Annotated in this window: 183 protein-coding genes (1 of these 183 running past the window's edge); 82 read left to right on the forward strand and 101 right to left on the reverse strand. The window is 70.0% G+C overall.

What is annotated here, in order from left to right; all coding sequences use genetic code 11:
- Window positions 1-36: 36 nt before the first annotated feature.
- The 5 genes from ABZX37_RS02600 to ABZX37_RS02620 all read right to left on the reverse strand — a co-directional run bounded on the left by ABZX37_RS02600 (window position 37) and on the right by ABZX37_RS02620 (window position 5,379).
- The gene (locus ABZX37_RS02600; RefSeq protein WP_354735239.1) at window positions 37-528 is read right to left on the reverse strand and encodes a GNAT family N-acetyltransferase; all 492 of its coding nucleotides are present in this window, start codon (window positions 526-528) and stop codon (window positions 37-39) included.
- Between the two features lies 1 nt (window position 529).
- Window positions 530-1,597 (reverse strand): transcription termination factor Rho, encoded by a 1,068-nt coding sequence (gene rho / locus ABZX37_RS02605; RefSeq protein ID WP_354735241.1) that lies wholly within the window; start codon window positions 1,595-1,597, stop codon window positions 530-532.
- A gap of 313 nt (window positions 1,598-1,910) precedes the next feature.
- On the reverse strand, window positions 1,911-2,675 hold the full coding sequence (locus ABZX37_RS02610; RefSeq protein WP_354735243.1) for a metalloregulator ArsR/SmtB family transcription factor: 765 nt from the start codon (window positions 2,673-2,675) through the stop codon (window positions 1,911-1,913).
- 107 nt (window positions 2,676-2,782) lie between these two features.
- A complete protein-coding gene (locus ABZX37_RS02615; RefSeq protein WP_354735245.1) occupies window positions 2,783-4,237 on the reverse strand; it encodes a M81 family metallopeptidase in 1,455 nt (484 codons plus the stop codon).
- Window positions 4,234-5,379 carry an ROK family transcriptional regulator gene (locus ABZX37_RS02620; protein ID WP_354735247.1) on the reverse strand — a complete coding sequence of 382 codons (1,146 nt, stop codon included), beginning with the start codon at window positions 5,377-5,379 and terminating at the stop codon, window positions 4,234-4,236. Before ABZX37_RS02620 ends, ABZX37_RS02615 begins: the two co-directional genes overlap by 4 nt.
- A gap of 150 nt (window positions 5,380-5,529) precedes the next feature.
- Here ABZX37_RS02620 and ABZX37_RS02625 point away from each other — a divergent pair, with 150 nt between their 5' ends.
- The 7 genes from ABZX37_RS02625 to ABZX37_RS02655 all read left to right on the forward strand — a co-directional run bounded on the left by ABZX37_RS02625 (window position 5,530) and on the right by ABZX37_RS02655 (window position 15,070).
- Complete coding sequence (locus ABZX37_RS02625; RefSeq protein ID WP_354735249.1) at window positions 5,530-7,326, forward strand: peptide ABC transporter substrate-binding protein; 1,797 nt, start codon at window positions 5,530-5,532, stop codon at window positions 7,324-7,326.
- Window positions 7,327-7,330: 4 nt separating this feature from the next.
- Entirely contained in the window at window positions 7,331-8,290 is a 960-nt protein-coding gene (locus ABZX37_RS02630) for an ABC transporter permease (RefSeq protein ID WP_354735251.1), read from the forward strand.
- Window positions 8,287-9,117, forward strand: coding sequence for an ABC transporter permease (locus tag ABZX37_RS02635; protein WP_354735253.1), 831 nt, complete (start codon window positions 8,287-8,289; stop codon window positions 9,115-9,117). Before ABZX37_RS02630 ends, ABZX37_RS02635 begins: the two co-directional genes overlap by 4 nt.
- Window positions 9,114-10,739: an ABC transporter ATP-binding protein gene (locus ABZX37_RS02640; RefSeq protein WP_354735255.1), complete on the forward strand. Its 1,626-nt coding sequence runs from the start codon at window positions 9,114-9,116 to the stop codon at window positions 10,737-10,739. The genes ABZX37_RS02635 and ABZX37_RS02640 overlap by 4 nt, the downstream gene beginning before the upstream one ends.
- Entirely contained in the window at window positions 10,736-11,653 is a 918-nt protein-coding gene (locus tag ABZX37_RS02645; protein WP_354735257.1) for an ROK family protein, read from the forward strand. Before ABZX37_RS02640 ends, ABZX37_RS02645 begins: the two co-directional genes overlap by 4 nt.
- A gap of 225 nt (window positions 11,654-11,878) precedes the next feature.
- Entirely contained in the window at window positions 11,879-12,823 is a 945-nt protein-coding gene (locus ABZX37_RS02650; RefSeq protein WP_354735259.1) for an MBL fold metallo-hydrolase, read from the forward strand.
- Window positions 12,824-13,102: 279 nt separating this feature from the next.
- Complete coding sequence (locus ABZX37_RS02655; protein WP_354735261.1) at window positions 13,103-15,070, forward strand: TIM-barrel domain-containing protein; 1,968 nt, start codon at window positions 13,103-13,105, stop codon at window positions 15,068-15,070.
- A gap of 79 nt (window positions 15,071-15,149) precedes the next feature.
- On the opposite strand, the gene ABZX37_RS02660 is transcribed toward ABZX37_RS02655, so the two are convergent.
- Window positions 15,150-16,133: a S1 family peptidase gene (locus ABZX37_RS02660; RefSeq protein ID WP_354735263.1), complete on the reverse strand. Its 984-nt coding sequence runs from the start codon at window positions 16,131-16,133 to the stop codon at window positions 15,150-15,152.
- A gap of 659 nt (window positions 16,134-16,792) precedes the next feature.
- Here ABZX37_RS02660 and ABZX37_RS02665 point away from each other — a divergent pair.
- Window positions 16,793-17,440 (forward strand): hypothetical protein, encoded by a 648-nt coding sequence (locus tag ABZX37_RS02665; RefSeq protein WP_354735265.1) that lies wholly within the window; start codon window positions 16,793-16,795, stop codon window positions 17,438-17,440.
- 509 nt (window positions 17,441-17,949) lie between these two features.
- On the opposite strand, the gene ABZX37_RS02670 is transcribed toward ABZX37_RS02665, so the two are convergent.
- The gene (locus ABZX37_RS02670) at window positions 17,950-19,752 is read right to left on the reverse strand and encodes a dihydroxy-acid dehydratase (protein WP_354735267.1); all 1,803 of its coding nucleotides are present in this window, start codon (window positions 19,750-19,752) and stop codon (window positions 17,950-17,952) included.
- Window positions 19,753-20,045: 293 nt separating this feature from the next.
- On the opposite strand from ABZX37_RS02670, the gene ABZX37_RS02675 reads away from it, so the two are divergent.
- Window positions 20,046-20,591 (forward strand): DUF2165 domain-containing protein, encoded by a 546-nt coding sequence (locus ABZX37_RS02675; RefSeq protein WP_354735269.1) that lies wholly within the window; start codon window positions 20,046-20,048, stop codon window positions 20,589-20,591.
- Window positions 20,592-20,856: 265 nt separating this feature from the next.
- On the opposite strand, the gene ABZX37_RS02680 is transcribed toward ABZX37_RS02675, so the two are convergent.
- Both ABZX37_RS02680 and ABZX37_RS02685 read right to left on the reverse strand, forming a co-directional pair.
- Window positions 20,857-21,474 carry a hypothetical protein gene (locus tag ABZX37_RS02680; protein WP_354735623.1) on the reverse strand — a complete coding sequence of 206 codons (618 nt, stop codon included), beginning with the start codon at window positions 21,472-21,474 and terminating at the stop codon, window positions 20,857-20,859.
- A gap of 172 nt (window positions 21,475-21,646) precedes the next feature.
- Window positions 21,647-22,684 (reverse strand): PQQ-binding-like beta-propeller repeat protein, encoded by a 1,038-nt coding sequence (locus tag ABZX37_RS02685; RefSeq protein WP_354735271.1) that lies wholly within the window; start codon window positions 22,682-22,684, stop codon window positions 21,647-21,649.
- Between ABZX37_RS02685 and ABZX37_RS02690 the strand changes: the two genes are divergently transcribed.
- Window positions 22,656-22,850: a hypothetical protein gene (locus ABZX37_RS02690; protein ID WP_354735273.1), complete on the forward strand. Its 195-nt coding sequence runs from the start codon at window positions 22,656-22,658 to the stop codon at window positions 22,848-22,850. The two genes, ABZX37_RS02685 and ABZX37_RS02690, sit on opposite strands and share 29 nt — an antisense overlap.
- Window positions 22,851-22,955: 105 nt before the next feature.
- Here the strand turns inward: ABZX37_RS02690 and ABZX37_RS02695 are convergent, their stop codons facing one another.
- The 3 genes from ABZX37_RS02695 to ABZX37_RS02705 form a co-directional block, all read right to left on the reverse strand.
- Window positions 22,956-23,516, reverse strand: coding sequence for a DUF4240 domain-containing protein (locus ABZX37_RS02695; protein ID WP_354735275.1), 561 nt, complete (start codon window positions 23,514-23,516; stop codon window positions 22,956-22,958).
- A gap of 45 nt (window positions 23,517-23,561) precedes the next feature.
- Window positions 23,562-25,007 (reverse strand): hypothetical protein, encoded by a 1,446-nt coding sequence (locus tag ABZX37_RS02700; RefSeq protein WP_354735277.1) that lies wholly within the window; start codon window positions 25,005-25,007, stop codon window positions 23,562-23,564.
- Window positions 25,008-25,364: 357 nt separating this feature from the next.
- Window positions 25,365-25,661: a hypothetical protein gene (locus tag ABZX37_RS02705; RefSeq protein WP_354735279.1), complete on the reverse strand. Its 297-nt coding sequence runs from the start codon at window positions 25,659-25,661 to the stop codon at window positions 25,365-25,367.
- 239 nt (window positions 25,662-25,900) lie between these two features.
- Here ABZX37_RS02705 and ABZX37_RS02710 point away from each other — a divergent pair, with 239 nt between their 5' ends.
- On the forward strand, window positions 25,901-28,447 hold the full coding sequence (locus ABZX37_RS02710; protein WP_354735281.1) for a Pls/PosA family non-ribosomal peptide synthetase: 2,547 nt from the start codon (window positions 25,901-25,903) through the stop codon (window positions 28,445-28,447).
- Window positions 28,448-29,098: 651 nt separating this feature from the next.
- Here the strand turns inward: ABZX37_RS02710 and ABZX37_RS02715 are convergent.
- Together ABZX37_RS02715 and ABZX37_RS02720 are read right to left on the reverse strand one after the other, a co-directional pair.
- On the reverse strand, window positions 29,099-30,502 hold the full coding sequence (locus ABZX37_RS02715) for a pentapeptide repeat-containing protein (protein WP_354735283.1): 1,404 nt from the start codon (window positions 30,500-30,502) through the stop codon (window positions 29,099-29,101).
- A gap of 413 nt (window positions 30,503-30,915) precedes the next feature.
- Entirely contained in the window at window positions 30,916-31,830 is a 915-nt protein-coding gene (locus tag ABZX37_RS02720) for a hypothetical protein (protein ID WP_354735285.1), read from the reverse strand.
- A gap of 475 nt (window positions 31,831-32,305) precedes the next feature.
- Between ABZX37_RS02720 and ABZX37_RS02725 the strand changes: the two genes are divergently transcribed.
- Window positions 32,306-33,607 carry a lanthionine synthetase LanC family protein gene (locus ABZX37_RS02725; RefSeq protein ID WP_354735287.1) on the forward strand — a complete coding sequence of 434 codons (1,302 nt, stop codon included), beginning with the start codon at window positions 32,306-32,308 and terminating at the stop codon, window positions 33,605-33,607.
- A 319-nt stretch (window positions 33,608-33,926) separates the two neighbouring features.
- Entirely contained in the window at window positions 33,927-34,670 is a 744-nt protein-coding gene (locus ABZX37_RS02730; RefSeq protein ID WP_354735289.1) for a hypothetical protein, read from the forward strand.
- Window positions 34,671-34,822: 152 nt separating this feature from the next.
- Here the strand turns inward: ABZX37_RS02730 and ABZX37_RS02735 are convergent, their stop codons facing one another.
- The 5 genes from ABZX37_RS02735 to ABZX37_RS02755 form a co-directional block, all read right to left on the reverse strand.
- Window positions 34,823-35,335 (reverse strand): hypothetical protein, encoded by a 513-nt coding sequence (locus ABZX37_RS02735; protein WP_354735291.1) that lies wholly within the window; start codon window positions 35,333-35,335, stop codon window positions 34,823-34,825.
- A 110-nt stretch (window positions 35,336-35,445) separates the two neighbouring features.
- On the reverse strand, window positions 35,446-35,670 hold the full coding sequence (locus ABZX37_RS02740) for a hypothetical protein (RefSeq protein ID WP_354735293.1): 225 nt from the start codon (window positions 35,668-35,670) through the stop codon (window positions 35,446-35,448).
- A 30-nt stretch (window positions 35,671-35,700) separates the two neighbouring features.
- Window positions 35,701-36,741, reverse strand: coding sequence for an ABC transporter substrate-binding protein (locus ABZX37_RS02745; protein WP_354735295.1), 1,041 nt, complete (start codon window positions 36,739-36,741; stop codon window positions 35,701-35,703).
- A 35-nt stretch (window positions 36,742-36,776) separates the two neighbouring features.
- Window positions 36,777-37,643, reverse strand: coding sequence for an ABC transporter permease (locus ABZX37_RS02750; protein ID WP_354735297.1), 867 nt, complete (start codon window positions 37,641-37,643; stop codon window positions 36,777-36,779).
- On the reverse strand, window positions 37,640-38,440 hold the full coding sequence (locus ABZX37_RS02755) for an ABC transporter ATP-binding protein (RefSeq protein WP_354735625.1): 801 nt from the start codon (window positions 38,438-38,440) through the stop codon (window positions 37,640-37,642). Before ABZX37_RS02755 ends, ABZX37_RS02750 begins: the two co-directional genes overlap by 4 nt.
- Window positions 38,441-38,714: 274 nt before the next feature.
- Here ABZX37_RS02755 and ABZX37_RS02760 point away from each other — a divergent pair, with 274 nt between their 5' ends.
- From ABZX37_RS02760 to ABZX37_RS02780, 5 genes are all read left to right on the forward strand, one after another.
- On the forward strand, window positions 38,715-40,316 hold the full coding sequence (locus ABZX37_RS02760) for a sensor histidine kinase (protein WP_354735299.1): 1,602 nt from the start codon (window positions 38,715-38,717) through the stop codon (window positions 40,314-40,316).
- On the forward strand, window positions 40,313-40,984 hold the full coding sequence (locus ABZX37_RS02765; RefSeq protein ID WP_354735301.1) for a response regulator: 672 nt from the start codon (window positions 40,313-40,315) through the stop codon (window positions 40,982-40,984). Before ABZX37_RS02760 ends, ABZX37_RS02765 begins: the two co-directional genes overlap by 4 nt.
- Window positions 40,985-41,187: 203 nt before the next feature.
- Complete coding sequence (locus tag ABZX37_RS02770; protein WP_354735303.1) at window positions 41,188-42,327, forward strand: alkaline phosphatase family protein; 1,140 nt, start codon at window positions 41,188-41,190, stop codon at window positions 42,325-42,327.
- 165 nt (window positions 42,328-42,492) lie between these two features.
- Entirely contained in the window at window positions 42,493-42,963 is a 471-nt protein-coding gene (locus ABZX37_RS02775) for a hypothetical protein (protein ID WP_354735305.1), read from the forward strand.
- Between the two features lie 3 nt (window positions 42,964-42,966).
- Window positions 42,967-43,281, forward strand: a complete 315-nt coding sequence (locus ABZX37_RS02780; protein WP_354735307.1) for a transcriptional regulator — start codon at window positions 42,967-42,969, stop codon at window positions 43,279-43,281.
- Between the two features lie 40 nt (window positions 43,282-43,321).
- Here ABZX37_RS02780 and ABZX37_RS02785 read toward each other — a convergent pair whose 3' ends face one another.
- The gene (locus ABZX37_RS02785; RefSeq protein WP_354735309.1) at window positions 43,322-46,234 is read right to left on the reverse strand and encodes a BTAD domain-containing putative transcriptional regulator; all 2,913 of its coding nucleotides are present in this window, start codon (window positions 46,232-46,234) and stop codon (window positions 43,322-43,324) included.
- Between the two features lie 179 nt (window positions 46,235-46,413).
- Here ABZX37_RS02785 and ABZX37_RS02790 point away from each other — a divergent pair, with 179 nt between their 5' ends.
- Window positions 46,414-48,111, forward strand: a complete 1,698-nt coding sequence (locus tag ABZX37_RS02790) for a CHAP domain-containing protein (protein WP_354735310.1) — start codon at window positions 46,414-46,416, stop codon at window positions 48,109-48,111.
- Window positions 48,112-48,176: 65 nt separating this feature from the next.
- Here ABZX37_RS02790 and ABZX37_RS02795 read toward each other — a convergent pair whose 3' ends face one another.
- Window positions 48,177-48,989: an oxidoreductase gene (locus ABZX37_RS02795; protein ID WP_354735312.1), complete on the reverse strand. Its 813-nt coding sequence runs from the start codon at window positions 48,987-48,989 to the stop codon at window positions 48,177-48,179.
- 3 nt (window positions 48,990-48,992) lie between these two features.
- Window positions 48,993-50,174 carry a cytochrome P450 gene (locus ABZX37_RS02800; protein ID WP_354735314.1) on the reverse strand — a complete coding sequence of 394 codons (1,182 nt, stop codon included), beginning with the start codon at window positions 50,172-50,174 and terminating at the stop codon, window positions 48,993-48,995.
- A 163-nt stretch (window positions 50,175-50,337) separates the two neighbouring features.
- Here ABZX37_RS02800 and ABZX37_RS02805 point away from each other — a divergent pair, with 163 nt between their 5' ends.
- Window positions 50,338-51,039 carry a helix-turn-helix domain-containing protein gene (locus ABZX37_RS02805; protein WP_354735316.1) on the forward strand — a complete coding sequence of 234 codons (702 nt, stop codon included), beginning with the start codon at window positions 50,338-50,340 and terminating at the stop codon, window positions 51,037-51,039.
- A gap of 33 nt (window positions 51,040-51,072) precedes the next feature.
- Entirely contained in the window at window positions 51,073-51,885 is an 813-nt protein-coding gene (locus ABZX37_RS02810; protein ID WP_354735318.1) for a hydrolase, read from the forward strand.
- Window positions 51,886-51,995: 110 nt separating this feature from the next.
- Here ABZX37_RS02810 and ABZX37_RS02815 read toward each other — a convergent pair whose 3' ends face one another.
- From ABZX37_RS02815 to ABZX37_RS02825, 3 genes are all read right to left on the reverse strand, one after another.
- Window positions 51,996-52,424: a hypothetical protein gene (locus tag ABZX37_RS02815; RefSeq protein WP_354735320.1), complete on the reverse strand. Its 429-nt coding sequence runs from the start codon at window positions 52,422-52,424 to the stop codon at window positions 51,996-51,998.
- Window positions 52,425-52,701: 277 nt separating this feature from the next.
- Window positions 52,702-53,103 carry a hypothetical protein gene (locus ABZX37_RS02820; RefSeq protein WP_354735322.1) on the reverse strand — a complete coding sequence of 134 codons (402 nt, stop codon included), beginning with the start codon at window positions 53,101-53,103 and terminating at the stop codon, window positions 52,702-52,704.
- 30 nt (window positions 53,104-53,133) lie between these two features.
- The gene (locus ABZX37_RS02825; protein WP_354735324.1) at window positions 53,134-55,824 is read right to left on the reverse strand and encodes an ATP-binding protein; all 2,691 of its coding nucleotides are present in this window, start codon (window positions 55,822-55,824) and stop codon (window positions 53,134-53,136) included.
- A gap of 335 nt (window positions 55,825-56,159) precedes the next feature.
- Between ABZX37_RS02825 and ABZX37_RS02830 the strand changes: the two genes are divergently transcribed.
- The gene (locus tag ABZX37_RS02830) at window positions 56,160-56,330 is read left to right on the forward strand and encodes a hypothetical protein (RefSeq protein WP_354735326.1); all 171 of its coding nucleotides are present in this window, start codon (window positions 56,160-56,162) and stop codon (window positions 56,328-56,330) included.
- Window positions 56,331-56,356: 26 nt separating this feature from the next.
- Here ABZX37_RS02830 and ABZX37_RS02835 read toward each other — a convergent pair whose 3' ends face one another.
- Window positions 56,357-57,082, reverse strand: a complete 726-nt coding sequence (locus ABZX37_RS02835) for an alpha/beta fold hydrolase (protein ID WP_354735328.1) — start codon at window positions 57,080-57,082, stop codon at window positions 56,357-56,359.
- Between the two features lie 217 nt (window positions 57,083-57,299).
- On the opposite strand from ABZX37_RS02835, the gene ABZX37_RS02840 reads away from it, so the two are divergent.
- Complete coding sequence (locus ABZX37_RS02840) at window positions 57,300-57,713, forward strand: hypothetical protein (RefSeq protein ID WP_354735330.1); 414 nt, start codon at window positions 57,300-57,302, stop codon at window positions 57,711-57,713.
- A gap of 18 nt (window positions 57,714-57,731) precedes the next feature.
- Here ABZX37_RS02840 and ABZX37_RS02845 read toward each other — a convergent pair whose 3' ends face one another.
- Window positions 57,732-60,848 (reverse strand): BTAD domain-containing putative transcriptional regulator, encoded by a 3,117-nt coding sequence (locus ABZX37_RS02845; RefSeq protein WP_354735332.1) that lies wholly within the window; start codon window positions 60,846-60,848, stop codon window positions 57,732-57,734.
- A 372-nt stretch (window positions 60,849-61,220) separates the two neighbouring features.
- Here ABZX37_RS02845 and ABZX37_RS02850 point away from each other — a divergent pair, with 372 nt between their 5' ends.
- The 4 genes from ABZX37_RS02850 to ABZX37_RS02865 all read left to right on the forward strand — a co-directional run bounded on the left by ABZX37_RS02850 (window position 61,221) and on the right by ABZX37_RS02865 (window position 66,967).
- Entirely contained in the window at window positions 61,221-61,841 is a 621-nt protein-coding gene (locus ABZX37_RS02850) for a hypothetical protein (protein WP_354735334.1), read from the forward strand.
- A gap of 125 nt (window positions 61,842-61,966) precedes the next feature.
- Window positions 61,967-62,461: a hypothetical protein gene (locus tag ABZX37_RS02855; RefSeq protein ID WP_354735336.1), complete on the forward strand. Its 495-nt coding sequence runs from the start codon at window positions 61,967-61,969 to the stop codon at window positions 62,459-62,461.
- Between the two features lie 217 nt (window positions 62,462-62,678).
- Window positions 62,679-66,506 carry a DUF4157 domain-containing protein gene (locus tag ABZX37_RS02860; RefSeq protein ID WP_354735338.1) on the forward strand — a complete coding sequence of 1,276 codons (3,828 nt, stop codon included), beginning with the start codon at window positions 62,679-62,681 and terminating at the stop codon, window positions 66,504-66,506.
- Between the two features lie 5 nt (window positions 66,507-66,511).
- Window positions 66,512-66,967, forward strand: coding sequence for a hypothetical protein (locus tag ABZX37_RS02865; RefSeq protein WP_354735340.1), 456 nt, complete (start codon window positions 66,512-66,514; stop codon window positions 66,965-66,967).
- 8 nt (window positions 66,968-66,975) lie between these two features.
- Here ABZX37_RS02865 and ABZX37_RS02870 read toward each other — a convergent pair whose 3' ends face one another.
- From ABZX37_RS02870 to ABZX37_RS02880, 3 genes are read right to left on the reverse strand one after another with little or no spacing between them, the layout of a single operon-like run.
- A complete protein-coding gene (locus ABZX37_RS02870; protein ID WP_354735342.1) occupies window positions 66,976-67,200 on the reverse strand; it encodes a hypothetical protein in 225 nt (74 codons plus the stop codon).
- A 4-nt stretch (window positions 67,201-67,204) separates the two neighbouring features.
- Entirely contained in the window at window positions 67,205-67,879 is a 675-nt protein-coding gene (locus tag ABZX37_RS02875) for a DNA alkylation repair protein (protein WP_354735344.1), read from the reverse strand.
- A complete protein-coding gene (locus tag ABZX37_RS02880; protein WP_354735346.1) occupies window positions 67,876-69,348 on the reverse strand; it encodes an MFS transporter in 1,473 nt (490 codons plus the stop codon). Before ABZX37_RS02880 ends, ABZX37_RS02875 begins: the two co-directional genes overlap by 4 nt.
- A 692-nt stretch (window positions 69,349-70,040) precedes the next feature.
- On the opposite strand from ABZX37_RS02880, the gene ABZX37_RS02885 reads away from it, so the two are divergent.
- Complete coding sequence (locus ABZX37_RS02885) at window positions 70,041-73,994, forward strand: Pls/PosA family non-ribosomal peptide synthetase (protein WP_354735348.1); 3,954 nt, start codon at window positions 70,041-70,043, stop codon at window positions 73,992-73,994.
- On the opposite strand, the gene ABZX37_RS02890 is transcribed toward ABZX37_RS02885, so the two are convergent.
- Complete coding sequence (locus ABZX37_RS02890; RefSeq protein ID WP_354735350.1) at window positions 73,991-74,827, reverse strand: SDR family oxidoreductase; 837 nt, start codon at window positions 74,825-74,827, stop codon at window positions 73,991-73,993. The two genes, ABZX37_RS02885 and ABZX37_RS02890, sit on opposite strands and share 4 nt — an antisense overlap.
- Window positions 74,828-74,933: 106 nt before the next feature.
- Between ABZX37_RS02890 and ABZX37_RS02895 the strand changes: the two genes are divergently transcribed.
- Window positions 74,934-75,866, forward strand: a complete 933-nt coding sequence (locus ABZX37_RS02895) for a LysR family transcriptional regulator (RefSeq protein WP_354735352.1) — start codon at window positions 74,934-74,936, stop codon at window positions 75,864-75,866.
- A 149-nt stretch (window positions 75,867-76,015) separates the two neighbouring features.
- Window positions 76,016-76,483 carry a hypothetical protein gene (locus ABZX37_RS02900; RefSeq protein ID WP_354735353.1) on the forward strand — a complete coding sequence of 156 codons (468 nt, stop codon included), beginning with the start codon at window positions 76,016-76,018 and terminating at the stop codon, window positions 76,481-76,483.
- A gap of 47 nt (window positions 76,484-76,530) precedes the next feature.
- Here the strand turns inward: ABZX37_RS02900 and ABZX37_RS02905 are convergent, their stop codons facing one another.
- Window positions 76,531-80,331 carry a hypothetical protein gene (locus ABZX37_RS02905; protein ID WP_354735355.1) on the reverse strand — a complete coding sequence of 1,267 codons (3,801 nt, stop codon included), beginning with the start codon at window positions 80,329-80,331 and terminating at the stop codon, window positions 76,531-76,533.
- A gap of 515 nt (window positions 80,332-80,846) precedes the next feature.
- Entirely contained in the window at window positions 80,847-81,821 is a 975-nt protein-coding gene (locus ABZX37_RS02910; RefSeq protein ID WP_354735357.1) for a hypothetical protein, read from the reverse strand.
- A 492-nt stretch (window positions 81,822-82,313) separates the two neighbouring features.
- On the opposite strand from ABZX37_RS02910, the gene ABZX37_RS02915 reads away from it, so the two are divergent.
- From ABZX37_RS02915 to ABZX37_RS02935, 5 genes are read left to right on the forward strand one after another with little or no spacing between them, the layout of a single operon-like run.
- The gene (locus ABZX37_RS02915) at window positions 82,314-83,501 is read left to right on the forward strand and encodes a hypothetical protein (RefSeq protein WP_354735359.1); all 1,188 of its coding nucleotides are present in this window, start codon (window positions 82,314-82,316) and stop codon (window positions 83,499-83,501) included.
- Window positions 83,501-84,901, forward strand: coding sequence for a 3-isopropylmalate dehydratase large subunit (leuC, locus tag ABZX37_RS02920; RefSeq protein WP_354735361.1), 1,401 nt, complete (start codon window positions 83,501-83,503; stop codon window positions 84,899-84,901). Before ABZX37_RS02915 ends, leuC begins: the two co-directional genes overlap by 1 nt.
- 8 nt (window positions 84,902-84,909) lie before the next feature.
- The gene (leuD, locus tag ABZX37_RS02925; protein WP_354735363.1) at window positions 84,910-85,530 is read left to right on the forward strand and encodes a 3-isopropylmalate dehydratase small subunit; all 621 of its coding nucleotides are present in this window, start codon (window positions 84,910-84,912) and stop codon (window positions 85,528-85,530) included.
- Between the two features lie 5 nt (window positions 85,531-85,535).
- Window positions 85,536-86,561, forward strand: a complete 1,026-nt coding sequence (locus ABZX37_RS02930) for an isocitrate/isopropylmalate family dehydrogenase (RefSeq protein WP_354735365.1) — start codon at window positions 85,536-85,538, stop codon at window positions 86,559-86,561.
- A gap of 26 nt (window positions 86,562-86,587) precedes the next feature.
- The gene (locus ABZX37_RS02935) at window positions 86,588-87,763 is read left to right on the forward strand and encodes a pyridoxal phosphate-dependent aminotransferase (RefSeq protein ID WP_354735367.1); all 1,176 of its coding nucleotides are present in this window, start codon (window positions 86,588-86,590) and stop codon (window positions 87,761-87,763) included.
- Window positions 87,764-88,195: 432 nt separating this feature from the next.
- Here ABZX37_RS02935 and ABZX37_RS02940 read toward each other — a convergent pair whose 3' ends face one another.
- Window positions 88,196-89,116, reverse strand: a complete 921-nt coding sequence (locus ABZX37_RS02940) for a winged helix-turn-helix domain-containing protein (RefSeq protein WP_354735369.1) — start codon at window positions 89,114-89,116, stop codon at window positions 88,196-88,198.
- A 954-nt stretch (window positions 89,117-90,070) separates the two neighbouring features.
- Between ABZX37_RS02940 and ABZX37_RS02945 the strand changes: the two genes are divergently transcribed.
- The gene (locus tag ABZX37_RS02945) at window positions 90,071-91,330 is read left to right on the forward strand and encodes a sensor domain-containing protein (RefSeq protein ID WP_354735371.1); all 1,260 of its coding nucleotides are present in this window, start codon (window positions 90,071-90,073) and stop codon (window positions 91,328-91,330) included.
- 26 nt (window positions 91,331-91,356) lie between these two features.
- Here ABZX37_RS02945 and ABZX37_RS02950 read toward each other — a convergent pair whose 3' ends face one another.
- Entirely contained in the window at window positions 91,357-92,973 is a 1,617-nt protein-coding gene (locus ABZX37_RS02950; RefSeq protein ID WP_354735373.1) for an amidase, read from the reverse strand.
- A 260-nt stretch (window positions 92,974-93,233) separates the two neighbouring features.
- Between ABZX37_RS02950 and ABZX37_RS02955 the strand changes: the two genes are divergently transcribed.
- A complete protein-coding gene (locus ABZX37_RS02955; RefSeq protein ID WP_354735375.1) occupies window positions 93,234-94,265 on the forward strand; it encodes a methyltransferase in 1,032 nt (343 codons plus the stop codon).
- An 84-nt stretch (window positions 94,266-94,349) separates the two neighbouring features.
- Complete coding sequence (locus tag ABZX37_RS02960) at window positions 94,350-95,603, forward strand: MFS transporter (protein ID WP_354735377.1); 1,254 nt, start codon at window positions 94,350-94,352, stop codon at window positions 95,601-95,603.
- Between the two features lie 74 nt (window positions 95,604-95,677).
- Here the strand turns inward: ABZX37_RS02960 and ABZX37_RS02965 are convergent, their stop codons facing one another.
- From ABZX37_RS02965 to ABZX37_RS02990, 6 genes are read right to left on the reverse strand one after another with little or no spacing between them, the layout of a single operon-like run.
- The gene (locus ABZX37_RS02965; protein ID WP_354735379.1) at window positions 95,678-96,811 is read right to left on the reverse strand and encodes a branched-chain amino acid aminotransferase; all 1,134 of its coding nucleotides are present in this window, start codon (window positions 96,809-96,811) and stop codon (window positions 95,678-95,680) included.
- A complete protein-coding gene (locus tag ABZX37_RS02970) occupies window positions 96,801-97,802 on the reverse strand; it encodes a TauD/TfdA family dioxygenase (RefSeq protein WP_354735380.1) in 1,002 nt (333 codons plus the stop codon). The genes ABZX37_RS02965 and ABZX37_RS02970 overlap by 11 nt, the downstream gene beginning before the upstream one ends.
- Window positions 97,803-97,836: 34 nt before the next feature.
- Window positions 97,837-98,046: an MbtH family protein gene (locus ABZX37_RS02975; protein ID WP_354735382.1), complete on the reverse strand. Its 210-nt coding sequence runs from the start codon at window positions 98,044-98,046 to the stop codon at window positions 97,837-97,839.
- A 26-nt stretch (window positions 98,047-98,072) separates the two neighbouring features.
- Entirely contained in the window at window positions 98,073-105,854 is a 7,782-nt protein-coding gene (locus ABZX37_RS02980) for an amino acid adenylation domain-containing protein (RefSeq protein WP_354735383.1), read from the reverse strand.
- 26 nt (window positions 105,855-105,880) lie between these two features.
- Window positions 105,881-118,414, reverse strand: coding sequence for an amino acid adenylation domain-containing protein (locus tag ABZX37_RS02985; protein WP_354735385.1), 12,534 nt, complete (start codon window positions 118,412-118,414; stop codon window positions 105,881-105,883).
- Window positions 118,411-119,748, reverse strand: a complete 1,338-nt coding sequence (locus ABZX37_RS02990; protein WP_354735387.1) for a serine hydrolase domain-containing protein — start codon at window positions 119,746-119,748, stop codon at window positions 118,411-118,413. The genes ABZX37_RS02985 and ABZX37_RS02990 overlap by 4 nt, the downstream gene beginning before the upstream one ends.
- A gap of 332 nt (window positions 119,749-120,080) precedes the next feature.
- Between ABZX37_RS02990 and ABZX37_RS02995 the strand changes: the two genes are divergently transcribed.
- Window positions 120,081-120,770 carry a response regulator transcription factor gene (locus ABZX37_RS02995; protein ID WP_354735389.1) on the forward strand — a complete coding sequence of 230 codons (690 nt, stop codon included), beginning with the start codon at window positions 120,081-120,083 and terminating at the stop codon, window positions 120,768-120,770.
- Here ABZX37_RS02995 and ABZX37_RS03000 read toward each other — a convergent pair.
- The 7 genes from ABZX37_RS03000 to ABZX37_RS03030 all read right to left on the reverse strand — a co-directional run bounded on the left by ABZX37_RS03000 (window position 120,767) and on the right by ABZX37_RS03030 (window position 128,079).
- Window positions 120,767-123,298 (reverse strand): FtsX-like permease family protein, encoded by a 2,532-nt coding sequence (locus ABZX37_RS03000; RefSeq protein ID WP_354735391.1) that lies wholly within the window; start codon window positions 123,296-123,298, stop codon window positions 120,767-120,769. The genes ABZX37_RS02995 and ABZX37_RS03000 overlap by 4 nt on opposite strands.
- A gap of 3 nt (window positions 123,299-123,301) precedes the next feature.
- Window positions 123,302-124,024 carry an ABC transporter ATP-binding protein gene (locus tag ABZX37_RS03005; protein WP_354735627.1) on the reverse strand — a complete coding sequence of 241 codons (723 nt, stop codon included), beginning with the start codon at window positions 124,022-124,024 and terminating at the stop codon, window positions 123,302-123,304.
- A 35-nt stretch (window positions 124,025-124,059) separates the two neighbouring features.
- Complete coding sequence (locus tag ABZX37_RS03010) at window positions 124,060-124,311, reverse strand: hypothetical protein (protein WP_354735393.1); 252 nt, start codon at window positions 124,309-124,311, stop codon at window positions 124,060-124,062.
- Window positions 124,312-124,902: 591 nt separating this feature from the next.
- On the reverse strand, window positions 124,903-125,586 hold the full coding sequence (locus tag ABZX37_RS03015) for a hypothetical protein (protein ID WP_354735395.1): 684 nt from the start codon (window positions 125,584-125,586) through the stop codon (window positions 124,903-124,905).
- Window positions 125,583-126,005, reverse strand: coding sequence for a hypothetical protein (locus ABZX37_RS03020; protein ID WP_354735397.1), 423 nt, complete (start codon window positions 126,003-126,005; stop codon window positions 125,583-125,585). The genes ABZX37_RS03015 and ABZX37_RS03020 overlap by 4 nt, the downstream gene beginning before the upstream one ends.
- The gene (locus ABZX37_RS03025) at window positions 126,002-126,400 is read right to left on the reverse strand and encodes a DUF6389 family protein (protein ID WP_354735399.1); all 399 of its coding nucleotides are present in this window, start codon (window positions 126,398-126,400) and stop codon (window positions 126,002-126,004) included. The genes ABZX37_RS03020 and ABZX37_RS03025 overlap by 4 nt, the downstream gene beginning before the upstream one ends.
- Before the next feature lie 23 nt (window positions 126,401-126,423).
- Window positions 126,424-128,079 carry a hypothetical protein gene (locus ABZX37_RS03030; protein ID WP_354735401.1) on the reverse strand — a complete coding sequence of 552 codons (1,656 nt, stop codon included), beginning with the start codon at window positions 128,077-128,079 and terminating at the stop codon, window positions 126,424-126,426.
- Window positions 128,080-128,377: 298 nt separating this feature from the next.
- Here ABZX37_RS03030 and ABZX37_RS03035 point away from each other — a divergent pair, with 298 nt between their 5' ends.
- Complete coding sequence (locus ABZX37_RS03035; RefSeq protein ID WP_354735403.1) at window positions 128,378-129,562, forward strand: epoxide hydrolase; 1,185 nt, start codon at window positions 128,378-128,380, stop codon at window positions 129,560-129,562.
- An 11-nt stretch (window positions 129,563-129,573) separates the two neighbouring features.
- On the opposite strand, the gene ABZX37_RS03040 is transcribed toward ABZX37_RS03035, so the two are convergent.
- A complete protein-coding gene (locus tag ABZX37_RS03040) occupies window positions 129,574-130,464 on the reverse strand; it encodes an AraC family transcriptional regulator (RefSeq protein WP_354735629.1) in 891 nt (296 codons plus the stop codon).
- Between the two features lie 38 nt (window positions 130,465-130,502).
- Between ABZX37_RS03040 and ABZX37_RS03045 the strand changes: the two genes are divergently transcribed.
- Window positions 130,503-130,904: a nuclear transport factor 2 family protein gene (locus tag ABZX37_RS03045; protein WP_354735405.1), complete on the forward strand. Its 402-nt coding sequence runs from the start codon at window positions 130,503-130,505 to the stop codon at window positions 130,902-130,904.
- A 3-nt stretch (window positions 130,905-130,907) separates the two neighbouring features.
- On the opposite strand, the gene ABZX37_RS03050 is transcribed toward ABZX37_RS03045, so the two are convergent.
- From ABZX37_RS03050 to ABZX37_RS03060, 3 genes are all read right to left on the reverse strand, one after another.
- Window positions 130,908-131,411 (reverse strand): hypothetical protein, encoded by a 504-nt coding sequence (locus ABZX37_RS03050; protein WP_354735407.1) that lies wholly within the window; start codon window positions 131,409-131,411, stop codon window positions 130,908-130,910.
- 214 nt (window positions 131,412-131,625) lie between these two features.
- Window positions 131,626-132,051 (reverse strand): hypothetical protein, encoded by a 426-nt coding sequence (locus ABZX37_RS03055; protein ID WP_354735409.1) that lies wholly within the window; start codon window positions 132,049-132,051, stop codon window positions 131,626-131,628.
- A gap of 96 nt (window positions 132,052-132,147) precedes the next feature.
- Window positions 132,148-132,873: a hypothetical protein gene (locus ABZX37_RS03060; protein ID WP_354735411.1), complete on the reverse strand. Its 726-nt coding sequence runs from the start codon at window positions 132,871-132,873 to the stop codon at window positions 132,148-132,150.
- Window positions 132,874-132,941: 68 nt separating this feature from the next.
- Between ABZX37_RS03060 and ABZX37_RS03065 the strand changes: the two genes are divergently transcribed.
- From ABZX37_RS03065 to ABZX37_RS03080, 4 genes are all read left to right on the forward strand, one after another.
- Window positions 132,942-133,421, forward strand: coding sequence for a hypothetical protein (locus ABZX37_RS03065; RefSeq protein ID WP_354735413.1), 480 nt, complete (start codon window positions 132,942-132,944; stop codon window positions 133,419-133,421).
- A 794-nt stretch (window positions 133,422-134,215) separates the two neighbouring features.
- Window positions 134,216-134,380, forward strand: coding sequence for a hypothetical protein (locus ABZX37_RS03070; RefSeq protein WP_344273237.1), 165 nt, complete (start codon window positions 134,216-134,218; stop codon window positions 134,378-134,380).
- 82 nt (window positions 134,381-134,462) lie between these two features.
- Window positions 134,463-135,107, forward strand: a complete 645-nt coding sequence (locus ABZX37_RS03075) for a carbonic anhydrase (protein WP_354735415.1) — start codon at window positions 134,463-134,465, stop codon at window positions 135,105-135,107.
- Between the two features lie 230 nt (window positions 135,108-135,337).
- Window positions 135,338-136,456, forward strand: a complete 1,119-nt coding sequence (locus ABZX37_RS03080) for a glycosyltransferase (RefSeq protein WP_354735417.1) — start codon at window positions 135,338-135,340, stop codon at window positions 136,454-136,456.
- 83 nt (window positions 136,457-136,539) lie between these two features.
- Here the strand turns inward: ABZX37_RS03080 and ABZX37_RS03085 are convergent, their stop codons facing one another.
- Genes ABZX37_RS03085 through ABZX37_RS03095 form a run of 3 tightly spaced genes read right to left on the reverse strand, consistent with a single transcriptional unit; the run spans window position 136,540 to window position 138,284 of the window.
- Window positions 136,540-136,980, reverse strand: a complete 441-nt coding sequence (locus ABZX37_RS03085; RefSeq protein WP_354735418.1) for a heme-binding protein — start codon at window positions 136,978-136,980, stop codon at window positions 136,540-136,542.
- A gap of 25 nt (window positions 136,981-137,005) precedes the next feature.
- On the reverse strand, window positions 137,006-137,326 hold the full coding sequence (locus tag ABZX37_RS03090; protein ID WP_354735420.1) for an NIPSNAP family protein: 321 nt from the start codon (window positions 137,324-137,326) through the stop codon (window positions 137,006-137,008).
- A 7-nt stretch (window positions 137,327-137,333) separates the two neighbouring features.
- Entirely contained in the window at window positions 137,334-138,284 is a 951-nt protein-coding gene (locus ABZX37_RS03095; protein ID WP_354735631.1) for an NADP-dependent oxidoreductase, read from the reverse strand.
- Window positions 138,285-138,420: 136 nt separating this feature from the next.
- Here ABZX37_RS03095 and ABZX37_RS03100 point away from each other — a divergent pair, with 136 nt between their 5' ends.
- The 4 genes from ABZX37_RS03100 (at window position 138,421) to ABZX37_RS03115 (ending at window position 142,909) form a co-directional block, all read left to right on the forward strand.
- Window positions 138,421-139,401, forward strand: a complete 981-nt coding sequence (locus ABZX37_RS03100; protein ID WP_354735422.1) for a helix-turn-helix domain-containing protein — start codon at window positions 138,421-138,423, stop codon at window positions 139,399-139,401.
- Window positions 139,402-139,632: 231 nt separating this feature from the next.
- On the forward strand, window positions 139,633-140,061 hold the full coding sequence (locus tag ABZX37_RS03105) for a DUF6193 family natural product biosynthesis protein (RefSeq protein ID WP_354735424.1): 429 nt from the start codon (window positions 139,633-139,635) through the stop codon (window positions 140,059-140,061).
- A 160-nt stretch (window positions 140,062-140,221) separates the two neighbouring features.
- Window positions 140,222-141,835 (forward strand): M4 family metallopeptidase, encoded by a 1,614-nt coding sequence (locus ABZX37_RS03110; RefSeq protein ID WP_354735426.1) that lies wholly within the window; start codon window positions 140,222-140,224, stop codon window positions 141,833-141,835.
- Window positions 141,836-141,943: 108 nt separating this feature from the next.
- Window positions 141,944-142,909 carry a M28 family metallopeptidase gene (locus ABZX37_RS03115; protein WP_354735428.1) on the forward strand — a complete coding sequence of 322 codons (966 nt, stop codon included), beginning with the start codon at window positions 141,944-141,946 and terminating at the stop codon, window positions 142,907-142,909.
- On the opposite strand, the gene ABZX37_RS03120 is transcribed toward ABZX37_RS03115, so the two are convergent.
- Both ABZX37_RS03120 and ABZX37_RS03125 read right to left on the reverse strand, forming a co-directional pair.
- Complete coding sequence (locus ABZX37_RS03120) at window positions 142,900-144,942, reverse strand: hypothetical protein (RefSeq protein WP_354735430.1); 2,043 nt, start codon at window positions 144,940-144,942, stop codon at window positions 142,900-142,902. The genes ABZX37_RS03115 and ABZX37_RS03120 overlap by 10 nt on opposite strands.
- Window positions 144,943-145,186: 244 nt before the next feature.
- The gene (locus tag ABZX37_RS03125; protein WP_354735432.1) at window positions 145,187-145,849 is read right to left on the reverse strand and encodes a GntR family transcriptional regulator; all 663 of its coding nucleotides are present in this window, start codon (window positions 145,847-145,849) and stop codon (window positions 145,187-145,189) included.
- Between the two features lie 183 nt (window positions 145,850-146,032).
- Between ABZX37_RS03125 and ABZX37_RS03130 the strand changes: the two genes are divergently transcribed.
- The 5 genes from ABZX37_RS03130 to ABZX37_RS03150 all read left to right on the forward strand — a co-directional run bounded on the left by ABZX37_RS03130 (window position 146,033) and on the right by ABZX37_RS03150 (window position 151,392).
- Window positions 146,033-147,046, forward strand: a complete 1,014-nt coding sequence (locus tag ABZX37_RS03130; protein ID WP_354735434.1) for an ABC transporter substrate-binding protein — start codon at window positions 146,033-146,035, stop codon at window positions 147,044-147,046.
- A 4-nt stretch (window positions 147,047-147,050) separates the two neighbouring features.
- Window positions 147,051-147,854 (forward strand): ABC transporter ATP-binding protein, encoded by an 804-nt coding sequence (locus ABZX37_RS03135; RefSeq protein ID WP_354735436.1) that lies wholly within the window; start codon window positions 147,051-147,053, stop codon window positions 147,852-147,854.
- Complete coding sequence (locus ABZX37_RS03140; protein ID WP_354735438.1) at window positions 147,855-149,441, forward strand: ABC transporter permease subunit; 1,587 nt, start codon at window positions 147,855-147,857, stop codon at window positions 149,439-149,441.
- Between the two features lie 46 nt (window positions 149,442-149,487).
- On the forward strand, window positions 149,488-150,708 hold the full coding sequence (locus ABZX37_RS03145) for an amidohydrolase family protein (protein WP_354735440.1): 1,221 nt from the start codon (window positions 149,488-149,490) through the stop codon (window positions 150,706-150,708).
- A gap of 195 nt (window positions 150,709-150,903) precedes the next feature.
- The gene (locus ABZX37_RS03150) at window positions 150,904-151,392 is read left to right on the forward strand and encodes a carbonic anhydrase (RefSeq protein ID WP_354735442.1); all 489 of its coding nucleotides are present in this window, start codon (window positions 150,904-150,906) and stop codon (window positions 151,390-151,392) included.
- Here ABZX37_RS03150 and ABZX37_RS03155 read toward each other — a convergent pair.
- The 6 genes from ABZX37_RS03155 to ABZX37_RS03180 all read right to left on the reverse strand — a co-directional run bounded on the left by ABZX37_RS03155 (window position 151,389) and on the right by ABZX37_RS03180 (window position 157,244).
- Window positions 151,389-152,555: an ROK family transcriptional regulator gene (locus ABZX37_RS03155; RefSeq protein WP_354735444.1), complete on the reverse strand. Its 1,167-nt coding sequence runs from the start codon at window positions 152,553-152,555 to the stop codon at window positions 151,389-151,391. The genes ABZX37_RS03150 and ABZX37_RS03155 overlap by 4 nt on opposite strands.
- 94 nt (window positions 152,556-152,649) lie before the next feature.
- A complete protein-coding gene (locus ABZX37_RS03160) occupies window positions 152,650-153,003 on the reverse strand; it encodes a ferredoxin family protein (protein ID WP_354735446.1) in 354 nt (117 codons plus the stop codon).
- Window positions 153,000-154,577, reverse strand: a complete 1,578-nt coding sequence (locus ABZX37_RS03165; protein WP_354735448.1) for an FAD-binding protein — start codon at window positions 154,575-154,577, stop codon at window positions 153,000-153,002. The genes ABZX37_RS03160 and ABZX37_RS03165 overlap by 4 nt, the downstream gene beginning before the upstream one ends.
- 14 nt (window positions 154,578-154,591) lie before the next feature.
- Window positions 154,592-155,425, reverse strand: a complete 834-nt coding sequence (locus tag ABZX37_RS03170) for an ABC transporter permease (RefSeq protein WP_354735450.1) — start codon at window positions 155,423-155,425, stop codon at window positions 154,592-154,594.
- The gene (locus tag ABZX37_RS03175) at window positions 155,422-156,240 is read right to left on the reverse strand and encodes an ABC transporter ATP-binding protein (RefSeq protein WP_354735452.1); all 819 of its coding nucleotides are present in this window, start codon (window positions 156,238-156,240) and stop codon (window positions 155,422-155,424) included. The genes ABZX37_RS03170 and ABZX37_RS03175 overlap by 4 nt, the downstream gene beginning before the upstream one ends.
- The gene (locus ABZX37_RS03180) at window positions 156,240-157,244 is read right to left on the reverse strand and encodes an ABC transporter substrate-binding protein (RefSeq protein ID WP_354735454.1); all 1,005 of its coding nucleotides are present in this window, start codon (window positions 157,242-157,244) and stop codon (window positions 156,240-156,242) included. The genes ABZX37_RS03175 and ABZX37_RS03180 overlap by 1 nt, the downstream gene beginning before the upstream one ends.
- A gap of 234 nt (window positions 157,245-157,478) precedes the next feature.
- Here ABZX37_RS03180 and ABZX37_RS03185 point away from each other — a divergent pair, with 234 nt between their 5' ends.
- Entirely contained in the window at window positions 157,479-158,405 is a 927-nt protein-coding gene (locus tag ABZX37_RS03185) for a TauD/TfdA family dioxygenase (protein WP_354735633.1), read from the forward strand.
- A 49-nt stretch (window positions 158,406-158,454) separates the two neighbouring features.
- On the opposite strand, the gene ABZX37_RS03190 is transcribed toward ABZX37_RS03185, so the two are convergent.
- The gene (locus tag ABZX37_RS03190) at window positions 158,455-159,396 is read right to left on the reverse strand and encodes an amidohydrolase family protein (RefSeq protein WP_354735456.1); all 942 of its coding nucleotides are present in this window, start codon (window positions 159,394-159,396) and stop codon (window positions 158,455-158,457) included.
- 74 nt (window positions 159,397-159,470) lie between these two features.
- Here ABZX37_RS03190 and ABZX37_RS03195 point away from each other — a divergent pair, with 74 nt between their 5' ends.
- Complete coding sequence (locus tag ABZX37_RS03195; protein WP_354735458.1) at window positions 159,471-160,232, forward strand: helix-turn-helix transcriptional regulator; 762 nt, start codon at window positions 159,471-159,473, stop codon at window positions 160,230-160,232.
- 158 nt (window positions 160,233-160,390) lie between these two features.
- Here ABZX37_RS03195 and ABZX37_RS03200 read toward each other — a convergent pair whose 3' ends face one another.
- On the reverse strand, window positions 160,391-160,567 hold the full coding sequence (locus tag ABZX37_RS03200) for a hypothetical protein (protein ID WP_354735460.1): 177 nt from the start codon (window positions 160,565-160,567) through the stop codon (window positions 160,391-160,393).
- A 478-nt stretch (window positions 160,568-161,045) separates the two neighbouring features.
- Between ABZX37_RS03200 and ABZX37_RS03205 the strand changes: the two genes are divergently transcribed.
- A complete protein-coding gene (locus ABZX37_RS03205) occupies window positions 161,046-162,146 on the forward strand; it encodes a hypothetical protein (RefSeq protein ID WP_354735462.1) in 1,101 nt (366 codons plus the stop codon).
- Here the strand turns inward: ABZX37_RS03205 and ABZX37_RS03210 are convergent.
- Entirely contained in the window at window positions 162,086-163,423 is a 1,338-nt protein-coding gene (locus ABZX37_RS03210; RefSeq protein WP_354735464.1) for a hypothetical protein, read from the reverse strand. The genes ABZX37_RS03205 and ABZX37_RS03210 overlap by 61 nt on opposite strands.
- Window positions 163,424-163,756: 333 nt before the next feature.
- Between ABZX37_RS03210 and ABZX37_RS03215 the strand changes: the two genes are divergently transcribed.
- From ABZX37_RS03215 to ABZX37_RS03225, 3 genes are all read left to right on the forward strand, one after another.
- Entirely contained in the window at window positions 163,757-163,957 is a 201-nt protein-coding gene (locus tag ABZX37_RS03215) for a DUF5988 family protein (RefSeq protein WP_354735465.1), read from the forward strand.
- 99 nt (window positions 163,958-164,056) lie between these two features.
- Window positions 164,057-171,004, forward strand: coding sequence for an SDR family NAD(P)-dependent oxidoreductase (locus ABZX37_RS03220; RefSeq protein ID WP_354735467.1), 6,948 nt, complete (start codon window positions 164,057-164,059; stop codon window positions 171,002-171,004).
- A 12-nt stretch (window positions 171,005-171,016) separates the two neighbouring features.
- Window positions 171,017-171,451, forward strand: coding sequence for a lipocalin-like domain-containing protein (locus ABZX37_RS03225; protein WP_354735469.1), 435 nt, complete (start codon window positions 171,017-171,019; stop codon window positions 171,449-171,451).
- 17 nt (window positions 171,452-171,468) lie between these two features.
- Here the strand turns inward: ABZX37_RS03225 and ABZX37_RS03230 are convergent, their stop codons facing one another.
- Genes ABZX37_RS03230 through ABZX37_RS03255 form a run of 6 tightly spaced genes read right to left on the reverse strand, consistent with a single transcriptional unit; the run spans window position 171,469 to window position 177,495 of the window.
- The gene (locus ABZX37_RS03230; RefSeq protein WP_354735471.1) at window positions 171,469-172,374 is read right to left on the reverse strand and encodes an acyl-CoA dehydrogenase family protein; all 906 of its coding nucleotides are present in this window, start codon (window positions 172,372-172,374) and stop codon (window positions 171,469-171,471) included.
- Window positions 172,374-173,441: an acyl-CoA dehydrogenase family protein gene (locus tag ABZX37_RS03235; RefSeq protein WP_354735473.1), complete on the reverse strand. Its 1,068-nt coding sequence runs from the start codon at window positions 173,439-173,441 to the stop codon at window positions 172,374-172,376. Before ABZX37_RS03235 ends, ABZX37_RS03230 begins: the two co-directional genes overlap by 1 nt.
- Window positions 173,442-173,446: 5 nt before the next feature.
- The gene (locus ABZX37_RS03240; RefSeq protein WP_354735475.1) at window positions 173,447-174,235 is read right to left on the reverse strand and encodes an enoyl-CoA hydratase/isomerase family protein; all 789 of its coding nucleotides are present in this window, start codon (window positions 174,233-174,235) and stop codon (window positions 173,447-173,449) included.
- On the reverse strand, window positions 174,235-175,002 hold the full coding sequence (locus tag ABZX37_RS03245) for an enoyl-CoA hydratase family protein (protein WP_354735477.1): 768 nt from the start codon (window positions 175,000-175,002) through the stop codon (window positions 174,235-174,237). Before ABZX37_RS03245 ends, ABZX37_RS03240 begins: the two co-directional genes overlap by 1 nt.
- On the reverse strand, window positions 174,999-176,273 hold the full coding sequence (locus ABZX37_RS03250) for an MFS transporter (RefSeq protein ID WP_354735479.1): 1,275 nt from the start codon (window positions 176,271-176,273) through the stop codon (window positions 174,999-175,001). The genes ABZX37_RS03245 and ABZX37_RS03250 overlap by 4 nt, the downstream gene beginning before the upstream one ends.
- A gap of 46 nt (window positions 176,274-176,319) precedes the next feature.
- The gene (locus ABZX37_RS03255; RefSeq protein WP_354735481.1) at window positions 176,320-177,495 is read right to left on the reverse strand and encodes a CoA transferase; all 1,176 of its coding nucleotides are present in this window, start codon (window positions 177,493-177,495) and stop codon (window positions 176,320-176,322) included.
- A 100-nt stretch (window positions 177,496-177,595) separates the two neighbouring features.
- Between ABZX37_RS03255 and ABZX37_RS03260 the strand changes: the two genes are divergently transcribed.
- Window positions 177,596-178,501 (forward strand): LysR family transcriptional regulator, encoded by a 906-nt coding sequence (locus ABZX37_RS03260; RefSeq protein ID WP_354735483.1) that lies wholly within the window; start codon window positions 177,596-177,598, stop codon window positions 178,499-178,501.
- Window positions 178,502-178,513: 12 nt separating this feature from the next.
- Here the strand turns inward: ABZX37_RS03260 and ABZX37_RS03265 are convergent, their stop codons facing one another.
- Together ABZX37_RS03265 and ABZX37_RS03270 are read right to left on the reverse strand one after the other, a co-directional pair.
- On the reverse strand, window positions 178,514-179,338 hold the full coding sequence (locus ABZX37_RS03265) for a DUF72 domain-containing protein (RefSeq protein ID WP_354735635.1): 825 nt from the start codon (window positions 179,336-179,338) through the stop codon (window positions 178,514-178,516).
- A gap of 76 nt (window positions 179,339-179,414) precedes the next feature.
- Window positions 179,415-179,714: a hypothetical protein gene (locus ABZX37_RS03270; RefSeq protein WP_350566903.1), complete on the reverse strand. Its 300-nt coding sequence runs from the start codon at window positions 179,712-179,714 to the stop codon at window positions 179,415-179,417.
- 472 nt (window positions 179,715-180,186) lie between these two features.
- Here ABZX37_RS03270 and ABZX37_RS03275 point away from each other — a divergent pair, with 472 nt between their 5' ends.
- Together ABZX37_RS03275 and ABZX37_RS03280 are read left to right on the forward strand one after the other, a co-directional pair.
- Complete coding sequence (locus ABZX37_RS03275; protein ID WP_354735485.1) at window positions 180,187-180,933, forward strand: GAF and ANTAR domain-containing protein; 747 nt, start codon at window positions 180,187-180,189, stop codon at window positions 180,931-180,933.
- On the forward strand, window positions 180,930-181,703 hold the full coding sequence (locus ABZX37_RS03280; protein WP_354735487.1) for a GAF domain-containing protein: 774 nt from the start codon (window positions 180,930-180,932) through the stop codon (window positions 181,701-181,703). Before ABZX37_RS03275 ends, ABZX37_RS03280 begins: the two co-directional genes overlap by 4 nt.
- On the opposite strand, the gene ABZX37_RS03285 is transcribed toward ABZX37_RS03280, so the two are convergent.
- On the reverse strand, window positions 181,700-181,954 hold the full coding sequence (locus ABZX37_RS03285) for an ANTAR domain-containing protein (protein WP_354735489.1): 255 nt from the start codon (window positions 181,952-181,954) through the stop codon (window positions 181,700-181,702). The genes ABZX37_RS03280 and ABZX37_RS03285 overlap by 4 nt on opposite strands.
- 223 nt (window positions 181,955-182,177) lie before the next feature.
- Between ABZX37_RS03285 and ABZX37_RS03290 the strand changes: the two genes are divergently transcribed.
- Both ABZX37_RS03290 and ABZX37_RS03295 read left to right on the forward strand, forming a co-directional pair.
- Window positions 182,178-183,137 (forward strand): NAD(P)H nitroreductase, encoded by a 960-nt coding sequence (locus ABZX37_RS03290; RefSeq protein ID WP_354735491.1) that lies wholly within the window; start codon window positions 182,178-182,180, stop codon window positions 183,135-183,137.
- A 150-nt stretch (window positions 183,138-183,287) separates the two neighbouring features.
- Window positions 183,288-184,337, forward strand: a complete 1,050-nt coding sequence (locus ABZX37_RS03295) for a LacI family DNA-binding transcriptional regulator (RefSeq protein WP_354735493.1) — start codon at window positions 183,288-183,290, stop codon at window positions 184,335-184,337.
- Window positions 184,338-184,375: 38 nt separating this feature from the next.
- Here the strand turns inward: ABZX37_RS03295 and ABZX37_RS03300 are convergent, their stop codons facing one another.
- Window positions 184,376-184,843 (reverse strand): hypothetical protein, encoded by a 468-nt coding sequence (locus tag ABZX37_RS03300; RefSeq protein WP_354735495.1) that lies wholly within the window; start codon window positions 184,841-184,843, stop codon window positions 184,376-184,378.
- A gap of 170 nt (window positions 184,844-185,013) precedes the next feature.
- Here ABZX37_RS03300 and ABZX37_RS03305 point away from each other — a divergent pair, with 170 nt between their 5' ends.
- The 4 genes from ABZX37_RS03305 to ABZX37_RS03320 are packed head-to-tail and all read left to right on the forward strand — an operon-like array spanning window position 185,014 to window position 190,040.
- Window positions 185,014-186,516: an ABC transporter substrate-binding protein gene (locus ABZX37_RS03305; protein WP_354735497.1), complete on the forward strand. Its 1,503-nt coding sequence runs from the start codon at window positions 185,014-185,016 to the stop codon at window positions 186,514-186,516.
- Window positions 186,513-187,451, forward strand: coding sequence for an ABC transporter permease (locus ABZX37_RS03310; protein WP_354735499.1), 939 nt, complete (start codon window positions 186,513-186,515; stop codon window positions 187,449-187,451). Before ABZX37_RS03305 ends, ABZX37_RS03310 begins: the two co-directional genes overlap by 4 nt.
- Entirely contained in the window at window positions 187,448-188,281 is an 834-nt protein-coding gene (locus ABZX37_RS03315; protein ID WP_354735501.1) for an ABC transporter permease, read from the forward strand. Before ABZX37_RS03310 ends, ABZX37_RS03315 begins: the two co-directional genes overlap by 4 nt.
- Before the next feature lies 1 nt (window position 188,282).
- The gene (locus ABZX37_RS03320; RefSeq protein WP_354735503.1) at window positions 188,283-190,040 is read left to right on the forward strand and encodes an ABC transporter ATP-binding protein; all 1,758 of its coding nucleotides are present in this window, start codon (window positions 188,283-188,285) and stop codon (window positions 190,038-190,040) included.
- Here the strand turns inward: ABZX37_RS03320 and ABZX37_RS03325 are convergent.
- The 6 genes from ABZX37_RS03325 to ABZX37_RS03350 form a co-directional block, all read right to left on the reverse strand.
- The gene (locus ABZX37_RS03325) at window positions 190,027-190,638 is read right to left on the reverse strand and encodes a dihydrofolate reductase family protein (protein WP_354735505.1); all 612 of its coding nucleotides are present in this window, start codon (window positions 190,636-190,638) and stop codon (window positions 190,027-190,029) included. The genes ABZX37_RS03320 and ABZX37_RS03325 overlap by 14 nt on opposite strands.
- A 100-nt stretch (window positions 190,639-190,738) precedes the next feature.
- Complete coding sequence (locus ABZX37_RS03330) at window positions 190,739-191,563, reverse strand: hypothetical protein (protein ID WP_354735507.1); 825 nt, start codon at window positions 191,561-191,563, stop codon at window positions 190,739-190,741.
- A 35-nt stretch (window positions 191,564-191,598) separates the two neighbouring features.
- The gene (locus tag ABZX37_RS03335; RefSeq protein ID WP_354735637.1) at window positions 191,599-192,108 is read right to left on the reverse strand and encodes a DoxX family membrane protein; all 510 of its coding nucleotides are present in this window, start codon (window positions 192,106-192,108) and stop codon (window positions 191,599-191,601) included.
- 78 nt (window positions 192,109-192,186) lie between these two features.
- The gene (locus ABZX37_RS03340) at window positions 192,187-192,654 is read right to left on the reverse strand and encodes a DUF3291 domain-containing protein (protein WP_354735509.1); all 468 of its coding nucleotides are present in this window, start codon (window positions 192,652-192,654) and stop codon (window positions 192,187-192,189) included.
- 32 nt (window positions 192,655-192,686) lie between these two features.
- Window positions 192,687-193,331, reverse strand: coding sequence for a helix-turn-helix domain-containing protein (locus ABZX37_RS03345; protein WP_354735511.1), 645 nt, complete (start codon window positions 193,329-193,331; stop codon window positions 192,687-192,689).
- A 94-nt stretch (window positions 193,332-193,425) separates the two neighbouring features.
- The gene (locus ABZX37_RS03350; RefSeq protein ID WP_354735513.1) at window positions 193,426-194,682 is read right to left on the reverse strand and encodes an alpha/beta hydrolase; all 1,257 of its coding nucleotides are present in this window, start codon (window positions 194,680-194,682) and stop codon (window positions 193,426-193,428) included.
- Between the two features lie 95 nt (window positions 194,683-194,777).
- Here ABZX37_RS03350 and ABZX37_RS03355 point away from each other — a divergent pair, with 95 nt between their 5' ends.
- Genes ABZX37_RS03355 through ABZX37_RS03370 form a run of 4 tightly spaced genes read left to right on the forward strand, consistent with a single transcriptional unit; the run spans window position 194,778 to window position 196,965 of the window.
- Entirely contained in the window at window positions 194,778-195,215 is a 438-nt protein-coding gene (locus tag ABZX37_RS03355) for a MarR family transcriptional regulator (RefSeq protein WP_354735515.1), read from the forward strand.
- A gap of 58 nt (window positions 195,216-195,273) precedes the next feature.
- Window positions 195,274-195,930, forward strand: a complete 657-nt coding sequence (locus ABZX37_RS03360; RefSeq protein WP_354735517.1) for a TetR family transcriptional regulator — start codon at window positions 195,274-195,276, stop codon at window positions 195,928-195,930.
- 7 nt (window positions 195,931-195,937) lie between these two features.
- Window positions 195,938-196,444 (forward strand): PPOX class F420-dependent oxidoreductase, encoded by a 507-nt coding sequence (locus ABZX37_RS03365; RefSeq protein ID WP_354735519.1) that lies wholly within the window; start codon window positions 195,938-195,940, stop codon window positions 196,442-196,444.
- A gap of 26 nt (window positions 196,445-196,470) precedes the next feature.
- Window positions 196,471-196,965, forward strand: a complete 495-nt coding sequence (locus ABZX37_RS03370) for a nitroreductase family deazaflavin-dependent oxidoreductase (protein WP_354735521.1) — start codon at window positions 196,471-196,473, stop codon at window positions 196,963-196,965.
- 26 nt (window positions 196,966-196,991) lie between these two features.
- Here the strand turns inward: ABZX37_RS03370 and ABZX37_RS03375 are convergent, their stop codons facing one another.
- A complete protein-coding gene (locus tag ABZX37_RS03375) occupies window positions 196,992-197,453 on the reverse strand; it encodes an Asp23/Gls24 family envelope stress response protein (protein ID WP_354735523.1) in 462 nt (153 codons plus the stop codon).
- A gap of 184 nt (window positions 197,454-197,637) precedes the next feature.
- On the opposite strand from ABZX37_RS03375, the gene ABZX37_RS03380 reads away from it, so the two are divergent.
- Window positions 197,638-197,847: a CsbD family protein gene (locus ABZX37_RS03380; RefSeq protein WP_037812879.1), complete on the forward strand. Its 210-nt coding sequence runs from the start codon at window positions 197,638-197,640 to the stop codon at window positions 197,845-197,847.
- Window positions 197,848-197,904: 57 nt separating this feature from the next.
- Here the strand turns inward: ABZX37_RS03380 and ABZX37_RS03385 are convergent, their stop codons facing one another.
- The 5 genes from ABZX37_RS03385 to ABZX37_RS03405 form a co-directional block, all read right to left on the reverse strand.
- Window positions 197,905-198,624 (reverse strand): alpha/beta hydrolase, encoded by a 720-nt coding sequence (locus tag ABZX37_RS03385; protein WP_354735525.1) that lies wholly within the window; start codon window positions 198,622-198,624, stop codon window positions 197,905-197,907.
- A 274-nt stretch (window positions 198,625-198,898) separates the two neighbouring features.
- The gene (locus ABZX37_RS03390; protein ID WP_354735527.1) at window positions 198,899-200,269 is read right to left on the reverse strand and encodes a glycoside-pentoside-hexuronide (GPH):cation symporter; all 1,371 of its coding nucleotides are present in this window, start codon (window positions 200,267-200,269) and stop codon (window positions 198,899-198,901) included.
- A 37-nt stretch (window positions 200,270-200,306) separates the two neighbouring features.
- Entirely contained in the window at window positions 200,307-201,329 is a 1,023-nt protein-coding gene (locus ABZX37_RS03395; RefSeq protein WP_354735639.1) for an ADP-ribosylglycohydrolase family protein, read from the reverse strand.
- A gap of 14 nt (window positions 201,330-201,343) precedes the next feature.
- The gene (locus ABZX37_RS03400) at window positions 201,344-202,279 is read right to left on the reverse strand and encodes a carbohydrate kinase family protein (protein WP_354735529.1); all 936 of its coding nucleotides are present in this window, start codon (window positions 202,277-202,279) and stop codon (window positions 201,344-201,346) included.
- Between the two features lie 4 nt (window positions 202,280-202,283).
- Window positions 202,284-203,003 carry a GntR family transcriptional regulator gene (locus tag ABZX37_RS03405; RefSeq protein ID WP_354735531.1) on the reverse strand — a complete coding sequence of 240 codons (720 nt, stop codon included), beginning with the start codon at window positions 203,001-203,003 and terminating at the stop codon, window positions 202,284-202,286.
- A 533-nt stretch (window positions 203,004-203,536) separates the two neighbouring features.
- Here ABZX37_RS03405 and ABZX37_RS03410 point away from each other — a divergent pair.
- Entirely contained in the window at window positions 203,537-204,121 is a 585-nt protein-coding gene (locus ABZX37_RS03410) for a cupin domain-containing protein (RefSeq protein WP_354735533.1), read from the forward strand.
- A 43-nt stretch (window positions 204,122-204,164) separates the two neighbouring features.
- On the opposite strand, the gene ABZX37_RS03415 is transcribed toward ABZX37_RS03410, so the two are convergent.
- Complete coding sequence (locus ABZX37_RS03415) at window positions 204,165-205,331, reverse strand: LLM class flavin-dependent oxidoreductase (RefSeq protein ID WP_354735535.1); 1,167 nt, start codon at window positions 205,329-205,331, stop codon at window positions 204,165-204,167.
- Between the two features lie 208 nt (window positions 205,332-205,539).
- Here ABZX37_RS03415 and ABZX37_RS03420 point away from each other — a divergent pair, with 208 nt between their 5' ends.
- The 6 genes from ABZX37_RS03420 (at window position 205,540) to ABZX37_RS03445 (ending at window position 210,509) form a co-directional block, all read left to right on the forward strand.
- Entirely contained in the window at window positions 205,540-206,907 is a 1,368-nt protein-coding gene (locus ABZX37_RS03420; RefSeq protein WP_354735537.1) for a cytosine permease, read from the forward strand.
- Complete coding sequence (locus tag ABZX37_RS03425; RefSeq protein ID WP_354735539.1) at window positions 206,904-207,311, forward strand: RidA family protein; 408 nt, start codon at window positions 206,904-206,906, stop codon at window positions 207,309-207,311. Before ABZX37_RS03420 ends, ABZX37_RS03425 begins: the two co-directional genes overlap by 4 nt.
- 22 nt (window positions 207,312-207,333) lie before the next feature.
- Complete coding sequence (locus ABZX37_RS03430; RefSeq protein ID WP_354735541.1) at window positions 207,334-208,122, forward strand: creatininase family protein; 789 nt, start codon at window positions 207,334-207,336, stop codon at window positions 208,120-208,122.
- Between the two features lie 33 nt (window positions 208,123-208,155).
- Window positions 208,156-208,728 (forward strand): NAD(P)H-dependent oxidoreductase, encoded by a 573-nt coding sequence (locus ABZX37_RS03435; RefSeq protein WP_354735542.1) that lies wholly within the window; start codon window positions 208,156-208,158, stop codon window positions 208,726-208,728.
- Window positions 208,725-209,339: a 3,4-dihydroxy-2-butanone-4-phosphate synthase gene (locus ABZX37_RS03440; protein WP_354735544.1), complete on the forward strand. Its 615-nt coding sequence runs from the start codon at window positions 208,725-208,727 to the stop codon at window positions 209,337-209,339. The genes ABZX37_RS03435 and ABZX37_RS03440 overlap by 4 nt, the downstream gene beginning before the upstream one ends.
- Before the next feature lie 438 nt (window positions 209,340-209,777).
- Window positions 209,778-210,509 carry a twin-arginine translocation signal domain-containing protein gene (locus ABZX37_RS03445; RefSeq protein WP_354735546.1) on the forward strand — a complete coding sequence of 244 codons (732 nt, stop codon included), beginning with the start codon at window positions 209,778-209,780 and terminating at the stop codon, window positions 210,507-210,509.
- 458 nt (window positions 210,510-210,967) lie between these two features.
- Here ABZX37_RS03445 and ABZX37_RS03450 read toward each other — a convergent pair whose 3' ends face one another.
- From ABZX37_RS03450 to ABZX37_RS03505, 12 genes are all read right to left on the reverse strand, one after another.
- Window positions 210,968-211,645 (reverse strand): winged helix-turn-helix transcriptional regulator, encoded by a 678-nt coding sequence (locus ABZX37_RS03450; RefSeq protein WP_354735548.1) that lies wholly within the window; start codon window positions 211,643-211,645, stop codon window positions 210,968-210,970.
- Window positions 211,646-211,657: 12 nt separating this feature from the next.
- Window positions 211,658-212,089: an acyl-CoA thioesterase gene (locus tag ABZX37_RS03455; protein WP_354735550.1), complete on the reverse strand. Its 432-nt coding sequence runs from the start codon at window positions 212,087-212,089 to the stop codon at window positions 211,658-211,660.
- On the reverse strand, window positions 212,086-217,299 hold the full coding sequence (locus tag ABZX37_RS03460) for an SDR family NAD(P)-dependent oxidoreductase (protein WP_354735552.1): 5,214 nt from the start codon (window positions 217,297-217,299) through the stop codon (window positions 212,086-212,088). The genes ABZX37_RS03455 and ABZX37_RS03460 overlap by 4 nt, the downstream gene beginning before the upstream one ends.
- Window positions 217,296-218,228 carry an enediyne biosynthesis protein UnbU gene (locus ABZX37_RS03465; protein ID WP_354735554.1) on the reverse strand — a complete coding sequence of 311 codons (933 nt, stop codon included), beginning with the start codon at window positions 218,226-218,228 and terminating at the stop codon, window positions 217,296-217,298. Before ABZX37_RS03465 ends, ABZX37_RS03460 begins: the two co-directional genes overlap by 4 nt.
- The gene (locus ABZX37_RS03470) at window positions 218,225-220,144 is read right to left on the reverse strand and encodes a CRTAC1 family protein (protein WP_354735556.1); all 1,920 of its coding nucleotides are present in this window, start codon (window positions 220,142-220,144) and stop codon (window positions 218,225-218,227) included. Before ABZX37_RS03470 ends, ABZX37_RS03465 begins: the two co-directional genes overlap by 4 nt.
- Entirely contained in the window at window positions 220,141-221,079 is a 939-nt protein-coding gene (locus ABZX37_RS03475) for a DUF1702 family protein (protein ID WP_354735558.1), read from the reverse strand. The genes ABZX37_RS03470 and ABZX37_RS03475 overlap by 4 nt, the downstream gene beginning before the upstream one ends.
- Window positions 221,076-222,338: an AarF/UbiB family protein gene (locus ABZX37_RS03480; protein WP_354735560.1), complete on the reverse strand. Its 1,263-nt coding sequence runs from the start codon at window positions 222,336-222,338 to the stop codon at window positions 221,076-221,078. The genes ABZX37_RS03475 and ABZX37_RS03480 overlap by 4 nt, the downstream gene beginning before the upstream one ends.
- Before the next feature lie 294 nt (window positions 222,339-222,632).
- The gene (locus tag ABZX37_RS03485) at window positions 222,633-223,751 is read right to left on the reverse strand and encodes a cobalamin-independent methionine synthase II family protein (protein ID WP_354735562.1); all 1,119 of its coding nucleotides are present in this window, start codon (window positions 223,749-223,751) and stop codon (window positions 222,633-222,635) included.
- A gap of 240 nt (window positions 223,752-223,991) precedes the next feature.
- Window positions 223,992-224,630 carry a hypothetical protein gene (locus ABZX37_RS03490; protein WP_354735564.1) on the reverse strand — a complete coding sequence of 213 codons (639 nt, stop codon included), beginning with the start codon at window positions 224,628-224,630 and terminating at the stop codon, window positions 223,992-223,994.
- A 3-nt stretch (window positions 224,631-224,633) separates the two neighbouring features.
- Window positions 224,634-226,742, reverse strand: coding sequence for an acyltransferase family protein (locus ABZX37_RS03495; protein ID WP_354735566.1), 2,109 nt, complete (start codon window positions 226,740-226,742; stop codon window positions 224,634-224,636).
- Window positions 226,743-226,887: 145 nt separating this feature from the next.
- Window positions 226,888-227,910 (reverse strand): LLM class flavin-dependent oxidoreductase, encoded by a 1,023-nt coding sequence (locus tag ABZX37_RS03500; protein WP_354735568.1) that lies wholly within the window; start codon window positions 227,908-227,910, stop codon window positions 226,888-226,890.
- Between the two features lie 52 nt (window positions 227,911-227,962).
- Window positions 227,963-228,241 carry a DUF1905 domain-containing protein gene (locus tag ABZX37_RS03505; RefSeq protein ID WP_354735570.1) on the reverse strand — a complete coding sequence of 93 codons (279 nt, stop codon included), beginning with the start codon at window positions 228,239-228,241 and terminating at the stop codon, window positions 227,963-227,965.
- Between the two features lie 381 nt (window positions 228,242-228,622).
- Here ABZX37_RS03505 and ABZX37_RS03510 point away from each other — a divergent pair, with 381 nt between their 5' ends.
- On the forward strand, window positions 228,623-230,686 hold the 5' portion of the coding sequence (locus tag ABZX37_RS03510; RefSeq protein WP_354735572.1) for an alpha-L-fucosidase. 288 nt of this gene lie beyond the right edge of the window; only the first 2,064 of its 2,352 coding nucleotides appear in the window; its start codon is at window positions 228,623-228,625; its stop codon lies beyond the right edge, outside the window.

A 230,686-nucleotide genomic window follows, 5' to 3' on the forward strand; every position in this document is an offset into this window, starting at 1 on the left:
AAGCGGTTCCGTTTTGGCAACGGCGGTGAATTCGGCTCAGGTGTCGAGCGAGATTGCGTAGCGGGCGAACGGTTCGCCTCGATGCGGGAAATCGTGGCGGTAGGCGAAGCCGAGCCGTTCCATCACCGCACGGGAGCGGGCGTTGTGCACCTCGGTGAAGGCGACCACTTCCGTCGCGCCGAGTTCTCGTGCACAGGCGAGGCCAGCGAGGCCGATCTCGGTGGCGTAGCCGCTTCCCCAGTGCGCCTCGCGTACCGCCCAGCCGATCTCCAGTCGTCGTGCTCCGTCAAAGTCCTGATAGGACAGTCCGCCTCGGCCGAGGAGCTCTCCGGATTCCCGGTGATGGGCCAGCCATTTGCCGACGCCGTCGCGTTGCCAGCTTCGGCCGATCTCCGCGGCGCGGGCTTCCGCGTCGGCGCGGGTCCAGTTGCCGTACCAACGGGCGATGCCGGGGTCTTGATGCAGGAGGTACAGCTCGTCAGCGAGGTGCGGGCCGATCGGGGTGAGGCGGAGGCGTTCGGTCTCCAACTCAAGCGGCCACTGTGGACGGAACAGTCAGCGAAGCGTTGACCCGCGCAATGAATTCCGCATTGGACTTTGTCGTGCGGACCTGGTCCAGGAACTGTTCCGCGGCCCGCTTCGGGTCTTGGGTGGACAACGCGCGGCGGACCTCGTTCATCACGGCCAGTTCCTGCGGCGGGATAATCAGCTCGTCGCGGCGGGTGCCGGAGCCGAAGAAGTCCACGGCCGGGAAGACACGGTGGTCGGCGAGCATGCGGTCCAGGCGGAGTTCCGAGTTGCCGGTGCTTTTCAGCTCCTCGAAGAACACGGTGTCGGCCAGCGAACCCGTGCCCACCAAAGCCGTCGCGATGATGGTCAGCGAACCACCGTCCTCGATGTTCCTTGCCGCGCCTAGGATTTTCTTCATCGGGTGCAGCGCGCTGGCATCGACGCCGCCGGACAGGATTCGGCCGGAGGTGCGGGCTGCCAGGTTGTACGCGCGGCCCAGGCGGGTCAAAGAATCCAGCAGCAGCACGACATCCCGGCCGGTTTCGACCAGGCGTTTCGCGCGTTCCAAAGCCAATTCGGCGACGGCGGTGTGTTCGGCGGGTTTGCGGTCGAAAGTGGACGCGACGACCTCGCCGTGGACCGAGCGGGTCATGTCCGTCACTTCTTCGGGGCGTTCGTCAGCGAGCAGCACCATGAGGTGTGCTTCCGGGTGGTTGACCGCCACCGCCTGCGCGATCGCTTGCAGCACAGTGGTTTTGCCTGTGCGCGGCGGGGCGACGATCAGGGCGCGCTGGCCTTTGCCCAGCGGTGCCACGAGATCGAGGACGCGGGTGGTGAGCTGGTGCCGAGTGGTTTCCAGGACCAGTCGCTGGTTCGGGTGAATGGGGGTGAGTGTGTCGAAATCGGGGCGCTTTTCGCCGGGCGGACGGCCGTTGACGGAGACCAGTTCGCCGTCGTCGAGGACGAGTTCGTCGCCGCGGCGCAGGCCGTGGGTGCGGATCAGGGACAGCGGCACGGACGGGCCGCCGGGGGCGTAGCCCAGTGCGGCAGTCTTGCCGTGGATGTCGAGAATTCCTTGCTGTGTCATGGTTTGTGGCTCCTTGAGCAGTGACAGTCGACGCGAAAGCGGACCGCCGGAGTGAAACGAAGCGGGTCAGGCGACGGGCTTCGGGAAAGACGCCGATCCTCGTCGCGTGGACTCACGCTGGCGGAAAGGGCGGAACCCCTGGGCGGCGGGGCCGACTTCCTGGGGTATGCGGTGAGAGTAGCGCATCGGATCCGGCCGCACAACTGGCACTGCACGCGAAAGGGGCCTCGTGAGCGACTGCCCGGCGGAAAACCGGCGCTCACAAGGCCCCAACAAACCTGGCCGCGGGTCTATTCCCGGGGCCGCGCGGCGGTCACGGCATCTCCCACGGAGCCTGCGGCAGCACGTGCCCGGTCTCCAGCAGCGACTTGAGGTTCGACAGCACCGCCGCCCAGCCGCCGGACACGTCCTGGTGCGCCTTTTCGTCCGGCAGGTCCTCGTGGGTCACGGTCAGCCGGACGATGCCCTCGTGCTGTTCGATGTCGAACGTCGCGCGGGAGGGCTCCTGGTCCTTCGGGCCGTTCGGGTCGAACCACGTGGTGACCAGACGCTTCGGCGGGACCGCCTCGATGACCTCGCCCTCGACGTCGGCGATCCCGGACCCGTCGGTCCGCACGTGCGCCCACCGCGAACCCTTGTTCCACTCGGATTCGTTGCGGTGGCCCCAGTACTGTCCGGTCAGCTCGGGGTCGGTGAGCGCGTGCCACACCTTCTCCGGCGTGCTCTGGATGTAGGTCACATACACAAAACTCGGCTTCATGGCTTCCTCTGCTCGACGTTTGACGGCACTGAGCATCCGCAGCCGCGGCTGCTCGAACCGGTCCACCCACCGCTCCTGCATCTCGTGCAGCGGCACCGGATTCAGGTAGTGCAGCTTTTCCCGGCCGCGGCGCACGCTGCTCACCAGATTCGCCTCCTCCAGCACAGCGAGGTGCTGGGTCGCGGACTGCCGCGTCATCTCCAGCCGGCGGCACAGCTCGCCCAGCGTCTGCCCGTTGTCCTCGCGCAGCTGGTCGAGCAGGTACCGGCGGGTCGGATCCGCCAGCGCCTTGAACACTTTGTCCAGGTCGGGTTGCACACTTACAGTAAGGCAGGCAAATGCCTGCCTGTCAAGTCGGCAGAGGTGAACACAGGTCAGCACCGAGGCGAGTTACTGATCGCCTCGGCGCTGACTACTCAAAGTGTTCAGAAGACCTCAGGGGAGAGCGAGGGGGCCGCCATGTCGGCGTCGAAGGGGAACATCGGCCGGACGATGCCGGAGTGGCCCAGCCGGAGCAGGTCCTGGTCGACGCCGCCGGGGGTGAGGGCCAGCAGCCAGTCCGAGGCCATGTCGTACAGCTCCGGTTCGAGGTAGCCGATCTTCACGATCACGACGTCCGCCTCGCGCGGGCGCAGGCCGAGCGCGTGGAAGTCGGATTCGAGGTGGTACGGCTTGCGGCGCGCGGTCACGATCACCCGCAGGCCGCCGACCGCCAACGCCACCGCGGTTCCGGCGACCGGGTCGTCGGTGTCGATCGCGGCCACCTGTGCGGTGAGCGCGACCGGACCGTGCGGACCGGAGTCGACTTTTCCGCCCAACTCCACCGAGATCGTCGCTCCGACACCAGCTGCCACCGCCGTCGCGACGGCTTCGGGATCCACAATGGCCGCGTACAAAGTGGTCAGTGAAGAGTCCACAATGGCCGGAGTGTTCAGCAGGACGTCCAGGCTCCACGACGTGTCCCCCGCACCGCCAGCGGTCGGGTTGTCACCGGAATCGCTGATGAAGAACGGCCGCGAGGTCGAAGCGACCGCCTGCGCGAGGCATTCCTGAAGGGTGCCGGTCGGGGCGACGAAGGCGAAGTCGTGCCGAGCGTCCCAATAGGACTGTGCCAGGTACTCCGCTTCCTTGGTGATCACCGAAATGTCGTCGCCCATTACCACCACCGCGGCCTGGCAGCGTGGTTCGTCGGCCCACGCGTAGCCGACCCAGATCGCCGCGTCCAGGACTCCGTCGAGCGCTTCGACGTCGTCCACCGCCGCGTAAATGCTCTTCGCCGGTTCCAGCCGGGTGCTCGTCTTCTCCCCCGGCAGCAGAACCGGAACCTGCACCCAAGCCTTCTTCGGCCGACCGCCGGACCGCAGCCGCGACACCAGGTTCCGTGCCGCTCGCTCGCGGGTCTCCCACGCGTCCTCGTGCGGGGCCATCCGATAGCAGGTGATCAGGTCCAGCGCGGTGACCAGTTCGCGGGAAACGTTGCCGTGCAAGTCCATCGACGCCGACACCAGGACGTCCGGGCCGAGAACGGAGCGGATCTCCTGCGCGAGCGAAGCCTCCACATCGGACCGTCCGACCACGCTCATCGCGCCGTGGATGTCGAAGAACAGCCCGTCCAGTTCACCCGCCGAACGCAGCCGGTCCAGGATTTCCCCGGACAGCTCGGCATAAGCCTCCTCGGCGACCGCGCCACCGGGGAGCGACCGGGCGTCGACCAGCGGCACCCATTCGACGTCGCGAGCCCAGTCCGCGCCGAGAAAGTCGTAGCGGGCCAGCAAATCGTCGCCGCGCGAGATCCGGAAGTCGTCCACAGTGGACCGATGCGGTGAGAAGGTACTCGATTCGATGGCGATTCCGGTGATCCCGACCCGCAGCTTCTTCATCGTCCACTCCGTTTGATCGCTTGCTCGAACACCGCGTCCAGCGCGAGCGCGCCCGCGCCGTAAAGCCCCGCGTCCGCACCGAAACGCACCCGGTCGATCCGCAGTTCCCTGGTAGCCAAGGGAAGACACCGTTCGTACAGCGCACCGCGCACGGCCGCGACGAACGCTTCCGAACCGGACAGCGCGCCGCCGAGCAGCACCTCGTCCGGGTTGCTGAAGTTGACCACCGTGGCCAGCACCTCGCCGAGTCGCAGCCCGGCGCGCCGCACGGCTGTGGTCGCTTCGGGATGTCCGTCCTCGGCGGTGGCCATCACCTGCGCGGTGGTCTCCAGCTTCAAGCCCTGCGCCTGCAACTGCCCGACGAGCGCGGCGCCGCTGGCCACCACTTCCAGGCAGCCGCGATTGCCGCAGGTGCACGGCTGATCCTCGGCGGCGGGCACGCGCACGTGGCTGATGTCGCCCGCGACCCCGGCCCGGCCGCGATAAAGCTCGCCGCTCAGCACGATTCCCGACCCGATGCCGGTACCGGCCTTCACGACCAGCAGGGTGCGGCCGGGCGCGCCGGACACGGATTCGCCCAGTGCCAGCATGTTCGCGTCGTTGTCCACGACCACCGGCAGCTCGAAGTGCTCCGCCAGCGCGTCCCGCACCGCGAAGCCGCGCCAGCCGGGCATCCGCGACGGCAGCGTGATGGTGCCCGCGTTGACGTCGACCGGACCGGGGAACGCGACGCCGACACCGAGCGCGCGGCCCGGACACTCCGCGCCCGCCATGACATCGCGCACCGCGGCCGCGAGCCCGGCGACCAGTTCGCGCGGCTCCTGGCTGATGTCCAATGGCCGTTCGTGCACTTCCAGCAGGTTGCCCGCGATGTCGAGCGCGCCGATCCGCACGTGCCGCGAGCCGACGTCGGCGGCCCAGACGTGGCCGAACTCCGCGTTGACCGACAGCAGCTTCGGCCGCCGTCCGCCCGCGGACCGGCCCTCGCCGGATTCGCTCAGCACGCCGGCGGACATCAGCGCCTGCGTGCGCACCGACACCGTCGATTGCGGCAGCCCGAGCGCTCGCGCCAGGTCCATGCGCGACCTCGCGTGGCCGTGCGCGACCAGCCACAACAGCCGCAGCGGTCCGGCCGGATCCACCGCGTCACCTCTTTCATCAAGGCTGATGTAACTAAACCGTTCGACAGGACTCTTGGCAATTCCCGTCTCTCGTGCGAGATTACCCGACAGCCAGGACACCGCATAGCACCTGGCACTGGTCTTTCATCAGAGTTGTTGGAAGTGATGCGAATGGCTCGACGCCCGTGGCGCACCGCGCTCGGGGTCACGCTCGCCGCCGCGCTGGCGTTGTCCGGCTGCGCGGCGGGCCGGGAACCGCACGGCGGCGGTTCCGGCACCCCGAAAACCGGCGGCACCGTGCGGTTCGCGATGCCGCCGTCGGCTACGCCGAACTGGATCATGCCGTTCTCGATCCCCGGCTACGGCGGGTCGTACAACGCCATGATCCGCTCGGCCATGTACGTGCCGCTCTACAACTACGACGGAAGTTCCGGCTCGGTCACGCTCGACGACGCCGCGAGCGCCGCCAACCCGCCGCGCTACTCCCCCGACGGCAAGACCGTGACGATCACGCTCAAGCCGCTGACCTGGGCCACCGGCGAGCAGCTGACCAGCCGCGACGTCGAGTTTTGGCTCAACCTTGCCCGCGCGGGCAAGGACAACTGGGGCAAGTACTCCAAGGGCCTGATCCCGGACAGCATCACCGGATTCCACGCCGTGGACGACCGCACGTTCACGTTCACCCTCGACAAGGCGTACAACCCGGACTGGTTCACCGCCAACCAGCTCAGCCTGATCGTCCCGATGCCGCACGCCTGGGACCGCACCAGCGCAGCGGGCCCGGTCGGTGACCACGACCGCACCCCGGACGGCGCGAAGCAGGTCTTCGATTTCCTGGTGAGCCAAGCGAAACAGCTCGGCACCTACGGGAAGAATCCACTGTGGAAGGTCGTGAACGGGCCGTTCGCGTTGGCCGGTTTCACCACGTCCGGCGAGGTGACGCTGCGGAAGAACCCGAAGTACACCGGACCGGACCCGGCGAAGCTCGACACCGTCCGGTTCCTGACCTTCACCAGTTCCTCGGCGGAGTACAACGTGCTGCGCGCCGGCGGCGTCGACTACGGCTACCTGGCGACGTCGAACCTCGGCCAGCGTTCGAAGCTCGAGGAGCAGGGCTACCGGGTCGAACCGTGGAACGGCTGGTCCATCACGTACTCGCCGTACAACTTCAACAATCCCCAGCTGGGCAAGGTGTTCTCCCAGCTGTACGTGCGGCAGGCGATCCAGCACGCGGTCGACCAGGACGCCATCACCTCGGTGATCTGGCGCGGCGCCGCCCGGGTCGGCTACGGCCCGGTCCCGCAGGACAACGACACGAAGTACCTGTCGCCCAAGCAAAAGACCAACCCGTATCCGTTCGACCTGAACAAGTCGAAGCAGCTGCTCGCCGACCACGGCTGGAAACCCGGCTCCGACGGCGTCCTCCTGTGCGCGGACCCGGCGAAATGCGGCGAGGGCATCGCCGAAGGCACCCGCCTGTCGCTGACCATGCTGACCGAATCAGGTTCCGACGAGACCGACGGCACCATGCAGGAACTGCGCTCGGAGCTGTCGAAGGCCGGCATCGAGATGAAGATCAACGCGCAGCCGCTGAACACCGTGCTGGCCAACGGAACCACGTGCAAGCCGACGGACCCGTCGTGCAGCTGGCAGCTGTCGTACTTCGGCACGCAGGGCAGCTGGTACTTCTCGGCGAACCCCAGCGGCGAGGAGCTGTTCGCGACCGGCGCGGGCACGAACTTCGGCGGCTACACCGACCCGAAGGCGGACAAGCTGATCGCGGCCACCAACCTGGCCTCGGACAACGGAGCGATGCTCGAGTACAGCGCCTACCTGGCCGAGCAGCTTCCGGTGCTGTGGCTGCCCAATCCGCCGTATCAGGTGTCGGCGATCGACACCGCGCTGCACGGCGTGAACCAGGACCCGATGGCCGGGCTGCTTCCGCAACGCTGGTTCTGGACGAGGTGAGGACATGACGCGCTATATCCTCCGCCGGCTCGTGCTGGCCGTGGTGGTCGTGCTGCTGGTCACCGTGGTGACGTTCGTGCTGCTGCATTTGCTGCCCGGCGGCCCGGCTCGCGGCGTGCTCGGGGTGAAAGCCACCGAGGCGCAGATCGCCGCGTTCAACCACGCACAGGGCTTCGACCAGCCGCTTCCGGTGCAGTACTGGGATTACCTGTTGCGGTTGCTGCAAGGCGACCTCGGCGAGTCGTACACGCAGAACTCGCCGGTGAGCACGCTGCTGACCGAGCGGATGCCGAAAACCTTGCTGCTCACCGTGTTGTCCACCGCGCTCGCGATCCTGGTCGCGCTGCCGCTCGGCGTCTGGCAGGCAGTCCGTCGCGGCCGTACCGCGGATCTGCTCACCACGGCCATCACGTTCGTGCTCTACGCGACGCCGGTGTTCTTCCTGTCGCTGGTGCTGATCATCCTGTTCGCGCAGGTACTGCCGTGGTTCCCGGCGCAGGCCGCACAGGGCGAAACGATCGGCGAACTGCTGTCCCAGCCAGGCGCGTTGGTACTGCCGGTGCTCGCCGGAACCGGAGCGGCGCTCGCCGCGTTCAGCCGGTACATGCGAGCGTCCACTCTGGACAGCCTGTCCGAGGATTTCGTGCGCACCGCGCGGGCCAAGGGAACGCCGGAGCGCACGATCATCTGGCGGCACGTCTGGCCGAACTCGCTGACCTCGGTGGTCTCGATGCTCGGCTACTACGTGCCAGTGGTGTTCGGCGGCTCGCTGGTCGTCGAATCGATGTTCAACTACCCCGGCATCGGCCTGCTGTTCTGGACCGCGACCCGCACCGCCGATTTCCCGGTGCTGTTGGGCGTCGTGCTCGTGATCGCCGTGGCGACCGTGCTCGGTTCCCTGCTCGCGGACCTGATCCAGCTGGCGATCGACCCGCGGGTGCGGGTGAAGGGAGCGCGGTCGTGACTGTCCTTTCGCGGCTGTTTGCCCGCAAGTCCGCCGTCGCGGGCGCGGTCCTGCTGCTGCTCGTCGTGGCGTTCTGTTTCCTCGGGCCGTTGCTCTACGGCACCGACCAGTCCCACACCGACCTCGCCTCGGCGCGGCTCGGCCCGAGCGGAGGGCATCCGCTCGGCACCGACGACCTCGGCTACGACGTGCTCGGCAGGCTCATGGTCGCCGGCCGGACGTCGCTGGTCATCGGTGTCCTCGCCGGGCTGATCGCGACCGCGATCGGCGCGGTGTGGGGCGCGGTCGCCGGGTACACCGGCGGCTGGCTGGACACCGTGCTGATGCGGATCGTCGACACCGGCGTCGCGATCCCGGCGCTGTTCCTGCTGCTGGTGGCCGCGACGCTGGTGACGCCGAGCGTCGGCGTGCTGGCGCTGCTGATCGGCGCGGTGTCGTGGCTGGTGCCCGCGCGGCTGATGCGCGCGGAAACGGTGAGCCTGCGCGAACGCGACTACATCCGCGCGATCACCGTGCTCGGCGCGAGCCGCACGCGCGTGGTGTTCCGGCACATCATTCCCAACGCGATCGGCACCGTGGTGGTGAACGCGACGTTCCAGATCGCCGACGCGATCCTGCTCGTGGCGTACGTCAGCTTCCTCGGGCTCGGCGTGCCCGCGCCCGATACCGACTGGGGCGCGATGCTCTCTAAAGGAATTACCTACACCTTCGACGGCGCGTGGTGGCTGATCCTGCCGCCGGGCATCGCGATCGTGCTGGTGGTGTGCGCGATCAACTTCCTCGGCGACGGGCTGCGCGACGCGTTCGCGGTGAAGGGGCGACGATGAGCGAAGCAGTGCTGGACATCCGCGACCTGCGGGTGTCCTATGCGGACGGTTCGGCGGCGGTCGACGGGCTGAGCCTGTCGGTCGCGCCCGGCGAGATCGTGGCGGTGGTCGGCGAGTCCGGTTCCGGCAAGAGCACGGCGGCGCTCGCGGTGCTCGGGCTGCTGCCGGATTCCGCGCGGGTCACCGGGTCGATCGAGCTGGCCGGGCAGAACGTGCTCGACCTGCGCGGCGAAGAGCTGCGGAAACTGCGCGGCCCGGCCGCCGGGATGGTGTTCCAGGAACCGATGACCGCGCTGAACCCGTTGCGGACCATCGGTTTCCAGCTCGCCGAGGCGATCCGCAACCACGACCCGGAGAAGCTGCGCCACCGCCGCTACTACGACCGGTGCGCCGAACTGCTCGACCGCGTCGGAGTTCCGGAGCCGGCCGCGCGGTTGAAGCAGTACCCGCATGAGCTGTCCGGCGGTTTGCGGCAGCGGGTGATGATCGCGATCGCACTCGCGGCCGGGCCTCGGTTGATCATCGCGGACGAGCCGACGACCGCCCTCGACGTCACGGTGCAGCAGCAGATTCTCGACCTGCTGCGCGATATCCGCGAACACGAAGGCACCGCGACGCTGCTGATCACGCACAACATGGGCGTCGTCGCCGATGTCGCGGATCGCGTCGCGGTGCTGCGCCACGGCAAGCTCGTGGAAGAAGCTCCGGCGGCGGAACTGTTCGCTTCGCCGAAGGCGGATTACACCCGGGAACTGCTGGCCGCGGTTCCGCAACTGGGTTCGTTCACCCACGACGCGACCGTCGAAGAAACCCGGAAACCCGTGCTCGCGCTGTCGAATGTGGTGGTCGAGTACGGCGGGCGGCAGGTGGTAAACGACGTTTCCCTCTCCGTCTCACCGGGTGAGATCGTCGGACTGGTCGGCGAATCCGGTTCGGGGAAAACGACGCTCGGCAACTGCGCGCTGGGCCTGGTCACGCCGAAATCCGGCACCGTCGAAGTGCTCGGCGGACCGCTGCCGAAAGGCACCGGCCGGTCAGCGCGGGCGGTCCGGCGGCAGATCGGCGCGGTGTTCCAGGACCCGGCGTCGTCGCTCGACCCGCGGATGACGGTCGCGCAGACCGTCGCCGAACCGCTGGTGGTCCACACTTCGACCGGCCGCGGCGAGCGGCAGCGGCGGGTGCGGGAACTCCTCGACGCGGTGGAGTTGCCGGAAAGCCTGCTGGGCCGGTACGGGCACGAGCTTTCCGGCGGGCAACGGCAGCGCGTGAGTCTCGCTCGCTCCCTGGTGCTGGGCCCGAAGCTGCTGATCGCGGACGAACCGACGAGCGCGCTGGACGTATCCGTGCAGGCAGCGGTGCTGGAGGTGTTCCGGCGGCTGCATCGCGAGTTCGGTTTCGGCTGTCTGTTCGTGAGCCACGACCTCGCGGTGGTCGACAGCCTGTGCGACCGCGTCGCGGTGCTGCGCGCGGGCGAGCTGGTGGAGGAAGGCCCGGCGGAAACGGTGTTGCGCACTCCGGAACACCCGTACACGCAAGCGTTGCTGCTGTCCTCGCCGGTGCCGGACCCGCAGTTGCAGCGGAGCCGGCGCGAGGCGCTGGCCGGCGCGGACCCCGCGGCGTGACGGGGTTGCGGGCCGGAGTCGACATCGGCGGGACGAAAACCCTGGTAGTGGTGTGCGACGAGGACGGAACGGAACTGGGGTCGGCGTCCGCGCCCTCCGAATCGCATCGGGGCGGCGCGGCGATCCTCGACCGCGCGGCGGAGCTGGTCAGCTCGCTGGTGCCGGACCACGCGGCGCTCGCCGGGGTCGGCGTCGGAGCGGCGGGCGTCGTTGACCCGGTGACCGGGACAGTGCTGGTCACCGGCGATTCGTTCACCGGCTGGGCGGGCACGCCGGTCAACGCCGAGCTGTCCGCGCGGCTCGGCGGGGTGCCGGTGCGCACCGTCAACGACGTCGACGGATTCCTGCTCGGCGAGCTGCTGCCGGGCGAGCGGAACGTGCTCGGCGTCGCGGTCGGCACCGGCGTCGGCGGCGCGCTGTTCGTCGACGGTCGGCTGCTCTACGGCGGCGCGACCGGGGCCGGAGAGATCGGGCATGTCGGCCGCTACGGGGAGGAACGCTGCACTTGCGGGCAGATCGGGCATCTTGAGGCGTACGCGGCGGGCCGGGCGTTGACCCGCCGCTACGGCGAGGCGACCGGCCGGACCCTCGCCGCGGAGGACGTCGCCGCCGAAGCGCTCAACGGGGATCACGCCGCCCAAGCGGTGTTCACGGACGCGGGACGGTTCCTCGGCCAGGCGGTCGCGCACGCCGCTGGGCTGCTCGGCCTCGCGACCTGCGTACTCGGCGGTTCGGTGGTCAACTCCTGGACGCTGCTGGAGAAGCCGGTGCGGGAAGCGCTGGAGGAACGGCCGCTGCTGTCCGGGAAACCGGTGTCCGTCCGGCTCTCCCGGCACGGCGCGAAATCCGTGGCGCTGGGCGCGGCCGGTCTCACTGCCGGTATTCAGCGGCTACCGGACGTGAGCAACCCCTAACCAGTCCTCTGTGGACCATCGAGAAAACCGTGGCCTCGGGGTATACGCTGTCGGGCACCGACGGAGCCGGGGGCAACGATGCGCGCGAAGCTGGGCGGAACGGGACGGGCGAGAACTGCGGCGGACCACGTGCGTGAGCGTGGTCTCCACCCCGCTGACAGCAGGTGACTTGGTCTATACCATTCCGGTGATCAATTCCCGTCCGGTGGCCAACGAGGGGATCCCATGCCCGTCATCAGGCGCAATATCGTCCCGCTCCGGTATTCCGACCCGAGCGTCGTCGCTTACGTGCGCAGCCCGAGCGACTGGATGGTGTCCAATTGCGGCTGGATCCGCGGCCGGGAAGGCGTTCTGCTCGTCGACACCTGCGGCACCGAACGCGACACGCTCGACCTGGTCAGCGACGTCCGCAAGTACTCGACCGTCGAAATGCCGCTCACGCTCGTGCTGACCCACGCGCACGGCACCCACCACAACGGGGCGGGCGTCGCGCTGCGCAACGGCGGCCGGATCCTCGCCGCGCCCACCGCGGTGCCGATCATCCGGTCCGGCCCGCAGTGCAACGAGGAGATCTTCGACTGCGCGAACTGGGGCAAGCTCGAGGCGCCGCGGCCGGAGGCGGTGCACGCGGTGATCGAACCGGTCGAAGTGGATCTCGGCGGCGTCGTCGTGGAGGTCGTCCCGTTTCCCGGGACCGCGCACACCGACGGCGACCTCGTGTTGTTCGAACCGCGCACCGGGACGCTCTTCACCGGCGACCTGCTGTCGGTCGGGTCGACGCCGTTCGCCGTGCACGGTTCGATCCCCGGCTGGCTGACCGCGTTGGACTGGCTCGACAAAATGTTCCCGGACGTCCGCACCTTCGTGCCAGGGCACGGCGGGCTCAGCCATCCGGGCAGTTTCCCGGTCGCGGTGCTGCGCACTTATCTGCACTGGCTGCTCGACGCGACCGCGAGCGCGGGCACGCCGGACTTCTCCGAACTCGCCACGATCGCCCGCCGCCGCTGGCCCACGTGGACGGTCCCGGAACGGCACATCGGGAACCTGCTGCGCGCGCACGCCGACCAGCACGGGGAACGGCTCGCGTCCGCCGAGGCGATGCGCGCGATCCGCGACGCCGCGGGCGGCAAGATCGACCTGGACGCCCTGCTCGGACTCGGCAAGTCTTAACACCGGGAAATCGATTCCCCGGAGTGGCTCCTGACCGTTTCCGCGAGTCCGTGAGGGGAACCCTGAGGGACTCTGATTCCCTCAGGGTTCCCCTCACGGATCTCCGCACCCGCGTACCGAGCCCGCCCGGCCGGGACGCCCTGGCTGCGCGAAGCCTGCCCACGCGCCGCACCGTTCCCTCCGGCCACGACGGCCCTTGACAAAGCCCCAGCGCGCTGTGCTTACTACTGCAGGTTCGAGCGTCACATTGAGCATATTCACGCAGAATAGGAGGCTCCAGTGCCTCGACGACTCGCGTACGCGGCGGCCGGGCTCATCCTCACCGGTTCCGTCGCGGCCCCTGCCTCGGCGGAACCGCTCTCCTCGATCTCGGTGCCGCGCGGTCCCGACTCCCCCGGCTATCAACTGCGCATCGACACCGCTCGCCTGGGCATCAGCCTTTCGCGCGGCGGCGAACAGTTGCTGCGCACCGCGCCCGACGCGTTCACCTTCGACGGCGGCGTGGCGACGCGCGTGCGGTCGGTCTCCAGAGAGGGCACGACCGTCGTCGCCCGGGCCGACAGCACCGCGGGCCGTCCGGTGACGCTGCGGATCACCCCGCGCCCGGACCGGTTCGATCTGAAGTGGACGGTCGACGGGCTCGCCGCCGGGCAGCGGGCGACGCATTTCGACCTGACGACGTCCGGCTATTGGTACGGCGGCGGCGAAACCAGCGAAGGGAAAGCCCAGCCGTACCCGCTTTCGGCAGGCACAGTGGACGAACCGGAGTTCTCCCCCGCCAGCTACATGATGCAGGAGCCCTACTTCTTCACCTCGAAATCGGTCGGGCTCTTCGTCCGCACCGCGCAGCCGATGAAGGTCGCGCTGGCCGGCGGGCGCGCCGACCTGGCCGTGACGAACTCCGCGGAATACTCGAGCACGGTGTTCGTGGAATCGAGCCGCCGCGCGGTGTACGACGACTACCTCGGCGAGGTCGGCAAGCCGGCCAAGAGCGACGCGACCGACAGCGAATACGCGAGTCCGCTGTGGAACTCCTGGGCGCAGTACTACCGCGACATCGACCAGGACAAAGTGCTTTCGTGGGCACGGGACCTGAAAGCGGCGGGCGTCGCCGGGCACACCGTGCAACTCGACGACAAATGGGAATCCAACTACGGCAACCTGACCTTCGACCCGAAGACGTTCCCGGACCCGAAGAAGCTGGCCGCCGACGTCCACGCGACGGGCCAGAAGTTCGGCCTGTGGACCACCTTCTGGATCAACCTGGACTCGGCGAACTACGCCTACGCCCGCGACCACGGCTATCTGGTGCGCGCCAAGGGAAACCCGGCCCAGCCGTGCACGGTGACCTGGTGGAACGGCACCGCGGGCATCATCGACCTCGGCAACCCGCAGGCCCGCGACTGGTACACCGGCAACCTGCGGAAGCTGATGGCGGACTACGGCGTCGACGGCTTCAAGTTCGACACCCGCTTCTTCGACGACCGCTGTGCCGCCACCGGGACGCTGACCCCGCAGGACTACCAGAAGCTCGGCGCGGACATGACCGACGCGTTCGACCAGCAGGGCGCGGGCATCCGCACGCACTGGGGCAACCAGCGCTACGGCTTCGTGATCCGGGCGGTCGACGCGGACACCACCTGGGACGGCCTGCGCACGTCGCTGCGCCGCGCGTCGGCGATCTCGGCCAACGGATACCCGTTCGTCGAGACGGACATGATCGGCGGCTCGAACAGCATGCCGCCGCCGTCGCGCGAGGTGCTGGTGCGCTGGGCGCAGGCAGCGTCGCTGATGCCGCTCATGTACGCCTCGACGTCGCCCGTGACGACAGTCGACACCACGACAGGCAAGCCGGTCGCCTACCCGGCTGACACCGCGAAGCTGTACGCCGCCGCGGTCCGCACCCACGCGAAGCTGGCTGGCTACCTGAAAACCCAGGTACAGCAGGCGGTTGCGGACGGCACGCCGATCATGCGGCCGGTGTACTTCGATTTCCCCGCCGACCACCGCTTCGACACCGTCGACGACGAGTGGATGCTCGGCCCCGCCCTGTTGGCGGCCCCGATGATCAAGGCGGGTGCCTCACGCGATATCGCGCTGCCGTCGGGGTTGTGGTTCGACCCGCACACTAAGCGGGTTGAGCTGGGCGGCCGGACGCTGCGCAATTACGCGGCTCCGTTGGACACGACGCCTATGTTCGTCCGGATCGGTGCTCCGGGTTGGACGGATCTCGCGGCACACCTCTGAGCCGCGCCAACACTGTTACGACGCATGCGCGCGACCGTCGGGAGGACCGGCTCCGGCACCTCCCGACGGCGCTCGCGGGTCAGGACTTGGGCAGCGTCACGCCGTACCTCTTGGCCGACAGCGTGGTCGGGAAGAAGCACGAGGTCTGGGTGTCTCCGCCGGAGAGGGTGCCGAGACCCTTGCCCCCGTCGTAGGCCGGACCGCCGGAGTCGCCGTGGTCGGAGTGGGCGGTCGTGCAGAACTCGTGGTAGACCGTGTAGCCCTCCGCTTCGAAGGTGTAGTCGACCTTGGTGACCTTGCCCTCCGTCACGCCGGAGGTGATCCCGGCGCGCTTCATCTGCTCGCCCACCGTCGCGTCGGCGAACTCGGTGATCTTCGTACCGTCATTGATCTCGCTCGGCCCCTCGCCCGAAGCGTTCTCCACGAGCATGTTGTCTTCGTCGGGGAACACCGCGTCGACGGTCTTGCCGTCGTTCCACGGACCGCCGCCGCCGAGTTTCTCGCAGTGGCCGGCGGAGAGGAGCAGCTTCTTGCCGTCCTTCTCCACGTTGAACCCGTTGGAACAGGACGCCTGGCCGTTGCTGATCTTGTCGCCGCCCTTGATGAACAACGACATGGCACCGGGGTGGTGTTCGACGCGGACCATGTCGCCGTACTGGCGGGCGGTCTCGAGCAGCGTGGCCTGCTGCGCCTTCGGGGTGGCGTCGTAAACGTCGACGACGACCTGGTTGCGGGCGAGGTCGAGGCCCCACCCAGCGCTGGGCACGCCGCCGGTGGCGTCCAGGCGCTGTTTCACCGTGCCGAGCTGGCCCAGGCTGTACCGCACCACCTTCGCGTTCAGGCCGGAAGCGCGCACCTTGGCGGCGTCGGCGTTGTTCAGCACCGTGACCACCGAGGCGCCGCTGTCGTCGAGGTAGTGCCCGCCGGTGGCGGAACCGAGGCTGTTCATGACTGCGGCCGGTGTCACTGCCGCGGACGCGGCGGGCACGGTGCCCATGGCGAGAGCCAGCGTGCCGAACGAGCCGACGGCGAGAACGCTCAGCCTGAAACGTGTCGATCGCATGTGTTTCCTCCTGCGCGAAACGGGAGAGAATGGACGTGCACCGAATGGGAGTCCGCATCGTGGCCTCCGGATTCGGCGCCGAGCTCGGCTAGGTGCGGAGGCATCTCCTCCCTGGGGCGTCGGATGGCCGGGTCGAGACCATGGGCCTCCAGTCCGGGCGGTCTGGGCCGTCTCGTCGTTGAAACGGAACGTGATCAACCTCAGGTTCGTGATTCTCGAACAGGATCGGGCAAGTCCGACACCGACGAAGGTAGGTTCACGTTTGTCGCAATCCCGCACCCGAACGGCCCAGCGGCGGGGTGTGGTGCGCACAGTCCGGTCGATGCCGCCGTGCCCGGCCGACGGGCGTGGCTGCGTCGGGCACGAGTGTCCACTTGAGACGGTCGCTTCCTTACCTAGCGGGGTTGTCACCGCACCGGGCCGCCGCGTTCATGGCGGCCTGGAGCGTCCGCCCACCCCCACGCCGACCCGACCGACGACGTCGTGATCGGCGCTGGCAATGCCCTGGAAAGACAAGGTCGGCCAACTGCCGCCTTAGCAAGAAACCTCCAGAATCGTCACTTTTGAGACACGATGGTCAAGGCCGGTTAACAACAGCTGGCGACTACGCGACGCACTGCTTGCGTTCACGATCAGGGCGCGGAGAAACAGGAGCAGTTTTGCGTATCGTCCATCACTCAACCGCAGTAGGTACACGGCCGCATAAACGGTGGCCGCTGGCCGTTCTCGGAGGAGTCGTCTTCGCGCTCGCCCTGAGCGCCTGCGCCGGCGAGCCCGCCGCACCAGCAGCGGCAGAACCGACCTCGATCACCCCGACGACGACGTCGACCGCCGAAAGTTCACCCTCGACGCCTACTTCGGCGGCTGGCGAGCCGACCAACGCGTCGACCGGCGACGTAACGAGGAAGGTCGGTGAAACGACCTGGTTCGCCCCAACGGGGCAGGACAAGAACGGTCCAGGGGTCGCGACCTTAGTCGTCAATTCGATCGCCAAAGGCAAGCGAGATTTCGACGGCAAACCTACCGTCCGGGTCGCGATGACAATACACACCGGCAATGACGCGGATGTCAATAAACAGATGACGATGTTCTACTGCGGTGTCATGTCAAGCCTCGACCCCGATACGGGCGAACAGGTATCAGGCACTGGCGGCTATATGGTCTCCGGCACCAACGGAGTCGTGTCCATGGGCGTCAACAAAAACTACTCGTGCACGTTCGACGCTTCAGGACTTCACAATCACGGCTTCCTGATCCTGGGAAACGGTGGCAGCGACCACATCGACTACCCCTACGACCTCCGATGACGCACGTCGCCCGCGAGCCTGATCTACAACGAGAACACCCGCGTCCGCGAGGTGCTGAGACCTGACGGAACACACTGGACGGGCTGGAAACTGAACGTCCACCAGTTTCGCAAGGTGATCGAACGAGGATCCCTGGGTGGAAGCGCTTCCGCAGAGACCAAGTGCGATGCGGCCGTGGAGCCAGCTTCCGCCGACGGCAAGCCAGAGCCAGGCCGACGGGCTCGCTTCTGCAGGAAAGCTCCGCCGTTCACGGGGCCAGGCGCAGGCATGTGGATGGTCTCCCTTCCCCCGGCGGACACACACGTCAGACACCCGATGAAGAGGCGGTCACCACGACCGCCTCTTCCTCGTTGTCATGGCGACGGCCAGACGAATCCGCTGAATCTCAGCAGGGAACCACCAGCTCGGAGAGCTCCGGGTCGCCGGACACCCCGCCCGTCAACTCCGTCGGGCCAGAGCTGGCCCCGCGCAGCTCCTCGAAAGAGCGGCCGCACCCCAACCCGGCCGTATCAGCGAACAGCCTCCGCCATCCCCCCACCATCGATCGCCGAGGCAGCGAGCGCACGCATCCGGCGGAGCAAACGAGTCGACACCGGACGAACCAGCGGATGAACACCGCCGTTCGCCGCGGCGGCTTCCTGCCACTTAGCGTTACGCGCCTGCCACACAGCAGAGTCGGCCAGTTCCGCGCACTCAAGGGAGTCGGTGTTCAGATCGACGGTGATCGTGTCCCCGTCCTCGACGAGGGCAATCGGGCCGCCGAGGGCGGCTTCCGGGCCGACGTGTCCGATGACCAGGCCGACCGATCCGCCGGAGAACCGTGCGTCCGTCATCAGCGCGATGGAGATGCCTTTCGTCCGGCACAGCGCGGTGATGCGCGACGTCGGGTCGAGCATCTCGGGCATGCCGGGAGCGCCCCGCGGGCCTTCGTAGCGGATGACGACCATGTCCCGGTCCGCGAACTCGTCCGGCGTCTCGATGAGCGCCCGCAACAGTTCCTGCTCGCTGTCGAAGACGCGAGCCCGTCCCTCGAACCGGCCGTCGACGACGCCCGTTTCGACTCCGGCCAGTTTGATCACCGCGCCGCCGTCGGGGGCGAGGTTGCCGGAGAGCAGGCGCAAGCCGCCGGTGGGTTTGAACGGTTCGGCTGCGGAGAAGACCACTTGCCCGTCCGGGGCGGGCGGGTCGAGCCGCTCGATCTGCTCGCCTAGCGTTTCGCCTGTGCAGGTCAGGGTGGATCCGTCGAGCAGGTCGTGCCGGAGCAGTTCGGCCACCACCGCTTGCAGGCCGCCGGCGGTGTCGATGTCCACCATGCTGTACTGCCCGAACGGCCGGGCGTTGACGAGCACCGGGACGGTCCGGGAGAGCCGGTTGAACTCCTCCTGGGTCATGACCTCGGACCAGAAGTCGATGCCGGCCGCGCGGGCGATCTCCGGGGCGTGCAGGACCACGTTCGTCGAGCCGCCCAGCGCGATCGCCACGACGGCGGCGTTGCGGAAAGCGAGCGGGGTGGCCAGGTCGCGCGGCGTTATCCCGCGCTGCGTCATGATTTCCAGGCAGTCCACGATCTGCCCGGGGAATTCCTCGACCCGTCGCGCGTCCTCGGACGCCGGCGACACCATGTGCAGGGGCTCCAGCCCCAGCACGGCGATGAAGGACTGCATCGTGTTGTAGGTGAAGATCCCGCCGCAGCTGCCGTGCCCAGGACACGCGTTGCGCGCCCACCGCTCGCGCTTGGCCGCGTCCGGGTCCCCGGCGACCTGGAAGCAGCTCACCAGATCGATCGTTTCCCCGGTTTCGGGATCCGTGCCCGGACGGATCGAACCGTCGGAGACCACCACCGCGGGCACGTCGCGCTCCAGGATCGCCGCCGTCGCGCCGACCGGAGGCTTGTCGCACGCCACCACGGCGACGATTCCCCGCATCTCGCTGCCCTCGAAATGCAGCGACAACCCGTCGTTCGTCGTCTCGCGGCCGATCAGCGAGTACCGCATCTGCGGCGTGCCGTTGCGCTGGCCGTCCGAGATCCCGCCCGAATAGTTCGGGGCCAGCAGCCGGACGGGCAGGTCGCGGTCGCGGATCCGCTGCGCCAGGGCCTCGTGGATCGCCGTGACTTTGTCCGCGACGCCGACGTAGCAGACGCTGTCTCCCAAGGTCCCGACGACGCCCCACGCGTCCCCGTGGATCTTGTCCACGTCCTGGCCCAGCGACCGGGCCGTGGCCACCGCCTGGCAGTCCTGGCCCGGACGCCACACATCCCGGCGGCTCGACTCGTCCATCAGCTCTCCCGTCGTCGACACGATCGTCCCCATCGTCGCAGATCCGGCCAGGCGCGCAGCTCGGGCGAGGCGGCGGCCCCTTGCGCAAGCACTGCGACGACCCGCTGCTGGTGCGCGCAGCATGCTCGCGACCGGTGGTACCGACCGACAATTGCGCCTATGGACCATCTCAGCGGAGTACGCGACACCCCCTAGGCCAACCGATAGGCATAGATGCAGGCGTCGTCCACATAACACCCTTTACCTCTTCGATCCGCATGGGAAAATCCTGGCAACGGACGTAGAAGACGGCGCAGTCCTTCACACCAAACAGGTAAGATCCAGACATGCGCATCTTCAGCAGAATCGGAACTCTCACCGCCGCGGCCACAGTTCTCACCGGGATGACAGCTATACAAATGACACTTGTCGCCGTCGGCAACATCACAGACTTCGAAACGAATCGAGAATTCGTCCATCACGTCCTGGCTATGGACACGACATTTCAATCACCGAACATGATGTGGCGTGCCATCACCAGCCCCGGACTTGCCGACGCCGTCTACGTTGCCATCATCGCGTGGGAGCTGCTCACCGCACTGTCGCTCATCGCTGGTTTTGTCGCTTGGATACGGACCCACCTGGCCGGTCGCCCGCTGTCGACAGCGAAGCAGCTGTCCAACCTTGGCTGGGTGATGCAGTTGACGCTTTTCGGGGTCGGCTTCATCGCGATAGGCGGAGAATGGTTTCAAATGTGGCAATCCAGCAAGTGGAACGGCCTCCAGCCAGCCCTGCAGAACCTCATCATCGCCTCGTTCGGTCTCGTGCTCACCCACCTCGCCACGAAAGATTCGAGGCGCGCGGCGGGTGTACCGGATGACAACGTCAGCTGACCGCTGGTTGGACCGGCGCACCTGCCCCCCACCACGGTGATGCGCTTCAGGCTGCTCCATCCGCAAGCACGGCGATTCTTCCGGTCTTTCAACCGCTTACTGGGCGGTTTAATTTCGCAGGATCGCTATTCGCAGTCCAGTCGCGACTGAGCCGGACTGGACCCCTCGCCTGTCGCCGCCAGTCTCCGGAGGGCCGATGACCGAAGCCGATGCCCCGTCTCTCGCCGGTCAGGACGTCGTCAGACTCCCGGCCGCGGACACAGGTTCAGGGAGAAACAGGAAGGTCGAGGACCCGGGCGAGAGCCGCGGTGACTGAGGAGGCGCAGCGGGGCAGATTCCTGGCGGCCCAGTCAGTCGCCAATGCGAGGAAATCGACGAGGTCGTTTTCGACCGCGCCAAGCAGGCGCTGCAGTGCCACAGCCGGGAGTTCGATCACGGGGCTGTCGCTCCGCTCCGCGTCGACGGTCAACCGGACGAGGTCGCCGCGACGTTCGGCGCACGGGGCGGGATCGTGTCCGAACCAAGCCTGCCCGCCGATCTCCAGGACGCGGCTCCACTCGCGCCAGTCCTCCAGGCCGTTGCAACAACCCGGCAGCAACACCACGCCCGAGGCGGTGTCCGTCACCCGCAAGCCGCCGGACGCAAACAGGGTGTCGAACGTCAGCAGGCCGTGCAGGAACGCCCCCAACTCGTCGGCAGGACGGGGCGGGCGGCCGTCGTCCTCCGGGTCGACGTCGTTGCAGCTGGCGATGCACATCAACACTGTCCCGACCTCATCAGGCGTCAGGTTGCCGCCTAGTGCGAAATAGCTGTACGGTTCGAGCTCCGCGACCGGCCAGAGGCCAAAGTCTTCCCGCGCGCGCACCTCGACAACCGGTTGCATCGTGATCACCTGCGCAGTGTCGCGCGAACCCGCTGTTCCCGCCCCTCATTTTACGCGGTCCGCCATCTGCCTAGGCTCGCGAAGGCCGTACAGCTCGGAGGTGGCGGTCAGATCCGTGCTGAGCGGGCAGAAGACCCCGTCCCGCTACGGGGGGGCCTATTCCAACCACGCGCTATTTCCTGATCGTGATGGCGAGCAGGGCACCTTTGGTCAGCGCAAACAGCTGGTCAGTTGCAGCCCCACGCAGCCCCCAGATCCTCCGCGCGACGCTGGTTCGCTTGGCGAGCCGTCCGTCGGAAGTCAGGTGAAGCAGGGTCCCGGAAGCGCTAGCGACCAGGAAGCCGTCGGCCGTCGGGACGACATCGCCGACTAGTCGCTGGCCGACATCGACACGCCATTGCAGGCGTCCCGCGGTGGGATCCACAACGGTGTAGCCGCCGCGGTCTTCGGGCAGCCACAGCAACCCTCTCGCATGTCCCGGTGCTGCGGCCGCAAGACCGGTCTCGGCCCGGACGAACTCTCGGGCTGTGTCGACGGACAGGACGATCTCAGCCAGTGCGCGCGGGCCGCAGCGCAGCAGGAAGCGGTCGGGTCCGACCGTCGAGATACTGGATCCGGCGTCATTGTCCGCGAGCGGCTGTGGCAGCTGCCACGCGGACAGTTCCCGGCCGTCGTGCCGATCGATCAATCGAACACGGGTGTCCCGCGGTTCGCCGATCAGGAAGCCGTCTCCAGCGGGCACGGGCAGCACGGTGTCGATTCGACGCTCGGTTTCCCAGCGGAGCTGCCCGGTCGCGAGATCGAATGCGCGCAGCGGCGTGTAACCGCGCCAGCCGCCCACGAGCACCACGTTCGCTGAAACGACCAGGTGTCCGGGGACAGCGGGAACGTCGGCGGACCAGATCTCCTGTCCGGTCGCGAGATCCAAACAGGACAGTCGAGGGTTGTCCTGCGGGATCGCCAGACAACGATCACCGACGACGACAACCGCGCGCGGCCACGTGCCGACCGGGACATCCCACCGCACCGAACCATCTGCCGGGTCGAGGCTCACCAGCCTCGTGCTGCGCTCGTGAACGATGACATGACCGTTCGTCACCGCGAGTCCCGAGGCAACGCCGCGTTGGTGCAGCGGCCGCTCCCACCCCATTTCGATCACCGCATCAGACCACCACGACCACATGACCGTCGGCAACCGCATTCGTCGCATCGCCGACCAGACTTTGCTGTCGCCCGACGAACTGCATCTCACGGACCGTCCGGTCTGGATCACCACCAGGACTCTGTTCAGTTACGTCGGCCTCACCGCCAGCGTCGCCCCAGCCGCACAGGAAGACCTCCCCGGCTGGATCGACTCGCCGGCGCGGAAGATCTGATCGGCTCCGAACCTGCTTCCCGGCCGGGGGGCGGACGGGGGCCACCTCGGCCCTCTGGCGCTACGACCTCGTCGCCAGCCTCATGCGCGTCCACACCGGCCGTGCTCAGCTCCAGCCCGCAGGGTTTGATCCCGTCTCGTAGTCGACGGGGCTGACGTGCTCCCATTCTTTTCCTGTCGAACTCTCGTAGGCGTGTTGCGCGACGTAGAGCAGGAATTCGGCCTCGGGCGCACCGACCCCGATGCAGGAATCGAATTTCTCCGGGTCTTCGAGAACGGACCGGTAAGCCTGCTCCCCCGCCAGCACCACCGCAGCCCGGTGGTACAGGAAGGAATCGCTCGAGAGAGGCAGACCGGTGGCTGCGGAAGGCGTCGCGGCGAACTCTGCCCGGTCCAGGTCATAGAGAAGCTGGGCGAGGATGTCCTCGAACTGCTTGATTTCCGCTTCCCCGCGCCTGCCGAGTTCCGCTTCCAGCGGAGCGAAAGCGGCCTGGTCCGTCGCCGGAGGGTCCCGCCGCGCCAAGGAGACGAGCGCCCAGAACTCGCGGTCGTCCATCAGGGCCTGTTCCTCCCGGGTGAGTTTACGGTGTTGCCGGCCAAGTTCCACCCTATCAACGGCGGTTCTCCCCTGGAACCGCCCGAACCCGTGTGGTGCCCGCTCGTCCATGCCGGCCACGACTCGCCGGGACCGGTGTTCGCAGTTCCGGCAATGCTATGAGGCAGACAGGAAGAACCGTTCCTGGTCGAGCGGGTCCAGTGCGTTGTGACGTTCGGGGACGAGCAGGTCGACGTCGAGGATCCGGTGAGTTTGGTACCAGGCGTGCAGGCGCTTGGCCGCTTCCCTGGTCTGGTCTTCGCCGACCCACCGGACCGCGAAGTCGTTCTTGTGCTTGTCCGGGTCGAGCCAGCCCGCAGCGCCTTCGTAAGTGGTCGCGTAGGCGTAGTCGGCACAGTCGACGGGCGTGGGTTCGTCGGGCAGCGGTGCGGGCATCCCGGGCGCGGCGCAGGCGGCTTTCGCGGTGTCCCGGTTTCCGTCGACGAGGTAGTCGTGTCCCAGGCCGCGGGCCACCCGGTGCAGGGAGTCGGCGTGAGTGGGCAACCAGCCGAGCAGTTTCTTGTCCGCCTTGACCGGCCAGGTGGCTCCGGGATCGGCGACGGATTCCCGGACGAACTTGGCGTGCCGGGCGACCCTGCGGTCATCGTAGGCGAAGGACAGGCCGGGTACGGTGCGGTCGAAAACGCTGCCCTGTTTGTCCCAGAGGTAGGCCGCGCTGTCGAAGCGCATGCTCCCTTCGAAACTCTTGGTGAAGCTGATGTTGACGCCGTCGCCGGGCGCGAACTCGTACTCGATGCGGAACACCCCGTGCGCCAGTTGCTCGCCGCGCTCCGGACTTGCCGGATAGGCCTCCGACTGCAGGGTGAACCAGGTTTGCGGGTTGGCTTTCCATGCCGGGAGCGGATCCTCCCTGGCGCCGCGCCCGGCTTGCGGATGGCACGCGTCCTCGTTGCCGAGGTCTCCGTTCTTGACGCGGTACTCGCCGGCGCAGGTGATGGTCGCCTTCATCCGTGCGGCGGGCTTGTCGAACGTGCCGTCGGTGACGATCTGCGTGGAGACCAGCTGGAAGTCGGCGAAGCGGCGCTCGGGTTTCGCGGGGTCGCCGCCGATCTTGCCGTAGCCGATGAGAGTGTCGCGGACTGTCGCGTAGCCGATCATCCGGCACCTGGTGCCCGTGCACTCCAGGTCCAGCGCCCAGTTGACCTTGACCTGGCAGTAGGAGAACCGGTTCTTGATCCACCCCGCCTCATCGGACTCGGACGCATTGTGCCAGCACTCGGCCGGATGGTTGATGTACCGGTAGGGATCCGCGGGCGCGCGTCCTCCGTCGAACTGCGCGCTGTCGACCAGATAGCGCGGTTCATAGCGCGGGTCCTCAGCGGCCCGCGGCGACAGCACGGTCTTCCCGTTCTCGGTCCGGGACACCGGTTTGATCCCCAGCGCGTCCAAGGAGCCGTCCCGCCGCGCTACCGCCGCCACCCTCTCGGGGTGCCGCGCCAGCTCCGGATCGGAAACGACGTAGCCCACCAGTGTCCGCGTCTCGGCCTGCGATACCGCGGCCCGCGCACTCCCGACCATGCACAACGACGCGAGCACGGCCACCGCCCCGGCCGCCCTCCTCGAGCGTGATCTTCTTCGGGACATAGAAGAACACCTTTCCCCACATTCGGCGATCGAAACGACACATCCCTTCCTCACGTCCCGATGCGGCCTCGAAGGAAACCTGGTGCGCCATCGGCTGGCCAGCACCCCGGCCGAGCCAAGCTAGCACCGTGCGCCAATCGGCAATACGACTGAACGGCCGCTTCTCGGCGAACTGTCCGCTCGGACGCTTTCGTCGACGCATCCGGAGGAGTTCCGGCGCGGGAAACGGTCGCGTCAGTTGCGACAGCCCCAGGCACGACATCCGCACCCACCCGATAACCGGAAAAGGAATATTCACAGTGCATTCACCCACATTTACCAGTAATCGACGAGAATTCTCCGGCGGGCGACGACGAGAGGATGAACTCTCGCAACGATCCAAGTTTCGAAATCCACCGGAAGCGAAACCAACCCTTCCGAGATAAGCATCATTGCCGCAGCGGCAATCACGAAAAGTCGCCAGCCGGACATCCCCGCCACCCAACCCCCGAGCAAGCGGTTGATCAGCAGCCAATCACTAGCCTGCACGGCAACCTTATCGATCGGAAGCAGTTCCGCGGCCCGCCTCGGCGGAACAGTTTCCAGCGACAGCACCGCAACCGAGGGGACCATCCGAGACAGCATCAGAACACCAGGTCAGAAGCTTGCGGAAATCGCATTAACGCCAGCGCTCGACAGCGCTTCCAGTAGCAATTACGATCCACTTCGATAAATATAACCCAAGCGATCCGGACCTTAATTTCCCAAGTTGAGTACTTTGTCATACCCATTGCACATCGAACAGATTGCGAAAGAGTCAACCTCCGCCGCACATCGGTTACACGGAAATCGCGTCATGCGATCGTGACGGCATGGATCTCACCGAATCCCCGGTCGTCCGCCCCTGCCCTCCGGACGAAACGGGGCGGGCGTTCGCCGACGTGATGGCAGAGTTGACCGGACGGGAGCAGGTTCCGGTCGACAGCAACTTCTTCTCCGATCTCGGAGCCAATTCGCTCATGATGGCCCAGTTCTGCGCCCGGGTGCGCAAGCGGCCGGAACTTCCGTCGGTGTCGATGAAAGACGTGTACCGCACCCCGACTGCCGCCGGGTTGGCCGCGACCGCCGCCGTCTCCGAGCCTGTCGAACCTCCTGCGCCCCCCGGCCTCGAAGAGAGCAGACCGGCTGGGCCACGGCGAAGAGCGAGTCCGCTGGAATACCTCGGCTGCGGAGTGCTGCAACTGCTGCTCTTCGCAGCCTATTCGTTGCTCACAGCGGAAATCCTCGGCATCGGCACCGATTGGCTCATCGCCGGTTCCGGAATTCTGTCCTACTACCTGCGTTCGGTCGCCTTCGGCGCCGCGGTGCTGGTCATCGGGGGCACGCTCCCGATCGCGCTCAAGTGGGTCCTCGTCGGCCGGTGGACGCCGAGGGAGATCCGCTTGTGGAGCTGGGGCTATGTCCGCTTCTGGCTGGTCAAGACCCTGGTCCAGCGGAACCCGCTGCTCCCGTTCTTCTCCGGCTCTCCGCTCTACTCGCTGTACCTGCGCGCGCTCGGGGCCAAGATCGGCCGCGGCGTGACAGCCTTGTCGGGTTTCGTGCCGGTGTGCACCGACCTGCTGACGATCGGCGAAGGCACGGTTATCTGCAAGGACACCTACTTCACCACCTACCGCGCCGAGGGCGGAGTACTCCGGACCGGCCGGGTCGACATCGGCGCGCACGCTTACCTCGGCGAGATGTCCGTGGTCGACATCGACACGCGGATCGGCGACGGCGCCGAGCTCGGGCACGCCTCGGCGCTGCATCCAGGACAGACGGTCCCGGACGGGGAGAGCTGGCACGGCTCGCCCGCCGTCCCCGCGGACGTGCGGTACCGGCGGGTCGAGCCGAGGTCCTGCGGCGGCGTGCGCCGGGCGTGGTTCGCCGTGCGCCAGCTGCTGTTCGCGGTCCTCGTCGCGGTCCCGCTGGCACTCGGCGTGCTCTACCTGCTGCTGGTCCTCGCTCCGCAGGTCAGCCCGGTCCTGGGACTGGGCTCGGCCGACCTGGACTTCACCGACGCGAAGTTCTACGGCAAGGCCCTCGTCGTCTCCGCGATCCTGTTCGTCGGCATGCGACTGCTCAGCTTCGCAGTCAGCGTCACGGTGCCCCGGCTGCTCAACCCGCTCCTGAAACCAGGCGAGACTTATCGCTTCTACGGCCCGCGCCACGCCGCACACCGGGTGATCCGGCGGTTCTCCAACGCACGGTTCTTCAAGGACGTCTTCGGCGACAGCGCGGCCATCGTGCACTACCTCCGCAGCGTCGGCTGCAAGGTCTCCAAGGCCGAGCAGACCGGTTCCAACTTCGGGCAGCAGGAGAAGTTCGAGAACCCGTTCCTCTTCGCGGCCGGGGCGGGCACGATGGTCGCCGACGGGCTGTCGGTCCTCAACGCCGAATACACCAGCACCTCGTTCCGCCTGTCCCGGGTGCGCGTCGGGGCGAAGAACTTCCTCGGCAACCACATCGCCTACCCGGCCGGAGCCAGGACCGGCGACAACTGCCTGCTGGCCACCAAGGTCCTGGTGCCCCTCGACGGCCCGCTCCGCACGAACGTCGGGCTGCTCGGCTCGCCGAGTTTCGAAATCCCGCGCTCGGTCGACCGCGACAGCCAGCTCGACCATCCGAGAACCCCGGCCGAATTCCGGCGCGCGCTGGCCGCCAAGACCCGGCACAACACAGTGTCGATGCTGTTGTTCGTCCTGTGCCAGTGGCTGTTCTCCTTCGGGCTGATCCTGCTGGCCTGGGCGTCGAAGATCTACTACGCCAAGCTCGGCGCGCCGCTGTTCGCGCTCGACGTGGTGGGCATGACCCTCTACAGCGTCGCGTACTTCGTCGCCGTGGAACGGATCGCCGTCCTCGTCCGGCCGCAGCACCCGATTTCGTGCTCGATCTACGACCGGCGATTCTGGCGGCACGAACGATTCTGGAAAGCAGCGTCCGCAACCGATCGCATCCAGCTGCTCAACGGCACCCCGTTCAAGGCGATGGCCTGGCGGCTGCTGGGGGCCAAGGTCGGCCGCAGACTGTTCGACGACGGGTGTTTCATCGCGGAAAAGACACTGGTGCGACTAGGAGACGACGTCACGCTCAACGCGGGCTCCGTCGTCCAATGCCATTCGCAGGAGGACGGCGGTTTCAAGATGGACCGCATCGGCATCGGCAGCGACTGCTCCGTCGGTGTCAACGCCTTGGTGCACTACGGAGTGCGGATGGGTTCGGGCTCGTCGCTCGCCGCGAATTCGTTCCTCATGAAGGGTGAAGAGGTCCCGGAGAACGCCAGCTGGGGCGGGAACCCGGCGCACTGGCACTCGCTGCCGGGGCCGGGGCAGCATTCCCCGGTGGACGCGCGGCCCGGTCGCCGCCGGACGCCAGGCTGAGGTCGCGGCGGCTTCGCATACGGCCGGGTTCGGTGTTGCTCGCCGAACCCGGCTCTCTCCCGTTGCCGAGCACGCCGACAACGACGCACTGGGGTCCGGTGAATGCGTTCTTCGCGCCGGTCACCGGAGTCGCCGACCACGCCGAACCATAGGACGACGCAGGCCCGGCGACGGCGCGTGGAGGCCAGGGTTCAGTGTTCCTGTTCACGAACTTCGGATGCGCTGAACAGGCCCGAGTTTCTGTCAAAGGGCTACGCCAAATCGCATACGAGCCCTCGCAGTCGCTTGACCACATTATGCTGCGCATTGCGACTGTCATCGTGCCCATGTCGCCGTCGAAGAAGCTGTCCGGCGGGAGAGCTGTCGGATATCGAAGTCGATCTCGGGCGGCGATGGGCCGCTGCGCAGAGGCGATTAATTCCTGAAGCTGGCGACGGCGGCCGCCCGAGGCGTGCGACCTCGCGCCGCAGTCCAGGCCTGTTCCGCGAGGATCTGCCGGGGCGACCCTCACTCCACCTCGATCGTTGCGTTGCGGTCACTCGTTGGCACGTCCCGCAAGATCTCGAAGGCTGTGGGCCAGCCTGCGTCTGAAGGCACTCGGCTTCAGACGCAGGCCTGAGGCGGCGAAAACTCCGCCTGCCCGGTTGCTTATCATCTCTCGAGCTTGAAGTCGGCCCCTCGGGTCGCCGCACCCGTCACCACAGGATCTTTCGCAAATTCCACCGCTTGAAATTCTGGATCCCAGCCGAATTGCACCCTACGGAAACTGACTTCAGCCGAAAAGAGCATGTCGATAAAGCTGACAAACCCAGCGAAAGCGCTTCCCGTGAAATCGACATCTTTATCAAAGTGCAATTTTTCGAACGCCACTGGCCCGTCGACATCAACGATTCGAAACTTTGCATCCTCCAGAAACTTTGTGCCTCGAATTGTGAGATGACCAAATTCCGCTTCCGAAAAATCCGCAACCGAAGCGAACTTTGAAGATATAAACTGAGCCGACCTTTGAAACTTAGCCCACATGAATTCTGCAAGACCATCGAAAGTTACTTCAGTAAATACGGAAGATCCCTGAAATAATGTGCGACTAAACGTGCAGTCGCTCCCGAATATAACCTCGGATAGAGCCAATGCACCGCGAAAAGTTGCATTGTCAAATGCTGCATAGCTCGAAAAACTTGCGCCATGCGCGGTGACATTTCCCTCAAAAACCACATGGGAGAATCGTGCGGGTCCAGAAAATTTTGCCCCACTGAATCTTACTGAGCCGACACTGCTCATCGCCAGGTCCAAGTTTCGAAGGCTTGCCCCTGAAAGGTCCAGATCACACGGCCCCCAGTATGCCGCACCCAGTTCAGGTTTCAGGTGATCGGTAATGACCTGTTGAACGGCGCTGCGAACCTCGCGCTCTTGTGCGTCCTCACCAGCTTCGGTGACCTTTTCACCTAACTTGCGAGGACTTTTACGTGCCCCCTTCTGCGGCATCCGCAGATAAGCGCACAATACGTTTACGATGGTCTGACGCTGCGATTCGTTCTCTTGCGCGAGGCGTTCAAGCGCGTAGATTCCGCCGAGTCGTACAGGGGCCTTATCGGAGCCGAGCTGCTCAACCGACTTCGTATACAGCTCGGTTATCCGTCTCGCGGAAGCATCCTGCCGGGCATCTTCGGCAATGCGTTCCTGGTACTCCTTCGTATCCGCGGCGACCTCTTGCTGGTGAGCAAGCGTGCGCTCGCGGGTATCGAGGTCGGCCTCCGTTGAATGTTGCCGCCGCCAGGCCAAGTACAGCGCGATGACTCCGCCGCTTCCCACGCCGATGCTCAGCCCGATCTTCAGCGCATCCAAGCGCGCTCTGACCAGGTCAGCACCGTTCAATCCCGCCGTCGCCGGCCACCACAACAGGACTACTGCGGCCGTGGTGAGAACCGCGATCACGACAGCGGTTGTCCACATCGCTTTCGGCGTGAGCTGCCTCAACCGACTGCTCCGCGTAGTGACCCGATAGGCGGTATCGAGAGGATCGCCATCTCCAGGCTTCGGCGATTCATCGCTCATGAAGGTCATCCTTTCGCACACCCGGTCGGTGAAGCCAAGGTTGCAGGCAAGACACCCGCCAAAAGGAACGCGTTCACCCGGATGGCCGTCATTCGGGCTGAATCCACCCCCTCAGGGGCAGGGCACGACAGCAACCGCCGGTGCAGAAGGAATCGAGATATCCCGATGATCCGCGGCTTCCTTGGACGGCGCACACCCGGCCCGATCAGACGGGCACCGGCGTGGAAGGCGCGGTCGTGCTGCAAGCAGACTCGGCGGGGGTCGGCGCGGAGGAACCCGGTGCAGGCGACTTGGGACCCGACGACACCCTCTCCTGCACTGAGCCGGAGCATCTTCCCGCCAAGGCATTCCTCTTGCCGTGCTGACGGACCAGGCCAGTTCGAAAGCGTACCGGCCATTAGCCGATATGCACGCTAGTTGCGATTCTTCCGTCGACTCGCCGCTTCGCTCTTCCGTTTGTTTTTCCTCGAATTGGCTGGCGACTTCTTCATCTGCGCAGCGGCGACCTGCGATCGGACCGACGACATCCGGCCATTCGCGCCCCGCCTCCACTGTTCTAACACCCGCGGGAGCCGTGCCCTGTTGACGAGCCAGTTCATGGCTGCGCGAGTGGCTTGGTCGTCGATCTCCGCGGCCATCTCCTTCGCGGCCTCCGGCCGGCTTAGGACGTGCGCGGCGATCCGGAGGTAGGAACCCCCGTCAACGTAGATCCCCATGCCTTGCACGTCGCGTACCCCCGGGCAGAAGGCCGCGCCAACATACCAGGCCGCTCCTGCCATGACAGCGCCCGAATCCTCACCTTCTTTCGGAGTCGGATTGCACAGCAAGTCAGCGAGCCGTCGCTCGTCAGAGGTCGTCGCGACTGATCGCTCGGCTCGCAGTGCCTCGGAGTACGCGCGCGCGGCTTCATCAGCTGTATGAAGCTCATACGACCTCACCGGATCTGACATCTCAAAGTGCAGGACGCCTGTTCCAGGCTGCAGAAGCGACGGCTCGCCGTACACCTTCTGCGTCCGCCGGTATCCGATCAGCAGCAGCACCTCAGGACGTCGTTCGCCCTTCCGCCATTGGTCTCCGAGCCTGGCGTGAGGAGAAGACACGAAAGGACAGACTTGAGCCGCGTACAGCCCGCAAATCTCGTGGAGCGGCGCTTCCGAGTACACCGCCGCAGGAGAACTAGCAGCCTCTGCTTGAAAAGCCACCTGCCAGCGCAGTTCGTCACCGAACGGCAGCGCGCAGATCGCACACAGGTCGAAAGTCGCAAGCGCGAGCTTCCTGCGTTCCGACAGCGATCCGAAATCCACCTCGTCACCGCTCGGCTGACCCACCGTCGCGATGATGGGGTATCCGCGCGGGTCCTCGCGCAAGTGGCTGCATCGAGCTGGGCGAGAGACAGCTCGGGGCCCCTTCTTCCCAGGCGTTTCTTCGTTGGCCATAGTCTCCCTCGTTCCTGTACAGATCGGCACGGGCGAGTGAAATGTTTCAACCCGGAGCAAGTTGCCGAGACACCGGCAGCGATCCCGGCTTCAGCACCGACGCAGCCCCATTCGCCCCACGCTGACCCGAGTGCCAACCTAGGCCTCGGAAGCAGACAAGAAACTGCTCGGAGGCTCTGCTCCCGCCGGATCTTCTGACAAGTCTCGGCCGCCTCGGAGTCCTGCGCGGCGCTCACATGCTGTTCTCCAGCAGACTGCCGATGCCTGCCCTGCCCTGCCCTGCCCTGCCCTGCCAGGAGAGTCGTCTCCGGTCCGCGACAGCCAATACAGAATCAAGCCGTCAGTGGATCAAGGCTAATGTGGAACGATGCAACACGGCGAGTCGCTCCGCACCACCCGCGGCAGGATGGCCGAGGGCCTTGCCGCAGGCGCCCTGGATTGGCTGCTGATCGCCGCGCGGACCATCGATGCCGGCCTGGTCTGGGGCAGCACCGCGACCGACGACGAGACGGACCCGTCGCTCTACAGCGGTTCGGCGGGAATCGTGCTCGCGTTGCTGGAAGCCCAGCACCACTTCGGCGACGACCGCTACGGCGACGCCGCCCAGCGAGGCGCGCGTGCCCTCGCGGCTGCGGTCGAGCGCGAAAAGGCCTGCTCGCTCTACTTCGGCTTGACAGGCATGGCGTTCGCCCTCCACGCCGTCGGCGCTCTGCTGGACGACGCCTCCGCGACGACCGCCGCGCGGGCCGCGCTGCGCCACGTGCGTTCTCGCTTCGACGGGCACCGATGGGGCGACATGTTCGAACTGCTGGCGGGCAACGCTGGCATCGGGCTGGGCGCGCTGTCCTGCGGCGACCACGACTTGGCCGTGCTCGCCGTCGAGCCCTATCTCCGCACCGCCGATCCGACTCCCGGCGGCGTGAACTGGGCGGTCCGGCCGAGTCCGCCGCGATCTCACCACATGGCCCACGGCACTCTCGGCATCGTTGTCGCGTTGGCCACGATCGGGAACGCCACCGGCCGCCGCGATCTGATCGATCTGGCGCTGGCCGGTGCCGCCGATGTGGTCGCGCGTGACGAGGCCGGGCCGGACGGTTTCCTCGTTCCGCATTCCGACCCGCAACACCTGCCGGACCTGATCGCGCGCTACAGCTACGGCTGGTGCAACGGCCCCGCCGGTGACGCTCAGGCCTTTCGGCTGCTCCGGTCGATCACCGACGACCCGGCGTGGGACGCGCTCGCCGATCGGTGCTGGCACACCGTCACCCGGTCCGGCTTGCCACGCCGGATCCGCCCTGGGTTCTGGGACAACAACGGTTCGTGCTGCGGCACCGCCGGAGTGCTCACGCTGGCGTGCGATCGGCACGTCGAGCGACAGGAGCGGTCCGGCTTCGGCGCCGGGCTGGTCGACGACCTCGCCGCTCGGGCCACCGCCGATGCCCAGGGCGTCCGCTGGTCCAACCACGAACACCGCGCGACTCCCAGCGTCCTGGAGCCTCGCACGGGCTGGGCGATGGGCAACGCCGGGATCATCCGCGAGCTGCTGAGGTTCGCCCGGATCAGTGCTGACCGCGATCCGGCCTACGCAGTGGCCTGGCCAGGACATCCGGTCGCCCGTCCTGCGAGCACGCGATCGGCCGGTTCCTCTCCCCGGACAAGCTTGCCGTAGCCCGCGCAAAGGCTTGTCCACAGCCAAATCAGCCAAGCCGCCCGCGCCTGGTTGACGGTCTCGTACGCATTCCCGACAGATCACAGACGGCACATCGGCGGTCCCGTCCCAAGATCGCCATCGAGCGCGTCCCGCTCACCGGCCCACGTGAGCACCAGCGTCCAGCTCGGACAGCCAAAGCAACTCGTCGCCTCGTTCGGTAATCAATTGGGGGCACCCGCGGGGTCCGGTAAGTTATCCGTTATCGCGGGCCACCGGGAACGACGACCCGTTGAACGGGGTCCGGTACGAGGGGAATCAGATGCACAAGGGTTTTGTCATGTCCATCGGCCGTTCGGCCGTGGCGATCGCCACACTCACCGCGCTGGCGGCGTGTTCGTCGGAAGCCACCACTGCCCCGTCGGGCGCAGCGCCCGCCCGCGCTGAGGTCTTCGGCGCGGCCGGTTACCGCGGCATCGCCCCGGGGATGGCCAAGGAAGCGGCCCTGGCCACCGGGAAACTCGCCACCGCCCCGGTATCCATGCTGGACGGCTGCACGGTCCTGAGCTGGCAGGGCGGCCCCGCGCCGGACCAGGCCCGGCTGGCCGCCGAGACCGAGGCGCAGCGGAAGGCCGACGACCTCAACGCCAAGGCGGACGCGGCGGACCAGGAAGCGAAGCAGCCCGCGGGCAAGTCCGCCGCGGATTCGGCCAAATCCGCCGCCAAGAACGCGGAGGCGGCTCAGCTGGCGGCGGACTCCGCGATGGCGATTGCCGAGCTGGCCGGCAAGCGAGAAGAGCGCGACAAAGCGTTCGCCGCGGCTGGTGGCGCCTCGTTCGGCAAGAACGGCCTGCACGAGCTGGGCGCCCCGCCCGAGGCCAAGACCGCGGAGGGCATCGGCGCCGGATCCTCGCTGGCCGACTTGCACAAGGCGTACGACGCGCGCGGTTTGAAGGAGAACGCGGCCGGGCGGTTCGAGCTGCCTATCGCGGAGAAGCCGGGCTGGCACTTCGAATTCACCCCCACGGCCGACGGGAAGGTCGGCGGAGTGGCGATCGCCGAAAGCGCCGCCAAATGCCGTTGATGTCGCGCCGGACGCGCTTCTGAGTCCATTGTGGATGTGTGAAGGCCTCCTTGCCGCTGCGGCGGGGAGGCCTTTGCTTTTCGCCAGCCCGCTCACTATCCCGTCGACCTTTCGGCCGGGATTCACACCTTGCCGAACTGCCGCGCTCGCCCTTACCGCAAATCCCAAGGCAGAAGCTCACCAGCAGCCACCCGAGCAAGGTCGAGTCGTTCTTCATCCTCTTCGATAAGAGAGAGTGTCTCGTACGCGGAAGCCACGGCATCCGCCCGCCGTCCCGAGAAGATCTCCGCGTAAAGCAACCAGATACCGGGTTTCGCCGCTGCCGCACATTCGGCGGCAAGATCCCGCCCTTCGCGTTCGGCTCGCTCCGACCGGCCGTCATCGCCGACCAGGAACAGGAGCAATTCCAGGAACTTGGCCCGCGCGTAGTCCGAGACGTCGTCCGCCAGCGCTGCCAACGCGACGGACACGACGGGAACGGCCGGTTCGTGGACGAACGAAGACACGAACACGTGTCCCTCGAAGATCTCGGTGCCGAAGCCGCTCGACTCGTCAGCCCGGGCGAGCCGCATCAGGTCGTCCGCGACGTGCGTAGCCGATCGGCCGCAGGCACAGTGCTCCCGCGACCAATCGTGGCGCGTGATTTCGAGGTGCAGAAGTTTCACGGGCACACCTTATTTCCGTCACCCGGTACCTGGCTCGGCCAGCCGTCACCGATGGGCAAGGGGACACGACTGCGGGCAGGGGTCGACGCCTTCGCCACGCGCAGGATGATTCATCGATCAAGCAGCCTCAGCAGTTGCGCACGCAGCCCTCGAGCGGTGACCTGTTCGCGTTCCAGCACTAGATCGGCTCCTTCAGCGGCCAGCAGAGCAGCCAAGCCCGCCTTGTCCCACATGTTGCCCGGAATAACCAGTTCCGGAATTGACGACGGGGCGGGCGATTTCTGATCGGTGCGACCGGAGGAGACCTGGGCCGCCGAACTGCTGTGCCCGGGCACCGCGAGGCACCCGGGCAGAGCAGCTCCGCATCAATGCGCGGCGCTCACGAACTTGTCCGTGTAAGTCTTCCCAAGATCGATCTGCTTGCCCTTGACATCAGGATTGAACGCCTGCAGAACCGTGAGATTGGTCTTCGGCCCATCCGGCGGCATGATCCCCGTCGGGTTGTAGATGCCCTTCTCGTTGTCGAATGCCTTGGCGTAGGCGTCTTTCCCGGACCCGGCGTAGTAGTCGGCAGGCATCACGTCGGCCAGTTGCGCACCGTTGTGGCCCTGGATCCATTTCAGGGCCTCGACATACGCGTTGACGAGCTTCTGCACCACCTGCGGGTGGCTGTCCACGTACTTCGTGGTCATGTACAGCGACGTCGCCGGATATTGGCCGCCCAGCTGTTGCTTCGTACCGGCCGCGGTGCGCATGTCCAGCAGGACGAAGGCGGAGCCCTGGGCCAGGGCGGTCGAGACCGTCGGCTCGGTGGTCATCGCGCAGTCGACGTTGCCGTGCTGCAGGGCGCCGATCAGGGTGGCCCCGGCTTGCACGCCCACCCGGTGGATTTTCGTCGGGTCGACGCCGTTCTTCTGCGCCAGGTACTGGGTCAGGAAGTCCGTGGAGGAACCGAGATCGGTCACTCCGAGGTTGCGGCCGGACCAGTCGGCCGGCGAATGGATCTGGCCGCGCACCTCGTTGCGGCACAGTTCGACTTCGCCCGGCGTCGTCAGCATCGACACCACCGATTCCATCGACTGGCCGAGGCCCTGCATGGCGATGGTGTGGTCGTAGAAACCGCCGACGCCGTCGACCTTTCCGGCGACCATGTTGGTCGTCGCGTCGACCCCGGCTCCCTCGTCCTGCAGGGTCACGTTCAGGCCTTGCTTCTGGTAGAGGCCGAGCCGCTGGGCGAGCATGAACGGCAGGTAGATCTGCTTGTTCAAGCCGCCGACCATGATGCTCACCGGGGTGCCGGTCCCGCCGGTGGAGCTGGTGGCGGCGTTCTGGCTCGCGGTCGAGGCGCAGCCGGCCACGGCGAGCAGCGCCGCCGCGAGCACGGCCGCCAATTTCTTCGCGGACACGGGGATCTCCTTTGTTCGAACGGACAATCGGGGGGTCACAGGTCCGGACCGGACAGCTGGGCCGGCCGCCAGCGCAGCAGCCGGCGTTCGAGGCGGGTGATCAGCCATTCGGCGATCAGCGCGACGACGCCCATGATCACCATCGCCGCCCAGACGCCGCTCGCGTCGAAGGTGCCCTGCGCGTTCTTGATCAGCACGCCGAGACCCGCGTAGCCGCCGAGGAATTCGCCGACGATCGCGCCGATCAGCGCGAAGCCGAAGCTCACGTGCAGGCTCGCGATGATCCAGGTGAACGCCGACGGCAGCACGACCTGCCGGGTCACCTGCCACCGCGACGCGCCGAGGATGCTGGCGTTGGCGATGAAGGTCCGGTCGACCTCGCGGGTGCCCTGGAAGGCGTTGAAGAACACCCCGAAGAACACCAGCACGATCACCAGGAGGATCTTCGATTCCAGGCCGAGGCCGAACGCCAGCACGAAGACCGAGCCGAGCACGATCCGCGGAATCGCGTTGAGCACCTTGATGAACGGGCCGAACACCGCCGACAGGAACCGGATCCGGCCGAGCGCGATGCCGCAGACGATGCCCAGCACCGTGCCGATGGCGAACCCGATCAGCGCCTCTTCGATCGTCGTCCAGATCTGGCTGCCGAGCGAGCCGAGCGCGGTGCCTTCGGTGACCCACGACCGCAGCCGGTCGAAGATGCCCGAGGGAAGGCCGTACAGCACGATCGCGTGCTGGTCTCCTTGCACGAGCAGTTGCCAGCCGCCCAGGATTACCACCAGCACTGCCGCCTGGACCGTGTGGACCAGGACGGTGTGTGTCCGGCGGCGCGAACGGCGAGCGGCTGCCGCTTTCACCCCCGCAGCGGGGTTCGCGGGCGAGTCCGCTTCGGTCGTCATGCTCCCGCCTCCCCGCTGATCCGGGTGGTCTGCGCGTAAGCCAGGTCGACCTCGGTGCGCAGGGCGTCCCAGATCCGCTGGTACAGGTCGACGAACCGGCGCTCGAACCGGATTTCCTGCACCACCCGCGGGCGCGGCAGGTCGATGGCGAACCGGGCCTTGACCGTCGCCGCGGGCCCGGCGGTCAGCACGACCACGGTGTCCGCGAGCGCGATCGCCTCTTCGAGGTCGTGGGTCACGAACATGACGGCGGGACGGGTAAGTTCCCACAGCGACAGCAGTTCGTCGGACATCTTCGCCCGGGTCTGCACGTCCAGCGCGCTGAACGGCTCGTCCATCAGCAGGATCCGCGGCTCGTTGATGAGGTTCTGCGCGAGCGCGACCCGCTTGCGCATCCCGCCGGACAGCTGGTGCGGGTACCGGTCCTCGAACCCGCTCAGCCCGACGCGGCGGATCCAGTCCCGCGCGCCGGAAACCGCCGCGCCCTTGGCGACGCCGCGGAACCTCGGGCCCGCGGACACGTTGTCCAGCACCGTTTTCCAGGGCAGGATCGCGTCCGTCTGGAACATGAACCCCACCCCGGGCGTGATGCCCGAGACGTCCGCGCCGTGCACCCGGACCGAGCCGGCCGACGGCTGCTCCAGGCCCGCGACGAGGGTCAGGGTCGTGGACTTGCCGCAGCCGGTGGGTCCGACGACCGCGCAGAACTCGCCGGGAGCCACCTCGAGGTCCAGGTCGCGCAGCGCGGTGTAGGGCTCCGGGCCCTCGGTGGCGAACTGCTTGGTGACGTCCCGCATGGCGATGGCGGCGCCGGGCGGTCCGGATCTGGGTGCGTGCACGGTGGCGTCCTCTCGATCGGGGCCGATTCCGTTCGAGGAGGCTAAGAAGCGCCGCGGCGCGGCGGAATATTGCGTGCGATACCAGCGATCAGTGCGCTTTTCTCGGTTTCTGCTCGTTAAGTGCACGCCGGACCGGACGATCCGGGCGTACCGGCCGCGGTTTCTTGGCATCCGCGCGGTCTCGTGGTGTCATGCGGGACGCCCCTACGACAAGTGGCAGAGCGGAGCGGTCATGTGGCGGTCACGTCCCCTCGCCTCGCAGATCCTCGTCGCCGTGCTCGGGATCTTGCTCGCCACCGTCTCGGCCGGGGCCTTGCTCTACGTGAAGCTCGCCGGACAGACCCTCGACACCCAGTACGGACAGCGCGCTCTCGGGATCGCGAACACCGTCGCGCAGATGCCGTCCGTCCGCGACGCCCTCGTGCGGCGCGATCCCGGCCACGCCATCCAGGCCGCCGCCGAGCAGGTCCGCCGGGCCACGGGCGCGTCGTACGTCGTGGTCACCGACCGGTCCGGGCTTCGCTACTCCCATCCCAACACCGCGCTCGTCGGCGAGCGCATCGAGGAACCGGTAGCGGCCCTCGACGGACAGGGCCACCTCGGCATCGACAACGGCAGTCTCGGCCGGTCCGCCAACGGCAAAGCGCCGATCTCCGGCCCCGGCGGCGGGATCACGGGCCAGGTGTCGGTGGGAATCCTCGAAGAACAGGTCACGAGCGAGCTGGTGAGCGACATCCCCTGGGTGCTCCTCTATTCCGGCCTGGCGCTGGCCATCGGGATGGCGGCGTCCCTGCTGCTTTCCCACCGGATCAAGCGCGCGACCTTCGGACTGGAAGTCTCCGAGATCGCGTCCCTGCTGCAGGAACGGGAAGCGATGCTGCACGGCATCCGCGAGGGCATGGTGGGCCTCGACCGGCACGGCCGCGTCGAGGTGATCAACGACGAAGCCCGCCGCCTGCTGTCCATCCCCTCCGCCGCCCGGGGTCGCGACCTCAGCGAACTCGTCCCGCCCGGCCGCCTCCGCGACCTGCTCGCCGCTCCCGCCGCCGACGACGAGGTCGTCCTCACCGACGAATTCCTGTTGGTGGTCAACAAAATGCCGGTCGTCCTTTCCGGACAGGACGCCGGTTCGGTGATCACCTTGCGCGACCGCACCGAGATGGAAGGCCTGGTGCGCGAACTCCACGCCGTCACCGGCCTGACGACCGCTCTGCGCGCGCAGGAACACGAATTCGCCAACCGGCTGCATGTCCTTTCCGGACTACTGGGTCTCGGCGAAGCGGAGGAAGCCGGCCGCTACCTCACCGAAATCGCGCACGGTCCCGCCGCGCAGGCGACCGATCTGCGCGCCCGGTTCTCCCCGCCCGAACTCGCCGCGCTGCTTTCGGCCAAGGTCGCCATCGCCGCCGAACGCGACGTGCGCCTCGAGGTCGATCCCGGTTCCGGGCTCGACCTCAGCACCGCCGACCCCGGCGCGCTCGTCACCGTTCTCGGAAACCTCATCGACAACGCCGTCGACGCCGTGGCCGGGCAGCCGGGCGAACGCCGGGTGCGCGTTCTCGTCGACACCCTGGGCCCGGACGTCCGCATTGTCGTCTCCGACACCGGTCCCGGCATCCCGGAGGAAACGCTGCACGAGATCTTCGTCGACGGCTACTCCACGAAAACCCCTCGCCCCGGCATGCGGCGCGGCCTCGGTCTCGCCCTCGTCTACCGGCTGGTGCGCCGGTCCGGCGGGTCGATCACTGTGGACGGCTCAGCGGGGGCACGATTCGACGTGCTGCTCCCGAATTCCCGTTCCCGCGCCGCGCTCGAACCCGCGGAGTACGCATGACGATCCGGACTCTCGTCATCGACGACGACTACCGCGTCGCCGCGATCCACGCCGCCAGCATCGACCGCGTGCCCGGTTTCGCGTCCGTCGGCCAGGCCCACACCGCGGCGGAGGCCCGCGCCCGCGTCGAGGAACTCCGGCCGGACCTGCTGCTGCTCGACGTCTACCTGCCCGACGAGGACGGCCTCTCCCTGCTGCGCGACCTGCGCTCCGCCGGCGCCCCGCCCGGGTGCATCGTCATCACCGCTTCCCGCGACCTCGGCACGGTCCGTTCCGCGATCCAGCTCGGCGCCGCCTACTACCTGGTCAAGCCGTTCGGTTTCGAGCAGTTGCGCGAGCAGTTGACGGCGTACCGGAGCTGGTGCGAACGCGCGTCCGGAAGCGGCGACGTCGATCAGGCCACAGTGGACAGTCTGTATTCCGCGCTCCGCGGCCCCGCACCGCGCACGGACCCGCTTCCCCCGACCATGCGCAAAGTGCTCGACACGCTCCGCAGGGCCGGGCAGCCGCTCGGCGCCGAAGCGCTCGCGAGCACGCTGGGCATCAGCCGTCCCACGGCGCAACGCCATCTGAGCGAGCTGCACCGCCGCGGTTTCCTCAGCCTCGAACTGGAATACGGGAGCGCGGGCCGCCCCACGCACCGGTACGCGGTCGCCGCCGAGCACTGACCCGGGCGGCCCGGACTCCCGGCGCGAACCCGGCGAACAGCCTCTTCCGCACAATCGGCGATATCCCGGTCAGGACAAGGGATTCCGGTTGCTCCCATCGGGGTTTCCCGGTGGCCGGGGCGCGGAAGGCGGGCGATCATTCAGCGGAACCGGCGCGACCGGAGCACCGGCCGCCCGCCCGCCGGAGCACCGAAGGGATCGCCATGGCCGCCACCGGCCCGATCGACCACGTCGTCGTCCTGGTCCAGGAGAACCACACCACCGACAACTACTTCCGCTCGATGGCCGCGTTCGGCGCGAACGTCGCGACCGGCTGGCCGGTCTCCCCCAACCCGCCGAAGTCCGACCAGCCGCACGACCGCAAGGCCTACTACCGCTGGCTCACGAAGAAGAGCACCGGCGCGCACGTCCAGTTCGACACGGTCGCCGACCTGCCGTTCTACGCGTGGCTCGCCGCGAGCGGCGCGTTCGTCGAGAACCACTGCGCCGGGTACGGCACCAACTCGACGCCGAACCACCTGCTCATCGTCGGCGGCCAGACGCCCACGCTGCGCAATCCGCCGCGCGGCCAGGCCGACCCGGTGTGGGACCTGCCGTCCGTGCCCGGGCTCGCCGCCGACCACGGCGTGAGCTGGAAAGCCTACACCGGGACCAGCGGGTATCCGGTCGAGTTCTACCAGCAGCTCAAGGGGTCGCCCAATATCGTGCGCTCGGCCCAGATCATCGCCGACGCCCAGGCCGGCGCACTGCCCGCGCTCTCGATGGTCTGGCACGACTCGCCCTACGACGAGCACCCGCCCGCGGATGTCGGCAAGGGCGAGGACACCGTGTGGCAAGTGGTCGACGCGATCGTGAAGGCCGGGCTCTGGGACTCGACGGTCTTCCTGCTGACCTGGGACGACTGGGGCGGGTTCGACGACCACGTGGCCACGCCGAACGTCGAGATCACCCCGGACGGCGTGCAGCTCGCCTACGGCCCGCGCGTGCCGCTGCTGATGTTCGGCGGACGGGTCAAACCCGGCATCGACCACCGCTGGTCCTGGCACCCGAGCATCCCGAAGACCGTCATCGACCTGCTGAAGCTGCCGAAGCTGGGCGTCCCGCGCGTCGACGGCGACCACGGGCTCGCCGACCTCGTCGACCTCTCCCCCGGCGCGAAACTGAACCCGCCGCCCCCGGCGCACGGCACCGCGATCACCCAGCCCGCGCCGCCGAAACCCGCCCCGACACCGACGCCGGTGCCGCCGCCTCCGGTCGCCAAACCGGCTCCGGTCGGGCCGATCCTGCTGCGTGACGGGGGCACGCTGCCGCCGCCGAACGACGTGCCGTTGACTGTCCACTGAGGACTGACCGGACCGGCGCGGCCGTGCCGCTGGCTGCTCGCGACGCACGAGGGCCAGCGCTGGCTTCAGCGCTCAGGCAAGTACTTGCCTCAGGGGAAAGCGAGAGGTACTTTCTCCTCAGGCAAGTACTTGCCTGAGAGGTTGCGCCGCGAAGGAGTGGCAGCAGTGAGCGAACCAACGAACAAGCCGACGCCCGAAGAAGCGGCGGCGGCGCTGCGCACGGCCCGGGACAGCCGGGACCGGGTGCTCGCGTCCGCGCTGGACTCGAGGTGGATTCCGGTCGCGGCCGGTCTCGTCGTGTTCGGCTACACCGTGGCCACCGACCTGATTCCCTGGACGCGACCCTGGCTGACCTTTGTCGTGCTGGCCGTCGCCTTGCTGCTGGTATTCCTCCTGCGCACCAGGACCGGCGGCAGCCTGCTCGGGCGACCGGTCTCGGTGTCGAGCCGGGCGTTGCCGCCCGCAGTCTGGCGCGTCGCGCCCGTGATCGGCCTGGCGATCGTCGCGGCCGTCGCCGTCCCCGTGCTGCACATCCCGCACGGCACGATCGTCTACGGCGCACTGGCCGGGCTCTATATCATCTTCCTCGGCCCCAGGTTCCAGCTGTGGCTGCTTCGCCGGCGAGACAAGGACTGAACGGTGGCCGAGCTCGACCAGCTCCTGTTGGACCCGACGAGACTGGCCATCGTGGCGCTGCTCTCCGCCGCCGAATGGGCGGAGTTCGGGTTCGTGCGCGACGCGGTGAAGCTGTCCGACTCCGCACTGTCCAAACAGGTCTCCACGCTTTCCAGGAACGAGTACGTCGACGTCCGCAAGGGCTACGTCGGCAAGCGGCCGCGCACGTGGCTCAACCTGACCGACAGCGGCCGCGACACCCTGGCCGGGCACCTCGCCGCCCTCCAAACCATTGCCGTGCAAGCACGTTCGGACGGCGCCCGGCAACCCCGCGACTGACCCGGCGCCCCGTTTTCGGGCAGGCCCAGCGCAGGTCGGGTCACGGCGACGACGGCGGCACCGGACCGTTCTCCTGGTTCGCGCCTCCGATCGTCCGCCACAACCGCAGCGCCCTCTCGTGGTGCTGGCGCGCCAGGTCAGGGCTTCCGGCGGCGTCGTCGAGGTCGCCGATCAGCTGCCAGCACGCGGCCTCGTCCTGCCGGTCGCCGTGCCGGTGGAACACCTCCGCCGCGCGCTCCAGCGCCGGGCCCGCCCGGTCCCGGTCGTGCTGGCCCGCATAGACGCGGCCGACTTCCAGCAGCGTGTACGCGGCGCACCGTTCGTCGGCCAGTTCTTCGAAGGTGGCCAGCGCCTGCCACAGACAGCGCAACGCCTCGTCCGGGTCGCCGCGCTGGTCGTGCAGTCGGCTGCACCGGCGCAACACGACAGCCACCCGATGCCCGTCGCCGAGCGCCTCGGCCTGGCGCAGCGCCGCGTCGAACCAGAACTGTGCCTCGTCGAGGTCGCCCCGCACGAGCCGCAGCACGCCGATCGAGCAGGACAGCTGTGCTTCGAGGTGCGGGTCTCCCTCGGCGACCACGATGGCGTGCGCCTGCTCGACCCGGTCGAGGGCTTCGGCGTAGTGGCCCTGGACGCGGCTGACGGTGCCCAGCATCGTCATCGACAACGCCTCGCCGCGCTTGTCCCCGCTGCCTTGGCACAGCCCGGCCGAGGACTCCAGGGCCCGGGTCGCCGCGTCGAACTCGTCGCGGTAGATGTGCAGCTGCGCCAACCCGCGCAACAGCACCGATTCGCCCCGGGCATTGCCCGCGGCCACGACCGCGTCCAGCGCCAGCCGGTGCCCGTGCTCCCAGTCCTGATACCGGCACCGGTGGTCGTAGTAGGTGACCGCGGCGGCCGCCAATTCCCAGGCAGGCTCGTCCATTCGCCAGTCCGCGGCCAGCTTCACCGCGGCGAGCAGGGTGTCGCGCTCCGCGTCGAACCAGCCGGCCGGGTCGGCCAGAAGCCGGTCCGCGACCGCCCCGGGCACCGGACGGCGCGGCGCGGAAGCGGGCACCGGGAGCAGAATCCCGGCGGGCAGCCGGGCGGCGGCCCGTCCGGCGAGGTCCAGCCAGGACGCCAGCGCCCGGGCGATCGCGTCCCGTTTCTCCTCCGCGGGCAGTTCGGCGGCGATCTCTACGGCGCAGGTCCGGATCAGGTCGTGCAGGCGGTAACGCGGCTGGCCGACGGCGTCGGTGGCGGTCAGCCGGACCAGGTTGGCGTCCACGAGGAGGTCGAGCACCTCGTCCGCGTCGGCACGGTCCAGCAGCGGGCCGAGCACCCAGCCGGGCAGGGTGCAGGCGCCGAGCAAGCCCAGCAGGCTCAGCGCGCGCACCGCGTCGGGAGGCAGCAGCCGCAGGCTCAGCCCGACGCTGGCGCGCACGCTCAGGTCCCCGATCTTCAGCTCGGCCAGCCGCCGGGACTCGTCCTCGAGCCGTTCCCGCAGCACCCGCAGCGTCCAGGCCGGGCGGCCGGCGAGCTTGGCGCCCGCGATCCGGATCGCCAGCGGCAGATTGCCGCAGCAGCCGAGGATCGCGTCGGCCTCCTCGGGTTCCCGGTCGACGCGCCGCTGCCCGACGATGCCGGTGAACAGCTCCCGTGCCTCCGGCGGGCTCAGCATGTCGAGGTCGAAGCGCCGCGCGCCGGGCAGCTGCGTCAACAAGGTGCGGCTGGTGATCACCACGGCGCAGCCGCCGGCCCCGGGCAGCAACGGCAGCACCTGATCGGCGTGGCCCGCGTCGTCGAGCACCACCAGCATCCGGCGGCCCGCCAGCAACGACCGGTACAGCGCGGCCCGCGCGGGCAGCCCGTCCGGGATCCCGCTGCCGGTGATCGAGAGCGCGCGCAGCGCCTCGGCCAGCATCAGCGCCGGGTCCTGCGGCTCGTCCGAGGTCGCGGCGAGGTCGAGGTAGAGCTGACCGTCGGGAAAAGCGGCGCTCGCCAATCGCGCGGCGTGGGTCGCCAGGCAGGATTTGCCGACCCCGGGACCGCCGGCGATGACCGCCACCGGGACCCGGTTCGGCTCCGGTGCCTCGAGCAGCCGGGCGAGTTCGGCGAGCGTCTCGGTCCGGCCGACGAAATCGGGGACGTCCAGCGGCAGTTGACGCACCGGCAGCGCCATGACCGGTTCGGGGGTTTCCGTTGGTGCGGCGGAGGATCCGCTCGCCGGGGCCGCCAGCGCGGGATCGGCGGTCAGGACGCGCTGGCGCAACGCCTGGATCGGCGGGGTGGGGTCGACGCCGAGTTCGCCGGTCAGAGTCCGGCGCAACCGTTCGTACGCCTGCAGTGCCTCGCCCTGACGACGGCACCGGTAGAGGGCGACCATCAAGTGTTCGGCGATCTGCTCGTCGTAGGGATGCTCGCGGGCCAGGACCCGCAGCTCCTCGACGACCTCGCGATGCCGCCCCAGATCCAGCTCGATGCCCAGGCAGCGCGCGTGCGCGGCCACGCGCTGGTCGTTCAGCCGGGCCGCTTCCGACTCCAGGACCCGGCTGGAGATGTCGGCCAAGGCGTTGCCACGCCAGCAGGCCAGCGCCCGCCGCAGTGCGGCAGCGGTCTCGGCCGGGTCCGTGCTCCGTTCGGCGAGGCGGCGCTCGCGGTCGAACTCCAGCACGTCGAGCTGGTCCGGGGCAAGGCGGATCTGGTAGCCGCCGCGTCGCGTGCTGATCAACGAGGCGGGCGCCCCGCACCCGGCGAGGTTGCGGCGCAGCCCGGACACCGCGTCCTGGACTTGGCGCACCGCGGTGGCGGGTTCTTTCCCGTCCCACATCACGGCGACGAGCCTGCCCGTGGCGACGAGGTTGTTGGCGTCGAGCAGAAGCGCGGCCAGCATCTTGGCCTGCCGCGGCCCGTCGAAGCGGACCTCGCGCCCGGCGATCCGGGCGTGCAGGGGCCCCAAAACGCCGAATCGCATGTTCCCCCCAGAACACCGCCGCCCCGGCAGATATCCCGCTAGGACAAATCTAGGACGACCGGCGGGAGCGTGTCCATAGCGTCCCGCTCGCCGGCACCGAAGACCGGCAGGCGGGCGGTGCGCGGCGTCCAGTCGTACCAGCGCGCCTGAGGACTACCGACGGTTTTGGGGGAATAGTCATGTTTTCCGCGCACAAGCGCCTCAGATCCCGGCTCCTGGCCGGGCTGATCGGGGCGGTTCTCGGCGGAGCCGCGCTGGTCACTGTCAGCACGCCCGCTTCGGCCGCGACCGGCAGTCAGATCGTGGGCATCGCCAACGCGAACCTCGGCAAGGGGTACTGCAGCACGAACAGCGCCGGCGGCACCGGTTTCGACAACAGCTGCACGGGCGGCGGCGAGTTCTGGTGCGGCGACTTCGTTTCCTGGGTGTGGCAGCAGGCCGGGGTGCCCGTTCCGGCCAGCGCGCCCGCCTCGGTTCCCAGCTGGACGAACGTCCCCGCCTACCACTCGCTCGGCAGCGGATACGTCCCGCAGCCCGGTGACGCGGTCGTCTTCGGCGACGACCGGTACCCGACCGACGGTTCCCACATCGCCGTCGTCACCGGCTACAGCAACGGGCTGTTGTCCGACGTGGGCGGCGACGAAGGCGGCAGCGGAAGCGGAAGCGCTTTCTGGTCCAGCAGCAAGGTCCAGGCCGACGAGGGCAACGGCGGTCCCTGGAATCCGCACGACAAGTTGTTCCCCGGCAAGAGTTACGAGATGTGGGTGCTCGGCTACGTCAGCAGCGGCACGTCCACGCCTCCGCCGCCGCCTCCGAGCACGTTGCCGCAGGGCGGCTCCGGGATCGCCGCCGACACCAACGGCGGCTTCGCCACCGCGTGGCGGGGCCGCGACGCGAACAACAGCCTCTGGATCGGCACCGGTTCCGGCACCTCTCTGGCCGCCTACGGCGATCCGTGGGCGCTCGGCGTCGCCGCGAACACCAAACCCTCGATCGCGACGTTCCCGGACGGCAGCTGGGTCACCGCCTGGCAAGGCCGCGATGCCGGCAACAGCCTGTGGATCGCCACCGGCAAGGGCAACTCCATCACCGCCAAGGGCAACCCGTGGGCGCTCGGCGTCGCCCCGAACACCAGCCCCTCCATCGTCCCGCTCCCGAACAACCAGTGGGAAGTGGCGTGGCAGGGCCGCGACGCCAACAACAGCCTCTGGCTGGCGACCGGCCAAGGTGCGTCGATCACCGCCAAGGGCGCACCGTGGTCTCTCGGCGTCGCACCGGGTACCAGTCCCTCGCTGGCACCGCTGGCCAACGGCGGGTTCGAGATGGCGTGGCAAGGCCGCGATGCCAACAACAGCCTGTGGCTCGGCACCGGCAGCGGCGTCGCTCTGTCCTCCTACGGCGATCCCTGGGCGTTAGGCGTTGCCGCTAACAGCAGCCCGTCGATCGTCACGCTGCCCAACGGCGGGTTCGAAGTGGCGTGGCAGGGCCGGGACGCCAACAACAGCCTCTGGCTGGCATCCGGCCAAGGTGCGTCGATCACCGCCAAGGGCGACCCGTGGGCGTTGGGTGTCGCCCCGGGTACCAGTCCCTCGCTGGCACCGCTGGCCAACGGCGGCTGGGAGGTCGCTTGGCAGGGCCGCGATGCGAACAACAGTCTGTGGCTCGGCACCGGTGCTGGCACCTACTTCTCCTCCTACGGCGATCCGTGGGCGTTGGGGGTTGCCGCGGATGCCAGCCCGTCGATCGTCACGCTGCCTAACGGCGGGTTCGAGGTGGCTTGGAAGGGCCGGGACGCCAACAACAGCCTGTGGCTGGCGACCGGCCGGGGTTCGTCGATCTCCGCGAAGGGCGACCCCTGGGCGCTCGGCGTCGGCTGACCCCATTCGCTGACACGTCCTCGTGTCCTGCGGGCGCTCCCCCGCAGGACACGAGGCGTTCTCCGCTACCGGATCGAGCGGGTGACCAGTTCGTCGAAATCCCGGTCGGACAGGGTTCGGTTGAGCTTCAACAGTTCCTCAGCGCGCAGGCCGACGGCATAGCGGGTCTCCGGCGGGTCAGCTTCCACCGCCTGCCGGATGGTTTCGGCGACGACAGCGGGATCGGCGCCGTCCGCGAGGCCGGTTTCGGCTTGGCTCGCCATCTTCTCGGCCATTCCCCCGTACGGGCCGTGGCCGGAGTGCTGCCTTAGCTGCGCGGCGGTTTGGTCTTCGAATTCGGTCTTGATGATGCCGGGCTGAATGACCACGACCTCGATGCCGAAGGGCCGGACCTCCATGCGCAGCGTGTCGGAGTAGGCCTCGAGCGCGTGTTTGGAGGCGTAGTACCAGGCGCCGAGCGGGAGGCTGATCTCCCCGCCGATCGAGGAGATGTTCACGATGCGCCCCGACCCTTGCGCGCGCATCGCGGGCAGGACCAGCTGGACGAGCCGGGCGGGCGCGAACACGTTGACCTGGAACTGATCCCGGGCCGCATCGAGCGGGACGTCTTCGGCGGCTCCGTGCAGCACCGTCCCGGCGTTGTTGATCAGGACGTCGATCCGGCCCTGTTCGTCCAGGACGGTGCGGACGACGCGGTCGAGATCGGTCTCGCTTCGGGCGTCCATGGCGAGAGGATGTCCGCCCGCGTCGCGAAGTTCGTCCATTTTGGACAGACGACGCGCGGCTCCGTAGACGATGCAGCCCGCCTTCAGCAGCTCCCAAGCGGTGGCGCGGCCGATTCCCGCTGACGCCCCGGTGAGCAAGCAAACCTTCGGCACGGTTCAGGCCTCCCAGGCGACGGGCAGATGGTGGACGCCGTAGATGAGCATGTCGGAGCGCAGGGCGACGTCTTCGGCGGGAACGGCAAGGCGCAGCGACGGAAACCTGGTCAGCAGGGCGGGCAGGGCCACCCGCATCTGGACGCGCGCGAGTTGCTGGCCGAGGCATTGGTGGATGCCGTGGCCGAAGGCGACGTGCCCGCTCGATTTGCGGCGCAGGTCGAGTTTGTCCGGGGCGGGAAAGTGCGCGGGGTCGTGGTTGGCCGCGGGCACCGAGACGGTGACCGACTCGCCAGCGGTCACCTGTTCGCCGCCGAGTTCGAGGTCTTCCAGGGCGGTGCGCACGGTGAACGGGATGATGCTCAGGTAGCGCAGCAGTTCCTCGACCGCGTTGTCGGCCAGGTCAGGTTCGTCGCGCAGCAGCTTGAGCTGGCCGGGGTGTTCGAGCAGCGCGAAGAGGCCCAGTGCGAGCATGTTCGTGGTGGTGTCCAGGCCCGCGGCCAGCAGGGAGAAGCCGATGTTGACCAGTTCGGTGTCGGTGAGATCGCTGCCGGTCAGGTCGCTGAGCACGTCGTCCGCGGGGGCTTTTCGTTTGGCAGCCACCAATTCGCCGATGACGTCGAGCACCGCGCCGTAGGCTTCGCCGATCTCCTCGGGCGTGTTGTCCAGCCGGAAGAGGGCGAGCGCGTGCTGCTGGAACCGGCCCCGATCGGCGTAGGGAACCCCGAGCAGTTCGCAGATCGTCCGCGCCGGCAGCGGTTGCGCCAGGGCAGGGACCAGGTCGGCCGGGCTGCCGCGTTCGGCCATGGCGTTCAGGCAGTCGTCCGCGATCTCCCGGATCCGCTCGGTCAGCCGGCGCATCCGGCGGACGGTGAACTGGCCGGCGAGCAGCCGCCGGTAGCGGGTGTGCCCGGGCGCGTCCATGCTGCCGAACATTCCCGGCGGCGCGGGCTGATCGCTCGCGGCGGCGCCGGGGATCGGCAGGTGCCGCAGTTCGGCTCGCGCGCTGAACCGGCGGTCGGCCAGCACTTCGCGGGCCAGGGCGTGTCCGGTCACCAGCCATCCGGCGTGGCCGTCCGGGTAGTCCAACCGGCTGACCGGACTCTTCTCGCGCAGTTCGGCCAGCCCCCGCGGCGGGTCGAACGGCAGGCCGGCCGGACGCTCGGTCGGCAGTGTCCTGGTCATCGCCAGCTCCCTTCCCGGTGAACCTCTTGCGGGAAACGGTAGGGCGATGTTTCATGGACTCGCAAACTCAGCATTCGCATCTGTGCAGGCAGAGGCCACATTATCGATGCACTAGCCTGCAGCTGAACGCATCGGCGGCGGGTCTGGTTCGAGGGCGAGGACGATGTCAGGCGGCAGGTTGAGCTACCCGGAACGACAGCGCGTCGCGGCCGGGTTGGCGGACGGACTGAGCTACGCCGAGATCGGCCGCCGGCTGGGCAGGCCGAAGTCGACGGTGATCCGCGAGGTCGCCCGCAACGGCGGGGCGCACGACTACCGCGCCGACCGCGCGGAGCAGGCCGCCCGGCGACGAGCGCGCCGCCGCGTCCCCGCCGCACCGCTGGCCCCGCCGGTTCGGGCGGCGGCTGATCCGCGAACGCGGGGCGACTTCGAGACCCGGTTCGCGCGGATGGCCGCCCAGACCGGAATGCCCTCGATGATGGCTCGGGTCCTGATCTGCCTGTTCACCGCTGAATCGGGCAGCCGCACCGCGACCGAACTCGCCGCCCGGCTGCGCGTCAGCCCCGCGTCGGTCTCCAAAGCGGTGGCCTGGCTGGAAGAACGCGGCCTGCTGCGGCGCGAACGGGACGGCCGCCGCGAGCGCTACTTGATCGACGATCACGTGTGGCAGCGGGCCTGGCTGGCCAGCATGGAAGGCATGGCCCAGTGGACCGACTTCACCCGCCAGGGAGCGGAACTGTTCGGCGGGGACACGCTGGTCGGCGCGAGGCTTCTGGAGACCAGCCACTGGCTTCGGCACATCCGGCAGGACATGATCGACGCCGCCGGGCATTGGCGGCAGGTCTCGCGCACCGCGCGGTCTTGACCTCCAGCGAACTGGAGGTACCAGGCTGCTCGCATGACCATCTGGATTTGCGGGACCTGCGGCGTCGAGCATCCCGACACCGCGGAGCCGCCCGCCGGGACCTGCCGGATCTGCGCGGACGAACGACAGTACGTCCCCGCTTCCGGGCAGCTTTGGACCACAATGGACAAACTGGCCGCCGACCCGCATGATCTGGTCCACGAGGAACCGGAGCCGGGCATCCACCGGCTGCACCGCGAACCGGGGTTCGGCATCGGCCAGCGGACCTACGTCGTCCAGACCGATGAGGGCAACCTGCTGTGGGACCCGCCCAACGCTCTCGACCAGCCTCTGCTCGACAAGATCGCCGAGCTCGGCGGCGCCGCGGCGATCGCGGCCAGCCATCCGCACATGTACGGCTCGCAAGTGAGCCTGAGCCACCGCCTCGGAAACGTCCCGGTGCTGGTGCATTCCGCGGACCGGCACTGGGTGCGGCGGGAAGACCCGGTGATCCGCGAATGGCATGGCGCGGAACGGATCCTGCCCGGGATCACCCTGGTCGAAGCGGGCGGGCACTTCCCGGGCGCCGCTGTCGCGCACCTCGCGACGGGCGCGCTGCTGGTCGGCGACACCATCGTGCCGGTCGCCGCGCCGGGCTGGGTGACGTTCATGCGCAGCTACCCCAACCAGATCCCCCTTTCCGCGGGACTCGTCCAACGGCTCGCGGACCGGCTGGAGCCTTACGAATTCGACCGGCTCTACGCCCTGACCGGGGCCACCCTGCCGGCCGACGCGAAGGCCGCGGTGCGTCGCTCCGCGCAGCGGTATATCGCCTGGGTCGACGGCACGAACGACCATCTCGGCTGATCTGCGCCGTCTCGCTGGCCGCTACGGGTCCTCGGCCGGCTTGTGTGAATGCGGTGCGGCATGCGTTCGGGCTGGGGACGGTTCCACGACCGTCCCCAGTCCGAATCCGCTCAGCTTTCCGGCGTGACCGAAACGACCTTAATGGTCCACGGGCAGTACTGCTTCACTTTCCATTCCCCCGCATTGCTGACTTCGTGCGGCTGTCCGTCGCATGCTTCGATGGTGCTGTCGGCCCACTGGAATGTGGCCGGGTCGATGTGCCAGTCGTATCCGGTGTTGACGCCAGAGGAACCCCGGACGATGTCCCCGACGGGAATTCCCGGATGCGTGACCTGGCCGTTCATGAGTCTGACCGCCTGGTCCGCGTCGGCCTGCTTGAGCAGTTCGACCCGGTAAATGTCACCGCTGGAGAAAACCTGGATCGTGGCGACGTAGGCAGCGTCCTGCCGGACGTGCGTGTCCGCCATCGCCGGGTCGGTTCCCAGCAGCAGTGCACTAGTGGCCGCCGTGCCCGCCAAAACCGCTGTGAGCTTACGCATGTGCGGATCCTCCTTTGTCGTCCTTCGCAGGGCGATTGCCGCCCGTTTCCGACCGTAGCGTCGGGACGACGGGGAGGAATCAGGCTTTCGTGCACTTTGACTGCATAATCGTCCCCATACCAAGAGCGATCAGCCTTGCCGGTTTCGGGAGCTTTCCGGTATACGCTGACCTCCTCCGAAAATGCCACCGTAATCGTATTATTTGTTCATTCGGGCACCACGCGGTCCCGACGGTCCTTGCCTCGTCTCCGCTCCGCGCTATCGCGGTAACGCGTGTTCAACTCCCGAAGCGGCGATGGAAGTCCGCGGCCAGAGTGTCGCCAGCGGCGCCGACCAGCCGGACCACTACCGGGTGCAGCACTGTCCGGCCGATCGCGGCGGCGAGGACCGGGACGTGCTGGGAGAACCAGTCCCGGACCCGTTCCATTGTGGACAGATCCGGAGTCTCCGCGGTGATCGCCTCTTCGAGGTCGTCGAGCTGGGCGCCGCCGGGCTCGGCGAGATCGGCGGGCAGCGCGGCGCGGATTTCGGTGAGCAACGCGGTGACGGCGCCCAGATCGGCCGGGGCCGCGGCGCGGTGATCGCCTCCGGTGGTGATGTTGTTGTTGCCGAGGACCACTTGGCCGGACAAATCGTGTCCGACGTGAAAGGTGATCCGGTCCTGTCCCGGTTCGGTCATCGGGGTCTGGCCTTCCTGGGGTCGCGGGAATCATCCGGTGCGGTGGATCGAGTGGGCGGTGATGGCGCCGCCGCTGACGGTGTAGGTGCCGGTGTAGGTCTGGCGGCTGCGGTCGGTTTGCACGGCGGTCAGGCTGATGGTGACCACGTTGCCCTGGGTGGCCACGATCGTCAGTTCGTCGTGGTCGGTGCGGGCGAAGCCAGCGACGAACTGGTTGTAGGTCTCGTGCAGTTTGTCGCCGCCCAGCGCCCACGCCTGCTGGTAGCGGCGGGCGTTGATCGCGTCGATGTAGCTCCGCACCACGGCGGCCGGTCCAGTCGGTGTCGGGTCCGCGGTGCTCGGTGCAAGCGTCGAACTGGTCGCCGGGCCGGTTCTCGCGGATGGGTTCGCCGCGGTGACATTGCTGATCATCCGCGAGAGGCCCTGCGGGACAAGGTAATCGAGGCCGTGCAGGGAGCCGACGAGGCTGTTGCGGCCGAATCCCTCGGCCATCGCGTACACGTAGTCGCCGTCGAGCACGTAACGCGGATAGGTCAGGCCGTACAGGTCGTAGCTGTTGGCCGTGCGCAGCAACGGGGTCAGGCCGACGGTGAACCCCGGATGCCCCTCGAAGGCGGCGTCGCTGAGCCGCGCCCCGCTCTGGTCGTCCGCATTGGTGCAGCCGGCCAGCACCCGGCGCAGGCCGGAGAAGAACGCCGACGCGGCGGTGGCCGAGGGAAACTGATAGATCGCCTGGTCCACATAGATAGACTGCTGGCGGTCCGGATCGGTGACATGGCTGTTCGCGGCGAACGCCGACTCGCCGAAACCCGGCACGAACGTGTTCTTCAGCAGCAGCACGGAAAAGTCGGTGCAGCTCATCGCGGCCGGATCGTGCTGGGGCCGCGCCGTGCTCACGGAAGCGCCGCTGGAGACCTCGCTGCCCGCCGCGACCCCCATGTCGTCGGGGAACAAGGACTGCGGCACCAGCGCCTTCTCCAATTGGACGCCGGTCAGCTGCGGCGGCGCCGCCACCGCCGGACGTTCGGACGCGGCGGGGGTCGTGGCGGCGGGCAGGAAGGCTTGCACGCCCAGGTAACCGGCCCCGCCGACGACCACGGTCGCTGCCCCGGCGATGGCGAGTTTCGCGCTCAACCCGACCCCGGCCTTGACGCCGAGCGCGGTGCCTTTCGCCCCGCCCGCAGCGGCTTTCGCGCTCACCGCGGCGGTTTTCGCGGCTGGAGCGACCGCATGCGCGCCCGCGGTGTGCGCCGCTGCCTGACTACCGACACCAGCGTGCGCGGCCGTGCCGGTGAGCGACGGGATCTGGTGGGCCAGCGCGGCGTGGGAGGCCTGCCCCAGTTCGTGCCAGACCGCCACCGCCGCCCCGATCGCGGCCGCCGCGGCCAGCCGTTTGCCCGTCACCAGGCTGCGGATTCCGTCCTCGTGGGTGAGATACGCGAGGATCGAGCGGTCCCCGGCGCGCTCGGCGGCGATCTTCCCGCGACCGAGGATGCGCTCCCACGCGCCCAGCCGCAGCGAACACGCCGCGAACGGCGCGGCCGCCTTGGCCAGCCGAGCGCCCGCCCGAGCCGCTCCGGCGGCCACCGTGGCGTCGATGACCGCGGTGATCAGCTCGGCGTGTTCGGCGACCAGTTGCGGCGGCAGTTGCGGCGAAGCGACCCAGGACAGCAGACCGGCGGCCAGACGTTCCGCAGTGTCAGGAGAAACGGCGAGGTCGGGCGGGAGCACGTCGGCGGGGGCCAGCCGGTAACCGCAGCCGTCCTCCAGCGCCAGGCCGTGCGCGGTCAATTCTGCCAATGCCGCAGGCAATGCGGCCGCGTCACCGACCAGCCAGGGCAAGACCACCGGAGAGAGCACCGGCTTCCCGGGCAGATTCAGCAGCGTGAGCGTTTCCCGAGCCAGTCCGCTCAGGCCGCTGAGCACCCGGGGCAGCAGTTCGCCCAGCGACGCCGCCCGAGGCAAGGTTCCCTCGCCATGGGCTCCCGCTGCGCCTGCCGCACGCAACAGCAACAAAGGAAGACCGTCGCTCGCCCGCCACAGTTCAGCCGCGATGGCTTGTTCCTCGTCCCGCAACGGCCGCCCCAGCGCGGTGGCCAGCAGCGTGCGCGCGGACTCCTCGGTCAAGCCGGAGACGGGCAATGCCGCACCGTCGCTCCACACGCTGCGCTCAGTCGCCGTACACACCACCGTGGCCTCGGGCGCCCCGTCCAGCAGCACCGCCCGCTCGTCGGCGGACCAGTCGAGATCGTCGACCAGAACCAGCAACGGCACGTCGGCCATCAGCCGACGAAGCTCCGCCGGGGACGGCCGATAGCCGGGCGCTTCGAAGCAGGCCTCGAAAACCTCCTGCGCCAAGTCCGCGACGTCGCGACCGCGGGCAGGCAGAAACACCACGTCCGAATGGTCCTCCGCCAGCACGCCGGCGGCGTAGCGCAACAGCGTGCTCTTGCCTGCCCCGGACGCCCCGTGCAGCTGCACCAAGCTGTGCTCGGCCACCGCGGCGCGAACCGCGGCCACGTCCTGTTCCCTGCCGACCGGCGGGCTCGCCCGTCGCGGCAGCAGCCGTGCACTGCTCCGGCGCAGCGGCCGCGGATGTTCGCCGGGCGGCACGATGGTGACCACCGACTGCTCGGCGTAGACAGTGATGTTGTGGTCGCCGATCACCAGCTGCCCGCGGAAATCCCCGGCGACGTCGACGTGAGTGCCCGGATCGGCCACCCGTCCTCCCCACTGTTGCGCCGGCGCCCGACCGGCTCGCACACGAATGGGTCGCCAGCCGTCGAACGGCGTTACAGGGTTAGACCAACCGAATGAAGATCCGTTCCGCATAGTCGCGTTTCCGGTCCCCCGCCGCGCGATCCGCACGCCGTCGGCGAACTGGACCGGGAAATCCGCCCGCACAGGCGCGACTTCCGCGGTGAATATTCCAACAGACCCTAAATGCTGCTCAACCGAGCCTAAATAATCCTCAAATCGCCCGCTTTCGGCTCCGCGTCGTCGTAGTGTTCCGATACTGGATTACGAGAAAGCACAGCTGTCCGTCAGGGGGAATCATGCTGGAAGCATTCGTCATTCTGGGCGGGGTCGTGATCGTTCTGCTCGCGGTGGGGCTGATCGTGGTTTCGAAGGACGTCGGCCGCAAGGCCAGGCAGGACACCGCGCGCCCGGGGCAGCACACCGGCGCCCAGCGCGGCTACCTGTTCCTCAATCAGCCCTGGAGCTGACGACCCGGCGCGCTGGCGTCCTCGCGTCAGTCCCGTCCGGCGTGGACGATCTTCTCGGCGAGCAACCGGGGACGGGTGAACACGACCTCGTGGCTGCCCGGCAACTGCACCAGCCGGTGCAGGCCGAGCCGTCCGGACATCCTCGGATGCCACCCCCACTCGCCGGGAGGCAGCGCCGTGTCGTCGGTGCAGTTCAGGAAGCTCTTGGCGATCTCCAGCCGGGAGAACCTCGACAGGTCGAGCCGGTCGAGGAAAGGCTGGTACGGCGTCGGCGACAACTGCCGGTAGGCGGCCGTCGCGCGGTCGAGATCGGCGTCCTGGACGAACGCTTCGCGCCAGATCGGGAACGGCAGCATCACCGTGTTGTCGCCCGACCCGCGGGCCAGGTCCGCGAACAACTCGCGGTAGTGCGGCGGGAGATCGTCCTCGACGCTGGTGCCCGGCCGCGGCACGAACGCGTTCCAGAAGACCAGGCGCCGCACCCGTTCCGGGATCTCCTCGGCCACCCGGGCGATCACCGACCCGCCGAAACTGTGGCCGACCAGCACGACGTCCGCGAGGTCCCGGTCCACGACGAACCGCTGGATCGAGCGCACGCAGTCCTCGTGCCGGACCGCTTTGTCCACGCCCTTGCCATGACCGGCCACCGTCGGGCTGTGCGCGACGTGGCCGAGTTCTTCCAACCGGGGAACGACCGCGTTCCAGACCGAACCGTCGTGCCAGGAACCGTGCACCAGAACGAACGTGACCATGGCCGGACCTCCGTGAGCCGATGTGCGGAGCGGTGCGAGAGGCAGAAAGCTAATGCCGGTCGCGGGGAGCGGTCCCGAGGCAACCGCCGCCTGGGCACCGGAGCCGCCCCGGCGAACTGGACGCCCACTGAACATCCGCTGGACCCGCCGCCCCGGCGCCTTGCGGGGCCCACCCGGAGCCAACACATTGGGAGGACACGGAAACGAAGGGGTTCTCATGCGCAGAGCCGGTGCACTCACGGCCGTCGCGGCGGGCTTGCTCGCCGCTGTCCCGTTCGTCACGGGCGCGGCGGCGCACGGGTACGGGTGCTGGACCACCGGTCCGATCGAGGTGGCCAACGAAGGGGTGTGGAAGTACTTCAACCGGGTCTCGTGGTGTGTGCAGGACGCGAAGATCACGTCGGTCCAGCTGGCGGTCACACACCAGGTCGTCAACCAGGCCTGCCGGTGGGTGGGCGTGCTCGAGCAGCATCAGGAGCCCGCGAAGGACGGCGTCGGCCGGACGGTCTACGACCGGGGCGAGTTCTCGTGTCCGGGCACGATCGGGGCCGACGGGGTGAACCCGTGGCTGGCCGTCACCGTCGAGCCGGACGGCACCTACACGGTGGACGAGAGCGGCATCCACTGGTGACGACCCGCGGAACCGCCGTCATTCGCCGCGGCGCAGCCGGGAAAGGAGAGCGAGCGTCCGGGTCTCCCCCGGGCCCTGTCCGGTCTCGCGGTGCACGGCGAGCGCGTTCCGGGCGTGTTCGGCCGCGGCCTCGGGCTCACCGCGGGCGAGCACGGCGCCGGCCAGCGCCGTCAAGGCCTGGCCCTCCAGCGCCCGGTAGCCCGCCCGCTCGGCGAGTGCGAGAGCTTGCCGAGCGGGTTCCGGGTCCGCGGTGACCGTGGTCAGGCCGATGAGCGCGTCGGCCTCGGGGTAGCGGTCGCCGGTCTCGCGGATGAGGGCCAGGGCCTGTTCGTACCGGCGGATCGCCTCCGGCCGGTCGCCGAAGCGGGCGAGCACGGCTGCCAGAGCGGCCAGCGCTTCCGCTTCGGTGCGCGGATCACCTGCTTCCCGGGCGAGCGCGAGCCCCGTACCGGCGCATTCGAGTGCCATGGCCCGGTGGCCGCGATCGCCGTGTGCCAGGGCCAGCCGGCTGCGGGTTTCCGCTTCACCGCCCCGGTTTCCCGCCTCGCACTGCAGGTCGAGGGATTGGCAGAGCAGTTCCACCGCCTCGGCTGTCCGGCCGCGGGCCTGCTGGGTCTGCCCGAGGTTGGCGAGGCTGATCGCTTCGCCGTACCGGGACCCGATGCGGCGGTACCGGTGCAGCGCCTGGGTGTAGTGCTCGGCGGCTTCGGCCAGCCGGCCCATTTCCCAGTGGACGAGCCCGAGATTGCCGAAGGCGACCGCCTCCCCGGCCGCCTGGCCGATCCGCCTGCTGAGGGCCAGCCCGCGGCCGAACCGGTACGCGGCGGCGGCGAGCCGCCCGGACTGCCAGTAGACGCACCCCAGGTTGCCGAGCACCGCGGCCTGCGCCTCGACCCAGCCCGCCTGCCGCGCGAGCAGCAACGACGCCGTGTACTGCCGGACCGCCTGCTGGTACCGGCCCTGGCGGAAGCACAGGTCCGCGAGGCTGAGCCGGACGGCGGCCCGCGCGCGAGGTTCGCCGTCCGCGTCGGCGGCGGCCAGGCCCGCTTCGGCGACCGCGAGCCATTCGACCCGGCGCATGCACATCCAGAAGTACCCGCGCAACGCGTCGGCGAGCCGCCACGCCATCGGCCGCGGGCCGCTCTCGGCGGCAAACCGCACGGCGGCGACCAGATTGGCGCGTTCGGTGTCCAGCCACGCCGACGCTTCGCCCAACCCAGCGAACACAGCCGGGACGCCGGACACCGGCAGCCGCAGCATGTGCGGGTACAGGAGCCGGGCGGCACCGTCGACCGATGCCAGGTACCAGTCGTACAGGCGGCGCAGCGCCCGTTCGCGGTCCTCGGCGGGCTCCAGCTGTCCGGCTTGCTCGGCGGCGTACCGGCGAAGCAGGTCATGGAACCGGTACCGATCCGGCGCGCGTTCAACGAGGTTCGCGGCGGCGAGCCGGTCCAGGAGGACGGCCGCCCGCTCCGTCTCGGCTCCGGCAAGCGCGGCCACGGCCTCGGCGTCGAAATCCGCGCCGGGAATCAGGCTCAGCAACCGGAAAAGCCGCTGGGCGTCGGCGGGCAGAGCGGCATGGGACAGGTCGAAAGCGACCCGCACCGCCGTCTGCTCGTCGCCCGGGACCGCGAGGGCGGCGAGGAGGTTGCCCTCGCGCAGTTCCGCGACGTAGTCCTCGATGCCGGAGCCGGGCCGGTCGGCGAGGTTGGCCGCGGCGATCCGCAGTGCGAGCGGGAGGTGGACGCACAGCTTGGCGAACTCGGCCGCCGCTTCCGGCTCGGCGCGCACGCGTCCGCGGCCCAGGACGCCCGCGAGCAGTTCGACGGCTTCGTCGGGACTGAGCACGTCGATCGTGATCCTGTGCGCGCCGTTCACGGCGACGAGACCCGTCAGGCGGTCGCGCCCGGTCACGACGGTCAGGCACCCGGGCCCGGCAGGCAGCAGCGGCCGGACCTGATCCGGGTTGACGGCGTTGTCCAGCAGGACCAGGATCCGCCGATCGGCGGTGAGCGTTCGATACAGGGCCGCCGCGGTCTCCGCGTCGGACGGGATGCGGGAGGGCGAAATTCCCAGCGCGGCAAGGAATTGCGCGAGGATTTCGGCCGGTGTCGCCGGGACGCCCGGGGCGTGGCCGCGCAGGTTCGCATACAGCTGCCCGCCGGGAAAGCGCGCCCGGACGCGGCGGGCCCAGTGCACGGCCAGCGCCGTCTTGCCGACGCCCGCCGTGCCGGAGACCACGGCGATGCCGCCGGCCGCCAGACTGTCCAAAAGGGACAGTTCGGCAGTCCGTCCGGTGAACCCGCGCGGTTCGGCGGGCAGCTGCTTCGGGACCCGGTGCGCCGCCCGGGGTTCGGCGGGAGCCGCGCCGACGGGGTCGCGCAGCACGGCCGCGTGAGCCGCTTGCAGTTCGGGCCCGGGGTCGATGCCGAGTTCGTCGGCGAGCCGCGTCCGCACCTGCCCGTAGAGCCGGAACGCCTCGCCCCGCTGCCCGAGGGCGTGGTGCGCGCGGATCAGCAGGGCTTGCGCGGCTTCGTCGAGGGGCTGTTCCGCGGCGGCTTCCGCGATGCCGGGCAGGACCTCCGCGGCGGCGCCGGTGTCGATCATCGCCCCGGCGTAGCGGCAAAACGTTTCCCGGCGCTCGGCGATCAGCGAAACGACCTTCGGGTGGCCGACGAGCGGCGGCAGATCGGCCAGCGGCCTGCCGTGCCACAGCCGGAGCGCCTCGCCGAGCGAAGCCGCGACGCGGGCGGTGTTGGCGTCGCGGTGCGCGTCGTTCGCCTCGGCGATGAGTTCGCGGAACCGCCACAGGTCGACGTCGACAGCGTCGTGGCGCACGGCATAGCCCCCGCCGACATGCGGCAGCACCCCGCTGCCCGCTCGCGGCGCGCGGCCGGGTTCCAGCAATCGCCGCAGATGCTTGACGTGCGTCTGGACGACGTTCACCGCGCTCGGCGGCGACCGGTCGCCCCACAGGGCGTCCACGAGGTCCCGCAAGGCCACGGCGTCCCCGCCGGCGAGCGCGAGCAGCCCGAGAACCGCGCGCCTGCCGGGCGGGCCGAGATCGAGTTCGGCCCCGTCGCGCCAAGCCCGCAGCGATCCCAGCACTTGGATGCGTACCGCACTCGTTGCCACCGTCGCCCCCAGCTGTCGGCTGCGAGCCAAAACGCTATCGGCTGCCCGCCAAAAGTAATGGCCCCGGCGGCCGGGGCACAAGAAAATGGCTCCGCCCGGGCTAAAGTGCCGCCGACGGCCGGGTGCACGCCAGGGCCGTCCGCCGGAAGAACTGTTCGTTTTCAGTCCTTTGTGGACTCATCGTGAATCGCCGGCGTGCTCGCGTGCTTTCCCGGATCTCGTTGCGAATACTCCGTTTCCGGCCCGGATTCGCTGTCCAATCCCCGTCCAGTCACCGTCCAGTGCCCCCTGATGAGGTATTCGACGGCGGCACGCGTCGCCGAATGCCCGATTCCCGAAATGTGCCCCACATCGGACATGAAAGAGGAAGAAATGACCAATCGTGCCTGGAAGGCATGCACGCGGGCGGTGGTGGCGATCGCTGTCGGCGTCCTGGCCTTGACCACGGGGGTGACGGCGGCGTCCGCCTCCAGCTCGGCCCGCGCGTCCCTGATCGACGTGACCCACGGCCCGTTCGACCTCGTCCTCTCCGGCAACGGAGCCAGAACCGCCGCGCCGGCCGACGACCCGATCACCGCGTTCCACGGCTTCAGCACGTTCCAGAAGCTCGTCATCCAGTCCCAGGGCTTCGACCTCGAGGGAGAGATCCACGGCAGGCTCCGCAGCTACAACTTCAAGGCCCTGTACCAGGTCTACAACCTCCCGTCCTCGGACAGCTGGAAGGTGTGGGTGTTCAGCTTCAAGCACGACAGCAGCCGGAGCGTGCTGAAGGAGACCTTCCGCAACGAGCAGCTGATCGACGTCAACATCGACCTCAAATTCCACGTCGCCGCCGCCAACCTCCGAGGCGTCTCCTCCCTCCGGATCGGCTTCGAGACGCTGCGCCTGGAATTCAACGGGACGACCAAGGACTTCACCGTCGTCAACGGCGCCTCCGGCGGCGCCAAGGACCAGAACAACAACGACGTCCCGGTCGACTTCCAGCCGGTCTGACCAGGAGCTGACGGCCGACCCGCGACACGTCGGCGACGGCGGCGACTGGTGCGGCTCCTCCCCGGCACCAGTCGCCGCCGGGTTCTTGCTTTGTCTTCCGCTCGAGTACCGGACAAGGAGTCGGCATGCTGTTCAAGGAAGCTCGCGCGCTGCTCGCCAGGCGTGCACCAGGGCGGAATCCGGCGAGAATCGCTGCTGCCGCCACGTTGACCGCAGCGTTCCTGGCCGCCGGCTCCACCGCCGCGCTGGCGGCCGAGGCGCGTTTCGTGCCGGAGGCCACCGTGGTCGGCTGGGACGGCACCGTCGCCACCGTCACGTTCCGAGAGGTGAATGTGGCGTTGGGACGCAGCACCACCACGATTTCCACCAAGTTGACCGGCGACGTGAAGGCCTTCTGCACCAACGGCGAGACGACTCTCGAAGTCCACGCGTCCGCGACCGGCCGGACCACGGCGGACTACCCGATCAAGGACGGCACCGTCTCCGGGACCGCCAAGTTCCCGGTCCAGGTGAAGATCGAGCACGATCCCGGGTATACGTGCGTGCTGCTGCACAAGGAGATCACCGCGGTCCTCGAGGACTTCCGGACCGGCGCGACCCTGGTTCACCACCAGTCCTGACCCGTCGTTCAAGCGGCCCCCGCTTGGCGGGGTCCGGGCCGTTTCGCGCCGCGCCATGTTCGCAGTCCCCGGCACCCGCCCGGGGACTGCGAACACGCGCGTGGGAATTCACTCCCCCGGACCCGGCGGATTTCGTGTGACGCGGCGGTGACGGCACCCCGCGATCCTGACGGACGGCCACATCCCGGTGTTGCGACTGCCGAGCAGGTGATCACGGATGACCGCGCACGTCGCGCCGCAGACCGCGCCGACAGTAGCCGCACCGGAACCGAAGGCGGTTCGCGCGGAGGAAGAAGGGACTGTCGACGACTCGGCCAGGTCCTGGCCCGGCGCTGACTTCAGCCAGGTGCCCGTCCGCACCGGTCGGGAACGGCGCGGTCCGGACGAAGAGGGCCAGGTGTCCGAGGTGCTCGACTCCCCGGGCACCCCGTTGGACACCGAAGCTCGATCACTGCTGGAACCCCGCTTCGGGCGCGATTTCAGCCTCGTCCGGGTGCATACCGGCGCCAAAGCCGCGGAGTCGGCGGCGGCGCTCGCCGCCCGCGCGTACACCGTCGGCCAGGACATCGTGTTCGGCGCGGGCAGGTACGCGCCGAACACGACCGCCGGGATGAGGCTGCTCGCGCACGAGCTGACCCACACCCTTCAGCAGCGCATCGCCGCACCCGGCGTCGCGCGGTCCGGGCTGCGACTGGGCGACACCGCCGACCCGGCCGAGCACGAAGCCGAACTGGTAGCCGATCAGGTGCTCCGGAATGCGCCCCTGGAACGGCCGATTTCCGTCACCGGCCACCGCATTCGCCGACAACCCACGACGACTGCCGACCCCGATACCCATGCCGACGTGCTTCCGCCGCCTCGCACCGTGGTCTGGTCGACCGACCGGTTCACGGTGTCCTTCGCCCGCACCGGAAGACCAGGCAACACGCAGCTGGAGATGACCATCCGCTACGCCGGGCCGCGCACCGTGGTTTCCTCGCCGGTCGTCAAGGCGACCGTGTCGATCGGCGAGAAGCCGCTCGCCGTGCGGTTGCTCGACAACGGGCCGACGAGCCTCGCACTGGACCTTTACGGCGACGGCAAGAAGATCGTCGAAGTCCGCGACGAGGCGCACCTGAGCCAGTTGCCCGGCGGCCCCGGACGCTCGCACTCCTTCGACGCCGTCGTCGACCAGCAGACGGTTTTCGCCACCTCGCTCACTGTCCTGGACCCGCAAGCCAAGCAGGCGGACCTCGTGCCCGCCCCGCGGCCGGAGCACGCCGGGGAGAACCCTCGCGTCGAGGGAGTGCGGTTCGGCCGGGGCGGCTGGCGGATCCTCCTGGACGGCGACGGAGACCAGGACAAGGAACTCCAGGTCACCCTGTCGACGCCGACGGCCGGAACGCTTTCGGTGGAAGCCGTGCAGCGGTCGACGGGTGCGACCCGGACGGTCACGCTGCCCGTGCCGACCGGATCCGGGCCGCTGTCTCCGATCGTCGAAGAGGTCACCGACGGGCACGCGCCCAACCGCATCCGGCTGTTCGCCGCCCCCTCCGGACCGGCGCTGCTGCTCGGGCCGGGAACGCACGCGCCCGCCGCCAGCACCTATCCGGCTGCAATCGGCAACGACACCGCGAATCTGCTGTTCCCGCCGGAACCGAAACCCCGCCGGAAGATCGCCGCCGCGGGCGAAACCCGGGCCGCGGCGGGCATCACCGCCACCGACGTCGCCCTCGGCGCTTACCGGGACGTCTTCCGGTTGTCAGTAAGACAAAACCCCGACGGCAAGACGGCGACCCTCGGGTTGTCCGCGCTCAACGACGGCGCGGTCCGGGACACCGCGGGCACGCCGCTTTCGCTGTCCGGCCCGCTCCGCTTCTCGGTGCTGAACACCGGAACCACCGGCCTGGATGTCGACCTCGACGGGGACGGCAAAGCCGACCTGCGGATCTTCGACCGGCTGAGCACCCCGACAGACGCCGACGGCGGCGGCCCTCCCGCCCGCGCCCGAAACCACCAGATCCGCGTAGCCGGTCCGGCGGTCGGCGGCGAACGCACCTTCGACTTCCGCTACCGCTACGGCACGCTCCAAGGCGCCAACGCCACCGCCGGACCGGTCAGCACCGAGGCCGCCCGCAACGCGGAGGCGGTCGGCAAGCTGGCCGGACACGGCCCGGCCGGACACGCCGCGGACATGCTCGACCAGGTCGAGATCGAGATGCTCGGCCTGCGCCGCCGGAGCGTCGACCTCGGCCTGGTGGCACGAGCGGTGTTCGACAAGAACCTCGCGTTGTGGCAGGCGCTGGTCGAACTGCGTGCGCAACTGGCACAAGGGGTCTCCGCGCCGGCGCGGGCTCGGGCGGTCGCGGCGGTGGCCGGCTACGCCGGTGCGGTCCGCGCCAACGAGACCCAGCCGACCACCGAACAGTATGTGCTGCTCGCCGAACTGACCAAGGCCGCCGAATCCGGCGACTGGCCAGCGCTGTTCGGCGCTTACAGCAACGCCATGGCGACGTTCGACGCGGTGCTGCGGAAGCGGCTCGAAAAGCGGGGCGGCCAGGACGCGAAGGCAGCCGGACAGCTCGGCGAGCTGCGCCGGGAACTGAACAAGATGCCCGCCAACGCCATCCTGGTGCCCGCCACGTTCCACCCGGACGAGCGGTTCCGCACCGAGCAGGGCTTCGCGTCGACGGTGTCGCTGCAGCTGTACGCGTGGCAGGACGACAGCGCGTGGCATCTCCGGGACCTCACCAACCCGGCCCAGCCGTTCGCCTACTCGATCCCCAAACGGGTCGACACCCCGCTGCCGCCGATGGCGCTGTTCGCCGCCCTCGACGATCCCGACCACTTCCCGGCCGGTGCGGTCAACGTGCAGGTCCCCGGCGGCGCGGGCGGGCAGGTCGCCGTCCGCGATCACTTGACCTGGAAGAAGTTCTTCGCCTATCTCGGGCTCGGCCTGGCCGCCGTCGGCGCCACCCTCGCCGCGTTCGCCTCGGCCGGGGCGGGCGCGCTCGCGGTGCCCGCGGCCTGGGCACTGGCGGGATCCGCGCTGGCGGGCGCCACCGCGGCCGGGATCGACCTCGCCGAACGCATCACGCAGGACCGGCTCGACGCCCGCACGGCGCTGCTGGACATCGCCCAGATCGTCGCGGGTCTGTCCGGCGCCGGCGCGATCGCCGCCGGTCGGATCGTGCTCGCCGCGGGCACGGCACCGGCCGCGGCGCGTTGGGCCGGTGCGTGGGCGAACGTGGCCGTGCTCGCGCAGCGGGCCTACCTCCCGCTGACTGTCACGGCAGCGGCCAGCGACGTGGTGACTGTCGTGGTGCTGGCCCCGGAACTGGTCACCCAGCTCGACGAGATCGCCAAGAGCACGGCGAGCGACTCCGACAAGGCCCGCGCCAAGACCCTGCTGCTGGTTCAGGCGGCGACGATGGCCGGTCTGACCCTGTTGCAGCTCAAGGGAATCGGCCCGCTCGGCCGCGGCGAGACGCTCGTCCTCTCCCCCGGCCCGGCCGGTGTGCCCGTGGTTTCGCCCGCGGTGCGCGCCGGCACGCGCATCATCGACTCCAACGTCGCGATCGCGCTCGGCAAGCGCGCCCGGGGTCTCCCGCTCCAGTCGAACGAACAGGCCTTGCTCAACCGGTTCGACGCGCTCGGCGCCGCCGACGTCCGCGTCCCCGACAAGACGATCGCCGAAGCGACGGCCAAAGGCGGACCGCTGCCGCAGCGGGGCTTCGCCGTCGGCGTCGACCGGACGGGCCCCGAGTACCAGGCGCTGCTCGCCGAACTCACCGCCGCCCAGGTCGGTGCGGCCAAAGGCGCGGCGGACCGGGAGATCGTCGCGGACGCGTTCTTCGCCGTCGGCGAGCCCGGCGCGAAACCTTCCTTCGCCACGGCCGATCCGGGCGTCTTCAACAAGCTGTACACCATCAAGGTCGCCAAGGAGGGCGGTACCGCGCTAGCCAAGCTCGGCGCGGCGCTGCCGGAGGCCGCCGCTACCAAGTTCGGTTTCGACGTCACCATCAACGGCCGGACGCTCAACGTGCTGCCCCTGCCGAAAAGGTGAACGCCGTGCCCTATTCCTACGACTACCTCGCCGCCGCGCTGCGCTGTTCCCGATGCGGCCGAGAAGGCGGCGCGCTGGACATGATCACCCGGCTGCGCCCGGTGCCCGAACTGGCCTCCCTCGGCGTCGGCGACCCGTTGCCGGTGACGACGGACAACGCTGTGCGGAGTGGCTACCTCGCCTTGCGCGAGCCAACGCCCGGCGAGCCGACCGTCCTGCTGCACGTCTGGACCTGCCCGCATTGTGCTTACGCGTTCAACTGGGCCGAGGTCATGGTGCGCGACAACGTCATTGAAGCTATCCGGCCGGCCGACCTCACCCAGGCTGTGCTCGGGTCCGCTCACTTCATCGTGGACGACGCACGGGAAGTCGCCGCGGACCTCGCTGGGATGACGTCCTCGCTCGATCTCGACGACGACGCCGTGGTGGCTGTCCTGCGCGACAAGCTGCCCGAAATTTAGCAAAACGCTCAAACAACGAGCGTCGCGACGGACGGCTGGTGGTGATAGGGCACCTGCACGACGCCGAGCCCGAACCGGATCCGCAGCGCGCGGCCGACCAGCACGTCCGGAGCGGACAGGATGCCGCCGTGCGGCTGGAAATGATGCTCGGCGAACCACGCGCGGCCGAAGCCCAGCCCGTCCACGGTCCCGGCGAAGGCGGGGAGCGAGAGCACGTCGGAACTGATGGCCACGGGCTCATCCTTTCGTCACTGCGAGAAGCCGCTTCGTCTGCTCGGCGCGCGTTCTCGCCAAATGGCGGCAAGCGCGGGCGATCACCCAGGTGGCTCCGGGATCCCCGGCCCATTCGCTGAGCGAGGCCAGGGTCAGGTCCGGATGGGTTTTGCTGATGTCGGACAGCGAATTTCCCACCGATTTGCGCACGTAGTCGCTGGAGTCGGCGCGCAATCGGCCCAGTAGTTCCAGAGCATGGTCGGGGTGATCGGCGAAGTACGGGCGCTTCGTCCACACGCGCGGTCCCTCGGCCGCGGCCCGGCGCACGTTGTGGTGTTCGTGGCCCAGCCATTGCTCGATCACCGGCAGGGACTTCTCCCAGCCGCGCACGGCGCAGAACCAGTCGAACCCTTTGGCCAGCGACTCCTGCACGCGCCAGTCGCCGTCCTCCGACACTGTGCCGAGCAGGAATTCCATCGCCCCGGCGACGGTGTCCGCGGCCGGGCCGAGCGTCATCGCGACGCCCATCCGCAGATTGGTGTCGGCGGCACCGGTCCACAATCCGATCAGCGCGGTCGTCACGGTCTCGGGATCGGCTTGATGCCGTTTCCAGAACGCGACCGTGTTCTTCCGCAATTGCGGCACCGACACGTCCGCAGTGGTTTCCTTGAACTCTTTTCGCAGCGACGCCGAACTCACGCAGCCACCGCCCTCACCGGCGCACCGCGAAGTGCCAAAGCCAGTACCACCGCGACCGCACCGGCACCAGCGAGCACCCAGAACCGGGCGCCGATGCCGACTCCCCGCACCAGCAGACCGCCGAATACCGGACCGAGAATGGCGCCGATCCCCTGGATCAGGCGGTTGGCGCCGAGCGCGGACCCGACCCGGCGCGGATCCGGCTTCAGCACCTCGCCGGTGACCATGGCGGTCGTCATCGAGATGGCCAGGCCCTCGGCCAATCCGACGAACGCGCAGATGATCGCGACGCTCACCACCGACACCCCGGCCAGCGGCAGCGCAACGCCTACCGCGAACGCGACTCCAGCGACCACACCGGACACCACGACGGCCCGATTGCCGAACCGGGCGAACGCCTTCGGCAACGTGCTCGGTAGTTTCTCTTTCAAACTCTCCGGCAACAAAGCGGCCGCCACGGTGGCGACGGCCAGCAGCGCCCCGTCCACCCAGAGCACCAGCTGCCAATTACCGCCCGCGGACAGCAATCCGCCGAGGACGTACCCGAGCACCGAACCCACGCCGATGCCACCGGCGAGCACGCCGATCGGCTTTCCTCGCCGCTGTAAGGAGAACAGGTCGGCGAGCACAGTGGACGTCGGCGACAGGAAGAGGCCACGGCCGACACCGAACACCAGCCACCCGGCGATCAGCAAAGCCGGCCCGGCCGACGACACCGCGGCGAGGAAGATGCCAACCGCACTGACGCCGAGCCCGACGGCGATCGGCGGCTTGCGGCCGTACTGGTCGGAGAGCAAGCCAGCGGGCACGTTCAGCACCGCCATCACTAGCGACGACACCGCGAGCAGCGCGCCGAGACTGGAGGATTCGAGCCGCAGTTCGGCGGCGACGTGCGGCAGCGCCGGGAAGACCGACATCATCACCGCCCACACCAGCACCACGCAGCCCGTCAGCACCGCGAGGGTGTTGCGGTGCGGCGACTGCCAGACGCTGTCGGGACGGACCTCGCCGGTTCTTCGCTCGGCCATGCTTTTCTCCTTTGCCACGAAGGCTTTTCCCGGCGGACCGGACACGAAGGCCCTGATCGCCGAAGCGACCTCGGCCGGGTGTTCTAGGAACATGAAGTGACCAGCGTCGGAAACCACGTGCGGCCGCGCGCCGGGAATGCGCTCGGCGAGGAGTTCGGCGCTGCTGACCGGAACGCTCCGGCCCTGCTCGCCCGCGATCACCGGGGTGGGCGCGGCGACGCGTTCCCTTAAATCAGGCTGCCGCAGCCGAATGAGATTGCGGTGCACGCAGAACGGCGCCCACGACCAGCTCGCGACGACCCTTTTCGCGACCTCGGGATACTGCGGCAGCAAGAAGAACGGGCCCGCCCGTTCGGTGGATTCCGCGATGACATCCCGGTCGGTCTCCTCGATGACCGGCGGACGCTTCCACTTCATCTCGTAGTGCACGGCCGCCCCCATCAGCACCAGCGAACCGAACCGAGCGAGTGTCCCACCGCGACGGCCCGGTGCCAACCCAGCTCGTCCAGCACGGTCGCCAGGTCGTCGGCGCACCGCTGGGCAGACATGTGATAGTCCCTGGTTCCGGCGTCGCAGCCTGATAGCTCAGCCGACCTGCGTGCACACCGCTCGTATCCCGGCCCGGATTTCGTGTCCGACCCGGATGACCGGGCTTGGCCCCGGAAAACGACGTGTCCCGCTTTCCCCTCGAATCGAAAGGGAAGTCCACTATCTCCCCGCGCCGTCACATCCCCGTCGCCGCTCGGAAATGCCGTCACCGTGACCATCCACCGACGCGGGCATGACCTCGGCGGCGGCCACTGGCGAACAGCACCCAACACCAACTGAACAAACGGGAAAAAGCACTCAGCCGGACACCCGGCCGAGCGTTTTGTCCCGTGTTACAGACCACCGGATCGTGGTTACTCAGGCTTCTCACAGCGTCTCGTTCATAGCCTGCGACGCGCCTGGGGGTCCCGAACGAACGAGGAGCACGTGATCGTGACACCGGATGCCTGCCGGAAAACCGCGCGGGCCAGGCTCGCGGCGTCGTGTCCGATCGCCGGAGCCTGATCGCGGGCCGCTTTTGTTCTCCCCGAACGGATTTCCCGTGCGCTCCGCACGCCCCCCATCCCCCGCAGAAGGAAACCCTTGTGAGCGAGGAACTGTCGCTTTCCCTCGAGGACACCGCGCAGCTCCGCCCGGTTCCGCGCCGCGCGCCCGTTCCGGCACGGTTGCACGAATTCTTCGAACGCGCGTGTGACGAGACGCCGGACGCCGTCGCCCTGGAATGCGGGCGCGACCAGTTCTCCTACCGTCAGCTGGACGAACACGCGAACCGCCTCGCGCACGTGCTCATCCGCCGCGGCATCGGCCCGCATCGCCGGGTCGGCCTCCTGATTCCCCGGTCGACGCCGATGTACGTCGCGTTGCTCGCCGTGCTGAAGACCGGGGCCGCGTTCGTGCCGATCGATCCGGCGGCGCCCGCGGACCGCGTCGCCTATGTCGCCGCCGACTCCGCGCTCGACCTCCTGCTCGTCGCGCCCGAACTGGCCTCGGCGGCAGGAGAGGTCCGCTGCCCGGTGCTTCAGCCCGGGGAACTCGCCGCCGAGGCGATGCGGGCCAGTCCGGCGCGGCCGCAGCTCTGTCCGGTCGACGGCGAGCTGTGCTACGTCATCTACACCTCCGGCTCGACCGGGCGGCCGAAAGGCGTCGCGGTCGGCCAGGCGAGCATCTGCAATTTCATCGGGGTCGTCGCGGACGTCTACGGCGTGCGCCGCACCGACCGCGTGTACCAGGGCATGACGATCGCGTTCGACTTCTCGATCGAGGAGGTCTGGCCCACCTGGGCGGCGGGAGCCACGCTCGTCGCGGGACCGGTCGGCGCCGACCGCATCGGGTCCGGTCTCGCGAATTTCCTGGAACGGCACCGCGTCACGGTCCTGTACTGCGTGCCCACGGTACTGGCCACTGTGGACCGCGACCTGCCCGGCATCCGCACGCTGCTGGTCGGCGGCGAGGCCTGCCCCGGCGAACTGGTCCAGCGGTGGAGCAGGCCGGGGCGCCGGATGCTCAACACCTACGGCCCCACCGAGGCCACCGTCACCGCGACCTGGTGCGAGCTTCTTCCCGGCCGTCCGGTCACCATCGGCCGCGCCCTGCCGACCTACCGGATCCGGCTGCTCGACGAGCGGCGGCGGCCGGTCCCGGACGGCGCCGTCGGGGAGATCTGCATCGGCGGGCCGGGCGTCGCGCTCGGCTACCTGAACCGGCCGGACCTGACCGCCGACCGGTTCCTAGACGACCCGCGGATCACCGGCGGGGGCAGGCTCTACCGCACCGGCGACCTCGGGCGGGTGCTGCCCGGCGGCGAGATCGAGTACCTCGGGCGGGCCGATTCCGAGGTCAAGATCCGCGGCCACCGCATCGACCTCCAGGAGATCGAGAGCGTCCTGATGGAACACGCGGAGGTCGCGGTGGCGGCCGTCGCCCCGCATCCCGCCGCGCCGACCGAGGACCTCGTCGCGTACCTCGCGTTCACCCGGGGCGACCACGACCGGGACGCGATCGTCGCGCGGCTGAGGGAAAGCCTGCGGCAGCGGCTGCCCGCACCGATGGTCCCCGGTTACGTCGACACGCTCGCCGAACTGCCCATGATGCCCAGCGGCAAGGTCGACCGCGGCCGCCTTCCCCGCCCGTCCGGGGCCCGGTTCCACGCGGTCGCCGCGGTGGCCCCGGAAACCGGCGCGGAACGGGCGATCGCCGCGGTGTGGGCAGAACTGCTCGACACCGCCGAGGTGTCGGTCACCGCTGATTTCTTCCACGACATCGGCGGCCACTCGCTGCTGGCCGCACGCGCGGTTTCGCTGCTGCGGAAACGGGGAGTGGCACCGGACGCGTCGGTCGCCGACGTCTACGCCCACCCCACGATTCGCGCGCTCGCCGAGGCTTTCGCGAACCGGACCCCCGCGCATTCGTGCCGCGAACCGGTCCAGACCGCACCGAGCGTCTGCCGGGCGCGGCTGTTCGGCTGGGGCACCGCGCAGGTCGGCGCGCTGTGCCTGCTCCTCCTGCTGCTCGGCGGACCGGCCGCGGCGATTCTGGGGCAAAGCGCGGGCGTCCTGTCGCTCAGCACCGTGTGGCTGCTGGTGGCGATCGCGCCCGTGCTGTACCTGACCGCGCGGTTCCTGCTGCCGATCGCCGGCGTCCGCCTGCTGTCGCGCGGGATCCGGCCGGGCGAGTATCCACTGTGGAGCGCCGCGTACTTCCGGGTGTGGCTCGTCAGCGGCCTGCTGGCGATGGCCCCGCTCGGCTCGATGAGCGGATCTCCCGCGCTGCCCTGGTATTTGCGGCTTCTCGGCGCCCGGGTGGGCCGGCACTGCCAGCTCGCGACCGCGAATCTGGGCCTGCCGTCGCTGCTGACGATCGGCGAGGACGTCAGCGTCGGCTACGGCGCGCACGTGCAGAACGTCCGGGTGCGGGGCAACCGGGTCGAGATCGCCCCGGTCGTGCTGCGCGACCGCGTCTTCGTCGGCGCGAACGCGGTCGTCGAGCCGGGAGCCCAGCTCGACGTCGGATCCGGCCTGGCGGAAATGTCGGCCGCGGCGGCCGGGCAGCGCGTCCCGGCCGGGCAGTATTGGGCCGGTTCGCCCGCACAGCGCTGCGCGGAAACCGACCCGCTCGTCGCCGCGTTGCGCGCCCGGCCCGGGCAGGCTCCGTCCCGGGCGCTGCGGGCCCGGTTCGCGGTGGCCTGGCTGTGCGTCGAAATGCTGCCGCTGGTGTTCCTCGCCCCCGCCATCGCACTCGGCAGCTGGCTGTATCTCGCGCACGGCGTCGCGGGCGGATGGTGGGCGTGCCTGCTCGCCGGACCGGTCACCGCGGCCACCGTGTGCCTCGTGGTCTTCACCGGCAAACGGCTCGTGCTCCCCGTCACCCGCCCCGGCGTGCGGCACGTCGCCTCCTCGTTCGGGCTGCGCAAGTGGGTCGCGGACAAACTCCTCGGCGCGAGCCTCGCCGCGACCAACTCGCTCTACTCCACGCTGTACACGCCCGGCTGGCTGCGCGCGCTCGGCGCCCGCATCGGACCGCGCGCCGAGGTGTCGACGGCCTCCCAGCTCGACCCCGGATTGCTCACGCTCGGCGCGGAAAGCTTCGTGGCCGACATGGCCGCGGTCGGGGCCGCGACGTACTGCCACGGCCAGCTCGCGGTCGGCCGCACGACAGTCGGGACCAGGTCGTTCCTCGGCAACGCCTCGTTCCTGCGCTCCGGTGCCTCGGTCGGCGACGGCTGCCTGATCGGCGTGCACACCGCGGCCCCGGCCGACGGCAGCCCGGACGGCACGTCCTGGCTCGGCACCCCGCCGATCCGGCTCCCCCGCCGCCAGGACAGCGGCCGGTTCGCCGACGAGCTGATCTTCCGCCCGACCCGGTTGCGCGTCCTCGAACGGCTGGTCATCGAGTTCTTCCGGATCGTGCTTCCCGGCAGCCTGCTCGCCGCGGCCGGCTACCTCGTGCTGCTCGCCCAGCTGCAGGCCGGGAAAACGTCCGGCGTGATCGCCGCCGTCCTCGTGACCCCGGCCGCGGTCCTGCTGAGCGGGTTCGGCGTCGTGCTCGCGGTCGCCGCCGCGAAATGGCTGATCGTCGGGCGGTACCGGCCGCGCGTCGAACCCCTGTGGAGCCGGTTCGTGCGCCGCACCGAATTCGTCACCGCGCTGTACGAAACCGCTGCCGTGCCCGCACTTCTGGGATCGCTGGCGGGCACCCCGCTGCTGGGCCCGCTGCTTCGCCTGTTCGGTGCGCGGATCGGCAAACGCTGCTGGATCTCGACGACGTACCTGACCGAGTTCGACCTGGTCCGCCTCGGCGACGACGTCTGCGTCGGCCCGGCGACCTCGCTCCAGACCCACCTCTTCGAGGACCGGGTGATGAAAATGTCCACTGTGGACGTCCGGTCCGGCGCGAGCGTCGGCGCGCGCTCGGTGGTGCTGTACGACAGCGTGGTCGGCGATCGCACGGAGGTGGACGCGATGTCCCTGGTGATGAAGGGAGAACAGCTTCCCCCGGGGACCGCCTGGCGCGGTATCCCGGCGCGAGGAGCGTCCGGCTAGCCCGCGCGGACGCGCGTGTCCTCGACATCCGCAGTGGCAGCGTTGTCCCGCTGGGCCTCGACCTCGGCCAGCCGCTCCCGCAACGCGCCGGTCATCAGACGCCAGGCATCCGAGCCCAGCACCAGGCGCCGCGGCGGATTCGGCGACACCGCGGCCCGGATGATGCCCGCGACCGTGCGTTCCTGGCTGTCGGTCATCTCCTCCACCGGGATCGGCTCCTGATCAGCGGGCCCGCCCCGGTACGGCGCGCTGACCGGCACCCGGGTCGCCGCGTCGAAGAAGCCGGTGCGGACCATGCCCGGCTCGATCAGCGTGGTGCGGATGCCGAACGGCTCCACCTCGGCGGCCAGCGCGTCGAAGAAGCCCTCGATGCCCCATTTGGTCACGTGGTAGAGCGAGAACGACGGGAAGGCGAGCTGCCCGCCCATGCTCGACATCTGCGTCAGCAGCCCGCCGCCCTGTGCTCGCAGGTGCGGCACCACCGCGCGGGCGAGCTGGATCGAACCGGTGAGGTTGGTCGCGATCATCTGGTCGATCTGCGCGTCGGTCAGGTCCTCGGCCGTGGCGAACACTCCGTAGCCCGCGTTGGACACGACGACGTCGATCCGCCCGTGCGCGACGAACGCCTCCTCCACCACAGTGCGCACGCGCGCGGTATCGGTCACGTCCAACTCCCGCACCCAGAGCCGGTCGCCGTACCGCGCCGCGAGGTCGTCCAACTGCTCCGGACGGCGCAACGTGGCCGCGACCCGGTCCCCGCGCGCGAGCACCTGCTCCACAAGTTCCCGGCCCATCCCTCGCGAAGCACCGGTCACGAACCAGCTTCTCGACATGATCGTCTCCTCTGTGTTTGGCCTGCTGGAATCAACAACCTCAAGCATGCCAACAAAACTCCATGCGCAGGATGACACTTCCGGATCGAAGCCATACGCTTGCCGTATGGGTGAAGTAACCGTGTCCGGCCTGCGGGCAGTCCGGGAGATCGCACTGACCGGATCGTTCACCGCCGCCGCGCGGTTGCTCGGCTATTCGCAACCGGCGATCTCGCGTCAAGTCGCCGCGATGGAGACAGCGACCGGATCCGCGCTGTTCCTCCGCGAAGGCCGCGGCGTACGGCTCACCCCGGCAGGCGCCGTCGTGATGGAACACGCGGGCCGGATCCTGGCCGGAGTCGAAGCGCTGCAACAGGATCTCTCGGCCCTGGACGACCGATTGTCCGGCCGGATCAAACTGGGCGCGTTCCCCGCCGCAACGGCCGTACTGGTCCCCCTGGCCCTCGCGCGCCTGCGCACCGAACACCCCGGCCTGGAAGTGACGCTGGCCGAAGGACCGACACCCACCCTCCTGCGACAGCTGCGCGCCCGGCGCTTGGCACTAGCCGTCATCGGCGTCGGCGCCGGACTCCCCGACTACGACCTGTCCGGCCTCGGACAGGAGACCGTGTCCGCCGGCGGCCTGTGCGTCGCGGTACCCGCCGACCACCGGCTCGCATCCGCCGCTGCCGTCCCTGTGGCGGAACTGGCTAGCGAGACCTGGATCGCCGGAGCAGGCACCGGCGGCGACCCCCAGTTCCAGGCCTGGCCCACCCTCGCCGCCCCGACCATCGGCCACGCCGTCCGCGGCTGGCCGGCCCGGCTCGGCCTGGTCGCCGCGGGACTGGGCGTATGCCTGGTGCCGGAAGTAGCCGCCCTGTCCATCCCGGCCGGAGTGACCACCATAGACGTCGACGACCCAGCCTGGCTCGGCCGATCGACTGTGGCCGTCACTCCGCCCGACCCGGCCGCCGAGACTGTCGCTGTGGTCGCCGCTCTGCGCCACGCGGGCGAGGAGATCCGGAGTCGCCGCCGGAATCTCGCGCGACTCGGGACGTAATGCGCGAACCGCCCAGCGCGTTGTTCACAACCGGTTGTTCACGTCTGCGTCTCCCGGCGGTGAACAACGGGGCCGCCCTACAACGAACTCCGGACGGACCCGAGGCCGTCGACGCGACGGCCGCGGCAACGGGTCCGGAAAGGGGAATCATGTTGCGGACAATCGTCATCCGGGCGATGGCTGTCGCCGCGGCGGGGATGCTGCTGGCGGCGCCCGCGGCCACCGCCACGACAGCGCACGCCCGCTCCGGCGACCACCTGAACGGCGCGTTGGTGAAGTTCCACACCACGGACAACGACAAGGACGGCGACTCGCACGTCACTGTCTTCGTCAAGGAGCGGGACGGGACCATCGCCGCCCGCATCGACAACGATTTCGGCCGGTTTCCGGACAACAGCGACAACGGCCCGTTCAACCTGGACGTCATCGACCCCGCCTCGCGCGACGACTTCGCCGGCGGCGAGGTCATCGTCCGGATGGACCCCAAGGGCCATGACACCTGGGAATTCACCATGTACGTCGAGCTGCAGTTCGACAACGGCAGGAAGAAGAACGTGCAGTCGGAAAACCTCCGGCTCACGCAGGACGGCCGCCAGCAGTCGTTCCCCATTCCCTGACGGTTCGCCGCGTTGTCCTCCCTCTCGGGGTGGGGAGGACAACGCGTTCAGGGGCACGGCGGCCGGTAGTCGAGTTCGGGGAAATAGGCGTCCCATTCGGCGCGGCTGATCCGGGGGTGGCCGAGCGCGCAGACCCGCGCCGCGACCCGCTCGACGTCGGTCTCCCACTGCCGCACGGTGTGATCGCCCGACGCGGTCAGCGCGAACCGGCCGTCCGGGCTGAACGCCGCCCCGGTCACCCCGTCGCTGTGCCCGCGCAGCACTCCCTGTTCGACCGGCTTGCCCGGATCGCTGATGTCCCACAGCCGGACCGTGCGGTCCTGGCCGCCGGTGACGAGCCGGCGGCTGTCCGGGCTGAAGGCCACCCCGTAGACCGCGTCGGAGTGCCCGCCCACGACCGCGGTCGTCCGGGGACTCCTGGGGTCGCTGAAATCCCACAACCGGACGGTGTGGTCGTTGCTTCCGGTGGCGAGATGCCTGCCGTCGGGGCTGAAGGCGAGCCGGCCGATCGAGTCGGCGTGGCCGGTTCCGGCCGCCACGAGCCGGGGCCGCCCGGGGTCGGCCACGTCCCACAGCCGGAGCACGCCGTCCTCGGCCCCGGTGCCGAGCAGCCGCCCGTCCGGGCTGAAGGCGACCGAGTCCGCACCGCCGGAATGGCCGGCCGCGACGCCCAGCGGCCGGGACCGGTCGGCGAGGTCCCACAACCGCACGGTGCCGTCCCAGCTCGCGGTCGCGGCCAGCCGCCCGTCCGGGCTCAGCACGGCCCGGCTCACCGCCGCCGTGTGTCCAGTGAGGACACTCAGCTCGCGCGGGCGGGCGGGATCGGCGAGGTCCCACAGCCGCGCGGTCCGATCGCGGCTCGCGGTGATCAGCGACCGCCCGTCGCGGCTGAACTCCGCGGTGAACACGGCGTCCGGCTGCCGGATCGTCGCCAGCGGCCGGGGCCGCAGCGGATCCGCCGCGTCGAGGAGGCGGACCGTGCGGTCCATGCCCGCAGTGGCGATCAGACGGCCGTCGGCGGAGAACGCCGCCGAGACGACGGTGTCCGCGTGGTCGGCGAGCGGGAGGGCAGCGAGGTCCGTCAACCGGACCGTCCGGTCGCCGCCGCCGGACGCGAGCGTGCTGCCGTCCGGGCTGAACGCCAGCGCGTAGACGGTGTTGGTGTGCCCGGCCAGCGCGGCGATCCGCGGCGCGCGGGCCGGATCGGTGACGTCCCAGAGCAGCACGGTGTTGTCGTCGCCGGCGGTGGCGAGCAGCTTCCCGTCCGGAGAGAACCGGAGGGTGTTGACTGCCGCGGTGTGTCCAGCGAGGACCGACAACCGCCGCGGGCGTTCCGGATCGCTGACGTCCCACAGGTTCGGCGAGTAGTCCCGGTCGTCGCCGGTGGCGAGCAGCCGTCCGTCCGGGCTGAACACCGACCTGCTCCGTCCGTCCACAGTGGACATTTGGCGGGGCTGTGCCGGATTGCGCACGCTCCACAGCGCGGTGCCGTTGTCCGGGCCGGTGACGGCGAGCAGCGAACCGTCCGCGCTGAGTTCGGCGGAGCGGACCGAGCCCGCCGAGACGGGGACGGCACCGGCCGGCTTCGGCGCGCGAAGGTCGGTGATATCCCATAGCCGCACCGTTTCGCCGCCGGTGACGAGCAGCCTGCCGTCTCGGCTGAACGAGACGGCGGTGACGTCCGCGGTGTGTCCGGTGAGGACAGTCAGCCGTCCCGGACGGGCCGGGTCGGCGAGGTCCCACAACCGCACCGTGCGGTCGGCGCCCGCAGTGACGAGCACCCGGCCACCCGGCCGGAACCGTGCCGCCCGCACCGCACCGGCGCTGTCGCCGATCGTGCCCAGCTGCCGGGGCTGGAAGGGGTCGGCGACGTCCCACAGCCGCACCGTGCGGTCGGCGCTCGCAGTGGCGAGCAGACGCCCGTCCTCGCTGTAGCTCGCCGAGTAGACCCGGTCGGTGTGCGCGGTGATCCTCGCGGCGTACGGCGTCGCGAACGTGCTGAACAGGCCGTCGCGAGTCTCCGGCATCGGTGCCAGCCGGTACGCGGCGAGGCTCAGCTGCACCGAGAGCGCCGGGTTGGTCGCGCGGATCGCAGCGGCGTCCGCGACCGCCTTGCGGGCGAGCGCGGTGTCGCGCCGTTCGGTCGCGGCGTTCTCCGCCCGCACCGCGATCACGATGGCTCCGGCGGCAAGCAGCAACAGCACCGCGAGCAGCCCGGCGAACTGCTGCAGCCTGCGGGTCCGGCGGCGCATCGCGGCCTGTTCCCGGGTCCGCGCGGCCAGGCTGGCGGAGAGGAATTCCCGCTCCGCCGGATTCAGCGCGCCGTCGTGCTCGCGGGCCCAGTCGTCGGCGAGGGTGAGCCGGGTGCCCCGGTGGAGGGCGCCGGGGTCGCGGTCGACCGCCTGCCACGCCTTGGCCGCCTCGGTCAGTTCCCGGTGCACGCGCAGCCCGTCCCGGTCCTCGGCGAGCCAGTCGCTCAGCCGGGGCCAGTTCCGGATCAGCGCTTCGTGGGTGATCTCGACGGTGTCGCGGTCGATGGTGAGCAGCCGAGCCGCAGCCAGCACTTCGAGGACCGCGGCGTCGTCCTCGCCGGTGTCCGCTTCGGCTAGGCCGACCCGGCGTTTGGTGTCCTCGGTCCCCTCGCCCAGCGCTGTCAACCGCACGAACAGCCGCCGCGCGATCTCCCGCTGCCGCTCGGTCAGTGCGGTGTAGACCGTCTCGGCGGTGCGGGCGACCGCGTGCTCGATCCCGCCCGCCGTCTCGTACCCGGCCACGGTCAGCGTCGCGCCGCTTCGCCGCCGCCAGGTCTCCAGCAGCGCGTGTGAAACCAGCGGCAGCACCGAGGGCCTGCCGACCGCGTCCGCGACCAGCCGCGACACCAGCGCCGCCTCCACCATGCACCCCGCCGCCGCGGCGGGCCGGGTGATCGTTTCGCGCAGGTCCTCCGGCGTCATCGGCCCGACGAGCACCTGCGCGCCGCGCAGCGCGTCCACCAGCGCGGGATAACGGGCGCAGTGCCCGTAGAAATCCGCCCGGACGCCGATGACGACGCGGGCCCTGCTCGCCGGTCCGCTCGCCGCGGCGACGAGCGCGTCGATCAGCCATTCCCGTTCGTCCTCGGCCCGGCAGAGCGTGAAGACTTCCTCGAACTGGTCCACGACGAGCAGCAGGTCCGCGTCGGACGGCCGGTCCGCCATCGCCTGCCGGATCAGCAGACGCGCGTGTGCCGGGTCGGCGGCGAGCTCGGCCCGCAGCGCGGGCGCGGACCTCCCGGTCGGCCCGGCGAGCGCGACCGCGAACTCCTCCGCCGGATGCGCGCCGGGAGTCAGCACCACCACCGGACTGCCGCCGCGCTCGGCCCGCGCCGCGAGTCCCGCCCGCAGCACCGAGGACTTGCCCGAGCCCGAGGCGCCGAACACCCCGGTGAACCGGCGCCGCGCCGCCAGGTCCGCCAGTTCCTCGACGACCCGGTCCCGGCCGAAGAACCGGTCCGCCTGAGCCGCCTGGAACGCGACGAGCCCCAAGTACGGCGCCCGTTCTCCCGGCTCGTGCTCCTTCTCCGGCCCGGCGGACCGCTCGGCGGCGATCTCGGCGACCAGGGCGTGCCAGCGCTCGCGCCACTCCTCGACGTCCCCGCCGCAGCCGCGCACGTAAGCCAGCGTCACCACCAGGCTGGGCACCCGCCGGCCGCTCGCGGCCGTCGACAACGCGGCCACCGAGTAGTTCACCCGCCCGGCGAGCTCGCGGTAGGTGGGGGTGCCCGCTTTGTCCCGCAACCGGCGCAGCCCAGCGGCGAACCTCCCCAGCGCGCTGTCCTCCGCGTCCAGCGGGCGCTCACTACGCGGCACCGTCACGCTCCCTCGACCGATGCCATTGTTGACAGCCGCGTGGTTCACCGTCCAGCTTTCCGGCGGCAGACAACACTGTTGCCTTACCAAGATCTCCGGCGGCCGGAGATCCTCGAGCCAGGAAAGATTCGCGGCCGTCGGGCATGAGGTATCGAGATCGGCTGTTTTGCCGAATATTCAGCCAGGCGAAGTCTCCTCGCTCTTTTCCGCGGCAGAACGCACGCTTCATTGCCGGATCAGCGACGCTGTTTCCCTGGCGCAGACAGGTTTTCCGGTTCGCCCCGTGAGCGAGGCGAGGAAGGAAAGCCACGGCGCAACGGGAGCGGCACGGGCCCGCACTCGCGGCCGAACTCGCTGCTGCCGATTCGCCAATGACCGCCGACGACAGCTCTCGGTCGCCCTGCGCCGGTCTTGCCGCGTTCGGCCGGGTGGGCCAGCTGGCCGAGCTGATTCGCGGCGAACTCGGCTGGGAACCAATTCCCCGCGCCGGAGGAAAGCCCCCGGCGTTTCGGTCGTTACCGCAAGCGGCTGGAGAAGAACGACACGATCTCGCGAACAGCGGCGCCTCGCTGCCGTCCAGGCGTCAGCTTGCCGACACAGCCCGCGGTCGTGTCGTCCTCTCCGCCGATCTTGCCGGGCGACCATTCGGTGTTGAAGAAGTTGTGGTTCGCCCCGGTGAGCGTCACCGAGCTCGCGTCGGAGTTCTTACCAGCAGCGTCCTTGACATACTGCAGCCCTACGGTGCCGACAGCGCCGTCGCAGCTGCTGACGACCACCTTGAACGGCACGCGGGTCACCAGCACGTCGCTGTTGTCGTCCTCGGTGGAGTTGAAGTAGACCGGCGCGAGCGGGACGACCGCACGGATCCGGACGCCGGCGGGCCACTCGGGCGTGTGTTTGTCGGAGGCCTGCCACATCACGCCCTTGCCGCCTCGGGAATGGCCCATCGTTCCGACGCGGGAGAGGTCGACGTGGCCGCGGAACCGTCCGAGGGTGCTCGCCAGAGGGCCTTCGCCGCGGGCGAGGTCGCGCCAGAGCTCCAGGTGTTTGTTGACCAGGTGGGCACGGGCGAAGTAGCCCTCGTCGCCGAGGACGTGCGCGTTGATGGCGTTGGCGCTGATGGAAACCACGACGAAACCCCGTTCGGCCAGTTTCTCGCCGAGGTAGTCGTAGCCGCGGTAGCTCGGCAGCGTCCGCTGTCCCGGCGGGCAGGGCCAGTCGCCGCCCGGGGTCTTCGCGACCGGGTCCACGCAGCTCCACCAGCTGCCGTGCTCCTGCACGATCAGCGGATGCGGCCGGCCCCCGAGATCGCGCGGATAGTGCACGACGGCGGCCAGGTCCATCGGCACAGACACGGTGGGATCGTGGAAAGCCTGGTCGCCGAGGTTGTACTCGACAACACCGACGCCCGGCGCGGCTGCCGCCTGCGGCGCCAGGATCGTCACCAAGGCCAGCGCCAGCGCGGCGACGGCCATGCGGAGGAAGGTCATGCCGCACAGGGTGCCGAAGAAGTGTCAAGGACTCGTGAGCGTCGCCGGTTCGCCTGACGGTGTTCCCCCGGCTGGCTCATGCAGTCACGAGCGGCCCGCCGAAACCAGCCGAAAGCTCTCTCGTCACTTTGCCCGCTGAGGTGCCGAGAGCGGAAAGTCTGTTCTTGGCGGACTGTTCTGCCTGCCGTCGCAACGCCCGGCCAAAGCCGCGCACTCCGTTATCACGACCCGTTCGGCCACCAGGACCAACGTCGGCGGACCGTCGAGTTCTCACGTCGCGTTTTCTCCGGGGACTCCGTATTCCATCGGAAAATGTCACCGGGAGAATTGCCTGAGCTGCGTGTTTCCCTGGTCGCTAACAAGCATGGCCGACGTAGCGCTAGCTGCACCATACTTCCGGGTGTCCAGTGGGGCCGCGTTCGGAAGAGCTGTACCAGCCCGGTACAGCTCTTCCGAACGTGGCGCCGACAAGTCCGAGCAGAGGCGACGACAATGGCCGACCGACAGAAAGCCGAATTGCGGCGGATCTCCATCTTCGACACCACGCTGCGGGACGGGGAACAGGCGCCGGGAAACGCGATGTCGCCTGAGCAGAAGCTGGAACTCGCGCTGATGCTCGAGGCGCTCGGCGTGGACGTCATCGAAACAGGCTTTCCGAGTTCCTCGCCGAGCGACTACAAGGCCACGCGGATGATCGCCGAATCGATGACCTCGGCCCGCATCGCCACGCTGTCCCGGGCGACGCGCGACGACGTGCGGCAGGCGATCGAGGCCGGCGGGGTCGCCGGCCACTACGTGCAGATCATGGCCACCGGCAGCGAAATCCACCTGGAGCACAAGCGGGGCATCAGCCGCGCGGAGGCGCAGCGCGAGGTGCTCGACGCGATCGCCTACGCCAAGACGCTGGGCGCCAAGCACGTGAGCCTGGGCGTCGAGGACGCCAGCCGCGGCTCCGACGCGCTGCTCCGGCCGCTGATCGAAGAGTCGACGGCCGCGGGGGCCACGGTCGTCGCCCTCGCCGACACGACCGGCTGCAGCACGCCCAGCGAGTTCGGCGATCTGGTCGCCCGGGTGCGGTCGTGGGTCGGCCCGGACGTCACACTTTCCGTCCACTGCCACGAGGACCTCGGGCTGTCGCTGGCCAACTCGCTGGCCGGGGTCCAGGCCAGCGCCGACGAGGTCCAGACCACCCTTGCCGGGATCGGCGAGCGGGCCGGGAACACGCCGCTGGAGGAACTGGCCGCGGTGCTCACGTTCAAGGGCGCGGAAATCGGCGCCCGCACGACGCTGCGCACCGAGCGGCTCTACGAGGCATACCAGATGCTCTGCCGCTTCATCGGGTTGACGCCGCCGCGGAACAAAGCCATCTTCGGCGTGCACGCTTTCGCCACCCAGGCGGGAATCCACCAGGCGGGCATGCTGCGGGCGCCGATCACGTACGAGTACGTCGAACCCGCGCGGTTCGGCCGCGAGCGGGCCATGCTGGTCGGCAGGCATTCCGGCCACGCGGTGCTGCGGCACGTCTTCCGCAGGCTGGGCGCGCCGGTGGACGAAGACCTCGTCAAGGACATCTACCTCCGCCAGATCGCCAACCGGAGCAACGGCGAGTTCATGGACATGGCCGAGCTGGAAAAGCTGATCGCGGGCAGACTGGCCGCCGGCACGCGGCGCGGTGCCTGATGGCCGGTTCAACGCTGATCGAAAAGGTGTGGGACCGGCACGTCGTGCACCGGGCCGACGGCGAGCCGGACCTGCTGTACATCGACCTGCACCTGATCCACGAAGCCAGTTCGCCGCAGGCGTTCGACGGGCTGCGCACCGCCGGGCGCGCAGTGCGCCGCCCGGACCTGACCCTGGCGATGGAGGACCACAACGTCCCGACCGACACGGTGAAGCTCACCGATCCGCTGGGACGACGCCAAGTGGAGGCGCTGCGGGCCAACTGCTCCGACCACGGAATCGAACTGTTCCGGATCGGCGACCGCAGGCAGGGCATCGTGCACGTGGTCGCCCCTGAGCGAGGCTACGTCCGCCCCGGCATGTCGATCGTCTGCGGCGACAGCCACACCTCCACGCACGGCGCGTTCGGCGCTCTGGCCTTCGGCGTGGGCACGAGCGACGTCGAGCACGTGCTGGCCGCCCAGACGCTGCCCCTGTACCGGCCGAAGACGATGGCGGTCGAATTCACCGGAACACCGCCCGGCAGCGTCGCGGCCAAAGACCTAGCGCTGTGCCTGATCTCGAGGATCGGAGCCAACGGGGCCAATGGGCACATCATCGAGTACCGCGGCGAAGCGATCCGGACGCTGTCGGTCGAGGCGCGGATGACCTTGTGCAACATGAGCGTCGAAGCAGGCGCACGGGCCGGGATGATCGCACCGGACGCGCGGACCTACTCCTACCTCGCCGGCCGGCCCGGCACGCCGCAGGGCGCGGAATGGGACGCGGCGCTCGCCGACTGGACGAGCCTGGCCTCGGACGCGGACGCGGCATTCGACACGACAGTGACCATCGACGTCGCCGAGTGCCTGTCCCCCTACGTCACGTGGGGCACCAACCCCGGGCAGGCTGTCCGGCTGGACGGCAGGGTTCCCGATCCCGCCCTGCTGACGGACCCGCGGGCACGCGCCGCCGCCGAGCACGCACTGTCCTATATGGACCTCGCGCCTGGCACCCCGATGAACACCGTCGAGGTGGACACAGTGTTCATCGGTTCGTGCACCAACGGACGGATCGAAGACCTGCGGGCCGCGGCGGACGTGCTGCGCGGGAGGAAGGTCTCGAACGGCGTCCGCGTCATCGTGGTTCCCGGCTCGATGGCCGTCCGGGCCAGGGCCGAGGCCGAGGGAATCCATGAAGTGCTGCTTGCCGCCGGCGCCGAGTGGCGGCTTTCCGGATGCTCGATGTGCCTTGGCATGAACGCCGACCGGCTGATCGGCCCACGCCGCTGCGCGTCCACCTCGAATCGCAATTACGAAGGCAGGCAAGGACAACAGGCCCGTACGCACTTGGTGTCGCCCTCCGTCGCGGCGGCCACCGCGGTCACCGGACGGCTGACCGACCCTGCCGAGCTGCCATGAGGGAGACCATGCGACCGCTGACCGAGCACACCGGAAAGATCGTCCCGTTGCACCGCGACGACGTGGACACCGACCAGATCATCCCGGCGGAACACTGCAAGCGGCTGACCGCGAGCGGCTACGCGGACGTACTCTTCGAGGGATGGCGCGAGGATCCGCGATTCGCGCTGAACCAGCGCGAGCACGCGGACGCCACGATTCTGCTCGGCGGGCACAACTTCGGCACCGGCAGTTCGCGGGAGCACGCGGTGTGGGCCCTGCGCGACTGGGGTTTCAAGGCGGTGGTGGCGAGCAGTTTCGGCGACATCTTCCGCCGCAACGCGTGGAAGAACGGGCTGATGGCCGTACAACTGCCGGCGGCCGTGGTCGCCTGGCTCACCGCCATGACCGACGCCGGCACCCTGCGCGAACTCACCGTCGACCTGGTGGCGCGGGAGCTGCGCGCGGCAGGCGCGCGGCACGGCTTCGCAGTCGACTCGCGGGCGCGCATGCTCTTGCTCAAGGGCATGGACGACATCGGGCTGACGCTGGAGCAGGACGCGGCCATCTCCGCCTACGAGCGTGCCCGGCCGGGCTGGCTCCCCCGGGTGCGCCGTGTCTCGGCGACCGAGCCGTCGGCCGGCGGGTGAGTGCCGTGGCCCGCAAGCTCAGCGTGGTCCCCGGCGACGGGATCGGCCCCGAAGTGATCGACCAGGCGCTGGCGGCTCTCGACGCGCTCGGAACCGGCATCGAGGTGGACGTGCTCGACCACGTCAACGCGGACACCTTCCTGCGCACCGGCGTAGCGCTGTCCGACAAGGACTTCACGCGGATAGCCGCGAGCGACGGCGTGCTGCTCGGCGCGATCGGAGACCCCAGGGTCTCCGCTGACTACGCGCGCGATGTACTGCTGCGCTTGCGGTTCGACCTCGACCTGTACGTCAATTACCGGCCGGCCAAGCTTTTCCACGACCGGCTCAGTCCGCTGCGGGACGCGACCCGTCGCGGAATCGACTGCGCCGTGGTCCGGGAGAACACCGAAGGCAGCTACACTGGCGCCGGAGGCGTCCTTCGTGCGGGCAGTCCGCACGAAGTCGCGATCGACGTGGACATCACCACCCGGCACGGGGTCTCCAGAATCGCCGACTTCGCCTTCCGGACCGCCCGGCGCGAAGTGTGCCTGGTGGACAAGTCGAACGCGGTCCCGTTCGGCGGAGGGCTCTGGCAGCGGCACTGGCGGCAGGCGGGCCAGCGTCATCCAGGAATCGGCTCCAGACACCTCTACGTGGACGCGGCGGTGATGAAGCTCGTCGAGGACCCGACTCGATTCGACGTGATCCTGGCGAACAACGCGCACGGCGACATCATCAGCGACCTCACCGCACAGCTCGCCGGCGGCATCGGCACGTCGGCGTCGGTGAATCTCAACGCGGACACCGGTTTCGGGCTCTACGAACCGGTGCACGGCGCCGCGCCGGACATTGCGGGCAAGGGGATCGCCAACCCGATCGGCGCGATCCTGTGCGTGTCCATGCTGCTCGACCAGTTCGGCTGCCCCGACGAGTCCGAGGGCGTGCGACGCGCGGTCAACGCGGCGATCGGGACCGGTCGCGTCACTCCTGATCTGGGCGGAGTCTTGCGCACCGACGAAGCCGGCGCCGCCGTCCGGGCGAAACTGTGAGCAAGAGAAAGGAAGGCAACGAAACCATGAGCGGCACTGCCTCGTCCGATCAACGCGGCCTCGCGGCCGCACGCATCAGCGGCTTGGCGCCGGGCAAGCTGTTCGGCTTGCTGGGCGACAACCGCCGGCGCGGTGCCCTGGACCTCGCGGTGGGCACACCGAGCGCGCCCACGACTTCGCCAGTGGCGATCGAAGCGGCCTGCGAAGCCATCCGAGCGGGCGCGAACCAATACGACCACCCCGCGGGCAATCTCGCGATCCGCCGGAGCATCGCGGCCTCGTTCGTGCCGGCCGCCGACCCGGAAACCGAGATCACCGTCACGCTCGGCGCGACGGAAGGCCTCGCAGTCGCCCTCCTGGCCTTGGTCGACCCCGGGGACGAGGTGATCGTCCTCGAACCGTGCTACGAGAACTTCGTCAGCGCGATCGCGCTGGCCGGAGCCCGGCCGCGGCCGGTACCAACCCGAGCGCCGGAATGGCGGTACGACCACGCACAACTGCGGGCGGCGTTCACCTCCCGCACCAGGGCGATCATCCTCAACTCCCCCGCCAACCCGAGCGGGCACGTGCTGTCTTCCGGCGAACTGGCCGAAATCGCCGAACTCTGCGAAAAGCGAAACGTCACCGTCATCTCCGACGAGGCCTATGCGGCCTACGTGTTCGACGGCATCAGCTATGCGTCGATCGCGGACGTCCCGGCGCTGCGGGACCGGGGAGTCGTCATCGGCACCCTGTCCAAGAGCCACGCAGTCAGCGGCTGGCGGGTGGGGTTCCTGCGCGCCGCACCGGAAATCACCCGGTTGCTGCGCCAGGTGCACGTCGCGGTCGGAGGGGCGGGCGTCACCCCGCTCCAGATCGCCGTCGCCCGCGCGGCCGAGTCCGATCCCTCTTTCTGGCAGCCGGCCGACACGCTTGCCGCCCAGCGTGATCTGGCGACGAAGGTGTTCGGCGAAGCCGGATACCGGTGCTTGCCCACCGAAGGCGGCTGCTATCTGATGATCGACATCCGCACGGTGACCCGCGAAGACAGCGAGACCCACGCGCGGCGGCTCGCCGAACAGGCCGGGGTGCTGACCGCGCCGGGCACCTGCTTCTTCACCGGGAAGGGCGGCGAGAATCTGCTCCGGGTGGCGTTCAACCGGCCAGTCGGGCTTTTCGACGAAGTGCGCCGCAGGCTCACCGCGTTTTCGCTATCCGGCTGATCTGCCCGCGCGGGATGCCTTGCGCGGCCAACGCCCGCGCCGGGCGCCCGGCGCGGGCAGGCCTCCTGCTTCGCGGCGCGAGTTCTCCGGATCTCAGAATCCGGAAAGCAACACGGCTCACCTCCGTCCCGGCGCACTTCTCCGGCGGCGGGCCCGGATGTGTCCTGCGCCCCGCCGGCTCGGGCGTCCCCTGGCCCGCCAGGTCGATGACGGTCAGCGGACCGAACAGCCCGGCGCACTTCGCTGCTCGTCCTTCCAGTCTGCGCTCGGGCGGGAGCCGCGGCTACGCCCTTTAGCGACCCCGAAATGTGCCTGGCAGCCCCTGCCGATCGCCGTGGTCCGCCCGCACTGCCTCCTTGGCAGAGCCGCTTCGCGGCCCCGGCGAACAGCTGTCCGTCTCCGTCGGAAAACGATTGCCCGCGCGACAAACGATCAGGAAATCCGCGCCGCCGGCTGGCTCGGATCGTCGCCGCCGAGCAACGCCATTCCCAGCGGCGTGAGCGTGTGCAGCACGCTGTTGCGGTTGCGGGAGCTCCGGATGAGACCGGACTTCCTCAGCACCCCAGTGTGCTGGCTCACGACCGCCGAGGAAATCCCGAGCCTGCGGGCGAGTTCGCCGGTGGTGCCGCCGTCGGTCACCGCACGCAGGATCTCCGCTCGTGTCCGGCCGACGAGCGTAGGCAGCGCCTCGTTGGCCGACGCGCCGTCGTTCCACAGTTTCGCGCTCAGCTTGAGGGTCGGCGGAGCCGAGAAGACCAGGACCGGTGGCCCGGCTCCGGCCGGCTCGCCGGCGATGACGACCGCCGAGCGCCTGGTCAAAAACAACGAAGGCACGACCAGCAGGCCGCGACCGCGCAGTTCCACCGTGCGGGGATCGTCGCTCGGCAATTCGAGCACCCGCGAATCCCACGAACCCCGAGGACTCAGCGTGGACAGCAAATGCTCCACCCCGCCGGTGGCCATCAGCCCGCTTTTGGCATGCCGCTCGAGTTCGAGCTGGTACCGCACCCTGCCCCAGTACGGGGCGACGGCGACCTGACGGAACGCGTTGACCGCCCGGACGACCTCGCCGACGGACAATCCCGCGGCCTGCAACTGCCGATGGTCGGCGGCTTGCGGCCCGTTCAGCAACCACAGCATCGCAGGGATCGGGCGCAGATCGCGGATCAGCGCCCGAACGGTCGTGTTCTGCGCGCCGAGGCCGAGGCGCACCTGTCTTCGCCAGCCGGCGAACAGCGTATTGCTGGTCCGTTCGAAGGTGTCCAGCCCGAATACGGCCTCCGCCGTCTGACCGAGTGTCGCGATAAGCCTTACGCGAGCCAAATCCTCCGATTCGAAGATAATCCTGGCCATGATGATCCCATCTGCCTGCCGGCCCGAAACGGCGGACAGCTCCCCCAACATCGTGCTCAGACAATCATCCCTCTACCCAGGGGAGCGCGCCGTTCAGCTCGGCACGATTTCGGTTCCCGCACAAATACCTCAACACACTTCACCGCTCGTCCCCGGCCCGCCGACGATGCCTGGAACACGAAACGGATATCGGCCCCCGCGCCCCGAGCCGGCCATCCGCGCCGAGATTCAGCCAACGCCGCCGCTACGAGCAGAGCACTATCCGAAACACCTCGGCGCACTGACCCCCGACGCGCCCGAATACCCCAGTCGTCGCACTCCGACACGGCAAACGGTCCAGCCGCATCTCATTAGCCCATTTGCCGGGCCCGGCAGAGAACTGCCCTCCAGAACATCTTCCCCCAGACCGCTATCGAATATCAGCTCTCTATCAGAGGACGCTAGACAAGACCCCGACAGCAATCAATGTACGCTGCTGCACCCCTTGGTGCAGGTAGCTGAACCACGCACCGCGGATCTCACGTCCGGCGCGGGGCGCGGAAGCACTGCGAAAAGCGTCTGGATACGAATTCCGCAAGTGCACCTAGCACCAGTGTCAGTCTCCCGCCGAAAGGCTAGCGTAATACGGGCGGCATTTATCCCGGACCCATCCTCGTTCCGTCGCCTCCCCCAGGGCCGGACGAGGACCGCGCGCCCGGCCGGGCCCTTGACTGATTTCAGGGCGCCGGCCGGGCTGCCCGGGAACCGCGGCCCCGCGCGGGTTCGCGAGGGAATCCGAGGCTCGCTGAAGGTGCCGATACGGCACAGGCCGACGCCACGAGCGTGCCGGCGGCCACGCCGCCCCCTCCGGGATCACCCCTTCCGGGCGCTCCTGCCCCGGGCCTACTGGCGAAAGACCACCTTCCCGGGCCAAGCTCGACGTGCAGGGCGTCGCGGACGAGAGGGCTGAGGCGGATGACCCGGAACCAACGCGCGGCCGGACCGCGACCGTCCTTCGCCGAACGGGGCATGCAGTCTTCGATCGCCGCGATCGAGCACATCGCGGGCGGGCTGGGCACAGCGTTCCTGGCCGCGCTCACCGCGCTGACGGTCGTACTGACCGCCCTGCTGTGCTTGACCGGGGTCGGCCTGTTGCTCACCGGCGCCACGCTCGCCATGGTCCGGGCCACGGCGAACCGCGAGCGCAGCAGGCTCAACAGGTGGGGCTACGAGATCATCAACCCGTACCCGGCCGACGCGCAGCGCACGCGTGCGGCGCTGGCCGACCCGGCGACGCGGCGCGACCTGCTCTGGCTCAGCGCGCACGCGACGCTCGGGCTGATCACCGGGCTCGTCGGCGTAGTGCTGCCCGTCATCGCCGCTCGCGACATCAGCTTCCCGCTCTGGTGGCACCTGCTCCCGCCGAACCAGGCGGGAGCGTCGCTGGGCTTCCCCGCGACGACGTGGCCCGCCGCAGTCGCGGTCGGGATGATGGGGCTGGGCTGGTTCGCCATCATCGTCGGCTTCGGCCAGCCCATCGCCCGGCTCCAGGCGCTTCCCGGGTCCCGCCTGCTCGGTCCGCACCCGAGCGTCGACCTGTCCGGCCGGATCGCCGAACTCACCGCGACCAGAGCCGCGACGCTGGAGGCCCACACCGCGGAACTGCGCCGCATCGAGCGTTCGCTCCATGACGGGGTGCAGAACCACCTCATGGGCGTGGTGATGCTGGTCGGCGGGGCTCGTCAGCTCGTGCAGCGGGATCCGGTGACCGCGGACGAGATCCTCGACCGCGTGCAGACCGCGGCCGAGCACGTGATCCAAGAACTCCGCGAGGTAGTGCGCGGAATCCTGCCGCCGGTCCTGGAGAACGAAGGCCTCGACGGCGCGATGGCCGGGCTCGCCGCGGGATGCGCCGTGCCGTGCCGCATCGAGGTCGACGTGGCCGGGCGGTGCGCCATGTCGGTGGAAGCCACCGCGTACTTCGTCGTCGCGGAGGCGCTGACCAACATCGTCCGGCACAGCGAGGCGTCCAGGGCATTCGTCGAGGTCCGCCGGATCGGCGACCGGTTGCGGGTTCGCGTCGAGGACGACGGCCGCGGCGGTGCCGCGCAAGCCCGCGGCACCGGAATCCTGGGCATGCGCCGCCGGATCGAGGCGCACGACGGCGCCTTTCGCGTCGACAGCCCGGTGGGCGGTCCGACGTGCATCGAAGTCGATCTGCCCTGCGGCATGTGAGCGCGCGCCGTCCCGCTGTCGCGTTCTCAGAGCCCGACGTCCGGTCCGGCGAAACCAGGCGTCCGGCGCGCTCTGGCGGCTTGCTCGTAGGCGAACGCGAGCCGGATCAGGACCGGTTCGCTCCAGGCAGGTCCGGTGAGCGTGATGCCGAGGGGCAGGCCGAGGGCGTCGCCGGAAGGCACCGAGACGGCCGGATAGCCCGCGAGCGCGGAAGGCGTGGAAGATCCGCCGAGATACACGTCGCCGTTGAGGAAGTCGGTCTTCCACGCCGGGGTCCAGCTCGGCATCAGCAGCGCGTCCAGCCGGTGCTGGGCGAACACTGCGTCCAGACCCCGGTTCCTGGCCATTTCCCTGGTCTCCGCAAGCGCGCGCACGTACCTCGGGGCGCGGAGATCCCCGTCGCTGAAAGCTTCGACCAGCTCCAGCGGACGCTGGCTGAAGTACTTCAGCTCCGTGTCGGCGTGCTGCCTGGTGAACTCGATCAGCTCCGGCAGGTCGCGCGGATGCTCGCCGGGCGTGTCCCGCAGGTAAGTCTCGAAACTGTGCTTCGTTTCGTACAGGCTCACGATCCCCGGAGCCTGCGCGGCGGCCATTTCCTCCGCGGTGGGGATGTCCGCCGGATCGACGACCGTGGCTCCCCCGGATCTCAGGACACGGATCGCTCGTTCCGCGGCCGCGTCGGCGTGTTCGCTGTACCCGAAGTAGACGCGGCGCGGCACGCCGATCCGAGCACCCGCCAACCCGCGCGGGTCCAGGAACCGGGTGTAGTCGGCGGCGATGCCGCCCCGCGCCGCGGCGGTGGCCGGGTCGCGGGGATCCGTCCCGGCCAGCACGCCCAGCACCGCCGCCGCGTCCGCCACCGTCCTGGCCAGCACGCCGACGCTGTCCTGGGTCGGCGAGCTGGGAATCACCCCGGCGCGGCTGGTCAGGCCGACCGTCGGCTTCAGCCCGACCACGCCGTTGACCGCCGCCGGGCAGAGAATCGAGCCGTTGGTCTCGACGCCGATCGCGACCGCGCACAGGTTCGCGGCGACCGCCACCGCCGACCCCGAACTGGAACCGCCCGGCGACCGGTCCAGCTTGTACGGGTTGCGGCACTGCCCGCCGCGCGGGCTCCACCCGTTGACCCTGGTGGTGACCGAACCCGCCCACACGGTCAGATTCGCCTTGCCCAGCAGGACCGCGCCCGCCTGTCTGAGCCGGGCGGCCGCCGTCGCGTCCTGCCGGGCGCGGGCGCCGAGCAACGCCAGCGAGCCCGCGGTGGTGTGCGTCCGGTCCGCCGTCTCGACGACGTCCTTGAGCAGTACGGGAATTCCGTGCAGCAGCGGATGGCGCAGCCAGCCGCGACGGCGCTCCTCGTCCAGGACCTCGGCCTGGCGCAAGGCATCCGGATCGACCTCGAGCACGGAACACAGCCGAGGCCCTCGGCGGTCGGCCCCTTCGATCCGGGACAGGTACCAGCCGGTCAGCTCGACGCTGCTCAGCCTGCCGTTCGCCATCAGGCGCTGCAGATCCGCGAGCGTCGCCTCGTCCAGCCACCCGGGGGCGACCTTCGCGGCCGGGCCAAGCGCGGGAGCCAGCGTCGCGGTCAGGCCGAGGCGCAGCGCGGCACGCCGGGCGACGAGGTAGCGGGAACCGGACATTTCACTCCCCCGGGTCAGTGCCGAGCAGGGCGTAGTCTGCCAGGGCGCCGAGCCGGCTTCCACAAGTTTAAGAAATAACTTCAACAGCCCGGAATCAATTCGCGCAAGAATTTAGCGATATCTTTAAATCCTTGCCGCACATCCGCCCGATGGTAAGTTTTCACCTGTTCCACCGGAGCCGCCTCGGCGACGCTTAACCGTTCTATTTCAGGCCCGGAAAGCCGCGCTCCGGCTGCCATCGCACATGACGACGAAACGAGATGATCTCTTTGCCCACCACCGCGGAAAACGTCAGGAAGCGGTTCCTCGACACCCCGGAGACCGCGGCCGATTTTGCCGGAGCGGCCGCGTTCCTGGAGATCGGCGACCGGCTCGGCATCCTTCCCCTGCTGGAAAAGGGCGATCCGGTGACCGCGGCCGAAATCGCCGAGGCGACCGGGCTTCCGGTGGCCGGAGTGGCGGACTACCTGGAAGCGATGACGGCGGCCGCTCTCGTCCAGGACGCGCCGCGGACGCCCGGCGCGGTCCAGCTCGCCGCCGACTACGAGCAGACCCGTTACGAGGCCGGCTACCTGTCCTGGGCGCTGAACGCGAACCGTCCGTTCATCGAGAACTCTTCGCGATTCCTGCACGACCGCGAGGAAGCCATCCGGCACCACGACCGGGATTTCCGCCAGGTCGCGGTGAGCTCGCACTGGATGGGCTCGAAGGGGTTCTACACCGAGGCGACCGACACCATTCGCGCCGCACGGCCGAGCCGCATGGTCGACCTCGGCGCCGGCACCGGCAGGTTGCTCATCGACACGCTGCGGGAGTTCCCGGACACCACCGGCGTCGCCCTCGACTTCTCCGCGGGAGCCTGCGAGGAAGCCCGGCGCGCGGCGGACCGGGCGGGCGTCGGACCGCGCCTGGAAGTGGTCGTGCGGACGATCCAGTCCATCGCCGACGACCCCGCGCCGCTCGAAGGCGCGGACTTGATCCACGCCGGTTTCGTGTTCCACGACATGATGCCGGAAGAGGAGTCGATCGCGGACGCGGTACTGGCGAACTGCCGTGACGCGCTGAAGCCGGGCGGCATCATGGCGATCACCGAAGCCGTGCCCTATGTGCGCAACAGCCGTGAGCGCCGGTTCAGCGCGCTCGTCACCTACTACCACCGCACTTTCATGGGCCGCCGGCTCCTCGACGAGACGGAGTGGAAGGAAAAGCTGCTCAAAGCCAGTTTCGCCAAGGTGGACTGCGTCCAGGCCCGGTTCCCGACCGGCAGGCTGTTCGTCGCCACCAAGAAGTGACGCGCGACAAGCGGAACGGGCGAACCTCCGGCGGGGATGTGCGGCCACGGCCCCGCCGGCTCGCGTCCGGAAAGGACATCGTCCGTGGATCCGATCCTGCCGTTGCGCCGCAACAGGAACTACCACCTGCTGTGGACCAGCCAGGCACTGTCCGAACTGGGCGCGCAGATCTCGGTCTTCGCACTGCCGCTGCTCGTCCTGCAGCTGACCGGTTCCGCGGCATACGCCGGGCTCGTCGGCGCCGTCAGCGCTGTCACGCGACTGGTGGTGCTCGTTCCCACCGGCGCTCTCGTCGACCGGTGGAACCGCAAGCACGTCATGCTCGTCTGCGAGGCCGTGCGTGTCCCGGCCTTGGCGGGACTCGCGTTCGGGGTCACCGCCGGGGCCGTGCCTTTCGCCTGCCTCCTCGCTGTCGCCGTGATCGACGGGACAGCGACGGCGATGTTCGCGCCCGCGGAGGAAGCGGCGCTGCCGCAGGTCGTGGCGGAGCATCAGCTGTCCACCGCGGTCGCCGCCAACGCGGCCCGCGGCTATCTCGCCGCGCTGATCGGTCCCGGCGCCGCGGGATTCCTGCTCGCGGCGGGCAAGGCGCTGCCCTTCCTCGCGAACGCGGCTGCCTGCTTGGCCTCATGCGGGCTCATCGGCTTCGTCCGGCTGAAAGCCGGCAGGTCCCGGGAAAGTAGCTCGCTGGTCGACGAGATCCGCGACGGTTTCCAGTGGATCTGGCGGCGGCCCGTGATCCGTGCCGGTCTCGCCGTCGCCGCGGTGGTCAGCGTCGCGTTCAACGCCCTGTACCTGATCGTGCTGACCATCGCCGAGCGAGCGGGCATGCCCGCGGGCCGGATCGGTGCCATCGGGATGATCATCGGGGCCAGCGGCGTCGTCGGCGCGCTGGCGGCTCCGTTCGCGAACAGGGTGCTGAGCCCGCGCACCGCCATCCTGGGGTTGAGCTGGCTGAGCGCCGGATGCACTCCCCTGCTCGCAGTCGTCGACGCCTATTACCTGCTCGGCGCGGTGCTGGCAATCCTCGCGCTTGCCGCGCCCACCGTGCAGACCGGCATCGTCGCCTACCAGATTTCCAGCACTCCGGACCGGCTCCGGGGCCGGGTCAGCGCGGCGCTCGGCCTGGCGGGCGGCGCGGCGGGCGCGGCAGGGCCTTTGCTCGGCGGCGGGCTCATCGACCTGGCCGGGCGGACGGTCGCGGTTCTGACCTGCGCCGGGATACTGCTGCTGGCAGGTGCCGCCGCCACGTTCAGCCGCGCACTGCGGTCATTCACTAGCACCCGGCCCGACCCGGCGGAGGATCGGCCCGGCGCAGCACCGCGCCCCGGCGGCTGATCCCGGCGGGGCGCGAAGCGAACCGGCGCACTCCTTTCGCGCATCGCGAGTCCGATGTGGACACTTGGCCGCTGTCAGTCGGACGCGGCGACGTCACGGGCCGCGACCACCTCGTGCCGCCAGGAGAAGTCGTCGGGCGCCCCTCCGCGCTGGACACCTAAGAGCGCGTCGCGAAGCGCTCCGGTCACCGGACCCGCCGTTTCCCCGCCTCCGACGGTCCACGACCCGTGCGCGCCGCGAACCTCGCACACCGGCGTGACCCCTGCCGCGGTACCGCATGCGAATACCTCGGTGAGCTGCCCGGACTCGCATCCCGCGCGCCAGTCCCGGATGTCCAGCCGGGCCTCTTCGGCGCACAGGCCCAGGGCAGGAGCAAGCCGCAGCAAAGAGTCCCGGGTGATGCCGGGCAACAGGTTTCCGGACAGCGGCGGCGTCACGAGGCGCGCGCCGGCACCGGTCCCGTAGACGAAGAACAGGTTCATGCCGCCCAGCTCCTCGACGCAGCGCCGCCGTACCGGGTCGAGCCACACAACCTGGTCGCACTGATTGCGTTCCGCCTCTTCCTGCGCGCGCAGGCTCGCGGCGTAGTTGCCGGCGTACTTCGCGGCTCCGATCCCGCCCGGTGCAACCCTGCTGTACTCGTCGGTCACCCATACCCGGACAGGCCGCCGCGCCGACCCGAAGTAGCCCTCGGTCACGAAAGCCATGAGCAGGAACCGGTATTCGCGGGCCGGCCGCAACGCGAGCGTGCGTTCGCTGGCGAACAGCAAGGGCCTCAGATAGAGGCTCAGCGAATGGTCGCTCGGCAACCATTCGTGGTCATGGGCGACCAGCGCGTCCACTGCCGACAGGAACAGTTCCTCAGGCAGCTCGGGCATCATCAGCCGCCGCGCGGAGGAGCGCAACCGCCCCGCGTGCGCGTCCGGCCGGAACACGGCGACGGAACCGTCAGGCAGCCGGTAGGCCTTCAGTCCCTCGAAGACGATTTGGCCGTAGTGCAGCCCGACGGTCGCGGGGTCCAGCCGGAGCTGCTCGTACGGCACCAGCATCGCGTCGTGCCAGCCGTCGGAAGTGTTCCACTCGATCGACACCATGTGCTCGGTGAGCGCGGTGCCGAACGCCGTGGACCTCGTCCGCCGCGCGCGCTCGCCCTCGGACAGCGGGCGAGCGACGGGCCGCAGCGCGATGGCTGCCGGGTTACCCGGCATCGCCGTCGCCTCCCTTCCCCGCCATGGCGACCAGGATCTCGCGATCGCCGGTGTAGGGCTTGCGACCGTGCGAGACGAGAAGGTTGTTGACCATCAGCAGATCGCCTTCCGCCCACGGGAAGACGTGCATGGTTTCGTCGTACGCCTCCCGGACCAGTTCCATGTCCCCGTCCGGGATGGCGGCCCCGTCCCCGTAGCGGGCGCCGCGGGGCATGTCCTCCTCGTCGAACAGCTCGGCGAGCGCCGCCCGGGTGGCGGCGGGCAGGTTGGACGTGTGGAAGAGATGGGCTTGGTTGAACCAGATCTCCCTGCCGCTGACCGGATCGGCGATCAGCGCGGGCCTGCGGTGCCGCGTGCGCAGTCCTTCGCCGGTCCACGCGCACTCGATGCCGTGCGCCCGGCAATAGGCTTCCACGGTTTGCCGGTCCTCCGTCTGGAACGACTCCTGCCACGTCAGGCCCATGCCTTCCCGGAACGTCCTGGTGTAGAGCACGCCCTTCTCCCGGAACCGGGTGACGAGGCCGGCGGGCAGCCGGTCGAGCACGGCCCTGCTGTCGGCCAGCGGAGTCTCCCCGCCGGTCTCGGCGGCCTTGCCGCAGGCGAAGAACAGCCAATGCGGGTAACCGTCGGAGTAGGCGCTTTCGTTGTGCTGGGCGATAGTTTGGTTGCGCGGGTACTCGGTGGACGTGTACACCCGGCTGCTCACCTGAGTGCGCGGCGTGGACCGCTCGGTGTAGGAAAGCAGTTCGCCGCCGATTCGGGCGCCCACCGCGTGGAGCAGCTCCGGGCTGTCGACCGCGCCCCGGACCAGGACGGCGCCCTGGGTGCGCAGGGAGCGCATGAGCTCGGGCCGGAATCGGGCGGCCCAGTCCTCGACGTCCAGGCCGCGCCCGCTCGGCTCGTACACCACCACCTTCGTGTGTTCGGTGCCGTCGAGCCGCCCGGTGCAGGCGCCGAGCGTCACCAGCGACTCGGACAACGCCTGTGTCATCTGTTTTCTCCGTCCTCTCGGTGCTGCGCGAACCTCAGCTGTCCATGGCCTCGGCCAAGCTCCTGGGGCGCATGTCGGTCCAGTTGCGGTCGACGTAGTCCAGGCATTCCGGACGCGGGCTCGGGCCGAACACGGCCGTCCAGCCCGCCGGCACGTCGGCGAACACCGGCCACAGGGAATGCTGGCCCTCGTCATTGACGAGGACGCGGTAGTCGGCGTCGTCGTTCTCGAAGGGATTCGACATCTGTTTCTCCTTTTTGGACAGTCCGATCAGGACAATTGGGCGTCATCGGCCAGCTCGCGCAGTTGCTCGGCAACGGTTTCCGCGAGCGCGGCGACTGCGGCCGCGGAGTGCACTTCGCGGGAATACTGCACGGAAATCCGGAGCCTGCGGTCTTCCACGCCGGCGGTGACCTCCACCAGGTGCGACCTCTCGGCGTCCGCGCTCTGCTGATGCGGGGCAGCCGACCACCGGCCGAACGGGCCCGTGTCCTGCCCCTCGGCCTGTTCCCCGAACCGGCCGAGGTAGTTGAACAACACCGGAGGTCGCGCCGCGCCCGCCAGTTCCCCGGCTCCGGCGAGGTATCGCAGAGCGCCGTAACCCACCCCGCGATGGGGTACCTCGCGCAACCGCCGGCCGACCGTCCGGACTCGTTCGCGGGGTGCGGCGCCGCCCGGCGCGGTGAGCAGGACCGGGTAGATCGCGGTGAACCAGCCGACCGTTCGCGACAGATCGACGCCGGGAAGGAGTTCCTCGCGCCCATGGCCCTCAACGTCGACCGCGACAGCGACGGCGCCGGTCCAGCTGGTCAGACCGGCGCCGAGCGCGGTCAGCAGGATCTCCTCCGGCCGGGCGCGGTACCGGCCGGGCGCGACCTTCATCAGCGTCGCGGTCTCCTTCTCGTCCAATTCGACCGCCACCTCGGCCTCGTCCGCCACGAGGTTCCGGCCGGACGGCCGGTCCGCTCTGATTCCGGCCGCCACCTCGGCCCAGTACGCCCGTTCCCCGTCCAGGGAGCCGTTCCCGACATGGTCGCGAAGCCGCGCGGTCCATTCGGAGAACGGCGTCGGCACTGGTTCCAGCTTCACCGGCTTGCCCGCGGCGGCCTGCCGGTACGCGACGTCCAGATCCGCGAGAAGAATGCGCACGGACACCGCGTCCACCGCCAGGTGGTGCACGACGAACAGGAGATCCGGACTCCTTCGCCCGGCACTGTCGAGCAGTACCCAACGAGCTACCGGGCCGTCGGCGACGTTGAGCGACTGCTGCGCTTCGGCGACCGCGTCGCCGGAAGACGCCCGACGTTCCAAGCCCGGGGCGTCCGGCACCGCCACCGGCCGCCGACGACCGTCGGTGCCGGGAAAGTGCGTCCGCAGAGACTCGTGGTGCGCGGACACCGCCGCCACCGCACTGCCGAGCGCTTCGAGGTCAACATCGTCGGCGAGTTCGATCCGGACTGAGGAGTTGTACTGGTGCGGCGCGGAGCCGTTGTTCTCGAAGAACCACTGTTGTGCGGGCGCCAGCGGGACGTCATCCGCTGCCGGCCGCGCGCCCGCCGACAGTGCGTCGACCGGCGCGCCTTCCGCCAGCTGGGCCAGTGCCCGGACGGTCCCCGCCCGGAACACGTCCTTCGACATCAGATTCACCCCGGCACGGCGGGCGACGGCGACGAGCTGAATGCTCAGGATGGAGTCGCCGCCCAGTTCGAAGAAGTCGTCGTCGGCGAACACCTCGTCCACTCCGAGCAGCTCGGAGAACATCCCGGCCAGCAGTCGTTCGCGCTCGGTTTCCGGCAAAGCTCCCCTGCCGGGGCGCGGGGCCGCGACGTCCGGCGACGGCAGCGCCTTGCGATCGACCTTTCCGTTGACGGTGAGGGGAAGTGCCGCCAGCACGACGACCTCCGCGGGAACCATGTACTCGGGCAGGAGCGCGGCAACGTGTTCGCGCACGTCCTCGGAACGCGGCAACGGCTGTCCCGCGCGCGATGCCACGTATCCGACGAGGCGCGGCCCGCCGGGGCCCTCCACCGCGATCGCGGCCACATCGCCGGCTCCCGGCGCCGCGGCCAGCGCCGCCTCCACCTCGCCGAGCTCGATCCGATGGGCCCGGATCTTCACCTGGTCGTCGTCGCGGCCCAGGTACTCCAGCCCGCCGCCGGCGGCCCGCCGCACGACGTCCCCCGTGCGGTACATCCGGGTGCCAGGCCCGCCGAACGGGCAGGCGACGAACCGGTCCGCGGTCTGGCCCGGCTGCCTGAGATAACCTCGCGCGAGCTGCGGTCCGGCCACGTACAGCCTGCCCGTGACACCGGCCGGGACAGGCCGGAGCAGATCGTCCAGGACGTAGGCGCACATGTTGACGACAGGACCGCCGATGGGCACGGCGCCGGGCGGCAGCGGATCCGCCGGTGCGCGGGTGTCCGCCACGCATCCCACCGTCGCCTCCGTGGGACCGTACTCGTTCACCACGGTCACTCGCGGACGCTTGCGGCGGAACGGCTCGAGCGCCTCGCTCCGCAGCTGTGCACCGCCGACCACAAGCTCGCCTTCGGCAAAAGCGTTGTCCGGCAAGGATTCCAGCAATCCGAGATGACTCGGTGTGACCTTGACGAAGGTGATCGGCCAAGCCGGGTCGAGCTCCTCCAGGTCTCCGATGCAGACAGTGCCGCCGAGGGCCGTCGTGGCAATCAGCGTGGTGACGGTCAGGTCGAAGGAGATCGACGAATGCAGCACCGCACCGCCGCGGAGGCCCGGGTACGCATGCCGGCACCACAGCAGGTAGTTGTCCAGCGCCTCGTGGGAAACCACGACGCCCTTCGGCCTGCCGGTGGAGCCGGAGGTGTAAATGACGTAGGCCGCGGCTCCGGGGCCGAGTTCTGCCCGGCGGTCGGCGTCGGTCATCGGCGCGCCCGAGAGCTCCGCCACCGCCCCGCGAGTGTCCGCGCCGGTCAGGACGACGCGGCGGAGGCCGGCACACACCTCCCGCGGCAAGTCGTCCGGACCGCGGGTGACCACGCACACGGGTTCGGCGTCGGTCAGGATCGCCTCGATCCGGCCCGGCGGGTACGCCGGATCGACGGGAACATAGGCGGCGCCTGCTCGCAGCACGGCATGCAGCGCGATCAGGAGTTCCGCCGACCGGGGTGCGCAGACTGCCACGGCTTTTCCGGGACCGGCTCCCAGCGCCACGAGGTGCCGGGCCAGCCGGTTGGCCTGGTCGTCGAACTCGCCGTAGGTCAGGCTCACGCCGCGGGCCACGACCGCGGAACGGGACACACCCGCCGCGAGCCGGTCGGCGAAGCCGAGGACGGCGATGCCCTCCGGCACCGGCAGCTCCCTGCCCGTGCTCGCCGTGCGCACCGCATCCAATTCCGGCGCGGTGAGCATCGACAGACGCCACAGCGGTTCGTCCGATCCGCTTGCCAGCGCCTCCGCCAGCGTGGCGAGATGGCGGGCGAGCCGATCGACCGTCTCTTCGGCGAACAACGCCGTGCTGTACTCGATCGAGCCGTGCAGGAGCCCGTTCTCTTCCCAGAAGTTGAACGTGACGTCGAACAGCGAGTGCTCACGGGCGTAGGGCTGTTCGGAAAGGTCCAGCCCAGGAAGGGAAAACTGCTTCGAGGGGGTGTTCTGGAACGCGATCAGGACCTGGACCAGCGGCGGGCGGCTCAGGTCGCGTTCGGCGACCACTGCGTCGACCACCCGCTCGAACGGCACCTCGCCGTGGGCGAAGGCCTCCAGCACCGTCTCCCGCACCGATTCGAGCAGTGCGGGGAACGCGACCGACTCGTCCACCCGCTGGCGCAGCACCAGGGTGTTGACGAAGAACCCGATCAGGTCCTCGACCTCCGCCCGGTCCCGGCCGGAGCTGAGCGTGCCCAGCGCGATGTCGTGCCTGCCGGTCCAGCGGGACAGCACCAGCGCGGTCAGCGCGGTGGTCGCCATGAACAACGAGGCGCCCAGCTTCCGCGCTTCCCCGGCCAGCGCCGCGGTCGCCGCCGCGGAGAACGCGAAGGGGAACACCGCCCCCGCTGAAGTGCGGACCGGCGGACGCGGATAGTCCGCGGGCAGGTCCAGCGTCCCGACGCCGTCGAGCTTGCTCCGCCAGAAATCCAGCTGCCGGTCCAGCTCTCCGGCGGGGAAGCGTTCGCGTTGCCACACCGCGAAATCCGCGTACTGCACCGCCAGCGGCGCCAGCCCGGATTCGGCGAGGAGCTCGCGCGGATCCCTCTCCCCCGATTCGACCGCGGCCGTGTACAACGCGCTGAGCTCGCCGGCGAGGATCCCCATCGACCAGCCGTCGGTGACGATGTGGTGCATGGTCAGCGCGAGGGTGTGCTCCTGCTCGCCGAGCCGGACCAGGAGCGCCCGCAGGAGCGGGCCGCGGCGCAGGTCGAACGGGACGGCCACAGCGTCGCGCAAAACCCGTTGAAGAGCCTCCGGGCCGGGATCGTCCAGCGAGACGACCGGCACCTCGACCTCGTACGGCTCCGTGACGCGCTGGCTCGGCGTGCCGTCGGCGATGCCGAACGTGGTCCGCAGGGACTCGTGGCGGCGCACGAGCGCCGACAGCGCCGAGGAGAGGGCCCTGACGTCCAGCTGCCCGCTGAGCCGCAGGACGCCGCCGGCGTTGTAGGCGACGGTGTCCTGCTCGAATTCGCTGAGGAACCACAACCGCGCCTGCGCGAAGGACAGCGGCAGCAGCCGGTCCCTGCCCGCGGGCTCGATCCGTGCGGTGTGTCCGGCCGTACGCCCGGCCTCGACCAGCCCGGCGAACCCGGCGATGGAAGGACGGTCGAACAGCGCCCGGACGGGAAGCTCGATCCCGAAGGTCCGCCGGACCCGGGAAACCACCTGCATGCTGAGGATCGAGTTGCCGCCCAGTTCGAAGAAATCGTCCGTGACCCCCACTGCGTCCAGCCGCAGCACCTGGGACCAGATGCCGGCGAGCGCCTCCTCCAGCGCGTTGCGCGGCGCGATCCGCGCCCTTGCGAAGCGCGCCGGATCCGGTTCCGGCAGGGCGGCGCGATCCACCTTGCGGCTGCTCGTCATCGGCAGCGCGGCGAGCGCGACGACCGCGGCGGGCAGCAGGTAATCGGGCAGGGTGCGGGAAAGCAGTTCCCGGAGTTCGGCCGTGCCGGGAGCCGTCGCGCCCTGGCGCGGCACGACGTATCCGACCAGATGCTTCCCGCCCGCCCTGCCCTCGCGGACCGCGACCGCGGCCTGCGCCACGTCCGGATGCGCGGCCAGCGCCGCCTCGATCTCCCCCGGCTCGATCCGGAAGCCGCGGATCTTCACCTGGTCGTCGGCGCGGCCCAGATACTCGACGACACCGCCTGGCCTCCAGCGCACCACGTCGCCGGTGCGGTACATCCGCCCGCCCGGCGGGCCGCAGGGGTCGGCGACGAAACGTTCGGCGGTCCGGCCGGGACGACCCACGTAGCCGCGCGCCAGCTGCGGGCCGGAAAGGTGCAGTTCGCCCGGCACCCCGACGGGGACCGGACGCAGCCGGCTGTCGAGGACGCGGACGCCGGTGTTGTCGACGGGGCGACCGACGACCGGCGTCGGCGACACGGCGAGCCGGCACCACAGTGTGTCCACAGTGGCCTCGGTCGGGCCGTAGAAGTTATACGCGACAACGTCTTCGGCCGCTCTCAACTGCTGCCACAACGCCGTTCCGACCGCCTCGCCGCCCAGCATGACCACCGAGGGGCGGTGCTCCCGCCGGTCGAGCAGACCCGCCGCAACGATTTGCTCGGCATAGGTCGGGGTGAGGTCGACCTGGTCGACGCGTTCCTTCGCCACGTACTCGACGATCGCCTCCGGATCGCGTCTGGTCTCGTCGTCGAGCACGTGCAGCTCGTGCCCGGCGATCAGCCACAGCAGCCCCTCCCACGACGTGTCGAAGGAGAACGCCGCGGTCAGGGCGGAGCGGAGCCGCCCGCCGCCCTTCGCCTCGACCGCGGGCCGGATGAACCGCGCCTCGTGGTTCCGGAAGAGGTTCGCGAGTCCGTCGTGGACGGTCACGACGCCCTTGGGCAGCCCCGTCGAACCGGACGTGTAGATCAAGTACGCCGGGGAGGCCCCGCGCAGCGGCCTGACCCGGTCCGCGTCGGAGGGCGCGGTGACCGGGCGGCCGGCGAGCCGCTGCCGCGTCCTCTCCTCGGCAAGGTCCACGCTGTCCGCAATGGACTGTCCGGCCGGATCTGCTCCGCTGACGAGCACCACCGCCGGAGAGGCGTCGGCCAGCAGGAAATCGACGCGGTCGGCAGGCAGGTCGAGGTCGATCGGCAGGTACGCCGCGCCGGCCTTGAGCACAGCCAAGATCGCGACGACCATCGCCTCCGTGCGGGGCAGGGCGAGCGCGACGACGTCCTCCGGCCCGACCGACCGCGCGATCAGGTCGTGGGCGAGGCGGTTCGCCGCGTGCTCCACCTCGCGGAACGTCCGGCAGCTCGCACCGCACACCAGCGCGACCGCGTCCGGCGTACGGGCCGCTTGCCTTTCGAACACCATGGGAAGCGCGGTCGCGGGCCCTGGCGTCCTGGCACCGTCCCAGCCGCCCAGCAGACGGTCCCGCTCCGCGTCGTCCAGCATCGAGATTTCCGACAGCGTGCGCCAGGGTTCGGCGGCCAGCCGTTCGGCGAGCGTGGTCAGATGCCGGCACATGCGCTCGATCGTGGCGGCGTCGAACAGGTCGGTGTTGTACTGGACCGCCCCGACCAGGCCGTCGCCCCGCTCCCGGAACTCCAGGTCGACGTCGAACTGGGCCTGGTCGCGGTCGAAGAGGTACTCCTCCACCCGAAGATCCTTCAGCTGCAACGGTTCGCCGGGCGCGTTCTGCAGCGAGACCATCGCCTGCACCAGCGGTGCGCGGCTCAGATCGCGTTCGCGGACCACGGCGTCGACCACCCGCTCGAACGGCGCGTCCCCGTTCGCGAACGCCTCCAGCACGTTCTCCCGCACCGAATCCACCAGCTGCGCGAAGGACATCGACTCGTCCACGCGCTGGCGCAGCACCAGGGTGTTGACGAAGAACCCGACGAGCCCCTCTGTCTCGGCGCGGGCACGGCCGGACACCGGCGTGCCGACCGCGATGTCCTGCTGCCCGCTGTACCGGGACAGCAGCAGCTGGCCGAGCGCGATCAGCGTGACGAACAGCGTCGCGTTCCGCTGCCGGGCCAGCGCGGCCAGACCGCGAGCGACCGGTTCGGAGACCGCGAAGAGATGCTGTGCGCCGACGGAGGTGCGGACCGCCGGGCGAGGCCGGTCGACGGGCAGCTCCAGCGCGACGGTCCCGTCCAGCCGCCGCTTCCAGAAGTCCAGCTGCCGGTCCAGTTCCCCGCCGGCGAGCCGGGCCCGCTGCCACACCGCGAAATCGGCGTACCGCACCGGCAACGGAGCCAGGCCGGCACGAGAGAGCAGGTCCGCCGGTCCGGAACCGCCGGACTCTGTCGCGACGCCGTAGAGCGTCCCGAGCTCGCGCTGCAGCACGCCCAGCGACCAGCCGTCGGTGACGATGTGGTGCATCGTGACCGCCAGCACGTGGTCGTCGGCGTCCAGCCGGAACAGCCTGGCCCGCACGAGCGGGCCGGTACGCAGGTCGAACGGCCGCGCCGCCTCGGCGCGCAGCAGGTCGCGCACGGCTTCGTCGCGATCGCTTTCCGGGACCGGCGGAACGTCGCCGACCGGCACCGGCACCGCGAACGGCTCGCCGATCCGCTGGGCCCCCTGCCCCTGAACGGCGTCGAAGGTCGTGCGCAGCGACTCGTGCCGGACGACCAGCGCCGAAAGCGCGGCGGCCAGGGCGCGCACGTCAAGATTCCCGAGAATCCTGAGCGAGCAGCACGCGTTGTACTCCGACCCGCCGGGTTCGAACTCGTTCATGAACCACAGCCGCTGCTGCGCGAACGCCAGCGGCAGCTCCGCGTCGCGGTCCGCGCGCGGGATCCGGCCGCCGGCGCCGCCTTCGGCCAGCCTCGAACGCATCCGGTCCCGGACGTGTCCGGGCAGCGACTCGATCCACTTCCGCTGGAGCGGGTTGTCCTCCACGTGTGTCTCCTTCCCGTCCGGCCCGTTCACCCGTCCTGCTCCAGCTCCGCCAGCACCTCGGCCTCCACCCGGGCCGCGACCCCGGCCACCGTCGGGAACTCGAAGAGGGTCCGCAGCGGCACGTCGACGCCGAACGTCTCCCGGATCCGCGACATCACTCGCATGCCGCGGATCGAGTCCCCGCCTGCTTCGAAGAAGTTGTCCTCGACCCCGGCGGACGTCTCCAGCACCTCGGCCCAGATCCCGAGGAGCAGCTCCTCCGCCGGGGTCCGCGGTGCGACCGCCTCGCCGGCCCCGTTCGTCGCGGAGGCAGGATCCGGCAGCGCGTTCCGGTCGACTTTCCCGTTCCGGTTCAACGGGAAAGCGTCCAGCACGACGATCGCGGCCGGTACCAGGTAACCCGGCAGCCGTGCCCCGAGGAACTCCTTCAGCACCGCCTGGTCCGGCCTCGGAGCGGCCGCGTTCGCGACCGCGTAAGCCACCACGCGCCTGCCGCCCCCGTGATCCTCCCTCGTTGTCACCAGTGCCCGCGCCACGCCGGGGTGGGCCGCGAGGCCCGCTTCGATCTCGCCGAGTTCGACCCGCTGCCCGCGGATCTTGACCTGGAAGTCGGTGCGGGACACGAAATCGAGGTCGCCGCCCGGCAGCCACCTGACCACGTCGCCGGTGCGGTACATCCGCGCGCCGGGCGGGCCGAACGGATCGGCTGTGAACCGTTCCGCGGTGAACCCGGGGCGGTTGACGTAGCCGCGCCCGACGCCGTCGCCCGCCAGATACAGCTCGCCCGCCGCTCCGGGCGGAGCCAGCCGCAGCGCGGAGTCCAGCACATAGGCCCTGGTTCCTCCGATGGGCGTGCCGATCGGCACCGGCCCGGCGCCCGAGTAGTTGCCGTTGACGGTGTACAGGGAGCTGTACACCGTGCCCTCGGTCGGGCCGTAGCCGTTGATCAACCGCACGTGCGGCAGCCGCTCGACGAGTTTCGCCGCGTGCGACGGGGAAAGCGCCTCGCCGCCGGTCATGATCAACCGCAGATCGGACAGCACCGAAACGTCGCTGTCGATCGTTTCGTGCAAGAGCCCGGTCGTGATGCAGACCGAGGTCACTTTGCCGGCGCGCAGGAATTCGCCGAGTTCCTGCGTGGACACCGCCCGGGCGGGGAGCACGGCGAGCGCGGCGCCGTTCGGCCACGCGGTCCAGATCTCCAGCGAACTCGCGTCGAACGAGACGCTTGCCAGCTGGCCGACCACATCGTCGGCGGTCACCGCCAGCTTCGGGTCGGCGGCAACCCGGTACAGCCCGCGGTGCGGCAGCGCGACGCCCTTCGGGCGCCCGGTCGAACCCGAAGTGAAAAGAACGTGCGCGAGGTTGTCAGGACGGATGGCGACCGCGGGCGCATGCTCCGGTTGCGCTGCGACCGCTTCGCGCTCGGCGGCGAGGCACACCACCGTCGCGGCCGTCCCTTCCAGGACAGCGGCCCCGTGCTCGTCGGCGAGCACCAGCCCGGCTCCCGACTCCGCGATCATCAGCGCCAGCCGTTCCGCCGGGTACTCCGGGTCGAGCGGGACGTAGGCCCCGCCCGCCTTGAGCACGGCCAGCAGCGAGACGAAGAACTCCATGCCGCGGCCGAGACACAGTCCGACCCGTGCGTCCGGCCGCACCCCGAGCCCGACGAGGCGGTGCGCCAGCCGGTTGGCCCGGACGTCCAGTTCCGCATAGCTCATCCGGTCCCCGGCGAACACGACCGCGGTGGCATCGGGCCGCTCTGCCACCCGCGCCGAGAACAGCTCGGTGAGCGTGGTCCCGTCTCCCGCCGGCGCGCCGCGGCCCCATTCCCGCAGCAACCGCTCGCGCTGCGCGGCCGTGACAGTGTCCACATCGGACAGTTTCCCGGCAGTGGCGGACGCGACCGCCTCGGCGTGCAAGAGCAATTGGTCGCGCATGCCTTCGACGGTGCTCCGGTCGAACACCCCGGGGTCGTAGAGGAGCTGGAATTCCAGGGTGTCGCTGACGTACGCGGCGAGGTTGAGCGAATAGTTGGTCGCCTCGACCGCTTTGACCTCCTCGACAATGAGGCCGGACGAGGCGGCCCGGTCGACGTCGATCGGGTAGTTGGCGAACACGACGATCGTGTCGAACAACGGCCGGCCGGCGGGCAGCCCGCTGAGCGCCTGGATCCGGGTCAGCGGCAGACAGTCGTACCGGCGCGCCCGCACCTGGCCCGCCTGCAGTTCCGCCAGCCACTCGGCCACGCCCAGCGACGGGTCCATCCGCGCGCGGACGGGCAGGGTGTTGATGAACACCCCGATCATGTCCTCCACGCCCGGCAGATCAGCCGAACGCCCCGACGTCGTCGCACCGAACACGACGTCGTCCTGCCCCGCCCTACTCCACAACAACAACGCCCACAAACCCTGCACAACAGAGTTCACCGTCAACCGATGCCGCCGCGCGAAACCAGAGAGCCGACCCGACAATTCGGCGGGCAGCCGAACGCTGACCCTTGCCGACGAACTCGCCTGGTCCGGACGGCGCGCCAAGCGGTCGCCCGGCACCTCGACCGGCACGGCGAAACCGGCCAGTTCGGACTTCCAGAACTCCTCCGCCGCGGGAACATCCCGCCCCCGCAACCACTTCGCCTGCACCGCCAACCCGCGACCACCCGAAACCGCCGGCACTTCCCGACCGTCCCGGCGAGCCGCGTAATCAGCGAACACCAACGACAACACCCGAGCCACACTCCACCCGTCCAGCAAAACGTGATGAAACGTGAACAACACCCGAACCCGGCCACCGCCGACAACCGCCAAACTCAACCGCGCCAACGGAACCTCATCCAGCGCAAGCCCCCGCTCCCGATCCCCAGCCACCAACGCGCCCCAGCGCCCCTCCTGCACATCACCGGGCACACCACGCCAATCCTCGACCGCGACCGGAAGCGCCACCTCGGCATGCAGCACCTGCACCGGCTCCGGGACGCCCTCCCACACCACCCCCGCCCGCAACGCCTCCACCTCACCGAAGACGTGCCGCCACGACACCGCCAGCAACTCCGCGTCCGCCACCCCGCCGGCCACGAACGTCAACTGCTCCACATAGGACCCCGGCGAAGCCAGCGCGTGGAAAAGCATGCCCGCCTGCATCGGCCCGAGCGGGAGGATGTCGGCGACCTTCCCGGAACCCGCGATCCGGTCGACCGCGGCCTGGTCGAGCGTCGCCAGCGGGAAGTCCGACGGGGAGCTGCCGCCCGCCGCCGGGTTCTCGCAGTACGCGAGGAAGTCTTCCAGCTCGGCGACGAACCGGGCGGCCAGCTCGGTCATCGTCTCGCCGGAGAAAGCTCCCGCCTGCCAGCCCCATTCGACCAGAAGCCTGCCGCCGACCACTCTGCTCACCACGTCGATCCGGTGCGCCTTGCGATCAAGCGGGCTGTGCTCGCCGCCGAGGGACGGCAGCAGCGCGCGGTACAGGCCGCTGCCGCCGACCACGCCGTCGAACTGGCCGAGGTAGTTGAAGCTGATCTCGGGTCGCACGGTCCGGCCGAGATCCCCGGCCGGCGAGTCCGGATCGCCGAAACAGGCCAGCGCGCCGTGCCCGATCCCGCGCGCGGGAACCGCGCGCAGCTTCTCCTTGACAGACCGCATCACCGCGCCCCAATCCGATCCGGCCCCTGCGTCGACCGCCACCGGGTAGATCGTGGTGAACCAGCCGACCGTGCGGGACAGGTCGACGCCGTCGAAGATCTCCTCGCGGCCGTGGCCTTCGACGTCCACCACGACCTGGTCCCACCCGGTCCAATCGCCCACCACTCGGCCGAGGATCGCGAGCAGCACCTCGTGCGCCCGGACGCGGTGGACCGCCGGCGCGGCGCGCAGCAGCGCACGGGTCTGTTCCACCGGCAGCTCGGCCGACGTCACGACGAGCCGCTCCGGATAGACAGCCTCTCCCTCGACCGGCAGCGCGGTCGGCAGCCCGGCGCCGACGGCGGACCAGTACGGAAGTTCGTCGTCGAAGCCCCCGGACTCCACGTGGGCGCGCAGCCGGGCGGCCCAGTCCTGAAACGATGTGGTCTTCCCGCCGAGTCGCACCGGATCGCCGGCGAGGGCCAGCCGGTACGCCGCGGCGAGGTCTTCCAGGAGCACCCGCCACGACACCCCGTCCATCACCAGATGGTGAGCCGCCGCCAGCAGTTGCGGGTCTTCCCCGCCCAGGCGGAACAGCACGAACCGGACGAGCGGGCCGACCGCGAGGTCGAACCCTTCCTGCACCTCGCCGGTGGCTTCCCGCAGCGCGGTTTCGCGCGCCGTTCCCTCCAGTTCGGACAGATCGCGCACCTCGAGCCGGACCGTGTCGTCCTCGGCGAGAACGTGCTGCCGCCAGCCGGACCCCGTGCGCTCGTACCGCGTGCGGAGCGCATCGTGCTGCCCGGCGAGCACGGTCACCGCCGCGGCGAGCGCCGTCTCGTCCACATCGGACTCGACAGCCAGCCGCATCGCCATGGCGAAGTGGTGCGGCGCCACCCGGTGATTCCGGAGGAACCATCGCTGGACGGGCGTCAGCACAACCGGCCCGGACACCGGCGGGTGCTCTGCCGCGGCGGTTTTCCGCGACCCGGCGTCCAGGCCGGCGGCGAGCGCGGCAACGGTCTGCCGGTCGAAGACGTCCTTCGGGGTGAGCTCGATCCCGGCGGCTTTCGCCCGCGACACCACCTGGATGCTGAGGATGGAATCCCCGCCGAGGTCGAAGAAATTGTCCTCGGCTCCGACCCTCGCCACGTCGAGGACCTCGGCCCAGATCTCGGCGAGCGTCTCTTCCGCCGGCGTCCGCGGCGCGGTGTAGCCGGCCGTCGCCGGGTCCCGGGGCGCGGCGTCCGGCAACGATGCCCGGTCCACCTTCCCGTTCAAGGTCAGCGGCAACGTGTCCAGCACCGCGAACCCGGCGGGAATCAGGTGTCCGGGCACGGAGCCGGCGAGGAATTCCCGCAGCCGCGCGGGCTCCAGGTCCGCGGCACGGTTCCCGGCCGCGGGCGACACGTAGCCGACGAGACGACGGCCGTCGCGCACCACGACCGCCGCTTGGCCCACTGCCGGGTGGCGGAGCAGCGCGGCCTCGATCTCGCCGGGCTCGACGCGGTGCCCGCGCACTTTCACCTGCGCGTCCGCGCGTCCCGCGAACCTCAGCTGACCGTCCGCGTCCCACCTGGCGAGGTCGCCGGTCCGGTACATCCGGGAACCGGGCGGGCCGAAGGGGTCGGCCACGAACCGCTCCGCGGTCTCCCCCGGCCGGTTCACGTATCCCTGTGCCACGCCGCTCCCGGCGACGTACAGCTCGCCGACGACGCCCTGCGGCAACGGCCGCAGGAAGCGGTCGACCACGGCGAGGCGGACGTTGTCGAGCGGCCTGCCGATCGGCGGGTCCTCGGCGGCGCCGGGGTCGAGCGGGTCGCTCGCGGTGACCGCGATGCTGGTCTCCGTGGGACCGTAGAAGTTGATCATCGCGCGCCCGGCCGCCCAGCGGGCCGCCAGCGCACCGCTCACCGGTTCGGCCCCGACCACCAGCGTGCGCAGGTGCGGCAGTTCGGCTTCGGGCAGGGTGCCCAGCAGGGCGGGCAGGATCGCCGCGTGCTTGATCTCGTGCCGTACCAGCAGGTCCAGCAACTGCTCGGCCGAGCTGGCTCCGGGCGGAGCCAGGACGAGCGTGCCGCCCGTGGCGAGTGCCGACAACACCTCGAACACCGACGCGTCGAAGCTCGGCGAGATCGACTGCAGGATCGTCTCGCCCGGACGCACGTCCATCCGGTCCGAGTAGACGGTGCACAACGCCGCCATTCCGCTGTGCGTCACCTCGACGCCCTTGGGACGCCCGGTCGAGCCCGACGTGTAGACGATGTACGCCGGCTGCCGCGGATCGACGGCGACGTCGGGGAAGGCGACCGGCGGCCCGTCCAAGTCCAGCGTGTCGATCTCGAGCACCGGGCGGCGCGCTGCCCCGATGCCCGCCCGGTGCGCGTGCCCGGTCAGGATCACCGCCGGTCCGCTGTCGGCGATCATGTGAGCCAGCCGGTCCGCCGGGTATTCCGGGTCCAGCGGGACGTACACGGCACCCGCGTGGAAGACGGCCTGCATGGCGACGAGCCATTCGGCGCTGCGGCCGAACGCGACGCCGACACGGTCGCCCGGACGCACCCCCTGCGCGAGGAGATGATGCGCCAGCCGCGCCGCCCGCGCGTGCAGCCGGGCGTAAGTCAGCTCGCGATCACCGTCGACCACCGCGCGCAAGTCCGGGGTGCGGGCGAGCTGTGCCTGGAAAAGCTGCGCCATCGTCCGCGGCCGGATCTCCCGGTCCGCCCGGCCCCACTCCTCGAGTACGCGGCGGCGCTGTTCTCCGTCCACCAGGTCGAGCCCGCCCAGCGTCAACCGGTCGCCGTCGGCGACCGCGGCGGCATGCAGCACCAGCTGGCTCAGCATCGACCGCACGGTGGACCGGTCGTACGCCCCGGGGTCGTAGGCCATGATCAGCTCGAGCTCCTCGCCGTCGTAGGCGAGCAGGTTGAGCGGGTAGTTGGTGTCTTCGAAGGCGGAAACGTCCCGCAGGCGCACCCCGAGTCTTTCCACCGCGCGGAGGTCGATCGGGTAGTTCTCGAACACGACGATCGTGTCGAACAACGGCCGGTCGGCGGGCAGCCCGCTGAGCGCCTGGACTCGCGTCAGCGGCAGACAGTCGTGCCGACGCGCCCGCAGCTGACTGGTCTGGAGGCCGGCCAGCCAGTCGACGACCGGCGTCCCGGGGTCCATCCGCACGCGGACGGGCAGGGTGTTGATGAACACCCCGATCATGTCCTCCACGCCCGGCAGATCCGCCGAACGCCCCGACGTCGTCGCACCGAACACGACATCGTCCTGCCCCGCCCGACTCCACAACAACAACGCCCACAAACCCTGCACAACAGAGTTCACCGTCAACCGATGCCGCCGCGCGAAACCAGAGAGCCGACCCGACAACTCCGCCGGGAGCTTCGCTCCCAGGCGCGCGGACGAACGCCCTGCGGACGGCCGGTCGCGCGGCACGGCAGTGGGGATCGCCCCGGCCAGTTCGGACTTCCAGAACTCCTCCGCCGCGGGAACATCCCGCCCCCGCAACCACTTCGCCTGCACCGCCAACCCGCGACCACCCGAAACCGCCGGCACTTCCCGACCGTCCCGGCGAGCCGCGTAATCAGCGAACACCAACGACAACACCCGAGCCACACTCCACCCGTCCAGCAAAACGTGATGAAACGTGAACAACACCCGAACCCGGCCACCGCCGACAACCGCCAAACTCAACCGCGCCAACGGAACCTCATCCAGCGCAAGCCCCCGCTCCCGATCCCCAGCCACCAACGCGCCCCAGCGCCCCTCCTGCACATCACCGGGCACACCACGCCAATCCTCGACCGCGACCGGGAAAACCACCCCGGCATGCAGCACCTGCACCGGCTCCGGCACTCCCTGCCACACCACCCCCGCCCGCAACGCCTCCACCTCACCGAAGACGTGCCGCCACGACGAGGCCAGCAACTCCGCGTCGGCCACCCCGCCGGCCACGAACGTCAACTGCTCCACATAGGACCCCGGCGAAGCCAGCGCGTGGAAAAGCATTCCGGTCTGCAACGGGCCCAGCGGCAGCGTCCCCGCCGGCGCCGCGGCCGCCGCCGGCGGGGCCGATCGCCGCTGTTCCACCGCCGCGGCCAGCGCCCGGACGGTCTGCCGGACGAAGATGTCCTCCGACGAGAGGACGATCCCGGCCCGGCGCGCTCGGGAGACCACCTGGATGCTGAGGATCGAATCGCCGCCGAGATCGAAGAAATTGTCCTCGGCTCCGACCCGGTCCAGGCCGAGCACACCGGCCCAGATCCCGGCCAGCGTCCGCTCGGCCCGGGTGTCCGGTGCGGCGTACCGCGCTCCGCGCACCGCGATCTCGGGCAGCGCCGCCCGGTCGATCTTTCCGCCGGCAGTCAGCGGCAGCGTGTCCAGAACAAGGAATCCGCTGGGAACCAGGTATTCCGGCACGATGCCCGCCACGTGCTCCCGCAGCGAAGCGGCGTCCAGGCTGGCGCCCGCCCTCGGCACGACGTAGGCGGCCAGCCCGCGGCCCCGCGCGAGCACCAGCGCTCGCGCCACCCCCGGATGCTCGGCCAGCACAGACTGGACCTCGCCGGGTTCGACGCGGAAACCGCGGATCTTCACCTGGTCGTCCGTGCGGCCGAGGAACTCCAGCTGCCCGTCGGGGCGCCAGCGCGTGCGGTCGCCGGTGCGGTACATCCTGGCCCCGATGCCCCGGAACGGATCGGCCACGAACCGGCACGCGGTCATGCCCGGCAGGTTCACGTACCCGTTCGCCAGGCCTTCCCCCGCGATGTACAGCTCGCCCGCGGCGCCCGGCGGCACCGGCCGCAGCCACCGGTCCAGGACGTACACCCCGGTGTCCGCGATCGGGGAGCCGATCGGCACTGCGCCGTCGGCGAGGTGCTCCGGCCGCACCCGGCAGACGGTGGCGAAGGTCGTGGTCTCGGTCGGCCCGTATCCGTTGATCAGGGTGACGCCCGGCAGCCCGATCAGCACCTCCCGGCAGTGCTTCGCCGACAGCACGTCGCCGCCGGCGAGCAGATATTTCAGTCCGCCGAGGACTGTGAGGTCCGCGTCGACCATCTCGTGGAACATCCCTGCGGTGAGCCAGAGCGTGGTGACACCGTGGCTCGAGAGGAACGCACCGAGTTCAGGAGCGTCAAGCGCGCCAGGCGGAGCGACGGCGAGCGTGCCTCCGTTGAGCAGCGCACCCCAGATCTCGAAAGTCGCGGCGTCGAAGGACACCGACGCGAGTTGTGCGACGACATCGTCCGCGGTGAGCTCGTAGCCAGTGGTCTCGCACACGACCCGGTGGACCGCCCGGTGCGGGGTCATGACCGCCTTGGGCGTACCGGTCGACCCCGACGTATAACTGAGGTACGCCACGGAATCCGGGGTGATGACCGCGTCGGCCGGCGCGGTGTCGTTCGCCGCGATCGCGGCCCGGTGCGCGTCGACGAGGACGCATTCGAGACCGTCGTCGGCGCGAGCCCGCCGGTCTGTCACCATCAGCGCGAGACCGGCGTCGCGCATCAGGTGCTCCCGGCGAGCGGCCGGATACGCCGGGTCGATCGGCACGTATGCCGCACCCGCCTTCAGGATTCCCAGCAGCGCGACGATCAGCTCGGCACTGCGGTCCAGGCAGAGGCCGACCCGGTCGCCGGAACGCACGCCGAGGGAGCGCAGGTGGCGAGCGAGCTGGTTGGCCCGCGCGTCCAGTTCGGCGTAGCTCAGCCGGATGCCCGCGCCGGTAACGGCCACGGCATCGGGCGCGGCCGAGACCCGCGCGCCGAACAACTCCGGAATCGTTCGCGGCACGAGGCCGCGGCCGGTGTCGTTCCGCTCGGCGACCAGCGCCTGAACGTCCTCTTCGGACAGTGGAGCCACCTGCGCCATCGGCCGGTCCGGCGTCTCGGCGAGCGCGCCGAGCAGAGCGGCGAGATGCGTCGCGAACCGCCGTGCTGTCGGCTCGCCGAACACGTCGGTGCTGTACTCGACCGAACCGATGAGCCCGGCGCCGTCCGGCCAGAACTCGAGCGTCAGGTCGAACAGCGCGGCCCGCCGCGGCAGGGACACCGGCCCTGTCTCGACTCCGGGCAGCCGCGGCGGACCGGACGGGGTGTTCTGCAGCGCCAGCATCACCTGGATGAGCGGGTTGCGGCTCGGATCGCGCTCGGGCAGCACGGCGTCCACCACGCGCTCGAACGGCACCCGGTCGTGGGCGACCGCCTCCCGCACCGTCTCGCGGCAGGCAGCGGCGAACTCGGCGAAGGCAACCGACTCGTCCACCTCGGAGCGCAGCACGACGGTGTTGGCGAAGAATCCGACCAGATCGGCCAGCTCCGCCCGGTTCCGCCCCGCCTCGACCGTGCCTATCGCGATGTCGGCCTGCCCGGACCAGCGGGACAGCAGCACCTGGACGGCAGCGGCGAGCGGCACGAACAAAGTGGCGCCGAGCCGGTGGCCGAGCTCGGTCAGCCGCTCGACCACGCCGGCCGGCACAGCGAACAGGCACCGGTCGCCTGCCGAGGTGCGCACCGCGGGACGCTTGCGATCGGTGGGCAGATCCACCGGGGCGACCCCGTCGAGCCGGTGGCGCCAATACTCGAGGTGTTCGTCCGCCACGGGTCCGGTGAACCGGTTTTCCTGCCACGCGGCGACATCCGCGTACTGCAGTGCCGGCTCGGGAAGGCCCGCCGCGTCGATCGTCCCGTCCTTCGCGGACGCGTACAGGACGCCCAGTTCCCGCGCGATCACATGCATCGACCAGCCGTCGGCCGCGATGTGGTGAGCGGTCAGCACGAAGATGTGCTCGCGGGGCCCGATCCGGGCCACCAGCGCGCGCAGCACCGGACCGGTGCGCAGATCGAAAGGGGCCGACGTTTCCGCGGACAGCTCCGCCTCGAGATCCGCCGGCCGGGCGCGGAGATCCACGACGCGCGGGCGGAGCGGCGCCACCGGCCCGATCACCTGCGTGAGCCGGCCGTCCTGCTCGGCGAAGGCGGTGCGCAGCGGCTCGTGCCGGGAAACCACTCCGGTCAGCGCGGCGCCGAGCGCTTCGATGTCCAGTTCGCCGGTGAAGCGGAATCCCGTGGCACAGTTGTACGCGGCGCCCGAGGGCTCGAGCGAATGGAGGAACCACAGCCGCCGCTGCGCCGAGGACGCCGGCAGCGGCCCGTTCCGCGCCACCGGCCGGATCGGCACGAGCTCTTCCGCCGTCATGGCGAGCTCCGTCAGGTGCCGCGCGTAGCCCGTCACTGTCGGATGGTCGAACAGGGCCGACTGCCCCGGCCGGATCCGCAGGCCGCGCTCTACCTCGAAAGCCATCCGCAACCCGGAAACGGAGTCGCCGCCCAGTGCGAAGAAGTCGTCGTCGACACCGATCCGGTCGAGACCCAGCACCTCGGCCCAGATCCGGGCGAGCGCGGCCTCCTGCTCGGTACGCGGACGCGCCGTCCCGGGCGCGGCGGCCGGGGCCGGCTCGGGAAGCGCCGCCCGATCGACCTTTCCGTTGCGCGTCAGCGGGAATCGCGGCAACACCAGGTACGCTGCCGGAACCATGTGCCGGGGCAGGAGCCCGGTCAGGTGGTCGCGCAGCTCTGCCGGGTCAGGGGCGTCCCCGCCGGGTACGCAGTAGGCGACCAGCCGCTCGCGCCCCTCCGCTCCCGAAAGCGTGACCACGGCCTGAACGACCTGAGGATGCGCGGCGAGCGCGGCCTCGATCTCGCCGGTCTCCACCCGCTGGCCGCGCACCTTGACCTGGTGGTCGGTGCGTCCGACATATTCGTACGCCCCGCCCCTCAGCCGCCGCACCAGATCGCCCGTGCGATACATGCGCGCGCCGCGCTCCTCCGGGTCGGCGACGAACCGCTCGGCGGTCAGCGCGGGCCGCCCGGCGTAGCCGCGGGCAAGTGCCGGCCCGGAAAGATAAAGCTCGCCGACCGAGCCCTCGCCGACGGGCCGGAGGCGGCCGTCGAGCGCGGCGACCCGCACGTTGTCGATCGCCCGGCCCAGGTCCGGCTCCGTCCCGGCCTCCGGGTCCAGCGGGCCGTTCAGCAGCACAGTCACCGTGGCTTCGGTCGGGCCGTAGGCGTTGAACATGCGCCGGGAAGGGGCCCAGCGCGCGACCAGCTCCGGCGGGCACGGTTCACCGCCGACAGCCAATCCCCGCAGCCCGGGCAGGTCGCGCACCGGCACAGTGGCCAGCACCGACGGCGGGATCAGGAGATGCGTGATCCCGGCGCCGCCGAGCAGCTCCGCGACAGCCTCGCCGACCAGTTGCGCCGGACTGGCGGGCACCACCAGCGTGGCTCCGGTGAACCAGGCCTGCGCGACGTCGGCGACAGACACGTCGAAACCCGGCGCCGCGAACTGCAGCACCCTGCTGTCCTCGTCGATCGCGAGGGCCTCGGCGTGCGCCGCGGCCAGATTCGCCACGCCCCGGTGGGAAACGGCCACACCCTTGGGGGTGCCGGTGCTGCCCGAGGTGAACAGGACGTAAGCCAGATTGTCCAGCCCCAGCGCGACGTCCGGCGGCTCCGCGTCCCCCGCGGTCCCCACCGGCACCGTTCCGCCGGTCGCGGCAAGGCCTTCGGGACCGCTGCCGTCCCGCACCAGCAGCCGGACGCCGGCCTCGCCGATCATCGTCTTCAGCCGGGGCAGCGGGTGCCCGGGCTCCAGCGGCACGTACGCGCCGCCGGCTTTGAGCACTCCGAGCATGCCGACGAACAGGTCCGGACCGCGCTCGGCGCACACCCCCACCGGGGTGTCCGGTCCGGCGCCGAGCGCCGCGAGCCGGCGGGCCAGCCGGTTGGCGCGCCGGTCCATCTCGCCGTAGGTGAGCACGACGCCGCCGCAGTCCACCGCCGGATGTCCGGGACGGCGCGCCGCCTGCGCCTCGAACAGGCCGTGCAGCGTGCGTTCGCGGGCGTCCGCGAAGGAATTGCTGAGCGATGTCACGTCGAGACCCCTCCAGCTGTCGAAAGAGAACTGACCGGCACGTTTTCCGGCAGCAAGGTGCGGCCGCTGTACTGCAATGCCTGGATCCGCCCGGAATCCGCATTTGCCACAAATCTTCCGAGAAACACCGGGGAGCCTTTTCGCCGAACCGAGAACGTCAGATTCTCGCGTGGTTCGACCGGCTCGCGAACACCATTGGGCAGCCTGATCGCCACTCCGGATTCGCCCGCTTCCACGACCACCGCGAGATCGCCGTTGCGGTAGACCCCGGCGCATTCGGCGAAGCTCCGCGCGGAACCGGCGGGCGGCAGCGGAGGACGGTGCGCGCCGACGGGGATTCCGGCGCGGGCGAGTTCGCCGACCACCTCGTCCCAGAGCGCCTGTCCGGTCGACGAATTGGCGACCAGCGCGACCGCTGTGCCGTGGCGGGGATCGATGCGCAGATGACAGGTGGCGCCGTCGAGAGCGCCGTCGTGCCCGGCCCACCGGTGACCGGGCGGACCGTAAGCCGCGAGCCCGAGGCCCCAGCCGTCGGCGAGGCCGAAAGGTTCGGCCCCGGGAACCGGGCACGTCATCCCGGCGAGCGAGGTCAGCCCGGCCGGCGGCTGCCTGCCTTCCAGGCACAGCAGGCCGAGCCGGACCAAGTCGCGCGCGCTTCCCGCCAGACCGCCCGCAGGACCGGACCCGGGGTCGGCGGCGCACTCGATCGACCGGGACCGGCCGGCGGCCCGCACGCTGTGCCCGAACGCGCGCAGGCCCGGTTCGGCGGCGGACGTCCCCGGAAGCAGGCCGGCCCGGCCGCCCAGCGGATCGAGCAGGCAATACCGCATCGCCTCGCCCCACGGCAGCCCGGTCGCCGCCTCGATCACCCGTCCGGCGAGCGCGTAGCCGACGTTGGAATACGAGAACGCGCCCCGTTCCGGCCACGGCGCTGTGCCCGGAACGGGGTGCGAGGCAAGGAATCCGTCCAGCCACTCGCGCAGCGACCGCGCGGGCGCGTCGTGGTCGGACGGCAATCCTCCGGTGTGCGAGAGCAGCTCGCGGAGCGTGACCGACAGAGCGGGATGGCCCGCGGACCGGACGGTCGAGGCCAGCCACGACCGGACCGGACGGTCGAGGCCGAGGTCGCCCTCGGCGGCCAGGCGCCAGGCGAGCGCAGCGGTGAAGACCTTGGTGACCGACCCGTAGGCGAACGCGGAACCTGGGCCGACCGGGCGTCCGGAACCGAATTCCTCCTCGCCGAATTCCCAGCATGCCGAGGCGCCGTCGTGGAACACGGCCAATTGTCCGCCGACCACCGCGCATTCGCGAGCAAGCCGGTCCATTTCGAGCATTCCGGCGAAATCTCGGCGCCGGTCGTCCGCCCATACCCCCAACAACGACAGGACCCCTCTCCCCAGGCCGCGGTCAGCACACCGCCGGCGACGAGCGCGCTGCGGCCGGATGACCGATCGCCGAATAAGATTCTTCAGCAGGGAGAGGCGGTGCCACTACGCTATTAAGCGATGTATAGAACACGCAGATCAGCCGTGCGCCGGCGCGCGGGCCGCCGCGGAAGGGCGTCCGTTCGAGGGAGATGACCGAAACCTGCCACAGGGCACGCCGACGATGCAATAGGGTGGCGGCAAACTGTCAGGCATGACCCGGCCCGAGGGTGGAAAGCGTCTTGCGAATCGTGATCGCAGAGGACAACGCGCTCCTGAGAGAAGGCATCGTCCTCCTCCTGACGAACAACGGGCACGAAGTCGTGGCCTCGTGCGCGGCGGGGCCGGAAGTGCTTGCCGCACTGCGGAAGCACCGGCCGGACGCGGCCGTGCTGGACGTGCGCCTCCCGCCGACGTTCCGCGACGAAGGGCTGCGCGCCGCGGTCGAAGCCCGGTGCGAATTCCCCGAGCTGCCGATCCTGGTTCTCTCGCAGTACGTGGAACAGACCTATGCCACGCAGTTGCTGGCACACGGAGCGAGGGGAATCGGCTATCTCCTCAAGGACCGGGTCGGCCGGGTCGAGCATTTCCTGGAGGCGTTGGACCGCATTTCCAGCGGCGGCACGGCCCTCGATCCGGAAGTCGTCACCCAGATCCTTAGCCAGAAAGCGGCTTCGCGCCCGCTGGAGAACCTGACGCCGCGCGAACACGAGGTCCTCGAGCTGATGGCGCAGGGGCTGACCAACAACGCCATCGCCGAGCGGCTCACCATCACCGAACGGGCGGTCAGCAAACACATCCGCGGTGTCTTCGACAAGTTCGGGCTGCCGCCCGACGGCGGGAACCTGCACCGCCGCGTCCTGGCGGTGCTCACCTATCTCGGAAACGCCGGCGCGACCGGAAAGGACGGCGGCCAGCAGGCACCGGGCTAGTCGCGGCTCGCGAGCACTTCCTCCGGCGGGGTGCGCAGCACCCTGCGGGCCGGCAGTTCGGTGGCGAGGAAGGCGATCGCCACAACGCCCAGCAGGGCCGCGGGCAGCAGCCAGACCGGGCCGGACGGCCACGGCCTGCCGAGGAAACCGACCCCCAGTATCGCGAGCGGGATCGCGGACAGCACGAAACCCGTGCCTATCGCCATCGCGCTGATCAGCGCGCCCTCCCGGCGGATCATGGCGCGGATCTGCGCCGGAGTGGTGCCGATCAGCCTCAGCGCTGCCAGCTCTTCGCGTCGCCGGGACGTGCTCGCCACGAGCTTGTTGGCCACTCCCAGCAGGATGTAGGACAGCAGCACCGCGAGTGCGGCGAGGTTGACCCACACCGCGGGCGGCGCGCCGCCGACGTTCCCCAGGCCGTCCTTCGGGTTCTTGCTCACCACCAGCCCCGGCTCGCGCGACAAGGCGGCCAATCGATCCGCCGCGGCCTGGCTGCCGTCGGTACGCGCCAGAACCGCGCTGTCCAGTCCGCTGGTGTGCCCGGCGGCCAGCTCGCGCGAGATCGCCATCGGCCCGAAGCCGAGGCCACGACTGTAGACCGCCACGACCCGGGCCTTCACCCTGGCGCCATCGCCGAGTATCAGGTCGAGGTCGCGGCCGACGGCGGTGTCCATCGACTCGGCGGCGTCGGCGCTGACCGCCACCGCGGATCCGGTAAGGCCGCGGAAGTCGCCGGACTCGACGCCCAGATCGAGCACCGCGGACGCGGACGGCGCGAGCACCAGCGCGGCCTGCGAAGTGGCGCGATGCCTGCCTTCATACAGATGGGGCCACAGCACCGTGGTGCTGCTGACTGGGGAAGCCGCCTCGACCCCTTGTGTCGCAGCGACTTTCGCGAGGGTGCCGTCGGGCAACCCGCCCAGCGCGGGCGCCCCCACCGCCACCTGCGCCCGAAGCCCCGCGTCGATCTCCTTGTCTCCGGCCGCCATCACGGTCGTCTGGGTCATCGTGTACGTCAGTGTGAAAAGGATGACCATGGCCAATGTGGACACCGCGCCCGCCACGCGCAGGGCGTAGCCGTGACTGTTGGCCACCGCCAGCCAGGTGGCCGGGGAGGCCTGGGCGGGCAGCCATCTCGCCAGCGCGCCGCTGACGAACTGGACCATCGCCGGACCGGCCAGCGCGAGCCCGATCGCGGCGACGATGCCCGCCAGCGACGTGCCCGTGGCACCGGCCTGGTTCTTGATCAGCAACGGGGTGATGGACAAGACCGTCGCGGCCGCGATCAACAGCGCACCGGTGCCGATGCGACCCGCCGACAGCGTGGCGGGCTCGCTGCCGGACTCGGCGACCGCTTCGGTGGCGGGCATTTTCGAGGTGCGCCATGCACCGAGTCTCGCGGCCACCTGGATCACGAGGAACAGCAGCAGCACCGCGGCGGCCGCGGGCAGCGGGCCGGTGGTCAGCGGCAGTGCGTCCGGCAGCACCCCGAGCGTGACGAGCAGGTTCCGGAACTGCCCCGCCAGCGAATAGCCGAGCACCACGCCCGGAGCCAGGCCCAGCAACGCGATCACCGTGGCCTGCGACGCGGCGAGCCGCCGGATCTGACGTGGCGTCGCGCCCACCGCGCGCAGCAACGCGAGTTCGCGGCGTTGCCCGGAGACAGCCACCGAAAGCGCACCCGCGACGATGAAACCGACGACGAGCAGGGTGATGCCGGCCAGTGAGCCCGCGATCACGAACAGCAGGAATCGCGCGGCCGACGACGAGGGCGACACGACGTCCCCGATCTCGGCGCCGGTCGACACCTCAAGTCCTTGCGGTGCGGCCAGTTTCTTGGCCTCGGCGGCCACCGCGCCCGCCGCGCCGGGTTCGGCGCGCAGCCCGACGAGGTCCACGGTGTCCCGGCGCGGCCCGTCCGCGCGGCCGGCGAGCGCCTTCGCCACCGGGTCGGCGAAGAAAAGGGAGCCGGCCTTCGCGTCGATCACCGCCGTCACCCGGTACGCCCCGGGTTTGCCCGCCACCACGAGGTTCGCCTGCCCGCCCGGCTCGACCCTCAGCGCCGCCGCCGTGGCCGCGTCGAGGGCGACTTCCTCCGGACCGGCAGGCGGGACCCCCCGGACGGCGGGGGTGCCGATGAGCGCGACCGAAGACCAGCCGTGCCCCGCGACAGCCGCGTCGCCGTCCGGCACCACCCGCCCGCCGTCCAGCGCGACCGCGGGGAAGGAGACGTCGCCGACCGCCTTGGCGACGCCCGGAATGCCCGCGAAGCGACTGGCCAGAGCGCCCGGGACCACCGCGCGCTCCGGCAGCGCCACCGGGAGATCCTGATCCTGCGACACCGTTTGGGCCGCCGAAATCACCACGTCCGCCCCGGCGAGGCGGGGCGCCGAAACGTGCGAGCGCCAACCGGAATCGGCCAGCACCGCGGTCGCGGCGACCAGCGCCGCGCCGCCGAGGACGGCGCACAGCACCGCGAAGAGGGCTCCAAGGCGGCGACGCGCCATCCGCATTGCCACACGCAGCACAGGTCAGCCTTTCTGCAACGAAGTCAGCCGGCTGGCCAGCTGCTCGCTCGTCGGCGCTCGCAAGGTGTCGACGATGCGCCCGTCGACCATCACCAGCGTCTGGTGCGCCCGCGCCGCCGCGTCCGGATCGTGGGTGACCATCACCACGGTCTGCCCGAACTGGTCCACCAGATCGCGGAGCAGATCGAGCACCTGTACCGAGGTGCGCAGGTCGAGCGCCCCGGTCGGCTCGTCGGCGAAGACCACGTCCGGATTCGTCGCCAGGGCGCGGACGATCGCGACCCGCTGTTGCTGGCCGCCCGACAGCTCCGACGGCCGGGACCCCAGCCTGCCGCGCATCCCCACGCGCTCGACCAGCGCCCCCACCCATGCGCGATCGACCGCGCGCCGGGCGAGCCGCAACGGCAGGGTGACGTTGTCCGCGACCGTGAGCGACGGCACCAGGTTGTACCCCTGGAACACGAAACCGACGTGGTCACGACGCCACTGAGTCCGCCGGGTCTCGTTGAGCGCGCTGATCTCCTTGCCCCCGATCAGCACCTTGCCGGAGGTGGGCGTGGCCAGGCCGGCGGCGCAGTGCATCAGAGTGCTCTTGCCCGACCCGGAAGGGCCCATGATCGCGATGAACACGCCTCGTTCGACCGCGAGCGACACTTCGTCGAGCGCACGGACGCCGCCCCGGTACTCCTTGGTCACGCTCTCCAGCAGCACCGCGGGCACGCTCATCCGCTCCCGCAAGGCTTCGGCCCGGCGGCTGCCCCTCACCGGTGCCGCACGTGGTGCACGATCAGCCCGATGATGCACAACACGGTCACCACGCCGAACGCCAGCCTGATCAGCGTGTCCATGCTGCCGAGCGAAGCGACCGCGTTCCCCGCCGCGCTGAGCACCAGCAGCAGCCACAACCCTGCCCGCAACGCGACGCTGCCGCCGCCGGACTGGCGCACGGACCGGTTATCCGGCGTCGTGTGCTTTCTCGTGACACCATCGTCGAACCGGTACGGATCCTTCAACGTTCCCACTCCTCGATCAGGTGGACGCCCTCTTGTCACCGAGCGTACGAATCGCGCGGGCGCGCAACGATCAAGGCAGCTGACCTCTTGGGGTTCATCAAGCTGTACCCCCGAACTCCGGAACTCGGCCGAGGCGACGGCGAATTGCGGCGGCTTCCAGGGCTGTCGGCCGCCAGTCGTCGTGGTTTGCGGGCGGCCAGCGCGCAGGCGGCGAACTCCGCCTTCAGCTTCAAGCTTTTGGCCAGCGGGCGGCCGGAGTCCCGGCGCAGCAGCCAATCGCCTGATACCAGGATCGACCGCTTTCCGCGCTGAGAGCCCTTGCCGGAATGTCCCGGCGGTGGTCACGTGATCACGGCAGTCCTGCTGCCCACCTGCGGTCAGCATGCCGAGGTCACCCCACGCTCCCGGGCGTGCCGGTCGAGCCAGCGCAGCCGTGGTCCCCGCGGCCAGTCCGACCGCCGCCGCGATCCCGCTGGTCGGTCCCGGTCAGCGGCGGGCCGTTCTCGCCGTCGGTCACCCGCTTCGACGGGCTGTGCACCAGGATTCTGCGGCGAGGTGCCGATCACGCCCCTGTGCTATTCCTCCAGGATCTCACCGGACGACCGGCGAAGGAATCTTGACCGACCGGTACCCGTTGCCGTCGCGGCGTACCGTCCATCGGCGCCAGTGCTTGGCCGAGAGGCGGACCGGGGCTTGCTCCCGCACCTGCGCGGCCGCCGCGGCCAGCCGTTCGTCGCCCGGGAACGAGAGCCACAGCGACAGCGAGGAGGACGCGGACCCGATCGTCGCCCGTACGCCGGAGGCGCCGAGCGTCCGGCCGTATCCGTCGACCGCGAATCCGCCGATGTCCTCAGTGGACACTCCGGCGTACGGTTCGCGGGTGCCAGCGTCGACGAGGCGCACGGGGAGGTTCAGCACCAGGCAGGCGAGGGATCGGCTGTATTGCGTGACGTCCTCCGGCTCGGCAGCGTCGAGTGCATTGAGGACAGCGAACGCGCTGTCATCCCGGACGCCCCATTCCCGGTGCGTGCGCTCGGTTCGTTTCGGGCCGCCGAGCAGATCGGTGGCGATTTCCTGCCAGCGTTGGGTGCGCTCGGCGGGTCCGCCTGCCCACAGCTGGAACGTCAGGGCGGGTGCGGCAGCGGGCTCCGTGCAGGCGTCGAGGAACGCGCGCACCTTCAAGTGGGCCGCCGAGGGCTTGCGGCTGCGCAGGGCGTGCGCGCCTCCCGACGCCGCCGGGAGGCCGTCGTAGGTCACGATGTCCGGGCGCGTCATGATGGCGCCGCATCTGAGGCGGTGTCCCGAAGGAAGGCGAACCGGGCTCGCTCGGATTCCGCGTCGAAGTCGGGAACGCGCGCCGCTACGCGTGTGACGAGTTCGTCGAGCGCGGCACGCACGGCCGGGCGCAGCAGCGCGGCCGGATCCGTCGTCCGCAGCACTTCCTCGCTGTTGAAGCGAAGCTCTCCGCTCACGGTGCGCTTGGCGAGCATCACCCGGGGCCGACGCAGTCCGGTCGGCTCGGTGACGACAGTGAGGTCGCCGCCGACGGTCACGAACAGGTCGAAGTCGAACTGCCATTCGAGCCGACCGAGTGCGGCGCGGATCCGGGTCAGTTCGGAGATCACGTCGAGCGGGATCGCCGGTCCGCCGTAGACAGTCCGGAAGGACAGGCGGCCCGGAAGCAGGGCGCTCACGCGAAGGTTCCGATCCGCCAGAAGCCCTCGGGCGCGCCAGCGGGAATCAGCGGCGTGATCCACTCCGTGACGACCTCGACGACGGCCGCTTCGAGATCGTCGCGCGTCCACCCGCGCGGACGCGGCGGAACCGCGGGCATCCAGCCGTCTTCGTCCCACACCACCCCGAAAAGGTGCCGATCCTCGTCGAACCGGCGGTCGAGAGCGAACGCGTCGGCTCCTTCGAACCGGGCCCAGACGTCGAACGGGCCTTCGCCGTCCTGGTCCACGAAGACGTCGATCACGACGCCCTCGGCGCGCGCCTCACTCCAGAACCGCTCCAGCCTGGCGGAAGTTTCCTGCGACGCGGTGCCGAGGATCCCGGTCACCGCGGCCCGGTAGTCACCCGTGTCCACGAGAGCGAGCTTATCGCCGGAGGTCAGGAGCGGGCCAGAAGCGTCCAGTCCGCTGTGGACTCGGCCATCCGGAAGTGCTGTGCCAGGTAGCCGCCGTAGATGCGGTTCAGCGTCTCGACGGTGTCCTGGCAGCAGCCCTGCCCGGCCCGCAGCTTGGGCACCATGACCCACCGCGCGTCCCCGAAAACCTGGTCCGCCGGCGGGTGCGTGCGCTCGTCGAAGCTGATCTCCAGGTCCCACCAGAGCGGGCCGCCGGTCACCGGGGCCAGGTCGAGCGCGAAGGCGAACGGGTTGGCCAAGGACATGCTGGCGACGCGATCTCCGGGCCGAATGTGGCGTCGCAGCAACGCCAGGCCGTCGTCGAGCATCGCTGGCACGTCGGAAGCGCTGCGGTACGCGGTCTGCCAGGTCGCGTCCGGCGGGATGACGAAGTCGCCGAGGTGCGGGCTGGTGATCCGCTGCGCCTGCGGGGGCGCTTCGACGAGGTGCCGGCGCGTCGCGCTGATGCCGAGTGCCAGTGCGTCCTTCCCGGCGATCGGCGCGGTCGTCACGATGAGCAGCAGAACGAGCCCAGCGAGCAACGGCGCCGGAATCCGGCGTTGGCCGTCCCCTCCGGTCCAGCGCGGCAGCTCCGGTTTCAGAGCCGCCACGAGCACGAGCGGGATGACGACGAGTGCGGCGAGGTCGGACTTCTCCGGGCTGTTGGCGGCGGAGATCACGACACTCGAACCGAGCACGAACAGCGTGATCAGGAGCAGCCGCCACGGCCGAGCCGGTTCTCCGCGCCGTCGGGCGAGGAAGAAAAGCCCGGCCACGACGAGCAAGGCGAGCGCGCCGACCGGAGCGTTGTACGCGACGGCGTGCAGCAGCATGCTCAGCCGTTTCCCGCTTCCCTGCGCGGCGAACGCCGTCGCGACGTCGCTCGCGTAGCCGATCGGACTGATCCCGAAACCCAGCCAGAACACCACCACGACCAGCCCGAAACCGGCGACCAGGCCAGGCATCTCCCGCGCGGCGAGGGTCCGCAGGAACAGTCCGAAGACGACGGCGACCACGCCCAGCAGGAAGAAGCTCACCTTGTCGTAGGCGAGCAGTCCGAGCACAAGGCCGAGGACAGCGCCGTCGGCCAGCGGCCGACGCGTGCGCGGACGGATCAGCACTGCGAGCAGGAGAGTGGAGTAGAGCAGCCAGCCGAACTTGTTGTAGAGCATCGCGTACGTGGTCGTGCCCGGCGAGTAGCCCGGCGGCCGGACGGAAATGACCAGCAATGCCATGAAGACGGTGAATCCTGTCGCGTACCCGCCGGGCAACCGCCGATGGGAAACATATCCGGCGAGCACCGCCGCGACCGGAAGAAACAGCAAACAGCCGTACCCGACTGCGGCAAGCGAGGGAACCGCTTGCAGCTGAATGCCGAGCGAAGTGAGCACATAGACCAACGGGCCGATGGCATTCGAAAAATCGGTGCCGGGAACCTGTCCCTGCGCGATCCGGTAACCGCCGTCCAGCAGGATGAAATTGTCCCACGGCGCCACGAGCGCGACCGGGCCGAGCCACCAGGAGTACAAGCCCAGCAGGACAACGCCGGCCACGGTCAGCAGCGGACACCGCACCCGGCGGCGCGCATCGCGCACGGAAGCATCGGAATCCTCGAGCCGGACATCATTTTCTGCCGACATGCGTTTCCCATCCTCGGGATTCGTTCGACTGGTCATTTCGAGGCGCCGAAGACCCGGCCGCCCCGCGATGCCTCGTAATCGAGGCGGAAACACCAGGCGTTACATTCGATTTCCATCAGGGAAAATTATCGACAAGATAATTGATGAAGCTCTTTTCCACTGTCGGCGCGGCGGGATAATTGACACCCGCGGGCCGCCCCGGTGTGCCGCCGACGCCGGGCGAGGAGCGCAATTATCGACTCGCACACCGCAATCTCGAACATGGAGGCGGGAGCCGCCCGGCCCTACGGTTCGTCTCGTGGCTGAGATTTCCGAGAACGACCCGTCGCCCCGCCCCGAGCCGATCCGCGTCGCCGAAGAGGATCTTGCCGATCTGCGCGCCAGGCTGGACCGGGTCCGGCTTCCCGAACACGAGACCGTGCCGGACGCGGCCCAGGGAATCCAGTTGGCGCAGTTGGCGAAACTGCTGACGGCCTGGCGGGAACACGACTGGCCCGCGCGGCAGGAGCAGTGGAACGCCATCCCCCACTACCGGGCGGTTCTCGACGGCCTTGGCATCGCGTTCTGGCACGTACGCTCCCCCGAACCGAACGCGCTTCCGCTGATCCTGACGCACGGCTGGCCCGGCTCGATCCTCGAGTTCGAGAACGTCATCGGGCCGCTGAGCGATCCGGTCGCGCACGGCGGTTCCGCGCGCGACGCCTTCCATCTGGTGATCCCGGCGCTGCCGGGCTTCGGGTTCAGCGACCGGCCGCGGGAGCGGGGCTGGGATCCCGGTCGCACCGCACGGGCGTGGGCGCGGTTGATGACCGTGCTCGGCTATCCGCGTTTCGGCGCGCACGGCGGGGACTGGGGCGCGTTCGTGAGCACCGAACTCGCGCGGATCGTGCCCGAGCGGGTCGCGGGTCTGCACCTGACGATGCCGGTGGCCTCGCCGGTGCCCGACGACCTGCTCGCGCCCAGTCCCGCTGAGCAACGAGTCCTCGACCGGCGCACCCTGCACCTGACCGACGGCTACGGCTTCGGGATGCAAATGAGCACGCGCCCGCAGACCCTGGGCTATTCGCTGCTCGACTCCCCCGCCGGGCTGGCCGCGTGGCTGGGCGAGAAATTCGCCGCGTACGCCGACAACCGGCCCGAAATCGGCGGCGGCGTAAGCATTTCGCAGCAGGTCGACACCATCGCCCTGTACTGGCTGACCGGCACGGGCGCCTCGTCGTCCCGGTGGTACTGGGAGGCGATGCGGTGGGTGCCGCGCAGCGCGGAAGCGGAGAACGCGCAACCGGTGACCGTGCCGACCGCCTGCTCGATCTTCCCGGCCGATCCCTGGCCGGCCGTCCGGCACTGGGCCGAACGCCGGTACCTCGATCTGCGCTCCTGGCACGAACTCGACCGCGGCGGCCACTTCCCCGGTCTGGAACAGCCGGATCTGCTGGTGTCCGAGATCAGGGAAGCGTTCCGGCACCCGCGAACCGGTTCCTGATGCCGTCCCGGTCAAGAATCGCGGTACGCCGAAGGCCGCATTCCCGTGTGCCGCAGGAAAGCCGTCGACAGCACGGCCGGGCCCGCGAAGCCGCATCGACCGGCGATCTGGGAGATCGTCAGGTCGGTGTCGCGCAACAGCCGCTTCGCCTCGTCGATCCGCAACCGGGTCAGATACCGGTACGGCGTCGCGCCGGTCGCCTCCTTGAAGACCCGCACCAGGTGGTAAACGCTCAGGTGCGCCTCGCCGGCGAGGTCGGCGAGGGTGATCGGCTCGGCGAGCCGCTCGCGCATCGCCGCGACGACCGCCCGGACCCGCGGATTCTCCCGCTTCGGCCGCGCCCCAGCGGACAACCGCGTATGGCGGGTGAGCAACTGCATCGTCAGGAACGACGCCGCGGACTCGGCGTACAGATCGTCGGCTTCGCCAGCTGTTCCGAGGGCTCGGATGATCTCCTCGACCAGCGGATCCCCTGCCGTCAACGAAGCGGCCATGGCAGCGAAGTCCACTGTGGTGCCGCCGAGCTGCGCTGCGGTCGCGTCCAAAGTGGAGCGCGGAATGTGTACCTGCACGCTGTTCAGCGCCCCGTCCGCCCGATAGCGGCGCACGGCGGGCTGATCCGGCGGCAGCAACTCGAGGCACCCCGGTGTCCAGGGGCTGCGTGCCCACCGGCCGCCTCTGCGCGTCTCCATGACCGCGCGTCCCTTGGTCGGCAACACCAGGTGCAGATCCGCCGCGGCCGGGAGTTCCATCTCCTCGGCCACGGGGACGTGCTCGAAGCGCTGCACGAGCAAGGACTCCCAGCCGGAGTCCTCCCAGCTGCAATACGTCCGCCGGACGTAACGGCCCATTTCGAACCCGGCGTACGGCCGGAGATCCAGCCGCGTGGAGTCGAACACCATGGTCCACAGGCTATCGACGCTCGACACCAGGAGGTTCCATGACCGCCGCACGCGCCGCCGCCCAGGCCTTGCACGCCGCCGTCCGGAAGCGGGACAAAGCGGCTTGGCTCGGCCTGTTCGCCGCGGACGCCCTGGTCGAAGACCCGGTCGGCCCCTCGCAGTTCGACCCGGAAGGCGCCGGGCACCGGGGCCGCGACGCCCTTTCGGCGTTCTGGGACCAGGCCATCGCGCCCAACGAGTCGATCGAGTTCCTTTTCGACGATTCTTTCGCCTGCGGGAACGAAGTCGCCTTCACCGGCCACGTCCGCAGCCAGCACGACGGACACGTGCTCGAGGCCGAGGGCGTGTTCGTCTACCGGGTGGACGAGGCGGGCAAGATCGCCGCCGTGCGGGCTTTCTGGGAGGTCGAGCGCACCATGCGGACGATGCGGCCCGCCTGACCGCTACGCACGGCCCGAGAGCCGGAGATGGGCGGCGGTCCTCCACCAGGACAGCCAGAAGACCGCGTACGGAATCCCCGCGAGCAAACCTAAACCGGAAAGACCGAGGCCGACGAAGTAGATCGCATAAGTCCCGCTCCGGTCGGAATGCACGGCCTGGTTAAGGAGGCCGATGATCCCCGCGCTCTGCAGGACGGCCCCGGCAGCGATCAGGACCACCGCCGCCGCGGTCAGGTGCCGGAGACGGTGTTCCCAAGGCAGCAGAGGGACGGCGAGGCGCCGCTGGTCCCTGGGGACCCGCCGCCAAGTCACGGCCGCCACCACGCCGGCCGCCAGGCCCAACCCGGCGCAGCACATCCCGAAAGTGAAAGCGGCGGCGCCGCCGATATTGGCGCCGCTGTGGGGCGGCGCGGTGATCTCGCTGAGAAATCCCAGGCCCAGCAGCACCGCTCCGGCGCCGAAGAGCCAGATCGCGGCGAGTCTCAACGTCCTGACAGTAGTTCTCATGGTTCCTTCCGGCTGAATGACGCTTCCGCGAGGCGACCCGGCAGCCGGTTCGCCTCGCAGTCCCCCCTGATCACTCAGCCGCTCGTGTCGGACACCAAGAGTGAACGAAACGCATGAACAACTGATTTCAGGCAAACGCATCTTATCCGGTCGTAATCCGCCTGGCGGGGCCTGAGAACGGTGTCGCCGAATGGTTACCGGGCGCCGCTCCCGCTCACCCCTCGCGAGGGGCCGGGATCGCGACCCCGCCCGCGGGCCGGTTGCCGCGATAACGGGCCACCGCGACCCGGACGCCGTTGCGGAACGCGTCCGGCATCGCCGCGAGGACGGTGCTGTGCGGCACCGGACGCGGCACGTCGAGCCCGGTCATCGGCCGCGCGAGGCCGATCCCGCGGACCGTCCACCGCGGCCGCCCGTCCTTGTCCAGGTCGGTGAATTCCAGCGAGACCGGGCGCATCGCCGCCACGCGCACGAGCCCGCTGTCCGGGCCGGTCGGGATCAGCACGTCGCCCGCGTCGAGAAGGAGGCAGACGCGCGGGACCGGCGTGCGGCCGTCGATCGCGACGATGCCGCGGCGGCCGCGTTCGGGCGACCGGAGCAGCCGGACGCATTCGCGGTGCGTCAGCTCCACGTCGTCCATCGCCCGGCTCCTCCCCTGCGCCCTGTCCCGATTCCACCCCGCGGGGGGCGGGAACGCCCACCGCCGGACGTCACTTCCTCAAGGGACTCAAGGCCTTCACTGAACTATTCGCCGGAAAAGTCGATCACGCCAGCCCTGTTCACCGGGTAGTGGAGCCCTCAGCCGCCCCCACCGCCAGCCGCGGCTGTCCCACGGACTTCCGGCGTCCGTCCGGGTCGCGCTGCCGCCGGGCGGCAGGTCGAGGACGTCGAGCAGGCTTTGGTCCTCGTCGACGGCGTGGTGCAGATGCCCGGTCTTGGCGGTGCGGCGGTCGAGGTCCGAGGCGCCGAGGAGATGCCAGACGCCGTCGCCGCCGTGCCGGACCCGCAGAATCGGCTCGCGGAACTCGAAGACCTCGACACTGTGGACGCAGGTCGTGCCCAGCAGCCAGTGCAGCAGCCACCGAGCCCGCCGGTCGCGCTCCATGACCAGGTCGGCGACCGCCCAGACGAACGGCTGGTCACCGTGGACGCGCGCCTGCTCCGCGGTCAGGTCCGGACCGCCCTCCGGAACGCGCTCGAACGGGTCGTCGGTCAGGGAGAACGCGTGTCCGTCCCCGTCGTCGAAGACGACCGCGTGGAAGGTCCCGCCGCCCGGGTTGCCCGCCCCGATCCCGACCGAAAGACGGGCGACGTGCGGGTCCGCCCCGGTGGTCCAGCCGAGCGCGTACGAGGCCAGCTCTCCCCGAGGCCCGACGAACTCGCCGAACGCCCGCCGGTCCATGCCCGTGACCGCGCTGGTCGGCACCTCGACCAGGGTGCCCTCCACCACCTCGATGTCCACCGGCGAAAGATAGCGGATCAGCTGGTCGGCCCCGGTGCGAACGCCGACGTCGTGAGTACGGTGGCGCGATGGACTCCCGGGATTGGCACGCGCTGCCTGGACCGACGTGGTACCGGCCAGCGGAAGCCGCTGCCGCCGCGGGAGATCTGGCCCAGCCAGCGTCTCCGGACGACGCTGCCTCGGCGGTCCGCCGCTTGGCCGCCGCAGTGGTCAACGACCACGCCGGGACCCTGTACCCGGCCGCCGTCCCGGCGGCGCGCGTCCTGCTCACTGTCGTCCGGGACCTGCAGGGCAAGCCGCGCGGCGCAGTGCTGAATACGTTGCTGGACTGGTGGGGCTGTTTCGTCCCGGAGCCCGGATACGACCGCTACCGCGGCCACGACGGGGAGCCGGTCGACCTGATCGAGGCAATCGAACGCCAGATCCGCGGCGCGGCGGGAACGTTGCGGACCCTGGCCTGCTCGGACGGCGCCGCCGGAAAGATGGCCGAGGACTTGCTGACGCGGCTGGAGGCGGGAAGCTGGTCGGACCTCGTCGCTGACGACTGACGGAGCGGATTTCGCCAGCTCCGGTCGACGAACATCCGCTGGACGCCTCATCTTCCCCGGCGATCCGCGCTGCGCGGCGGAAACCACTGGGGCGACCAGGGCCCACGCCTCTGTTCCGCTGTGGATCAGGCGCAGTCCCGGCTGATGGCCGCGTTGATCCGCGCGCCCTCGGACCTGCTCACCGGATGCTGCGGAGTGCTGAAACTCTGGACCGCCTCCCCGTCCGGGGTCGGCCAGGCGGGCGTTGAGCACGGTGCACTGCCGGACCGCGCGCTGCGGGAAGTCGGGCAGTTCCTACCGAAGCGAAGTCCTGTGCCACCGTGTCGGCCGGGCTTTCGGCCGCGTCCCGCATCCAACTCGGCAGGTACTTCGGGTCCGCCTTGATCGGCGCGGGCGGCGGACCGGACTCCGAGGCAACTGGGCTCGTCGGCGACGGTGCGCTCGCCGGGCTGCTGGCGGGCGCGGGCGGCGCGGCAGTGGACGGTGCTGAACCGCAGGCGGCCAGCACAGCCGTGGCGCCGACAGCCGTCAAGAGGACGCGAAGTGGCCGCCCCGCGAGCTGCGCCGGGGTCAGCCTGGTGAAGCATCGTCGATCCACCCGTTCCGGCGGAGAAGTGGTTGCGCGTCGCTACTCCGTTCCTGAGCCGGGCTCGTCGGCGGCAAGAGTGCCCGGCCCCGCGCGCGAGAGGTCCCGGTGTTGTCAGCACGCCAACCGATCGGGGCCGCATGGTCCGGGCGCGCCGGGGTACCCGTCGGGTGAACCCCCGTTTCCCGGCGACGGTCAGGAGGACCCCATGCTGGCGCTGCTCGGTCTGCTTTTGGTGATCTGGCTGGTGTGCATCGTGCTCGGGGTGGTGATCAAGGGCCTGTTCTGGCTGATCGTGGTGGGCGCGGTCCTGTTCGTGGCGACCGCGCTGGTCGGGTTCGTCAAACGGGAGGCGCTGGGACGCGGGCGCTGATCGCTCCGGCCCGGGTCGAAACCTCTCGGCGGCGAGACGATCGCAACACCCGGGCCTGCCCTTCCCGGCTTAGGCTGAAGCCATGGCCGACACCACACCGCCGACTCCGCAGGAAGCGTTCGACCTGCTCATGGCCGGCAACCAGCGCTTCGTCACCAGCGCCCCGGAACACCCGAACCAGGACGCGGCCCGGCGCGCCGCGATCGCACCGAACCAGTACCCCTTCGCGGTCCTGTTCGGCTGTTCCGACTCCCGCCTCGCCGCCGAGATCATCTTCGACCGCGGGCTCGGCGACCTGTTCGTCGTGCGCACCGCGGGCCAGGTGATCGGCGGCGAGGTCCTGGGCAGCATCGAATACGGCGTCGACCTGCTGAGCTGCCCCCTCGTCGTCGTCCTCGGCCACGACTCGTGCGGTGCCGTCGGCGCGGCCCGCGCGGCGCTGGAGGACGGGCTCGCGCCGGTCGGCTACATCCGCGACGTCGTCGAGAAGGTGACCCCCAGCGTCCTCGCGGCGCGGGCGGCGGGCCGGGTCGAACCGCACGAGATCCTCGCCGAGCACGTCAAGCACACCGTCGACCTGCTGCTGGACCGCTCCCGCGTGCTCGCCGACCGCGTCGCGGACGGCCGGGCCGCCGTCGTCGGCCTGCGCTACCGATTGGCCGACGGCAGCGCCGAAGTCGTGGCCGCACACGGCATCGACGTGCCCGTCGCCAACTCCCCGGCCTGAGCGGACCGCTGCGCCGCCTCGCGATCCTCCGCGGGGCGGCGAAGCCCGTGCTTGAGTCTACTGTGGACAGACCGGCCTTTCGGGCAGCGTCTGTGCGCGCAACAGGCAACTCCGCAACGGATTCGCTCCTCGCCGTCCTTCACAAGGCATAGGGTCGTCGCTGAAGCCAGCGACGACCGCCGGAATTCCCTGCGACACAACGGGTGCCGCCTCGAAGGACGAACGATGCCATGAAACTCCTCTTCAGCGCGACCCCCGCGTTCGGCCACATCCTGCCGCTGGTTCCGCTCATGCAGGCGGCGGTCGAAGCCGGGCACTCAGTCGGACTGCTCTCGAGCGCCGGATTCCAGGCCGCGATCACGGACGAGCTTCCCCCGGAGGTCGCATTTCTCGGCGCCGGGGCGATGCCGGGCGAGTTCTCCGGGGAAGCGGCCCGCCACACCGGAGCCGACGTGTTCCATCCGACGCCCGCGGTCATCGGCGAAATCTTCGGCGGGGCGCGCATCGACCTCGGGCTCGCCGACAGCATCGACAAAGCCGCCGGCTGGCACGCGGACCTGGTGATCGCCGAGCCGTTCGACGCCGTCGGCCCCCTCGTCGCCGCCCGGCTGGGAATCGCCTGGCATCGGGCTGGACTCGGTCCGGCGCTCCCGGCGGTGATCAGCGACGAGATCGATCGCGCGGCCTCGGCCCGCCACGACCGTCCGGTCCCGGCCTCGAGTTATCTCGACCCGTGCCCGCCGCAACTGCAGGATCCGGACTGGTCCCCCGGCTCTCCGGTGCGCCCGGTCCGGCCGCGGGCTCACCGCCGGGCGAAGGACGTCGCGCTGGAACTGTCCGAATTCGACACCCCCGGCAAGCCGACGGTGCTCGTCACGTTCGGCACCATCTTCTCCGACCCGGACGTGCTCGCCACGGCCGTAGCGGCGGTCGCCGACAGCGGGGCCAACGTGCTCGCCACGCTCGGCTCGTCGCTCCGGCATCCCACCGCGAGCCAGGAGATTCAGGCCGACCCGCGCGTGCGGTACGTGCCCTTCGTGCCGCTGGGCCAGTTGCTCGACCGGGCGGATCTGGTGGTCGGCGCGGGCGGCGTCGGCACCATTCTCGGCACCCTGGCGCACGGCCTCCCCATGGTGCTCTGGCCGCAAGGTGCCGACCAGCCGATCAACGCCGCCCGCGCGGCCGCGTCCGGGACGGCGATCACGGTGGACTCGGCGGCCGCGATTCGTGCGGCCGCGGCGGAAGCGCTCGAGAACAGCGCCTATCGCCGCGAGGCTCGGAAGGTCGCGGCCGAGATCGCCGACCGTCCCGATCCTGGCGCCGTGATCGCCGGGATTGCCCAGCCGTAGCAAGGATTTTCCTGCCGACGGCGATCTTCCTGGCGGGTGCTGGCCTGACGCCATTCAGCCACCGGCCAGCACCCGACAGTCAGTCAGCGACCGGACACCTCGAAGCCGACCGCGGCCAGCGCTTCCTCGGCAGCCTCCCGGTCCTGCTCGTCGCTGCCGCCGGAAACACCCAGCCCGCCGACGCACCGGCCGTCCTCCACGATCGGACAACCGCCGCCCACCGCCATCATCCGCGGGTGACCGCCCAGTGGCGCGACTCTCGGATCGGCGAGGCGCTCGTTCCACGTATGAGTCGGGATGCGGAAGGAAGCCGCGGTCCAAGCCTTCTCGAACGCGATTTCGGTGGTGAGGAACGGTGCGTCGTCGGCCCGTTCGAAGGCTTTCAGGTGCCCGCCGGGGTCGGTGATCGCGATGGCGGTGGAGAAGCCGATCCGGGCCGCGGCGGCCTGTACCGCGGCGATGAGCGCGACGGCAGCGGCCTGGCTGACCGACGAGGCGGCCGCCGATTTCCGGAGTGTGCTCATCGAACCTCCTTGTCCGGTCGCCGATTCATCGCAGCGGCGACGCTGGAGTCGGGGCCACGCGGGTGACGACGCTCTTCTCCGCGATCAGCAACTCCCGGACCGCCGGGCCGATCTCGTTCTTCCAGCGATCGTTCTGGTAGACGGCCTCGTAAAGCGCCTCGCTCTGGGCCTCGTCCTCGAAGCGGCGCATCCAGACGTAGCCGTCCTCGTGCTCAGCGTCCACAAAGGACGCGGTCACGTCCATGCCCAGCGAGGCCTGGAACGGGATGACCACGTCTTCCATGTAGCGCACCCATTCCGCGCGGCGTCCGGGCCTGGCCTGGTAATGGCGGATTTCGTAGTACACGGCCGGATCACTCCGCCACGGCGAGGACGAGCTTGCCGCGAGTGCGGCCCGTCTCGCCGCGGGCGTGGGCCGCGGCCGCCTGCTCGAGCGGGAAGGCTTCCTCCACCTCGACGACGACCGCACCGGCGTCGATCAGGCCCGCGATCGTGGTCAGCGCGGCACCGTCCGGCTCGACCAAGAACGGCGTGACGTGCACGTCGGCTGCCTTGGCCGCCTGGGCCAGTTCCGTTGACACCCCGGCCGGGACGGCGACCAGCAGGCCGCCGGGACGCAGGACCTGGAGCGAACGAGTGCTGGTCCGATCCTGTGCATCGCCGACCAGATCGATGACGACGTCCACATCGGCGACGGCTTCCTCGAAGCGCGTGGAGGTGTAGTCGATCATCTCGTCGGCACCGAGTTCCTTGAGCCACGGATGGCGAGCGGCGCTGGCGGTGGCGATCACGTGGGCGCCGAGGTGCCGTGCGAACTGGACCGCGAAGTGCCCCACCCCACCAGCGGCAGCGGTGATCAGGACACGCTGACCGGCCTTTACGTGAGCGGTGTCGACCAAGGCCTGCCAAGCGGTCAGCGCCGCCAGCGGTACGGCCGCCGCGTGCACGTGGTCGATCGTGGCCGGTTTGCGGGCCCATTGGCGGGCCGGTGCCGTGACGTACTCGGCATAACCGCCCGCGGCGCGCGGGAACCACGGCATGGCGTACACCTCGTCGCCCGGCGCGAGCGTGGTGACGCCGAAGCCGACCTCCTCGACGACGCCGGACACGTCCCAGCCCAGGATCAGCGGGAACGTCTGCATCCCCGCCATTCCCCGGCCCTCGCGGGTCTTCCAGTCCACCGGGTTGATCCCGGCGGCGTGCACGCGCACCAGTACCTCGGTCGGCACCGGCGCGGGCCGCTCGATCTCCTCGACGGTCAGCACCTCCGGCCCGCCGAATTCCCGGATCGTTACTGCTCGCATGTGCTCGCTCATGGTGTTCTCGCTCATTCCCGTCCCACTCTGGTCTCGCGCCGGGACTGCGGCGCGAGACCAGAGTGCCGCGCGCTCGCGGCCAGGAGTGAGTGGCCGGGAAGACACCTATCGTACTATTCCAGCCATGCCGCATCGCGTAGTCGTTCTCGCCCTCGACGGAGTCCTGCCGCTCGATCTGGGCATCCCGGCGCGGGTGTTCAACGAGGCCTGCGAACCGGACGGGACCCGGCTGTACTCCGTCACGACCTGCTCTCTCGGCGGACAGCCGGTGCGCACGCACGAGGACTACCGGCTCGTCGTCGAGCACGACGAGTCGGCGCTGGAGACCGCGGACACCGTCGTCCTCGCCACGCAGGAGCCCACCGAACACCTGCTCAAGACCGGCCGACTCCCGGCGGAAGTCGCCGCGGCGCTGGACCGGATCCGGCCGCGGACCCGCATCGTCAGCCTGTGCACGTCGGCGTTCCTGCTCGCCGCGGCCGGCCTGCTGGACGGCAGGCGGGCCACCACGCACTGGGCGCTGTGCGACGCGCTGGCACGGCGGTTCCCCGACGTCGAGGTCGATCCGGACGTGTTGTTCGTCGACAACGGACGCATCCTGACGTCCGCGGGCGGAGCGGCCGGCATCGACCTCTGCCTGCACCTCGTCCGCCGGGACCACGGGACCGCGGTGGCTTCGGCCGCCGCGCGGCGCTGCGTGGTCGCGCCGTGGCGGGAAGGCGGGCAGGCGCAGTTCATCGAGCACCCGGTCCCGCGGGACACCGACCGTTCCACTTCCGCGACCCGGCAGTGGGCGCTTGACCGGCTCGCCGAGCCGATCACCCTGGACGACCTGGCCCGGCACGCGCACATGAGCGCGCGCACCTTCACCCGGCGGTTCCGCGGCGAGGTGGGCAGCAGTCCGCTGAAATGGCTTGCGCAGCAACGGCTCGCGCACGCCCGGCTGCTGCTGGAGTCGACGAACCTCCCCATCGCACGGATCGCGACCGCCTGCGGTTTCGGCGATCCGGTCGCCCTGCGCAAGCACTTCTACACGTATCTGGGCATGTCACCTCTCGCTTATCGCCGGGCTCACCAGGTGCCGGAGCCGTTGGCAGCACAGTGAAATCCGGCCGGTCCGCCCCGGCACCGAGCACCGGGAGATCGGCTGCTTCCGGGGGATCCGGCGGACTGGAGTCTCTATCCGGACATCGCCAAGGCGTCGTCGTCGCAGATCGCGCCGCAGCGCGAATTCGACCGGGCGGGTCACGGCGTTGAGCTCGTCTCACGTCGTCGCCCGGCTGGCGCGACGTAGCCGCTGTGGCGCACGACGAATACCTGCGGCGTCGACATCGTCATGGGCACCGAGTTCACGTGGAAGCAGTACCTCGCCCCCCAGCAGGCAGCTCACCTGACGGCATCGCACTCGTTCCTCGCGGCCGCCCTCCGTGCGCTGAATCCCTTCACCTCCCACGACAATCTCAGTTTCCGGCCTGCGGTCCGCTACGCCGAACTGGTGGGCCTCTTGACAGAGCCGCCGGGAGACGACCGTTACCGGGCGTACGGCCCGGGGCAGAAGGAAACCGGAGCGGCGGGCAGTGTCGAACTCGCCCTCGACGCGATCGCTCCGGAATGGCTCCCGGAGGCGCCGCGCCCGCGGCCCGGCCGGTCATTCCCCCGCGAACTTTTCCGACATTCGTACGGCACCCGGGACATTCCCTACGAAAGTCGGCTCGGCGCCGAACGCGCCGAGAATCCCAGCACCGGCAAGGCAGATACGAATTGACCGGCGAATCCTGAACATTCCGTTGGTCCGTTTGGAGCATTGACGCCCCGATCCGCCGATCCTTTACTCGACTGTGCTCGGCCGCATACCCACCGTAAGCGGCCGGGCGCGTTCCCTCTCCCCGCACCCATCGTCCTGCCTTCATGGAAGGAAGACCTCGATGCCCCATCGCGGATTCACGACGGGCCTGGCGGCTGCCGCCGGGCTCGCTATGACGCTCGTGCTGCCGGCGGTTCCGGCCGGCGCGGCTCAGGAAGCCCAGCCCGCGTCCCCGGACGCGGCCGCCGCTCGCGCCGCTGATCAAGCGGTCGCCTCCGGGTTCGCCGCGCTCAGCCGCGGCCCCGCGGAGGCGTTCCGGCGCGTCGGCCTGACCGCGGGCGACGCCGGACTCTTCTACGGCGCCTACGAGCGCACCTACCAGGGCCTGCGGGTCGTGGGCGGGGACGCGGTCGTCGTCGCGGACGGGGCCGGGAACGTCCGCGGCACCAGCGCCGCGGAAACCGCGCCCATCTCCGTGGGGACGCAGGCCGTTCTCGACGCCGCGAAGGCCGCTTCCACCGCGCGTGCCCAACTGCCCACTGTGGACAGTGTGAGCACCCCGGAGAAGGTGGTGCTGGCCGGGACGAATCCGAAGCTGGCCTACGAGGTCGTCGTCTCCGGGCGCACCGCCACGGCGCCGAGCAAGCTGCACGTGTTCGTCGACGCCGCCACCGGCGCGGTGCTCGACAAGCGGGACGACATCAAGACCTTCGGCTCCGGCGCCAAGTCCCAGACCCAGTCGAACGCGGTGAACGTCGCGGGCACCGGCAACAGCTACTACGTCGGCACCGTCTCCCTCGACACGACGCAGTCCGGCTCCACCTACTCCCTGCGCGACCCCGGCCGCCCGGGCCTCAGCTGCGGCCGCGAGGGCGGGTCTGTCTACAGCGGACCGGACAACAGCTGGGGCAACGGCTCGGGCACGAATCTCGAAACCGGCTGTGTCGACGCACTTTTCAGCGTCCAGACCGAGTGGAAGATGCTGAAGGACTGGCTGGGCCGCAACGGCATCAACGGCAGCGGCCGGGGCTACCCCGCGTCCGTCGGCCTCAATGACGTCAACGCCTACTGGGACGGCTCTTCGACGCACTTCGGGCACTCGCAGGACAACCGGCGCCAGGCCACCTCGATGGACGTCGTCGGCCACGAGTTCGGGCACGGCATCTTCCAGACCACCCCGGGCGGCGCGGGTTCCGGCAACGAGAACGGCGGCTTGAACGAGTCGACCGGCGACATCTTCGGAGCGATGACCGAAGCCTACGCGAACAACGCGAAGGACCGGCCGGACTACGAGGTCGGCGAGGGCGTCAACCTGGTCGGCCAGGGCCCGATCCGCTACATGTACGACCCGTCGAAGGTCGGCGACCCGAACTGCTACTCGTCGTCGATCCCGAGCACCGAGGTGCACGCCGCGGCCGGCCCGCAGAACCACTGGTTCTACCTGCTCGCCGAGGGCTCGAACCCGGGCGGCGGCAAGCCGGCCAGCCCGACCTGCAACAACAGCAGCGTCACCGGCGTCGGCATTCAGAAGGCCGCCAAGATCTTCTACAACGGCCTGCTGAAGAAGACCTCGTCGTGGAACCACCGGGCCGCCCGCAAGGCGACGCTGGAGGCCGCGATCGCGCTCTACCCGGGCAGCTGCACCGAGTTCACCGCGACCAAGGCCGCTTGGAACGCCGTCTCCGTGCCCGCCGTCTCCGGCGAGCCGACCTGCACGGCACGGCCCGTCCGCTGACCTGACGCGGCCGGGTCCCGCTCCCCGCCGACCGGCGGGACCCGGCCGCGCGGCAGGCAGTCCCCGTCCCCGAAATCCCCGCTCCCCCAACCGAAGGAACGCACCGCCATGAAGTGGAAGACAAAACTCGGCGCCGGGGTCACCGCCCTGGTGGCGATACTGGGCGTCGTCACCGTGCCCGCGGCCACCGCCGCGCCCGCCTCGACGCTCGCCGCGCCGGACATCTCGCTGGCCAACATCAAGACGCATCTCAATCAGCTGCAGACCATCGCCCGCAACAACGGCGGCACGCGTTCGCCGCGCGGCGGCGGCTACGCGGCGTCGGTGTCCTATGTGGAGAACCTGCTCAAGAACGCGGGCTACACCACGAAACGGCAGACGTGCACGAGCTGCACCGGCCAGTCGCAGAACCTGATCGCCGAGTGGCCGCAGGGCGACGCGAGCCAGGTCCTCATGCTCGGCGCGCACCTCGACTCGGTGAGCGCGGGCCCCGGCATCAACGACAACGGCTCCGGCAGCGCGTCCATCCTCGAGGTCGCGCTGACGCTGGCCCGCACGAACCCGGCCATGGCCAAGCGCGTCCGGTTCGCGTGGTGGGCCGACGAGGAGTCCGGCATGGTCGGCTCGCGGTACTACGTGAGCACGCTGTCGGGCACCGAGCGCGCGAAGATCAAGACCTACCTCAACTTCGACATGATCGGCTCGAAGAACTGGGGTTACTTCGTCTACGACGACGTCGCTTCGGTCAAGGCCGTCTTCGACGAGTACTTCGCCTCCATCGGCATCGAGACCGAGGGAGACACCGAAGGCGACGGCCGGTCCGACCACGCGTCGTTCAAGCGCGCGGGCATCCCGGTCGGCGGCCTCGCGACCGGCGCCGGCGACATCAAGAGCTACGAACAGGCCGACAAGTGGGGCGGCACGGCGGGCGCACCGTTCGACAACTGCTACCACCGCGCCTGCGACACGACGGCGAACATCCCGGACACGCCGCTGGAGAAGAACTCCGACGCGATCGGGTACGCGGTGTGGAAGCTGGCGGCCGCGGCGCCTGTCGCGACGGCTCATCGCTGAACCTGATTAGACAGCCGCTCCGGGTCGTCGCCACGAAGTTGGCGGCGGCCCGGAGCGTCCGGCTGTCCGGGATCGGCCTGCCGGACGAGGATCGGTTCGACCAGGAACGGGCGGTATCCCGCGATCTCGGGCAGGTCGAAATGCTCGAACTCGTTGCGCTCCAGATGCCACCGGACGATGCGGCGGGTCGACCCGCGGTTCGGCTGGGAGAAGACCAGCGTGTCCGGGGTTTCCCAGATCGGCGAGGTCGACGGGGTACCGCTCGCGTCGCAGCCCTCTGGGAGCGGGTATTCGGCGGTCGTCCCCGCGGCCAAGTCGAGCACCTGCACCACGGGCGGTTCGTGGCCGCCCGAATACATCAGCGCGCCGCCCGGCACGAAGCGCCAGCGATGGGGTTCCGGCAGCGCCCGCTGCTCCCCCGACGCCGTGAACACTGTTGCCGCTCCGGCTTCTTCGCGCACTTGAGCGCCGGAAAGCGGGTCGAGCTGATGCACCGTCGAGGCGAACTCCACCGGTTCCTGGCCGGGGGTCCAGCGGGAAGCGGTGAACGTCATATATCCCGACCTGGTGGTGAAATAGACCGATCCGTCGTGGACGGCCAGGACGGTTCGGGTCAGCTCGTCTGATTTCGGCAGGCTCCACACTTCTTCCGTGGCCACGTCGAAGACATGCACCTGGTCCCAGGTCTGCCGGCCGACGTGCGTCTCCACCCCGGCCAAGCAGCGTCCGTCGACGCTGCGGACCGGCAGCATGCCCAAGTCAACCGGCACTTGGCCGGCAGCACCGGTCCAGTCGATCAGTTGCCCTTGCCCTCCGGAGGAGGCGACGTAAACGCCTGTCAGGGTCTCGAACGCGCGGTAGCGATAATCGCTCTCGACCCGGCCGAGGACTACCGGTTCACCCGCGCGCCACACGACAACTGCGCCGTCGCCGGAGACAAACCCCGCTTTCGGCGGCGAACCGGCCACGGTCACGGGTTCCTCCCTGCGCACGGTTTTGACCCGCCTGCGTGCCGGCCGGGTCGGCGGCGGTCGGCGAGGAAGCGCTGTGACGGCACCGTTTTCCCGGTGGATCAGCTTGTCGCTGACCGCGTACGCGAGCAACGGCTCGACTGTTTCCTCCGGGACAGCCAGCAACCCGGCCAAATCCCTTACGTGCGCCGGATTCGACCAGGCCGCGATGGTGACAAGGTCTGCGGCGAGCCAAACGTAGACGGCGCGGATCGCGGCGGCGTCTATCCGGTTCGCCAGTTCGTCCGGGAGGTCGAGCATTTCCGTGGCCCGCCGCGGCGTTCCCGCCTGGTATCCGCCGGTGCCGTCCTCCACGAGCAGCCCCGCGGCGACCAGCAACGGAATCCCGTCCCGACGCGTGCGCGGCGGGTCGACGCCCAATTGGGCACACACGCTCTCCGATGGCTGCTCCCTGCCGGGCAGCGGTTCGTCCAGCCAGCCGTCCGGGCGCAGCATGCCGACAAGCGTGAAGTACCACGACACTTCGATGACGTCATACCCGAACACCTGCCGCCAGCCCGGCTCCTCCGGGTGAATCGCCGGACGCGTGCGTTTGAGCCACCGCGGCGGTTCCGGGACCTCCTCCGGCCAGAACTGGAACAGCCAGACGTCGCCTTCCTCGCCGGCGTCCGCCGGTCTCCGGCACACCCGGACGCGGTAAAACCCTTTCGCGCCAAGACTCAGTTCTCCGCTGAGCGTGCCGCCCGTCAACCACCCCAGGCCCGCGATCCCCGAGCGGCTGCGAAAGGGCGACTCGACGATGTCTTCCCAGTTCCCGAGTCGCAGTTCCGGTGGTCCGTCGTGCGCTTCGCAGCGAATTGCCTGATAGAGGTGGTCAGCCGTGGCGTATAGCCAGCCGTCGCCCGCTGTCGCGACAGTGCCGGACACCGTCCCCGTCGCGTTTTCGCCGAGCAGTTCGTTGTCCAGCGCGGGCAAAGTCTTGTCGCGGTACACGTCTCGAAGCACGATGGTGCCGTATTCGGGCGAGTACTCGTCGTCCTCGCAGAACTCCAGAAGCGTCATGCCAAGAACGGTAGCGGCGGGGTCCGACAATTTTCGGCGGCAGCGGTGTCCCGGCGAGACGGTGGCAGGGAGTCCACTGTGGTCAGTTCCACGCCATTCGCTGGAAAGCATCGATGAAAGAACGGAATCCTGCTGATCCCGGTTCGTGCGCACGTGATCTCGCAGGATGCCTTCGCGAACGAAACCCGGGACGTTCAGTCACTTCCCGAGCAGCGGCTCACCAAACTTCCGACCCAGCCGCCCCTCAGCCGAGCAACCGGCGCAGGAAATCCCGGTACGCCTCATGCAAAAACTGGCACACCTCAACCGCCGCGTCGACATCCCCGCCCAGCATTCCCCCCGCCAGCAAGCGATGCCGTTCCAGATCGTCCCGATCCATCACATGCCCCTTCGGATCGATCTGCACGATCTGGTCGATCTCCGCGGTGTGCTCGTCCCACAGCCGGATCAGCGACTCAGACCCGGTCGCCTGCACCAAAGCCCGGTGCAGCGCGTGGTCAGACTCGCTGAGTTCCTGCCCCGCCTCCACGGTCTTCTCCAGCCGGTCCAGTGCCTCGCGCACCGTTGCCTCCCCCTCGGCGGAGACCCCGCGCCGACGGGCCAGCTGCAGGGCTCCGACTTCCAGGACTTCCCGCACCAGGTCGATGTCGGTCAGCGAGCGCTGCACCTCCTGCGACTGCGCGGCGACGTCCTTCTCGGTCACGAACGCGCCCCGGCCGACCTGGATCTCGACCAGGCCCAGCGAGCTCAGCATTCCCAGCGCTTCCCGCACCACCGGCCGCGAGACCTCGAATTCCAGCGCCAGCCTCCGTTCCGACGGCAGCTTGCTTCCGCCCGGGTACCTGCCGTGCCGGATGCCCCGGAAAAGCTCGTCCGCCACCCGCGCGCGCTGAGTGCTGAAGGCCACCGCCTCCTCCTTCTCCCCTGTCGCGGCGGAGGTTCCCCCGCCACGGCAGCTTAGGCGGCTCCGGCCGGTCCGCGACCGGCGGAGCAAACTGGTATTACCGGTATTGCCTCTGTCCGGGTTTGAGCTTAGCCTTCCGGGACGGCACCCGCGTATCCCCCGAACAAGCCAGGCAGAGGAGCAAGCGTGGACGACAACCTCCCCCGCGCCGGGATCAGCCGGCGCGACGCGCTCAGACTGGCCGGAAGCGGCACCCTCCTCCTCGGCGCCACCTCGCTGCTGAGCGCTTGCGGCGGCGGCAGCTCAGGCAGCCAGGACTTCAGCCTTCAGCTCGGCTGGGTCCCGGACGCCGAGTACTCCGGCTTCTTCATGGCCGCCGAGAACGGGCACTTCGCGAAAAACGGCCTGACCCCGAACATCCTCCCGGGCGGCCCCGCGACCAGCCCGGAACCGATCGTCCTCACCGGAAAGGCGCTGCTCGCGGTCGAGCCGGTCCCGGAGAACGTCGCGAACGCGGCGCAGCGCGGCAACGACCTGAAGATCGTCGGCGCGCAGTTCCGGCGCAGCCCCGAATGCTGGGTCTCGCCGGCCAAAGCACCGGTCAAGACGCCGGGCGACATCGTCGGCAAGAAGCTCGGCATCACGCTGTCCGGCAAGAACACGGCGCTGGCGTTCCTCCGGAAGAACGGCGTCGACCCGGCGAAAGTCACGCTCGTGCCGATCAGTTTCGATCCCGCTCCCCTGGTCGCCGGCGAGATCGACGCGCTGTGGGGCATCGCGACCAATCAGCCGGTGACGCTCGGCGAAAAGGGCGTCCAGACGCACACCATGCTGCTGGCGGACTACGGCTTCAACCGGATGCAGGACGTCCTGGTGACGACCGGTGCCGCACTGAAGGATCCGGACAAGGCGGCGCTGCTGAAGAAAGTCGTGGCGGCAAGCCAGCAGGGATGGCAAGACGCGTTGGGCGATCCGGCCGCTGCCGCGCAAACGACCGTGACGAAGTACGGCAAATCCCTTGGCCTGACTGCGACTTCGCAGGTCAAGACGCTCGAAGCGATGAAGCCGTTCATGCGGCCCGCAGCGGGCGGCCCGGTGCTCACCATGTCCGACGCGCTGATCAAGGACACCGTCAACGCGCTGCAGAACATCGTCGGTGTCAAAACTTCTCCCGACCTGTTCACCAATGAACTCTTCTGACGCCATGGCCGCACAGACCCTTCCCGCTCGTCCGGACGACCAAGGCGGCCTCGACCTGTCCGGTGTGACGAAGACCTTCCACGACGGCAAACAACACGTCGAAGCCGTCCGCGAGTTCTCGCTGACCGCGCCGAAGGGCGCGTTCGTCGGGATCATCGGCCCGTCCGGCTGCGGCAAATCCACCGTGCTGCGCATGCTGGCCGACCTGGACACGCCGACGTCCGGCACGATCTCGGTCAACGGCACCGCTCCGCGAGAACTCCGTTCGCAGCACGGGATCGGCGTCGCTTTCCAGGACGCGGGCCTGCTCCCCTGGCGCAGCGTCGAAATGAACATCACCCTGCCGCTGCAGGTCGCCCGGCGAACGCCGGACCCACGAGACGTCGCCGAACTCATCGACCTGGTCGGCCTGTCCGGCTTCGAGAAATCGCGGCCGTCGCGGCTTTCCGGCGGCATGCGGCAGCGAGCCGCGCTGGCCCGGGCGCTGATCAACCACCCGAGCCTGCTGCTGCTCGACGAACCGTTCGGCGCGCTCGACGATCTCACGCGGCAGCGGCTGAACTTCGAATTGCAGCGGATGTGGCTGGACCGCGGCACCACGACCGTCCTGGTCACGCACAGCATTTCCGAGGCGGTGCTGCTGTGCGACACCGTCGTGGTGATGAGCCCGCGACCCGGCACGATCTCGAAGGTCATCACCATCGATCTCCCCCGCCCGCGCACCGCCGCGACGCTGCGCGAACCGAAGTTCCACGAGTTGTGCGACGAACTGTCGGCGGTGCTGTTCGAGAACCCGGCGGGCAGCTGAATGCCCCGGCCGATCCGCAGATACGGCGGAGCCGCACTCGCCGTTGTCGTCGTTCTCGCGCTGTGGCAACTGATCTCGCTGTCCGGACCGTACTCCAGCGTCGTTCCGTCACCGGTCGAACTCCTCCGGCAGATGTGGAGCGACCGCGGCTTCTACGGTCCCAACATCGCCGCGACGATGAGCGAAGCGGCGCAAGGGTTCCTGTGGGGCAACGTCCTCGCGATCGCCGCCGCTCTGCTGACGTCCCGGTACCGGATCCTGCAACGGGCGCTGGAACGGTTCGCGGTCACCGCGATCGCGCTGCCGCTGGTCGCCGTCGCGCCGATTCTGTCGATCCTGTTCTCCTCCGGGACTCCGAGCGTGATCCTGGCCGCCCAGTCGGTGGTGTTCCTGACCGTCGCGTCCGTCCTCTTAGGACTCCGGTCGGTCGGCGCCGGTTCGGTCGACGTCATCCGCGCCGCCGGCGGCAGCGAATGGACGGTGCTGCGCCGCGCCCGGATCCCCGCCGCGCTGCCGAATCTGGTCGGCGGACTGCAGATCGCCGCGCCGAGCGCGCTGCTCGGCGCGATCATCGGCGAGTACCTGGGAGCCGACCACGGACTCGGCGTGGCGATGATCCAAGCGCAGGGCGCGTTCCAGGTGGCCCGGCTCTGGGGCTTGCTCGTCGTCACGTCGCTGCTCGCCGCGGTTTGCTACGCCGCGATCCCGCTGCTCGCGAAACTGCTGGTCCCCGCGTTGCGCTCGGTCGAGACGACCCTTGGCGCAGCCGAACGCGCCGCGCCGAAACCGAGCGCGGCCCGGCGACTGCTCAGCGGCGTGCTCAGCCTGGCGAGCACCCTCGCCGTCATCCTCGCCGCGTGGTGGGGCATGGCGATCCTGCTGCCGGGCGCGTCCTCGATCGCCCCGGCCCCGGACCGCGTCATCCCGTATCTGCTCCACGGGCACACCTCGCTCGGCACCACGGACGCCGAGTCGGCCCAGGCGCTTCCGTACCTGCTCGGCCAGCTGCTCCGGACGCTCGGCGACACCGGGCTCGGCCTGTTCTCGGGCGTCGCGCTCGCGGTGCTGGTCTCGATCGCCGCCTTCGAGTTCAAAGCGATCGAGAGCGCCGTCCTCGGCGTGTCGGTCGCGCTGCGGTCCATTCCGATGCTCGCGATCATCCCGCTGCTCGCCCTGGTCTTCGGCCGGGGACTGGTGGCGGTCACCGTGCTCATCGCGGTGATGACCTTCTTCCCGACCGTCGTCAACGTCCTGCTGGCCATGCGGGCGATCCCCGCCGCGGCCGAAGACATCCTGCGCTCCGCCGGCGCACCGCGCTGGCAAACGATTCTGCGGCTGCGGATTCCCTATGCCCTGCCGGGGCTGCTCGCGTCGATCAAGATCGCCATTCCCGTTTCGATCGGCGCCGCGATGGTCGCCGAATGGCTGTCGACCGGGAGCGGACTCGGCGCGACGCTCACCGTGGCGGCCGCGGTCTACGACTACGACTTCATCTGGGGCGCGGTCTTCCTGATCCTGCTGACCTCGCTCGCGGCGTATCACCTCGCCGCCGCGGCGGAAGCCAGGCTGGCCGCCCGCCGCTCCTGAATCCCGCTGACCCCGCGTCCCCCGACGCGGGCAGAGAGGAGAAGCAATGCCACGCACCGTGCTGACGAACGGGCGGCTCAACGGAGCCCCGGAGGCACAGACGCTGGTGATCGAGGACGGACGGATCGCCAAGGTCCTCGCCATGGCACCGCCCGCCGAGCCTGGAGAGGAACGCATCGACCTGGCGGGCCAGATCGTCCTCCCCGGTTTCGTGGACGGGCACGCCCACCTGGACATGAGCCTGTGGGGCGAACCTTGGGTCCGGCGCACGTCGGAGGCCATCACGATGGAGCAGATGTTCGCCGACACGCTGCAGGACTGGCGCGAAACCACGACGCCCAGCGCGCTGCGCGGCGGCCGGTTCCTCGCCGAATGCATCCGCCACGGGTCGACCAACGTGCGCACTTTCGCCAATGTCGCACCGGAAATCGGGCTCGAGGGCGTGCACGGGATGCTCGAGGTGCGCGCGGCCTTCGCCGAGCAGGTCGACCTGGAGATCATCGCGTTCGGGCAGATCGGCGTCCTCAGCCATCCCGGAACCGCCGACTTCCTCGACGAAGCGCTCAAGCTCGGCATCGACGGCGTGGCCGGAGTCGATCCGGCCGGAATCGACGGAGACGCCAAAGCCTCCCTCGACACCATTTTCGGGCTGGCGGGCAAGTACGGCGTCGCGGTCGACTTCCACCTGCACGAGACCGGCGAACTCGGCCGGTGGCTGATCAGGCAGATCGCCGAACGCACCAAAGCGCTGGGGTTGCAAGGGAAAGTGTCCCTGTGCGACGTCTTCTGCCTCGCCGATCCCTGGCCGACACCGGACCAGCTCGCCGAAACCAGCCACGTCCTGGCCGACGCGGGAATCGCCGTCGCCGTCGGCGTGCACGGCCTCCTGCCGGTGCCGGACGTGCGGCGGCTGGCCGAGTTCGGGGTCCCGATGTGCCTCGGTTCGGATTCCTCGCGAAGCCGCTGGTCGCCGTGGGGCGACGGCGACATCCTCGCGCGGGCGATGATGCTGTCGTACAAGTCGTACTTCCGCCGCGACGAGGATCTGGAGTTCGCGCTGTCGATGACGTCCCAGCGGGGGCGGGCTGCTTTCGGTTACGAGAAGGCTGATCTTGCCGCGGGCGATGTCGCGGATCTTCTTGTGCTGCCGGGCGAAGCGCTCGGCGAGCTTGTGGTTCTTCCGCCTCCGCGCAGCCTGGTGATGAAGCGGGGAAAGATCGTCGCGCGCGACGGGGCGCTCACGCAACGCCCTTCGCTGATCGGGTAACCCGCCGAGAAATCAGCAGAAGCTGTCCCGCTTCGCTGGCGCGGGCCTCGGTCGTACCCGAGGTCCGCGCTGAGCGCCGGACGGTCGGCGCGAGGTGAACTCGCGGCCGGATCCGCCCAAGTGGTGGACACGATTGCGTCCGGATGCGAGGAGCGGTCCACTCGGCCCGTCCACTCTTCTCGCGGAAGGATCCTCATGTCCGTCACCGACGAGCTTCTGGCCAACAACGCCGCGTACGCCGCGAGTTTCACCGGGCCGCTCCCTCTGCCGCCCGCCAAGCACGTCGCGGTGCTCGCCTGCATGGACGCCCGCCTCAACGTCTACGGGGTTCTCGGTCTCAACGAAGGCGACGCGCACGTCATCCGCAACGCGGGCGGCGTCGTCACCGAGGACGAGATCCGTTCTCTCGCCATCAGCCAGCGACTGCTCGGCACCACGGAAATCATTCTGATCCACCACACCGACTGCGGCATGCTCACTTTCGGCGACGACGAATTCCGGAACTCGATTCGGCGGGAAACCGGCATCAAGCCCGCTTGGGCCGCCGAGGCGTTCACCGACCTCGAGGAGGACGTCCGCCAGTCCCTCGCGCGGATTCGGACCAGCCCCTTCATTCCGCACCAGGATTCCGTCCGCGGCTTCGTTTTCGACGTCGCCACCGGGAAACTCGCCGAAGTCGGCTAGGCGAGGAACGCGTGCGGGTCGGTGTAGAGCGCGTCCAGTTGCACCGCCCCGGCGGCGACGCCGAGCAGGTCCTGGCCGGGGAAACTCGTCGGGAGCACCCGGCTCGCCGCGTCGACGCGTCCCCGCGACCGGGCCGAGACCTCCGCGCGCACCGCGTCCCGGCAGGCGGGCAGATCCGCGATCCCCGGTTCGGCGACCACCAATACCTCGGGGTTGACCACGTCGAACAACAGCGCCGCCGCCCGGCCGATCGTGCGGGCGCGGCCGAGCAGGACGTCGAGCGCGACCGGATCGCCGGACCCGGCCGCCTCGACCACGTCCGCGATGGACACTCGTCCGGCGCGAGCGGTGACCGCCCATTCGGCCGCGTCGGCTTCGAAACAGCCGGAGCGTCCGCAGGCGCATCGCGTGCCCGGCGCGCCGAGCGGGAGGTGCGCGACGGTGCCCGCCGCCGAGCCCGGGCCGCGGTACAGCCGTCCGCCGGACACGATCGCGGCGTCGACCACGTTGCCGACGAACAGGTGCACCAGCGATCCGCAGCCGCGCGCGGCGCCGAACATCGCCTCCGCCGAGGCCAGCGCGCGGGCGTGCCCGTCGACCCGGGTGGGCAGACCGGACAGCTCCGCCAGGATCGGCCCTGCGGGCACGTCGTACCAGCCGAGCGAGGAATGCTCGACAAGCACCCCGGCGTCCGGGTCGACCCAGCCGCCGCTGGCCACGCCGAGTCCCACCGGAATGCGGCCTTTCTGGTGGTGCTGCCGGAATTCCCGCAGCCGCGCGGCTGTCCCGGCGAGGATCCGCTCGGGTTCGCCGCCGGGATGCGGCACCTGTTCCGAGGCGAGGACGCGGCCGCGCAGGTCGAGTGCGGCGAGCGTGGCGAAGTGGTGGGCGATGTGCACTCCGAATACCACGTGCCGGTCGGCGGCGATGTCGAGTTCGGTCCGGGGCCGTCCGGCCCGGCGGTCCGGCGACTGAGCCGCCGGGCGCGTGGTGAGGAGGCCGAGGCCAGCGAGGCTCGCGCACTGCCTGCTGACTCCGGCTGGGCTGAGGCCGGTCAGTTGCGCGATGGCGTCGCGAGCCAGCGGGCCGCGCGCGAGGACGGTCCGGAGCACGGCTGCGGCGGAGGTGATGCCGTGGTCGCGCGCGAGAACACTCGTCGTCATCGATCAGCTCCCGGCTCGCTCTTCACGTCCGTGAGAGGAACGCTGAGTCCGTCAGGGTTCCCCTCACGGACCGCACCAGCGCCGGTCTCACCGTTCAGCTCGTGATCGGGTCCGCGCCCGGGCGCAGCGGCGGGCCGATCGCCAGGCTGGGAGCCGGTGCGCGGCCCTTCCCCCATCCGAGCCGTTCCCGGTAGCTGCCCAGCAAGCCGCCGTCCGTCAGCAGATCGGCGTCCTTCGCCATCGCCCCCTCCGGTTCCGGCGACGTCCGCGGCGAGACGAACAACGCGTCGACCGGGCAGTTCGCCTCGCAGTGGAAGCACGTCTGGCAGTCGTCGTGCCTGCTGATCACCGGGATGCCGTCGGCGCCGCGGTCGAAGACGTTCGTCGGGCAGACCGTGACGCATTTGTCGCAGGCGATGCAGCGCTCCGCGGACACCAGCTCGATCACGACACCGCCTCCACGACTGTCCTTTCCGGACGAACCCAAACCGTGTCGAGACCGCCGGTGTGCAGGCGATGCCGCTGCGCCGGGTCCTGCGAGCGGAAATCGAGCCGCTTCGCCATGCCCCGCGTCTCGGTACGAGCCAGCGCCGACCGGTACATCCACCGTGCGTGCGCGGCCATCGCCGCCGCCTGCCGGGTGCGGACGGACAGTTCGCCGGAGCCGCCGAGCGACGTTCGCAGCCGCGTCCAGATGTCGTCCAACGAGGCGAGCGCCGGGGTCAGCACGTTCCCGTGTCGCAGGTAGTTCTTGTCGTAGGGCAGGACTTCGCGCTGGATCGCGGCGATCACCTCGCGGTGGTCTCCGTCGACACGCCCGCCCGGCCGGAGCCCGGCCTCGCCGAGCGCGAGCGTCCGGCGATGGTGCGCACGGGAACCCAGCGACCGGGCGTAACGAGCGGCTCCCCGTCCGGCCCAGGTGCCCGACGACATCGCCCAGGCGGCATTGTGGCTGCCGCCGCCGGTGAAACCGCCGCAGATCAGTTCGCGGGTGGCCGCGTCGCCCGCCGCGTACAGGCCGGGAACCGTGGTGGCGCAGTCGTCCGAGACGATCCGGATGCCGCCGGTTCCGCGGACCGTGCCCTCGGCGATCAGGGTGATCGGGAACCTCTCGGTGAACGGGTCGATGCCCATCCGGTCGAAAGCGAGGAAGAAGTTCGGCTGGGCCAGCCGCATCGCCGCGCGGGCCTGTTCATCGGCCCGGTCCAAGCGGCAGTACACCTTGCCGCGCAGCAGTTCCCGCGCGATCGGCGAGCGCCGGACGCCGCTGGCTCCCTCGAGCACGCTGCCGTCGGCCCGGAAGAACGTGGCGAAGTGGTAGAACGCGGTCTTGGTGACCGAGGTGCCCTCCGGTGCGATGCCGTAGGCGTTGGAGAACTCCATGCCGGACAGGTCGGCCCCGGCCTCGGCGGCGAACAGCGCGCCGTCCCCGGTGTTGACGTCGCAGCCCAGTGCCTTCGACAGGAACGCGCAGCCGCCGGTGGCCAGCACGACCGCGCCGGCCCGCACCCGGTAGTCCTGCCCGCCCTGCCGCTGGTGACCGGCCGCGCCCGCGACCGCCCCGGAGGGATCGGCGAGCAGTTCGGTCACCGGGCTGTGGTCGAGGATCCGCACCCCCGCGCGCCGGACGAGAACCCGCATGCGGCGCAGGTATTCCGGGCCGTGGAGGCCGTTGCGGAGCTGGCGTCCGTCCGGGCCGACGGGGAACGGGAACCGGGCCGAGACCGCGAGTTCGTTGACCCGTTCGTAGGTCTCGTCCAGCACCCGGGCCGCCCACCTCCGGTCGGCGAGCCTGCCGCCGAGTTCCTCGCGCGAGTCCATCGCCGCCTCCCGGGCGGCCGGGTCCGGGGGCACGTACCAGACGCCGGTGCCCGCGGCGGCCGTCGCGCCGCTGGTTCCGCAGTAGCCTTTGTCCGCCAGTACGACGTCCGCGCCGTCGCGGGCCGCGTGCAGCGCCGCCCACGTCGCGGCCGGGCCGCCGCCCGCCACGAACACGTCGGCGGTCAAGTCGAGCGTTTCCATCAGGTGGTCCCTTCTCAGCGATCCGTGCGCCAGGACGTGAACCGCCGTTCGACGGTCACGAGCAGCTGGTTGAACGCGACGCCGAGAACGGAGATCGCGACGATTCCGGCGTACATCTGCGGGATGGCGAAGTTGTACTGCGAGAAGTTGATCAGGTACCCGAGCCCGGCCTTGGCGCCGACCATCTCCGCGGCGATCACGACGACGATCGCCGCCGCTCCCGCGAGCCGGATCCCGGTGAAGATCGTGGGCACCGACGCGGGCAGGACCACCCGGGCGAACAACCGCGGCGCCGACAGGTCCAGCGAGCGCGCCAGTTTGAGCAGGGTCGGGTCGACGGAGCGCACCGCGCTGATGGTGTTGAGCAGGACCGGCCAGGTGCAGGCGTAGAAGACGATGGCGATCTTCGAGGTCTCGCCGATGCCGAGGATCAGCACGAACACCGGCAGCAGCGCCAGCGCCGCGGTGTTGAGGAACACCTGCACCAGCGGGGTCAGCACGTCCGAAACCGGTTTGTACCAGCCGATCAGCACGCCGAGCGGCACCGCGGTCACGACGGCGAGGGCGAATCCGGCCAGCGACCGGGTCAGGCTGGCCCCGGCGTTGGAGGCGAGCTGCCCGTTGCCCGCCAGGTCCGCCAGCGCGCCGAGGACGGTGTGGAACGGCGGCAGGAAAACCGGGTCCACCAGGCCCGCGCGCGGGGCGATCTCCCACGCCGCGAGCAGCAGGATCAGCGCGATGCTCTTCACGAAGGCCGCCTGGAGCCGGCCCCGTCCGGCTCGGGGGCGGGTTGCCGCGGGCTCCGTCCGCTCGGTTCTCGTGGTCTCCGGGACAGTGGTGACGCTCATGCTCCGACGGCCTCCTTCTCCAGTTCGTGCGCCCGGGCCACCTCGTCGTGCAGCAGTTCCCAGATCGCGTGCCGGTACCGGGCGAACTCGCCGGTCGAGCGGACGTCCGCCACGTCGTCGCGCCCCGGCAGATCGATGTCGACCACGCTCTTCACCCGGCCCGGCCGCGACGTCAGCACCACGACGCGCTGTCCCAAGTAGACGGCCTCGTCGATGCTGTGGGTGATGAACAGGACAGTTTTCCCGGTACGCCGCCAAATCCGCAGCAGCTCGTCCTGCAGCGACTCCCGGGTCTGGGCGTCCAGCGCGGCGAACGGCTCGTCCATCAGCAGCACGTCCGGGTCGTAGGCGAGGCTGCGCGCGATCGCGACGCGCTGCTTCATGCCGCCGGACAGCTCGTGCGGATGCCGGTCGGCGAACTCCAGCAGGCCGACGAGATCGAGGTACTCCCTCGCCCGCCGCGCCCGGTCGGCCCGGCGCACCCCGGTCGCCTCCAGGCCGAATTCGACGTTGCCCCGCGCGGTGCGCCACGGCAGCAACGCGTACTGCTGGAACACGATCCCCCGGTCCCGGCCAGGCCCGCGCACCGGCGCTCCGTCGAGCTGGATCAGGCCGGTGTCCGGTTCGGCGAGCCCGCCGAGCAGATCGAGCAGCGTCGATTTGCCGCAGCCGCTCGGCCCGACGATCACCGCGAACTCGCCCGCTCCGATCTCCAGGTCGATCCCGGCCAGCGCGGTCAGTCCGCCGCCGGAACCCCGGACCGGAAAGGTCTTGCCGACATCGGCGAACCTGATTCCGCTGTGCACCCCGCTCATCACTGGCCCTTCGCGTACGAGTTGAACTTGTTGGTGTAGAGGTCGCCCGCCTTGACCGAACCCGGCCGGATGTCGCCGCGCCCGCCCAGCCAGTCGATCCAGAGCTGCAGCTCCTTGTCGGTGATCACGCCGCCGTTGTCCGCGACGCCCCAGGAATTCCAGTACTTCAGCGGGTCGGTGTCCTCGTTGCGGTTGCGGCCCTTGACGATCTTCGTGAAGCGTTCGATGACCTTCTCGCGCGGCGTGGTCTTGCTCCATTCGATGGCTTTGGCCACTCCGCTGACGAACGTGCGCACGGTGTCCGGATTGCGTTCGATGAAGTCCTTTCGCAACACATAGGTTCCGGCGGTGAACGCGCCGAGCAGCTCGTAGTCGGTGAACAACGGCCGGATGCCGCCGCGCGCGAGCGCCTTGTCGCGCAGGATGCCGTCCAGCACGGCCACCTCGATGTTGCCTTGGCGCAGCGATTGTTCGGTGTTCACCGGGGGCAGCGCGACCGGTTCCGCCTTGGCTATGTCCTCTTTGGACAGTCCGTGGCGCTGGAGGTAGATGTCGAGCATCGCCTCGGAGTGCGCGCCGAGGGTGTTCATGCCGATCTTCTTGCCCGCCAGGTCGTGCGGGCCGCGGATCGGGCTGTTTTCCAGCACGTAGAAACCGTTGAACTCCAGCTTGTCCACGCCGTAGTAGCCGAGCACCGAGGTGATCGGGGCCCCGGCCGCGGCGAGTTTGACGACCGCTCCGTTGAACGCGCCGCCGAAGTCCACCTGGCCGGTCGCCGCGGACTGGATGTCCTGCGGCCCGCTGATCGTGTCGCCCACCCACTGCAGCGTCACGTCGCCGAGATAGCCCAGGTCGGCGGCGAGTTCGGGCGGCGTGACCTGGCCCGCCCAGCCCTGGTAGCGCAGGGTTTTCGTGGTGCCGCCGCTCGCCGCGGCGCAGCCGGCCGCCGTCGCCGCGAGCCCCGCGAGGGCAAGTCCCAGAAAGTTCCTTCGGCTCGTGGTCACGGTGGCACGTCCTTTTTTCGCACAGGGGAAAAGGGAGCACGGAATTGCCGGAAGCGGCGTGCGGATCAGGCTGGCAGCAGGCTTTCCGGCAGGCAACGACGTCCCACATCCCGGACTCGGGCCCGCTGCCCGGATTCTGGGACGAATTTGTTTCACCCTGAGCGCAATCTTGCTTTCCGGGCGCGCGGGCGCCCAGTCTTGAAGGCAGCCGAGCACACCGAATGGGAGTACCTGATGACCCTCGCCGACGCAGTGGACACGCGCCTCGCCGTACACAAGATCGGTGCCGACATCGGCGCCCGCATCGACGGAATCCGGCTCGGCGGCGACCTGCCCGCCGACACCGTCGCGCGGATCCGGGACGCCTTGCTCGCGAACAAGGTCATCTTTTTCCGCGAGCAGCACCACCTCGACGACGAAGGGCAGCAGGCGTTCGCCCGGCTGCTCGGCGGGCTCACGCAGCCGCATCCGACCGTCCGCAGCACCGGGCTGGGGAACATCCTGCCGATCGACGCGCAGCACGGAAAAGCCAACAGCTGGCATTCCGACGTCACGTTCGTCGACCGGATCCCGGCGATCAGCCTGCTGCGCGCGGTCACCCTCCCCGCCTACGGCGGCAGCACGACCTGGGCGAACACCGCGAACGCGTACGCCAAGCTGCCCGCGTCGCTGCAGTCGCTGGCGGAGCGGCTGTGGGCGGTGCACACCAACGCCCACGACTACGCCGGCCGCGCGGACGAATACCGCGTCGGCGGGGTCGACGTGAAGGAACAGTCCTATCGCGACGAATTCCGGTCCGAGATCTACGAAACCGAACATCCGGTCGTCCGGGTCCACCCGGAAACCGGCGAGCGGGTCCTGCTGCTGGGGCACTTCGTGAAGCGACTGGTCGGCTTGTCCAGCACCGAATCGGCGGCGATCTTCGAACTGCTGCAGGCCCGCGTGACCCGGCTGGAGAACACTGTGCGCTGGCAATGGGCGCCGGGCGACGTCGCGATCTGGGACAACCGCGCCAGCCAGCATTACGGCGTCGCGGATTACGACGATCTCCCTCGCCGCTTGCACCGGGTCACTGTTTCGGGCGACGTGCCGGTCAGTGTTGACGGGGTCCGCAGCACCGCGCGGGTCGGCGACGCGGCGGCGTATTCGCCGCTGGCCTGAACCCGCGTCCGGCCGTGCTGCGGTTCAGCACGGCCGGACGTGTTCGTTTTCAGCCCAGTCGCGGGAAGAGGGCGCGGGCGTTGGCGGAGTCGATCGCGCGGGATTGTTCGGCGGTCAGTCCGCTCTGAGTGTCGAGGATTTCGGTGAAGCGGGTGGCGACTGGCGTTGGGGCGTAAGGGAAGTCACTGCCGTAGAGGATCTTTGCGGGGTCGGCGAACCGGGTCAGCGCGCCGAACGCGTATTCGCCCGAGGACAGTGCGGTGTCCCAGTAGAAGCTGCGGAACCGGGCCAGGAGTTCGTCTTCGGTGGGCCCCGCAGGGTTCAACGCTGTCTGGACCTGGCAGAACCGCAGGGCCGCGTAGGGCACGAAGCCGCCCGCGTGCGAGAGGATGATGCGCACGTTCGGGTACCGTTCGGTGATCCCGTGGACGACCATGTGCACGGCGTTGCGGGTGGTGTCGAACGGATAGTCCACCATCGGCCCGGGAACCTCGGGCAGCACCGGGAGGAGCGGGTGCCCCGGGTGGATGAACACCACGGCGCGGCGCCGGTCCAGCGCTTCCCACAGCGGCGCGTACCGGTCGTCGCCGAGGTAGACGCCGTCGTAGTTCGACAGCAGCACCACGCCGTCGACGCGCAGCTGGTCGAAGGCGTAGTCGACTTCGGCGACCGCGCCGTCGACGTCCGGCAGCGGGAGAGTCGCGAAGTTCCCGAACCGGTCCGGGCGCTCGCGGACGAGTCCGCCGGTGTAGTCGTTGACCCGCCGCGCCATCTCGCGCCGCGCCGTGCCCTCCCAGCCCGCGACGCTCGGGGCGGTCAGCGACAGCACGCTCGTGGCGATGCCGTTGGCGTCCATGAAGGTCAGGTGGTCGTCCGGCGTCCACTGTGGAACGGTCCAGCCTGAGGGGTCGCCGCCGTGCTGGGCGAGGGACTCGCCCCAGAAGGGAGGGACCAGGTGGGTGTGGACGTCGATGCGTTCGTGTGCGCTCATGACTCCACCGTCTCTCCCCGGCGCCGGCGGCGGGAGGGGGAGGATCCGATCCCCCTCCCCCGGAGTCTTTGCTGATGGCGCGCGATCCTCGGCTGGCGCAGCTCGGGGCGTTCCTGCACGCCCGCCGCGACGAGGCCCCGCCGCCCGCCTCCGAGACGGGCCGACGGCAGGTGCCGGGTCTGCGCCGCGCGGAGGTCGCGGCTCGGGCGTTCGTCAGCGACGAGTACTACACCAGGATCGAGCAGGGCCGGGTCCTGCCCAGCGCCGACGTGGTCCGCCGCGTCGCCGCCGCCCTGGAACTCGACGACGACCAGACCCGCTACGCCCTGGACCTCCTCGCCGACCCGGTCGCCCTGCCGGAGGATCCGGAGCCGAGCGATCCGCTGCGCCGCCTGGTCGAGCGGATGGGCGACGTGCCCGCCCTCCTCGTCGGACCGGCCACCGCGATCCTCGCCTGGAACCCCGCCGCCGCCCGACTGCTCACCGACTTCGGCGCGACCCCGCCAGCGCAACGCCGCTTCGTCCAGATGGTGTTCACCGACCCCGTCCTGCAAAGCCGGTTCACCGACCTGGAAGCCATGCAGCGCACCGTGATCGGCGTCGTCCGCGCCAGCACCCCGGCAGGCCCGCCCACCGGAGACTGGATCGACGACCTGCTCCGCACCAACCCCGACTTCAAAACCATGTGGGAACGCAACGACGTCGTCCGCCCGCACACGCACCTCCGTGTGCGGCTCCGACTGCCGGGCGGAGTCGAGGAGACGGTGGACCAGGTGGTGCTGCAGGTGGTCGACGATCCCCATCAGCGGCTGATCGCGTTCGTCCCGGCCGGGTAGAAAGCCTCCGCCGGAGCCAGGGCTCACGGGCCGGGACAGCCGCTGCGGACGCGCAGTCGGCTTCGCCGCCCGGATCTCGCCCGCGAACACCACTTTCGCCGCGGGCCCCGTCGGCGGCCGCCTCCCGCACCGGCGGGCGAGGACGGCGGCGATGCCCGTCACGCGCCAGGCCGGTCCTCGCCGTCGGCCGGCGCCGAGTCGGCGATCCTGTTGATCGCCTTGGACACCGCCAGGGTCGCGTGCACCTGGGCCTCGGCGGTCTTGTTGCTTTCCATGGCTTTCACCGCCGCTTCCTCATGCCCTTCCGAATCATTGCGAATTTTCTTCTCGTTCATTTCCTCTCCAGATTTCCGGCCCCCGGTACAAGTTTTCCATAATGCACTTCGGTAAACCACTCAACCTTCGCTTTCACGCAGAATAACGCCCGCTTCACCCGGATGGCCGCACCCGGACGCAAGGAAGCTCACAGTAAGGCGCGGCGACCGCACAAGCGAAAGAGCCGTACCGCCATTGCGGGAGCAGAACCGCGCGAGGGACACCGCAACCGGATGGCAGACGCACCCGAAAACGCTCACAGTCTCGATTTCGCCGAATTTCTCCCGGCAACGGTTCCCGCCCCGAGCCTAGGCGGATTTGCATTCCCGCGTCGCCCGCAATTCAGTCGCGCATCCGTACGCGGAAGCCGCCTCGAAAGAGTGGCGCTTCGATTGATTCGTTGTGGCCGCGGGCGGTCCCTTGCCATAGTCGGCACGCTCGACGATCACCGAGGCGTCTCCGCGGAAGCGGACCCTTTTCCGGATTTCTGGAGTGGTTATGGTTGGCAGATCCCTGGAACTCGTTTCCTTCCGCACCAGCGGCGTCGCCGCGGGCGAAATCGTCGTGGCCGACCGGTTCGGCCATCCGCGCCGAGGCACGGTGCGATGCCCGACAGCGCCGCTTCTCGCCGAGCTTGCCTGCGGGCTCGGGTTCCGGGCACGGGTGGCCGGCGTGCACGCGGCGGAAGCGGAGAAGGTGGCCGGCGACGCGGTCGTCTGCGCGATGTCGTATCTGGACCATGACGGCAGACCGGCGGGATCGGCGGTGGCGGCCCGGATCGCCGACGAGCACGGGCGGGCGGCGGCGCGGGACCTGATCGGGCAGTGGTCGTCAGCGGTCCGCACCAGACGGCTTCTGCTCGCGGTGTCCGAAACAGGAGGGGAAACGGAGCGGGCGGTGGCGTCGGTGGCGGCCTCGGCGCGCGGATTCGCGCTGCTCGGCGACACCGTGCTGGTGGTCGGGTCGCCGGAGCCCGCCGCGGCGGTCGTCGCGTGCGCCCGGCGGGCCGAGGTGCGGGCAGCTGCGCCGGACCGCCCCGGGTCCCTGAGCGGGATCGATCCCGACCGGGTCTCCTACGTAGTGGCGCCGGAGACGCCCGTCGAGGAGGCGGCCGAGACGGTGAAGGCGTTGCGGCGCCGGTTTCCGCGATTGCGCGGACCGCATCCTCGCGAGTTCGGGTACGCAGCTTCCGATCGGCGCGAGGCGGTGCGCTCGGTGGCCGCCGCCAGCGACGTGCTGCTGATCTGCGGTCCGGAAGGCGCGTGGGCGGGCGAGGAACTGCTCGGATGGGCCGGGGGAATCTGCCCGGCGCACCGGGTCGGCAGGCTCGCGGACTTGCGCGCCGGGTGGCTGTCCGGCGCGGCCACCGTGGGCATGGCCGTGGCGGGTCCCGCCGGGACGGAGATCGCCGAGGAGGTGGCGACGGCTTTGTCCGGTCTCGGGCCGCTCGCCGTCGTGCGCCGCCGCGTCGTCACCGAACCGCTCCGCGGCGCCGGGGAGATCCGGCCCCGAACCGGCATCGCGACAGGCCCCGCGCGTCAGGCCGCCGCCCGGCAGAGCTCGGCCGCTTTGTACGCCACCGCGCGGGCGGCGGAATAGCCGGCGTGCGGCCGAAGGCGGGCCCGCAGCGTGGCCAGCGCGGTGTCGGCGCGCCGGGAGCACAGGTGGGGGTAATCGTCGAGGAATTCGTTCCACGACTGGCACGCGCGGTCCAGCTCGCCGGTGTCGAGGTGCAGTTCGGCCAGCCGGGCCAGGGTGATCGCCCGGGCCCGGCGCTCCGTCGCGGACCGGTGGCGCAGGGAGCGGGTCAACGCGGAGACCGCGGCACGCCGCTCCCCCAGGCAGGCCCGGACGGCCGCGTGGTGGTGCGACAGGGCAGCGGAGTGATAGGAGCCCACCGGGACCGCGACGTCGCTCGCCTGGCCCAGGTAGGTTTCAGCGGCCCGCAGATGAGCCACCGCACGGCGATGGTCGGCCGTCGCGGCCTCGGCGACGGCGACTTGCCCGGTCAGGAAGGCCCGGGCGCGCGCGGGAGCGTGCCCGGGCAGCGCGCGCGCCGCCGCGGTCGCCAGGTTCACCGCCGGTGTCCGGTGGCCCAGCATCCGGGCCTGCACGCTCAACGCCCGCAACGTGATGGCGTACTGCACGGCGTCCCCGGCAGCGCGGGACAGGCGGGCGGCGACGAGGTAGTACCGCTGGGCGGCGCCGTGCGACTCGTCGTCGAAGCACAAGAAACCGCACAGATAGCACAGCTGGGCCGCGGTGACGAACAACTCGGTGCGCACGGCCGGCGCCGCGTCCGAGCGCAGCCAGGGTGCGACCGTGGTCTGCAAGTAGCGCACTAGAGCCGGGCGGGCATGCCCGCCGCCGAACATCAGATCGGCGGCGGAGAACAGTTCGAGCATCGCCTTCGCGGCGTCGAGTTCGGCGCGTTCGAGCTTGCCCGCGCCGTCCGCCGGGCGCGCCGTCGCCGCGACACCGGCCAGATCGGCCCAGCCGGGGACGGACAGAGCCGCCAGGCTGTAGACGCAGCCGGCGACAGTGCGACGGCTGGCCGCGCCGTCCTCGCACAGGTTCACCAGCTCAGCGGCGACGCCGGTGTGCCATCCCGGCGGAGGCGCGACGGACGCGGCGCGTTCCAGCCCGGTGTCCGCCGCCGTGACGCGGCGGCCCAGGCGGCGAGTGAACGCTTCGGCCACCAGCTCCGGCACCGGAGGGCGGGGCCGCGTTCCGGAAAGCCAATGGGCGACCCCGGTGCGGTCGTACCGCAGCCGCAGCCCCATCTCGGCGCCCAGTTCGTTGGTGTGGTTCGCCAGCGTCTGACCGGTCCATCCGGATTCGGCGAGCAGATTCCGGAGCACATGGTTCGGCGCCACCCAGGTCCCTTCGTCGACGACAGTGCCGCATCGTCCGGAGCCCCGGACGGTCTCGCCGGATACATCCGCTGCTTCGCGCTCGTGCGACCGGCGAAACAGGGTTCGGCGAAGTGTTCTGCCGGATAGTTACCCGCTGGAACCCCGGTTCAACTGCGCCATCCGGGTGTGCCTCGCCGGGCGTTCGCCGTCGCGGCGAGATTTCGGGCGACGCCCGCTGGGGCCGTTCAACAGCGTCCGCGCGTGCAACAACCCGGGCACCGTCCGCGTATTGGCCGGCGATGCCGTCGCGGGCTTACTGGGAAGGGCAGTCCCGCCCGGCATTGAGGAGTTCCGATGACCACGATCCTGCTGGCCGGCGGGCCGGCTTCCCTCGACCCGGTCCGCACGCTGCCCGACGGGCGCCTCCCGCGGCGGCTGTCGGTGGACCACCGCAGCGGGCACGAGCATTTCGAACGCACCGACGGGCGCGACGTCGTCCGGGGCGAACTGGTCCGCGTGTTCCGCTGGAGCTACCGCACCGCGATCGCCGAATAGCGCGGAAACCGGTTTTCCCGCGCAGCCGCCCGGAATCGGGCACACAACGCGATCCTGATCTTTCCGACCGTTTTCCGTCTACTTGAGGAGTTCATCGCAGTGGCCAGCCGCCCGCAGCAGCACCCGGTCGCGATCGTCGGCATGGACTGCCGGTTCCCCGGCGGAGCCGACTCCCCCGGCGACTACTGGGCAGTTTTGGACGAGGAGCGCCATTTCTCCGCTCCGCTGCCCGCGAACCGCGGCTGGGACCTCGCGTGGCTGAACGATCCGGAGGCTTCCGCCACCGGCGCGACCCCGATCCGGCGAGGCGGGTTCTTCGATGACGTGAGCGGGTTCGACGCCGGCTTCTTCGGGCTCGCGCCCCGCGAGGCGACGCTGATGGATCCGCAGCAGCGGATGCTCGCGGAGAGCGTGTGGCGGGCGGTGGAGTCCGCGCGCATCCCGCCGCGTTCCCTCCGGCGCTCGCGCACCGGCGTCTACGTGGGCATCAGCGATTCCAACTACCACGCGGTCGGGGAGCCGGGCGGCGGAGCGAACGCGGACCTGGCGACCGGCAGCTCGATCAGCGTCGCCTCCGGCCGCATCTCGTACCTGCTGGACCTCCGCGGGCCGGCCCTTTCGGTGGACACCGCGTGCTCGTCGAGCCTCGTGGCCGCCCACACGGCGGTGCGGGCGTTGAGATCGGGCGAATGCGATCTCGCGATCGCTTCCGGCGTGTGCGTGCTCGCGACGCCCGACCTGCTGGTCAGATACGGCCGCGCGGGCGCGCTCACCGGGGACGGCCGGTGCAAGGCGTTCGCCGCGGAAGCGGACGGGTTCGCGCCGGCCGAAGGCGTCGTCTCGGTCGTGCTGATGCCGCTCCGGCGAGCGATGGAGACGCGACGCCCGGTGCTGGCAGTCGTCCGCGGCAGCGCGGTCAACCACGACGGTGCCGAGGCGGGGCTGACCGTGCCCTCCGGCCCCGCCCAGCGGGCCCTGATCGCCGAGGCGCTCGACGACGCCGCGCTGAGCCCCGGTCAGGTCGACCTGGTGGAAGCGCACGGCACCGGCACCAAGGTGGGCGACCCGATCGAAGCCCGCTCGATCCAGCTCGCCTACGCCGCTTCCCGCGACCCCCGGCTGCCGGTGTGGATCGGGTCGGGCAAATCCAACGTCGGGCACACGCAGCAGGCGGCGGGACTGGCCGGCCTGGCCAAAGTCGTCCTCGCGATGGCCAACGAACGCATGCCCGCCACCCTCCACGCGGGCAACCCGACGTCCGATGTGGACTGGTCGGCGGGAAGCATGGTGCTGCTCCGGGAAGCACGGGACTGGCCGCGCGGCGACCGGGTGCGCCGCGCGGGCGTCCTGTCCTACGGCATCGGCGGGACGAACGCCCACCTGATAGTGGAGGAACCGCCGGAGACCGCCCCGCGCCGCCGAGCGCACTCCGCCCGCGGCCCGGGACGGGCACCGACGCTGTGGCCGTTGTCCGCGGCCTCGGACCGTGCTTTGCGCGAGCAGGCCGCCTCCCTCGCCCAGTGGGTGCGCGCCGCTCCCTCCGCTGTTCCCGCCGACATCGGGCATTCCCTGGCGACCACCCGAAGCGCGTTGCCGGAGCGGGCCGTCGTGCGCGGCGAGGACACGCCGGAACTGCTCGCCGGGCTGAATTCGCTGGCCGCCACCGGAAACGTGCCCGAGCGGGCCGGCGCGCGGGCCCGGGCGCACGACGACGCTTCGCCGGTGTTCGTGTTCCCCGGGCAGGGAGCGCACTGGGCGGGCATGGGCGCCCGGTTGTGGGACGAGTCCCCGGTGTTCGCCGAGGCGCTGCGCCGCTGCGCGAAGGCACTGGCCCCCTGGGTCGACTTCGACGTCGTGGACGTGCTGCGCGGAGCGGGCGGCTCGGCGCTGGAAAGCTCCGAGGTGGTCCAGCCCGCGCTGTTCGCGATGTATGTGTCCCTGGCGGAAATGTGGGCGGCGCAAGGGGTTCGTCCTTCTGCGGTGATCGGGCACAGCCAGGGCGAGATCGCCGCCGCACAGGTCTCCGGCGCGCTCTCTCTCGCGGACGCGGCCCGGGTGACGGCCGTGCGCAGCAGAGCGCTGCGGGCGATCGCCGCGACCGGTGCCATGGCTTCGCTCGCCCTGCCCGCGCAGCGGGCCGAAGCGTTGCTCGGCCGCTGGCGCGGCGCACTGGAAGTCGCGGCGGTCAACGGCCCGGCCGCCACGACCGTGGGCGGGGACGCCGACGCCGTCGACGACTTGCTCCGGCACTGCGACGCGGAAGGCGTCCGGGCACGGCGGGTGGCCGTCGACTACGCGTCGCACTGTTTCCACATGGAACCGCTCAGCGAAGAACTGCCCGCGCGGCTCGCCGGCCTTCGGCCGCGAGTCCCCGACGTCCCGGTGTTTTCTTCGGTGCCCGGGGAAACCGGAACCGGCCCGCTGATGAATCCCCGCTACTGGTACCGGGGCCTGCGCCGCACCGTCCGGTTCGACCAGGCCGTCCGGCGCGCGCTGGAGAGCGGGCACCGGCGGTTCGTCGAGGTGTCCCCGCACCCGATGCTGGTGAGCCCGATCCGGGAGATCGCCGCCGATCTCGGGGTCGACGCGAGCGCGGTGCCGACGCTGCGCCGCGGCGCGGGCGGCGGCGAGGAGTTCGCGGACGCGGTGGCGGCGGCGTGGACCGCCGGCGTCCGGGTGGACTGGTCCCGGCGGTACCCGGACGCCGAGGAGGTGGATCTGCCGACCTACCGGTTCCAGCGGACCAGCTACTGGATTCCGGGGAAGTCCCGCGCGCCCGGCCCGGCGCCGGCCGGCGGGCACCCGTGGCTGACGGCCCCGACCGACCTTCCGGACGGTTCCGCGGTGCACACCGGGCAGCTGTCCTCGGCCGCTGAACCGTGGCTGGCCGACCACGCGGTGTTCGGCGGAGCCCTGCTGCCGGCCGCCGCCATGGTGGACCTGCTCCTCCACGCCGCTTCCGAACGCGGGCTCAGCCGGCTGGAAGACGTCGCGCTGCACGCGCCGCTCCCGCTCACCGACGATCCCGCGGACATCCAGGTGCATGCCGGAGCACCGGACCGGCACGGGCGGCACCCGCTCAGCCTGCACTCGCGCGCCCGCCACCCCGGGGCGCCGTGGATCCGCAACGCCGTAGCCGTCGCCGTCGAGCACGAAAACTCCCAGCACGACGACGCTGTCCCCTGGCCGCCCGACGACGCCGCTCCCGTCGACCTGGCGGAGCACTACCGGACGCTGGCCCGGAAGGGTTACCAGTACGGACCGTCTTTCCGCGCCATGACCGCGGCCTGGCGCACCGGCGAGCGCGTCTCGCACACCGAGGCCGCATTGTCCGGCCGGCAACCGGCAGGCACCGGCTTCGTCGTCTGCCCGCCCCTGCTGGACGCCGCCCTGCACGGCTTGGCCCTCGACGGGAACGACCGGCAGATCCTGCTGCCCTCCGCGATCGACTCGATCACCGTGCACCGGCCGGGCGCCACGACGTTGCGCTCGGTTCTCGTCGAGAACTCCGGCCGCACGGACGTGCACTCCGCCGACGCTTCCGGCAGGGCTGTCCTCGACATCGAGGGCCTGCGGCTGCGCCCGGTCTCCGCCCGCGCTCTCCGCGCCGCGCACACCGCGGGCGATGCCCTCGCCTTCGACGTCTCCTGGCGCACCGTCGAACCGCCCGCCGCCGCTCCCGCGCCGAATCGCTGGGAAGCCGTCGGCTCTCGCGACGATCTGCCCGCGTCAGCGGTCCACGGCAGCATGGCCGAGCTGATCGCCGCGCTCGCCGCCGGCGGACCGCCGCCCGAGGTGGTCTGGCTGGACTGCCGCGGCCCGGTTCGCGAGGCCCCGGACGCGGCGCGGGTCCGGGAACGGCTGAACCGCACGATGGCCGACGCCCAGGCGTTTCTGGCCGAACCGGCGCTGGCGCGCTCCGTGCTGGTCCTGCTGACCCGCCAGGCCCACAGCACGTCGTTCGGCGAGCCGGTCGACGACCTCCCGGCGGCGGCCTGCGCCGGCCTGCTCGGCTCGGTCCAGAACGAGCACCCCGGCTCGGTGCGGCTGATCGATCTCGGCGACGCGCCCCCGGACCCGGCGGTGCTCGCGGCCGCCGTGGCCGCGGACCGGCCGCGGATCGCGGTGCGCGGCAAGCAGTTCCTGGTACCGCGGTTCCGCCGCGCGGACCACGACGCGCTGGCGCTCCCGCCCGGCGGCTCGCCGTGGCGGCTGGCAGCCGCCTCCTCGCACACTTTCGAGGACATCGCGGCGGTCGGCGCGGCGGAGCTGTGCGCCCCCGCGGGCGAAGGGAAAGTCCGGGTGCGGGTCGCGGCGGCCGGCGTGAATTTCCGCGACACGCTCGTGTGCCTCGGCATCCTCCGCGCGGACCACCTCGGCTGGGAGGTCGCGGGCACGGTCGCCGAGACCGGCCCCGGTGTCGCCGGAACGCGCGCGGGCGACCAGGTCATGGCTTTCACCGGGCAGAACGGCGGCTACGCCTCCACTGTCGAAGTGGACCACCGTTACGTTTTCCCGATCCCGCGCGGGTGGACTTTCGCCCAGGCCGCAAGCGTCACGGTCGCGTTCGTCACCGCCTATCACGCGCTGCACGACCTCGCCGGGGTACGCCGCGGCGACAAGGTGCTCGTGCACGCGGCGGCAGGCGGAGTAGGCGCCGCCGCTGTCCAGCTCCTTCGTGCCTGCGGCGCGGAGGTTTACGCCACGGCCAGCCCGGCGAAGCACGATCTCGTCGCGGCGGAGGGTGTCCCGCCCGGCCGCATCGCCGACTCTCGCTCCCTCGCGTTCGAACCGCGGCTGCGCGAAGCGAGCGGCGGCACCGGATTCGACGTGGTGCTGGGCAGTCTCGCCGGAGAATTCGTGGACGCGTCGCTGCGGCTGGTGCGCCGAGGAGGCCGGTACGTCGAAATGGGCGCGCGGGACGTCCGCGATTCCGGCGAGGTCGCCGCCCGGCACCCCGGCGTCGCCTACCACGCGTTCCGGCTGCTGGACCATCCGCCGCAGACGTTCCGGCGGGCCTTCGCCGCGCTTCTCCCGATGTTCGAAGAAGGGATCCTCCGGCCGCCGCCCGCCCAACGGTGGGGCGTCCGCTACGCGCGCCAGGCACTGCGCCGGCTCAGCCAGGGCCGTACCGCGGGCAAAGCGATCCTGGCCCTGCCGCGAGAACTCGCCTCGGACGGGACCGTTCTCGTCACCGGCGGCACCGGCGCCCTCGGCGGGTTGCTGGCCGGCCACCTCGCCGCCGCGCACCGCGTACGGCACCTGCTGCTGGTCAGCCGCCGCGGCGCCGAAGCGCCCGGAGCCGAGGACCTCCGCCGCAGGCTGGCCTCGCTCGGCGCCTCGGTCTCGTTCGCCGCCTGCGACACGGCCGACCGGGCGAGCCTCGCCGCCGTGCTCGCCGGCGTTCCCTCCGCGCACCCGCTGACCGCGGTCGTGCACGCCGCGGGAGCGCTGGACGACGGCCTGTTCGCCCAGATGACGCCCGAACGGCTGGACACCGTGTTGCGCGCCAAGACGGACGCGGCTGTCAACCTGCACGAGCTGACCCGGGACCTGGACCTGCGGGCGTTCGTGCTCTACTCCAGTCTGGTGGGCGTGACGGGCGCGCCTGGACAGTCCGCCTACGCCGCGGCCAACGCCTTCCTCGACGCACTGGCCCACCACCGCCGACAGCTCGGGTTGCCGGCCGTCTCCATCGCCTGGGGCTACTGGCGCGAGGAAACCTCGCTGACCGCCCGGCTCGGAACCACGGACTGGGCTCGCGTGGCCCGGCAAGGGTTCGCCCCGATGGCCGCCGAGCAGGCCCTGAGCGGTTTCGACGCCGCGGTCGAACTCGACCGGCCCGCGGTGGTCGTCACCGCGCTGCGAGAACTCGGCCGAGAAGCGTCGGAGCTGCTCTCCGACCTGCCTCGGCCAACCCGGCGCGGCACCGCCGTCGACAGCGAAAGCGACGACGACACGGACCTCGCGGCTCTTCTCGGCAAACCCGCCGGAGAACGGCTGGACGCGCTCAGCGAGCTGGTGCGCACCCACGCCGCCGCCATCCTCGGCCACTCCGGCCCCGGCGACGTGCGGCCGGACCAGCCCTTCCCGCAAGCCGGTTTCGATTCCCTCGCCTCGGTCGAACTCCGCACCAGGCTCGCCAACGCCGTCGGCGCCCGGATCGCGGCCACCGCCCTGCTCGACCACCCCACTCCCGTGTCGCTGGCCCGGCACCTCGACACCGTTCTCGGCGGCGCCGCCGAACCGCGGAGCACCGCCGCCCAGCCGGAGTCATTCGTCTCCACCGTCCTGACCGCCTGGCGCGACGGCGACGAGGCGCGGGCGCGCCGTCTGCTCGACGCGGCGGCGCGGCAGCGGCCGGCCGGCGGGCTTCCCGCGCCCGCTTGGCAACGGCTCACCTCGGCTCCGGCTCCGCTCCGGATGGTGTGCGTGCCTCCCATCATCACCTCGGACGTCGCGTCGCCCTACGACCGGCTCGCCGCGGATCTCGAAGGCTCCGGCGAACTGTGGACCGCGCGGCTGCCGGGATTCCTCGAAGGCGAACCGGTGCCCGGCAGCCTCGCCGACCTGTGCGAGACGTGGGCGCGGGAGCTGCCGGGAGACCCGGCCGAGCCGCTGTTCCTGCTCGGGCATTCGTCGGGCGGCCTGCTCGCCCACTGCCTCGCGGAAGTCCTGCGGCAGCAAGGAACAACAGTGCGGGGGCTCGTCCTGCTCGACTCCGTCAGCCCGGCCGCGGCGCCGGACTCGGTCGTGCGGGAGACCCTCGGCCGGCTGGCCCGGGCCGCCGCCGCGCTGAGCCCGGCCGCCCTGACCGCCTTCCACCGCTACGAACGGCTGCTCAACGCCTGGTCCCTCGCACCGTCGAAGGCGCCCGTCTTGTTCGTCCATCCGCACGACAGCCGGCTGCACGATCTCTGGCCGGGCCAGCGGGACGCGCACGCCGTCAGCGGCACCCACCTTTCCATGATCGAGGAACACGCACCGGAAACCGCGCGCGCCATCCGCCACTGGCTCGGCCGCCAGCGCCCCGGCCGCGCCGCATAAGGAGAAGACCCCATGGGAACCCCTGATTCCGTTGCCCCGCACAGTCATCCCGCGAAGCCGGACCTGCTTGCGGAAGACCTGGTCGGCACCTGGCTGCTGGACGAACTGTGCCTCTCGCGTCAGCGGCGGAGCGTGCGGCCGCGCTGCCGGGGAACGCTGCTCTATACCTCCTCCGGGCACTTCTCCGCCACGATCCACGTTTCGTCCCGCCGGATTCCTCAGGTCGGCAAATCCCTCGGCTACACCGGGACCTACACCGTGGAGCGAGGAGTCGTCACCCACCACGCCCTGGTCGCGACCTGGCCGTTCGGCGCGGGAAGCAGGCAACTGCGCTGGGCCGCGCTGATCCCGGGCGACGCTTCGGCCGATGTGCTGCGGCTCAGCGGCGATCCGGAGCGGCCAGTGCAGTTCCTGCTGACGTGGCACCGGGTCGCGCACGCCGGGTGACGAGAACGTGCCTTCCGCTACGGGCGCGTCCCGCCGCCGGAGCTTCCCGGAGCGGTCAGCGACCACAGGACCGACTCCTCGACCGGCACCGCGTCGGCACCGTCGTCGCCCCATCTCGCGCCTTCGTCGCAATCCGCCCACAGCAACCTGGTTCGCCAATGCAGTGCGGCCTCGTACGTGACGCCCATCGCGCCGTGCAGCTGGTGCGCGGTTTGAGCGATGCGCGGGACCGCAGTCGCGGCGACCTCGCGGGCGGTGGCCAACGCGAAGGCGAGTGCGCCGTCGTCGCCGGAAAGGCGGGACCGCACCTCGTGCGTGACCGTTTCCAGTTGCCGGACATCGACTTTCAGGTGTCCCAGTGTGGTCCGCACCGCGGGGATGGCGATCAGCGGCTTGCCGAACTGGACGCGTTCGGTCACGTACCGCCGGGCTTCGGCGACCGCGCCCTGGGCCGCGCCGAGCATCTCCTGGAGCCGGAGGACTTCGGACAACGCGGTGAGCCGCAACGGGATTTCCGTCGGTGGCAGCAGGGAATACGGCCGGTCCGCGAGATCTCGTCCGGCTTCGGCGAACGCGCTGCCGTCGGCGGCGACGTGGACGTCCGCGATCGGCGCCCAGATTCCTTGCGCGGCCGGGTGCACGGCGATGGCGTCCACTGTGGACAGCGGCGTCCCGGCGCGGGCGACCAGCGTCTGGCGGAGCGGGAGCGCGATCCCGCCGCGGCCAAGGGCCGTGACCGCGCCGCAGGCCGCATCGATGAGATCTCGTTCCGGTGCGTCGGCGCGGAGGTCGTCCAGGATGGCGGTCCAGCCGAGCCTGGCGGCGATCCGCCACTGCTCGCGCAGGTCGCCGGGTCGTTCCCAGCCCGCGATCACCTCGCTGACCGAGGCGTCCAGGTCGGCTTCCAGGGTGTGCGTGGTCATCAGTTGTCCCTAGCGATCATCGACAGCATGACGGGGGCGGCGCCGCCCCGGATGCCTGAGGCGGGCGAGGCGGCGAGCGCCTGGTCGTAAAGCGCGCGTACGGCCGGAGCGGCGCGCGGCATCAGTGGCCGAGCCCATTCGACGACGCTCAGCTCGAACTGGTGGCCGAGGTATTTGCTCGTCGCGGCGGGCACGACCGGGGAGCCGCCCGCGTCGAGCACCTGCGCGGTCTCCAGCACCCAGGCGCGCAGGATCTGCAACCGCGCGGCCAGTGCGCGCAGTCCACGCCGGGCGGTGTCGTCGGCGAGTCCCGCGGCGAGCACGGCGGACAGCAGCGGATAGGTCGAGAGGAATCGTTCCGGGCCGCCCCGTTCGAACGCGAGCTGCCCGACGACCTGCCGCCAGCCCTCGCCGACACGGCCGATCACCCACCGCTCGGGAACGGCCACCTCGTCCAGGACGACCTCGTTGAAGTGGTGTTCGCCGCGCAAGTCCAGGATCGGCGTGACGGTGATCCCCGGGGAATCCAGCGCGACGACGAACTCGGTCAATCCGTCGTGGCGGTCGGCTTCCCGGGAAGTGCGGGCGAGGACGTACAAGTGGCTCGCCCGGTGCGCGCCGCTGGTCCAGATCTTGCGCCCGGTGATGCGCCAGCCGTCGCCGTCTCGGACGGCGGACGTGCGCAGCGACGCCAGGTCCGAACCGGCGTCGGGCTCGCTCATCCCCAGCGCGAAGGTGCATTCCGCGCGCGCCAGCGGCGGACAGAACTCCTCTTGCAGCTCGGGGCTGCCGTGTCGGAGCAGGGTCGGCCCGATCTGCCGTTCTCCCACCCAGTGCGCGGCGAGCGGAGCACCGGCGCGCAGCAGTTCCTCGGTGACGACGAGCCGGTCGACCGCCGTCCCGCCACCGCCGCCGAGGCGCTCGGGCCAGGAAACGGCCAGCAGCCCGGCTTTGCCGAGTTCGCGGCTGAAATCCAGGTCGTAGGAGCCCGCCCAGGAATCGCAACGCGGGGTGAACGGGTGGGCGGCGAGGAAATCCCGCACGCGGCGGCGAAGCTCTTCGGTCATCTGGCTCACTCTCCGAGGTAATGCGCCGGACGCTTGCCGGCGAACGCCGCGAGCGCTTCGGCGGAATCTGCGGTCGACTGGACGACGGCTTGGTGCGAGGCGATCAAGTCCAGCGAGGTCCGCAGATCCGCGTGTTCTCCCGCGCGCACCGCACGTTTGATCAGCTCGACGGCGACCGGCGGCCGGGACGCCAGTGTCGCGGCGAATTCCCCGGCCCGCACCAGAAGCCGGTCGTGCGGGCAGGTCTCGTCCGCCAGCCCCCAGGCCAGCGCCTGGTCCGCGTCGACGAACTCGCCGGTCCACAGCAGCCGCAGCGCACGCGACCGGCCGACGATCCGCGGCAGGTAATGGCAGCCGCCGTCGCCGGGGACGAGGCCGACCCGCACGTACCCTTCCGAAAACCGGGCGCGCTCGGAGGCGATCCGGTAATCGCACATCAGGGCCATGTCCATGCCCGCGCCGACCGCGGCCCCGTTGACGGCGGCGATCAGCGGTTTGGCGAGGTCTTCCGCGGCCATGGCCACCGGGTGCACGTGCTCGGTCATCAGCCGCCTGCTGCCCAGCGGGGTGCGCGCCTGGCCGAGATCGCCGAGATCGGCTCCCGCGCAGAAGGCGTCGCCGGTTCCGGTGACGACGACGGCGCGAACCTGGTCGTCTGCTTGGAAAGCGCGGTACGCCTCGGCCCAAGCACGCAGCATTTCGCCGGTGAAGGCGTTCTTCTGCCGCGGCCGGTCCAGGACGATCCAGCCGACATGGTCCTCGACGCGGACGTCGAGACCGGGTGTGGACGTCATCACGACTCCTTCCTGATGGTGAAACGGGTTGCCGCCCAAGCAGGGCTTCGGCGTTCGAGGAAGGACGCGATCCCTTCCCTGGCCTCGGCACCGTCGCCGAGCCGCGCGGCGAGCGCCGCCAGCTCGCTCGCGTGGGTGCCGAAGAACTGTCGCGCGGCGGTCGTGGTCAGGTGTTTGGCGGCGGCGAGTGCCCCGGGCGCGGCGGAACGCAGCCCGGCGAGCACCGGTTCGAGCGCCTCGTCGACGTCGTCCGCGGCGAGCGTGATCAGGCCGATGCGAGCGGCCTCGGCGGCGTCGAAGCGTTCTCCGGTCAGGTAATAGCGAGAGGCGGCCCGCGAATCGACGCGCGGGAGCACAGTGGTCGACAAAACGGCCGGGGCGAGCCCGATGCGCACCTCGGTGAACGCGAAGCTCGCGGCCGGGCTCGCCGCGACGATGTCGCACGCGCCGAGCAGCCCGAGCCCTCCCGCCCTGGCATGCCCGGTCACGCGGGCGACCACGGGCTTCGGCATCTCGACGACCGTGCGCAGCAGACCGATCAGCTGTTCGGCGCTGAGCCCGGCGCCAGCGCGGGCTTCGGACAGGTCGATACCCGAGCAGAACGTCTCGCCGGTGTGCGTGAGCAGCACCGCGCGGACGGCCGGATCCTCGGCGGCTCGGCTCAGCCGCGCAGTGAGTTCGCCGACCAGCTTGACCGACAGGGCGTTGCGGTTGTGCGGCGAGTCGAGGACAAGGGTGGCGATTCCGTCCTCGTCGGTACGCCTCATGCGGCACTGACGCTTTCCCGGGACAGCGCGGGCAGCCGCCGCTGGTCTCGTTCCGGATTGATCAGCACCGTGCCCACGACCGCGCCCGCCAGCAACAGCGCGCCGCACACCCCGAATCCCGCCGCATAACCGTTTCGCGCGGTGAGGAAACCGCCCATCACGAGCGGCGCGAACACCCCGGCCGAAGTGGCGACGGCGGTCGTCGCGGCGGTCACGGCGAGACGGCGTTCCGGCGGAACCAGCTCTCCGATCAGCAGCCACACCATCGGATAAAACGCGCTCGGCAGGCCGAACGCGACCGCGATCAGCACGATGGCCGTGACCTTTTCCGTGTGCGGAAAGAGAATCATCGCGATTCCGGAGACGGCGAGCAGCGCCATCCCGGGCAGGCAGTACGCGCGGCGGCTGCCCGCTCCCCGGCGGCGGAACCTCGTGGAAACCGCGCCCATCACCAGGATCACGACGGTCGCGAGCAAGGACGGCAGCGCGGAGAGCGTGCCCGCCTGCTGAGACCCGAGCCCGAGCCCGGACGACAGGTAGCGGGGCAGGAAACCCAACGCGGTGGTAGTCGCCCAGAACGCGACGAAACCCGCGAGGACCGCGCCGAGCACCGTTCCCGACCGGAAAAACACCCGGTACGGCACCGGTTCGCGGCTCGCGCCGGACGGCACGGCCGACTTGGAGTAAGGACCGTCGTTCGCGAACAACAGCCACGCTCCGGCCCACACCACCGAAAGCGCGAACAGGACGCCGAACGCGGTCCGGTAGCCGAAGTCCGCGATGATCCAGCTCAGCAACGGCGCGCTCGCCACGACGCCGAGAGTTGGTCCAATGTGGACCAATGCGTTGGGCAAGGCCCGGTCGCGCGTGGGGAACCAGCCGTAGACGGTGTGCGTCGCCGCGGGCACCGCGGGCCCTTCCGCCGCGCCGAGCGCGATCCGCGAAGCGATCAAGGCGCCGAAACCGAGGCCCGCCGCCATGGGCAACGCGGTCAGTCCCCAGATCAGAGCGAGCACGGCCATCACCCGGGTCGTGCGGCGTTTCGCGGCGGCGAACCCGACGACGATGCCGGAAACGCTGAACAGGAAATAGAAACTGGACTGTACGAGGGCGTAGTGCTCCTCGCCGAGGCCGAGGTCTTTCATGATCGGCACGGCGGCGAGCCCGACGACGGTCTTGTCCGCGTAGTTGATCAGCAGGAACAGCAGCACGAGCGCGGTGACGGCCCACGCCCTCCCGGGACGCGGGGCGAGGGGTTCGGATGACGCCATGGATTCTCCGTAAGGGACGACGACGTTGTCGTGGGACGGGCCCGGTTCAGCCGAGCCGGGCCGGGTCGAAGCCCGCTTCGGCCAGCACCTGCTCGGTGTCCGCGCCGACGGGCGGAAACTGCCGGTAGATCCCGGGCGGGGTCCGGGAGTAGCGCACCGGCGGGGCCACGAGACGGCAGGCGCCCTCGGTCGGGTGCCGCACCGTCCGGACTAGACCGCCTTGCCGGGCGTACTCGCTCTCGGCCGCCTCCTGGAGGCTGTACACCGGATGCGCGGGAATGCTGACCCGGTCGCAGAACTCCTGCCACTGCGCGGAAGTGAACTGCGGAGTGAGTTCGCGGACCTGGCCGTACAGGTCGTCTGCGTGCGCGACGCGGGCCGGCATGGTCGCGAAGCGCGGATCGGCAGACAGCTCGGGACGGCCCGCGTGGGCGAAGAAGTCGCGCCAGTTGCGGTCGTTGTAGGGCAGGATGCACATCCACCCGTCGGCCGTGCGGCACGCCCGCCGCTGCTTGCTCAGCACGCGCGGGTAGCCGTAGCCGGGCTCCTCCGCCGGTTCCAGCGAGGCTCCGGCGAGGTGCTCGACGAGGTTGAACGCGATCATGGTGTCGGCCATCGGCACCTCGACGTGCTGACCCTCGCCGGTGCGGTCGCGATGGCGCAGCGCGGCCAGCACGGACTGGACGATGAACAGGCCGCACACCTTGTCCGCCAGCACGGTCGGCACGTAATAGGCCTCGCCGGTGACCTGTTCGTTCAGCCAGACCAGGCCGGAGGCGGCCTGGAGGATGTCGTCGTAGGCGGCGTTGTCGCCGAGCGCCGAATCGCTCCGGAAACCCTGCGCGTTCACGTAGACGAGCCCGGGGCGGCCGGCCGCGACGTCGTCGTAGGCCAGCCCGAGCCTGCGCAGCGCGCCCGGCCGGACGTTGGTGATGAACGCGTCGGCAGTGTCCAGCAGCGCGAGCAGCGCGTCCCGTCCGGCTCCGGTCTTCAGGTCGAGGCACACGCTGCGCTTGTTGCGGTTGAAGTTCAGCGCCGCCCCCGCCATCCCCGGGTGGCGGCGCGGCTCGAAGTGCCGGGTCGGATCCCCGCCGGGAGCCTCGACCTTCACGACGTCCGCGCCGAGGTCGGCCAGCTGTGCGCCCGCGTACGGGCCCATGATCACCGTCGCCAGCTCGACGACCCGCACTCCGGTCAGCGGGCCGGTGGGCGTCCCGTCCATCCCTCGCACCTCCTGTGTCCTCGGCTGCCGGACCCAGTCAAGACGAGGTCATTCATCTGCCGCCAATACTTCTTGACCCGTTATCCATATGCTTGGGGATATGGATCTGACGACTCGCCTGCTGGAGCAGTTCGTCGTGCTGGCCGAGGAGGAGCACTTCGGCCGGGCCGCCGAACGCCTTTCGATGAGCCAGCCGCCGCTGAGCCAGGCGATCCAGCGCCTCGAACGCGGCCTCGGCGTGCGGCTGCTGGAACGCAGCACCCGGGCCGTGCGGCTGACCGCGGCCGGCGCCGCGTTCGCCCGCGACGCCCGGCATCTGCTCGAGGCCCAGCAGGCCGCCGTCGGCCGCGCGCGGCGGATCGCCGACGGCGCCGAGGGCGAACTGCACCTCGGCTTCATCAGCGGCATTTCCTACACGTTCCTGCCGCACGTGCTCCGGCTGACGCGGGACCGTTTTCCCGGGCTGCGCCTGCACCTGCACCAGAACACCTCGGCCGAACTGGCGTCGATGGTCCGTTCCGGCAGGCTCGACCTCGCCTTCGTGCGCGGCCCGCTCGCCGATCCGGACGGGCTCGACCTGCGCACGGTGGCGGCCGAACGGCTCGCCGTCGCGCTGCCCGCCGGACATCCGCTCGCCGAGCGCACCGCCGTGGGGCTGGCCGACCTCGCGGGCGAACACTTCGCGCTGCCCTCGCTGACCGCGCTGGCCGGGCTTGCCGAACAGGTCGCCGCCGCGTGCCGCGCCGCCGGTTTCGCCCCGCGCGACGGTGCCCGCGCGGACAGCCTCCCCGGCTTGATCAGCCACGTCGCCGCGGGAAGCTGCGTGTGCCTGGTCCCCGAACAGGTGCCCGCCGGGGCACTGCCCGGAGTGGTGTTCCGGACGCTGGAAACCACCCGCCGGGACGACGGCCTCGCACTGACCGTCGTCGCGGCAGTCCGTGCGGGACAACGGGATCCGGCCGTGGAACGGGTTCTGGCCCTGGCACGGGATTCCGCGCCTGGCTGATTCCGCCGTCGCTCAGAACAACGTCGCGGGCTCGATCGGCTCCGGCTCGGGCAAGGCGTCCAACTCAGGCGCCAACGCCCGGACGTCGTCATGGAACCGGCGGGCGAGCGCCGGTGCTTCGTCGTTGTCGGGAGTGTGCAAGAAAACCGTCGGCGAACGACCTTCGCGTAGCCAGCCCGAGACCACCTCGATCCACGGCCGCCATCCCTCGACGGTCTCATCCACCGAGTCCCGGCCCAGGTAGCGGACGACCGGCTGGTCGGTCAACGCCCGCGTCCGGCGCGGCAGCCGCGGTTTCTTGGCCCAGGCGTCCTGCTCGGCCTCGCTGGTCGGCGGACTCCGGAAGAAGACGGTGGTGTCGAACGGCACCCATTCGGCATCCGCGGTGGCGAGCGTCCCCTCCAGCGCCGAGGTCGCGCTGGCGTCCGTGAAGAACTCAGGGTGCCGAACCTCCACCGCGCGCCGGAGATTGCCGGGAAGACGGCGCAGGAAACGGCCGAGCGCGTCGACGTCGGAAGGGCCGAACGAGCCGGGCACCTGGGTCCACAGCACCGCCCGCTCGCCGAGGGGTTCGATCGCGTCCAGGAACGCCCGCATCTCGGTCTCGACCCCGGCGAACCGGCGCTCGTGCGTGACGGTCTTGGGCACCTTGACGACGAACCGGAAATCCGGGCCGGTCTGCTCCGCCCAGGTCTCGACGGTGGTCCGGGCGGGAGTCGCGTAGAAGGTGGTGTTGCCTTCGACCGCGTTGCACCAGCCGGCGTAGGCCCGCAGGCGCTCCTTCGCGGGCAGCGACTGCGGCAGGAACCGCCCCGGCCACGCCTTGTGCGTCCACATCGCGCAGCCGACATGAAGACGTGCCACTTCTCGTCCGCTCCCCTCGCTCGCAAGGGAAATTACTACCCGCGCGCGGTCACCCGTGGGTCCGGGGCCGGTAGTCGCCGTACTGCTGCCGGCGCGCGGGCCCCCGGCGGCGCAGCAGATGCGCGGGCACGTAGTGGCTGACCGGCCGCGACCACTGGTCGTCGGCGGTGACGAGCTGGTAGGTGACCCAGCCGAGCAGCCCGCCGTCCTCGCGGCGGGCCCATTCGAACAGCAGCCCGGGATGCTCGGTCTCGATCCGCAGCCCGGCCCGGTCGCGCGGAGCGAGGATCTCGGTGCCGAGCACGAGCAGCTTGCGCACGCCCACCCACACCGGAATCGGCGGATCCACTCTCCGCACGGTCGACGGCCACTCGCTCACCTCAGGTCACCCGCTCGCTTCCCCGTTCTCAGGCCGCCCCGATTCCCGGCGACCCGAGACGGGAGTCGAACATGTGTTCGCACGGGAAGTCAAATGGGACTGGACAACGAAGCGCGGCCGAGAGCTTCGCGCATCCGCGCCCGCCCTGCACGGCCGGGGATTCCGGGAGGACCGCGATGTGCGCGACGGCACACGCGGAAGCACCCGGCGGCGCCCGCCGCGACCGGGGGCAGTTTTGTCCATTGTGGACCCACCGGTTGCGGCACGGTCGATCGCGACGCGCCGGCGCCCTCCGGTTCCCTCGGCCACGCGGCTGCCCCGCTTGATTTACCCCGCACGGTGCGGGCAAACTTCGGGCTGCCGCCAGGTCCCCGCGGCAGCCCGGCCGAGTTCCGCCCGGGCTGCTTGCTCCCCGAGCGTCTCGTAGGGTGGAGGGTCTGGGATGTCCGGCGGCGCGAAAGGGGCCACGACGGTGGAGGGCCAGCACCGGCAGCCGCTGTGGAAGGCGATCGCCGCCGTGCCCGACGCAGCAGGCAGCCGTGACAGCTGGGCCCAGGGCGTGTGCCTCGCTTGTGTGGAGACGATGGACCAGGTCGACGCGGCGATCCTGTCGCTGCGGGCGGACCGGCGGTCGGAAGAGGTGCTGGGAGCCAGCGACTCGTGGGCGGCCCGGCTCGCGGAACTGGAGTACACCGCCGGGGAGGGGCCGGGGGCGGAGGCCTTCGAGACCGGACGTCCGGTGCTGGTTCCGGACCTGCTCGCCGACCAGGTGCGCTGGCCCGGGTTCGCCCAGACCGCGCTCGCGGCCGGGCTCGGCGCGGCCTTCGCCTTCCCCCTGCAGTTCGGCGGCATCCGGCTCGGCACCCTCGAACTCGCCCGGCTCCGCCCCGGCGGACTGACCAGCGCCGAGGCGAGAGACGCCGCGCTCGCCGCCGACCTGACCACCGCGGCGCTGCTGCAGCAGTCCCGCGAGGCCGAACGCGCCGGGCGGGAATTCGCCCCGCGCACGGTGCTGTCCTACCAGGACGTGCACATCGCCACCGGCATGCTCGCCGCCCAGTTGCGGATCAGCCTCGACGACGCGTTCGCCCGGCTGCGCGCCCACTCCTACAGCACGAACCGATCGCTCCTCGACGTGGCCAGGGACGTGCTGGAGCGCCGTATCACCCTTGAGGAGTCGTCCGAATGAACCATCCCACCGACGAGAACGCCGGCCGCAGGACGCCGGACAGACACATCGGCCTCCTGCCCGCCGACGCGCCCGCGGCGCTGGCCGCGATCACCTCCCGCGTGGTCGGCAAACCGGACAACGCCTCAGTGCTGCGCCTGATCACCGAAGTCGGCACCGGGCTGCTCGGCGCGCGCGGCGTCGGGGTCCTGCTGAAGGACCCGCGCGGCGAGCCCGCCGTCGTCGCGGCCTCGGACGAGTCCACGCAATTCGTGGAGCTGCTGCGAACCGACCTCCGCCGGGGACCGTGCGTCGACTGCATCGCGACAGCCGCCGTGGTCGCCGTCCCCGACCTGACCCTCGAACGGGACCGCTGGCCGGGCTTCGCCTCCGCGGCGCTGGAGGCCGGGTACCAGGCCGTGGTCGCGGTGCCGCTGCGCCTGGACGGCGAAGCGGTCGGCGGGTTCACCCTGCTGTTCGCCGCGCCGACCGAACCGCAGCCGTGGCAGCTGGCGCTCGCGCAGGTCGTGTCGGACCTCGCGGTGCTGGCCCTGGTCCAGGAAACCGGCCAGCGCCGCGCGGACCGGCTGTTCGAGGCCACCCTCGCCACGCTGAACGACCGGATCCAGCACAGCCAAGCCGTCGGGATGGTCGCCGGGGCCCTCGGCACCGACCCGGAAACGGCCCGCGCACTGGTCAACGGGTATGCGGTCCGCCACGCCCGGCCGCTGCGCGACGTCGCCCGCGCGCTGACCGACCGCACCCTCGACCCGGCCGACCTCGCCGGCTAGGCCCAGCCCCAGTAGTCCGGATCGGCCCCGCTCTCGGCCGCGTCGTCGGCGGCCGCGGTCACGCGCGCGGCTTCCGCCCCGTTCCCGCCCGCGCCGCGGGCCAGGACGCGCACCGCCTCCCCGGCGTCGCATCCGTGTGTGCACTGGAGAATGCCGACCGCCTCGCCGATCGTCGTCCGTTCCGCCAGCGACGCGCTCAGCAGCCGGGCCGCCGCGGTGCACGCGGCGTCGTCGAGACGCTGAGGGGACATGCCCCTACCGTCCTCTCCCGTTCCGGCGCACGCCAGTACCCCGCGAGAGCGGACGGAGCGAACCGCCGGCGTCCCGCATGCGCGGACCGCGAGTTCCGTGGAACGGGACGGCGGGTTGCTCCGAAGTGATGAACCTTGGACTCTATCGCCTGACGACACGGGGGCGCACCATGGAGCTTGGCACCGACCGGACGCACTCCCCCGACTCCAGCGGGAAGCAACCATGCCGAATTCGCGGGTTCCCAGTCCCGCCGCCGTCGAGGCGGCGGTGGCGGCGGCACTTCTCGCCCCAGGCGCCTCCGACGCCCCGCTCTGGCAGTGGCGCGTCGGCTACCGCACCCTTCACCTGTGCGCGGAGCCGAGCCGGCGACGAGCGGCCGACGACCCCGCCGGGCAATGGCAGGCGTTCAGCGGCGGCGCGGCGCTGCACCATCTCCGGATCGCCTTCGCCGGTCTCGGCTGGGCCTGCGCGGTGGACCGGTTGCCGTCCCCGGGCGAACCGGACCGCCTGGCCGTCGTGACGCCGCAGCCGGGCGAGCCGAATTCCGGCGAAGCCGCGCTGGCGACGTCGATCGCCCGGCGCCGGGAGGACTTGCGGCCGTGCGGCGGACGGCCGGTGCCATCCGACTGCCTAGACCGGCTTTCGCACGCAGCGGCGCGCGAAGGCGCGGTACTGCACCCCGTGGAAGACCGCGCGGTCCGCAGGTACCTCATGACCGCGGTCGGCGATGGCGTCAAGGTTCCCGCGCAGATGCGTCGCGAAGAGGTGTACGCACGAAGCGCGTCCCTTGTCGCTTCACAGGGCGTCCTCGTCCGTACGACTGCGGGGAACCGGCTGCCACTCGCACGAAGCGAAGCGGAACCTCGCAGCGACAACGCTTCGCTGCTGGTGCTCAGCACGCCCGGCGACGATCGCCTTGACTGGCTGCGCGCCGGAGAAGCGCTGAGTTCGGTGCTGCTTACCGCGACGGGATATGGATTGTCGTCCGGACGGCTGAGCCGAACCGGGCCGCGACTGCGCGAAACTCTCGCGGAACGAGTCACGCTCGGCCAAGCCCCGCAAGCGGTGTTGTGGGTGGGACGGCCGCCGGTCGGCGTGAAGCGGCTTCAGCTGACGAGGTCGCAGGCGACCGTCGACGACGTGCTCGAACCGCTTCAGGCACCGGCGAAACATCACTGCTGAAGTCCGTGAGGGGAACCCTGAGGGACTCTGATTCCCCCAGGGTTCCCCTCACGGACGCGCCGTTCGCACACCGGCCTGGCGCCGACGGTCGTCCACTTCCCACTGTGCCGAATGGACGCCGCCCGTGCTCCGGTGCTTTAGAGTGGCACCGTGGCAGCGGAAACCGGGGAATTTCGTAACGCCGGGCGCCGGCCTGTGCTTTCCGATGTCGCGCGGCTGGCCGGAACCTCCACCGCGGTGGTCAGCTACGTCCTCAACGACGGGCCCCGCCCGGTGGCCGACAAGACGCGGCGCAAGGTCGAGGACGCCATCCGGATGCTCGGCTACCGGCGCAATCCGCTCGCCGGGGCGTTGAGCGGCGGCCGGTCCAATTTGGTCGGACTGCTGGTGCCGGACACCGCGAACGCCTTCTACGGCGAGATGTCGCGCTGCCTCGAAGCGGAGGGCCGCCGCCGGGGATTGCTGACGCTGCTCGGCAATACCGACTACCGGCCGGGGCTCGCCGACGAGTACGGCGAGGCCTTCTCCGAACTGCGCCCGCGCGGGATTTTCGTGACGACCGGCGAAAAACCGCGGCTGTCGGCCGAAACTCCGTGCGTATTCCTGCAGTGGGCCGCGCCGGACGACAGCTCGCCCAGCGTGGTGTTCGACGACTTCGACGGCGCGCGGCTCGTCACCGAGCACCTGCTCGGCCACGGGTACGAGGACATCTTTTGCGTGGCAGGCGAAATCGCGGTGGGACCGGCCGAAGGCCGCGAAGGCGGCTGGCGCCGGGCGATGGCGGACGCCGGTCTGCCCACCGAGGGCAGGCTGGTCCGGACGTCCTTCGACAAGGTCGAGGCGGGCCGTGCGGTGCGCGACGTGCTGACGAGCGGCCGCCGGATCCGCGCGGTCTACGCGACCACCGACGAGCAGGCGCTGGTGACCATCCGCATCGCGCACAGCCTGGGTTTGCGCGTGCCGGAAGACCTCGCGGTCGTCGGCTTCGACGGGACGAGGGAAGCCCGCCTCGGCAACGTTCCGCTCACCACCGTCCACGTGCCGCTGGAGGAATTCGCGGTGCGCGCCTTCGACGCCCTGGACGGCCGGCCTGATTCGTCGGCCGTCCTGGACGGAACGCTCAGCATCGGCGTGACCTGCGGCTGCCAACCCGGCACCACCGAGGAAGCCGCGCACGCCGGAGCAGCCGTCAGCGGATAACCGCCCCGCCACGACGAATCCGCGACGGGGCGGCTTCGCTACCGCGCGAGAGTGTTGTGCTCGTCCGAGGCGTACTCCGAATTCAGCGACAGCGCGCTGAACCGGAACGGCCGGTCCACCCGTGTGAAGCCGAGCGGGCAATGCCGGGTGCCCGCGGGCAGGTAGACCGAACCGCTCGTGGTGATCACGTGCCGGACGCCCTCCACGTCGAGGTAGATCTCCGCGCCCAGGTCGTCCGGGTCCGCCGGGTTGTTCCCGTGCCAGATCAGGACCTCGTCGTAGTCGTGCCGGTGCTCCTTCACCCACTGCACCGGAGTGTCGCATTCGCTGATCCACGTGTAGGTGAGGTGGATCTTGCTCTCCGGCACCTCCTTCGCGCGCATGAGGGCGAGCGATTCGCCGACGTTGGGCGGTTCCACGACGCCTGCCGCGGCGCCCTCGTTGACGAGGTCGTCGAGACAGTTCGGCATCTTCCTCACGAACAGGTGCTCGTACGGACTGGTCATGCGGCTGCTTCCTCCTCTGCTCCCGGACGGGGCCGGGCCGGCCGCAGATCACTCTAAACGATTAGCTTCTCCACTTGTAGACTCTTCCATCCCGCCGGAACTGGCCGTACCCTGTGGCGACGCCGGGCAGATCTAACGGCTTAGATTTCTGGCTTCCCTGGAGGTTCCCAGTGTCGCGCAGACCCCGATGCCTGCCAACCCTCCTGCTCGCCGCCGCGCTGCTGGCCGGCTGCGGCCGTCCGGACGACGCGGCCGCGGGCGGGGCCGGCACGCTCCGCATCTCCGTCTCGACCGACGCGGGCGAGGTCCTCAACCCCTACGCCAGCAACCAGGGCCCGATCCAGGAGCTGCGCAGTTCCCTGGTCTTCGAGGGGCTCACCGCGCTGGGCCAGGACGGCAGGACCGAATGGCGGCTGGCCACCGGCATGACGCCGAACACCGACCGGACACAGTGGACGATCACGCTGCGCCCCGGCGTGAAGTTCAGCGACGGCACCGAGTTCACCTCCGCCGACGTCGTCTCGAGCATCGAATACCTGCGCGATCCCGCACACGCCGCACAGGGCCTGGCGTTGATCCAGATGATCGACCCGGCCACCGTCCGGGCGGTGGACAAGCTCACCGTCCGGGTGGGCCTGACCGAGCCGTTCAGCCCGTTCAAGGACATCTGGACGAGCGTGCTGCTGCCGATGACCAAAACCGGGTCGGCCCCGGCGAAGCCGATCGGCACCGGGCCGTTCGCGGTCAAGTCGTTCGCCGCGGGCCGGGAGTCCACAGTGGAGCGGTTCGACGGCTACTGGGGCAGGAAACCGAAGCTCGCCGCCGTTCAGCTGATCGAGTACCAGAGCCAGCAGGCGCAGGCGAACGCGCTGCTGTCCGGCCGGGTCGACATCGCGTCGAACACGACGCCGACGATCGCGAAGTCTCTTGTCGGCCGCGGCGGCATCCAGTTGCTCGACAGCAAAGGGACCTTCAGCCTGCAGATCGGGCTCGACACGGCCGTCGCGCCGTTCCGCGACGTCCGGGTGCGCCAGGCCCTGCGGCTGCTGGTCGACCGGCAGCAGGTCGTGTCCAACGTCTTCAGCGGCTACGCCCGGATCGCGAACGACTACGAGACCACCACACCGCAGTGCGCCGCGCCGAACCTCCCGCAGCGCGCGCCGGACATCGCCGCCGCGAAACGGCTGCTGGCCGAGGCCGGGCAAAGCGATCTGTCGTTCGCGATCACCACCGACGGCCTGCTGCCCGGCATGTCGGAGCTGGCGCAGGTCTTCGCGCAGAACGCCGCGCTGGCGGGCGTCAAGGTGACCGTCAACGTGGTCCCGACGCCGGAACTGCTGGCGAAATGGGGCCAGTGGCCCGCTTTCGTCGACTACAACCCGGTCCCCTACCTGCCGTCCGTGCTCGGCGGGCTGCTGCCGGACCGGGTCGGCAACGCCGCGCACTGGAACGACGCCGCTTTCACCGGCCTGGCGGGCGAACTGTTCAGGTCGCCCGAGCCGCGGCAATGCCCGCTCATGAACCGGATGCACGAGATCGAATACACGAACGGCCCGTACATCATCCCCGCGTTCTCCGACGTGCTCCTGCCGCACCGGGCGGCGGTGCAGGGGCTGGTGCCGGATGTGAACGGCCGTCCGCTGTCCTTCCTGACTGACGTGACCGTCGGATGACCGCGCGCTGGCTCCTGCGCCGCCTCGCACTCGGCGTGCTCGTGCTGTTTCTGGTCTCAGTGCTGGTTTTCCTGGTGACCCAGGCATTGCCGGGCGACGTGGCGCGGATCGTGCTCGGCAAGGACGCCACCGTCGAGCAGGTGGCGAACCTGCGGCACCAGCTCGGGCTCGACCAGCCGCTCCTGGAGCAGTACGGCCGCTGGCTCGGCGGACTGCTCACCGGGCACCCGGGAGTGTCGCTGCAGAACAAGGAACCGGTCGCGGAAATCCTCGGGCCGCGGATCGTGAACTCGTTCACCCTCGGCTTCATCTCGATGGTGCTGATCCTGCCGCTCTCGGTCGTCGCCGGAGTGCTGAGCGCGGCGCGCCGCGACAGTTTCGCGGACAAGGCCTTCGTCGCGGTCACGTCGCTGAGCATGGCGCTGCCGCCGTTCGTCGTGGGGATGCTGCTGATCGCGCTCTTCGCCACCTCGCTGCTCGGGGTGCTGCCGGGAGTCTCCGACATCCCGCCCGGCGACCTGCCGTGGTGGCATCCGGCCGAACTCGTGCTGCCGGTCGCCACGCTCACGTTCATGGGGGTGATGTACTTGGGCCGCTTGGTGCGCGCTTCGGTCATCGACGCGCTGGACAGCGAATATGTGCAGATGGCCGTCCTCAAAGGACTCAGCCGGCGGCGCATCCTCTTCCGGCACGCGCTGCCCAACGCCATCGCCGCGAGCCTGCCCGCGGCCGGTCTGGTCGCGGCCGTCACGATCACCGGCGTCGTGGTCGTCGAATACGTCTACTCGTATCCCGGGCTCGGCACGGCGCTGGTCAGCGCGGTGAACGCGCACGATCTGCCGGTCCTGCAGGCGTGCGTGCTCATCCTCGCGGCCACGTACTACCTGTGCAATCTCCTCGCGGACGTCCTCGCCGCGGCAGGGCGGACCCGATGAGCGTCTCGGTGGTGCGACGCGCGGCTCGAACCGGTCGGGCGCGACTCGGGCTGGGGTTGCTTGCCGCGATCGCCTTCATCGTCGTCCTCGGCCCGCTGCTCGCACCGTGGCCGCCGACCGCCATCGTCGCGCCTCCGCTGGAGGGACCGAGCGCGGAATTCCCGCTGGGCACCGACCTTCTGGGCCGGGACGTGCTCAGCCGCCTGCTGTCCGGCGGCGGCACCCTCACCTGGATGACGCTCCTCGCCACCGGAATCGGCGTGGTCCTCGGTGCGCTCATCGGCTTGGCCGCGGCCTACCGGGACGGCCTCGCCGACACCGTCCTCATGCGAGCGATGGACATCGTGCTGAGTTTCCCGGAGACCATCTTCGTGCTGGTCTTCGTGGCCGCATTCGGCCGGCACCCGCTGCTCACCGCGTCGCTCGTCGGGGTCGCGTTCGCGCCCGGCGTCTCGCGAGTGCTGCGCGGCGCGGCCCTGCCGGTCCTCGACAGCGAGTATGTGTTGTGGGCCAAGGCGAACGGCCTGCCCGGACGGCAGATCGTCCTCGGCGAAGTGCTGCCCGGCGTGACGTCGCCGCTGATGGTGGAGACCGGGATGCGGCTGGTGTGGGCGGTCACCGTGATCGCGTCGCTGAACTATCTCGGCTTCGGCATCACGCCGCCCGCTCCGGATTGGGGGCTCATGGTCAGCGAGAACCAGGACGGCCTGGCCGTCGCGCCGCTGCCCGTGCTGGCGCCGATCGCACTGATCCTCATGATGGCACTCGGCGGCAACCTCGTGGCCGAGTCCGTCGCCAGGACTGTCAGCCGCACGGAAGGAAAGAGCTGACGTGGCCAAGGAAGTCGCGGTGTCGGGCGTTACGGTCAAAGCCGCCGGACACGCCATCGTGCAGGACATCGGCTTCGAACTCGGCCGCGGCGAAGTCCTCGGCGTGGTCGGCGAATCGGGCTCCGGCAAAAGCACCCTCGCGCTCGCCCTGCTCGGTTTCGCCCGCACCGGCGCGACCATCACCCGCGGCCAGGTCTTCGTCGACGGAACGGACCTGCTTTCCTTGCCACCCGCGGAATTGCGCCGCGCACGAGGCCGCAAAGTCGCGTATGTGCCGCAGGATCCGGCGACCGCGCTCAACCCGAGCCTGCGCGTCTCGACCCAGCTGACCGAGGGGTTGGACCCGCCCGCGCTGCCCCGGGTGCGGCAGCTGCTCGACACCGTCGGACTGCCCAGCGACGACGCCTTCCTGCGCCGCCGCCCGCGCCAGCTTTCCGGCGGCCAGCAGCAACGGGTCGCCATCGCGATGGCCATCGCCGCCGGTCCGCGGCTGATCGTGCTCGACGAACCGACGACCGGACTCGACGTCTCCACCCAGTCCCGGGTGCTCGACCTGGTGCGGGAACTGTGCCGGACCCGCGACCTGGCCGCGATCTACGTCTCGCACGACCTCGCGGTGGTCGCCGACGTCGCCGATCAAGTGATGGTGATGTACGGCGGCGAGGTCGTCGAACACGGCCCCGCCCGCGCTGTGCTTACTCGCGCCGCGCATCCCTACACCCGCGCCCTGCTGGCAGCCGTGCCGTCCGCGACCCACCGGCACCGGCTGGTCCCCATCCGCGGCCGGGCACCCGGTATCGATGATGCCCGTGCCGGGTGCTCCTTCGCGCCGCGCTGCGACTATGCCACAACTGCTTGCAGCACAACGCATCCGGCGTTGGCGGCCGCGCCCTCCGGAACCCTCGCACGGTGCCTTCATGCGGAAGGAGTCGCCCGGACTTTTCTGAGCGTGCCGCGCGCTCCAGAACCGGACGCACCTCCCGCGGACCAGGCGGCCCTGTTGTCGGTCTCCGGCCTGAACGCCAGTTACCACGGACGACAGGTCGTCTTCGACGTCTCCTTCGACCTGCGGCCCGGCCAATGCCTCGCCGTGGTCGGCGAATCAGGCAGCGGCAAAACCACCATGTCCCGCTGCCTGGCCGGACTGCACTCCGAACAGCAAGGCGACGTGACCTTCGACGGCAAGCCGGTCCCGCCCGCCGCCGCCCGGCGAGACTCCCGTACCCGGCGCGAACTGCAGTACGTCTTCCAAAACCCCTATGGCTCGTTGAGTCCACATCGGACAGTCGAGAACAGCCTGCTGGTCGCCCTGCGCCACTACTTCGGCGTGACCGCGCGCGAAGGCCGTCGCCGAGCCCGCGCCGCACTCGACCGCGTCGAAATCCCGTCGCGGCTGGCCGACCGCTACCCGGCGGAACTGTCCGGCGGACAACGCCAGCGAGTCGCGATCGCCCGGGCCCTGGTGTGCGAACCGAAACTGATCATCTGCGACGAGGTGACGTCCGCGTTGGACGTTTCGGTGCAGGCGTCCGTCGTCGAACTGCTGCGCTCCCTGATGGACGACGGCCCGTCGATGATCTTCGTGACGCACAACCTGGCGGTGGTGCGCAGTATTTCGGACGAGGTCGTCGTGCTCAGCGAAGGCCGGGCCGTCGAATCGGGACGAACCGACCAGGTGCTCACGTCGCCGTCGCATCCGTACACGAGAAGCCTGCTCGCCGCGACGCTGGACGTCCCCGAGCAGATCAGCCCTCGCTGACGCGGCGGTAACGGATGTGCGTGGTCAGCGGCGAATGCAACACCTCGACCGGCTCGAAGCCGAACGACTCCACCCCGTCGAACATGCGCTCGCCCGACCCGAGCAAGACGGGCGCGATGTCGAGAGTGAGCTCGTCCACCACCCCGGCGTTCAGCGCCTGCCGAACGGTCGACGCCCCGCCAGCGATGTCGACCCCCTTCTCCCCCGCGGCCTCGGACGCTGCCGCGTAGGCGGCGTCGAACCCGTCGGTGACGAAGTAGAACGTCGTCCCGCCCTCCATCGGGATCGGCTCGTGAGCGTGATGAGTCAACACGAAAACCGGCGCGTGATAGGGCGGTTCGGCACCCCACCAGCCGGACCAGTCCTCGTCCCAGCCGCCGCGGACGGGGCCGAACATGTTCCGCCCCATCACGTACGCGCCGCGCGGACGCATGAGCCATCCGGTGGCGGTCTTGTCGGCGTCGTTCGCCCGGGGATCGCCGATGTGCCAGCCGTGCAACTCCTGCCCCCGCACCCCGAGCGGCTCGTCCCGGCTCTGCCCCGGCCCGGCGACAAAGCCGTCCAGCGAAATCGACATATGGCAAGTCGTGTCCGGCACGGCGGGCCTCCCGAGTGATTGCGGTTTGCAAGCGGTTGGAAGGAAGATAGCAGGAGAGACGGGGTGAGCGCTATCCGCGGCGGAAGAGAATCTCCGCGGGTCAGCCCGCCAGGTGACGCAGGAAGGTGGTCGAGCGATGCCACGCGAAGTACGGTTCGGACGCTTCCCGATGCGCTCCGCAGCGACGTCCGGCCAGGTGCTGCATGCGGAGTTTCAGACTCCCGGCGGGAAGCTCGTCGATCCGCACGGTCTGGATGCGCCCGGTTTCGTCAACGGTGACCCAGCCCGCTTCGTACAGGAGATCGCAGCCTAAGCCGCAGGCGAGCATGGCGATGTCGCGGAGGTTCCGTCGTTCGTCGTCAGTGCAGGCCGCGCGTTTCTTCACGTGCGCGGCGACCAGGAACTCCAACGGGAACTCGTCGCCGCACAACGCACAGGGAGCGGAAACGCGTCCGTTGGCGAGCAGCTTCCGGAGCCGGGCCTGTTCGGTCCGGACCTTGACCTGAGTCTTCACGTCCAGCTCGCCGTAGTGGACGTCCGCCGCGGGTTCGGTGCCGGAGCTGTCCAGCGTCAGCGTCGTCGGGGAATTGGCTCTGCTGACGTGCGGCAGGTTGGCCAGCACCGCCCCGACGAAAGTGCTCCGGTGGCCTAGTTCGGCAACGGAAACCTCGAGCGTGCCCCGCGCGGCGAGGACGTCCAGCCCGTGCTGGATGTCGCGGAGAGGGACGGGTTGTCCTTCCGGCGACCGATCGGTGCCTACCAGCACCGATCCGTCCTCGACCTTGAGGATGCGGTTCCCCTTGCCGGTGGGGGTCGAGATCGTCTCGCCAGCGAGGCTCCGGAGCAGTTCCTCCGCTCGCGGCAGCACCCCGTCCGAGGAGAACCCGGCGTTCAGCTCATTGCCCTTGTCATCACTTGCAAACACCAGCCCAGCCTGCCAGACAGGCCCGCCGGCCACGATCAGAAAAGCGACCCCACCGCGACCGCCGCGCACACCGACAGGAACAGCCCGCCCACCGCGAAGCCCAGCGGTTTCTGCCGCCACGCCGTGTGGCGGTCCAGGGCGTACCAGCCCGGGCCGGTCAGCAGCAGGGCCAGCGCCATCGCCGCGAGGGTCAGTTCCAGTTCGAATCCCGGGCCGGTGCTGCCGAACAGGCCGCCCGACCACTTCACGCGGACCGCGCTCAGGGCCACGCCCAGGAGGCCGGCCGCGGCGAGCGGGGTCAGCAGGCCCAGTGCCAGCAGGACGGCGCCGCCGACCTCGGTGATGCCGGTCAGCCAGGTCAGGAACTCGATGTTGTGGCTGAAACCGTAGCCCCGCAACAGGTTCTCGAAGTGCGCCATTCCCGCGCCGCCGAACAGGCCGAAGACTTGCATCAGCCCGTGCGCGCCCATCGCGACCGACAGCATCAGCCGCAGCACCAGCAGACCGAAGTCCAAGCCGCCATTCTCATCCGACCAGCGGGACATGTTCGCCACGCCGACACCCTAGCCATCCCGCGCGCCGGTCCGGGCGACCCACCGGACGTGTCGCGCGACGAGACCGGGTCACGGCGCGGAGGCGGCACCCTCGGGCAGATAGCTGTCCCGGAAACCGAACGCGCTCGGCGAGGGCCCCTTCCCCCGCAACAGTTCCAGCCGCTCGACAGCCTCCTCGACCGTCGGGATGTGCCCGGCGGGAACCCACCACAGCACCTGGAACGGGGCCTTCGGCAGTTCGAACCACTCCGAGCGGCGGCGCAGCACGTCCAGGTGGCCGCTGCGGTAGACGTAGTCCCACAAGGCGTCGCGGGTTTCCCACACCGACATGTTCACCAGGACGTCGTCGCCGAGCGAGGACCGGATCGCGGTGGCGTCGTTGCCGCCGTCCTCGACCAGCCGCCACACGAAGCCGGGCGCGTGGTCGGCGACCTCGTTCAGCGTGTCGAGCATCGAGGTGAAGCCGTGCATGCGGGCGTCCGCAAGCGGGAATTTCAGGATGCCCACGTTGAGCTGGGCGAGGTGATGTTCCGTCACTCGTTCACCTCACCATCGCCGGACCTTCTATGTCAACTCTCATTATTTTTAGAACACTCGACGACGACGCAGCACAGCCCGGGACGCGGATCCATGCGAGCCGTCAGGCCGTCGGCGTCTTCGAGCAGCCCTTCCAGCAGCGCCAGATTCATGCCGCACACCAGCCCCGGATGCCGCTGCGAGAGGACATGGAAGGGGCAGTTGACGAGGCGCAGGACGTCGCCGTCCACACGAGGCTCGTAGCCGCGGACCGCCAGCAGTTCCTTCGCGGCGGCGAGGTCTTCGACCGGGCCCGCGGCGGCGCGGCCTTCCCGCCGGGCGGCGGCCTGCAGTTCGGTGTCCAGCCGGGCGACCTCCGCGACCTCGGCCAGCAGATCGGCGGCGGTGCGGTAGTCGCGCGCCGGGACGGAGAACTGCCGCTCGGCGCCGGACCGGCGGTAGAGCTTCGCCGGACGGCCGGCACCCGGGCCCGAACGCCCGCTCAGCCGCTTGCTCTCCGTCTCCAGCAGGCCCGCGTCCACGAGTTTGTCGAGGTGGAAAGCGGCGAGCGTGCGCTGGATCCCGGCGCCCTCGGCCGCCTCGTTCCGGCTCACGTCGTGCTCCTGGGAAACCACGTAGTCGTACAACCGCCGCCGGACGGGATCCTGCAGGACGGCGATCGCCTCGATGTCTTCCACGCCGCCATTCTAAGAACAACGAGGATATGCGTTAGAGGTGCTCGCTCCTCGCCGAACTCCAGCGAGCGACCTTCGGTGCTCGAACCGCGCAGCCTCAGTTCCGTGCTTCCGCCAGACCAGCCGGAGTCGCGCCGAGCCACCAGCGCGGGTCCGCCGTCCCGTCGGTGGTGCGGCCGTCACGGTGGACGAAGAACCGCTCATCCCGGCCCGGCGTGTCGAACTCCCCGTCCAGCCCGCGCGTCAACCACTCCGCGCCGAACGCGAACACCTCCGCCGCCGTCCCGCCCAGCGGATGGAATTCGTCCTCGTAGACCCGCATCTCTTTGGGAGCACGGATCTTCTCGTAAGTCTCGAGCGCGTTCTCCACCGGCGTCAGCTCGTCGAATTCGCCGATGCCCAGCAGCACCGGGCACCCGATGCCCGTCACCAGGTCGCCCAGCGGCATCTTTTCCTTGAGGTCGCGGTCGAACGCGGCCTCGTCGGTGTAGCCCGCCATGTACAGGTAGTTGTTCTTGAAACTCGGCTGCGCCCGTTCGAAGATCGTCTCGAAATCGCCGGACACCGCTTCGAACGCGGCCACCGCGCGCAAGCGGGTCTCCGGCGACGCCGCGGCGCGCAGCGCCCAGTAGCCGCTCATGCTGATGCCGAACATGCCGATCCGGTTTTCGTCCACTTCGGACAGACCGGCGAGGTAGGCCGCGTAGGTTTCGAGGGCGCGTTCGTAGTTGTCCAGGGTCACCGTCAGCCCGCGCGCCCGGGTCTCCCCCTGCCCCGGCCCCTCGATCGACAGCGCCACGACTCCGCGCGAGGTGTAGTAGCGCTCGGCCGCGAAGATGTAGTCCTCCTTGATCATGTCCATGCCGGGACCGAGAATCACCGCCGGGGCACCGGAAACCGGCTGCGCTGGCAGGTGCAGGAGACCGAAGATCTTGCCGCCTTCGAAGTCCAGTTCGACCCGCCGGACCGTGTTGCCGCGAAGCTCTCCCAGCCGCGCCACGCACGAATCGCAGCGCTCGCGGAACTTCGCCTTGCGCCCGTCGCCGGAGTCGAAGATCGAGTACTGCGCGCGGCCGTACATCACCGCCGCCCGCAGGTACAGGTCCGACGCCGTCCTGCGGTAACCGAGCCGCTCGTGGTGCACGGCCCGTTCTTCAGCCTGGCCAGCGACAACCGCCCACGCCTTCGGCAGCATCGCCCCGGCGCGCACCATCGCGAACACCTTGTCGAAGTCGGCGTGATCGTGCCCGAGCTGTTCGAGCGTGCCCTTGCCTTCCGGGTGCAACGCGTCGAAGCCGCCCTGCGCCAGCGCGATGTCCAGGGCCCAGCTCTGCCCGGCCGAACGTGTCGTCATGCCCGCCTCCTCAACTAACTAAGTACTTAGCCAATGTGCCACGGCTAGACTCCGCCCGGCAAGGAATGCGGCGGGCACCACAGGAGAGCGAACCGATGGGCGACGAGGCGATCACCCGGCTGGCGCGAGCCGCTTACCGGCTCAGCGCGGCCGATTCCCGGCTGCGCGGCCGCGCGACCCGCAGCGCCCAAGCCCTTTCGCTCGCGCACGCCCGCGCGCTCAAAAGCCTGGCCGAACACGGGCCGATGACAGTCAACCAACTGGCCGGACACGTCGAAACGACTGGAGCAGCAGTCACTCAACTGGTCAACGGCCTGGCCAACGCCGGTTATGTCACGCGCGAACGAGCCGCCTCCGGAGACCGCCGCACGTCGATCGTCGCCCTCACCGACGCGGGCGGTCGACGGCATGAGGAGCGCGAGGAAATCCTTGCCGCAGGGTTGCGCGAGCTGACCCAGGACCTCGACGAACACGCGATCGACGCCGCGGGCGTGGTGCTCGACCGGCTGGCCACCCTGTACGACCGCCTCTGACGATCAGGGTCACGGCGAACTCTATCAACTGATTGAATCGGCTGATAGAGTCCGCGCCATGGGCACCGAGGCCGCGCGGATCCCCGCCGGTCGCGGGGCGGCGACCGAGCAGCGCCTGATCGCCGCCGCGGAACGGCTTTTCGCCGAACGGGGCGTCGGCGCGGTGTCGCTGCGGACCGTGATGCAGGCGGCGCAGACGAACGTCGCGGCGATCCACTACCACTTCGGTTCCAAGGAAGGGCTGCTCGACGCGGTCCTGCGCAGCCGCCTCGGCCAGGTCACCGGCGAGCGGAACGCGGTGCTGCGAGAAGTCCCCGAGAAGGACGTCACCGCGCGCGAACTGGCCCGCGCGTTCGTGCAGCCGGTGGTCGCGGTGCTCGAATCCGGCGGCGAATGCTGGATCCGGCTGGTCGGCCGGCTGCTGGCGACCGGCGGCGACGGGCTCGACGCGGTCGCCGCGTCGTTCTTCGAGCGCAACGCCGCGTTCGTCGAACTGCTGGACCGGCTGAGCCCGGGCGTCCCCCGCCGGACGCTCGATTTCCGGCTGTCCCAAGCGATGACCGTGACACTGAACGTCCTCGGCGACGTCGGCCGCACCCGCCGCCTGCACGGCCCGGACGCGGCGGACTGGACCGCCGGCCAGATCGTCGACGACCTCGTCGACGTCGTGACCTCCGTACTCGCCGGCCCGCCAGGGGCCCGCCGCAGGAAGTGAGGAACCGATGGGAACCAAGCAGCGAGCGCAGATCGAGATGACGCCCGAGGAGGTGTCGGCCTACCTTTCCGCCCAGCGCACCGCGACGCTGGTGTCGCTCGGCCCCGGCGGGCATCCGCACGCGGTCGCGATGTGGTTCGCGGTCATCGACGGCGTGCTGTGGTTCGAAACGAAAGCCAAGGCGCAGAAGGCAGTCAACCTCCGCCGCGACCCGCGCGTCACGGTGCTGATCGAGGACGGCCTCACTTACGACGTCCTGCGCGGCGTCTCGCTGGAAGGCCGAGCCGAGGTCGTCGACGATCCGGAGGCGCTCTGGGCGGTCGGGGTCAACATCTGGGAGCGATACCATGGCGAGTACACCGACGAGGTGAAACCGATGGTGGAATTCATGCTCAGCAAGCGGGTCGCGGTCCGCGTCGACGTCGAGCGGGTCCGTTCGTGGGACCACCGCAAGCTCGGGCTGCCCCCGATGCCGCTCGCCGGATCGACCGCCGCGCAACTGCCCGCTCGCTGACGCGTTCGCCCCGCCAGGAGGTCACGATGGGACGCTTTTCCCTCCCCGAACAAGCGCCGAAGGGCCTGGATTCGCCGGTGACGGCGGCGATGATGAAGTACATGGCCAGGGTCCAGACCAAGGTCTTCACGCTGACGGGCGGCCGGATCGGCAGCAAATGGCGCGTCGGAGCCGGCTTCCGCAAGCCGGTGCCGACGCTGCTGCTGGAACACTGCGGCCGCAAGTCCGGCCGGTTGTTCACCACTCCGCTGCTGTACCTGCGTTCCGGCGACGACCTGGTCATCGTCGCCTCCCAGGGCGGCCTGCCGAAGCATCCGCAGTGGTACTTCAACCTGCTCGCGGAACCTGAAACCCGCGTGCAGCTGAAGGGCCGCCGCGACGTCCCGGTCACGGCGAGGGTCGCGCCGTCGGACGAGCGGCGCGACCTCTGGCCGCGATTGGTCGATCTGTACCGCGACTTCGCGAAATACCAGGAGTGGACGGACCGCGAGATTCCCGTCGTGGTGCTCACTCCTCGCTGACCGCGAGCCTGGCCTGCGGGCTCAGCTCACTGCACGCGGCCGCTGTCGCCGGACGCATCCTCCTCGTCGTCGGACGGCAGGTGCAGGTCGCCCACGTTGATGTTCACCTCGACCACCTCGAGCCCGGTCATGCCTTCGACCGCGCTGATCACGTTCCGCCGGATCGAGCGCGCGACGTCCGCGATCGCGACGCCGTACTCGACCACGATCTGCAGGTCCACCGCGGCCTGCTTCTCCCCCACCTCGACCGAAACGCCCTGCCCGGCCGACGCAGTGGCGCCCGGGATCCGCTCGCGCAGCGCGGAAAACGCCCGAGCCGCACCGCCGCCCAGGGCGTGCACCCCGTGGATCTCCCGCGTCGCCAGCCCGGCGATCTTCTGCACCACCACGTCCGCGACCGTGGTCGTCCCCTGCGAACTGGTCAGCGGCCCGGCGTTGACCTTCTCGACGTCCTGGGACTTGGCCGCCGCGTCAGTCGTCGAAGCCATCGATTCTCCTCCGGTCGTTCCCGTTGTTGCGGTTCACCGGGTTCGACTCCGGAACCGCGCGAAACTCACTCCCCGAACGAGTGGCGACGATCACATCATCGGGTGAGTGACGATTCCGGATCCGCGTTGTCCTTACCCCTGACGCATTCTCGCGTCCGTTGTTCGGCGATGAAGGAGGACATCCATGTCGATGGGCGACAAGATCGGCGCCAAGGCAGACGACTTCGGCGGCAAGGCCAAGGAGGCGGCGGGTTCGCTGACCGGCGACGAGAAGCTCGAGAACGAAGGCAAGGCCGATCAGGCGAAGGCCGGGATCAAGGAAGCCGCCGAGAATGTCAAAGACGCTCTCGGCGACGCGGCGGGCAAAGTCAAGAACGCACTGAAGAAAGACTGACTTTCCTCCAGAGGACGCGGGGTCGCGGCACCATTGCCGAGGCCCCGCGTCCGTTTTTCAGCGCACCTGTTTCAGCAGGTTCTCCACCGCCGTGCCGACCACGTCCGGACGGTCGAGCGGGACGTCGTGGGAACTGTGCTCAGCGGTGACGAGAGTCCGGTTCGGCGCGGCGTGCGCGAAATCTTGCTGGGCTTGTCGCCACAACTGCGCGTCCTCGGGAGTCGGAAACGGCGTCTCGGCGGACACGATCACCGCAACGGGAATGCCGGACGGCCAGGTCAGCTTGTGGTACGCCTCGTGCACCGGCCCGTAACCGTCGGCTTGGGCGAGAAGCTGACGGGTCTGCCGGGTCGAAGGCGCTTTCTTGAGATCTTCGACCTGCTTCTCGTTCAACGCCACCAGCTTCGCGGTCTCGCTCGGGGTGAAGAACTGCGGCAGATTCGCGTCCACGAGCACCGCCCCCGCTACCCGGTCCGGGTGGCTGCGGGCAAAGGAAAAAGCGACTTCGCCCGCCAGTGAATGCGACACCAGGACCACGTTCTTGGTGACTCCCAATCGCATCAGCCCGGCAGCGAGATCGGCGGCGGCGTTGTCCGCTCGCCACGGGCCGGGCGACTCGTCGCTTTTGCCCTCCCCCGACCGGTCGTAGGCGATGATCTCGGATCCGGTCCGCGCGGCGAGATCCGGGGCGACTGTGCCCCATTCCGACGAATCCATCCCGCCGCCCGCGTCGAGCACAATCGCGGGCAGCCGGCCCGGCGTAACGGAAAACGCCATCTTGCGACCGTTCACCGTAACCAGGTGCGATCCGGCGGACGGAGGATCAGCCGCACCGGCAGCGCACCCGCCCACTCCGCCGACCGCGACGACCGCCGCAGCCAGAGCAGCCAGCGGCCGCCGCGATCTTCCCCGCCGCACACGAGAATCAGTCACCGAATCCCCCTCCACGCAACGGACCTTCCGTTGTGACACCAGCGTGGAGAACAACCCGGTCGACCGCGATACCGCTGACTACCCGAGCGCGGTGGGGACAACCCCACCTCAAGACCGTTTACGACGCGATTCCAGCCGACGCACGCCGTTCGGCCAGGTCTTTCTCCACCGCCGGGTAGATCCGCTCCAGCCGGTAGGCCCAGAACAGGACGATGAGCAGCACGAACAACACCATCGGCACGTACACGAACAGCGCGTTGATCGCGGCCAGCGCCGAATCCGGCTGCGTGTGGTTCAAGCCGTTGTAGCCCGCCGCGCCCATGACCCAGCCCAGCACCGCCGCGCCCAGGCCGTAGCCGAGTTTCTGGCCCATGCTGCCCGCGCTGTACAGCACGCCTTCCAGCCGGCGGCCGTTCTTCCATTCGCCGTACTCGATGGTGTCGGGGAGCATGCCCCAGATCGCGCCGAAGATCGGGATGCGCCCGATGCCGCGCAGGATCGAACCGGCGACCGCCAGAGTCATGTTCGTCGGGTCGATCGCGATGACCAGGGAACCCGCGACGAAGATCGCCGCGCCCACGATCATCGGGGCGATTTTGCCGAAGCGGTGGTACACCGACTGCATGAACAGCATTCCCAGCAAAGCGGGAATGTAGAGCATGAACGACATCAGCGCGGCGAAACCGGCGTTGCCGAGGAAGTACTGGGCGAAGTAGGCAGTCGCCCCGGTGTAGAGCGATTCCGCGACGCTGAACACGATGAAGATCGCGAAGAGCAGCAGCCAATAACGGTTCCGCGCCGCGAGCTTGAGCGATTCGACGATCCCCGGCTGCTCCTTCGGCGGAGCGGTGTCGACGATGCGCTCCCGCGTATTGCGGAAGGTCACGAAGAACAGCACCGCCGCGAGAGCGCCGAAGAGGCAGAACGTGATGATCCACGCCCGCTGGTCGTCGCCGAGCGCGCTCACCAAGGGCAGCGTGAGGACGGTGACGACCAGCGAACCGAGGGTGGCGCCGAACATCCGGGTGACGTTGAGCCGGGAGCGTTCGGTGAAGTCCCGCGTCATCCGGGTGTTCAGCGTTCCGTACGGGATCACCGCGGCGCTGAGGGCGATGTTCATCAGCGCGTAGGTGATCGCGATGTACACCAGCGTCGGCGTCGGTTCCATGCCCGGCACGGTGAACACCAGGATGAGCGCGATCGCGAACGGCGCGGCGGCCCAGAGCACCCAGGGACGCGCCTTGCCCCAGCGGGTCGACGTCCGGTCGACGATCGCGCCCATCCCGACGTCGACCACGCCGTCGAACAGCCGCGCGATGAGCACGATCGTGCCGACCGCCGACGCCGCCGCCCCGATCACGTTGGTATAGAAGAAAACCACGTAGGTGGCCAGTGCGCCCCAGGCGATGTTCGTGGCCAGGTCACCGCCTCCGAAGGAGAGGCGTTCCTTCCAGCTCACCGTGGCGAATTCTTCGCTGCCTGCGCTCATCGTCGAGCGTCCCTTCGGATCGGGGTGGGGAGAGGGGTCAGTGCTGGGTCGCGGCCAGGAGTTCGTCGGCGAGCGCGGCCAGGTCGAGATCGTTCGCGCGTTCCACCTCGGCGACGGCGGCCTCGTCGATCGCCTCGATCCCCCGGTAGGCGCCGGCGATCGCGGCCGCCATGCAGCCGATGGTGTCGCTGTCGCCGCCCGCGTTGGCCGCCAGCCGCGCGACGCGCACCGGATCCCCGCCCGCGGCGACGAAGAACCCGAGCGCGGCAGGCACTGCCTCCGCGGCGGGCAGGCCGACGCCGATCTCCCCGGCGATCAAGTCGATCGCGTGCTCGTCGTCGCGAGCCGTGATGGCCAGCGCGACCGCACGCTCGATCCGGCGCTCGACTGACGCGCCCGGCACGTCACGGCCTTCGGTGCGGCCGAGTTCGGCACCAGCCCGTGCGCCGTCGACGGCGGCGCGGACGATGTCGACGATCTCCGCGCCAGGAGTGCAGGCCCGCGCGACCGCGGCCGCGATGGCCGCGGCACCCGCGACGCCGGGCGGCGTGTTGTGGCTGGGCACGCAGGTGGTGAACGCGGTCCGGACCGCCGCTTCGGGGTCGCCGTGGTGGAACAGCCCGACCGGCCCGACCCGCATCGCGGCGCCGTTGCTGGCGCCCTGGGTCATGATCGTCCCGGTCCGGCCGACCTCGCGGGGGTCCTCGCCGCGCTCCAGCCGGGCGATGGCCTCGCGGGTGGTCGGCCCGGCGAAGTGCGGGAAGTAGTTCTCGTTCTTGGACCATTCGATCAGCAGCTTCGCCATGTCGTCCGGGCTCAGCGCGGCTCCGGTGCGGGCGAGCAGCCGGGTCAGCAGGATCATCTGGCTGGAGTCGTCGGTGATCTGCGCGGCGGCGCGGCCCTTGGCGTACGGCGCGCCGGGGAGCGGGGCGTGGAATTCGGTGACGTAGCCGCCGAACGCGGCGCGGATCTGGTCCCGGCTCAGTTCCTCGGTCGGCGCGCCGAGCGCGTCGGCCAGGCAGGCCGCGGCGAGACTGCCGTGGATCTTGGAACGCAGCACAGAATTCAACTCGGTTACCTCTCAGTCGTGATGGTGATCAGGTCGTCTGGCCAGTCGCCGCGCTGCGAGCCGGACAGATAGGTGCGGCCGCCGACGGCGGTGACGCAACGGGTCGCCTGAGCCACAGCTCGGCGAAGGCTTTCGCTCGCTTCGGCTCCGGCCAGCAACGCGCCCAGGAACGCTCCCGCCAGCGCGTCCCCCGCGCCGGTCGTGTCGACGACGGTCACCTCGCCGCGCAACCGTGCGCGATGCACGACGCCGTCACGGTCCACAGTGGACGCTCCGTGCGCTCCTTCGCTGATGACCACGAGCTCCGCGCCGAGTTCGATCAGCCGCTGGGCCGCGTCGCGCGACGTGGCAGCGAGTTTGGTCGCCGAGGCGGCGTTGAGGAAGACGATGTCGCTGAGCCCGAGCAGCCGCGCGAACTCCGGCTGATCCGGCTCGAACGCGTCCGGTTCGAGGTCGACGGCTACCCGCGCTCCGCGTTCTCGGGCGAGTTCGGCGACGGCCGCCGCCCACTCGAGATCGTCGGCCAGCGGCGCGACGATGTCCGCGCCCGCCAGTACCGACGCGTCGATCTCCTCGATCGCCGGGATCTTGATCCCGGTGTCGGCGCCGGTCAGCGCCTTTTCCCCGCTCGCGTCGAGCTGGACGAAACACATCCAGGTCGGACGGTCGAGGTCGCGCAGGGAGTGTTCGAGCGACACCCCGAGCCCGCGGAGTTCGGCCAGCGCTTTGTCGGTGTCCGGCCCGGCCCCGGTCTTCGTGATCAAGTCGACCGCGATCCCGTGCCGCGCGGCCGCGGCGGCGAGGTTGGCGCTCATCCCGCCGCCGTAGACGCCGGACAGGGAGCCGATGGCCTTGTTGTCGTTGCCCGCGATGTGCGGGACCTGGACGAAGTAGTCGATGCTCGCGTCCCCCACGACGACGAGCCGCGGCCCGGTGCTCATGTGCTCAGCGCTCGCTTCTGAGGTCGATGTCGAGGTGGTAGCGATCGCCGCGCAGGATGTAGCGGGTGAACTCCAGCGGCCGCTGATCCGCGCCGAACGACGTGCGCTCGCGCAGCATCGCCGCGACCCCGGGCTCGACCTGGAGCCGCTCGGCCTCCGCCGCGGAGAGGTTGACGGCGCTGACCCGCTCCCGCGCGTGCGTGGGCTGCGCGTCGCGGCCGGAGAGGAAGGCGTACAGCGAATCCCCGGTGAACTCGCCGAAGTCGATCCCGGGCTGCTGCACGAGATAGTGGTCGAGGAAAACGAACGGATCGTCGCCGATCCAGTAACGCCGCTCGATGTGCCGCACCGGGTCGCCGGGTTCGAGGTCGAGCGCCTTGGCGACCGCTTCGTCGGCGGTCTCCTCGGCATTGCCGAGCAACTCGGGCCGGATCGCGAAGCCGCGCTGCCGGAGCTCGCGGCCCAGACCGAGCATCGGGCTCATCGCCCGGATCTCGTTGGACGCGACGATGCTGCCCCGGCCGTGGAACCGCTCCACCAGCCCGAGCCGCTGCAGCTCCTGGAAGGCGCGCCGCACGGATGTCTGGGACACACCGTACTGCGCCCGGAGCTGACTCTCCGAGGGGAGCCAATCCCCCGGCTTGAGCCTGCCGCTCAGGATGTCGCGCTGGATCTCGCCCTGAATCGTGCGATAGAGCGGCGCACGGCTTGGTCGACCAGTCATGCAACTTAGTGTACTAAGTGTGTCAACTAGCCTCCGCGACACCTCGGCCCGAGGTCCGTGAAGGACTCCTTGAGGGACTCTGATTCCCATGCCGGGGACTTGAGCTGCGCAGCCCACGCCCGCCGACCGTCCACAAAGGACGTCAGCGCCGCCGGAATGCCCGATTTGTCGCCATGTGGCCGAGTCTTGAGGTCCGTGAGGGGAACCCTGAGGGACTCTGAGTCCCTCAGGGTTCCCCTCACGGACGCCTGGCCCCGCCGAGGCCCTTCGACCTGGGCAAACCGCACCCGCAGCGCCGTAAGTCCCCAGCGTTGACCTGGCATTCCCTCAAGGGGCCCCGCACGGAACCAGATTCCCTCAAGGAGTCCTTCACGGACCTCTGCGTAAGCTGAGAGTTACGTCGCCGCGCTGCCGCGGACTGCGGCGGCCACAGTGCTGTCCGCCCAATTCGCCGAGCTCTTTCCCTTGCCCATTACGGCGTTTCCCCCGCGCAGTCCACTTCGGAACACCCCAGCTCCGGTATAGTCGGACCAATGCGAACCCCTCCCTCCCCCGATTCCGGATCCGCGCCGGATCCGGCGCGGGTGCTCGGGGCGCGGGTTCGCGAGCTGCGGCGCGGCCGCGGGCTGACGCTCAAGCAAGTCGGCGAGGTTTCCCGCCTGTCGCACGCTTTTCTCAGCCAGTTCGAGCGCGGGCTGGCCGCCGCGAGCGTCAGCACGCTGCAGCGGATCGCGGTCGCGCTGGACACCACGGTGTCGGCCCTGCTCGCCGGGCCCGCGGAGCAGGGCGTCGGATTGCTGCGCGCCGACGAGGGAATGGTCATGCCGGGGGCCGAAATCCCGACCGGTTCCACGGCGCGGGCGTTGTCCCGGGCGGGTTTTCCGGTGCAGCCCATCGAATACACCGGCGGCCCGGCGGAGTTCGGCGAGTATTTCGAGCACGTCGGGCAGGAGATGCTGTACGTCGTCACCGGGCGGATCGAGCTGGATTTCGCCGACGGGCGCCGCGAGCAGCTGGGCGAGGCCGATGTCGCCACCTACCCGGGGTCGCGGCCGCATCGCTGGCGCCGGCTGGGCGACGAACCGGTCCGGGTCCTGCTGATCAACACCGGGGAATGACCGACCGCGCGGCCCCGGGAGAGCCGCGCGGTCCGGGAACGGGTCAGCGCAGCAGCGGCACGACCTGTTCGGTGTAGCGCCGCATCTGCTCGGCGGCCATGTCGTAGGTGTGCCCGGGGAAATGCGGGAACACCACCAGGTGCTCGAGGCCGAGCGTGTCCTTGTGGTGCTGCACGATCTCGGCCACCTCCTCCGGAGTGCCGACCGCCCAGCACTTCTGCTTCGTGGACTGCTCCAGCGTCGGCACCAGACCGGCCGGAGCCCGGTTGCCGTCATCGCCCCGGTAGCCGCTGCTCCAGCCGAACGGCGCGAGCAGGTTCCAGAACTCGTCGTGCCCGATCCGCCCGGTGCGCCAAGCCTCTTCGTGCGTGTCGGCGATGTGCGTGGGCAGCACCAGAATGCGGTTCCGCCCCGGAGCCAGCCGGACGCCGTGGCGCTGTTCGTACAGCTCGCCGTAGCGCTCCCACTGGTCGCGGATGTACCCGTGGTACTGGTTCCACCACACGCATCCGTGACCGACCTCGGCGGCGTAGTCCAGGGTCGGCGGGCTGGTGACCGCCTGCCAGATCTCGACCGGGTGCAGCGGGCCCGGCACCAGCGTCAGCGTGTCGGCCTCGTGGTCGGGATCGCGGTTGTCCGGCGGCGGAAGCTCGAAGAACTTTCCGTTGTACGAGAAGGTTTCCTGACTCAGCGCCGTGCGCACGATGTCCATGTACTCGGCGAAAACCTCGCGGTTGTGCGCGTCGATGACCTTGCGTTCCTCGCTGGACGACAGCACGCCGATGTCCGCCTGATGCGCGGTGAGGCTGCGCAGTTCGCGAGACACCGTGCCCCGGCCGACGCCGAGCACCGCGCGTCCGCCGGACAGGTTGAGCAGGCTGCTGAAATCCTCGGCCAGCCGCAGCGGGTTCCACTGCGGCACGATGCTGAACATCGAGCCCAGCCGGATCCGCGAGGTCCGCGCCGCCAGATGCGCCTCGAGCATCATCGCGTTCGGCACGACCTCGTAGCCCTCGTGCTGAAAATGGTGCTCCGCCAGCCAGTAACTGTCGTATCCGAGTTCCTCGGCCAGCACGCCCATCCCGACCAGCCGCTCGTGCGCGTGCCACACCTGCTCGCGGGTGGCGCGGCGCCGCGCGGCGGGCACCGGGTTTCCGGCGAGCACGTCCGGCATCTCGACCGAGCCGAAGAAGAACACTCCGTGCCGCACAGGGCCTCCATCCCTCCCGGCTCGGCCGGGCTGTGAGCAGACGCAAAATGTAACTAATATCAACACTGTGCGGCTCGACCTGCGGAGTGTCAAGCCCAAACAAGCTCTTGACATCCCCCGAAGGCTCAGCGCAGGCTGTGGCAGCCGTGTTACCTATATCAACATGGACGGTGAATCCGCCGCAGGGGGTTCTTCCGCTGGAGGACAGATGGTCAAAGACGCCCACGCAGTCCGAGCACCCGCCGTATCCGTCGAACACCACGGCATCGAAAGGATTCCCGACGACCAGCGCCACGGTTCGCCGCGTTCCGCGTTTTCCCTGTGGTTCGCGGGAAACCTGCAGTACTCGGCGCTCGCGGTCGGCGCCATTCCCACCGCGTTCCTCGGCCTGGGGTTCGGCGAAGCCGTTCTCTCGCTGGCCATCGGCATCCTGATCGGCAGCGTGCTGCTGGGCTTCGCCGCCTCGATGGGCCCGCGCGCCGGGGTGCCGCAGATGATCCAGTCGCGCATCCCGTTCGGCTACTACGGCAATTTCCTGCCGGTCCTGCTCCTGTGCCTGACCGGACTCGGCTACTTCGCGGTGAACACCGTGCTCGGGGCCTATATCGTCCGCGAACTCTTCGGGCTGCCGTTCCTGGTTTCGCTCGTCGCGGTGGCCGCGGTGCAGATCGTCATCGCGATCGTCGGGCACGATCTGGTGCACCAGGCCGAACGCTTCCTCGCGATCGTCGCGTCCGCGCTGTTCCTGATCCTCACCTGGTACGGCCTGGCGAAAGGCGACCTCGCCGCGTCCGGCGACGTCCTGCACCGAGGCGCGGGCGGGGTCGCCGGGGGCATGCTGACGACCGTCGCGCTCGCTTCGACCAGAACGTTCGGCTGGTGCATCGGCGGTTCCGACTACACGCGCTACCTGCCGCGCGACACGTCGCGGCGTCGCGTGCTGGTCGCGGCGTTCTCCGGCGCTTCGCTGGCCGGACTGTGGATGGCGGTCGTCGGAGCCGCGATCGGCACCGTGATCACTGTGGACAGTCCGACCGACCTGGTGGCGAAGCTGATCCCGTCCGGCCTGGCCGCCGTGATCCTCGTGGCGCTGCTGGCGGCCTCGATCTCCGGCAGCGTCCTGGACATCTACACCGCCTCGCTGGGCCTGCTGATGGTCGGCGCCAGGGTGCGCCGCTGGATCTCCGCGGTCATCATCGGCGTGCTGGGGACCGCGGTCGGGTTCGTCGCCGGGCACAACGCCGGGTCCGTGTTCGGCACCTTCCAGAATTTCCTGTTCCTGATGGGCTATTGGATCGGCCCCTGGCTGGGGATCGTCGTCGTGGACACGCTGGTCTTCGGCCGCCGGGAGATCGACCCGCGGCGGTATTTCGAACGCACCCGGCGGTTCCGCCCGGGCCTGGCGGCGTTCGTGATCGCCATCGCGGTCTCCGTGCCGTTCATGGACCAAAGCCTGTACACCGGCGCGTTCGCGGCCCGCTTCCCGCAGTTCGGCGACCTCACCCCGTGGGTCGCGGGCGCGGTGGCCGCCCTGGCCTACTACCTCATCCGACGCTACCGAAAGGCCGACGAGTGACAAAACAAGCGCTTGGCCCGCTGAAATACGGCACGACGGTCCAGCCCTGGGGAAGAGGGGCCGCGGCGGGCGGCTTCGTCTTCCTCAGCGGAATCGACGGCGTGACCGACGAACACGGCCGGCCCGCCCACGGCGTCGCCGCGCAGACCCTGGTCACGCTCGACCGCGTCCACCGGCTGCTCGCCGACGCGGGCGCGGAGTTCGAGGACATCGTGCAGTTCGACCAGTTCCTCGCCGATCCCGCCGACCGCGCGGAGTACATGCGGGTACGCGACGCGTGGCTGGCCGAGCACGCGCCGAAGCTGCTGTCCGAGCGGTCGTACGCGTCGCTGCTGATCTATCCCCCGCTGGCCACGCCCGAGATGCGCGTGGAAATCCGGGCCGTCGCCTACCTCGGCTCCTGAACGCACTGGAAGGAGAATCCTGATGGCTTCCCGGTTTTTCGCCGAGCTGAGGGCCTCTCAAGTAGAGGCCGTCCGCGGACCGTCCTCGGTCGCGGTGCTGCCCGTCGGCGCCATCGAACAGCACGGCCCGCACCTCCCGCTGGCCACCGACGCGCTCGTAGCCGAAGCAGTGTCGAAGGAAGTCGTTGCCACACAAGGCGAAGACCTCGACCTGTGGCTGCTGCCGACGATCAGCTACGGCCGCTCCGTCGAACACACCTGGGCGGCAGGAACCCTTTCCCTGTCCACCGCGACCTTCGCCGCGACCCTCGACGACATCGGACGCTCGGTCGCCGCCGCCGGCATCCGCAGGCTCGCCCTCGTGAACGGCCACGGCGGGAACGTGTCCGAAATCCAGACCGCGCTGCGCGATCTGCGCCTGGCCTACGGCCTCCTCACCTTCGCCGTCAACGTTTTCCTCCCCGAGTCGCATGACCCGGCCTGGGCGGCGAGCGAAAACGGGCTCGGGATCCACGGCGGGGCCGCGGAAACGTCCCTGGTGCTGCACCTGCGCCCCGACCTGGTCGACCTCGGCTCCGCGCAGCGGCGGATCCCCGCGCAGATGGCCGACAACGTCCACGCCCGGTTCGGCGGCAGCGTCAGTTTCGGCTGGCTGGCCAACGATTTCGGCGCCGAGGGCTACCTCGGCGACCCGACGCTAGCCAGTGCCGAGGCGGGCGCGCGCGGGTTCAAGTCGCTCGTCGGCACTCTGGGCGACCAGCTCGCGGAAGTCGCGCGTTTCGACTTCCCCGATTCCGCCCGGACGCGCTAGCCCAGTCCCTTCCCCGCAGGAAGCCGGTCCACCATGCACAAACCCCTGATCGTGGGCATCGGCGGCACTGTCCGCCCCGATTCCTCCTCCGAACGAGCGCTGCGCGCGGTCCTCGAAGACGTGCGGGCGCACGGGGCCCGCACCGAACTGTTCACCGCACGAGACCTCGGATTCGCCATGTACGAGCCGGATCTCGCGCATCGTTCCCCGTCCGCGACCGCGTTCCTCGACGCGATCCGCCGCGCCGACGGCGTCCTGATCTCGACCCCCGGATACCACGGCGGCCTGTCCGGTCTCCTCAAAAACGCCCTGGACTACCTCCAGGACCTCGCCGACGACGACCGCCCTTACCTGCACGGACGCGCCGTCGGCTGCATCGTCAGCGCGTACGGGCCGCAGGCCGGGGTGACGACACTGACGTCGCTGCGCTCGACCGTCCACGCCCTGCGCGGCTGGCCGACCCCGCTCGGCGTCGTGGTCGATTCGACCGGCCAGCCGTTCTCCGCCGACGGCGGTGTCGCTGACCGGAAACTCGCCGCACAACTCGCCACCGTCGCCGAGCAAGTCGCACGGTTCGCGACCGCGGAGATCCGGACCGTCGCATGACTGCTTCCCTCGACGTGCTCCCGCTCGGCACCTTGCTCGCGCCCGGACGGCCGCTCGTGCTCTCCTCCGCCGACGACGCCGCCCTCATCCTGCCCGCGGCCGAAGCGTCCACGAGCACGCTGGCGTTCGTCGTCCGGCACTCGTCCGGGCTGGTGGGCGTCGCACTGCCCGGCGACCGGTGCGACGCGCTCGAACTGCCGCCCATGCGCCCGAGTTTCCGCCGAGGCCCCGGCTGGTGCGTCGCGGTCGACGCCGCGACCAGCGTCACCACCGGAATCTCGGCCGCGGACCGGGCGGAGACGATCCGTCGCCTCGCCTCCCGCGGCACCCGGCCGGAGGACCTCCACCGGCCCGGCCACGTGCTGCCCTACGCTACGGACCCGCGAGGGATCCGCGGCAGGCTCGCGATCCCCGAAGCGGCCGTCGAACTGTGCCTGCTGGCTGGAATGCCCGCGGCGGCTGTTTTTGCCGCGCTGGTCAGCCCTTCGGATCCGAGGGGAATGGCCACGCCGGATGAAGCAGCTGCCTTCGCCGCCGCGCACGGGTTGCCGGTGCTCGACACGGCTGCGGTTCTCCGGAGTTGCTCGCGTGTTCCTGAATATGGAGGGTGACTGCCCGGCGGCGTCCACGCGCTGGCGGAGGACTTTGCCGGTCTGCTGGGCGACGGCGTAGCGCTTCGGCTCGGGCCGCGCCGTCTCCTGGATCATCGCTCCCCAGACGGTGGCGGCCTCCTCCATGCGCAACGACCTCACCCGCGAATTCGGCACGCGCTCCCTCGGAGGTCCTTTGTGGACACCTGGCACGCCGTCTTGCGAGCCGGGGTTTCCCTGCTGTCGGGGCTTTCGCCGACGGCCCCGGGGCGGGCGACACCCGATCCGACGACCGGTGTCGCCTGTCCGGCTGACCCGGTCCCCCCGGCCCGGTCGCCGTGGGTCATCGGCGACGGACACGACCAGGTCGATCTTCCCCCGATCTCTGGCCGCTTCGGCTGCCACTACCTTAAATTCAAGCGAGACGGAGTCTTCGACACGCACCTGCGGAGGTAGAGGATGCCTGCTCCGAACGACGAGAAACCCGAGGAGCCCGGTTCCGGCAAGGACCGGCGGGACTTCCTGAAGGGGGCCGCCGCCGCGGCCGCGCTGGGGGTGGGCGGGGTCGCGGCCGGCGGTCTGCTGGGCGGGCAGCAGGCCCAGGCTTTCCCGCAGCAGACCGGGCTGCCGCCGATCGGGGCGGAGATCCCGTGCAGCTGCCTCGCGATCAACACTCCGCTGCAGATCAGGACGTCCCTGGTCAGCGTCGACTTCCGGGGCGGGATCAAGGTCCGGGTGGACGTCAACCCGGACGATCCGGTCAACTCGGTGCGGCTGCGGGTCGTCGGCCACCGTGTGTCGGCCGAACTGCCCGGCGCCGCCGGCATGGACCAGGGCGGCGGCACGATCACGATCGAGCAGAACGACATCGACGTCGACGCCAAGAGCCTGCTCAAGCTGACCCAGCGGTTCCCGCCGCGCTACGAGCAGATCATGGTGCTGAGCTTCACCATGACGATCGACCAGCCCGAGGGCCTGCTGCGCCGGGCGGGCATCCAGTCCCGGAAGGCGTACGAGCCGCTGGTGCTGACCACGAAGGACCCGGCGATGCTGGTCGGGAAGCTGACCCAGTTCCCGCCCCGGGGCGACCTCTACCAATTGCAGAACCCGGTGGACCTGGTGCTGCCGGACGACCCGGACACGACGATCGCGACGATCCAGAAATTCCCGGTGAAGGTGGGCGGACTCTGAGATCCGGCCTTGCTGAGCGGCCCGGTCCCCCTCGTGCGCGGGTGGGCCGGGTCGCTTCTTCGGGTCTGGTGCCGTCGCCTGCGGCGGGCTCTCCGACCGAGGCGAGCTTCCCGGTCTCGAGGTCGAGGCACCGCACGCGGACGGGGATGGCCGCGCCTTCTAATCCCGCATCTTCGATGTGGAACGTGAGCCATCCGGCTCCGGAACCATCAAGGTCCGGCCCACCGTCCACATTGTCGGCCGCTGCACAAATTCAGCACCGTCGGCACCACCGCTACGAGGCTCGGCTGATCGTCGAGAGCGCAGCCCCTGGCCGCGAATTCGCGGGACGAACCGTCACCTGCCCGCCGGACCAGGCCGCTTCGTCAGTGACCAGCACCGCCGAACTCCGCACCCCGAGGCTCGAATAACCGGCGAGCACGAAAGCCCCCGCCGCTGAGTCTCCGCAACAGCCGCCCTCACTCCGCGGCCGGACCGGGCCGTTCCATCAGGCCCAGCACCGTCGAGCATCGGACCACCGCGTCCGCGTCTCCGGCAAACGTCAGCTTCCCGGTCGCCAGCGCTTCGAACGGCCCGAGCGCTCCGGCGCCGATCCGGACGAATGTCGTCGCGTCGGTGCGGATGCTCAGCACCGGCGAATCGGCGGGTCCGCGCGCCGTGGTCACGGCGCCGTGGTCCAGGGTCAGGTGGAAGGTCTCCTCGTCCACCTGGAATTCGTACGTCTCCGCCACCTCCGGCAACCGGCTCGCGTCCGCCATCGACTGCACTGCCAGCAGCGCCCAGTGCGGCCGCGTGATCATGTCGGCGCTTGGTTCGCCCAGCAGCCCGATGCCCCACTTCGACAGCGCCAGCACCGGTTCCCGCAGCTGCCCGCCCAGCGGGCCGAGCCGGTACGCGTGTCCGGCGCCGGTTTCGGAGCGTTCGACGATTCCGGCGGCGCTCAGCTTCTTCAGGCGGTCCGCCAGGAGATTGGTGCCGATGCCGGGCAGGTCCGCGAGCAGCTCGGTGTAGCGGCGCGGGCCGAGCAGCAGTTCGCGCACGATGAGCAGCGTCCAGCGTTCGCCGACAGTGTCCAGAGCGGCGGCGAGCCCGCAGTACTGGCGGTACTGCCGCTCCCCTCTTGCGGTGGTCGTCACCGCCCCAGCGTACTACTGGATTTTCAAGTACGGTGTGAGGGCTGTCCGGAGTTGCCCGGGAACGGGGACCGGCTCCAGTCCGGCGGGGCCGCGGGTCATGCAGGCGACCGACTGATGTCCGCGCGCCACGAGTTGCGGCACCGCGACCTCGGTCCGGTAGTAGTCGAACGCCATCGCGACCCGGTGGCCGTCGAGTTCGGTCAGGGTCATGCGGAGTTCGACGACGTCCCCGGCGGTCAGTTCGCCGAAGTATTCGCAGCCGCAGCCGGTGGTGACCACGGCGAAGCCGTCGGTGAGCGAGGCGAGGACGTCGGGAGCGTGCTCGGCGAGGAACCGTTCCCGGCAATGTCCTTGCCAGCGAACATAATGCGCGAAGTAGACGTTGCCGACGAGGTTGGTCTCCTCCAGCGTCACGGGATGGCGGTACCGGTAAACCGGGGTCATGCGGTGCCGCCAACCGTGAGCAGGGCGATCGCGACGGGCAACCGGTATCCGTCCACGGTGAACACGGCGGAGGCGATCCGGGCGCTTCCGGCGGCGAGGACCAGCCATCCACCGTCGTACGCGCCGGAAAGCCTTGCCTCCGCAGGGCTTGCGCTCACCTGGGTCAGGCATCGGGTGACTGTCGAGGCTCGTGCGGCCAGGAATTCGGCGGGCTCGTCGCAGGGGCCCGACATCACCCGGAGCAGTGCGGGATCCGGCGGCTCGTGCGGTTCGACGAATTCCCAGGCACCGGCGACCGGGCAGGAGCCGTCTGCGTCTACAGCGAACGGTTCGCCGAGCGACACTCGCAGCGACGGGTCGAGCCCGAGCGCGACGGCCGTCCGGGTGAGTGCCACGGACAGCAAGGCCTGGGGCCAAGGCCGGTCGGATGGCAGGGATCCGGTGTCCGCCAGGCACAGGCCGGTCCATCGGACGGCGGGTCGGCCTTCCGCGTCGGTGGCCAGGACGTCCCAGGTGTAACGACCGTCGGCGGCGTGTTGTTCGGTGCCGCGGAGTTCCCATCGCCCCCTGGCGCGCGGGTCGAAGTCGACGCGGTCGCAGGCGACGGGCAGGAGCCGGCGCGTCGGCACGCATGACTGCAGGACGTGCACAGTGGCGTCGTGGGCGGCTGGGTCGCCGAGCACCGAGGTGTACCAGGGCTCGTCGTTCGGGGTGATCGTGGCTCGGCAGGACCACGGATCCGGGACGGCGACCGCCGAGACCCGGCGGAACTGTCCATTGTGGAACAGCAGCCGGTCGTAGAGGTCGGTCGGCTCGATCCGGCCGCAGTCGGGAACTTCCGGCGGTACGGCTTCGCTTTCCGTTGAGGACAGAGGGAACGTGGCGCTGAAGTGGTCCACGAGGAAGCCGGATTCGGCGCAGCGCAGCACGGTGGTGACGACGTCGCCCTCCCGCAGCGCGCACACGCGGACGACGTGCTCGCCGGTGTCGGGGATGACGACCGGACGGTCGAACCTGACGTCGCAGGCGGTCGTCAGGGCCCGGCCCACGACTGTCGAAGCGGCCTGCGCCAGGGCTTCCAGCCCGACGACTGCGGGCAGCAGGGCCGCCCCGTCGACGCGGTGGCCGTCCAGCCACGGGTCCGTGCGCAGGGAGAACGTCGAGTCGGCGACGAGTTCGACGCCTGGATGGCCTGCTCGGATCCGCTGCAGGAACCGGCCTGTTCCCGTCGGGAGTACCTCGCCTAGGCGTCCGTGCACTGACACGTCGGCGGGCGTCGCCGGCGTGCGCAGCAGGCGCAGGAGCAGTTCTGTTCCCTCCTCGACCGGGATCGGCGTGGCTCCGGAGCGGGCGAGAGCCTGCGCCGCGCCCATCCGTTCGGCCATGCCGGATCCCGACCACGCGGACCAGGCGATGTCGAGCACCCGGCAGTCCGGCAGTTCTCGCGCGAGCCGCCGGGCCTCGGCGCACAGAAGGCCGTTGGCCAGCGCGTAGTGGCACTCCCCCGCCATCCCGGCCGACCCGATCACCGATCCGAACGTGACCAGCAGTTTCAGCGATTCAGGCGGGACGGCCGCGAGCAACGCGCGAAGCCCGGTGACCTTCGGGCGCAGGTGCGCGCGAATCCGGTCAGCGGTCAGATCGGCGAATCGGGCGGGTTCGTTGATACCGCTCGCGTGCAGCAAAGCGGTCACCGGCCCGGTTTCGGCGGTGAGCTTTTCCACGGCCAGCGCGACAGCGTCGGGGTCGCCGACGTCGGCGGCCTCGTAGGCGACGCGGATACCGTCCGCCCGGAGCCGGTCCAGATTGGACTGGAGGAGTTCGTCGGTCTCCGGGTGAGAGCGGCCGAGGACGGCGAGGGCGAGTCCAGTGGTGCTGGCCAGTGCGTGCGCGCACTCGTAGCCGATGCCTTTGCCGCCGCCGCTGACCAGGAGCACATCTTGGTCGTCGAGTGGCGTTTCGGCGGGCACCGCGGGTACAAGCTGCTCACGGGGTTCGTACCAGGTGCCGTCCTCGCCGAGGACTAGTTCGCGGAATTGGCCGGGTTCGGCATGGAGCGAGGAGAAATCCTTCGCACGCACCGGTACCTGGGCGAGAGTGATGCCGAGGTCGGGATGTTCGCGGTGCAGTGAGCGGAAGAAGCCGGTGATCGCGCAGTCATGCGTCACCACTACGAGCGCCTTGTGATGCAAGGCTTTTTGCCCGGCATCGAGCAGCGCATCGATGTCTTCGGGGTCGGCGAGGTACACGGTTTCCGTCGGACGCCAGGGCTCCGGCCGGGACGGGACCAGCGTCTCGGTGAAACAGGCGAGCCACGGCCGCACGCCCGGTGCCTCCAGGTCGGGTTCCGCGGTCTCCGGGAGTCGTTCGATCTCCGCGATCACCTCGCCGACCGAACTGTCGGCGAACGCCATCGACACCGACGGCAGCGTCCGCCCGAGCGCCGAGGCCGCCTCTACGACGAGTTGGGTGGCCCGCAGCGAACTCAGGTTGAGATCGGCGAGCAGGCGGGCGTCGGAGCCGATGAGTGCCGCGTCGAGTTCGGTGGCCTCGGCGAGCAGGCCGGTGACCGTCGCGGCGGCGTCGCGGGCCGGAGCGGCGTCCATGGCCTCCCTCGGCGCCGGGATCATCGACGGCGCCACGGAACAGGGGTTCGTCAAGAACTCCGGTTCGCGGTCGAGGTCGATGGGGCGCGCGGCCCGTCCGGCGAACCAGGGAACGAGGTTCGCGGCAGCACCGGCGGCGAACAGCGCGGCGACGCAATCGGCGGCTGCGCGGTCGCCGGATTCGCCGATGTCCAGGCTGACCGTCGGGGTCTTCCCAGCGGCCAGGGTGCTCAGGGCACGACCGGGACCCGCTTCGCAGAACAAGTCCGCGTCGACGGCCTCCACCGCGCTCCGGAACTGGACTGGCGCGCAGAGTTGCGTGACGAGCAGTTCGACGAGGTCATCGTCCTCGATGAGGTGCCGACCATACACAGTGGACATCACCGTGCGACGTACTGGAGCAAGCTCGATGCTGCCAAGGAATGTGCGCCACGGGGCGGCGCAGGCGGCCATGGCGGGACTGTGGAAACCGTGAGATACCGGAAGCCACGTGACCCGGAAACCGTGCCGCTCGGCCTCGCGAGCCACCTCCTGAAGTTCGGCCACCGTGCCAGAAAGCACCTGTGACTCAGCGGAGTTGTCGGCGGCGAGCACGACGTCTGTCCCTGCGCGGAGCTCTTCGGCCGCACTCGTCGCGACAGCGAGCATCCCGGTGCCGGACGTGCCGTATTCGCTCATGATCCGGCCGCGTTCGACAGCCAGTCGTTCACCGTCCTCCGCCGACAGGCAGCCCGCCCACGTAAGCGCGGTCAGTTCGCCGAGGCTGTGCCCGATCGCGACGGTGGCGGTCACGCCCAGTTCCTCGAGCCAGGACAGCGCTGTCCGGGACGCGCGGTAGATCGCGGGCTGGGCCAGCGCGGTGTCGGCTGGCTCCGCGCCGCTCGCGCCCTGCCCGGGGAACAGCAACGCGACCCGGCCCGAGACGGCGTTTCCCAGCCAGGAGCCCGGTGACGTCGAGAGCTGTCCGCTTGTCAGCGAAGGCATCTCAGCAGCTGCGCGGGTGGCGAGAGCGGTGAGTTCGGCTGGGGTTCGGGCGACGAGCGCCGCCCGGACTGGCCCGGCTGGGTTCCGACGGCCGTACTGGCAGGCGAGGTCGTGCAGTTCGGCTCGCGACAGGCGTGACGCCACCTCGGCGATCCGGCCCAGTTCAGCGGCGACGAGAGCGGAGTCCGTACCACTGACGGAGATGACGTCGTACTCCGGCGTGGAACGGTCCGTCACCGGCGACCGCACCGATCGCGGCCGTGCCGGGGCGCCCAGCACGACGTGGGTGTTGATGCCGCCGAAGCCCATCGCGCTCACCCCGGCCAACCGGCGACCGCCCGGCCAAGGCTCCGGAGCACGCAGCACCCGCAGGGTCTCTCCGAGCGCCGGATGCGGCATCGCGCAGCCGGTGGTCGGCGGCAGAAGCCCGGACGACACGCTCAGCGCGGCCTTGACCACTCCGGCCGCTCCGGCAGCCGCTTTCGTGTGCCCGATGTTCGCCTTGACCGAGCCGAGCGCCGCGGCCGAAGCGGCCGCGGAACGAGCCCGGTTCAACGCGGTCAGCTCCACGACATCGCCGACCGCTGTCCCGGTGCCGTGTCCCTCGTACAGGCCGATCTCCGCGTGCTCGATCCCAGCCATCTCGACCGCCCGGCGCAGCGCGAGCAGCTGCCCGTCCGCCTCGGGCCGGGTGATACCGCCGCGGCCGTCCGAGGAGACGCCCCAACCGAGGATTTCCGCGTACACCGGCAATCCCGCCGCGTGGGCGTCCTCGGCGCGGGCGAGCGCGAGCATCCCGCAGCCCTCGCCCGGCCAGAATCCCGCCGAACGCTCGTCGTAGATCCGCATCTCCTCGGCGGCGAGCGCGCCGGTCTTGGCGAATCCGACCAGCTCGAACGGGTCGAGCGACAGGTCCACTCCCCCGGCCAGCGCGAAGTCGGCTCCGCCGTCCCGAAGTGCGCGGCAGGCGGTGATCACGGCGAGCATCGACGAGGCACACGCGCCGTCCACTGTGTACCCGCCGCCGTGGAAGCCAAAGTGATTGCAGATGCGGCCCGCGATGGTGTTGGCGAGGCTCCCGGCCAGCGTCTCGTCCCCGACCTCGGGAAATGCCGCCAGGTAACGCTTTTCGACCGCTGTGAGGTCCACGTCGTCGAGCGTCGCGCGCAGGACGTCGCGGACGTAGGGCCAGCGCAGCCGGAGAGCCCGGGCGCGGGTGACCTCGCCGGTGAGGCTGTTGCCGACGACGACGGCTACCCGGTCGGCGTCCAGACCGGCACCCGCCGGGTGACCTGCGTCGGCCAGCACGCGATCCGCGGTTTCCAGCGCGAGCCAGTGCGCGGGGTCGGCGGCGCGGAAGGTCGAACCGGGGATCCGGAACGCTTCCCGGTCGAACTCCCAGTCGGCCAGCACCGCGGCCTGGGTGCTGTAGGTCCGGTCCGGGACGCTCGCGTCGGCGCTCCAGTAGTCGGCGAGGTCCAGCCGCCCGGGCGGCAGTTGCCGGAACGCGCGGCGTTGGTGGAGCACGGTTTCCCACAGCTGCGCGGGGTCGTCCGCGTCCGGGTAGCGGCAGGCCATCCCGACGATCGCGATCGGCTCGCCGGGTTCGCGGCGGGTCACGCGGGTTCCCGGGCCGGCACGGGCTCGGCGGCGGTCCGCTGCGCCGGGACCAGGACAGTCCACTGAGGACTCTTCCGGGCGGCGACCGCGAGCACCGCGGCCCGCAGCGCGCAGGTGATCGTCAGCGCGAAGAACAGGCCGAACACGACGTGGAATTGCACCAGGACGCCGTAGACCGCGGCTGTGGCGAGCCCGAAGCAGACCTGGTTCCGCCGGGAGGACGGCGTCGTGCCGGGGTCGGTGATCATGTAGTTGGTGAACAGCACGAACGCCGTGCCGGTGATCGGCAGCACCGCGCTGACCAGCGAGATGTCGGTGAACAGCGCGCGCAGCACGGCTTGGCCGAGGAAGCCGCCGACCCAGCCGAGGATGAGCGGCACCTTGCCGGTGAGCTTCGCGTTCAGCATGGTCCCGGCGATCAGCAGCAACGCGGGCACGACCGCGCCCCACCAGCCGGTGACCCATTCGGTGAACTCGTACGGCGGCGCGATGCCGACCCAGCCGAACAGCAGCAGGACCGCCACGATCCCGACGTTGCTCGGGTTGAGCACGTGCCTGCTCTTGCCGCCGATCCGCACCCGCACGATGTACTTCGAAGCGACGCCGACGACCGAGGCGAGCACGGTCGGCATGAACCGGTCGTTGGCGTACAGGAGCATCGCGCACGCCATGCCGGTGATGTAGGCGGGAAGCAGGAAGTCGACCACCGCGCCCGGCTTGCCGAGGTACCGCGGACGGCGTCCGGAGGTCGCGGCCTCCACCGACTCCAGCACGATCTCCGCGGTCAGCGCGGCGAACACGGCGACCACCGGCGTGAGATACGCCTGTTCGAAGCCGAGCACGGTGTGGCCGAGCACGGTCAGCACGGTGATCGACGCGCCGAACCGGCGCAAGGCAGCGGAACGGCGTTCGCTCGGAGACTTGGTCACCGGTCCTCCTCGATGGTGCCGTCGGGGTTGAGCCGCAACTGGTGCCATCCCGGCGCGAGCGAAACCGAACCGTCGTGGCGGTGTCCGCAGCCGTCCCGCCACGCCAGGCGGACCGGCACGGAGGACGGCGGTTCGCTGCCCAGGCCGAAGTGCAGGTCGGGAGCGTTGACGCCGTTGTGCCCGTTCGCCGGGTACACCTGCTGCAACCGGTGCCCGCCACTCGGCGCGGCAACCTCCGCTTCGGCCCCGATCGCGGGTGACGTCGGACCCGGTGCTCCCGCGCGGCACGCGTTGTCGCCGACAGGCTTTCGCAGGCGCAGCCCGAGGAACGCACCGGCTGGCGAGGTGTTCCGATACAAAGTGGACGGTGCCCACTGGTTGGCCACGACGAAATCGAGCCGCCCGTCTCCGTCGACGTCGCCAACCGCGAACGAGCGGCTGACCGCGTCGGTGCCGACGCCGATCCGGTCCGCGACGTTCACGTAACGGCCGTCCGCGTCGCGAGCGAAGAACGTGTTGTGGTCGTGTCCGGACAGGTCGGTTCCCTCGGTGAATCGCGGCCACAGCGCGGGACGGCTCAGCACGAGGTCGTTCGACATCGCAGTCTCCTGCAATTGCGCCCACCGGTTCACCTCGCCGGCGACGAAACCGGTCGCGTGCATGACTTCCTCGGAACCGGAATTGCCGAAGTCGGCGGCTTTGACGTCCCACGACCATCCGGTGCGAGACAGGCCGAGGTCCTCGCTGTGGTCGTCGTAGGGCGCCACGCCGTCGCGTAACCGGGCGGCGGTTTCGGCGCGGCCCATAGTGGACTGGTAGGCGAAGTTGCTTTCCTGCAACGCGTACGGCTCGGTGATGTTGCTGACCAGGATGTCCGGGACGCCCTTCGCGTCGAGGTCGGCGAAGGCGACGCCCATGCCCTTGAACGAATCGTTGCCCAGCACCTTCGACTTGGGCGTCGTCGCGTGCCGCGTCCCGGTCGCCGTGCGGAACGCTGCGCGGCCCGGGGCGGACTCGTTGACCAGCAGGTGGTCGGGGCCGAAATCGTTGGCGACGTAGAGATCCGGCAGCCCCCGGCCGCCGATGTCCTGGGAGGCGAGCGCGAGCGCCCACCCGGTCCGGGTGTCCGGCGGGAAGGCGTCGGGCGCTTCGGCGAACCGGCCGGAGCCAGCGGAACGGAACAGCCGGAGCGTGCCGCCGTTCGCGGCGTGGGACAGCGAATCGTTCATCGTCAGCTCGGGCTGGTGCGCGGTCGGGTCGAGCACGCGCGCGCCGTCCGGGAAGTAATTGCCGAACACCAGGTCGGGGTGCCCGTCGCCGTCGAAGTCGCCGATCGTCGCGGCGTTGGTGTTCCAGACCTGCCACGGGCTGACCAGCTCGCGCGGCCGGAACGCGGCCGCCGACGGCGTGTTCCCCGGCAGGCGCTCGAAGATGACCGGGGAACGGCCCCAGTAGTAGACGACGACGTCCTGGCGGCCGTTCTCGTCCACGTCGACGGGCAGGCAGCCCATCGGAGCGGCGTAAGACGGCATCTCCAGCCCGGACGGGGCCAGCGTGAACGGCTGGTACCGCGCGCCCGTGCCGGGCGCGGGTTCGACGGTGACCGTGTCCGTGCGGGGATCCACCAGGCAGACGTCGTGCGCGACCGGGCCGCCGTCCGCGGCGAACAGCGCGGTCGCCGCGCCTACCGAGGAGATCCACGACCGGATCTGGTCGTAGGCCGGGGCGACGGTCCGCAGGTGCCGTCCGCCGGGTGCGTTGTCCGGGCTGATCTGGGCGGCGGTGAACGAGAACTGGTTCGCCAGCTCGGTTTCCTCCGCCAAGGACGGCTGCGGAATGACCGTGAACGCGAACACCGCCGCGCAGCCGAACAACGCGACCACGCGGGCCAGATGCCGGCGCACAAAGGGTCTCATCGGCTCTTCCTCTCCCACAGATACCGGATGTCCGCGCGCCAGCGCTGGTAGTGCGCGAGCGTGGACGGACAGGGCGTGAGCTGTCCGAGCGCCTGGTCGGTCCAGTCCGCCGCGACGTCGGTACTGGCTCCGGCCAGCACTTCGGCCGCTTTGTCGGTGTGCGCGGGCACGATTCCGCTGACCCGCCGCGCGGCGCAGGCGAACGCGCAGCCCTGTGCCAGGTGCGCGCGGAACGTGCCGGACAGGTCGGCGAGCCGGGCGAGTTCGGCGGCGTCGGCACCGCCCGCGTAGGTCGCGGCGAGGCCGATCCCGCTCCACAGGTCTGCCTGCCGCGCTGCGGGGAACTCGGCGATCCGCAGGGCGACACCGTCGGGGTCGGCGCATTCGCAGAACCACAGCGCCCGGCCGAGCCCCTGGTCGCGGATCTGTCGCGGTCCGGGACCGAGCCCGGGTTCGACGCGGTGCCGTCCGACGACCCGGTCGGTGTGGAAAAAGCCTTGGTGGAAGCCGTATCCGTCCCAGGCCAGCCAGCGCAGCAGCGGATCTGTCGCGGTGCTTCGGAAGGGGCGCAGCCGCAGCCGGGCGTAGGCCCAGCCGACGCCGACGTGCACGAGGTGCGGGTAGTCCGCGGCCGGTCCGTGCACCAGTGCCGCGACCCGGGCGCGCCGGAGCGGGAGGAGCACGTCCAGCAGGGCGCAGCCCATTCCCGCGCCCTCGAACGCGAACCCGCGCGATTCGGGTTCGAGCGCGGCGACCTGCTGGCCGAGTGCCTCGCTGCCTGGCTCGATCGAGGCGTTCAATCCGGTCAGGAACGCGCGTCCGGCCGATTCCAGGACGCCGCGCGCCGGGCCGGGCCGCAGCCGGAACCGGCGCAGTCCGAAGTCGACCTGGCTCAGGTCCTGGCGCAGCGCCCTGGCCAGGATTCCGGGGCTCACCTCGCTTCCCGCGGCGCGGCCACGACGTGTTCCATCAGGGCGGTGACCAGCAAGGGCCGGGCCTCCCGCTGGAAATCGACGCCGGGATGGAATTTCCGCACAGTGCCCTCCAGCACCAGCAGGGACAGGATCGGGAACACGAACTGCGGATCGGCGTGGAGGCCGCGGCGGCGCTGGATGTCGAAGAGCTTGGCAGCGAAGGAAACCAGGTCGAAATCGGCCGCGTTGCGTCCGGTGTGCTTCTCGACCAGCGCGGCCAGTTCCGCGCGGAATCCCGCTGTGTCGGAGCCGGGGTGCGTTTCCGCGGTCGACAGCACGATGTCGGCGCAGGCCTCGCCGTCGCCCTGGCTCATGCAGTAGAAGAACGCGGCGAACTTCTCCCGCGCGGACTCCGACAGCCGGACCGTGAAACCCGCGTCCAGTACGACGATCGAGCCGTCCTCGCGGAAGTAGAGGTTGCCGGGATGGAGGTCGCAGTGCACCACTCCGTCCAGGAAAAGCATCCGGTACACCGCGCGCAACGCCCGCACGACCGCGTTCTCGCGTTCTTCTTCGCCGAGATCCTCCGGACGGCGGCGAGCCAGCCCGTCCAGGAAGTCCATCACCAGAATGTCCTCTGTGGACAGTTCAGGACGGACTCCCGGAACGGTCACTCCGTCCGCGACGCTGAGCGCCTTCCGGAAACCTTCGAGCAGCTCCGCTTCCCTCGCGAAATCCAGTTGCGCGCGAATGCTTTCGGCGAGCTGTGCGGCGACGGCGTTGACCGGCACGCCGCGCAGCATCGGCAGCCTAGCCGCCAACCCGGCACCCCGTTGCAGCATCGCGAGATCAGCCGTGAGCGACCGGACAATGCCCGGTCTGCGCACCTTCGCCGCGACAGCTTGGCCGTCCGGGAGCACCACCCGGTACACGCAGGCGATGCTGCCCGCGCCGACCAGTTGCGGCTCGCCCGCAGCGATCCCCAGCGCGGGCGGCATCGTGCACAGCGGAACCGGACGAACTTGGTCGTGCAGCCGGGAAAGCGCGCGACACACACGCGGCGGCAGGATGTCTGCCCGCGTGCTCAACAGTTGGGCGGCCTTCACGAACGCCGGGCCCAGCGCCACGACCGTGTCCGCGAGCCAGACGTCTCGCTCGAACCGTTCGCCGCGCAGCCACGCCACCGCCGTTGCCGGCCCCAGCAGCAGCGACCGTCCGGCGAGGACCGCGAACGCGCGTGCGGTCCGCAGCGCCACCGTGCCACCCCTCGAAAACGTCATCTCTCCCCTTCGCCGCCCGGGCCGGATGCCCGACGACCGACGTTACAAGCGGTAGCGCGGGATGTGCCCCACGTGACCGCAAGACCATCCGTTTCAGCGAAACCGGGGCGGAAACACCCGGCCGGGCAAGGTGTTTCCCTATCGGGGCAGGGAAACCGGCCAGGCTCGCTACCGCCCCTAGGCCGCGGGGCACGGCCGCCGCCTCGGTCGTGACCGCGACTGGCACGATCCAGGCACGGTGAACCACCCTGCGTAGCCGTCGCCCGGCCGCTTTCCCCTTACGCCGCGCAATACTCAGTCGACAGCGGCGGCCTGGTGCGCTTCCTGGCTGTCGCGGGCGGCGGGAAAACCGACCCCGAGCTGTTCCGCCGCGAGCGCGGTGCCTTCCAGCCGCGCGCGGATCTTGGCGAACGCGGTCTGGCGGGACGTCGACTGGTCGTCGGCGAACGGGGAAAACCCGCAGTCGTCACAGGTTCCCAACTGCTCCACCGGGATGTACCGTGCCGCGCACAGAACGCGGTCACGCACCTCCTCGGCGGACTCCACCCGGGGATCGATCGGGTCGATCACCCCGACGAACACCCGGATTCCCGGCCTGAGCTGGTCCGCGATGACGCGCAAGACCCGGTCCGGATCGGACTCGCTGGCTAGCTGAAGATAGAAATTGCCCGCGGTGTGCTGGAACAGCGCGGGAAGCAGGTCGGCGTAGTCGACGTCGAGACTGTGCGTGGAGTCGAGGTCGCCGCCCGGGCAGGTGTGGACGCCGATGCGCGCGCGTTCGGATTCGCTGAACCTCTCCAGGACCCGGTTGTTCAGCTCGACGAAATCGCGCAGGATCTGCCCGCTGGGATCGAGTTTCAGCGACAGGCGCCCCTCGGTGAAATCCAGCTGGACAACGTGCGCGCCCGCGTCCAGGCACCCGCGGATATCGGCCTCGGCGCCGTCGACCAGATCGTCGAGGAAATTCTCGCGCGAATAGCCGTCGATCCCGGATGCCGGGTATAACAGAGACAGCGCGGAAGGCGCGATGACCGCCTGTTTCACCGGAATTTTCGTGCACTCCCGCGCGGTCCGCACATAGCGCTCGGCGTGCTCCTGGTAGCGGAACGGCCCGGAGGTCAGGCAGGGCAACTGCCGCTGATGCCCGTCGGCGAACGGGATGACGACGCCGTCCGCGGAAAGGTTCGCCGAGCCCGCGATCGGGTAGGTGACGAAGCTGGGTTTGCGCTGCTCGCCGTCGGTGACCACGGTCGCGCCCATCGCCGCTTGCGCCTCGATGGTCTCGCGAACGGCCCGGTCGAGAACGGAGGCGAAAGCCGCGTCGCCGAGCTGCCCGCTTTGCCGCGCGGCGAGGGCGCCGAGCAATTCGGGTGAACGGGGGATGCTGCCGATGGGCTCGGAAGGAATGGTCATGCGGCGAGCCTAGAAGCGACCGGGGCCGGGCGACACGGGAAAGAACACGGGAGGACGCTGCAATCCTTCTTTCGTGCCATTACCGGCTTGAGGGTGTTGACACGGTGGAGCAGTGTTGTGAGTTCACTTTATTGGCGGAGTGTTAAAAAAAGGTTTTTATCCGGCGATGACGCCGCGTTCCGCACTCCCGGCCAGGTCGTCGCACCGCCAGGTCGCACACGCGTCTGCCGTACGCGGTCCTCAACCTTCAGACACGCTTGTGTCGGGATCAGGCTGCGCGCTGCGACGACGCCGGAGATCAAGCATCGGAAGGACGACAAAAGGGGACAGTGTCAAGACAAGCGTCAGCGCCGCCCATCCGCTCGGAATTTCTTTGCCGCCAGCCGCGACAGCACCGCTTAAGAACGGAAGGACCGAAAAGAGGAGCAGGAAGCAGCTGGGAAGCATGAGCCAGGGATGAAGAACGTGACTCGGCGCTGAACCGGCCGCGGCGTCGAAAGACCGTGGATCCCGGCCGTAAAGGCGCATCCGGAGCTGTCTTCGCGATCTCTCGGAAGGGTCGAGACCGCGCCAGGAGTCCGCGAGAACACGCCCGGCTTCGCTGATCGCGCGAGTAGCCCAGTAGTTCGAGAACAAGCAGGACGCGTTGCTGATCGTTCCCATCACAGAGGCCACCAGGAACACCCCGGAAACCACATAGGAACCAGCCGTCTTTTCAGCGTTCGCAGCCACGACCGCTATCGCGCCGACAAGGATGCTGTTCAAAGTCATCAGCCAGGTGACTCGCTGCCCGATCAGCTCGTGTTCGAATTTGAGCCGGTCCGCGAAGACTTCTTCGATTTCCTTGCCGGCCGAGCTCGCGTTCCCGTCGGTTGCCATCTCCTAAGCCGGGAGGCCCGCGGCCGCGGCGATGCCCTGGTCAAGACTCAAGCTGTAGTCCAGATTCATATGGTCGGCGTCGTAGTACACGCTGACCTTCCCGATCACCGCGTAGCAGCGCTGCCGGTCGCAGAAGTAGTCGGTCAGGTCGAGCAGCCGGACCTTCGGGTCGGTGCTCGCCTTGGCCGCCGCGGTCAGCGGGTCCGCCGGTTGCGCGACCGACCGGGCGACCGCGCACTGCTGCGGGTCGTCCGGATTCAGCACTACGCAGTCGGTGGCGCGGACGAGTCCGTTGAGCGGCGGGTCGGCCATGACGAACACCGTCGCGCCGGCACTGGTCCACTGTGCCCAGTACGAGTTCAGCCCGTCCTGGTACTGCTCCGCCTGCGACCGTCCACTGTGGTCTTCGGCTCGCTCGTGCCTGCTGTAGAACGACGTGAACACGTACGTGGGCCGCGTTTTCGCGATGTCGCCGGCCATCTGCTTCGTCCAGGCCATGCACCGCCGGTCGAGGGCGGTGCCGTGGTAGTTCAGGGCTTGGATTCCGGCGAACGGGCAGCCGCCCAGGTAACTCGTGTACATCAGCCAGTGGTTTTTGCGGGCGAGGCTCAGCAGCGGGCCCTGCCATTGCTGGGCGTGCGAGTCGCCGACCAGCCACACCACGGTCGGATTGGCCGCACCCTGGCTGAAATCGCATTTGGTGGTCGTCTTCGTGCCGTCGCTCGCCGAGTACTGCGACAGCGGCGGAGGGCAGTCCGCGGGCGCCGTGTAGTACCGGTTGGCCGGGCCCATCTCGACACTCCTGGCCGGGCCGAACGGATCGGCGCACGCATTGCCCGCCATCAGCGCCCTCGCACCGTGGCAGGGGCCGGTCATCTCGGCGGCCAGGTCGCGCGCCGCTTGGTCGACGTGCCGTTCGTACGTCCAGGTCAGGCCGCCCGCCGCGGCGCACACCACGAGCATTCCGGCCGCCATGGCGGCGAAGGTCGCCCCGGCGGTGCGGCTCAACGGCCGCCAGGTCCGGAGCGGGTCCTCGACGAGCCGCTTCGACGCGTGCGCCGCGATCAGGGACGCGGCCACGATGCCAGCCTTGACCTGCCAGGTCAGCATGCCGGCGACCAGCGCGCCGGGGAAGGCGAACGGGGCCAGCATGATCAGGGGCCAATGCCACAGGTACAGCGAATAGCTGACATTCCCGAGCCACTGCACCGGAGGCGACGAGGACAGCGGGGTGTGCCATTGCCGTCCCTCGCGGCTGCCGCCGAAGATGACCAGTGCGGTGCCGACGGCAGGCAACAACGCCGTCGCGCCGGGGAACGCGGTCTGGTCGTCGAAGAGGATCGCTGCGACGGCGATAGCGGCGAAACCGGCCAGTGCGGCCACGTTCGCGGCGATCTTCGGCAGAAGGTACTTCGCGCCGCCGAAGGCCAGCAACGCGCCGAGCGCGAACTCCCACACTCGCACCGGAGTCACGAAGTACGCCTGGCTCTTGGACACGTCGGTGAACCAGATGCTGAACCCCAGCGAGGCGGCCCCGACGATCGCGACGCCGGCGATCCGCGCCCGTCGCGCCCGGATCTTGAACAGCAGCAGGAGAAGCAGCGGCCAGAACAGGTAGAACTGCTCCTCGACCGACAGCGACCAGTAGTGCTGGGACAGGCTCGCCGACTGGGTGAAGTGCGAATAGTCGACGGAATGCGCGGCGAGCAGCCAGTTTTCCCAGTAGAGCGCGCTCGCGATGACTTCCTGCGCGTTGGACTCCCAGCGCGGATAGGGCATCAGGAAGTACGCCGCGACGATGATGAAGGCCAGCACGAGAAACGCCGCGGGCAGCAGGCGGCGCACGCGGCGGGCGTAGAACTTCGCGAGCCGGATCCGCCCGGTGCTCGCGACCTCGCGAACGAGATGCGAAGTGATCAGGAAGCCGGAAATGACGAAGAAGACGTCGACGCCGACGTAACCGCCGGTCAATCGCGAGGGCCAGAGGTGGTTCAGCACGACCAGCCCGACCGCCACGGCGCGCAACGCCTGGATGTCCGGCCGGAACGCCGGTCTTCGCTCCCCTGACGACTGCGAAGGCCGCACCGGCCCGCTCAACGTCCCCGTGCCCATTTCCGCCCCTTATGTCCCGCCCCGCTGAAAACTCAGTGATGCTAGCGGGACCGGCCGACGGGCTCGGCACGGGCTGGCCGAATCGCCGACGCGACGTGCGGAAAGAGGGGGCGGCAGCCACGCCGTCCCCCTCTTCGGTCCGCGGTCAGCGCCAGCCCAGTTCCGGGGCGACGTGAGTCAGGATGCTCTCCAGCACATGGGCGTTGTAGTCCACGCCCAGCTGGTTCGGCACAGTCAGCAGCAAAGTGTCCGCGGCCTGCACCGCCTCGTCTTCCTTCAGTTCCCGGACCAGTTCGTCCGGCTCGGCCGCGTACGAGCGGCCGAAGATGGCGCGGGTGTTTTCGTCGATCATGCCGATCTGGTCGCGCGAGTTGCGGTCGCGGCCGAAGTACGCGCGGTCCTGGTCGTTGGTCAGCGCGAAGATGCTGCGGCTCACCGAAACCCTCGGCTCGCGCTCGTGGCCTGCTTCCTTCCACGCTTCGCGGTAGGCCTCGATCTGCTTGCGCTGCTGGACGTGCAGCGGTTCGCCCGTTTCGTCGTCTTTCAGCGTGGAGCTTTGCAGGTTCATGCCCAGCTTCGCCGCCCAGACGGCCGTCGCGTTCGAGCCCGAGCCCCACCAGATGCGGTCGCGCAAACCTTCGGAGTGCGGTTCCAGGCGGAGCAAGCCGGGCGGGTTGGCGAACATCGGGCGCGGGTTCGGCTGTGCGAAGCCTTCGCCTTCGAGCAGCTTCAGGAAGACCTCGACGCGGTCGCGGGCCATGTCGGCCTCGGTCTCGCCCTCGGCGGGGGCGTAGCCGAAGTACCGCCAGCCGTCGATGACCTGCTCGGGGGATCCCCGGCTGACGCCGAGCTGGAGCCTGCCCCGCGAGATGAGGTCGGCGGCGCCCGCGTCCTCGACCATGTACAGCGGGTTCTCGTAGCGCATGTCGATCACGCCGGTGCCGATTTCGATCTTCGACGTCCGCGCGCCGATCGCCGCGAGCAGCGGGAACGGGCTGCCCGCCTGGCGCGCGAAGTGGTGCACGCGGAAGTACGCGCCGTCGACGCCCAGCTCCTCCGCCGCGACCGCCAGGTCGATCGACTGGTGCAGGAAGTCGGAGGCCGACCGGGTCTCGGAGTGCGCGCTCGCCGACCAGTGGCCGAACGAGAGGAAGCCAATCTTCTTCACAGATGCTCAAACGTTCAACTACCCGGCATCATTCCCGGACGCCCGGAGAGGCTCAGCGGGCGAGGCGTTCCAGCAGGACGACGGTCACCGTGTCCCCGGCCTCCTTGCCGATCACCTTCCGGAGCCCGGCGTTGACCGGGAGTTTGTGGGTGCCGTCGCCCAGCGCCATGAACGAGCCGCGGAACGGTTCGCCGTCGACGGTTCCGCGGACTTTCACCAGGCCGCGGGTGCCGAAGAACTCCGCCGAGCCCGGCCAGACCAGATAGGTGTGGCCGCCCTTGGCCGGGCTCTTGCGCAGGGTCGCGGTGAATTCCTCGTTGAGTTCGCTCATGATCGGGTGCTCCTTCGCCTCGGATGACTGTTTACCCCGAGGTACGAACCTGGTCCCCGGATTTCGACGCCGGTCCGGGATCCGGATCGTAGAACTTCAGCCGCGGGTGCGTCGATCGGCGAGAAACCGGAGCCCGGGCTACTCGGACGGCTCCCGCGGTGCGACCAGTTCGGTCAGGGTGCTGACGAGGTCGGTGCGGCGCGATCCCCGGGCGAGACCGACGCACGCCCCGCTCCGCTGAGCGGGATCTCCTTGACAGCACCTCAGTGCGCGCCGACGATGATTCATCAGATGTATCGGCCACTCGCTTGCTCCAACTCCGCTGATGATCGAGAAATCCCCGCTAGGCATCGGATCACTGGACTTCACTGTGGAGGTTCCATGACGACCTTTCCTCGTCGGCACGCACTCGGCATGGCACTCGGCGGCGCGGTGCTGCTCGGGACAGCGGGCACCGCGGCGGCCGCGAGCGGGCCAGCGCAACCGGTGGTCACGGACGGCGCGGGCGCACCGGTCGTCCCGCCGCCTCCGCCGGTGCCCGTCCCTCTCGACGCCTGGTTCGACAACGACGGCATCGATTCCGCGAGCGCGCACGACGGGAACTTCGACGGCTCCGGCTACACCTTCCCGGCGGAGCAGATCGCGGCCGGAACCACGGTCACCGCGGGCGGCGTGCCTTATCTGCTCGGCTCGGCCGCCGCCGGGGCGAAGAACAACGTCATCGCGCTCGGCCAGCGCATCGACCTGCCGAAAGGCCGGTATTACGGGGCCGCGTTCCTCGTCGCGTGCAGCTACGGCAGCACCGGAGGCGACGCGACCGTCCACTACGCCGACGGCAGCACCAGCACCGCCAGCCTGTCCGGTTCCGACTGGTGGGGCTCCGGCGGTGCCGTCGTCTCGACCTTCCGCTACGGCCCGGGCGGGGTCGCCGACCAGAACCCGGTGTCGATCAGCACAGCGCAGGTGTGGATCGACCCGGCGCGCGAAGCGGTCGCCTTGACCCTGCCCAAGACCGCCCCGCCCGCCGCGAATGTGCCGAGCCTGCACGTGTTCGCGCTGACAATGCAGCCGATCGCCCAAGGCCGTTCGGCCACCGTCCTCGACGCCCGCGCCACCGCCAACCTCCTGCAAGACGGCGGTCCGCAAGCCGTCGAAGCGACGATCGTCAACACCGGCACCGTCTGGCTCGAAACGCGCGACCGGATCACCGTCACGCTCGACGTCCCCGGCGGCCGGGTCCGCACGCCCGCACCGATCCCCCGCCTCGCTCCGGGCGAGCAGACCACCGTGCGGCTCGGCCTCGCCCCCGACCGCGGCCTGCCCGCCGGAACCCCCGCGACCGGCCGGATCCGCGTGCTCGCCGACCGTTCGACGATCGCCACCCGGTCGCTGCCGGTGCCGCTCGGCATCCCGGACTTCCGGCCGACCGACGAGTCGCTGTCCACGCATCGCGCGCCGTATTGGTTCTGCGACGCCAAATTCGGGATCTTCATCCACTGGGGCGTGTACTCGGTGCCCGCGTGGGCTCCGGTCGGGCAGCAGTACGCCGAGTGGTACTGGAACAACCAGCAAGATCCCAACGGCCCCACCTACGCCTATCACGCGAAGACGTACGGCGAATCGTTCGTCTACGACGACTTCATCCCGAAATTCACCGCCGCGCGGTTCGATCCGCGTTCGTGGGTGCAGCTGATCGAGGACGCGGGCGCGCAGTATTACGTGCTCACGTCCAAGCATCACGACGGTTTTGCCTTGTGGGACACCAAGGTCAGCGGCCGCAACGCGAAGAAGCTCGGCCCGCGCCGGGATCTCGTCGCCGATCTGTTCGCCGCCTCGCGCAAGTACACGCCCGGTCTGCGCAACGGTCTCTACTTCTCGCTGCCGGAGTGGTTCAACCCGGACAACCCGTGGATGGGCCACCCGCCGCGCAACCCGTACACCGGCGCGCCGGTGCCCTACACCGGTTACACCGCCGGACGCGATTTCGTGAAGGACCTGCAGGCGCCGCAGGTGCTGGAGTTGATCGACGGCTTCGACCCGGACGTGCTGTGGTTCGACATCGGCGGTGTGAACGACAGCCGCGACGTGCTCACGGAGTACTTCAACCGGGCCAAGAACCGGCGTCGCCCCAAGGACGTGACTTACAACGACCGCGGCGGCATCCCGGACCACGACTTCACCACGCCCGAGTACACGACGTACCCGAACACTGTTGTCGCGAAGTGGGAGTCAAGCCGGGGACTGGACCCGTACTCCTACGGCTACAACCGCGCGACGCCGGACGACAAGTACATGACCACCGACGACGTGGTGCACACGCTGGTCGACGTGGTGTCGAAGAACGGCAACTTCCTGCTGGACATCGGCCCCGACTTCGACGGCACCATCCCGGCCGTGATGCAGCAGCGGCTGCGCGAGACCGGGGCTTGGCTGCGCACCAACGGG

It is taken from the genome of Amycolatopsis sp. NPDC004079 (assembly GCF_040610415.1).
In the GTDB taxonomy this organism is placed as follows: Bacteria; Actinomycetota; Actinomycetes; order Mycobacteriales; family Pseudonocardiaceae; genus Amycolatopsis; species Amycolatopsis halotolerans.

What these genes read in the sequence shown, in the direction of transcription:
- ABZX37_RS03190 (WP_354735456.1), bottom strand. Translation starts at nt 159,396, where the DNA reads ATGAGCGCACACGAACGCATCGACGTCCACACCCACCTGGTCCCTCCC.
- ABZX37_RS03250 (WP_354735479.1), bottom strand. Translation starts at nt 176,273, where the DNA reads ATGGCGTCATCCGAACCCCTCGCCCCGCGTCCCGGGAGGGCGTGGGCC.
- ABZX37_RS02890 (WP_354735350.1), bottom strand. Translation starts at nt 74,827, where the DNA reads ATGTCGAGAAGCTGGTTCGTGACCGGTGCTTCGCGAGGGATGGGCCGG.
- ABZX37_RS02810 (WP_354735318.1), top strand. Translation starts at nt 51,073, where the DNA reads ATGACCATCTGGATTTGCGGGACCTGCGGCGTCGAGCATCCCGACACC.
- ABZX37_RS03360 (WP_354735517.1), top strand. Translation starts at nt 195,274, where the DNA reads ATGGGCACCGAGGCCGCGCGGATCCCCGCCGGTCGCGGGGCGGCGACC.
- ABZX37_RS03070 (WP_344273237.1), top strand. Translation starts at nt 134,216, where the DNA reads ATGCTGGCGCTGCTCGGTCTGCTTTTGGTGATCTGGCTGGTGTGCATC.
- ABZX37_RS02970 (WP_354735380.1), bottom strand. Translation starts at nt 97,802, where the DNA reads ATGACACAGGCGTTGTCCGAGTCGCTGGTGACGCTCGGCGCCTGCACC.
- ABZX37_RS02895 (WP_354735352.1), top strand. Translation starts at nt 74,934, where the DNA reads ATGGGTGAAGTAACCGTGTCCGGCCTGCGGGCAGTCCGGGAGATCGCA.
- ABZX37_RS03405 (WP_354735531.1), bottom strand. Translation starts at nt 203,003, where the DNA reads ATGACTGGTCGACCAAGCCGTGCGCCGCTCTATCGCACGATTCAGGGC.
- ABZX37_RS02935 (WP_354735367.1), top strand. Translation starts at nt 86,588, where the DNA reads ATGAGCGGCACTGCCTCGTCCGATCAACGCGGCCTCGCGGCCGCACGC.
- ABZX37_RS03100 (WP_354735422.1), top strand. Translation starts at nt 138,421, where the DNA reads ATGCCGCATCGCGTAGTCGTTCTCGCCCTCGACGGAGTCCTGCCGCTC.
- ABZX37_RS02915 (WP_354735359.1), top strand. Translation starts at nt 82,314, where the DNA reads ATGGCCGACCGACAGAAAGCCGAATTGCGGCGGATCTCCATCTTCGAC.
- ABZX37_RS03095 (WP_354735631.1), bottom strand. Translation starts at nt 138,284, where the DNA reads ATGCGAGCAGTAACGATCCGGGAATTCGGCGGGCCGGAGGTGCTGACC.
- ABZX37_RS03170 (WP_354735450.1), bottom strand. Translation starts at nt 155,425, where the DNA reads ATGAGCGTCACCACTGTCCCGGAGACCACGAGAACCGAGCGGACGGAG.
- ABZX37_RS03390 (WP_354735527.1), bottom strand. Translation starts at nt 200,269, where the DNA reads ATGAGCGCAGGCAGCGAAGAATTCGCCACGGTGAGCTGGAAGGAACGC.
- ABZX37_RS03145 (WP_354735440.1), top strand. Translation starts at nt 149,488, where the DNA reads ATGCCACGCACCGTGCTGACGAACGGGCGGCTCAACGGAGCCCCGGAG.
- ABZX37_RS03265 (WP_354735635.1), bottom strand. Translation starts at nt 179,338, where the DNA reads ATGTGGACGCACAAGGCGTGGCCGGGGCGGTTCCTGCCGCAGTCGCTG.
- ABZX37_RS03230 (WP_354735471.1), bottom strand. Translation starts at nt 172,374, where the DNA reads ATGACCACGCACACCCTGGAAGCCGACCTGGACGCCTCGGTCAGCGAG.
- ABZX37_RS03105 (WP_354735424.1), top strand. Translation starts at nt 139,633, where the DNA reads ATGGGCACCGAGTTCACGTGGAAGCAGTACCTCGCCCCCCAGCAGGCA.
- ABZX37_RS02690 (WP_354735273.1), top strand. Translation starts at nt 22,656, where the DNA reads ATGACCGTCGGCAACCGCATTCGTCGCATCGCCGACCAGACTTTGCTG.
- ABZX37_RS03495 (WP_354735566.1), bottom strand. Translation starts at nt 226,742, where the DNA reads ATGGGCACGGGGACGTTGAGCGGGCCGGTGCGGCCTTCGCAGTCGTCA.
- ABZX37_RS03335 (WP_354735637.1), bottom strand. Translation starts at nt 192,108, where the DNA reads ATGTCCCGCTGGTCGGATGAGAATGGCGGCTTGGACTTCGGTCTGCTG.
- ABZX37_RS03080 (WP_354735417.1), top strand. Translation starts at nt 135,338, where the DNA reads ATGAAACTCCTCTTCAGCGCGACCCCCGCGTTCGGCCACATCCTGCCG.
- ABZX37_RS03135 (WP_354735436.1), top strand. Translation starts at nt 147,051, where the DNA reads ATGGCCGCACAGACCCTTCCCGCTCGTCCGGACGACCAAGGCGGCCTC.
- ABZX37_RS03205 (WP_354735462.1), top strand. Translation starts at nt 161,046, where the DNA reads ATGGTTGGCAGATCCCTGGAACTCGTTTCCTTCCGCACCAGCGGCGTC.
- ABZX37_RS03445 (WP_354735546.1), top strand. Translation starts at nt 209,778, where the DNA reads ATGCCTGCTCCGAACGACGAGAAACCCGAGGAGCCCGGTTCCGGCAAG.
- ABZX37_RS03040 (WP_354735629.1), bottom strand. Translation starts at nt 130,464, where the DNA reads ATGGTGTTCGACTCCACGCGGCTGGATCTCCGGCCGTACGCCGGGTTC.
- ABZX37_RS03115 (WP_354735428.1), top strand. Translation starts at nt 141,944, where the DNA reads ATGAAGTGGAAGACAAAACTCGGCGCCGGGGTCACCGCCCTGGTGGCG.
- ABZX37_RS02965 (WP_354735379.1), bottom strand. Translation starts at nt 96,811, where the DNA reads ATGCCGGGTAACCCGGCAGCCATCGCGCTGCGGCCCGTCGCTCGCCCG.
- ABZX37_RS02835 (WP_354735328.1), bottom strand. Translation starts at nt 57,082, where the DNA reads ATGGTCACGTTCGTTCTGGTGCACGGTTCCTGGCACGACGGTTCGGTC.
- ABZX37_RS02840 (WP_354735330.1), top strand. Translation starts at nt 57,300, where the DNA reads ATGCGCAGAGCCGGTGCACTCACGGCCGTCGCGGCGGGCTTGCTCGCC.
- ABZX37_RS02650 (WP_354735259.1), top strand. Translation starts at nt 11,879, where the DNA reads ATGCCCGTCATCAGGCGCAATATCGTCCCGCTCCGGTATTCCGACCCG.
- ABZX37_RS03245 (WP_354735477.1), bottom strand. Translation starts at nt 175,002, where the DNA reads ATGAGGCGTACCGACGAGGACGGAATCGCCACCCTTGTCCTCGACTCG.
- ABZX37_RS02820 (WP_354735322.1), bottom strand. Translation starts at nt 53,103, where the DNA reads ATGACCGAACCGGGACAGGACCGGATCACCTTTCACGTCGGACACGAT.
- ABZX37_RS02805 (WP_354735316.1), top strand. Translation starts at nt 50,338, where the DNA reads ATGTCAGGCGGCAGGTTGAGCTACCCGGAACGACAGCGCGTCGCGGCC.
- ABZX37_RS02685 (WP_354735271.1), bottom strand. Translation starts at nt 22,684, where the DNA reads ATGCGACGAATGCGGTTGCCGACGGTCATGTGGTCGTGGTGGTCTGAT.
- ABZX37_RS02975 (WP_354735382.1), bottom strand. Translation starts at nt 98,046, where the DNA reads ATGTCGAATCCCTTCGAGAACGACGACGCCGACTACCGCGTCCTCGTC.
- ABZX37_RS02955 (WP_354735375.1), top strand. Translation starts at nt 93,234, where the DNA reads ATGATCTCTTTGCCCACCACCGCGGAAAACGTCAGGAAGCGGTTCCTC.
- ABZX37_RS02695 (WP_354735275.1), bottom strand. Translation starts at nt 23,516, where the DNA reads ATGGACGAGCGGGCACCACACGGGTTCGGGCGGTTCCAGGGGAGAACC.
- ABZX37_RS03455 (WP_354735550.1), bottom strand. Translation starts at nt 212,089, where the DNA reads ATGACCCCGGTTTACCGGTACCGCCATCCCGTGACGCTGGAGGAGACC.
- ABZX37_RS02630 (WP_354735251.1), top strand. Translation starts at nt 7,331, where the DNA reads ATGACGCGCTATATCCTCCGCCGGCTCGTGCTGGCCGTGGTGGTCGTG.
- ABZX37_RS03150 (WP_354735442.1), top strand. Translation starts at nt 150,904, where the DNA reads ATGTCCGTCACCGACGAGCTTCTGGCCAACAACGCCGCGTACGCCGCG.
- ABZX37_RS03300 (WP_354735495.1), bottom strand. Translation starts at nt 184,843, where the DNA reads ATGACCAGTCCGTACGAGCACCTGTTCGTGAGGAAGATGCCGAACTGT.
- ABZX37_RS02770 (WP_354735303.1), top strand. Translation starts at nt 41,188, where the DNA reads ATGGCCGCCACCGGCCCGATCGACCACGTCGTCGTCCTGGTCCAGGAG.
- ABZX37_RS02940 (WP_354735369.1), bottom strand. Translation starts at nt 89,116, where the DNA reads ATGGCCAGGATTATCTTCGAATCGGAGGATTTGGCTCGCGTAAGGCTT.
- ABZX37_RS03225 (WP_354735469.1), top strand. Translation starts at nt 171,017, where the DNA reads ATGGGAACCCCTGATTCCGTTGCCCCGCACAGTCATCCCGCGAAGCCG.
- ABZX37_RS03085 (WP_354735418.1), bottom strand. Translation starts at nt 136,980, where the DNA reads ATGAGCACACTCCGGAAATCGGCGGCCGCCTCGTCGGTCAGCCAGGCC.
- ABZX37_RS03290 (WP_354735491.1), top strand. Translation starts at nt 182,178, where the DNA reads ATGCCGAATTCGCGGGTTCCCAGTCCCGCCGCCGTCGAGGCGGCGGTG.
- ABZX37_RS03045 (WP_354735405.1), top strand. Translation starts at nt 130,503, where the DNA reads ATGACCGCCGCACGCGCCGCCGCCCAGGCCTTGCACGCCGCCGTCCGG.
- ABZX37_RS03065 (WP_354735413.1), top strand. Translation starts at nt 132,942, where the DNA reads ATGGACTCCCGGGATTGGCACGCGCTGCCTGGACCGACGTGGTACCGG.
- ABZX37_RS03315 (WP_354735501.1), top strand. Translation starts at nt 187,448, where the DNA reads ATGAGCGTCTCGGTGGTGCGACGCGCGGCTCGAACCGGTCGGGCGCGA.
- ABZX37_RS02710 (WP_354735281.1), top strand. Translation starts at nt 25,901, where the DNA reads ATGGATCTCACCGAATCCCCGGTCGTCCGCCCCTGCCCTCCGGACGAA.
- ABZX37_RS03350 (WP_354735513.1), bottom strand. Translation starts at nt 194,682, where the DNA reads ATGACGACACGTTCGGCCGGGCAGAGCTGGGCCCTGGACATCGCGCTG.
- ABZX37_RS03275 (WP_354735485.1), top strand. Translation starts at nt 180,187, where the DNA reads ATGTCCGGCGGCGCGAAAGGGGCCACGACGGTGGAGGGCCAGCACCGG.
- ABZX37_RS02855 (WP_354735336.1), top strand. Translation starts at nt 61,967, where the DNA reads ATGCTGTTCAAGGAAGCTCGCGCGCTGCTCGCCAGGCGTGCACCAGGG.
- ABZX37_RS03485 (WP_354735562.1), bottom strand. Translation starts at nt 223,751, where the DNA reads ATGACCATTCCTTCCGAGCCCATCGGCAGCATCCCCCGTTCACCCGAA.
- ABZX37_RS03490 (WP_354735564.1), bottom strand. Translation starts at nt 224,630, where the DNA reads ATGGCAACCGACGGGAACGCGAGCTCGGCCGGCAAGGAAATCGAAGAA.
- ABZX37_RS03185 (WP_354735633.1), top strand. Translation starts at nt 157,479, where the DNA reads ATGACCCTCGCCGACGCAGTGGACACGCGCCTCGCCGTACACAAGATC.
- ABZX37_RS03260 (WP_354735483.1), top strand. Translation starts at nt 177,596, where the DNA reads ATGGATCTGACGACTCGCCTGCTGGAGCAGTTCGTCGTGCTGGCCGAG.
- ABZX37_RS02815 (WP_354735320.1), bottom strand. Translation starts at nt 52,424, where the DNA reads ATGCGTAAGCTCACAGCGGTTTTGGCGGGCACGGCGGCCACTAGTGCA.
- ABZX37_RS03355 (WP_354735515.1), top strand. Translation starts at nt 194,778, where the DNA reads ATGGGCGACGAGGCGATCACCCGGCTGGCGCGAGCCGCTTACCGGCTC.
- ABZX37_RS02625 (WP_354735249.1), top strand. Translation starts at nt 5,530, where the DNA reads ATGGCTCGACGCCCGTGGCGCACCGCGCTCGGGGTCACGCTCGCCGCC.
- ABZX37_RS03470 (WP_354735556.1), bottom strand. Translation starts at nt 220,144, where the DNA reads ATGAGACCCTTTGTGCGCCGGCATCTGGCCCGCGTGGTCGCGTTGTTC.
- ABZX37_RS03030 (WP_354735401.1), bottom strand. Translation starts at nt 128,079, where the DNA reads ATGTCGGCAGAAAATGATGTCCGGCTCGAGGATTCCGATGCTTCCGTG.
- ABZX37_RS03195 (WP_354735458.1), top strand. Translation starts at nt 159,471, where the DNA reads ATGGCGCGCGATCCTCGGCTGGCGCAGCTCGGGGCGTTCCTGCACGCC.
- ABZX37_RS03005 (WP_354735627.1), bottom strand. Translation starts at nt 124,024, where the DNA reads ATGAGCGTGCCCGCGGTGCTGCTGGAGAGCGTGACCAAGGAGTACCGG.
- ABZX37_RS03200 (WP_354735460.1), bottom strand. Translation starts at nt 160,567, where the DNA reads ATGAACGAGAAGAAAATTCGCAATGATTCGGAAGGGCATGAGGAAGCG.
- ABZX37_RS03120 (WP_354735430.1), bottom strand. Translation starts at nt 144,942, where the DNA reads ATGACGCTTCTGGAGTTCTGCGAGGACGACGAGTACTCGCCCGAATAC.
- ABZX37_RS02615 (WP_354735245.1), bottom strand. Translation starts at nt 4,237, where the DNA reads ATGAAGAAGCTGCGGGTCGGGATCACCGGAATCGCCATCGAATCGAGT.
- ABZX37_RS03430 (WP_354735541.1), top strand. Translation starts at nt 207,334, where the DNA reads ATGGCTTCCCGGTTTTTCGCCGAGCTGAGGGCCTCTCAAGTAGAGGCC.
- ABZX37_RS02755 (WP_354735625.1), bottom strand. Translation starts at nt 38,440, where the DNA reads ATGCGGGACGTCACCAAGCAGTTCGCCACCGAGGGCCCGGAGCCCTAC.
- ABZX37_RS02705 (WP_354735279.1), bottom strand. Translation starts at nt 25,661, where the DNA reads ATGGTCCCCTCGGTTGCGGTGCTGTCGCTGGAAACTGTTCCGCCGAGG.
- ABZX37_RS02800 (WP_354735314.1), bottom strand. Translation starts at nt 50,174, where the DNA reads ATGACCAGGACACTGCCGACCGAGCGTCCGGCCGGCCTGCCGTTCGAC.
- ABZX37_RS02660 (WP_354735263.1), bottom strand. Translation starts at nt 16,133, where the DNA reads ATGCGATCGACACGTTTCAGGCTGAGCGTTCTCGCCGTCGGCTCGTTC.
- ABZX37_RS02950 (WP_354735373.1), bottom strand. Translation starts at nt 92,973, where the DNA reads ATGTCCGGTTCCCGCTACCTCGTCGCCCGGCGTGCCGCGCTGCGCCTC.
- ABZX37_RS03410 (WP_354735533.1), top strand. Translation starts at nt 203,537, where the DNA reads ATGCGAACCCCTCCCTCCCCCGATTCCGGATCCGCGCCGGATCCGGCG.
- ABZX37_RS02900 (WP_354735353.1), top strand. Translation starts at nt 76,016, where the DNA reads ATGTTGCGGACAATCGTCATCCGGGCGATGGCTGTCGCCGCGGCGGGG.
- ABZX37_RS03310 (WP_354735499.1), top strand. Translation starts at nt 186,513, where the DNA reads ATGACCGCGCGCTGGCTCCTGCGCCGCCTCGCACTCGGCGTGCTCGTG.
- ABZX37_RS02715 (WP_354735283.1), bottom strand. Translation starts at nt 30,502, where the DNA reads ATGAGCGATGAATCGCCGAAGCCTGGAGATGGCGATCCTCTCGATACC.
- ABZX37_RS03385 (WP_354735525.1), bottom strand. Translation starts at nt 198,624, where the DNA reads ATGGCGTTTTCCGTTACGCCGGGCCGGCTGCCCGCGATTGTGCTCGAC.
- ABZX37_RS03365 (WP_354735519.1), top strand. Translation starts at nt 195,938, where the DNA reads ATGGGAACCAAGCAGCGAGCGCAGATCGAGATGACGCCCGAGGAGGTG.
- ABZX37_RS02910 (WP_354735357.1), bottom strand. Translation starts at nt 81,821, where the DNA reads ATGACCTTCCTCCGCATGGCCGTCGCCGCGCTGGCGCTGGCCTTGGTG.
- ABZX37_RS03165 (WP_354735448.1), bottom strand. Translation starts at nt 154,577, where the DNA reads ATGGAAACGCTCGACTTGACCGCCGACGTGTTCGTGGCGGGCGGCGGC.
- ABZX37_RS02830 (WP_354735326.1), top strand. Translation starts at nt 56,160, where the DNA reads ATGCTGGAAGCATTCGTCATTCTGGGCGGGGTCGTGATCGTTCTGCTC.
- ABZX37_RS02880 (WP_354735346.1), bottom strand. Translation starts at nt 69,348, where the DNA reads ATGGGGGCGGCCGTGCACTACGAGATGAAGTGGAAGCGTCCGCCGGTC.
- rho (WP_354735241.1), bottom strand. Translation starts at nt 1,597, where the DNA reads ATGACACAGCAAGGAATTCTCGACATCCACGGCAAGACTGCCGCACTG.
- ABZX37_RS03505 (WP_354735570.1), bottom strand. Translation starts at nt 228,241, where the DNA reads ATGAGCGAACTCAACGAGGAATTCACCGCGACCCTGCGCAAGAGCCCG.
- ABZX37_RS02640 (WP_354735255.1), top strand. Translation starts at nt 9,114, where the DNA reads ATGAGCGAAGCAGTGCTGGACATCCGCGACCTGCGGGTGTCCTATGCG.
- ABZX37_RS03075 (WP_354735415.1), top strand. Translation starts at nt 134,463, where the DNA reads ATGGCCGACACCACACCGCCGACTCCGCAGGAAGCGTTCGACCTGCTC.
- ABZX37_RS02760 (WP_354735299.1), top strand. Translation starts at nt 38,715, where the DNA reads ATGTGGCGGTCACGTCCCCTCGCCTCGCAGATCCTCGTCGCCGTGCTC.
- ABZX37_RS03380 (WP_037812879.1), top strand. Translation starts at nt 197,638, where the DNA reads ATGTCGATGGGCGACAAGATCGGCGCCAAGGCAGACGACTTCGGCGGC.
- leuD (WP_354735363.1), top strand. Translation starts at nt 84,910, where the DNA reads ATGCGACCGCTGACCGAGCACACCGGAAAGATCGTCCCGTTGCACCGC.
- ABZX37_RS03175 (WP_354735452.1), bottom strand. Translation starts at nt 156,240, where the DNA reads ATGAGCGGGGTGCACAGCGGAATCAGGTTCGCCGATGTCGGCAAGACC.
- ABZX37_RS03215 (WP_354735465.1), top strand. Translation starts at nt 163,757, where the DNA reads ATGACCACGATCCTGCTGGCCGGCGGGCCGGCTTCCCTCGACCCGGTC.
- leuC (WP_354735361.1), top strand. Translation starts at nt 83,501, where the DNA reads ATGGCCGGTTCAACGCTGATCGAAAAGGTGTGGGACCGGCACGTCGTG.
- ABZX37_RS03440 (WP_354735544.1), top strand. Translation starts at nt 208,725, where the DNA reads ATGACTGCTTCCCTCGACGTGCTCCCGCTCGGCACCTTGCTCGCGCCC.
- ABZX37_RS03420 (WP_354735537.1), top strand. Translation starts at nt 205,540, where the DNA reads ATGGTCAAAGACGCCCACGCAGTCCGAGCACCCGCCGTATCCGTCGAA.
- ABZX37_RS03400 (WP_354735529.1), bottom strand. Translation starts at nt 202,279, where the DNA reads ATGAGCACCGGGCCGCGGCTCGTCGTCGTGGGGGACGCGAGCATCGAC.
- ABZX37_RS02680 (WP_354735623.1), bottom strand. Translation starts at nt 21,474, where the DNA reads ATGCAACCGGTTGTCGAGGTGCGCGCGCGGGAAGACTTTGGCCTCTGG.
- ABZX37_RS03480 (WP_354735560.1), bottom strand. Translation starts at nt 222,338, where the DNA reads ATGACGTTTTCGAGGGGTGGCACGGTGGCGCTGCGGACCGCACGCGCG.
- ABZX37_RS02750 (WP_354735297.1), bottom strand. Translation starts at nt 37,643, where the DNA reads ATGACGACCGAAGCGGACTCGCCCGCGAACCCCGCTGCGGGGGTGAAA.
- ABZX37_RS03375 (WP_354735523.1), bottom strand. Translation starts at nt 197,453, where the DNA reads ATGGCTTCGACGACTGACGCGGCGGCCAAGTCCCAGGACGTCGAGAAG.
- ABZX37_RS03435 (WP_354735542.1), top strand. Translation starts at nt 208,156, where the DNA reads ATGCACAAACCCCTGATCGTGGGCATCGGCGGCACTGTCCGCCCCGAT.
- ABZX37_RS02725 (WP_354735287.1), top strand. Translation starts at nt 32,306, where the DNA reads ATGCAACACGGCGAGTCGCTCCGCACCACCCGCGGCAGGATGGCCGAG.
- ABZX37_RS02990 (WP_354735387.1), bottom strand. Translation starts at nt 119,748, where the DNA reads ATGCTCGAAATGGACCGGCTTGCTCGCGAATGCGCGGTGGTCGGCGGA.
- ABZX37_RS03055 (WP_354735409.1), bottom strand. Translation starts at nt 132,051, where the DNA reads ATGGACGACGTGGAGCTGACGCACCGCGAATGCGTCCGGCTGCTCCGG.
- ABZX37_RS02790 (WP_354735310.1), top strand. Translation starts at nt 46,414, where the DNA reads ATGTTTTCCGCGCACAAGCGCCTCAGATCCCGGCTCCTGGCCGGGCTG.
- ABZX37_RS02785 (WP_354735309.1), bottom strand. Translation starts at nt 46,234, where the DNA reads ATGCGATTCGGCGTTTTGGGGCCCCTGCACGCCCGGATCGCCGGGCGC.
- ABZX37_RS03050 (WP_354735407.1), bottom strand. Translation starts at nt 131,411, where the DNA reads ATGAGAACTACTGTCAGGACGTTGAGACTCGCCGCGATCTGGCTCTTC.
- ABZX37_RS03280 (WP_354735487.1), top strand. Translation starts at nt 180,930, where the DNA reads ATGAACCATCCCACCGACGAGAACGCCGGCCGCAGGACGCCGGACAGA.
- ABZX37_RS02945 (WP_354735371.1), top strand. Translation starts at nt 90,071, where the DNA reads ATGACCCGGAACCAACGCGCGGCCGGACCGCGACCGTCCTTCGCCGAA.
- ABZX37_RS03140 (WP_354735438.1), top strand. Translation starts at nt 147,855, where the DNA reads ATGCCCCGGCCGATCCGCAGATACGGCGGAGCCGCACTCGCCGTTGTC.
- ABZX37_RS02675 (WP_354735269.1), top strand. Translation starts at nt 20,046, where the DNA reads ATGCGCATCTTCAGCAGAATCGGAACTCTCACCGCCGCGGCCACAGTT.
- ABZX37_RS03255 (WP_354735481.1), bottom strand. Translation starts at nt 177,495, where the DNA reads ATGGACGGGACGCCCACCGGCCCGCTGACCGGAGTGCGGGTCGTCGAG.
- ABZX37_RS03240 (WP_354735475.1), bottom strand. Translation starts at nt 174,235, where the DNA reads ATGACGTCCACACCCGGTCTCGACGTCCGCGTCGAGGACCATGTCGGC.
- ABZX37_RS02670 (WP_354735267.1), bottom strand. Translation starts at nt 19,752, where the DNA reads ATGGGGACGATCGTGTCGACGACGGGAGAGCTGATGGACGAGTCGAGC.
- ABZX37_RS02765 (WP_354735301.1), top strand. Translation starts at nt 40,313, where the DNA reads ATGACGATCCGGACTCTCGTCATCGACGACGACTACCGCGTCGCCGCG.
- ABZX37_RS03155 (WP_354735444.1), bottom strand. Translation starts at nt 152,555, where the DNA reads ATGACGACGAGTGTTCTCGCGCGCGACCACGGCATCACCTCCGCCGCA.
- ABZX37_RS03370 (WP_354735521.1), top strand. Translation starts at nt 196,471, where the DNA reads ATGGGACGCTTTTCCCTCCCCGAACAAGCGCCGAAGGGCCTGGATTCG.
- ABZX37_RS03015 (WP_354735395.1), bottom strand. Translation starts at nt 125,586, where the DNA reads ATGACGCGCCCGGACATCGTGACCTACGACGGCCTCCCGGCGGCGTCG.
- ABZX37_RS02730 (WP_354735289.1), top strand. Translation starts at nt 33,927, where the DNA reads ATGTCCATCGGCCGTTCGGCCGTGGCGATCGCCACACTCACCGCGCTG.
- ABZX37_RS03285 (WP_354735489.1), bottom strand. Translation starts at nt 181,954, where the DNA reads ATGTCCCCTCAGCGTCTCGACGACGCCGCGTGCACCGCGGCGGCCCGG.
- ABZX37_RS02850 (WP_354735334.1), top strand. Translation starts at nt 61,221, where the DNA reads ATGACCAATCGTGCCTGGAAGGCATGCACGCGGGCGGTGGTGGCGATC.
- ABZX37_RS03235 (WP_354735473.1), bottom strand. Translation starts at nt 173,441, where the DNA reads ATGACCGAAGAGCTTCGCCGCCGCGTGCGGGATTTCCTCGCCGCCCAC.
- ABZX37_RS02860 (WP_354735338.1), top strand. Translation starts at nt 62,679, where the DNA reads ATGACCGCGCACGTCGCGCCGCAGACCGCGCCGACAGTAGCCGCACCG.
- ABZX37_RS03110 (WP_354735426.1), top strand. Translation starts at nt 140,222, where the DNA reads ATGCCCCATCGCGGATTCACGACGGGCCTGGCGGCTGCCGCCGGGCTC.